Here is a 227,403-nt window from a genome sequence, read left to right on the forward strand (position 1 = left end):
GAACGAAAATGGCGGTATCGAGCTGGCCGGCCTGGACGTTCAGCATGCGGGTGTTGTCGTCCGGTACGGAGATCCATTCGACGCCGTCGAGTTTCACGCGGTCGGCTTGCCAGAAATTCGGGTTCTTCTTCAGGATGATGCGATCGCCGCGGCGCCATTCCTCGACGGAGAAGGCGCCGGAGGCGATTGGCTTTTCCGCATAGGCATCCGGCCCCATCGATTCCATCCCGGCCTTCGAGATGACCGATGCGTTCGGCAACGCCAGCGTTGAAAGGAAAGGCGCCGATGCATGTTTGAGCTTGATCGTCAGCGTGTGCGGATCAGTCGCGACGGCGGTATCGATCACCTTGTATGAGTCGCTCCAGAGCGATGCCTTGTCGTCGCGGATGCGCAGCAGGCTGAAGGCTGCATCGTCAGCCGTCAGCGGCGAGCCATCGGAAAACTTCGCATCGCGAATCTTGAAGACATAGGTGAGACCGTCATCCGAGGTCGTCCAGCTTTCCGCGAGACCCGGCTCCAGCTTCGTGCCCGTCTTGTCGACGCGCACCAGCACGTCGTAGACGTTGGAGAACACCCAGTTGTCGATATTCTGCGCTGTTTTGATCGGATCGAACGTCGTCGAATCCTCACGGCGGCCGATGGTCAGCACGCCGGCGGCTTCGGCATAGCTTGCGCTCAGCGTCAACCCGGCGAGAATGGCGGCAAGCCCGATTGTCTTCCACTTATTGGTCATGAATTCGTTCCCTTCGTTGTTATCGCATGCGTTTGGCTGATTGGGTCTGCCCGGCGGGTGCCGTATTGCGTTCGCCGTACAAAGGCTTGTCCGGATCGATATCGGGAATCGCTGCGATGAGCGCTGCGGTATAGGCATGTTTCGGGCGAGAGAAGATCTCCTGCGAGCGGCCTTCCTCGACGATCTCGCCGCGATACATCACGACCGTCCGCTCACAGAGATCGCGCACGATCGCGAGGTCGTGCGCGATGAAGATCAAGGTCAGGCTCATCCGGCGCGTCAATTCGCGGAAGAGATCGATGATCTGCGCTTGGATAGTGACATCAAGGGCAGCCACGCATTCGTCGGCGATGATGAGCTTCGGGTCGACAGCAAGCGCCCTTGCAATGCCGGCGCGCTGGCATTGGCCGCCACTCATGCTGCGCGGCTTGCGATCGGCGAATTCCCGTTCCAGGCCGACGAGATCGAGCAATTCGCCGATGCGCGCGGGGATGTCGGCCTTTGCGACCTTGCCGTGGACTTTCAGCACTTCGGCAAGCGTCTGGCCGATCGTCAGGCGCAGGTTGAGCGCGTTGAACGGGTCCTGGAAGACCATCGCGGTTTCGCGCCGGAGCCTTGCGAGGCCGAGCCTTTTCTGCTGGGTCAGATCGATGCCGTCGAAAGTGACATGGCCGGAGGAAATCGGGGTGAGGCCGAGAACGGCGCGCGCAAGCGTGCTCTTGCCGCTGCCGGATTCTCCCACAATGCCGATGGTTTCGCCCGGCATGATCTGCAGGCTGACGCCGGAAACGGCGCTGACCGTCTTTGCGCCGCTGCCCCTATAGAAGCCGCCGCCGACCCTGAAGTCTACACGCAGGTCATCGATTTCAAGCAGCGGCTTGGCTGACGTTTTCGGCCGGGTTGGTTCCGGCTGCGTCATTGCCGCTTCGTCGGGCAGGGAAGGGTGGCTGTTGATCAGATCGATCGTATAGGGGTTTTCAGGCCGGCTGAGGATCGTCCTTTTGGGACCCTGTTCGAGCAGCCGGCCGTTGCGCATGACGGCGATCCTGTCGCAGGTCTGGGCGACGATGCCGAGATCATGGGTGATGAGGATGATCGAAAGCCCGCGCTTGTCGCGAATGTCGATCAGAAGCCGCAGGATCTGCGCCTGAATGGTGACGTCGAGCGCCGTCGTCGGCTCATCGGCAATCAGGATCTTTGGATTGCAGGAGAGTGCGACGCCGATCATGGCGCGCTGCCGCATCCCGCCGGAAAACTCGTGCGGATAGCTGTCATACTGTCTTTTGGGATCGGGAAAGCCGACCTGCTCAAGGATTTCGGTCGCGGCTGTGCGCGCCTTGCGCGTTGTGAGCCCTTGATGGTAGCGGATGCCTTCGGCGATCTGGTCGCCGATGCGCATGACGGGATCGAGATGGCTCGTCGGATTTTGGAAGATCATCCCGATCTCGCCGCCACGCACCTCAAGCATCTCGGCATCGCTGATTTCCGTCAGTTCCCGCCCTTCGAGGCGAATGGAGCCGCTTTCGATTTTCAGAAGCGACGAGGGCAGCAGACGCACCAGCGAACGGCACAGGAGGCTCTTGCCGGAGCCGCTTTCGCCGACGAGGCCGAGAATCTCGCCCTTGCCGAGATCAAGCGAAATGCCGTCGATCAGCGTGCGGGTGCCGCCATCAAGGCTGGCCTTCACCACCAGATCGCGGACGGAGAGGACGGGCGCGCTCATTCATGCACCCCGAGCAGTTCGCCGAGTGCATCGCCCAGCATGCTGAAGCCGAAGGCGAGGCAGACGATGGAAAGGCCGGGAAACAGCGTGATCCACCAGGCCGTGGTGATGAAGCTCTGGCCTTCCGCCACCATGACGCCCCATTCGGCAAGCGGTGGCTGAACGCCGAGGCCGAGATAGCTGACGGCCGCGCCGCTCAGGAGCACGAGCACGGCGTCCGACATGGAAAAGACGATGGAGCCGGCAATGGCGTTCGGCAGCAGATGGCGGAACATGATCCGAGGACGGCTGAAGCCGAGACTGACGGCGGCAACGGCATAGTCGCTGCTCTTCAGCACCAGCATCTGCGCACGGATGAGGCGAGCATAGGAGACCCAGCCGACAAGGGCCATGGCGATATAGAAGCTGCTCAATCCCGGTCCGAGAATGGCGATGATCGACAGCATCAGCACCAGGAAGGGGAAGGCGAGAATGATATCGACGATGCGCATGAAGAGCGCATCGACTATGCCACCGAAGAAGCCGGCGATGGTGCCGATCGTAGTGCCGATCAGAATGGGGAAGAGTACGCCGATGACGGCGATCTGCAGGTCGATGCGCGTACCCCAGATGACGCGGGAAAGAATGTCTCGTCCGAAATTGTCCGTGCCGAACGGATGCAGGAACGACGGCGCTTGCAGGCGCATGTCGGCATTCTGGAAGATCGGATCATAGGGCGCGACGAGTGGTGCCGAAATCGCCAGAAGAAGGAAAAACAGAAGGATGCCGCCACCGAGCGTCAGCGTCAGGTGCTTCCCCAAAAACCTGTTCCAGCCGAGGGAAGCCGTTGCTGTTGTGTCGATGCTCATAGCTTCACCCGAGGATCGACGGCGACCGTGACGATATCGGCGAGGAAATTGACCAGCACCGTGGCGCAGGCAAACACCATCGCAACACCCTGAACGACCATGTAGTCGCGCGAGAAGATGGCGCGCACCAGCAGTTGCCCCATGCCGGGCAGGGCAAAGACGCTTTCGACGACGACCGTGCCGCCGATCAGCCAGCCGATGTTGACGGCGAGCAGGTTGATAGTCGGCACCAGCGAGTTCGGCACGACATGCCGCCAGAAGACGATGCCCTCCGGCATGCCGCGAGCGCGGGCCGCAGTCGCCACATCCGATTTAAGAGATTCGATCATCGCCGCCCGCAAGCTGCGCGTCAGCACGGTCGAAAGCGACAGCGCGACCGTCAGGGCCGGCAGGATGAGATGGGCGATCTTCTCGCCGATCGTCGAGCCGTAGCCCGAGACCGGCAGCATCCCGAGTTGAACGCTGAACAGGATGATCAGCATCAGCCCCAGCCAGAAGGGCGGGAAACCGATGCCGAAGGTCGAGACCACGCGCACGATGTGATCCGGTGCGCGCCCGACATTGCGTGCGGCAATCGCCGACATAGGCACGGCAATCAGGATCGACAGGATGACGCTCGAGACGACCAGCGAGACGGTCGGTTCGATCCGCGTCGAAATCAGCGGCAGCACGTCGATCTTGTAGAGGATCGATTTGCCCATCTCGCCATTGCCGAGATTTCTGATGAAATAGAAATATTGCAGCCACATCGGCTGATCGAGGCCGTATTGCGCGCGAATGCTGGCAAGCGCTGTCGGGGTGGCGCGTGTGCCGAGGATATTGCGCGCGGGATCGCCGGGAATGAGGCGGACCAGAACGAATGTGATGACGCTGATGCCGAAGAGGACAGGCAGGAACTGCAGCGGTCGCGTCAGTACGAATCTATAGCGATGCATGGCGGCGATCGCCCCCTTGTCGTCGGTGGGATTGGATCACCTTAGCTTGCATCAGCTTGCCCTATGCCGCGACAGGAAGTCGAGGAGCGCCGGATAGTAATCCCACGGGTTCTCATAGAAAGGCATGTGGCTGGCATTGGCGAAGACCTTGAGTTCGGCATCCTTCAAGGCACGCTTCATCCTGAGCGCACAGGCCGGCGTCAATTCGTCATGTTCGCCCGCCGTGATCAGCACCGGCATGGCAAGCTGCGGAAGGTCCGGAATGCGGTTCCAGTCCTTGAGATTGCCGATATAGAGAAATTCATTCGGCCCCTGCATCGTCTCGTAGGGACCCATGTTCCAATCGTCGAGCGAGCGGCGGACGGGTGCCGGCCATTCCGGCAGACGGCAGACATGGCGATAATTGAGGATGGTGACGGCGGCGAGATATTCGGGGTGATTATAGGTGCCCTGCGCCTCGTGCTTCTGCATCATGGCGACCGTTTCCGGACCGAGTGCCGCGCGCAGCCGCTCCAGCTCGGAAATCAGGTGCGGCATATCGGCGACGGTATCTTCGAGGATCAGCGTCTTGAGGTTCTCGGGATAGGTCAGGGCATAGTCAATCGCCAGCCAGCCGCCCCAGGAGTGACCGAGCATGTGGACCTTGCCGAGGCCGAGCGCCTTGCGGACGGTTTCAGTCTCCTCGACATAGCGGCCGATGGTCCATAGACCCTTGTCTGTGGGACGGTCGGAGGCGCCGGTGCCGAGCTGATCGAAAGCGACGACCCTGTACCCCTTGTCGATCAGGCAGGAATGCGCCTCGCGCAGATAGTCGCAGGGCAAGCCTGGGCCGCCATTCAGGCAGAAGACCGTCTCCGGCCCGCTGCCAAAGCTGTAGGCGACCACCTTGTAGCCATCGACCTCGACGACATGACGCGCCTCCGGCTCAATTTCACGCCACATTGATAACTCCGGCGAAAGACTCTGCTTGCTCAATATTTGAGCATGGCTAAATTTTTACCTTAAACCGCGCTCGGCACCAGCTATAAGAAGTGATAGGTTGGGAGGTCGCAGGCTCAGACGGGAACCGCTGCATGTTCGATCAAATCGGAACCATCAGGCGCCAGTTCACGGCGCATCAGACGCTGGACGGGCGTATCGATCATATCTTCGAGAGCATGAAGGCGATCGGTTTCGAGGCTTTGATCTACGATTATTCGCCGGTGCCCTACGACCTAGACGGCAAGATCATGATCCCTTCGCTTCTGAAGCTCAGGAACATCTCCGACGACATGTATGAATATTGGTTCGATCGCGGTTATTTCCGCATCGATCCCGTACAGCAAGTGGCGCTACGGACTTCGGCGCCGTTCTTCTGGAATTACGATCCCGATGCCGATACGCTGATCAAGCGCTTCATGAGCGAGGACACGGTTCCCGTCGCGCGATACCTGAGCGAGCGCGACATGTCGACGGGTGTCACTGTGCCGGTGCACATGCCGCGCGGCGATTATGCGACGGTCACCGGAATTCGATTTGGTGCCAACAAGGAGTTCGAACGCGACGCCCTGCGCTATATCGCCGATTTCAACCTGCTTGCGCATGTCTTCCACGAGACGGCCTATTCGCTCTTCGATACCGCAGCGCTGAGTGTCGGCAAAATCCGGCTGACGGAGCGTGAGAGGGAATGCCTGCGCTATTCCGCCGAGGGCTATTCCGCCAAGGAGATCTCGCGCATCATCGATCGCGCGGTGCCGACCGTCGTCATGCACTTGAATGCCGCGGCAAAGAAGCTAGGCGCCAAGAACCGCACGCAGGCAGTCGTCCGGGCCACGCATTATCGCCTGCTGGACGCACAGCCATCCTATAACTTGTGATAGCTGCCGTACCCGTTTCGGCCGCGTTATGGTCTGGTCCATCGAAGCCTGGAGATGGAGAGATACGTGGCCGCAATCCCGACGCAGGAAGCCTTTCTGCCCTTCCGTGAATACCGGACATGGTACCGCATCACCGGCTCGCTCGATTCCGGCAGGCTGCCGCTCGTCGTCGCCCATGGCGGGCCGGGCTGCACTCATGACTACGTCGACAGCTTCAAGGGCATTGCCGAAATCGATGGCCGCGCCGTCATCCACTATGATCAACTCGGCAATGGCAAGTCCACGCGCCTGCCGGAGAAAGGCCCCGACTTCTGGACGCCGGCGCTTTTCCTCGATGAGCTGGATGCGTTATTAAGGCATCTCGGCATTCAGGAGCGCTACGCCTTTCTCGGGCAATCCTGGGGCGGCATGCTGGGTGCCGAACATGCGGTGCGTCGACCAAAGGGTCTCAAGGCGCTCGTGATCGCCAATTCGCCGGCCAACATGCATACCTGGGTGGCGGAAGCGAACCGCCTTCGCGAGGAGCTGCCGCAGGAGGTGCAGGACACGCTGCTGAAGCACGAACGGGCTGGCACGATCACCGATCCGGAATATATCGCCGCTTCCCGCGTCTTTTACGATCGCCATGTCTGCCGTGTCGTGCCTTGGCCGGAGGAGGTTGCTCGCACCTTCGCCACCATGGACGAGGACAATACCGTCTACCGCAATATGAACGGCCCGACCGAGTTTCACGTCATCGGCACCATGAAGGATTGGACGATCGAAGACAGGCTTGCCCTTATCGAAGCACCGACCTTGCTGATTTCGGGCAAGTATGACGAGGCGACGCCGCTGGTGGTCAAGCCCTATGTCGATGGCGTGAGGGGTTGCGAGTGGGTGCTCTTTGAAAATTCGAGCCATATGCCGCATGTCGAAGAGAAGGATCTTTGCCTGAAGACGGTTTCAAGTTTCCTGGAGCGGCATGACTGATCGTTGGGCCTTAACAGTGTAGCTAATCCCGATGCCAGGCTCGCTTCTTCCGCGTGGACCAATCGGATTCCATAGCGGAATAGCGCGCTGTCCTAGATCGGTTTGTGGAGCATAGGGCGGCCGTTGTCGAAGCTCTTGCGCCCCTTTTTCCAGCCGGCAATCACTCGGGCAATCTCGCGCACGGCCGCACCGGGGCCGGCACTGTCGAGGAGCACGATCGTCGCTTCGTCGCCGGCCTGCAGACGCGTGCTGCCGTCGCGTTGGCCCGCTGCCATTCCGCTCACCATGTCGAAAGCCAGGCTCATATCTTCGTCACGCGAAAGCTGGGCGACATTGGCGTAAAGATTGGCCATGCGAATGAGCGAAGCGTCGCCATAGGGCGTGAAGGGATTGAGAATATTGTTGGTCGCGATGGAGGTGACGACCCCTCTTTTTGCGAGCAGATGGGCCGGCGCTACGCCACGTGGAATCAGCCGGTCTTGACCTCGGCCCATGAGGAACAAATCGGTCGCCGGAAGCACCGATAAAGCGATCCCTGCTTTTACCAGGTCGTTGGCAATGGCAAGAATCTGCGCCTGTGGCATGGCCGACAGATTGGTGACGTGGCCGATCGATACGCGGCCCTGCCAGCCATGACGGAGCGTCGCGTCAATCACGTCAGGCAGATCGGTTCGATCCGGATCGAGACTGAAATCGAGATGAAAGTCGACCGCGACATTGTGCTTTACGGCAAGGGCAAAAATCATGTCCACGTGCCGGCCGGGGGAGGGATCTGTATAGGGGCAGCCGCCGACCAGATCTGCACCATCGGCAAGTGCTGCGTCGAGCATATCGTATGTTTGGGGTTCGTTCGTAAGCCCGTCCTGGGCAAAGGCACAGATTTCGATGTCGATCGCGAAGGCATAATCCCGACGGAGACGCTTGATCGCTTCAAAGGAGCGGAAGCCCGCGCGCGGATCGATTTCGACGAAGGTGCGCATCCGCGTCGTGCCATGGGATATCGCTTTCTCCACGACGCGCGCAGCGCGCGAATAAACATCGGCTTCTTCGAAGCCTGCCTTCGCTTTGGCGACTTCCCGCACGGCCTCAGTCAGTGTCCCCTCGCACATTGCGCAACGATCGAGAATGCAGGCCTTGTCGAGATGAATGTGGGTATCGACAAATCCGCCAAAGGCGAAGCTTCCCCCGCCGTCTACGTTCGATACTGCGTCACATCGAATGCGGGGTTCGATGGCTGCAATCCGGTCATCCCGCACGCCGATGTCGACGAAATCGCCATCTTCTACAACACGGACATTTCGAATGATGAGATCGAACGGTTGGCCGTTGGCGCTCACAGCAGGATCGCGCCTCCGTCGCTCCGCGGATCATGCGCGCCGTCAATCGCCCCGTCTTCGCCGATGCGGATGATACCGGCTTGGCCCCCAAGTGGACTGAAGGCGTCGATGGTGGAGATCTCATGCCCCATGGCTGCGAGGGCAGAAACCGTTTCGGCGCCAATATTTTCCTCGATCTTTAAGCTATCCCGACTGTCGGAAAATGTGCGGCCGAGCAAGAAGCGCGGGCGTGCGAGTGCTGCAGCGGGATCAAGGCCGTGGTCGATCAGCAGGCTGAGCAGCAGCGACAGGGTCTGGGGTTGACCGTCCGCGCCCTGTGTGCCGTAGACCAGATGCGGACGCCCGTCCTTCAGCGCAAGGCCCGGGTTGAGCGTATAGAAAGGACGCTTTCCCGGTTGGATGCAATTGGGATTTACCGGATCGGTGCTGAAGGCCGCCCCTCTGTTTTGCCAGAGGAGGCCAGTGTCGCCGACCACTACGCCGCTGCCCCAGTCGAAATAGAGGCTTTGCAGCAGAGAGGCGCATCTTCCATTGGCATCCACGGCGGCAAGCAGCGCTGTATCGCCGTGTCGATAATCTTGTGGCCAAGGCAGGGCTCGTGCCGGATCGATCGCCGCAGCCTTGGCGGCAAGGCGCATTGGATCGAGGAGGTATTTCGAGGCGTCCTCGGCGAAACGAGGATCGGCGATCGCATGCCGATCGAGGAACGCCTGTTTCACGGCTTCGACCAGCGCATGATAATAGGCTGGACCGTCAGGTCGGAAATTCGCCATCGGCAGATGGTCGAGCACACCCATGATGGCGAGGGTGGTTATTCCTTGCGTCGGAGGGGGTGGAGCAAGAAGTATCGTGTCGCGATACGCCTGCTGGAGAGGAGCCGCGACATCAGTCCGCGTGGCAGCAAGATCTGCGGCCGAAAGAGGAGAGCCGGCCTCGGCAAGCCCGTTTACAATTCGACGGGCGAGAGCCCCCTCATAGAATTCGCGGGTGCCGTGACGCGCTATGGCTTTGAGCGTCTGCGCCAAGGCAGGCTGGTGCTGGATGCCGCCGGACTGGAAGAGCCCGGTAAAGCCCGGCCAGCCCTCCAGTTCATCGCGCCGGAATTCGTACCAGAAGGCTTGCGACCTGCTGACTTCGAAGCCGGCGTCCGCCAGTGCGATGGCGTCATCGAGAAGGGCCGGCAATCGCTCCGTGCCGCCCCATTCGTCGGCGGAATAGGCAAGCACTTTCTCCCAACTATCCACGAGGCAGGCCGTCGTCAGGGTAGAGGCTGCGCCCCGCAAAAGTATGTCTCCACGCGGAATGGCCGCAGCCGCCTGCCCGATGCCGAGGAAAGTCTGTGCATTGCCTATTTCGTCCGCCACCAGCCAGACAGCGTCACCGCCCAGCCCGCAGAAATGGGGGTAGGTTACCGATAGAGCCGCTCCGGCCGCGACCAATGCCTCAATCGCATTGCCGCCGCGTCTGAGCACTTTTGCGCCTGCTTCGCTGGCCTGCCAATGCGGTGTCGCAATCATGGCACGGGACGATGGCGAATTGGTTTGAGCGGTCTGTCTGGTGGAGGGAGTCATGAAATCAGCGGTCGCACGGATGGCGATGATGTCTTGTTCGGCATTGGTAAATCCTGGCGGCATGGTCTGGAAAGTCAGACATGCAATACCGATGCCATAAGGCGCCGCAGCTGCAAGATCATGATTCAAGCCATTGTATCTATTCAGAATAAATCAGTTCCTTGTTGCCAAGGCTGCAAAGATGCCAAAGGCCGATCTTGCGTTCATGCCTCAGCGAGCGCCCAGGAATTCGCATGTTCGTGTATGGGTGATGGAAAAAGTGGCGGTTTAGTCCCCGATGCGGTCTGGAAAACGCCGCTGCCATTGAATGGCGCGCTGGGCTGTCTGCGGGCGCTATCCGTAACCTCGATCGCAGCGCATTACACCATTGTCTACGCTAAAGTGATGCTCGGGATGCCTCCGTCACCCTCTCCTGCAATGAAGACAGCGATGAATGACTTTTTCAGCCATGAGAGGGATGACAAAGCCGTTCGCTCTCCTATTCTCACGGAGCAGATCATTTCTTTGATATCGGCAGCCGCCGATTTCGATCTTGACCTTGGGAGGACATCATGACGCGCACGGTGATTATCGGTGCAACGGGCCATATCGGCACCTATCTCGTGCCGCGGCTCGTGGAAGCAGGGCATGAGGTCGTGGCGATCAGCCGCGGCCAGGCCAAACCCTATTCGCCGAACAAAGCGTGGAATGATGTGGAGATGCAGGCGATGGATCGTGCTGCGATGGAGAAAGAAGGCCGCTTCGGTCCAGCCATTCGCGCCCTGAAGCCGGATATCGTCATCGACATGATCTGCTTCACGCTCGATAGCGCAAGGCATCTGACCGAGGCGCTCACCGATCATGTCGGCCATTTCCTGCATACGGGTACGATCTGGACGCATGGATTTTCGACCGTGGTTCCGACGCCGGAAGAAGCGCCGAAGCGGCCGTTCGGCGACTATGGCATTCAGAAGGCAGCGATCGAAGCGCATCTGCTTGAGGAGGCGCGGCGCAGGGGATTTCCAGCAACCCTGATCCATCCCGGCCATATTGTCGGTCCGGGCTGGGAGCCTCTCAATCCTGCCGGGCATTTCAATCTATCCGCCTTCGCGACCTTGGCGCGTGGTGAAACCCTCCTCTTGCCGAATTTCGGCCTGGAGACAGTACATCACGTTCATGCCGATGACGTCGCGCAGATGTTCATGGGCGCCATCGCCAATTGGCGGGCCTCGACAGGAGAGGCTTTTCATGCGGTTTCAGCCGGCGCGCTGACGCTCAGAGGCTATGCCGAAGCGATGTCGCGCTGGTTCGGACATGAGCCGAAGCTGGAATTCCTGCCCTATGGGGCATGGGCGGAAGGCCAGCCGGCGGAAGATGCGCAGGCGACCTGGGAGCACATTGCCAGAAGCCCGAATTGCTCGATTGCGAAGGCCGAGAGGCTGCTTGGATACCGGCCGCGCTATACGTCGCTGCAGGCCGTTCAGGAGGCGGTTGCCTGGCTGATGGAGAATGGTCGGATCGGTTGAAAGGCCAGTCTTTAAGCCTGGTCAGTGGTTCTGAGCCAGGCATCCATGCCTTTTGCTGCCGCATGACCAGTCGCAAAGCAGGCCGTCAGAAGATAGCCGCCGGTCGGCGCTTCCCAATCGATCATTTCTCCGGCCGCGAACAGGCCGGGAAGTTTCTTCAGCATGTATCTCTCGTCGAGCTCATCCCAGCGAATGCCGCCGGCAGACGAGATGGCTTCGGCAATGGGCCTTGGCCGCAGCAACGGAATCGGCAGGGCTTTGATCAGGCGGGCAAGATTTTCCGGATGCGAGAGAACGGCGGGTTCGGCAAGCTCGCGCAAAAGGCCTGCCTTGACGCCCTCGATGCCGGCACCCTTGCGCAGGCGATTGGAGAAGCTGGCCTTTGGGTCCTGCCGCGTCAGATCGCGCGCCAAGCGCACCTCATCGCGTCCCGGTGCCAGATCGACAATGAGCGAAGCCTCGCCCATTTTTGCCAACCGGTCGCGCAGCGAAGCGGCATGCGCGTAAACCAGGCTGCCCTCGATTCCCGTTTTCGAGATGACGAATTCGCCGGGAAAAGTCCCGGCTTCCGATGTTGCCGTAACGGCTTTGAGGGGTTCGCCGGCAAAGCGCTCGCTGAAGGTCGCACTCCAGGTGACGTCGAAACCGCAATTGGCTGGCTGGAAGGCGGCGATATCGATCCCCTTGTTGCGAAGCCAGCTGACCCATGCCGCATCCGATCCGAGCCGGGCATAGCTTGCCCCGCCGAGTGCCAGCAAAACGACGTCATGACGCACGAGCTCGCGCCCATTCGGTGTTTCGAAGACTAGACTGTCGTCCTCGAAGCCGCACCAGCGATGCCGCGTCATGATGCTGACATTACCCGCCTGCAGCCTGGCCAGCCAGGCACGCAGCAGCGGCGAGGCCTTCATGACTTTCGGGAAGACGCGGCCGGACGAGCCGATGAAGGTTTCCGTTCCCAGGCCTTTCGCCCAGGCTCTGATGTCATCCGGTTGGAAATCGTCAAGCGCTGCGCGCAATCGGGACGAGGCGGCGCCGAAGCGGTTGGCAAAGACACCGTAATCTTCCGAATGCGTGATGTTGAGACCGGATTTTCCGGCCAGCAGAAACTTGCGCGCGACCGTCGGCATGGTGTCGTAGATCACGACGCGATGGCCAAGCCGCGATAAGGTCTCTGCCGCCATCAACCCGGCAGGGCCGCCGCCAATGATTGCGATTTGCTTTTTTGTCATACTCACCCGGTGCCGCCTGCCTACTGTTCTCTAGGGCCGGATGGGGGCCGAACGCAAGATCACCGCCGTCCCGGTCCAATCTCACTGTCGTTGAGCGGGGTTACGGCAGCGCCGGAAATCCAACGTTTCCTCTCGTATCCTTTGCCATATCCACGTTTAAATCGATATAACCATATGGTTACTATTGCTTCTGATTCACCGGGGGCTGTCAACTTATGCGATGATCGGTTACTTATCGGCGTGAGGGTGGGCCGCATAAGCCTTACGAAATGCCGCCGGGAGCCATGATGTCAGAAGCCAAGACCGTGAAGCGCAGCGCAAGGAATGCAGGCCTTGCGAATGCAGAGAAAACCCCCTCGCGCGCAGCTTCGGAACGGCCCCGTCTCAGGGATGCGGAACGCACCAGCAAGGCGATTTTGGCGGCCGCGACCAAGGAATTTGCCGAGCGCGGCTATGGCGGTGCTCGCGTCGATGCCATCGCCGAACGGGCGAAAATCAATAAGCGGATGCTCTATCACTATTTCGGCGGCAAGGATGCGCTCTACGTCGCCGTTCTGGAAGGCAGCTATATCGCCATCCGTTCGGCGGAAGCACGGCTCGATCTCTCGCATCGCTCCCCTGCAGACGGCTTGCGGGAGCTCGTCGTCTTCACCTGGCAATATTTTCTGGATCACCCGGAATTCCTAGGAATCCTCAGCACGGAAAACATGCATAAGGCCCGCTTCCTGAAGCGTTCGGCGCGCATTTTCGAGCTGCACTCGCCGCTGGTGTCGGAGATCTCCGGCTTGCTGGACCGCGGCGCGGCCGCGGGCGTATTCCGCAGCGGCTGCGATCCGGTGAAGATCTATATGAGCATCGCGGCCCTCGGCTCGTTCTTCCTCACGAACCGCTGGACGCTCTCGACGATCTTCCGTCGCAATCTCTCGGACAAGAGCGAAATCGACGCCTGGGGGGAGCATATCGTCGACGTGATTTTCGCCTATCTGCGTCCCTGAAATCTCCCGCGCAACAGACTCAGCAACGATAGACGATTGCCGCTGTGACCATTGACGATGGCCGTTGACAGCATGGCTTTGCCATGTCAGTTATGTAACTATATAGTTATTTACGGGAGGAAGAAACTCATGGCAACGAAGCCGATCGGCATCATCATGCACGGCATTACCGGCCGCATGGGCTATAACCAGCATCTCGTGCGTTCCATCCTGGCGATCCGCGAACAGGGCGGCGTTCTTCTGTCGAACGGCGATAGGCTGATGCCGGAGCCGCTGCTTGTCGGACGCAATGCCGAAAAGATCGAGGCCATTGCGCGCAAGCATGGTCTTTCCAAGACGACGACCGATCTCGAGGCCGCTCTTGCCGATCCCAGCAATACGATCTTCTTCGATGCCGGCTCGACGCAGATGCGCGTCGAGCTTCTCGAAAAGGCGATTGCCGCCGGCAAGCATGTCTATTGCGAAAAGCCGATCTCGGAGACGCTGGAGGAGGCGCTGTCGGTTGCCGCCTCCGCTGAACGTCGCGGCGTCAAGAACGGTGTCGTCCAGGACAAGCTCTTCTTGCCTGGCTTGCGCAAGATCGCCATGCTGCGCGATAGCGGCTTCTTCGGCAAGATCCTCTCCGTGCGCGGCGAATTCGGCTATTGGGTTTTCGAAGGCGATTGGGGCGTGAAAGCACAGCGCCCCTCCTGGAACTACCGCAAAAAAGATGGCGGCGGCATGATCCTCGATATGCTGCCGCATTGGCGTTATGTGCTCGACAATCTCTTTGGTGAAGTCAAGTCGGTCAGCTGCCTCGGCGCCACGCATATTCCAAGCCGCGTCGATGAGAACGGTAACACCTATGTCGCCGATGCCGACGATGCCGCCTATGCTACCTTCGAACTCGAGGGCGGCGTTATCGCCCATATCAACTCCTCCTGGGCGGTGCGTGTACGCCGCGACGATCTCGTCACCTTCCAGGTCGACGGCACCCATGGATCCGCCGTCTGCGGCCTGATGCGCTGCTGGACACAGCATCGCGTCAACACGCCGAAACCGGTCTGGAACCCCGATCAGCCGCAGCCAATCAATTTCTTCGATACCTGGGAAGAGGTGCCTGACACGCAAGCCTTCGACAATGGTTTCAAGGCGCAATGGGAGCAGTTCCTGTGCCATGTGGCCGAGGACGCGCCCTGGAAGTTCACGCTGCGCGAGGGCGCCAAGGGTGTGCAGCTGGCAGAGCTGGCACAGAAGAGTTGGGCGGAACGCCGCTGGGTCGACGTTCCCTCGCTGTCGGCCCGCTAGGAGGCTGATCTCATGGAGAGAAGTCTTCACTTGCCAAGTGCCGATGGCACGATCGCCGCCTTCACGCCCGTCAATGAGCCGTTGATCGCGCCTGTAAAACCGGCTGGCGGCCATCACTTCAATCGCGTGGCCTATGCGGCGGCGCATGTTGTGGTCGATGCGCTTGCGGACAACGATCCCTGGCTTGACCGCAACATCGACTGGGAGCGCACGATCGCCTTCCGCGAATATCTCTGGGGTCTCGGCCTCGGCGTCGCGGAAGCGATGGATACCGCACAGCGCGGCATGGGACTCGACTGGACCGGCGCAAAGGAGCTGATCGCGCATGCGCAGTCGGCCGCCCGCGGCCGGCCGGATGCCGTGATCGCCTATGGCGCCGGGACTGATCATCTGCAGCCCGGTCCCGATGTCACGATCGATGATGTCATCCGCGCCTATGAGGAACAGGTCGCTTATGTCGAAGGACAGGGCGGCCGCGTCATTCTCATGGCGAGCCGGGCTCTGGCGGCAGTCGCCAAGAGCCCGGACGACTATGTCAGGGTCTACGACCGCATCCTCGGTCAGGTCAAAGAGCCCGTCATCATTCATTGGCTCGGCTCGATGTTCGATCCGGCCCTGGCGGGCTATTGGGGCTCGGCCGACGACATGCTGGCCATGAAGACGGCAACAGCGATCATCAATCAGAACGCAGCCAAGGTCGATGGCGTGAAGATTTCGCTGCTTTCGGCAGAGAAGGAAATCATTATGCGCCGCCGGCTCGATTCGTCGGTCAAGATGTATACCGGCGACGATTTCAACTACGCAGAACTGATCGCCGGTGACGAGCAGGGCTATTCGCATGCCCTGCTCGGCATCTTCGATGCCATCGCGCCGGCAGCGAGCGCAGCTCTCGCAAAGCTCGCTCAGAACGACCTCGACGCCTTCCACGCGATCCTGGTGCCGACCGTCCCGCTATCGCGCCATATCTTCAAGGCACCGACGCGCTTCTATAAGACCGGCGTCGTTTTCCTTGCCTATCTCAACGGCTTTCAGGACCATTTCCAGATGCTCGGCGGTCAGCAGAGCGCCCGCTCGATCCAGCATCTTTCGGAGCTTTTCCGTCTGGCCGACACGGCGCGCGTACTGCGTGATCCGGATCTCGCAGTCTATCGCATGAAGGCAATCCTTGCCACCATCGGCATCGACTAGCGAATAAGAATGGGGGAGGATCACGATGGCCGTAGAGGGCTTGTCCATCAACTTGGCGACGGTGCGCCAGCAATATGACATGCGCCAGGCGGTCGAAGCCTGCCTGAAGCAGGATATCGTCGCGATCGCGCCCTGGCGCGATCAGGTGCATAAGATCGGGCTTTCGGAGGCTGCTCGCATTGTCGCCGACAACAAGCTCAAAGTGACTGGCCTTTGCCGCGGCGGCATGTTTCCCGCGGCAAGCGCCGAGGGTAGGGCGGCTGCAATCGAAGACAACAAGCGGGCGATCGACGAAGCGGCGGCGCTGAATGCCGATTGCCTCGTCCTTGTTGTCGGTGGCCTGCCGGAAGGATCGAGGGATATCACGTATGCCCGCGAGATGGTAGCGGACGGTATCGCGGCGATCCTGCCACATGCGCGCAGCGCCGGTATTCCGATCGCGATTGAGCCGTTGCATCCTATGTATGCGGCCGACCGCGCCTGCGTGAACACGCTGGAGCAGGCGCTCGACATCTGCGATCTTCTCGGCGAAGGCATTGGCGTCGCGATCGATGTCTACCATGTCTGGTGGGACCCGAAGCTTTATCAGCAGATCGCGCGCGCTGGCGCCGGTGGCCGCATCCTGGCGCATCACATCTGCGACTGGCTCGTGCCGACCACGGACCTGCTGCTCGATCGCGGCATGATGGGCGACGGTGTCATCGACTTGAAAGGCATCCGCGCCGAGATCGAAAAGGCCGGCTTCTTCGGCCTGCAGGAGGTCGAGATCTTCTCTCAGAATAATTGGTGGAAGCGCCCGGGTGAGGAGGTCCTCTCCACCTGCATCGAGCGTTTCCGCAGTGTTTGCTGAGTGGCAGTACCCAGGATCGATAACAAAAAACCGGACCAGCAAGTGGCCCGGCTCTTTTTCGAAGCGATGAGGTGACGGCTTACTCGGCCGAAACGATCTTGCCGCCTTCCCATTTGTAGAGCGAGAAGCTCTGCGAGGTCAGGTCGCCGGTTTCGCCGTAGGTGACCTTGCCGATGGCGGTGTCGATCGGTTCGCCTTTCTTCAGAGCGGTACCGACTGCTTCGGCATCGTCTGCCTTGCCGGCCTTCTCGATGCCGGCCTTCAACACCTGCACGGCAGCATAGGCGTTCAGCGTGAAGGCTTCGGCCGGGATGTTGCGCGCCTTGAGGGCGGCGACGGCGCTTTGCGAATCCGGGTTCTTCAGCGCGTCGGACGCGTTGGTGAAGAGCGTGCCGGCAGCCGAATCGTTGGCGATCGCCCAATATTCGGTATTGGAAAGGCCGTCGCCGCCGATGATCTGCGCCTTGACGGAGATGTCGTGCAACTGGCGGGCTAGCAGACCTGCTTCCGGATGGTAGCCGCCGAAGTAGATCACGTCGACGCCGGCCTGCTTCAGCTTTGTCGTCAGAGCGCTGTAGTCTTTCTCGCCAGGGGTCAGCGAGTCATTGACGACCTCAGTGATGCCACCCTTGTTGATCGCAGCCTTGAAGGCGTCCGCCAGGCCCTTGCCGTAAGCGCCCTTATCGTTGAGGATGGCGATCTTCTTGTCCTTGAAGTTCTTCACGACATATTCGCCGGCGACGACGGCCTGCTGGTCATCTCGGCCGCAGGTGCGGAAGATGTTCGTGAGACCGCGATTGGTCAGGTCCGGAGCGGTTGCGGTCGGCGTGACCATCAGGATGCCGTTTTCGGCCAGCGCGTCCGAAACCGGAATGGCAACACCCGAAGTGACCGGGCCGACGACGAAGCGGATGCTATCGCCGACAAAGCCGTTGGCGACGGATACGCCCTGCTTCGGGTCGCCGGCATCGTCGCCGAGCTTCAGGATGAGCTTCTGGCCGAGAACGCCGCCGCTCTTGTTGATTTCGTCGATGGCGGTCTGTGCGCCATTCTTGACCTGCTCGCCATAGGCAGCGACGGGGCCGGTCAGCGGCGCGATGAGGCCGATGGTGATGTCCGCATGTGCGAGAGGTGCGAAGGCCAGCGAAGCGACGAAGGTCGCGGCCGTCAATGTCTTCAGACTCATGTTAGCTCTCCTTGGATGGGCGCGGCAGCGCCCTTTGAACCCGCTCGCAATCGCCTGTCTCGACGCGCAAACTGCCGTGAGGCGTTCTTTTTAAAGAGACAAAGCTGATATCGAAGCCGATGATCGCCTTCGGACATTTTTTGATCTCGAAAGCGCTCATGAGGGTATTTTGTGTAGGAATATTGCGACGATTCCGCAAGAAAATAACCGTCGCGAAGACAATTTTAGCGTTTTTTCGAAAAATTTTGACGAGGGATGGTTGTTGCCTGCTTGCCGCAGAGCCTAGGTAATAGGGCGGTAAAGCGAGGTGGATCTGAAAGTGGAAATCTGCATGCGGCGGATCCACATAAGCCGCGGCGTCTGTCATGGTGCGGCCCGGGCCAAGGAGATCAGTATCGCGTGAACGACAATGACGATTCGAAGGTCTATTTTGACCTCTGGCGGCTGATTCCCGACGGTACCCCGATCGTGACGCATTCCAGCCGGCTTTTTCCCGTGCGTCGTGATGGCGAGCCGGCGATGCTGAAGATCGCCGACGCACCGGAGGAGAAATCGGGGGCCGAGCTTATGGTCTGGTGGAATGGCATTGGTGCTGCGCGCGTTCTCGAACATCAGGACGATGCTATCCTGCTCGAACGGGCGACTGGCAGCCGCTCACTTGCCGAGATGGCAAGGAATGGCGAAGACGACGAGGCAAGCCGGATCATCTGCAAGGCCGTCGCCGGGCTCCACGCCTCTCGCGGCGGCGCCTTGCCGCAATTGATTCCGCTTGTCCACCGCTTTCGTTCGCTCGAAACTATGGCTCATTGTGAAGGCGGTATCTTCGTCCAGTCCGCGGTCGTGGCCCGCGCGCTGTTGTCGGAGCCCCGCGATGTAGTCGCGCTGCATGGCGACATTCATCACGGCAATATCCTCGACTTCGCAGAGCGCGGCTGGCTCGCGATCGATCCGAAGGGTCTCGTGGGCGAGCGCGGCTTTGATTACGCCAATCTCTTCTGCAATCCCGATAATGCAGTCGCCACATCTCCCGGCCGTCTTGCCCAGCAAGTGACGGTCGTTGCCGAGGCGGCGGGAATGGAGCGCGGACGCCTGTTGCGATGGATCATTGCCTGGGCCGGCCTTTCGGCAAGTTGGCTGACCGAAGATGGCGAGGATGAACACGTCGAACCAACGCTGCGCGTTGCCGAAATCGCGGCGGCAGAACTCGCCAGAACCGGAGGCTAGGAGATCAGGGTCCCGCGCCAGGACTGCCGATAGCGCGCCAACCCCGGCAGTTCGGTGCGAGTGGGGGAGCTGGCCGCGGCACCAGCGGGTCTTATCCCCGTCAGCAAGGCGGCGCCCTGGCTGGTGCCTGTCGAGCCCGCTAGTGCGATGACATCGGTGCTCGTCAAGGCAGAGAGGGCAATGAGGTAGGCGCGATTGAGCGCAAAGGGACCTTCGACGAAGATCGATCCTTTAGCGCCGATCAGATCGAGGCAGGCTTCCGTCATCAGCGCGAGATAGAGGCTGACGGCGGCAAGGCGTTCGGCGGAATTGGTCGCACTGCCGATCCAACGCATTTTCCTGCCCGGAAACGGACCAGAGCCCTCGACTACATTGGGCAGTAGCATGAGGCCTTTCTCGATCACCCGTTCCAACGCGGCTTCGATTGCTTCATGGGATGCAATACCGATTTCCGCTGCCAGAATCTCGAACTCGCGGCCGCCCATGAAGCGGGAAGACGGCACGGCGCGGCCATAGGCATCGACATTGGCAAGGGTATCGCGGGCGGGATCGAGATGATCGAGATCGCCGCCGACGCCAAAACTGATAACCCATGTCCCCGTCGAGACGACGGCAAAAGGCGCTTCATTCTCGACAAGATGCGGCAGCAGCGAGGCGTTGGAATCATGAATGCCGCAATAGACAGGGACAGGCGACGAGAGACTGATATCGGCGGCAAGTGCTGGTAGCACCGGGCCTAGGGCGTCGAATGCCGAACGGACCGGCGCCATCAAGGCACGAATGCCAAGCGTGTCAACCAGGGACGAATAGCTTTGGGTCGTCGGGTTCCAGAGATCGGTATGGCAGCCAAGAGACGTCATCTCGTTGGCCGCGACGCCGGTCAGGCGAAACGCCCAATATTGCGGATAGGTCAGGATCGTTGCGACGCGAGCAAAATCAGCCGGGAAGGCGCTTTGCTGATAGTGGATCTGCGCGCCGACATTGAGGCCACCGGATAGCCGCGGCGAAAAGGTTTCGGCAAAAGCCGGACGCACTTGCCCATAGGCTTCCTGAACGGTTTGCGGATAGATGTGTTCGTAATCGAGAACCGGCAAGGCAAGATCGCCGCCGGCGTCCAACAGGACCACCGAAGCACCGTGCGTCGTGATTGATATGGCATCGAAGCCGGGCGTGGCTGCAAAGCCCTTCAGCGCCTCAATGATGAAGCGCCATAGGCTTTCGATATCGTAATGCGGGTAAGGACCTGACTTCAGGACGCTGTTTGCGATCCTGACGGCGGCGATCTCGGCACCGGTCCCGGCGTCCAGCACAACGACCTTGGCGTTGGTCTTGCCGATGTCGATCACGGCGATGTGGCGGTAGGCTGTCTCGCTGTTCATGGCAGATGAAAGACCGTGACAAGATCACTTTGGATGGGCGAGTTATCGGGATTGGTCGCCATGATGTCCGCCATATGCGCCCACCATTTCTTCATGACGGGATGTTCGGGCAGGCTGGCCATGGCGTGATCTTTCGGCCGGGTCAGCACGCCGAAAAGCGTGTTCGTCTCGCGGTCGAGATGGATGGAGTAATCGCTGACACCTGCCTGATGCAGCAGATCCACCAGCTCAGGCCAGATTTCATCATGCCTCTTGCGGTATTCCGCTTCCATGCCTGGATTGAGCGTCATCTTGAAGGCGTGGCGTTCGTGAGCAGCGGTCATTTGGAGCTCATGGTCTTGATGCGCTTTGCCACGATCGGCAGCGCGATGGTGATGATGAGGAGGAGGCCGATGAAAATCGACATGACAATGCCGGGAACATTCAGCAGGCCAAGGCCGAAGGTGACCAAGCCCATGACGAAAGCAGCGATGACGACGCCGCCGATCGTCCCCGAGCCGCCGAGGATCGACACACCGCCGAGCACGACCATGGTGACGACTTCGAGCTCCCAGCCAAGCGCGATCGAAGGGCGCGTGGAGCCGAGGCGCGAGGTGAGGCAGACGGCGGCGATACCGCTCATGATGCCGGTCAGGAGAAACAGGATGAATTTGACCCGCTCGACTGGAATGCCCGAGAAGCGCGCAGCAAAATCATTGTTGCCGATCGTATAGACCTGCCGGCCGAAATTCGTCGCATGCAGCAGGATTGCAAAGGCGATCGCCAGCACGATGAAGAGCACGAATTCGAACGAGAAGACCCAGACGACATAGCCCTGGCCGAAATAGGCGAAACTATCCGGATAGTTGCCATAGGCCTGGTCGCCGAGAACGATATAGGAAATGCCGCGAAACAGGCTCATCGTGCCGATGGTGACGACGATTGACGGCAGCTTCAGCACGGAAACGAGGAATCCGTTGAAGATGCCGCAGACGAGGCCGACGCCGATACCGATCGCAACGAGGCCGGCCGTGTCGACGCCCATTTGCGCGGCAGCGCCCATCGCCGTCGACGCCAGCGCGATGATGGCTGCGACCGAGAGGTCGATTTCGCCAGCAATCACCAGCAGCGCCATGGCAAAGGCGATCATCGCCTTTTCGGTAAAGTTGAAGGTCGCGTCCGAGAGATTGAATGGATCGAGGAAATAGGGCGAGGCCAGCGAGTTGAAGATGAAGATCGCGACCGCGACGCCGAAGAGCAGCGTTTCCCAGCTTGCCATAACGCGCTTGAAGGGCGTGCCGAGGCGATCGGGAATGGCGCGCTTTTCCGCGGTTGCCGCTTGCGAACCGTTGCTCATGCGTGTGCTCCCTGGCTGGCGGTGTCCCTTGCGGCTTGATCGCGCAGGATGATGCGGCCGCGGTTGCGTTCGCGACGGGCGTTGAAGACGACGGCAAGGATGATGACGGTGCCTGAAATCGCCATCTGCGTGAACGGCGAGATGCCGATGACCGGAAGTGCGTTCTTGATGACGCCGAGGAAGAGGGCGCCTAAGACCGCGCCGGCGACTGAACCGACACCGCCGGCAATCGAAATGCCGCCGATGACGCAGGCCGCCACGCTATCAAGTTCGAAACCATTGGCGATATCGACATAGGCGACCGCATAGCGCGAAACCCAGAGATAGCCGCTCAGCCCTGCAAGCGCGCCGGAGAGGACGAAGGCGAGGAAGCGCGTCCAGCCGACATCGATACCGGCATAGACGGCGGCAACCGGATTGCCGCCGCTGGCATAGGCCGAGCGGCCGAACTGCGTGTAGCGCAGCACCAGATACATCATCAGAACGATGGCGATACCGATCCAGGCAAGCACCGGCAGGCCGAGAAGCGGCGTGCGCGGCACGTTCAGGAAAATCGGCGTGAATTGATGCGCATTGACCCAGGCGCCGCCTGATAGGACGAATGCCATGCCGCGATAGATCGTCAGGGTGCCAAGCGTGACGACGATCGGCGGGATTTCCAGCGCCCAGACGAGATAGCCATTGATGGCGCCGAGAGCCGCGCCCATCAGGATTGCCGTAATGACGAGTGCGATCAGCGGAATATCGGGATAGGATGCGTTCAGCATTGCAACCGCCATGCCGGTCAACGCCAGATTGGCGGCGACGGACAGATCGATCGACTTCGTCAGGATGACCGTCATCTGAGCAAGCGCCAGAATGATGAGGATCGATGTGTCGTTGAAGATATTGGCGAGATTGGCGGGCTCAGCAAAGCCGGCCGCACGCGTTGCGAAGCCGGCGATCATCACGACGATGATAATGGCGAGCAGAGTTTCGCGCTTTTTGAGGATGCGTGGCATCCCGTCCTCCCTATGCATTTCCAGTGGCGGCGCGCACCAAGGTTTCCGGCGTCAGCCCCTCGCGCTTGAAAAGGCCAGCGGACAGGCCTTCCTTCATGACCAGCACGCGATCCGACATGCCGAGGATCTCGGGCAGTTCGGAGGAGATCATGATGATGCTGAGACCCTCGGCGGCCAGCTCGCTGATGAAGCCGTGGACGGCGGCCTTGGAGCCGATATCGATACCCTTGGTGGGTTCGTCGAGAATGATGATCTTCGGTTGCGTCGCGAGCCACTTGCCGATAACCACCTTCTGCTGGTTACCGCCGGAGAGTGTTCCCACAGGCACGGAAAGTGCGGCAGCGCGCAGATCGAGCCGCTCGGCATATTTGCGGGCGAGAGCGAATTCGTTGGCTGCCTTCAGGAAGCCCTTGCGCGACGTGCGCCCGAGTGAAGGTAGCGACATATTCTGATAGATTGGCATCGGCAGTGCCAGGCCGTGGCGACCGCGCTCTTCGGGCACATACACGATCCCCGCGCGAATGGCATCCTGCGGCGATCGCACTTGGATTTCCTGTCCGTCGAGCGTCAGGCGTCCGGACAGCGGTTTGGTAATGCCGAAGAGCGATTGGCAAAGCTCGGAGCGTCCGGCGCCGATCAAGCCATAGACGCCGAGGATCTCGCCGCGCCGAAGCTTGAAGGAAATATCGCGGAATTCGGTGCGGTGACAGTATTTGTCGACTTCGAGAACGGTGTCGCCGATGGTGACAGTCACTTTCGGGAAGGCGTCCTTGACATCGCGCCCGACCATCATGCGGACGATCTCGTCCTGGGGCGTCGACTTCAGTTCGCCGTGGCCGACGGCCCGACCGTCACGGAAGACGACGAAATTGTCGGCGATTTCATAGAGTTCGTCGAACTTGTGGCTGATGAAGAGGATCGCCTTGCCTTTCGCCTTCAACCCTTCGACGATGCGGAAGAGATCGTCGATCTCCTTGCGGGAAAGGGCGGCGGTGGGCTCGTCCATGATGACGATGCGGGCCTCGATCGACAAGGCGCGCGCGATTGCCACAAGATGGCGCTGCGCGATGGAGAGATCCTTCAAGCGGGTTGTTGGATCGATCGCGCTTTCCAGCGATTGCAGAAGCTCTTTCGATCGGCTGTTCATCCTCTTCCAGTCGATGGTGCGCCAGGATGTGCGCGGCGCATGACCAAGGAAGATGTTTTCGGCAACAGTCAACTCGTCGAAGAGTACGGTTTCCTGATGAATGGCGGTGACGCCGGCATCGATGGCCGCCTGCGCATTCGCAAAGGCCGTCGGCTTGCCATCGACGAGGATCTCGCCCTCATTCGGGCGGTAGATTCCCGTAAGAATCTTGACGAGTGTCGATTTGCCCGCGCCGTTCTCGCCGATCAGCGCGGTCACCTTGCCGGGATAGAGGGAAATGCTGACGCCATCCAGCGCCTTGACGCCGGGAAAGATCTGGGAAATGCCGCGCATTTCCAGAATGGCCTGATTGTTCGCGGCTGGTGCGTCCGCGATGGAGCGTTGAAGGACTGTGGTCATCAGCAATGTACCGGATCAGTGAAACCAGGTCCGGCGGCTGATGCCGCCGGAGAGCTGCGAGTTCGATTTTCGATCAGAAAACCTTGGAGAACTGATCGATGTTCGAAGCGTTGTAGACGAACGGATCAGCCATGGCGGCTTCGCCGTTTTCGCCAACCTTGATTTTGCCCATGCGGCCGGCATTGATCTCGCTGCCCGGCTTGCCGTCGGTCTCGCCCTTGACCAGGCGATAGGCGATCTGCGTTGCGGAATAGCCGAGATCGATCGGATTCCAGATCGCGAATTCCTTCGTCGCGCCGGACTTGATGGCGCCGGCCATTTCGGACGGCAGGCCGAGGCCGGTCACATAGACCTGACCGATCTTCCCGGCATCCTTGACCGCTTGCGAGGCGGCAAGCACGCCGACCGTCGTCGGAGCGACGATGACCTTGACTTCCGGATGCGAGGTCAGGAGGCCTTGGGCTTCACGATAGCTCTTGTCGGAGAGGTCGTCACCATAGACTGTTGTCACCAGGTTGAGGCCCGGGAAATCCTTCAGCTGCTTCTTCATCTCGCCGATCCAGATGTTCTGGTTGGTCGAGGTGGTCGTTGCCGACAGGATGGCGAAGTTGCCCTTGCCGCCGTCAAGATGATCCTTGGCGAGCGTCAGGCACATCTTGCCGATCAGTTCGTTGGACGAGGGGTTCAGCTGCAGGATGCGGCCAGCCTTGGCGACGCCGGAATCCCAGGAGATCACCTTGATACCGCGCTGTGCCGCCTTCTTCAGGGCCGGAACAACTGCGTCGGGATCGTTTGCGGAAATCGCGATGGCATCGACCCCTTGGGCGATCAGCGAGTTGATGACTTCGATCTGGCCTTCTGCCGTGGTCGAGGTCGGGCCGGTGTAGATCACCTGCACGCCGCCGAGATCCTTGGCTGCTTCCTGTGCGCCCTTGTTGGCGGCTTCAAAGAAGCCGTTGCCCAGCGACTTCACCACGAGGCCGATCTTGATGTCCTTTGCACTGGCCGCGCCGGCGAAAAGCGTGGCGGCGAGCGCGACGCCGATCGCCAGTTTCTTTGCAATATTCATGTCACTTCCTCCCAAAGTTAATAGGCATGCTCACCCCATTTCGGCCGCGCATTTCACGCGACCGATGGGGAATCTTCCTCCTCAGCCTCAGCCGAAACATTTGCAATAATGAGCGAAATGCCCGCATCCTCGATCATGCGCACGGTTTCGGCGGTAACACCGTCGTCGGTGATGATGGTCGAGACCTGATCGAGCGGGCAAAGGATCAGGCTGGAGCGCTGGCGGAATTTGCTTGAATCCACCATGACGACGAGTTCGTCGGCCTGGCGCATGAGCTTCTGCTCGCTCTGGATGACCAGCGCGTCGGCTTCCATGACGCCCAGCGGGCCTACGCCCTGCGCACCGATGAACATGCGCTGAGCATAGAAATTGCGGATCGTATCGTTGTCGAAGGGCGAGAGGATCAGGCTTTGTTCGCGATAGATCGCGCCGCCCGGCACCGTCACGTTATTCTTCGAATGCTTGACCAGGTGTTCGGCGATCGCGAAGGAATTGGTCATCACCTGCAGCCGGAAGGCGGAGATATAGTGAACCAGCTGGAATGTGGTCGTGCCGCCATTGATGATAATGGCGTCGCCGGGATTGCAGAGTTCGGCGGCCTTGCGCGCAATTGCGCGCTTCCTATCGATGTTGACGGCTTCGGATACACGGAACGGCCGCGCGGCCAGGTTGCCGAGTTGCGGAGGATGGATCGATTCCGCTCCGCCGCGCACACGCCTGATCTTTCCCTGTACGTGCAGGGCAGCGATATCACGGCGTATCGTCGCTTCCGAAGCCTCGGTCAGCTCGGAAATATCCTGAATCGTCACGACAGACTTTTCCTGTACGGCGCTCAGAATAATGCGATGGCGTTCGCGTTCGTGCATTGGCTCCTCCTTGTCGGCGGTTATTTCGCAAATATGACAAAGTGTCAATCATAAACGATCATAAACTTTCATATTGCATCGCAGCATTATCGAATTTGATCGTTTTCGATTGACAAGGCGACTATACGTGAGCGATACCCTGCTCACAAAGGGCGGTTCCATCATGATCCGATCTGCCCGAAAGACTTGATTTCAAGGGAGGATGACATGGCGGCTGGCGTTCAGCTTCTGGAAAACCGTTGGGATGATGCACATGCTGATGGGCTCGATGAGCCTGGCAAGCTGCTTTATCGGTCGAATCTGCTCGGTGCCGATAAGCGTATCACCAACTATGGCGGCGGCAACACGTCGGCCAAGGTCATGGAAACCGATCCGCTCTCCGGCGAGAAGGTTAAGGTGCTCTGGGTCAAAGGCTCCGGCGGCGATGTCGGCACCATCAAGCTTGACGGTTTCGCCACGCTTTATCAGGACAAGCTGGACAGCCTGAAGAACATCTATCAGGGCGTTGCAGACGAGGATCGCATGGTCGGCTTCCTGCCGCATTGCACTTTCAACCTCAACGCCCGTGCCGCTTCGATCGATACGCCGCTGCATGGCTTCGTGCCGTTCACCCATGTCGACCACATGCATCCGGATGCCATCATTGCCATCGCCGCTTCGAAGAACTCGCGCGAGCTGACGCGCGAAATCTTCGGCGACGAGATCGGCTGGCTGCCCTGGCGCCGTCCGGGCTTCCAGCTCGGCCTCGATCTCGAAGCCTTCGTCAAGGCGCATCCGAATGCCAAGGGCGTTGTTCTCGAAAGCCATGGTCTCTTCACCTGGGCCAATGACGCCAAGGAATGCTACGAGCTGACGCTCGCGATCATCAACAAGGCGATCGAATGGTTCGCAGCCAAGACCGAAGGCAAGACGATTTTCGGCGGTGCCATCACCCAGAGCCTGCCGCAGGCGGAGCGTCGTGCGATCGCCGCCCGGCTGATGCCGGAAATCCGCGGCCGCATCGGCAAGGCCGAGCGCAAGCTCGGCGATTTCGACGATCAGGATGCCGTGCTCGAATTCGTCAATTCGAAGAACCTTCGCCCGCTTGGCGCGCTCGGCACCAGCTGCCCGGATCACTTCCTGCGCACCAAGATCCGGCCACTGATCGTCGATTTCGATCCGGCCAAGCCTGATGTCGATGCCGTCATCGCTGGCTTCGACAAGGCATTGGAAGATTACCGCGCCGACTACGCACGCTATTACAATGATTGCAAGCATGACAATTCGCCGGCCATGCGCGATCCGAACCCGGTGATCTTTCTCGTGCCCGGCGTCGGAATGCTGTCCTTTGCCCGGGACAAGGCGACCGCCCGTATCGCTGGCGAGTTCTATGTCAACGCCATCAACGTCATGCGTGGCGCTTCCACGGTTTCCGAATATCAGGGCCTGCCTGAGCAGGAAGCCTTCGATATCGAATATTGGCTGCTGGAGGAGGCGAAGCTTCAGCGTATGCCGAAGCCGAAGAGCCTCGCCGGCCGCGTTGCCTTCGTGACCGGCGGCGCCGGTGGCATCGGTCGCGCCACGGCGGCGCGCCTGGTGGGCGAGGGCGCCTGCGTCGTTTTGGCTGACATCGACCAGGCGGCACTTGAGAGCACACAGGCCGATTTCGCCAAGAAATATGGAGCGGATGCAGTGCGCAGCGTCAAGCTCGATGTCACCAAGGAAGATGCGGTCATTGCCGCCTTTGCTGAGGCTTGCGTCGAGTTCGGCGGTATCGACATTCTGGTCTCGAATGCCGGTATAGCATCGTCGGCACCGATCGAAAGCACCGAGCTTTCAATGTGGAACCGCAATATCGATATCCTCGCGACCGGTTATTTCCTCGTCTCGCGCGAAGCCTTCCGGCTGTTCCGCCGCCAGAACCTTGGTGGCAATGTCGTCTTCGTCGCCTCCAAGAACGGCCTTGCATCCTCGCCGAATGCCGCCGCTTACTGCACCGCAAAAGCTGCCGAGATTCATTTGGCCCGCTGCCTGGCACTGGAAGGGGCGGAAGCCGGCATTCGTGTGAACACGGTCAATCCCGACGCCGTGCTGCGCGGCTCGAAGATCTGGAACGGCGAGTGGCGCGAGCAGCGCGCTGCTTCCTCGAAGATTGAGGTGGACGAGCTGGAGGAACATTACCGCAAGCGCTCGATGCTGAAGCTCAATGTCTTCCCGGAGGACATTGCCGAGGCGATCTACTTCCTGGCTTCGGATCTTTCCGCCAAGTCGACGGGTAATATCATCAACGTCGACGCCGGCAACGCGCAGAGCTTTACGCGGTAGTTGCGGGGGGGAAGCGGCGGCCTCGGGGCCATCCTCATGGTCCGAGGCTCTACCGCACTCGTTTCGCTCTTGCGGCGGCGCACCTCACCATGAGGGTGGAGCAGCGCTTGCGCCGACTGACTGGGAGATCAGCCCTCACCCTGAGGTGGCCTGTAGGGCCCTCGAAGGGCGAGGGCGGGTGATGGCTTGCAGGGTCATCGCGCTGTAGTGTTTCGAATAACGCATTGGGAGGAAAGAATGGCCGAATACAGGATCGCGCCCGATCTGGTCGCCGCAGAAAACGACAAGCGCGCCGCCGCATTGAAATCCGATTATGAGGCGCTGGGCACCACGCTCGCCCGCCGCGGCGTCGATATCGAAGCCGTCACAAAAAAAGTTTCGGAATTCTTCGTCGCGGTCCCGTCCTGGGGTGTCGGAACCGGCGGCACGCGCTTCGCCCGTTTCCCCGGCACCGGCGAGCCACGCGGCATCTTCGACAAGCTCGACGATTGCGCCGTCATTCAGCAGCTGACGCGGGCAACACCAAGGGTTTCGCTGCATATTCCCTGGGACAAGGCCGATGCGAAGGAATTGAAGGCGAAAGGCGATGCACTCGGCCTCGGCTTCGACGCCATGAACTCCAACACTTTCTCCGATGCGCCCGGTCAGGCGCATTCCTACAAATTCGGTTCGCTGAGCCATGTCGATGCGGCGACCCGCGCCCAGGCTGTCGAGCACAACATCGAATGCATCGAAATCGGCAAGGCGATCGGCTCGAAGGCGCTGACGGTATGGATCGGCGACGGCTCGAACTTCCCCGGCCAGACCAATTTCACCAAGGCTTTCGAGCGCTATCTCGCCGCCATGACCGATATCTACAAGGCACTCCCTGACGATTGGCGGCTGTTTTCCGAACACAAGATGTACGAGCCGGCCTTCTATTCGACGGTCGTGCAGGACTGGGGCACCAACTACCTGATCGCGCAGACGCTCGGCCCCAAGGCGTATTGCCTCGTCGATCTCGGCCATCACGCGCCGAATACCAATATCGAGATGATCGTCGCGCGCCTCATCCAGTTCGGCAAGCTCGGTGGCTTCCACTTCAACGATTCCAAGTATGGTGACGACGATCTCGATGCAGGTGCCATCGAGCCCTACCGCCTGTTCCTCGTCTTCAACGAGCTGGTCGATGCGGAACGGCGCGGAGTGAACGACTTCAATCCGGCGCATATGATCGACCAGTCGCATAACGTGACCGATCCGATCGAGAGCTTGATTTCCAGCGCCAACGAGATCCGCCGCGCCTACGCGCAGGCGCTGATCGTCGATCGCGATGCACTTAGCGAGTATCAGGACGCGAATGACGCGCTGATGGCATCGGAAACGCTGAAACGCGCCTATCGCGCCGATGTCGAACCGATCCTGGCCGAAGCTCGCCGCCGCGCCGGTGGTGCCATCGATCCGGTCGCCACCTACAGGGCGAGCGGTTATCGCCGCAAGGTTACCGGAGAGCGTCCGGCTTCCGTTGCCGGCGGCGGCGGGATCATCTGAGATTATCGGGTGCCGGCACAAAATGGCGCCGGCACCCGATGCCTATCGCGCCTGCCCCAATTGCTGGAGTTCGGCCTCTCGCCAGGCGGACCAGCGACGCCGCAATTCGCCTGGCCGCAGGCCATAGTTTTCGTCGAGTGCGTCGACCGCGAGAATTCGCTCCGTGCGGAAATGCCGGAAGCCTTCACGTAGCTCGCACCACGCCACCAGAATGCGGCTTGTATCGGAATAGCCGAGGATGACAGGCCAGACGATCCTTGTGCTTTCCGCGCCCGCATCGGGCCGATAACGCAGACGAAGTTTTCGTCCTTGGCGGATTGCCGCCCGCAGCATTGGCAGGTCGATGTTTTCCTCTTGGGTTCCCTGAAGAAGCGGTTTGGCGCCGACGCTCGGCTCGAGGATGAAGGGGCGCAGGTGCTCGGGCACGATGGCGGTGATCTTGGCAACCACATCGCGTGCGGCATTGGCAATGGCCTTGTCGGCACGGCTTGCAACCCATTGCGCTCCGAGGACGACAGCCTCGATCTCCTCCGGTGTCAGCATCAACGGCGGCATTTCGTAGCCGGGCGAGAGGAGATATCCGAAGCCGGCCTCACCCTCGATCGGAACGCGCTGGCTCATCAGATCGGCGACGTCGCGATAGACCGTGCGTTTGGAGACTTCGAGCTCCTCCGCCAGAATGGCAGCGGTCACCGGCCGGCTCGACCGGCGCAATATCTGTATGATCTGAAACAAACGGTCGGCGCGACGCATTCCTGCTGACTCCTGCTGCCAGTATGGTGGCAACAGCCTTATGCAACAAGAGCCTTCAAGCCGCCAACGATATGTTCGGCGGGCCTTTTGAAGGAGTATGCGATGAAACTGGCATCCACGCGTCTGATCGCTTCAGACATCAGGAAAATGGTCGGCTTTTATGAAATGGTCACGGGTCAGGCAGCGGAGTGGCTGGCCCCGGTCTTTGCCGAGATCGTCACCCCCGCGGCGACGCTTGCGATCGGAAGCGCCGAGACCGTCGCCCTGTTCAAGGAGGGCAGTGCCGAGCCCTGCGCCAATCGCTCTGTCATCATCGAATTCCAGGTTGGTGATGTTGATGCCGAATTTGCAAAGCTAAAGGACAAGGTGGAGGTCGTGCACGAACCGAAGCTGATGCCCTGGGGCAACCGGGCAGGGCAGATCCGCGATCCCGAGGGAACGCTCATCAGCCTTTACACGCCTGTTACGGACTTTGCGAAGCAGCGTTTTGCTGATCGTTGAGCGATAAGGAGCCGGCGAAATCCTGCGGTTGGGCGATGTTGTCTGCCTGTCGGCATCTCTCGTCTTCAGTCACGCCTTGGCGTCTTGCGAGCGTGACCAACCGACTTAAATAGCTGCATATTTGTCATGGTCGTCTGGCAGATTTGAAATCATCTTTCGGCACGGCAACCGACGATGGTCGCAGCCGTGCTTCGTCGATTTGCTTCAGTCGCATGTGCACTTTCGAGTGGCCCGACAGTGGGAATTGGGTATTGTCGCTTGCAACGGCTCGCCTTGATTTGGCGGTCGAGGCTGGCAAAAAGACAGAGCCCTGCTGTTGATAGGTGAGGAAAGACGATGACGACTGACATGAACGGTTTTACCGGACGCCTGAAACGCCGCGAGAATGGCGGCATGATCTCCGGCTGGGTCGGCATACCCGATCCGATGCTCGTCAATCATCTGGCGCAGGAAGACTTCGACACCATCGTGCTCGATATGCAGCATGGCATGTGGAACATGGAGTCTGCCGCCAATGGGATTGCCTATGTGCGCCTGGCCGGCAAGCCGGCGATTGCCCGCATTCCCGTCGGCGATTTTGCCTCTGCCTCACGCCTTCTCGATGCCGGCGCCTCCGCGATTATCGCGCCGATGATCAATTCTGCCGATGATGCGCGCGCGTTGGTGCAAGCGACGAAATATCCGCCGCTCGGTGAGCGGAGCTGGGGGCCATCGCTGGCGCTCAATCATTTCGGCCTGCCAGCTGAAGATTATCTGCAGAGCGCCAACAGCCTGACTGCCACCATCGCCATGGTGGAAACCCGCATGGCACTAGATGCAATCGACGAGATTCTCGCAGTCGACGGCATCGATGGTATCTTTGTTGGCCCGTCCGATCTTTCGATCGCGCTTTCGAACGGCGCCCGACTTGCCCCGGATAGCGCTGCGATCGATCAGGCGCTTGCAACCGTGCTGGCACGCTGTCGCGCCCACGGCAAGGTCATTTGCGCCTTCGGCGGCGATGGCGCCCGCGCCGGGGAATATCTGAAGCTTGGCCTCGATCTGGTTATCGCCGGCACGGAAACGGCGCAGCTGCGCGCCGGCGCCCGCACGGCCATTCAGGCTGCGCGAAAAGGCGCTGATTCATAATCGGCTGAGATAAAAGCTGCCCGAGGTATCCCACGGGCAGCGGTGGTTGCGCTAGAGCCGGATGATTTAGGTCTGTTCAACCTAAAATCTGGATCCGCTCTAATTCACCAGCTTTACATAGCAGGGCCGGTAGGTCTCGGTACCGCAGCCGCCACCGACCGCTTGTGCCGGCGTGATTGTGTTTTGGATGGCGATTGCCGCGAGCGCGACGGCGATGATTGTCAAAACAGTTTTGGTATATTTGTCCATGAGTTTCCCCTAATGATAGAATGACTAACGATATGCATCTTAAAATTGCCTTTCTGAATGCCGGCTGAATACAGATGCTCAAGGTTGTGCCCCGATGTCGGGTGATACTATCGGATAACAGCCCAAACACGACCTTCCCCCCTTGTCGACTTTGATCGCAGCCTGCGCTTGCATCGTCACCCGCCTGTGGGCATTCTCGCTCCGACATGGCGGAGCGGAATGATTTGTCGAAGGTGCAGGGATTGGCGGCGGGGCGCGGCTTGCGTCGCGAAGTAGGTCAGCGCGTGACCTTGCGGACCGTTGCTACGGCTCTCGGTCTTTCGGTCACGACGGTCAGCCGTGCCCTTAAGGAGGGCGCAGAGGTCAATCGCGAGACCATCGAACTGGTCAAGCGCGTTGCGGGCGAGCTTGGCTATCGTCCCAATCTCGGTGGCATCAATCTGCGCACCGGCAAAACCCACGCCATCGGCATCGTGCTGCCTTTCGGGCGTGAGGGCGAGATGAACATTGTCGTTGCCTCGCTGATCGAAGGCGCTTCGCGCTATATGAAGTCGCGAGGGTACCGAACGACAATCGTCCCGCAGCTCCAGGCAGATGATCCACTCGCGACGGTGCGCGATATCGTCGAGGAGGGATCGGTCGACGGCGTCATCATCACGCATACGACACCACAGGACGATCGCGTCAAATACCTGCTTGAAGTCGGCATGCCTTTTGTCACCTTCGGGCGGACGGAGCTCTTGAGCGTTCATCCGAGCATCGATCTCGATCATGAAGTGATCGGCGCAGAGGCTGCACGCCTTCTGCTCGATGCCGGCCACCATATGCCGCTGCTGATCGCGCCCAACCAGCAATTCACCTACAGCCTGCAATTCGTAAGAGGGTGGCGCAGGACTTTTGCCGAGCATCATCTCGATGTGCCTGATGATGGCATCCATTTCACCACGGCGACACCCGACAATGGTCGCGAGATGGCAAAGCACATAGCAGCGCAGAATCCCGCAGCGACCGCCGCTTTCGTTGCCAGCGAAGAGGCAGCTCTCGGTTTCCTCGCCGGCTTGCGCGATGCCGGGCGGCAGGCCGGCAGGGATTTCGCGCTGATTACCTATGGCGGCACCGCACTGCCAGATTTCTTCAACCCGCCTTTGAGTACCTTTCACTATTCGAACCATGCCATAGGCGAGCGATTGGCGGCCTTCCTGCATCGGGCAATCGCCGGCGAAAATCCGGCCGATCTGCGCGAAGTCGTCCAAGCCGCCTTCGTCGATCATCAAAGCCAGTCACGTCACGCTTGAAAAATATTGCTGCTTGCAGGATGAGCAGGCGGCGAGAAGGTATTCGTAACGTTACGAATTTGCAGATTGCGCAATATTGAAACGTTAGTCGGCCAGAAAATCGTCGATTGACAGTCTTTCTCTTTTCCATAATCGTAACGTTACGAATTACCGATTTCGAGTGAAGAAGCTCATTGGCAAGGCACATTGTTCAGGCGTGGAGGCCTCGCCGCGCGCGGCTTCACGCATTGTAAGGGGAGGATGACGTGAGCGACGGATCGCTTTTTTTCGGATCGCCTATTTGGACCTTCAATTGGAACCCGCCGTATCAAGCGCCGTTGCGGCGGCTCGCTGCGACAGGCTGCAAGGGATTTGAGCTCACCGCCTGGTCGGTGGACATGTTGAGCTACTACACGCGCGAAACCATCCGCGAGTTGAAGCAGATTGCAGACGGAGAGGGGCTGGTGCTCACCAACTTCTTCTTCAATCTACCCTTCAGCCGCGCAGCAAATGCTGCCGTCTCGACAGTTGACCTCGATGGCTACAGGCGCGGCATGGAAGTCGCCGCCGCGATCGGCACGCCGATCGTTACCAGCATGACACCCTATCCGTTTCAGTCCGAGGTCAGGCCGATCCTGCAGCGGCCGATCTCGCAGGAGTGGGGCGCGGCAGTCGAACCGCAATGGGATTGGACGGGTGAATATGAAGCCGTCGTGGAGGGTTTTATCCGGGCTTGCGAGATTGCCGCCGCCGCGGGTCTCAAGGTCGCGATCGAGCCGCATCCTTATCGCTGGGTCAGCTCCGGTCAGGGCATGCTGCGGCTGATCGAGCGCACCGGTGCCGCCAATCTCGGCCTGAACTTCGACCCGAGCCATCTCTTTCCGGCCGGCGACATGCCGCATTACGTCGTGCTGGCGCTCGGCGATCGGATCTTCAACACGCATTTTTCCGATAATGAAGGGCACACCAACGCCCATTGGCGCCCGGGGCGCGGCAAGATCGATTGGAAGGCGATTTTCGCGGCAGTCAAGACCATCGGCTACTCCGGCCCGATCACGTTGGAGCTGGAAGACGCGCCGGGTGCATCGCATTGGACCCATTTCCGCGAAGCGACGACGGAATTCGATGACGAGATGCGCCGTGGCATGAGCTATCTGCGCGCCGCTGCCGCCGAACTCGATATCACCATTTCCTAGAGGCAAGCCAATGAGCAACGAACCCATGAAAGTCGGCATTGTCGGCGCCGGCAATATCAGCGCCACCTATGTTGCGACCCTGCATATGTTTGATTTCATTCGCGTGAAGTCTGTTTACGATCTTTATCAGGAGCCTGCCCGCAAGCTCGCCGAGCAGTTTGGCATCGAGGCCGTTGCGCTCGATACGATGCTTTCCGATCCGGAAATCGGTCTCATCATCAACCTGACGACGCCGGTCTCGCATTATGCCATCAGCAAGAAGGCGCTGCTTGCCGGCAAGCATGTCTATTCGGAGAAGCCGCTTGGCGTCTCCATGGGCGAGGCGGAGGAGTTGATGGCCATCGCGCGGGCAGGAGACCTGCGGCTCGGTTGCGCTCCCGACACCTTCCTTGGCGGCGGTCACCAGTTGACACGGCGCTTGCTCGATGAAGGGCGCATCGGCAAGACGATTTCGGCCACCGCCATGCTGCTGTTGCCGGGTCATGAGCATTGGCATCCCAACCCAGCCTTCTTCTACGGCCGCGGCGGCGGGCCGATGCTCGATGTCGGTCCGTACTACGTGACGAACCTCATCGCCTTGCTCGGCCCCGTGCGCGAGATCTTTGGCACTGCGAAGATCACCCGCATCGAACGCACGGTGAAGACTGATCCGCGTCGCGGCGAGACGATTAAGGTACTGGTGCCGACCCATCTGACGGGCGTTATGGAGTTCCATAGCGGTGCGACCGTCACCATTGCCACCAGCTTTGATGTTATCAAGCACAAGCACAATCAGATCGAGCTTTACGGCTCGGAAGGTACTATGGTGACGCCGGATCCGAACAATTTCAGCGGCAAGGTCGAGATATTTCGCGACGGCGATGAGGCGTGGAGGGAGATCCCCGTCGATCACCCCTATACGGAAGGTGTGCCAGGTCATCTCGGTCTGCGCGGATTGGGCGCGGCGGAGATGGTGGATTCCCTTCGCTCGGGACGCCAGCATCGGGTATCGTCGGAACTGGCTTTCCACGCCCTTGAGGTGATGACGGCATTCGAGCGTTCGGCGCAATCGCGTTCTGTGGTTGCAATCCACAGTAGTTGCGGTCGGCCCGATCCAATACCGCGCGCAATAAATGAGGGACGTTTCTCATTGAGTGCGCTATAGAGTTGAGAAAATGCGGTCCTTTTGGACTGCGGGCTTGACGAAGGGGCAATGCCTGAGGAAGCATTGCTCACGTGCTGCGGGGAACGGAGGCCCTGCCGCACAGTTTTGGAGGATCAGGAGATTCGGCATCCGGTGTCTGGAGACGGCGGCGGCTGAGGAAAGGCGTTTGAAGAACGCCCTCAAAGGAGGAGGAACGCATGCGCAAATTGATGATGGCATTGGTCGGCGCCACGGCGCTGGTCGCGGCGAGCGTGACCGGCGCTCTGGCCGAAGGCAAGAAGGCCGAAGTTCTGCATTGGTGGACTTCGGGCGGTGAAGCCGCAGCCGTGAAGGAGCTGGCCAAGGCCTTCAACGCTGCAGGCGGCGAATGGGTGGATACCGCAATTGCCGGCTCCGGCTCGACTGCTCGTCCGATCGGCATCAACCGCATCATCGGCGGCAATCCGCCGACGGCCATGCAGTTCAACACCGGCACGCAGATGAACGAACTGGCCCAGCAGGGCCTGCTGCGGCCGCTCGACGATCTCGCCAAGGAGCAGGATTGGAAATCGGTTCTGACACCATCTTTCTATCAGGCCATCCAGTTCCAGGATCATATCTATGGCGCTCCCATCAACGACCACGGCCAGAACTGGGTCTTCTATTCCAAGGCCGTCTTCACCAAGGCCGGCGTGACGGAAGAGCCGAAGACCTGGGATGAAATGTTTGCCGCGCTCGACAAGATCAAGGCTGCCGGCCTGATCCCGGTTGCCGTCGGCGGTCAGCCCTGGCAGCTGCAGTCGATGTTCAACGCCATCCTGCTCGGCGAGGGCGGGAAGGATCTCTATGCCAAGGTCTGGAAGGATCTCGACACGGATGCCGTCAAGTCCGACAAGTTCAAGCATGTGGCGGAAGTCTTCGCCAAGCTGCGCAACTATCAGGACCCTGGCAGCCCGAACCGCGACTGGAACGTCGCGACCGGCATGCTGATCGACGGAAAGGCCGGCATCCAGTTCATGGGCGACTGGGCCAAGGGTGAATTCATCCATGCCGGCCTCGTCGCCGACAAGGATTTCGGCTGCATCCTCGGACCTGGCGAATCCAACTTCATGATGGGCGGCGACATCTTCGTCTTCCCCGTTCTCAAGGATAAGACGGCGACCGACGCCCAGACCCTGCTCGCTACCGTCATCATGTCGAAGGAAGGCCAGCTTGCCTTCAACTCCAAGAAGGGTTCGGTGCCCGTGCGTCTCGACGTCGATACGTCGAAGCTCGACGCTTGCGCCCAGAAGGGTTTGAACGCACTCAAGGATCCGAGCCGCCAGATCCTGGCACCCGACGTGCTGACCCCTCAAGATATCGTCCAGACCGAAGGCGATCTCATTGCTCAATACTGGACGACGCCCAGCATGACGGCGGACCAGTTCGCCACGCAGTTTGCGCAGGTCATCGAACAGGCCAAGTAAGCTTCGATCGACATCCATGCGGCGGCAGGTGAGCCTGCCGCCGGTTTCCATGAATGCTGAGGAGGAGCGCGTCCATGAGCAGCCCCAATACGAGCGCCACTGCTGCAAAAGCGGCTGTCGCACCTGCGAGCGTCAGCCGCAGGAGGATACATTTTTCGCCCTACGTGGCCCTGTTTCCAGCCTTCGCCATCGTGCTTCTGGCCTATGTCGTCACCGTCGTCTGGAACATCTGGATATCGTTCACGGACAGCAAGGTGCTGCCGGTCAACACTTTCGTCGGCACGAAGCAGTATGAGCGGTTGTTTTCGACGGCGCGCTGGCTGCTGTCGCTGCAGAACGTCGTCGTCTTCGGCATTCTCTTCATTGCCGGCTGTCTGATCCTCGGCTTTCTTCTCGCCGTCGCGCTCGATCAGAAGGTCCGTTTCGAAAATACCTTCCGAACGATCTTCCTCTATCCCTTTGCCATGTCCTTCATCGTTACCGGGCTGGTCTGGCAGTGGATCATGAATCCGACGCTCGGCCTGCAAAAGGTTGCCGACAGTGTCGGCTTCACCTGGTTCCGCTTCGACTGGATCGTCCAGAGCGATCTCGCGCTCTATGTCATCGTGCTTGCCGGTGTCTGGCAATCTTCCGGCCTCGTCATGGCGATCATGCTCGCGGGCCTGCGCGGCGTCGACCGGGAATTGTGGAAGGCGACCCGCATCGACGGCATACCGAGCTGGCGCGTTTACCTGCATATCGTCATCCCGATCCTGAGACCGACCATCATCACCGCCAGCGTTCTTCTGGCGATTGCGGTTGTGAGGGTTTACGAACTGGTTCTGGCGACGACCGGCGGCGGTCCGGGTATCGCGACCGAAGTGCCCGGGAAATTCATCATGGATTACCTCTTCGGGCGCGGCAATATCGGCCTTGCAACCGGAGCATCGACCGTGATGTTCATCACGGTGGTCATCCTGGTGACGCCCTGGCTCTATTATGAATATTTCCGTGAAAAGCCGAGGGGGAACTGATGACGACGCCATCTTCCGTCACTGGTGCCATGCAGGGTCCGACCGGCCGCAAGCCGCAGCATCTGACCCCAGGACGCATCGGCCTTTATCTCTTTCTCGTCATCGCGGCCCTGTTCTTCCTGCTGCCGCTCTATGTGATGCTTGTCACCTCGTTCAAATCCATGCCGGAGATCCGTCAGGGCAATATCTTCGCCTTTCCGCAAATGTGGACTGCGGATGCCTGGATACAGGCGTGGAGCACGGCCTGCACCGGACTTGAATGCGGCGGCATCAGCGTCGGCTTCTGGAATTCGGTGAAGATCTTGATCCCGAGCATGATTTTGTCGATCCTGATCTCGTCGCTGACCGGCTATGCGCTGTCCTTCTGGCGGGTCAAAGGGGCAAACGTGCTCTTTGCCATCCTGCTGCTCGGTGCCTTCATACCGTACCAGGTGTTCATCTATCCGCTGGTTCTGATCTATCGCGACGTCGGCATCTATTCGACGCTGCCCTGCATCATCATCACCCACACGGTCTTCGGTCTGCCGGTGCTGACGCTGCTTTTCCGCAACTATTATTCGAGTCTGCCGATGGAGCTCTTCAAGGCAGCTCGCATCGACGGCGCCGGGCTGTGGCAGATCTTCTTCCGGCTGATGATCCCGATGTCGATCCCGATCCTGGTGGTCGCGGCGATCCTGCAGGTGACCGGCATCTGGAACGACTTCCTCTTCGGCGTCGTCTTCGCCGGCCGAGAAAACTTCCCCATGACCGTGCAGCTCAACAACATCGTCAACTCCACCCAGGGTGAGAAGCTCTACAACGTCAACATGGCGGCGACCATCCTCACCGCCCTGGTTCCGTTGATCGTCTATTTCGGCTCGGGCCGCTGGTTCGTGCGCGGTATCACCGCCGGCGCAGTCAAGGGATAGTTCATGGCCAATGTTTCCATTCGCGAACTTGCAATCGATTTCGGCAGCGTCAGCGTGCTGAAATCGCTCAATCTCGAGATACAATCCGGCGAGTTCATCGTACTCCTCGGTCCCTCCGGCTGCGGCAAGTCGACCTTGCTCAACGCCATTGCCGGGCTGACCGATATCACGGACGGCCAGATCTGGATCGGCGACAGGAACGTCACCTGGGAGGAACCGAAGGACCGCGGCATCGGCATGGTGTTCCAGTCCTATGCGCTTTATCCGACGATGACGGTCGAAGGAAATCTCTCCTTCGGGCTGCGCATTGCCGGCATGGCGAAGGAGGAGATTGCCCAGCGTGTCGACCGCGCCGTGCAGATCCTGCAGATCGACCCCTTGCGCAAACGGCGACCGGGGGAGCTTTCCGGCGGCCAGCGCCAGCGTGTCGCCATCGGCCGTGCGCTGGTGCGTGACGTCGACGTCTTCCTGTTCGACGAGCCGCTCTCCAACCTTGACGCCAAGCTCAGAACCGAGCTGCGTGTCGAACTGAAGCGCCTGCATAGCGGCCTCGGTTCCACCATGATCTACGTGACGCATGACCAGATTGAGGCGCTGACGCTCGCCGATCGCATCGCCGTCATGAGCGGCGGCGTCATCCAGCAATTCGCCACGCCGAAGGAGATCTATCGCCGTCCGGTCAATCGCTTCGTGGCAGGCTTCGTCGGCTCGCCATCGATGAACTTCCTGTCGGGGCAGGTGGCGAGCAATGGCGGCGTGCCGGCGTTCATGTTGCCGGATGGCCGCGCGATCGACCTCAACGGCTACGAGTTTTCCGGCACGCCGGGCGAGGGCCGCAAGGCGACACTTGGCGTTCGACCCGAGCAAATGCAGTTCCAGCCCGCTAGCGGACGGGCTGCCAGCCTGCCGGCGACCTTCACCATCGTCGAGCCCATGGGCTCGGACAATCTGATCTGGGGTCAGGTTGGCAGCGAGACGCTGTCGGTGCGTATCGATGCCGATGAGGATGTCGCACTCGACACCGAGCAGCCGGTTTATTTTCAGCCGGCGCTCGCGTCGCTGTTCGGGGAAGACGGGCAGCGTCTATAAGATGCGGTGCCGCGCGTTGGACGAAGCGTGCGGCACAATCTTCATGCCCTGACTTCGAAGATCATGTTGAACGGCGTTTCAGTCGCCTTGCGGAAATGCGAATAGCCCGCATCCATGGCAACCTTGCGCAGTTTCAGCTCGCCAGCCTGTGCGCCCAGACCCAGCCCGACCTCCTGCGACAGCGAGGCTGGCGTACAGATCATCGTTGAAGCCCCGTAGTAGACGCGGCCAACGGGGTTGAGATTGTCCTTCAGGCAGTCATGGGCGAAGGGCTCGACGATCATCCAGGTGCCGTCATCGGCGAGAGTTTCCTTAATATGTTTGCCGGCACCGACGGGATCGCCCATGTCGTGCAGACAATCGAACATCGCCACAAGGTCGTAGTCGGCAGCCGGGAAGTCCTTGGCGGTCGCCTGTTCGAACGTGATCCGGCCCGCAACGCCCGCTTCCTGCGCCGCAGCTTTCGCTCGTTCGATGGACGGAAGATGGTAGTCGAAGCCGAAGAAAGTCGAGTTCGGATAGGCTTCTGCCATCAGGATGGTCGAGGCGCCGTGGCCGCAGCCGACATCGGCGACGATCGCGCCGGCCTCGAGCTTTTCCTGCATGCCGTCGAGCGCCGGTATCCATTCCGAAACGAGATGGCTGTTGTAGCCTGTCCGGAAGAAGCGTTCCGTGCCGCGAAACAGGCAGGTGCTGTGCTCATGCCAACCAAGGCCGCTGCCGGTCTTGAAGGCGTTGACGACCTTCGGCTCGTCGATCCACATGGATTGAACGACATCGAAAGCGCCGGCGAAAAAGGCAGGGCTGTCTTCCTCCGCAAATACCATTGCCTGTTCCGGCGTCAGGTAGAAGCGCTCGGTCTTATCGTCATAACTGACATAGTCGGCGGCTGCCTGAGCTGACAGCCATTCGCGCACATAGCGTTCTTTCACACCGACTTTGTCGGCCAAATCGGCCGAAGTCCTTGGCGTTCCGTCAGCCATGGCCTTGAACAGGCCCAGATGGTCTCCGAGCGTTACCAACACACCTGAGACCGCCGCGCCGAGATCGCCGACCAAGCGCCCGACAAGGGCATCGAGTTTCTGCATATCAGGTTCGCGCATGACATCCTCCCATCAGAATTGATGCAGCGTTCCGTCACGATGTATTCGGATAGGGAAAGATACTCCCAGGCTGGAGGGCAGGCAATTACGCCATCCGGCTGAACACGTCAGGCCCTCGCCCTGAAAAGTAGCGCAACCTATTGATGTGATGTGTTATTTGGGAGGTCCAAAAGAGAGCTCACGCCTCAGCTGGCGCGCGAGAGCTCCTTTTCCAGAACTGAGAGCAGGCGCGGATCGTCGGCGGTTACGTCGGGCGCAAAGCGCGCGGCAACCTTGCCGTCGCGGCCAATCAGGAATTTCTCGAAGTTCCAGACGATGCCGCCATTGTCGCCGGTGTGCAGGCCGCGATCGGCGAGGCGGGCACGCATCGGACCGTCGCCGATCGTCTCGACGCCGGATGCGATCAGGCTGTCGTACAACGGATGACGCTCGTCGCCAGTCACGGCGACCTTGGAAAACATAGGGAACTGCACGTCATAGGTCAGGGTGCAGAACTCCAGAATCTCCTTATCGCTACCCGGCTCCTGGCCCTTGAAATCGTTGGCCGGAAAGCCGGCGATCACCAAACCTTCGTCCCGCTTTGCCTCATAGAGCTTTTCCAGCCCTTCGTACTGCACCGTCAGGCCGCATTTGGACGCGACATTGACGACCATGATGACCTTGCCGCGATAGTCGGCAAGCGTCGTATCGCTGCCGTCGATCCTCTTTACCGGAATATCGAGCACGCTATCGGTCATATCATTCACTCCAGATGAGATGGAAAACAGGATGCCGATATTTGCCCGGAATTCGGTGGCGTCAAGGTCAGAATGCGCCTCAGGCAGCCTCTTCCATTCGAACCAGATGGCCCTGCGAGACTTCGCGGTAGTGTCGCGCGGGTGGCTGATAGCCGACAGGGCGCACCGGGCTCTTCAATTCGTCGACGGCGAGGTTGCGCCGGATGCCGCGCCGTGATGGATCCGGCACCGGGACGGCCGCCATCAGCTTCCTCGTGTAGGGATGCTGTGGATTCTCGAAAACCGACGCGCGCGGGCCGATCTCGACGATCTCGCCGAGATACATGACCGCGACGCGATGGCTGACGCGCTCGACCACGGCCATGTCGTGCGAGATGAAGAGATAGGAGAGTTTGAGGCTCTGCTGCAGATCCATCAGCAGATTGCAAACCTGCGCCTTGATCGACACGTCGAGCGCCGAGACGCTTTCGTCGGCGACGATCACCTTCGGGTCGAGGGCGAGCGCGCGTGCAATACAGATGCGCTGCCGCTGGCCGCCCGAGAATTCGTGCGGATAACGGCTCATCATGTCGGCCTTCAGCCCGACCCGCTCCAGAAGATCGGCAGCCTTTTCCCGGGCTTCGGAGCGCGTGCCCAAGCGATGCTCGATGAAGGGTTCGGCAACCGCAGCGCCGATCGTCATGCGTGGATTAAGGCTCGCGAATGGGTCTTGGAAGATCATCTGGATGCTGCGGCGCATCCGGCGCAGATCGAGCGTATTGAGCTTCATCACGTCATAGCCGTCGAGGCGAACCTCGCCGGATTTGGGATTGATGAGGCGCATGATGGAGCGCCCCGTCGTCGACTTACCGCAGCCGGATTCGCCGACCAGCGACAGCGTTTCCCCTTGTGCAAGATCGAAGGAGACGTTCTCGACCGCATGGATTGCGCCCGTCGGGCGGGCCAGCAGTCCGCCGCGAAGATCGAAGCGTGTGACGAGGTTCTTCACCTCGAGCACTGGTGTCTTGCCGTGATCGACGGTATCGGCGAGCGCCTTCGGTTCGCTGCGCTCGCCGGTGCTCGCGTCGACGACCGGGAAGCGCAGCGGCTGCGGCTGATCTTTCATGGAGCCGAGGCACGGCACGGCTGACAGCAGGGCGCGGGTGTAAGGATGCTGGCCGCGATGAAAGATATCGTCGGTCTTGCCGGTTTCCACCGCTTCGCCGCGATACATGACGATGGTGCGGTCGGAGATTTCGGCGACGACGCCCATGTCGTGGGTGATGAAGAGGACGGACATGCCTTCCTCTTCCTGCAGCACCTTGATGAGATCGAGGATCTGGCCCTGGATTGTCACGTCGAGCGCGGTCGTCGGCTCATCGGCGATCAGGAGTTTCGGGCGACTGGCAAGCGCCATGGCGATCATCACGCGCTGGCGCATGCCGCCGGAAAACTGGTGCGGATATTCGTCGAAGCGCGAGGACGCGTTGGGGATGCGCACTTTCTCCAGGAGGCGGATCGTCTCGGCTTTTGCCTCCGCCTTGGAAATATTGCCATGGCAGGTCAGCGCCTCGGAAATCTGCCGGCCGATGGTGAAGATCGGATTGAGAGAAGTCATCGGCTCCTGGAAGATCATCGCGACGTCCTTGCCGCGCACCTTGCGCATTTCGGCCTCCGGCAATGCCAGGAGATCGCGGCCGTTGAGCCTGACTTCGCCCTCGATGCGGCTGCTGGCCCCGGCGAGCAGCCGCATGATCGAAAGCGACGTCACGCTCTTGCCGGAACCGCTTTCGCCGACGATGGCGACCGTCTCTCCCGGCATGACATCGAAGGAAATGTCCTTCACGACCTTGCGCCACTCGCCATCGACGAGAAACGACGTGGTGAGATTGGAGATGGAAAGAACAGGCTGGGTGTCTGGATTTGTCATCGGCGCTGCAACGATCGGCATGAAGTTCCCTTTATGATTTTACCATTGGTCAGGCTTCAACTGCGTTTACTCACGATGGAGCTGCTATCGTGGCACGGGAGGCTGAAGGGCGACCTTCGGCAATCCTCTTGGCCTCAAGCGCGGCAATCTTTTCGTCGATCTCGCGGCGGTCGGTCATCCCGCTGGGGTTCTGCCGCGTCGGCATGGTTTCTGCGACATGCAAATAGCGTTCCTGCGCAACTGCGTAGAGCCGCTCGAGTTCGGTCAGCGGATCGGCGCTGTCGTCGACTCGGATGTTCAGCCAAGCGTAATCCTGGTCGCGGTGGATGACGAGTGCGGCCGATTGCTTGCCACGCTTATCCCCGCCTGCATCTTCGCCCGCCCGCATGGCTTCGAGCAGCCGCTCCGCAAGTGGTTTGCCTGCGGCCTTCTTGAAGGTCGCAAGCGTTTCCGCAATCACCTGCGGTCCAGCCAGCATGTTGCCGGCCACCGATACATTGTCTTCGACCAGATGCCCCGCCCAATCGATACACTTGGCGCCGGTAAAGGCGGCATTGTTGCCCTTGTTGTCGATCAGGTGAAACTGCCGCTGCTCGCGGCCTTCGTCGCGGGCGCTCAGCGTTTCCAGAATTTCATGGGGCGCATGACCGGATGCCAGCATCGCAAGTCCGTCGATGCCGTAAAGCGGGCTGGCAAAGGCCTGCGTCGCAACCGCGCCGATGCCGCCGCGAATATGCGGCACGATGCTGCCGACGGCAAAGAAGCGCGTGGCGACGGCGATGGCGAGATGTCCGGTTTCGGGTTCTCGGGCAACGATCGACCAGGTCATCGGCTCTATCTCCCAACGGCATAGGCTTGCATCAAACGAGGTGTTGCCGCTGCGCGCAAGAGGCCATCGGCGTCGCGCCGTGCGGCGGTCAGCCGACCCACGGTCCACTCCGGTGCGACGGTCAGCTGGTGGCCTCTCTTGCGGAGCGTATCGAGCACGTCAGCGCCGAAATTCGCCTCCGCCGTCAGGCCACCCGGTTCGCGGGTGCGCGGATAGAAGGAGCTCGGAAAATGCGTGCTGTGGAACAGCGGCTTGTCGATCGCTTCCTGCAGGTTCAGCCCATGATGGACATAGCGCAGGAAGAAGGACAGCTGCCACTGCTCCTGCTGATCGCCGCCGGGCGTGCCGAAGGCCAGCGTCGGGCGTCCTTCATGCAGTGCCATTGTCGGGGTCAGCGTCGTACGCGGCCGCTTGCCCGGTGCCAGCGAGGAGGGCAGACCCGGCTGCAGCCAGAACATCTGGGCGCGAGAATTGAGGCAGAAGCCGAGGCCTGGAATGATCGGCGAGGATTGCAGCCAGCCGCCGGATGGCGTGACCGAGACCATGTTGCCTTCGCGGTCGATGACATCGATATGCACGGTGTCGCCGCGCTTCTCGGTAAGATGCGACATGGTGGGCTCATAGACCGCGCCGCTCTTGGCTTCCGGTGCGTCGAGCATCGCCATGGTAAGATCGTACTGGCTTTCAAAGCCGGGCAGCTTGCCGGGGCGCAGGGCAAGCGACGCCTCTGACGAAACCAGCCGGCGGCGCTCGCCGGCATAGGCGTCCGACAGCAGGGTTTCGAGCGGTACGCGCGTGAAATTGGGGTCGCCGTAATAGACCTCGCGATCGGCAAAGGCGAGTTTCATGGCCTCGGTCACGGTGTGGACGAAATCGGCGCCGGCGGGATCCATGCCGGCCAGATCGAAACCCTTGAGCAGCGACAGTGTCTGGAGGAAGACGGGGCCTTGACCCCAGGGGCCGATCTTGGCGACCGTCCAGCCGTGATAATCATAGGTCAGCGGCGCCTCGACCGTCGCCTGCCAGTTGGCCATGTCGTCGGCGGTCAGCACGCCCTTGTGGCGCCCGCCGCTTGCATCCATGACCTCCGTCTTGCTGACATAGCTGTCGATGGCTTCTGCGACGAAGCCGCGGTAATAGGCACCGCGAGCGGCTTCGATCTGCGCTTCGCGATCGCTCTTGCTTTCCGCCTCAGCGACAACACGCTTCCAGGTTTCGGCAAGAACCGGGTTCCTGAAATTGGACCAGGGTTCGGGGGCGGCACCGCCAGGAAGCCAGGTCTCGTAGGAGGTCGGCCATTCCTTGCGGTAGAAATCGGCAAGACCTGCGATGGTCGTGGAAACGCGCGGCAGGACTGGATGGCCTTTCTCCGCATAATGTATCGCCGGTTCCAGCACGTCGCGGACGGTCAGCTGCCCATAATCGCGCAGCATCAGCATCCAGCCGTCGAAGGCGCCGGGGATGACAGTGGCGAGCAGGCCGTCGCCGGGGATCAGTTTCAGCCCCTCGCGCCTATAATGCTCGATCGTTGCGCCGGCCGGTGCCAGGCCCTGGGCACAGATGACCTCGACCTTATCCTTCTTCTTCGAATAGAGGATGGCTGGCATGTCGCCGCCCGGCCCGCAGAGATGCGGCTCGACGATCTGCAGCACGAAGCCTGTCGCAACGGCCGCGTCGAAGGCGTTGCCGCCCTTTTCGAGAATGCTCATGCCGACGGCGGATGCGATCCAGTGCGTCGACGTGACGACGCCGAAGGTGCCGAGGATTTCAGGGCGGGTGGTGAATGCGGTCATTGGGGGCATCCTTTTGAGTTTATTCATGCCTCGCGCGGATCGAGCGCATCGCGCAGGCCGTCGCCGAGGAGATTGAAGCCGATCACGACGAGAAAAATGGCGGCCCCCGGCCACATGGCCATCCAGGGCGCCTGTTCGAGATAGTTCTTGGCGACATTGAGCATCGAGCCCCAGCTAGGGGCGGGCGGCTGCTGGCCGAGCCCGAGGAAGGAGAGGCTCGCCTCGGCGATGATGGCGGTCGCGATGGTGAGTGTTGCCTGCACGAGGATCGGAGCAAAGACGTTGGGCAGGATATAGCGGGAGATGATGCTGAAATGGGTGAGGCCGATCGAGCGGGCGCCCTCGACATAATCCTCCGTCTTGACCGCCAGCACCTGGCCGCGCGTCAGCCGCACGAAGACCGGCGTTGCGGACAATCCGATCGCGATCATCGCGTTGGTGAGGCTCGGGCCGAGGAAGGCGGCAAGCGCAATAGCGGTGATAAGGAATGGCATCGCCAGGAAGGCCTCGGTGATGCGCGAGATGATCTGGTCGATCCAGCCGCCATAGTAGCCGGAGATGAGACCGAAGGGCACGCCGATCGCGACCGCGATGGCAACCGAGAAGACGCCGGCCATCAGCGATGCCCGTGCGCCCCAGATCATGCGGGAGAGAATGTCGCGGCCGAGATCGTCGCTGCCGAGCCAGTGTGCGGCGGATGGCGCCTTGCGGATCGCAGACCAGCTGGTTGCGACCGGGTCCGGAATCGGCAGGAGCGGTGCAAGCGCAGCAAGTGCGGTAAAGAAAAGGATGATGGCAAGTCCGACCAAGGCCCCCTTGTTGGCCCTCAGCTTCCGCCAGGCCCGATTGGGAGCGCGCTTGGCGGGAGGGGCTGCAGCGGCCGTCTGAACGATGGTGCTCATAGGGCTGCCCTCATGCGCGGATTGAGGAGGACATAGAGAATATCGGCAATGAGGTTCATGGCGATGAAGCCGATGGCCGTGCAGAGCACCACGCCCTGGACGACGGCGTAATCCCGGTTGAAGACCGCATCGACGATCAGCTTGCCGAAGCCGGGGATGGTGAATATCTGCTCGGTCAGAACGGCACCGGCCAGGAGCTCTCCGAACAGCAGGGCGCTGACGGTGACAACGGGCAGGATGGCGTTGCGGAAGCTGTGCTGCAGCACGACGGCCATCTCCGGCAGGCCCTTGGCGCGGGCAGTGCGGATATAGTCGGCGCTGAGCACGCTCAGCATCGACGAGCGCGTGTGGCGCATCAAGGTGGCAGCAAGCGCATTGCCGAGCACGAAGGATGGCATCAGCATCGTCTGGATGGAGCGCCATGGATCTTCGAAGAAGGGTTGGTATCCCGAGGCCGGCAGCCAATGCAGCTTCACCGAGACCAGCAGGATCAGCATGATGCCGAGCCAGAAATTCGGCACGGACAGGCCGCACAAGGCGATGATGTTGGCGAGAAAATCGATGAAGCTATTCTTCTTCACCGCCGCCAATATGCCCATGGGAATGCCGATGGCGAAGGCGAAGATCATCGACATCACGGCGAGCTGAATGGTGACCGGCAGCTTTTCGGTAACGAGCGTCAGCACCGGTTGGTTGGTGCGCAGCGAAACGCCGAGATCGCCCTTGGCGACGCCCTGCAGCCAGTAGCCATATTGGTAGATCACAGGGTCGTTCAGGCGATATTTCTCGCGCAACAGCTCCAGCACCTGAGGATCGCGCTCCTCGCCTGCCATGGCTAGCACCGGATCGCCGGGCAGAAGCTTCTGCAGCGAGAAGACGAAGATCGAAATGATCAGAAGCGTCGGTATGGCGACGAGCAGCCTCTTTCCGATATAGCTATACATGGGCAGATCCTTGCCGCGATGTCGAATGTGAAAGCGCCATCCGGAAAGAAGCCCGCATGGCGCTCATAGCTCAGCCGCTTTTCTTCACGCCTACGAGGCGGATCATGCCGTCCGGGGAGGGCACAAAGCCGGACACCTTCTTATTGTAGGCCCAGATCCAGGCCTGATGCCCGAGAAAGATGATCGGCAGGTCCTGGCTGAGGATCGCCTCGGCCGCATCGTATTTCTGCTTGCGTACGGCGTTGTCCTGAGACTGGCGCGCCTCAAGCAGCAGCTTGTCGACCTCCGGATTGCTGTATTTGGAATCGTTGAGGCCGGCGCCTGTCGTCACGAACTGCTGGATATTGCCGTCCGGATCGGAGCGGCCGGACCAGTCGGATCGGCTGAGCTGGTAGTTGCCGCTCGACTGCGCGTCGAGCAGGGTCGCGAATTCCGTCGTCTTCAGTGTCACGTCGAAGCCGGCTTCGGCAACCATCGACTGGATGATCTGCATCATCTGCATCGATACGGGATTGTTGGCGACGGCGAGCTCGACTGGGATACGGTCGAAACCGGCTTCCTTGACCAGCGCCTTAGCCTTGTCGACGTCGCGGGCGGGTACCGGAATATCCTTGTCGAACCAGGGGCTGTTCGGTGCAAAAGGCTGGTTGCCGGCAAGCCCGGTGCCATCGAAGACGATCTGCATGGCGGCTTCGCGGTCGATTGCCAGCGAGAAGGCCTGGCGCAGGCGCTTGTTCTTGCCCATTGGATTGTCGGCGCGAGCGCCATTGCCGACATTGGCGTAGACGCCAAGCCAGCCGGTGCCGACAGCGTCGGCATAGACGAGATTGGGATCGCTCTTGACAGTGCCGGCATCGGAGGCGGCCACGCGCTCGATCATGTCGAGGTCGCCGGAGCGCAGGTTTGCAAGACGCACCGTTGTGTCGGGGATCGGCAGATAGGTTACCTTATCGATGAAGATATTGTCCTTGTTCCAGTAATCCTGGAATTTTTCGAGCACGATCCGGTCCTGCTGCACGCGCTCGACGAATTTGAAGGGGCCGGAGCAGACGGGATGGTCGCCGAATTTGGCACCGGCAGCCTTTGCAGCCGTTGGCGAAACCATCATGCCCGAGCGGTCGGAAAGCTGGGCAAGCAGCGTGACGTCGGGCGCCTTCAGGGTGAAGGTAGCTTCGTATTCACCGGATGCTTCGACCTTGGCGACAGAGGAAAGCTCGCTCTTGCGGCGTGATTCCGGCATGGTCTGATAGCGCTGGATGTTGTCGACAACAGCTTGCGCATTGAACGGCGTGCCGTCCTGGAATTTCACGCCCTGGCGCAGCTCCATGACGAGCTGCTTGCCATCGGCGGACCATTTCCAGGATGTGGCGAGCTGCGGCACGAACTTCAGGTCGGGTGTTACGTCAACGAGCTTGTCGCAGAGCGCGGTATAGACGATGCGGCCGACGAAGGTGCGGGATTGAGCTGGGTCCAGCGCATCGGCATCGTCCTGCAGGCCGATCTTGAGTTCGACGGCGAAAGATGGCAGCGCGATCAGGGCGCCGGCGGCAAGCGATGCCATGAATTTGGCGATCTTCATTTCGTTCTCCTGTTTATCGTTTTCGTTCTTTGCAGTTTCGACCGGTTTCCTCTCCGGTCGTGGTGGGCAGGCCGGCTTTGGGGTCAGCCCACCTCCTCGGTCAGTGGCTCCTCAGCTTGCTGCGCATCCAGCGACGTGATGCGGATCAGGCTTTCCTGCAGCATCAGCAAATGTTCGCGCATGGCCTCGGCCGCCTTCATCGGATTGCGCGCGGCAATCGCGTCGATGATCGTCCTATGCTGGGCGTAGGAGACCGGGCGGGTCTTGTTGATGCTGCGGGCCAATTCGCGAATGGTTTGCCAGGCTTCGTCCTGGCGGACATGGTTGATGACGTCGAAGATGGTCAAAAAGAACTGGTTGCCGGCGCTTTGCGCGATCAGCCGATGCAACGCGCCATCCCAGAGTTCGCGGCTGTCGGCGTCGTCGCTGGCGGTGATCTTCTTTGCCAGTTCGTACATGCGGTCGATGTCGTCGGGCTTGGCGCGCATGGCGGCGAGCTGGGCGAGTTGCGGCTCGATACGCAGGCGGACTTCCATGACCTCCATGAGATCCGTGCCTGCCACAAGCGTGCTGACATGCTGGCTCCAATCGTCCGGTCGCTGTCCGACATAGGTTCCCGAGCCTTGGCGCCGCCAGACGCGGCCTTCGGCTTCCAGCACCTCGAGCGCTCGCCTGATCGCTCGCCGGCTGACGCCGAGGTTCTCCGATAGAGCCCGCTCCGTCGGCAGCTTTCCATCCGCCGGGAGATCGGCCGAATTCAAGAGCCCACGGAGCCTTTCCAGGGCATGAACCGAATTTTCCGGAAGGCTGTTGATTGCCATATTGAAAGGTGAACCAATTTGGAATTGGTCCAATAGAAGTTGAACTCGATCGTCTCGTCAAGCGCTTTTTTGTGCAATTTCGGCAATGCACAATGTTTGTGCGCAATGCAGAAAGGCGACCCGCAAAACGAGTCGCCTTCTTGAGATGACGGATCAACGATGTCCGCCCTCGCGGTTCTGGGACTTGAGCTTCAGCGACCGACGGCGCGTGCCGAAATGGCTATCTCAGGCGTGAAGTCGAAATCCTTGTCGAAGGGATAGGTCGGCTTGGCCTTGCGCAGGCGCGGCAGGCGTTCGACGAACTGGTCGACGACACCGGGGGAGAGAGCCATCAGGTTCGGGTTGGCGATCGGCGCCAGTTCCGGCGAGAGGTAGCCGGATTTGACGACGATGATCTTCGCTTTGTGCGGATCAAGGCCGAGGCGGGTGAAATCGGCGATATTATGGTAGGGGCGGCGCTTGGCCGACAGGACGAGGTCGATGCCGCCGATGGAGACGACGGCCTGCATGTCGCTGGCTTCCGTAGTGTCCAGCAGGTGCTTGACCGTAAAGTCGCCCTTGACCGGCTTGCTGCCTTTGGTGTCGAGCGATGCGCCTACGGAGAGATCGAGAGTGGCGCCGATGCCGGCGGCGTAGCACACTTCTGTGGCAGTCTTGTCGGCGATGCCGGCGAAGATGACGCCTTCTGCACCGTTGGCAATCAGTTCCGCCAGTACGTCGGCGCGGTCGCCGACACCGCCGCCCGTCGGATTATCGCCGGATTCCGCCAGAACCACGGGCGCGGTCGTGCTGGCGATTGCCTTCGCGACGCATTCCTCGATCGAGCCGGTCTCCGAGCCGAAAACGAAATCCTCACGCACGTCCCAATAGGCCTGGGCCAGTCGTTTCGCCTCGCGTTCGAGTATGCTGCGATCCGTGCCGGTCATGATGGCAGCAGCCGTTGCGCGCGGCTCGTCGGCCCAGACATAGCCGACCATGAGCGAGGCATCCCAGACGCCCTCGATGGCGTCGATGCCGGGCAACATGTCGTAGAGGCTCTTGGCCGGCTCATCGACCGTACTGGTACGTTCGCCCGGCAGCACTACGGGGATCGGCGCCCAGAGCAGGATCGGCTTCACGCCGGTCTTCAGGCTTTCGGTCAGCATCTTGACGGCGCGGCGCATGGTTTCCTCGACATCGATATGCGGCGCTGTGCGATAGGTGGAGTACATGTCGAGCGCATCGATGATGCGCTGGGTGACATTGCCGTGCAGGTCGTAGCTTGCCGAGACCATGCAATCCTCACCGACGACGGCGCGAGCTGCACTGATCCAGTCACCCTCGGCGTCTTCCATGCCTTCGACATACATGGCGCCGTGCATGGCGAGATAGAGTCCATCCAGCGGCAGCAGGGCCTTCAGCCCTTCCAGAAACTCCGCCTTGAAGGCTTCGTATGTATGACGGGCGACCGGGCCGCCGGCGATCGCTCTGGCATGGATGGTTGGCAGGAATTCGCCGTCATAATCCCTAAGGAAGGCGAAGTAGGGCGAGGCAGTCAGCTCCGCGCCGCGCAGAACGCGAAAATCCTTCTCTTCGTTCAGGACGGGATTGTAGGTGCTGCATTCGATGTGAATGCCTCCAACGGCAATACGCATGGGAACCTCAATAGGGGTTGGGACCAATCAGGAAATTATGGGCGGCAATGCTGGCAGCGCCCCGCGCCCAGACATCGCCATCGACACGCTGCGTGCGGATCGGCGTCTGGCCGGCATAGCGCGGCAATACGTTCGCCTCGACCGCCTGCCGCATGACGGTGCCGAAGAGGCGATCAAACCGGCCTTCGACATGGGTAATCAGGATCAGGCCGGGATCGTTGAACTGGATGAGATGCGCAATCGCAAGCCCAAGTGCGCTGCCGGCGCGGTGCAAGATGCGGATTGCGGTGGCATTGCCGAGTGATGCCTCCGTCTCCAAGTCGTCGAGGGATTGGCAGGCGAGACCTTCCGCCTTTGCCATTTCCTTGATCGCCTTCAGCGAGGCCACGGTATCGAGACAGCCGCGCTTGCCACAGCGGCAGGGCGAACCATTGAGCTCGATCGTGCAATGAGCGATTTCGCCGGCGCCGCCATGATTGCCGCGGTAGAGTTTGCCGCCGACGAAATGGGCGCACCCGATGCCGTCGTCGAAGGAAACGACGCTGAAATTCTGCACGTCACGGGCGCCGCCGAACAGCTTTTCGCTGACGGCGACCGCCTTGGCGTCGTTTTCGATAAAGGTGGCGATACCGGTCTTCTGCCTGACGATACCGGCAAGCGGTACATCCTGCCAGCCGAGTAACGTGGATTTGACGCAGCTCGCTTGCTTTTCATCGACGAAACCGGAGAGCGCAACACCAAGGCCTGAAAGCTTTCGTCCGGCATCTTTACATTCGGAAAGCAATTTCGGCAGCGTGTCGGCGATCATCGCGGCGATGACATCAGGATCGCGCGACAGTGGCATCGTCTGACGCGCGACGATATTGCCGTTGAAATCGCAGAGAACCAGCGGCGCCGGGTCTTCGAGAAGCGAGATGCCGCCGAAGAAGGCGCCTTCCGGATGCAGGTCCAGCAGGATCGAGGGGCGGCCCTGTCCGTAGATCGTTTCCGTTTCCCGCAAGATGCCGAGGGAAATCAGATCGCGCGCAATCCCGCTCATCGCAGCCTTGCTCAGCCCCATGGAGGCTGCCAGAACTGTGCGGCTGGAAGGGCCTGATTGGCTGATGACCCGTAAGAGCTGCTGCTGGGAGGACGTTAGCAATTCGACGTTCCGCCTGGATTTTTGCTTGTTTTGCCGAGAATAAGTTCAGAAAATAAACAAAGCAACCATATTTGGTTTCATTGCAGCCCTAATCACGCCGCGCTGCAATGTAGCGGAAGAACGCACCGATTGCTCGACCTGCTTTGTGAAAGGCGGCAGTCCAGGCGCCGTCATGGGGCGATTTCGCAAAACATGTTCGCGTTTAAATGGTTGACATCGACCCGTATCAATATGCAAAGCTTATCATAACGATTCAGCCGGCGCTCGCCCGCAATCGTCTCGTCCCTAGACTTTGATCCCACAAGCTTCGCGCTCGACCATGGCCGTTATGGCGGCATGTGCATGTTTCGATCCCGGGTGCAGCAGTCAGAAAGGAATGCCATGTCCAGCACGGTCGATCGTTCGAGACGCCCGTTGGTCATCGTCTCGATCATGCTTGCGACCTTCATGGTCGCCATCGAAGCGACCATCGTTGCGACCGCCATGCCGCGCATCGTTGGCCAGCTCGGCGGCTTCACCTATTACAGCTGGGTCTTTTCCGCCTTTCTGCTGGCGCAATCCACCACCACCGTCATCTATGGCAAGCTTTCCGATATTTTCGGCCGCAAGCCGATGCTGATCGGTGGCATCATCATCTTTCTCATAGGCTCAACGCTCGCCGGTTTCGCCTGGTCGATGGCGTCCCTTATCGTCTTCAGGCTGCTGCAGGGCCTCGGCGCGGGTGCCATTCAGCCTGTGACCATGACCGTCGTCGGCGATCTCTATAAGCTGGAGGAGCGCGCCAAGGTGCAGGGCGCGCTCGCCAGCGTCTGGGCCATCTCCGCCGTCATCGGCCCGCTTGCCGGCGGCATCATCGTCGACAATCTCTCCTGGGCCTGGATTTTCTGGATCAACCTGCCGCTTGGCGTGCTCGCCATCGTCGGGTTCATCCTCTTCCTGCACGAGTCGGTTACGCCGCGCGAGGCGAAGATCGATTATCTCGGCACGATCCTGTTTTCGATATCGATCGTGTCGCTTCTCGTCATCCTGACGGAAACCGATGCGGGCTTCGCCGTTCTCTGTCCCCTGGCGATCGTCTTTATCGTTACCGGCATCCTGTTCCTGTGGCAGGAGCGGCGAGCGCCGGAGCCGATCATTTCGATCGCTCTCTGGAGCCAGCGGCTGATTGCCACCAGCAATGCCGCAACGCTGCTTGCCGGCATGGCGCTGATCGGCCTGACGACCGTTCTGCCGATCTATGTTCAGGGTGTCCTTGGTCGTTCGCCGCTAGAGGCAGGCTTTACGCTGACGATGCTGATTGTCGGCTGGCCGCTGGCCGTGATGCTGGCGAGCCGGTTCTTCCGCACTTTCGGCATCCGCAACACCTTGCGCGCCGGCAGTCTCATGTTTCCCTTCGGCTCGCTTTTCCTGCTGTTCCTAACGCCGGAGAGCAACCCGGTGATCGCCGGTATCGGCTCGTTCCTGATGGGCTTCGGCATGGGTCTCATCAGCCTGACGAGCGTCGTGCTGGTGCAGGAAAGCGTGGAGTGGTCGATGCGCGGCAGCGCCACCGCCTCGATCATCTTCTCGCGCAGCCTCGGCAACACGCTTGGCGCAACCGCGCTCGGCGCGATCATGAATGTCGGCATCGCCCATTATGGCAGCGGCGAGCTCGCAACCAGGCTGCACGATATCCTCAATCAGCCCAGCGGCCTTTCCGATCTTGTCACCGATCCCGCGATCAGAAGCGTCTTCGATGCGGCCCTGCACTGGAGCTTCTGGGGGGTCGTCATCGTCGCTCTGACGACCTGCGTGACCATCTGGCTGATCCCGGTCACCCGAGACGCCGGCCGTGGGTCGTCAGTACCCAAGGCGGATGCACAGGAAGCCATGACTCATTAGCGCGAGGTCCGGGCGGTCGGGCAGGGCTTGATCTGTCAGAAGCCGTAGTCGCGCGCGAGCCAGGCTTCCAGTAGGTTTCGCGATGCCTTGATTGCGGCGTCCGTATCCTGTGCGACGATGGCGTCGAGGATCGCCTTGTGGAGGGGCAGGGCGCGCTTTTGCCCTTCGGCGATGTCCTCATGGCCGGAAAGCGTGCGATTGGCGTAGATCCCGACGGCGATCAGATCGATCAGCTGCGAATAGATCATGTTGTGTGTGGCGGCGAAGATCGCCGTATGAAAGCGCAGATCGGCATCGGCATTGCTGTTGACGTCGCCAATGGTGGACGCCATCTCCTCGTAGGCGGAGCTGATCGCGGCAATATCGCTCTCGGTGCGGCGCAGTGCTGCGCGCGCCGTCGCCTCCGGCTCGAGTGCCAATCGCAGGTCCTTGATCGATCGCATGATTTCGACTGAGGGGCCGGTCTCATAGTACCAGACCATGACATCCGTATCGAGATGATGCCAGTTGGAGCGTTCCTTGACGCGCGTGCCGACGCGGGTCTTGATCTCGACCAGTCCCTTGCCGGCCAGGCACTTCATCGCTTCGCGGATGACCGTGCGGCTGATGCCGAATTGTTCGACCAAATCGGGCTCGTTTGGCAGTGTTGCGCCGACTGGATAGTCTCCGCCGACGATACGGCGGCCGAGCTCGTGGACGAAATAGCCGAAGACGCCACGCCGGGGGATCGTGCCGTATTTTCGCACAAAGGCATCGAAGGGCGACTGTGTTACGATCAGTTTCGACTCCGGGGTAGCCCTGGAGGTTATTGCGTCCTGGCCATGTTTCATTATGCGGGACTCTCGTTCCTTATTGATGCGCCGTTCGCGAGAACAATCATCAGCCTACGTCGATTTGCGAGGCTTCTTGCTGGTATCTCGGCCAGTTTGGGGCTGTTCCATATTGATGTTGTATCGATCCCATTGTTCTTCCCGCGGCATTTTCCGGTGAAAACCCTAGCATGTCTTGCGTATGCATGCCTACTGGCACCGGGTTGATCGATCTGTTCACCAATTTGAACATGCTAATGCGTTTCGCCCCGGGCCTCTATTGGGATCGGCAGCGGTGATCAAATTGCGCACCATCCGCTAAGCGAAACGTGATCGCTTAATCGATTGATGGGACGATTTCGACTATCGTAAACGTTACCGAACCGGTTAAATGCAGGCGGGATGCGAGGCGGATTCGGAGTTGCTGATCCATGAATGACATGTCCACGCCTGGGCAAAGGGAGGATGCGCAGGAAGCGGGCTCGCGCTCGCTGTTGATTGCATTGCTCGTGGCCGGTGCCTTCTTCATGGAAAATCTCGACGGTACGGTCATCGCGACCGCATTGCCGCAGATGGCCGTTTCCTTCGGTGCTCGCCCGGTCGACCTCAATATCGGTATGAGTGCCTATCTTCTGACCCTCGGCGTCTTCATTCCGATCAGCGGCTGGATCAGCGATCGCTTCGGTGCGCGTCTGGTCTTCACAACCGCCGTCGTTATTTTCACGCTCGCCTCCGTTCTCTGCGGCTTTGCCAATGGGGTCGGCTCCTTCGTTGCCATGCGCATTCTGCAAGGCATCGGCGGGGCGATGATGGTGCCGGTGGGCCGGCTTGTCGTCTTGAACAATACGCCGAAGGACAAGCTGATCTCGGCCATTGCCACGATCACCTGGCCGGCGCTGGTGGCGCCGATCCTCGGGCCGCCGCTCGGCGGTTTCATCACCGACCATGCTAGCTGGCGCTGGATCTTCTTCCTTAACCTGCCGCTCGGCATTCTGGCCTTCATCTTCGCGCTCATGCTCATTCCGGAAACGAAAAGCACAGTGCGCCCGCCTTTCGACTGGGTCGGCTTTGTCGTCAGCGGCATCGGACTTGCCGGCCTCATGTATGGGCTGGAATTGATCGGGCGCCCTGATCCCGCCTGGCTGGAAGCCTGGACCTATGTGATCGTCGGCTTTGTCCTGCTGGCCATCGCCGTTTTTCATTTTCTCCGCACGGAGCATCCGCTCATCGATCTCTCGGGGCTGAAGCTGCCGACGTTCGCCATCACCATCTCAGGCGGATCGCTGTTCCGCACCGCCATTGGCGCGGTGCCCTTCCTGCTGCCGCTGATGTTCCAGGTTGGCTTCGGGCTCAGCGCCTTTCATGCCGGCATGCTGACGCTCGCCGTTTTTGCCGGTAATCTGGCGATGAAGCCGGCAACGACGCCCATTCTGCGCCGCTTCGGCTTCAAGCCGGTGCTGATCGTCAACGGCCTGTTGAATGCCGTCTTCATTGCCGCCTGTGCGCTGTTTTCGCCAGATACGCCGCTCTGGTTCATCGTGCCGGTACTGTTCATTGGCGGTATGTGCCGGTCGATGCATTTTACCGCACTCAACACGATCGCTTTTGCCGATATCCCACCGGGGCAGATGACGGGTGCCAACACGCTGTTCAGCACCGTCTTTCAGCTGACGATGGGCATGGGCATCGCCGTTGGCGCAATCGGCATTCGCATCGGTCAGGCGATCAGCGCACCGCTCGGAGTGGAGAGCATCGTCGCCATCGAGTTCCGCCTCGCCTTCGTGCTGCTCGGCATCATCGCGCTTCTGGCTGTGCTGGATTGTTTGCCGCTTGACCGCAAGGCAGGCGAAAACGTCTCGCGCAAGCCAAGGAAGGGCGTGTCGAAAGCGGCGTAGTGATGTCTTTTTCCGAAGCGGTTAGTACGAGAGTTGGATGAGATTATAATGCAGCAATATCGCTGGAATCGCCATCAGGATGATCAGAACTATTGCGACGCTTGCCGCGCGCATCATCCGCCTCCGGCGGGCGCGCTGACCGGTCCAATCATATACTGTCATAATGAGCCCCTCCTTCTCATTAGTGATTAGAAAGACAAGAAATGGAACGCCAGTCAATATCGGCAATAGCGAGCTAAATAATAAGCGTTATCTAATATTTGGAGGGCGAAACATACTTCGATGGCTGAAGAGAGCCGTCGAACTTCATCTGCAAGAGCCTAAAGATCGTTTTATGATGCCGGCTCACACGATATAACGGAAAAGGATTTCGTCCCTGTGTCAGCGGGACGCCGGCTGCTTTGGAAAAGAGGAAAAGGCAATGAGCAAGATGCGTGCCCTGGTTTTGGAGCGTCAGCATGAACTGGCGATCCGCGATATCGATCTGCCGCAGGAGGTCGGGCCGGGCCAGGTGAAGATCAAGATCCATACGGTCGGTGTCTGCGGGTCGGATGTGCACTATTACACGCACGGCAAGATCGGCCCCTTCATCGTCAACGAACCGATGGTGCTCGGGCACGAAGCGGCAGGAACGGTAGTGGAAGTCGGCGCAGGTGTGACGCATCTGAAGGTCGGTGACCGCGTCTGCATGGAGCCCGGCATTCCCGATGCCAATTCCAAAGCGAGCCGTCTCGGCATGTACAATGTCGATCCTGCGGTCATCTTCTGGGCGACGCCACCGATTCATGGCGTGCTGACGCCATTCGTCGTGCATCCGGCCAACTACACCTTCAAGCTGCCTGATAATGTCAGCTTTGCGGAAGGGGCGATGGTCGAGCCCTTTGCCGTCGGTATGCAGGCGGCGACCAAGGCACGCATCACACCCGGCGACACCGCTGTCGTGCTTGGTGCCGGCCCGATCGGCATCATGGTTGCGGTTGCAGCGCTTGCCGGTGGCTGCGCCCGGGCGATTGTTGCCGATCTCGCCCAGCCGAAACTCGATATCGCCGCGCAGTATCAAGGCGTCATTCCGGTCAATATTCGCGAGAAGAACCTCGTCGAGGAAGTCGATCGCCTGACCGATGGCTGGGGTGCGGATGTCGTCTTCGAATGCTCGGGCTCGCCGAAGGCCTGGGAAACGGTCATGGCGCTGCCGCGTCCCGGCGGCGTCATCGTGGCCGTCGGCCTGCCGGTCAATCCGGTCGGCTTCGATGTTTCCACGGCGTCGACCAAGGAGATCCGCATCGAAACGGTCTTCCGCTATGCGCATCAGTACGAGCGCTCCATCGCGCTGATTGCTTCCGGCCGCGTCGATCTCAAGCCCTTGATCTCCGAGACATTCGACTTCGAGGACTCGATCAAGGCTTTCGATCGCGCCGTCGAAGCCCGTCCGACTGACGTCAAATTGCAGATCGTCCTCGACCAATAGTCGCTCGCTGTCTCATCGCCTTGCCTCAAGTCTTCTTCTGGCTTCACGCACCGGCAAGGCGATGTTTTCCCTTAGGTTTCATATCTCCCGTAGACGGCCTGGCAAAAGCGATGCTAGGTAGCCTTTCACAGAGGGAAACAGGCTTTGACGCCGTGAAACGGGAAGGATCGCCGTGCCGCACGACGTTGCATTGATCGCATTGATTGCCGCCGGCTTCGTATTCGCGGCCATTTTCGGCTATCTGGCCGACAGGCTGCATTTGCCGCCGCTGGTCGGCTATCTGGTGGCCGGCGTCATCATAGGCTCGTCCACGCCGGGTTTTGTCGCCGATGTTTCGCTGGCATCGCAATTGGCCGAGATCGGCGTCATCCTGCTGATGTTCGGCGTCGGTCTGCATTTCTCGGCCGCCGACTTGTTGGCCGTGCGCGGCGTCGCCATTCCCGGCGCCATCGGTCAGATTGCAATCGCGACGTTGCTCGGGGTGGGGTTGACCTCACTGTGGGGCTGGAGCGTCGGCGCCGGCGTGGTCTTCGGCCTCAGCCTTGCCGTTGCCAGTACGGTCGTGCTCCTGAAAGCGCTGGAAGAGCGCAATCTCGTGAGTTCGACGAATGGCCGCGTCGCCGTCGGCTGGCTGATCGTCGAAGATCTGGCCATGGTGCTTGCGCTCGTGCTCTTGCCGGCCTTTGCCGGTGTTCTGGGCGGTCATGCGGACGCCGGCGGCCATGCCGCTTCCGGTTCGATCTGGCTGACGATCGGCATGACACTGCTCAAGGTCGCAGCCTTTGCAGCTGTCGCGATTTTCATCGGCCCGCGTGTGGTGCCATGGCTCCTGACTTCGGTTGCGCGCACGGGTTCGCGCGAGCTGTTCACGCTGTCGGTTCTGGCGATCGCGCTCGGCATCGCCTTCGGCGCGGCAGAAATCTTCGGTGTGTCCTTTGCGCTCGGCGCCTTCTTTGCCGGCCTTGTGATGAGTGAATCGCATCTCAGCCACAGGGCGGCGGCCGACTCCCTGCCATTGCAGAATGCCTTTTCGGTTCTCTTCTTCGTGTCCGTCGGCATGCTCTTCGATCCGACCGTTCTGATCCGCGAACCACTGATGATTATCGGCGTGCTTGCCCTGATCATGCTCGGCAAGGCATTGATCGCCTTCTGTGTCGTTCTGCTGCTGCGCTATCCCGCCAGCATCGGTTTTGCTGTTGCGGCCGGACTTGCGCAGATCGGCGAATTCTCCTTCATTCTCGCGGGGCTCGGCGTCTCGCTTGGATTGCTGACGCGGGAAGGGCAGGATCTCATTCTCGCCGGTGCGATCCTATCGATCACGCTCAATCCGCTGGCTTTCTACGCCACGGAAAAGCTGGAAAACTGGGCCTTTGCGCGCTGGCCGTTCCTGGCGAACAAATATGGCATGGCCAAGCAGGAGGCTCTTCGCCGCCAGCTGGCCGTCATCAACAAGCAGCGCGAGGAGCGGGACCGCCAGCATCATCTCGAGATCGAGCAACTCATCGAAACCTTCCCGATGTTTGCCGAACTTGATGATAACGAGCATGAGGAACTGCTGCTGCTCTTCCGCCCGAGATCGGCGTCGCCCGGCGACCGGGTGATCAGAACCGGCGATCGCGGTGACAGCATGTTCTTCATCGCCTCCGGTGCTGTCGAAGTGCAGCTGGAGAATGACGAGATCCGGCTCGGCGCCGGCGCCTTCTTCGGTGAAATGGCGCTGCTGACGGGGGCACGCCGCACGGCCGATGTCGTTGCCGTCGATTTCTGTCAGCTCTTCGTGCTGGATCGCCGAGACTTCAATCTGTTCATGTCGCGCCATCCGCAGCTGCGTGCCGCCGTCAGCCGCATGGCGCGGGAGCGGCAGGAGAGCAATGTGTCACGCCAGCGGCGCGATCTTTCCCAGGATGCCAGCTGATATCAGGCTGATATTTTATCGGCGTTTCAGCCAGCTTTTCGAAACGCGGCAGGCCATCGTGTAGGCAGGGTCGAAGACATTGCCGACATCATAGCGCACGACCTGACCGAGCAGGTGGCTGGCTGCGGTCTTGTCGAGACCGTAATCGGAGCCGAGCCAGCGCAGCATCTCGCTGGTGGCATGCTGCAGGGCTTGATCGAGCGGCCGGGCATTGCCGATGGTGAAAATATCCTCCGCCGTCTCGCCGCGCGGCCAGATGATCGTCTTTTTCTTTTCGACGCTGAGGCGCACCGTCACCTCGAAAGTGGTCTCGATCCCAGTGCCGACGATCTCGCCGTCTCCTTGCACTGCATGGCAATCGCCCAGGAAAAAGAGAGCGCCAGGCGCAGAGACCGGAAACCAGATGGTCGTGCCAGGCCCCAGCAGGCGATAATCCATGTTGCCGCCGAATTCGCCGCTGGTGGCGGTCGATATGGCCTGACCGAGAGACGGCGCAACTCCGAAGCAGCCGATCATCGGAGCCAGCGGCAGGGTAAGGGTTTCGAGACCCGTCACCGGTTCGGCCAATCGCGCCGTGAGATTCTGGCGGTCGATCTGCCAGATAACCCTCTCGCGTGCCGGTAGTGCCCGGACATCCTGCGGATCGACGACGTTGGCGGCGACCACGCTGCCGGTGAAACCCGTATCGCGCGTCGGCACCATTGCGACGATCTCAACCTTGAGAGAATCTTCCGGCTCAGCACCCTCGACGAAGATCGGCCCGTTCATCGGATTGGGGCCGGATATCTGGCGGACATCATGCTTGTCGTAGCCGGCGGCATCGAGCGTTTCGGTAACAACCGTATCGCCATCGGCAACATGCAAGGCCGGAGGCAGCGAGCCGATGACATTGTGATAATGGGTAGGAGCGAAACGGTGTATTGCCATTTTGCTTAAGCCTCACGTGGAATCCGGTCGCGTCAGCCTATGACGACTCCGAACGTCTGGGAAAGAGCGCAACGACCATATTTACGCATAAAGGCCACTTTGTTTGGTATGCGGTTAAATGCCTGCCACCGCAGACAGGCCTCAAGCAAAATGATCGCGAAATGCCTGCGGCGTCGTGCCGAACTTCCGCATGAAATTGCGTCGCATGGTTTCTTCCGAACTGAAGCCGCAGCGCATGCGTGCCTGATGCACGCTGAGGCCTTCCTCCAGAAGGCGGCGGGCTGCCTCGATGCGGATTTCCTCCACGGCGCGTGCAGGCGTCCGCCCGGTCGCCTTCAAATAATGGCGCGAGAAGCTGCGTGCGCTCATATTGGCCTGCTCGGCAAGCGTCGGCAGGGAAAGATCGGCGCGCAGATTGTCCATGATCCAGCCATGCAGACGGTCGAAGCGTTCGCCGCCCTCCTGAAGTCTCAGCGCTGCGCTGAACTGCGCCTGGCCGCCGGGACGCTTGAGGAAGACGACGAGTTCGCGAGCCACGGAAAGCGCCAGCGGGCGGCCGAGATCGGCTTCAACCAAAGCAAGCGAGAGATCGATGCCGGCAGTCACGCCGGCGGAACTCCAGATCTGCCCGTCCTGAACGAAGATCGGATCGGGCTCAAGCTTCACTTGCGGAAAGCGCTTGGCGAATTCTTCGCAACGATTCCAATGGGTCGCTGCCCGCCGCCCGTTCAGAAGACCGGCTTCCGCAAGCAGAAAGGCGCCGCTGCAGACCGAGGCTATCCGTCGGGCATTCGCAGCTCGCCGGCGCACCCATTCGATCAGGTCGAGGTTCTCGCAGGCTTTATTGACGCCCCAGCCGCCGGCAATGATCAAGGTGTCGAGCGGTGTATCGATATTGCCGAGTGGGGCGGTCATGAGCACGAGACCCGAGCTCGTTTGCGTCTGCGGGTCTTCCGCGACCACGATGGCCTCGTATGCTTTCGGCAGATCGAGCTCATGCGCCGCCTCGTTGGCGCTGGTGAAAACCTGCAGCGGACCGGTAATGTCGAGCAGCTGGGCATTGTCGAACGCAAGAATTTCGATGCGGCGCATGATGGCAAGAAATGACGGTGATTTGGCAAATATGCCAGATCGTTGTCGCATAGGTTTGGAAAAGTCAATCCTCGGAGACATGTCATGACCATTCGCTTCGGCCTGCTTGCCTTTCCCGGCGTCCAGCAACTCGATCTGACCGCACCTTATGAGGTATTCGCCTCGATGGATGATGCGGAGGTGCATCTGGTGTGGAAGGACACGTCACCGATCGTGTCGGCAACGAAGCTGGTGCTGCAGCCGACGACGACGTTTGCCGACTGCCCGCCGCTCGATGTGATCTGCGTGCCCGGCGGTGCCGGCGTCAATGCATTGCTCGAGGATACGGCCGTCCTCAGCTTCGTCCGGGAACAGGCGAGCCGAGCGCGCTTCGTAACATCGGTGTGCACCGGTTCTCTCGTGCTTGGGGCGGCCGGCCTGCTCAAGGGCAAGAAGGCCACGACCCATTGGAATGCGCTTGATTTCCTCGAGAGTTTCGGAGCCGTTGTCACGCCGGGGCGCGTGGTGCGGGATGGCAATCTCTTCACCGCGGGCGGCGTGACTGCCGGCATCGATTTCGGATTGACGATTGCTGCCGCCTTGCGCGGTCGAGAGGAAGCCGAAGCGATCCAACTGTCACTGGAATACGCGCCAGAGCCGCCATTTCATTCCGGATTGCCCGAGAAGGCCAGCGCTGAGGTGTTGGCCAGAACCAGGCAACGCCTTGCCGGCTCGAGAATGGCGCGGCAGGCGATCATCGCTCGCCTTACAGCGGCCAGACATGAGCCTGAATGAACATCGACTTGTCCACCGGCGCTGTCACCTCAATGAAACGGAGCACCAATAGGGAAGCGATCATCGGTTGATCGTGTCGAGGCAATGATGGGCAGCGGATGAATGGAAATTCCAGTCTCACGTCGCCTATCATACTTGACACAAATAGCTTTTCTGCGACCGTGGCATCACAATAGCGTCCACGGCCTTACGGGGAAAAGGCTTATTTGATGAACGAGTTCCGATCGTTGCGCCGCATGTTCCGTTTCGTCATGGCAGTGACCGTTCTGATATGTGCAGGCCTGGGGTCGATATCGCAAGCTGCAGCCGCCGAGACACCCGAGATCGCTCCGCAGACAAAGGCTTCGAGCGAGCAGATCGAGAAGCTGATCGGCACTTTGCGTGACAGCGGCGCGGTGTCCGGAGCCGACCTGTTGCAACGCCGCTCCGGTTTCGAAAAGCTCATGGCATCGACGCCAGGCCCGGCGCGTGTCCAGATACGGCGTGTCGACGCCAACGGTGTGGATGGCGATCTGATCTGGCCGGCACGGTTGCATCATCCGATCGGGCGGCGTGCCATCCTTTATCTGCATGGCGGCGGCTTTTATAGCGGCTCGCTTCGCACGCACGCCAACATAGCCGGTTCGCTCGCCAAGGCGGCCTCGGCCGACGTGCTGTTGATCGACTATCGCCTCGCGCCCGAAAATCGCTTTCCCGCGCAAAGAGACGATGCCATTGCGGCCTATCGCTGGCTTCTGACATCAGGATACAAGGCCGGCAACATCGTTATCGTCGGCGAGTCGGTTGGCGCAACTCTGGCCATCGAGGTCGTTTTGAACCAGCTTAGGCTGAGTGGTCCGCTTCCCGCTGCCGTGGTCGCGATGAGCCCGATTACCGATTTCGCCGCAACGGGCGCTTCCCTGGCCGCCAACGCCGCCAGCGATCCTTTCATGAACAAGGCCGAGCTGACCCTCATCCACGATGCGTTCGCGCGTGATCGTCCTCTCGCCGATCCCGACATATCGCCGCTCTATGGCAATGTCTCGGGGTTTCCCCCGCTGTTGATCCAGGTCGGCGCTCGCGAGGTGCTACTTGATGACGCCTCGCGGTTCGCAGACAAAGTACGCCAGGCGGGCGGTAATGTGAGCCTGGAAGTCTGGCCGGGGATGATCCATCAATGGCAGATTTTCCCGTTCTGGCTCGACGATGCGAGGAAATCGAACGAACGCGTTGCGCAATTCGCGATTGCGCATTTTGTCGATAAGCCGATGCAATAGCTCGCACACCTGGTCGAGCTCAATCTGATTGCGAAAATGTCTGCTCTTCTGCGGGGCCTCATCAAGAGCGCTCGGCCGATTGGCTTATGGTGCCTAATTATTTATTGCAATAAATAATCGTGGATCAAATTTTTATATGGACAGGCTAAGCGAAAGCCATTATGCATATCCATGTCGCGATAATAAATCGCACGATAAATTTAAGTGGAGATTGAAATGAGCCAGTCGATCCCTCAAGCTACTCGTCGGGGCGTTATGACAGCCGGGCTTGGCCTTGCGGCCGCTGCAGCTGTCAGCCCCTTCGCTCAACCTGCACAAGCCTCTACAAAGCAATCAACTTCAAAAGGTAAGGACACCATGAGCAGCAGCACGATCACCACCAAGGACGGAACGCAGATCTTCTACAAGGACTGGGGGACGGGCCAGCCGATCGTCTTCCATCACGGATGGCCCTTGAGCTCCGACGATTGGGACGCCCAGATGCTATTCTTCCTTCACCAGGGCTACCGCGTCATCGCCCACGACCGCCGCGGCCATGGCCGCTCCAGCCAGACGGCGACCGGAAATGAAATGGATACCTACGCTGCCGATGTGGCGGCTCTTGCCGAGCATCTCGATCTCAAGGGCGCCATCCATGTCGGCCATTCGACAGGCGGCGGCGAAGTTGCGCGCTATGTCGCCCAGTATGGCGGCCATGGCCGCGTCTCGAAGGCCGTGCTGATCGGCGCCGTACCGCCGATCATGGTCAAGTCCGACAAGAACCCCGGCGGCCTGCCGCTGGAAGTTTTTGATGGCTTCCGCACCGCACTTGCAGCCAACCGCGCTCAGTTCTTCCGCGATATTCCGGCAGGGCCGTTCTACGGTTTCAATCGTCCGGGCGCAGCTGTTTCGCAGGGCGTTATCGATAATTGGTGGCGCCAGGGCATGATGGGCGGCACCAAGGCCCATTACGATTGCATCAAGGCCTTTTCGGAAACAGACTTCACCGAAGACTTGAAGAAGATCGAAGTCCCGACCCTCGTCATGCATGGCGACGACGACCAGATTGTGCCGATCGCGGATTCGGCGCTTCTTTCCTCGAAGCTGCTAAAGAATGGCACGCTCAAGGTCTATAAGGGCTTCCCGCACGGCATGGCCACCACGCATGCGGACGTGATCAATGCTGATCTGCTCGCCTTCTTCAAGGCCTAAGCAATAAAGAGGTCATGCGCCCGCCAAAAAGGCGGGCGCTTCACAGCCTGCCGGGTGCTGGTTACAGCCCTTGCCTCTTCAGCTGTCGAGCTTCAACGAGAGCTGAACGGCGCGCGGCAAAGGCGGTAGCGGCCGGCTGATTTCAACGCGGCGCGTCCATGTGGCGCGCCGTTCCTGTTCGCGCTCCCGAAGGGCCTTCGAGACAGCGACAAAGGTCATTGCACGTTCGATGACTTGTTCTGCCTTGGTCATGGAAAACTCCATTTGTTCACTTTATGTTCTCATATGGAGTTCGAAAAGTCAAGCAAGACCGCGTTCGCGGCCCGAGCCGCCGACAGGCATGGCGGTTTTCCAATGAAAACGCCAACCGGCGAGCCTAACTCCCTTGTAATTTAAGGGTGATTTTCGGCCGAATTCATCAATCAGAAAATGTAGCCTTGCCTTTGCCCTATTTCATACCTATGTTCTTATGGTCGATCTTGCTTGATGATCTTTGTTTGCCCGGAAGCGTGGCGCGAATTTTCTTTCAATTTCGGTTTGTAATACTGCCGAAAACGGTTTTCGGCGGAACGAAATCCTATGTCTAATTGAAAGGAATCCGCTATGAGTTCAGGAACCGTAAAGTGGTTCAATAGCGCCAAGGGCTTCGGCTTCATTCAGCCTGAAGATGGCGCAACCGATGTGTTCGTTCACATTTCCGCCGTTGAGCGCGCGGGTATGAATGCTCTCGCAGAGGGTCAGAAGGTCAGCTACGAACTGGTGCGCGATCGCAAGACCGGCAAGAGCTCCGCTGATAATCTGAGAGCAATCTAATTGTCACTCATCTTGCTGACCACGGATGTACTGGCAGTAATGATTTGATTGACGGAGAAGGTCGGGTTTATGGCCCGGCCTTTTATATTTCTGCGACCCATCTGCAAGGGGATGCGATGAGCAGAATGAAATATTCAGTTGGAGACATTGTGGCCCTGAAGGCCGATCTCAACCGGCTGAAAGCGGCTCCGAGACTATGTCGGATCATAAGCACACTGCCCTCCGACTCCGACGAGATCCATTATCAGGTGCGCTTTTTGGACGAGAGTTTCGAGCGACGTATCTCGTCGACCGAAATCGAGAAGTTGAGCACGGATCCAACTGCCGATGATCAAGGATCAACTCCTCGCAAACAGGAGCCATGGCTCAAACCTCTCGCGATAGGTGGAAAAGGCAAGCATTCCGTTAAGACATAAGGCGTCACAGAGCACACTATGGAAAGGGTATGTTTTGCAGGTTTTTGTAAGAGATAACGATATTGATCAAGCCTTGCGCGTACTCAAGAAGAAGATGATCCGAGATGGTGTATTCCGCGAGATAAAGATGCGCTCGGCCTACTTAAAGCCATCCGAGCGTCGCGCTTTAGAAAAGGCGCAAGCCATTCGGCGGCAGCGCAAGTTGCTGCGAAAAAAGCTGCAAAGAGATGGCTTGCTGCCCAAAAGTAATCGCAGCAGGGGCGCAAGTCGTTAACGTCTGGGCATTCAATCCCCATTCGGTATTCTGCAGGAAGGAGCGATCATGTCAGCTACCAAGGAACAGTTCTTTAGGAAGACCGCGTCTCTCGGCAATGATAAAGCCACGATTACCGACAATGCGGCAAAAACCATTGTCGCGGCAGAGAATTCCGCACGGGAAAAGAAAACGGAGGCTTTGCGAGCCCTTCGCCTGCAACGAGAAGCAATGGTGGAACCGAAGGCAGAAAAGTCGGTCAAAGCACGGAAAAAGCCTATACGGCGTGGTAAAGCATAAGCTTGCTGTTATTTATCCGCCGCGATGAATAATACGCAGAGAATTCGGCTGCGGAAGCCGATAGTGATGGTCTAAAACCCCAATCGCTCTCGTCGCTCGACGTCTTTGACGTTGAGAATGGTGCAATAAGCTTTCGCCTCTTTCTCAGTCAGAATACTCAAAATCCAATGTGTGGGCTGAGCGGCTCTTCCTGTGAAAATATCGTATACAGTCCAAGTGCGGTCACGCTCCTGGCGAACCGCATATCTGAGCGTAACCTTCGACATGCGCCATCCGTGAAGGATGGTGGCGGAACGATTTCCGTGTCACATCGATCGGTTTCAATCTATCAGTTATCCGATGTCCCGAGAAGCTGAATTAAAGGCTGCGCTTCCGTTGCTAGAAAACTCATTTTATCGGTGCAACGGAAATGGCGTTTCTTCGGAAATAAATTTTCTAAGTGCTTGAATTTTACGAAATAATGAACTAAATATCCGAAATGGCATTGTTGGTGAGCGCCAGCTAAATTTGGAGGCTCGCAATGTCTTAGTCGCGTTCCTCTTCTGACCACGGATGTACTGGCATTGGTGCGAAGGCGATGTCGGGAAGGTCGGCGCGATTTCGCTCCGGCCTTTTTTGCTGCCGGCTGCTCAGGGAGGCAACATGAGTGCATATAGGATCAACCGGCAAAACAAGCCTTTGTCCAAAGCCGAGAAGGCTGCGATTGCTACGAATGAATCTGCGTGGACCATCATTCACAACGAAGAAGCCGCGCGTGAAAGCAAGACTGAGCGGCTTCGCAAGGAAAGGCTGGCCAGGGAAGGGTCTGAGCCATTGATTGAGAAGCCCGCGGGTAAACGGCCTCGCAGAAGCAGAGGCTGATTGATCGCCGAAATCCAATCCGACACGCGTCTGTCATGCGGACAGATCTGATCTCGACGAATGTCGAGCCGACGGCCGGTCTTGGTTGACAACGAGCAACGGGCTTTCGTTTTCAGCATCATTGACGATGCAGATTGATCTCGCTCGTCACGATCGCTTTGCCGGAGCTTAGATCCTTATCGATGGTCCGTAGCGTCAGCTGGCTATTGCCTTGCCTGCGGATGGTCATATTGGCATCGCGATCGCCGTTGACGAGGCGTGCCCAGCGCACCGCCAGATTGATGACATCGCCCTGCCTGCTGCCCGACAGCTGCGACGTCGCACCGGAAGGACCGGTATAGGTGCCGGAATATCGGTTTCCGCGCGCAGTGAGCTGGGCCGAGATCGCGCGATTGATGGTGAGAAGGCCGCGGCAATTTCCCCTCATCGAAATCGAGGAGCCGGGTGCGCTGATGGTAAACCTGCAGGAGACATTGATCGGCGGGTCGCCGATCTTTCGAAGCACCTTGCCGGTTCCCGTCCAGCTGCCGTTCAGCGGCTTCAGAAATCCGATTTTATCGGCGGCGGCAGGTGTCGCCAGGCAAACAGCGGCAAGGACGGTGAGAAGGCGCGCTTGATGACGCATGATATCAATCCCTTCGTCAGACTAGCTAGGAACGCCGCAGGCTATGCTCGGTTCCCAGGCCGTCAGAGCCAGTTGATGCGCTTCAGAATATAGAGGGTGACGATGGAGGTGACGGCGACCAGCACGACGATGATGACGAAGGCCCAGGTGTCGTTGACGCCTGGAATGCCGCCAACATTCATGCCGAACAGGCCGGCGACGACGCTCGGCGGCAGCAGCAACGCGGCAAGCGCTGCAAGCCGGTTGGAGTTGCGGGCGATGCGCTCGCTGATGACGGTCGAAAGGTCGTCATGCAGGATGCCCGTCCGGTCGCGGATCGCATCCAGATATTCGATGCAGCGCATCAGCTTGTCGATGACCTCACGCATGCGAAGCTTGTCGCGTTCGGCAAGCCAGGGAGCGTCGTCATGTTCGATGCGATTGAGGGCATCGCGTTGCGGCGAAAGATAGCGTCTTAGCTGCACGGCGCGTCTGCGAAGCAGCTTCAGGCGCTCGCGGACTTCGGCGGCCTCGCCATGGAAGATCAGCTCATCCAGCTCGTCAACTTCCTCATCCATCTGATCAAGAACGGGCTCCAGGTCCCTTACGAGCTTGTCGCTCACGAGGGCAAGCAGTTCGCCGGTGCGCTTCGGCCCCTTGCCCTTTTCGAGCGCCTGGCGAATGTCCCGAAGAGCGGTGATGTAATGGCCGCTGTCGCGAAGCGTTACGACGCGGTTCTCGTCCACCCAGGCATGCAGGGGAACGAGATCCAGATCCTCGACCGCCACATCCGCCTCGTCGGGCGGTGCAGCGCAGACGCCGCGAAGAATGATCAGCAAGCCATCATCGACCGGCTCGACGCGCGGACGCGATTCATCCTCGAGCAACGCGTCGGCGACGAGCGGATCGAAACCGCCATTTCGTGTTATCCAAGCGGCCGCCGCATCATGGTCACGCTCGAGATGAACCCAGAGAATTCCGTCTGCCGGCTTCCAACTCTGCAGGCCGGCGGCACCGATCTCGCGACAGCTGCCGTTGCCGTCGAGAAGGACGGCGAAGCGTATGCCCGGCTCGGCGCCGTAGCTGAGTTGAACCTTCCGGCCCTCGATCTCCATCCGCTCCCATCCTCCCCGGAGTGTAAAAGGAAAGCGAAATCATGCAGCTATTTTCAATAGTTCTAGCACCGAGAACGTTAAGGTGAAACTGCAGTTTAACGCGAATGATCGGCTATGATGCCAGACCGGTCATTCTGCCGCCGCGGCAAGACAGCTATCGATGATCGTACGGATCTCGGCTCGGCAGGAGCCGCAATTGGTTCCAGCATTAAGCTTCTTGCCGACGGCTTCGACACTGTGACAGCCGTCGCGAATGGCCGCGATGATTTGATTGACGCCGACGCTGAAGCAGGAACAGACCGTCGCACCGGCATCAATCGTATCGGCTCCCGGCCTGCCTGCGATCAGCGCAAACCGCTTGTTGAGATTGCCGTGCGATGCCGAAAGCTGGGCGATCGCCCAGTTTCGGGCGACCGCGACGGGTTGGCGGGCGACAAAGAGAGCCGCAAGCAGCCGCTCGCCATCGAAGAAGGCAAGGCGCAGGTCTCCGGAGGCCTGATCGGCATAGCCGAGCGGCTCGAGGTCAACTGGTATATCGAATGTCATGCGGCACCAGCTGACCCAGTCGTCCGGTACCAGATCGAACGCAAGTTCTGTCCGCCATCCACCATCGGTCTTGGCAAGCGCCCAATAGGCACTCTCGAGGTCGCGCGGCTTTGCTGTGGAGACCGTGAAGCAATAATGCGAGGCCTGGAAGCGGCGTGCGCAGACTGCGACATTCTTCGACGCGGGCTGACCGGAAATCGGATCTGTAAGGGGAGCGACCACAGCATCGATGCGGGCTTTGGCGGCGAAGCTGTCGTTCCAGTGCATCGGTACGAAAAGGCTGCCGCGCGCCTGCCGTTCCGTCACCAAGGCGCGGACGATCACCTTGCCATGTGGGCTCTCGATCTCGACCAGGCCCGCTTCGGCGACACCGATCTCGATCGCGTCGCGCGGATGGATCTCGACGAAGGGCTCGGCGATGTGGCCCGATAGGCGGGCGCTTTTGCCGGTGCGTGTCATCGTATGCCAGTGATCGCGAACGCGTCCGGTATTGAGCGTCAGGGGGAAGCGACGGTCGGTTCGATCGGTAGCCGGCGGTTCTATGGCGACGAAGCGCGCCTTGCGATCGGAATGATAAAATCCGCCATCTGCGAAGAAGCGTGTGATCCGTGGTGCCGCCCCGGCTGGCTGTGGCCATTGGAACGGCGTGAGCGCGTCGTATTCTTCTGTGGCGATCGCTTGATAAGCGCCGATGTCGAAGTCCCGGCTTCCCTCGTTTTCGAAGCCGGAAAGGCCTGCGTGCTCGGCGAATATCTCGGCATTCGTGCGAAAGGAGAAGGCTTGCGAAAATCCCATGCGGCGGCCGACTTCGGCCATTTGCCACCAGTCGGGCCTGGCTTCGCCGGGGGCTGCGAGAAACTGGCGCTGCCTCGAAATCCGCCGTTCGGAATTGGTGACGGTGCCGTCCTTTTCCCCCCAACCCAGCGAGGGCAGCAGCACATGCGCGTGCCGCGTCGTATCCGTCTCGCGCAGGATGTCGGAGACAACGACGAAGGGACAGGCTCTGATGGCCGCCTCGACGGCATCGGCGTCCGGCATGGAGACGACGGGGTTGGTCGCCATGATCCACAATGCCTTGATGCGGCCGTCGGCGACGGCGCGAAACATGTCGACCGCCTTCAATCCCGGCTTTCCGGCAATCCGCGGTGACTGCCAGAAGCGCTGCACGCGGTCGCGATCCAAAGCGCTCTCGATCGCCATGTGAGCGGCAAGCATGTTGGCGAGGCCGCCGACCTCGCGGCCGCCCATGGCATTCGGCTGGCCGGTCAGTGAGAAGGGGCCTATACCGGGCCGGCCGATGCGGCCGGTCGCGAGATGGCAATTGATGATGGCGTTGACCTTATCGGTGCCGGATGAGGATTGGTTGACACCCTGGCTGTAGCAGGTAACGACCTTCTCGGTCTGCGCAAACAGCCGGTAGAATTCGCGAAGCTGCATGGCGGGCAGGCCGGTCAGCTCAAGCACGCGGTTGAACGACAGGGCGCCGGCGGCTGCAAAGGCCTCGGCAAAGCCGCCGGTATGCTCGGCAATATAATTCTGATCGATGGTGTTGCTTGTGATCAGATGCTCGAACAGGCCCAGGAAAAGGGCAACGTCGCCATCCGGCCGGATCGCCAGATGCAGATCGGCGATATCGCAGGTCATGGTCCGGCGCGGATCGATGACGACGATCTTCATCGTCGGCCGTGCCGCCTTTGCCGCCGCCAGCCGCTGGTAGATGACCGGATGGCACCAGGCGAGATTGGAGCCGGTGAGGATGACGAGGTCGGCAAGCTCGATATCCTCGTAGGTGCCGGGCACCGTATCCGAACCGAAGGCGCGGCGATGACCGGCGACCGAGGATGACATGCAGAGCCGCGAATTCGTGTCGATATTGCCCGAGCCGATGAAGCCTTTCATCAGCTTGTTGGCGACGTAATAATCCTCCGTCAGCAGCTGGCCGGAGACGTAGAAGGCAACGGAATCCGGTCCATGCTCGGCAATCGTCTCACTGAGGCGTCTCGCGACCAGATCAAGCGCCTCGTGCCAGCTTGCCCTCTGGCCGGCAATTTCCGGATGGAGCAGGCGTCCGTCGAGATCGATCGTTTCGGCTAGGGCGGAGCCCTTCGAGCACAGGCGTCCGAAGTTGGCAGGGTGGTCGGGGTCGCCTTTGACGGAAACTTTGCCGGCGTCATCGACCCTGGCGATGACGCCGCATCCGACGCCGCAATAGGGGCAGGTGGTTTTGGTTTCAATGGACATGGGTGGGGTCCATGAATGTTAGAGCGTGGGAGAACACCCCCCTCTGTCCATGCGGGACATCTCCCCCACAAGGGGGGAGATCACCTGGCGCCGCTTTCGCCGATCTTTCCATTTTGGCTCGATAAAGGTGACTTCTCGCTCCGGCCAATCTCCCCCCTTGTGGGGGAGATGTCAGCGAAGCTGACAGAGGGGGGTGATTTTTCCCGCGCACCGTCATCCTCACTCCGCCGCCATCATCAGGCTTTCGAGCGCGATGAAGAGCGCCCCGTCCTCGTTTCGGACCGGAATAGTCCGCACTTCGCCCTGATCGGCGCCAAGCGCCTTGCCGGTTTCGAGCGAGATCACCCAGTTGTGCAGCGGACAGGTCACAGCTTTACCGTGAACGATGCCCTGGGAGAGCGGCCCGCCTTTGTGCGGGCAATGATCCTCGATGGCGAAGACCTCGTTTTCTGCCGTGCGGAACACGGCGATCTTGCCCTGCGGGGTTTTTACGCAGCGTGCGCCGCGAGGCGGGATGTCGGAGATGTCGCCAATTTCGATCCAGTTCATATTCATCTCCTCACTCGGCGGCCTGCGGGAAGCCCACCGTCGCCATCGGCTTGAACTCATGTTTGTCCTTGCCGGAGACGCGCTCCGACCAGGGATCGACCTGGGCGAATTTCTGGCTGAAAACAAAGCGCTCGTAATAAGCCCTGCGCTTTTCGGCATCACCCATGATCTGGCGGCGGATCTCGTCGAGGCCGATGCGCTTGGCCCATTTATAGATACGCTCGAGATAGCGGGCCTGCTCGCGATACATCTGCGTCAACGCCACGATATGTTCGAGCGCCTCGTCCTCCGTCTTGACGAGGCCGAGCACTTCCGTGCCCTTGATGTCGAGACCGGCGGCACCGGCGAAATGGATTTCGAAGCCGCTGTCGACGCAGATGACGCCGACATCCTTGCAGGTCGCCTCGGCGCAATTGCGCGGACAGCCGGAGACGGCCATCTTCACCTTCGCCGGCGTCCATGAGCCCCACATGAATTTCTCGATGCGGATGCCAAGACCGGTGGAATCCTGCGTGCCGAAGCGGCACCAGTCGGAGCCGACGCAGGTCTTCACCGTGCGCAGGCCCTTGGCATAGGCTTGCCCCGAGATGAAGCCAGCCTTGCCGAGATCGGCCCAGACGGCGGGCAGATCCTCCTTCTGTACGCCGAGAAGATCGATGCGCTGACCGCCGGTCACCTTTACCATCGGGATTTCGAACTTGTCGACGACGTCGGCAATCGCGCGCAGCTCGTTCGAGCTGGTGACGCCGCCCCACATGCGTGGCACCACGGAATAGGTGCCGTCCTTCTGGATGTTGGCATGCACGCGTTCATTGATAAAGCGCGACTGGTAGTCATCGGCATATTCGTCCGGCCAATCGCAGACGAGGTAATAGTTCAGAGCCGGGCGGCACTTGGCGCAGCCGCAGGAAGTCTTCCATTCAAGCTCCTGCATAACGGCAGGAATGGTCTTCAATCCCTTGGCTTTTATCAGCCTTCTGACATCGTCATGGCCGAGCTCGGTACAGGTGCACATTGGCTGCACGGCAGCGGGGTTGTAGCTGTCGCCGAGCGTGATCGACATTAATTGTTCGACAAGGCCCGTGCAGGATCCGCAGGAGGCCGAAGCCTTCGTGTGGGCGCGCACGTCGTCGAGCGATGTCAGGCCCTTGGCCGTGATCGTCGAGGTGATCTTGCCCTTGCAGACGCCGTTGCAGCCGCAGATCTCCGCATCATCCGGCAAGGCTGCAACGGCCGCCATAGGGTCCAGCGGTGACCCTCCCTGATAGGCCTGGCCGAAGATCAGGGTATCGCGCATCTCAGAGATATCGACCGCCTTCTTCTTCAGGTCGTTGAACCAGGCGCCGTCGGCCGTCTCGCCATAAAGCACGGTGCCGATGATCCTGTTGTCCTTCAGCACGAGGCGCTTGTAGACGCCGGCCGCCGCGTCGCGCAGGACGATCTCTTCGCGATCGTCGCCATCGGCGAAGTCGCCGAGCGAAAACAGATCGATGCCTGTGACCTTCAGCTTCGTCGGCGTGTCCGAATGTACGAAGGCGGCGCTCGCGTCGCCAGCGAGGTGCGAGGCGGCCACACGCGCCATCTCGTAGAGGGGGGCGACGAGGCCATAGACCATGCCGCCGACTTCGGCGCATTCGCCGAGCGCCATGATCGAGCCATCCGAGGTCTGCATGCCGTCATCGACGACGATGCCGCGGTTGACGGCGATGCCCGCTTCCTTGGCAAGGCCGACATTGGGACGGATCCCGACGGCCATGACGACGAGCGTGGCCGGGATCACCCGTCCATCGTCGAGTTCGATCCCCTCGACCTTGCCATCACCGATGATCGCCTTGGTATTGGCCTTGGTGATGACCTTGATGCCGCGCTCCTCGACCGCCTTTTGCAGGAGATAGCCGGCGGCCGGATCGAGCTGGCGTTCCATCAGAGTCGGCTGCACATGAAGAACGGTGACATCCATACCACGCAGGCTAAGCCCAGCGGCCGCTTCCAGACCGAGCAGGCCGCCGCCGATGACAACGGCCTTTTCGCGTGACTGAGCCGCAAGCAGCATGGCCTGCACGTCGTCCAGATCGCGATAGGTGATGACTCCGCGAAGATTGTTGCCGGGAACGGGGATGATGAAGGGAACGGAGCCTGTCGCGATGACAAGCTTGTCGTAGCTCTCCGTCACGCCGTGATCGGAGGTGACCGTCTTTGCCGCCCGGTCAATGGCGACGATCTTGTGTCCCTTGTAGAGCGTGATGCCGTGCTTGATGTACCAGCCGTCGCCATGGATGATGATCTGCTCGAAGTCCTTTTCGCCTGACAGCACCGGCGACAGCATGATGCGATCGTAATTGACGCGCGGTTCAGCGTTGAAGATCGTGACCTGATAGAGGCCGGGCGCCTTTTCCAGCAGATATTCCAGCATGCGCCCTGGCGCCATGCCATTGCCGATGATGACGAGTTTCTGGGTCATGGTATCACTCCGCGGCTTCGACGAAGCGGTGGCGTTCGTAGAGGAACTTCAGCACGGCCTCGCGGCATTTGAGGTAGGTTCTGTCGGACGCAAGCTCGATGCGGCTGCGCGGCCGCGGGATCGGCACTTCAAGGACATCGCCGATATGAGCGGCCGGGCCATTGGTCATCATGACGATGCGGTCGGAGAGCAGCACGGCTTCATCGACATCATGGGTGATCATCACCATCGTGCTACCGAGGCGGGCGTGGATTTCCATGACGGCATCCTGAAGATGGGCGCGGGTGAGCGCATCCAGCGCGCCGAAGGGCTCGTCAAGCAGCAGGATCTTTGGCTCCATGGCGAGTGCGCGGGCAATGCCGACACGCTGCTTCATGCCGCCTGATATTTCCGAGGGACGCTTGTCCTTGGCATGGGCCATCTGCACGAGATCGAGGTTGCGCATGACCCAGTCATGACGCTCCGCCTTGCTCTTCGTGCCGCGGAATACCTTCGAGACAGCGAGATTGACGTTCTCGTAAACGCTGAGCCAGGGCAGCAGGCTATGGTTCTGAAAGACTACGGCGCGATCCGGACCTGGCGCGTTGACTTCCCGGTTCTCAAGCAGCACCGCACCGGCGGAAACAGGCGTGAGGCCCGCAATGAGGTTCAACAGGGTCGACTTGCCGCAGCCGGAATGGCCGATGATCGACACGAATTCGCCCTTGTCGATGATGAGTTCGATGCCCTTCAGGACTTCGGCACGTTGGCCGCCGCGATCGAAATATTTGTTGATATGATCGAGCTTCAGATAGGCGCTCATTGGGTTCTCCTCAATTGCTCGTCATGCCGCGGGTCACGACGGCACCGAGGCCTGCGACCAGGCGGTCGAGGACGAAGCCGGTGATGCCGATGTAGGCGAGTGCGACGATGATGTCGGGCAGACGCGAGGAGTTCCATGCGTCCCAGATGAAGAAGCCGATGCCGACACCGCCGGTCAGCATCTCGGCGGCAACGATTGCAAGCCAGGAAAGCCCGGCGCCGATGCGAAGGCCCGTGAAGATGTAGGGAGCGGCCGCCGGCACCATGATGCGGAAGAAGAATTCGATCTGGTTCAGCCGCAGCACCTTGGCGACGTTGCGATAATCCTGTGGAATGTTGCGAACGCCGACTGCCGTGTTGATGATAACAGGCCAGATCGAGGTGATGAAGATCACGAAAATCGCCGACGGGTTGGAATTCTGGAAGGCCGCGAGCGACAGCGGCAGCCAAGCAAGCGGCGGGACGGTACGCAGCACCTGAAAGATCGGGTCGAGACCGCGCATCGCCCAGACCGATTGTCCGATCACCGCACCGATCAGCACGCCGGCAACGGCGGCAAGGCCGAAGCCATAGGCGACGCGCTGCAGCGAGACGAGCACGCGCCACGCAAGCCCGATATCCTGCGGCCCGTTATAGAAAAAGGGGTAGACGATGAGGTCGTAACTGTCCTGCCAGACCTGCGAAGGCGGCGGCAAGCTGGCGCCCGGCTGCTCACAGAGCAGCTGCCAGATAGCGAGCAGAAGCACCAGGACTACCAGGGGCGGCAGGGCGTTACGCAAGACCGAGACAGCGATACGACCTGGATTGATGCGCCGAGCCGGGCGGGCTGCCAATGTCACGACATCGCTCTTTGCGGGAGCAGGCGCTTGCGCAACGGCAGCTTGCTGTTTGCGGGCGGTTACGGACATTGAACGAATCCTTTTTGGAAGAGAGTGCCGAGCATCATGACGCCACCTTGATCGAGAGGCTTTCGAGGTAGGCAGTGGGATTTTCGGGATCGAAAACCTTGCCGTCGAAGAAGGTTTCCTTGCCGCGCGAAGTCGATGCGGGAATGTCCGACGCGGCAACGCCGAGATCCTTGGCGGCATCGCGCCAGATGTCTTGGCGATTCACCTGGCCGACGAGCGTCTTGATATCGGTATCGGGAGCGAACTTGCCCCAGCGAATGTTTTCGGCGATGAACCAAGCGTCGTGGCTCTGATAGGGATAGGAAACGCCTCCCTTCCAGAACTTCATGTAAAGATCGGTGCCCTTGGCGATCCGGCCGTTGCCGTAGTTGATGTCGCCCTTGAGGCGGCCGAGCACGTCCTTGGGCGGCACGTTGAACCATTGCCGCTTGCCGAGAATGGCCGCCATCTCCTCCTTGTTGTCCATGCTGTCGCACCATTGCTGGGCTTCCATGACCGCCATCAGCAGGGCCTTGGCCGCATTCGGATTCTTTTCGATCCAGTCTGCGCGCATGCCGAGCGCCTTTTCCGGGTGGCCCTTCCAGATTTCGCCGGTCGTACAGGCGGTAAAGCCGATCCCCTGATTGACGAGCTGCTCGTTCCAAGGCTCGCCGACGCAGAAGACGTCCATGTTGCCGACCTTCATGTTCGCCACCATCTGCGGAGGCGGTACGACGATGGTCGAGACGTCCTTGTCGGGATGGATGCCGCCCGCCGCCAGCCAATAGCGGATCCAAAGATCATGCGTGCCGCCGGGGAAGGTCATGGCCGCCTTGATCTCCTTGCCCGCGGCTCTTTTCGCGTCGAAGGCGGCTTTCAGCTTGGATGCGTCAAGCTGCACACCGGTTTCCGCATATTCCTTTGCAACCGAAATGCCCTGGCTGTCGTAATTGAGACGGGCGAGGATCGCCATCGGCACGGCTTGGTTGTTCTGCGTCACCTTGCCCGTGTGCATGAGGTAGGGGAGCGGCGAGAGGATGTGGGCGCCGTCGATGCCGTTTGCCGCCCCGCCGAGCACGAGATTGTCGCGGGTTGCACCCCAGGAGGCCTGCTTGGCCACATCGACGTTGGAAAGGCCATGCTTTTCGAACAGGCCCTTTTCCTTGGCAATAACCAGCGGTGCGGCATCCGTCAGCGCGATATAACCAAGCTTCACATCCGACACTTCAGGTCCGGTGGTTGCTGCAAAGGCACCGGAGGGGAAAGCGGTCCTGACGGCGCCGATCAGGGCTGCCGTGGCGGATGTCTTCAAAAGGTTTCGGCGCGTAATACCACCGGAAAGGATCTTCTTCACTTGCAGTTTCCCCTTGTTTTGCTCGTGACGCGTGGATTTTGGACATAAAAAAACGCCGCTCGGTTGATGCAGCCCGGGACAGGAAAGGAATCCTCGGGGCAAGAACCTTGCGACGTCGATGTCTTTGCGAGCGCGTTTTCCGCGCATTGCGTGCTTCGATCGCCGTTGATCGAAGCGAAATTGAATAAGCAAGCCGCGTGCCAGTTTTTCACGGCGCGATCATGGCATTGTAATTGCTCGATTATTCAGGGGGGTGGTCCGACGGCTCGCTTTGCGGGCAGTTGCGATTTCTGCAAATATTTTGAGCGGATGCCGCTCGCCGGCTTTTGATCCTGCGTTTATTCTGTGCAGCGCAGCATGCCTTGAGGCTAGATGTCGTCGCTCAAAGACTGCGTCGCGCTTGTCGTTTTCACGGCAAATCCGGCGACATAGGCGGCGATTTCCGCTGGATCGAAAATATGGCCGTCCATGAAGCGGTCGCCATCCCTGCCGCCCTCGATACGGATATCGGCATCGTCGGGCGACGCCTCGCTGCCGAGTGCCAGCCGATAGAGATCGGAACGGTAGGCCGAGGCTGCCATCTTCATGTTCTGCTCGGAAAATGCGCTTTGCCCCCAGCGTATCATCTGGCTGAAGATCCAAAGCGCTTGGCTCGGGCGCGGATAGTTGGCAAAGCCGCCATGGAAACTGAAATACCTGTCGATGATGCGGCGATGGCCCCTGGCATCAAGGTTGAATTCGCCCGCCAGCACATGGCGGATGATGTGCACAGGTGCCGCAATATAGCGCTGATCGGCAAGCGCTTCGGCAAGGGAATCGTGATTTTCCGGCCGGTCACACCAGCGCGCTGCTGCGTCCAGCGCCACGATAAGGCGCGACACGGTTTCCGGATGGCTTTCGGCCCATTCCGGGCGCATGCCGATCACCTTTTCGGGTGCGGAGGGCCAGATATCCTGCTTGGCTGCGACGATGCGGCCGACGCCTCGTTCGGATGCGACCATGTTCCAGGGTGCGCCGACGCAGAAGCCATCGATGGCGCCGGCGGCGAGCGCATCGGATGTGAGGGGCGGCGGCACGACGACGAGCTTCACGTCCCGGTCCGGATCGATGCCGCCGGCGGCCAGCCAATAGCGGAATTCGTAATTATGCGACGAGAAGGGATAGGTCATGCCAAGCGTCGGCGGCTGCTCCCCGCGCGCCTTCATATTGTCGACCACTTTCGCAAGCGCCTGCGAATTTTCCAGTGCGCTTGCCTGATCGGACAGGCCTGTTTCTTCGCACATGCGGTCGAACAGGCGCGTCGATAGCGTGATGGCATTGCCGCCGCAGCCGAGAGAGAATGGCGTAATCGTGGGCGAGGGGTTCGAGCCGAGCCCTAGCATCGCCGCGACCGGCATCGGCGAGAGCATATGGGCGATGTCGAACTGACGAAAGGCAAGACGGTCGCGGACATTGGCCCAGGAGACGTCCTTGACGAGATCGAGGGCGATCCCCTCCTTGCGGGCGAAACCAAATTCCGCCGCCGCAATCAGGACAGAAGCATCGACGAGCGGAATGAAGCCGGCGCGCAGTATGCGCGGGCCTTCGCCGGCAATCTGGGCAGGCGCCGAAGGATTGCTGTCGCCTGCCTGCTGGGCTTTGGCGGAACGAGTTGCTTGCACTCTCATATTCACTCCGATGCCTCCCCTCTCAAGGCGGCGGACAAGGTGGGGCTCGGTACGCTCACATCAGCAACCCCGCTGCCGTCACAACGCTTTGCGCGATCTCGGACATCTTCTTCTTCTCGTTCATGGCCGTCTGTCGCAGCAGCGCGAAGGCTTCCTCCTCCGAAAGGCCGCGCATCTTCATCAAGATTCCCTTGGCCCGCTCGACGATCTTGCGTTCTTCAAGCGCAGACTTGGCGTCCGCCAGTTCCCGCTGTAGCCGGCTGAAGGCATTGAAGCGGCTGACGGCCATATCTAGGATTGGCTTGACCCGCTCCTTCTTGAGGCCGTCGACGATATAGGCTGATACGCCGGCCTCGACAGCCGCTTCGATCGAGGCGGTGTCGGAACGATCGACGAACATGGCGATTGGCCGCCCTACCGTCCGCGTCAGCTGAAACAGATGCTCCATCATGTCGCGGTTTGGATTTTCGAGATCGATGATGATGACGTCGGGACGTAGCGTCTCGATCGTGCGTGCGACGCCCTGCACTTCATGGATGACCGTCACCCGCGCATGACCAGCCTCCCGCAGCCCCTCTTCGATGATCGAGGCGCGGATCGTGTTTTCATCGATCACAAGAATGGTCAGATCGAGACGGCTCATTGCATCTTTATGACGCAATGCAGCAAGGCGAACAAGTGTTGCTCGCTGAAATATTGGGCGATTTTAAAAATCGCCTAAATATTAGGCTATTTCGACCTGTTCTGGCTATTTCCTCATCAACGCTGCCAATAGGCGGCGATGCTGAAAGTGCCGGGATCCCTGGCCATCTCGCTCTTGACGAAAGCGCGGACGACACGCGCCTGCTTCTGTTCGCAGGCGACCCAGACAAAGGTTTCCGGATCGGCCGCAGGCACGATGTCGCGCAGGATGCGTTCAAGCGTATCCGTCGTCCCGGCAGCGGCATCATTGCGATGCAGCCAGGTGACATCCATCGATGCGCTTGATGTCAGCGGCTGCTCTTCTTGTTTGTCGGCGACCTCAAGAAGGATCCGCAACTCGGCATCGGCAGGGACGGAGGCTGCAATGCGGGCGATAGCCGGCAGCGCGGTTTCGTCGCCAGCAAGAATGAGTTTGCGCGCTGCTGGCACGCCGCCGCCACCGGGGCCGATCAGGCCGGCAGGATCGCCGGGGCGAGCAGTCAACGCCCAGGTCGCTCCCGGCACATCGTCGCCTTCATGTACGACGAAATCGATATTCATCTCGCCGCGGTCAAGATCGATGCTACGGATCGTATAGGCGCGGATGGTCAGCGCATCATCGCCCTTCGGCCAATGGATGCGGCCGTCCGGCTCCGTATGCGGCCAGACCGGCTCGCGGCCTTTCGGCGGAATGAGCAGGCGCGCATGCAGGCCGCCCTCGACGAAATGCCTGGCATCATCAGTCGCAACGACGACGCGGCGCATGTGCGGAGTGATATCGTAGGCATCGACGACCCTGATTTCGCGGAAGTTCGGTATGGCTGATGGTTGCGGGCCGTCGGCCCAATCGAGGGCGAGAGTGTTGCTGGTGGAGAGTTCGAACAGGTTTTCGGCGACCATGCTGCGGATCGTGAAGAGCATGGCTGCCGTCGGGCAACGTAGCTTGATGTCGAGACGATCATTGCTGACGGCGATGTCGGCGCTGCCGATGACGGTATCGAGGCGGGCTCCGGCCTCACTTCTCGTGATGGTGACATGTTCGGCAAAACGCGCGCAGAACTGATCCAGCAATTGACCGGCATCCTTGTGGGTCGCCACGCCGGAAGCGGTGAAATCCCTTGAATGCATCATTTTTTCGTCTCCTTGCGGGTCAGGAACCAGATGAGATAGGGCCCGCCAATCAGCGCCGCGAACAGACCGACGGGAACCTCATAGGGAAAGATCACAATGCGCGACAGCCAGTCGGCCAGCACGAGCAGCATGGCGCCAAGCAGCAAGCTCGCGCCCAACTGTTTGAGGGTGCTACGAAAGCCTATGAGACGCCCAAGATGCGGTGCGATCAGCCCAGTCAGGCTGAGCGGGCCGACGAGGAAAGAGGGGATCGCAGTCAAGATGGCCGCAAGAACCGCCAGAGTGAGGCGGCTTGCCGCAACCGAGAGGCCGACGGAGCGCGAAACGTCGCCGCCGAGCGGCAGCACATCGAACCATCGCCTCAGCATCGGCAGGATCGGAACAAGAAGCACAAGCGAAATGGCGCCGGTCCAGGCTTCGAAGGAGCCGGCCCGATTGGTGGAGCCCGACAGCCAGGTCAACAGGAGATAGGCGCGCAGATCGCCGCGTGAGAGAACGACAGTGACGATTGCCATGCAGAGGGCGCCAATGGCGACGCCCGAAAGCAGCAGTCGCTCGGGGTCGAAGCCGCCGCGCGCGCTGAATGCCATCATGGCGAGGAATGCAATCAGCGCGCCGATCGTCATTGCGGTGATCGTGACGACGGGCGAGGGGAATGCAAAGAGAAAGAGTGCAATCGTCAGGCCCGCCCCGCCGCCGGCGCTCACTCCCAGGACCTCGGGGCTTGCGAGCGGATTGGCGGTGAGGCGCTGCATGATGAAGCCGGCTGCGGCGAGCATCGCGCCGGCAGTTGCCGCAACGACGGTGCGCGGCAGGCGGAAAGGCAGAAGTTCCCGAAACTGGCTGCCGAGCGCCGCATGCCAGCCATCGAAGCTGCGCCCGACCGACAGAACAATGAGGATCAGAAGAACGAAGCCGAGTGCGAGCAAGGCAAGCGCTCGTCCCGGTGCTGCAATCGTCAGCCGCGCCCGAGGACCGTCAACGGCGCGTAGCGCATTGCCGGAATGCAGGCGCCGCAGAAGCAGCAATAGGAGGGGGCCGCCAAGGAGCGCGGTCGCTGCTCCCGTCGGGGCAAGGTCGGTGAACCCCGGCGAGAGGAGCTGCACCAGGCAATCCGTCAGGAACAGCAGGCCGGCGCCGGCGACAGGGGCGGCGATCAGCAGCTGCCGGGTGCGCCGCGCGCCGCAGAATCTGGCGATGTGAGGTGCGGCAAGCCCAAGAAAGCCGATGATGCCGACCTGTGCCGTCACCGAAGCCGCCAGCCAGACGGCAAGCGCCAGAATGGCGAGGCGCATGCTGTGCAATGCAAGGCCGAGGTTCTTGGCGCTGCTGTCGTCCAGGCTCATCACCGTCAGAGGACGGACCAGTACCAATGCGACTGTAAAGCCGACGACCAGGCGCGGCGCAAGCGTGACGACGCCGTCCCAGTTTTGCTGGTTCAGCGCGCCCGCGCCCCAGATGAAGACGGACATGGCATATTCGCCGCGCGCGAGAATGATGGTGACGCTAAGTGCGGTTGCAACCAGCGTCACCATCATGCCGCATAGCGCCACCGTCACCGGGTCGAGACCATGCCTCCAGCTCAATGCCAGAACGATCAGGACCGCAGCAAGCCCGCCGACAAAGGCAGAGATCTCCCGTGGCAGGCCGATCAGCAAGGGAAAGAGCCCGACAGCGATCGTCATCGCCAGCTGCGACCCGGCGGCGATCCCGAGTGTCGAGGCGTCGGCGATCGGATTGCGCAGCACCCTTTGCAACAGAGCACCGGAAAGGCCGAGTGCTGCACCGGCGATGACTGCGATCATCGAGCGCGGCAGCAGGCTATCGGTGAGCAGGATATGGTTGAGGGTCGCCGCCTCGTGCACATCGGCAGCAAGCTGCGGCCGCAGGAAGAGGAGCGCCGCGAAGGCAAAGACACAGATGGCGCCGAGCAGAGCACTGTTGCGTGCCAGAGATTTGCCTTGGGCAATCACAGGCCGATCAACCATTCCATGCACGGTCGAGCCCTCCTGCAAGGAGATCGGCGAAGCGTTCTGCCGCCGGCAGCGCGCCATAGGGATTGATCGAGCCGAGCATGAGGACACGACCTTGCCGTACCGGCGGAAGCACATTCCAGAATGCGCTTCGCTGGAGTTCCGCCAGAGCTTCGGCCGGATGCGGCGGGATGAGGACGATCCAGGCGTCCGGCATGGTGGCAAGTCGCTCGATGCCGACGGGTGCGGTCGCCGAATAACTCGTCAAATCCGGCCAGGCATTGGTCAGGCCGGTGCGGGTCAGAACTTCCCCGAACATGCTATCGGAGCCGAAGACGCGAAAGTGTCTGGCGTCGCCCAGATTGATCGGCAGGATCGGCCGATGATCGCCCTTGCTGAAACCGGCGCGATAGGCTTCGAGTTTTTCGCGCGTCGCATCGACGAGGGCGCGGCCTGTCGTAAGCCCGAGCCGCTCGCCGATCGCAAGCGTTGCCTGCTCCGAAAGCTGGTAGGGGCTGGCTCCGGGTTGATAAATGGCGTGGCTCTCGACCGGTGCGATCAGCCGCATGCGATCGTTGGCCCAGGCATAGAAATTGGAATTGAAGATCAGATTTGGCCGGGCTGCATAAAGGACTTCGAAGTTCGGCGTGCCGCGCAGCCCGAGATCGGCAACGCCCGCGGGAATGGTCGGGGTCACGGCAACGTCGCGGAATTGCAGCAGTTCAGTGCCGGCAACCACATTGGCGCCGATCGCCAGCAGGGTTTCCAGAATGGCCCAATCGAGCGTCGCCACACGCGGGCTCGCCGCCGCGCGCGCCGGCGTCAGGCCGGCGATCACGCCTGCGCCTGCCATCGCAAGGAACTGTCTTCGCGACAGTTTATGAGCGTTTCCTGCTGTCATCGGAAATAGCTGACCAGGCTGCAGCACGGTGACTGGGCAAGCATCCTCGCGACGCGGTAAATTCGCTGCTGCCGTTGCGTCGTCATGCGCAAGCGTTGCCTTCGGTTTGAAACGAGTTCGAGGATTGCCTTGCGGCAATCCCCGGTTCCTTGCCATGATCGAGAATGAAAGTATACTTTAATTATCAACTTACCACTTCTTGCTGAGCTTGAAGGTGATGGTTCTCGCTTCGCCGTAGCCGCAGACATTCTCGCCGGCGCAACCCGAGACATATTCCTTGTCGAACAGGTTCGAGACGTTGAGCGCCGCACCCCAGCCCTTCTTCTCGTAGCGGATCCCCGCATCGAAGAGCGTTGCCGAGGGTACGCGCAGCGTATTGGCCTGGTCTGCCCAGGACTTGCCCTGGTAGCGCACGCCGGCGCCAATGCTGAGCCCGTCAAGCGCATCGCTTGTGAAGGCGTAGTCGAGCCACAGGGATGCGGTGGAATTCGGCACCAGATAGGGCGAGTTGCCGATGACGGAGGAGTCGAGGTCCTTGGTGATCGTCAGATCCGTGTAGGAATAGGAGCCGAGCAGCTTCCAGTTTTCGCCCAGATTGACCTTGCCTTCCAATTCGACACCGCGCGAGCGGACCTCGCCGACCTGGCGCTGCAGGAAGGTGACCGGATCGGTCAGCGCCATGTTCTTGCGGTTGATCTGGAAGATGGACGCCGTGAACAGGCCGTCGATGAAGTCGGGCTCATACTTGATGCCGGCCTCGTACTGCTCGCCCTTTTCCGGCGTCAGGCCGCCGCCGCTGATGCTGGTGCCGATCAGAGGATTGAAGAAGGTGCCGGCGCTGATATAGGGCGTGATGCCGTTGGAAAACTCGTAGGCGAGGCCCGCGCGGCCGCTTGGCGCTGATGCGTTCGACTTGTAGCTCGTGCCGACCTTGGAGTCGGAATTGGTGTCGACGAAGTCGTAACGGCCGTTGAGGGTCACCAGCCAGCCATCGCCGAAGCGCATCTGGTCCTGTGTGTAGATGCCGAACTGCTGCTGCGTCATGACCTGATTGAGGTAGACGAAGTTGGTCCCCTGCGGCGTGCCATAAATCGGGTTGGTGGCGCTGATCGGATTGGAGCCGCAGCACGCCTGGATCTGGTCGAGGCGGTAGATCGAATAGTCTGTGCCGATCAGGAAATCATGGCTGATCGGGCCGGTGTCGAACTTGTTTTCCGCGCGCGTGTCGACGGAGAACGTATCGACCTTGGAGCGCTCGAAGAAGCCGATGCGGTTCAGCATGTAGTTGGGATCGTCATAACCGGGGCTGAGCGGATTGCCGTCGACATAGCCGTTCAGATAGGGGCCTTCCTCGCGCTTATAAAGGTGACCGTAGCGCGCGTTCTGCGACACGGTCCAGCCGCCGTCGAAATCATGCGAGAATTCGTAGCCGAGCATCTGCTGGGCATATTTGAGATTGTCGATGCTGCGCTCGCCATAGAAGGCATCGCGCTTGATCTTGCCGAAGGGCGCATCGACCACCGTGCCGACGTAAGGAAAGAAGCCGTTGCCGCTATGGATTTCATCCAGGCCGCTCAGTATGCCGAAGACGGTCAGCTTGGTGGACTCATCGGGTGAGATGGTGACCTGCGGCATGATGAAGCCGCGCAGGTCGTGGGTACCATCGCTATAGGTGTCGCCGCCGGCGATCTTGCCCGTCAGGCGATAGCGGTAGACGCCGTCGGCCGACAGCTTGTCGGAGAAGTCGAAGCCGACGAAGGCATTGCCGAGATTGTTGATGCCGATCTCGGTCGAATATTGGGGCGTGTCGGTCGGCTCCTTGCGGACCATGTTGACGAGGCCGCCCGGATTGGCGCCGCCGTAAAGGACGGAGGAGGGCCCCTTCAGCACTTCGACGCGCTCGAGCATATAGGGATCGATCTGGAAGCCACCGAAGCCGTAACTATAGAGCGTCAGGCCATTCATGAAGACGCCGCTCTGCGTCGCGTCGAAACCGCGAATGTAGAACCAGTCGGTGTCGCCGTCATTGCCGAAGGGCTGCGTGGTGACGCCGGGCGTATAGCGCAGAACCTCATCCACCTTGTTGGTGATGCCGCGATCCCGCATTTCCTGCTGGCCGATGACGGAAACCGATTGCGGTACTTCGGTGATCGGCGTGTCGGATTTCGAGCCCGCGGTGGTCTTCCTGGCGACATAGCCCTTGACCGGCGCCGTGCCGCTGTCTTCGCTCTTCTGCTGCGAACCCTGGATGACCAAAGGCTGCAGCTCCGTCGGCGTTTCCTGCGCCATGACCTTGGAGCCCGCCAGCAGCGCGATAATGGCTACGCCCGTCGCCATGAGCCGCGCTTGCGATACGTCCTGCTTCAATCCCTGCATTTCCGTCAATTGTCCCGAATTCTTGCGCCCGTTCGGCCATGTCAGCCGATCCCTCGATAAGATGAGTAGTTAACTCATATTTACCGATGCGGCTTGTCTGTCACGGGGGAAATTGAATGTTTTTGGGCAATTCTCCGCAAAGCGTACAATTGCTCGCGGACTGTGGTTTTCAGGCAAGCCTGCTTCGCTTCCAACTGGCGGGCGCGGTGCCGACATTCTTGCGGAAGACGCGGGTGAAATGCGCCTGGTCGGCAAAGCCGGTTTCGACGGCGACGGTCGTCAGCGGCATCTCGCTGCTCAGAAGAAGTTGCTTGGCCCGTTCGAGCCTGGCCTGCGTTTGCCATTGATGCGGCGGCAGGCCCGTCGACGCCTTGAAGGCGTGACTGAAATGCGATTGCGAGAGGCCGGTCAGCGCCGCCAACTCCTCGAGCCGGATGGCCCGGGTGCAATGCTCTTCGATATAGTCGACCGCGCGCCGCAGCTGCCAGGTGGCCAGGCCGCTGCGCTTGCGGGGCTGGGTTCCGCGCAACCGCAACACGTCGATCAAAAGCGAAAGCGTCAGGCCATCGCCGTAGAGATCGTGCAGCGGTTCGGGGTTTTCGCATTCGGCGGCGATAAGTTCGGCGAGCGCCATCACCCGCGGGGCGTTGAAATGCAGCTGTGGCCGCTCGAGCTGTGCCGGATCGATATTTTCCATCAGGCGCTGGCTGACAACCCCCGCATCGAAATGAATATCGAGGTGGCGCACGAACTCGACGCCTGCCATGTCGACCCAGAGCTCCATGCCGGCGGGGATATAGGAGATGCGGCCGCTATTATAATCCTGCAGCTGGGCCTGCGCGCGAGGCGAGGGGCGGACATTGGTCTTGCCTGCACCACGCTGTTCTAGAAGGATGAACAGGCGCGGATCGCGCGCCACATAATATCCGCCGGCCTGTGCGGCGCAATTGACGTTCCAGATATCGGCAACCATGCCGTTCCAGTGGCGGCGATGCATACCGCCGATGACGGAAAAGCCTCCGATCTTGTTCTGCATTCTTGGCTGAAACGTCATTTGCTGCTTCCGGCGTTGCTTCTGCGCAATAATCCTTCAAATTAAACTCAAGTTATTATAACAACACTGCCAGGATAGCAATCCGCATGGGCGCGAGGGCGGTTGCCATGCAAAAAGATCTCTACCCGCGTCTCCAAATACAAACGGGATGCCCTTTCGAGCATCCCGCCTTTGAGATCGATACTACTGACTTAAGGTCTGTATCCTAGAACAGACCTGCCAATCTCACCGTTTTTGCATCGGGCTGAAACGAAGCCTGGATCACGTTGGACGGCTGATGGTTGGGAGATGGCTGGGGTGCGACGGCATGTGCCGGCCGAGGAGCCGGGCTCTGAGCCGGGCCGCAGCTTCCGGAGCTCGTTTTCTCGACCCGAGGCTTGCCGCTGCCGGAGCTGAAATACTCCACGGTTTGCGTGCAGGTGCCCTTGCCCGATGTCATCGAGATGACCGTATATCCTTTCACGCCTGCGGGGAGCTTCGACAGATCGATCTTCATGAGATTATCCGAGCCATCCGGCCACGGCGCGAAAAGACGCGGATCATTCATCAGGGCTGCAGCCTCGCGATCCATGGCAGCCGAGATGCGCTCTATGTCGGCGAAGGGCGAGACGTCGTCGATTGGAGCAAAGCCCGCCATCGACGCCGGATCGTCCCGGAAGGTAATCGTCGGTGGCTGAGCACCGCTGTAGCGGATCAATTCCAGCGAGCCGTCCGGCAGGCGAACTGTCATTTGGTGCGTATTGGCGGATTGCTCAATCTTCTGCTGAGCGACGGCCTGGCTCGCCAATCCTGTGGCTGTGATAAGGCCGGCGCTGATGAGAAATGCATTGCGGAGGGTTAGCACGATGATCTCCTTTGCGTTGAGAGCATGTCGGATCGGCTCCCGCTTGAATGGCTTGGAGCGCCGATCGATGCGAACCCTTTCGATCTTGGTCTCGCCTCTGCCAAATTTATGGCAGTCACTGCGGCACCATGCCGCAGTGGGGCCGCACTGCTGTCAATCCTGCGTGATAAACTCGTGACAGAAGCGTCGCGTGAACGCTTCCGCACGCGAAGCGGGCCCATTCGCTCGTTTTGAGCTCTATGGGACAACGCCCGCTTGAAATTTCGCTTGTCTTCCGCCACCTGTGCGGCGCGACTTTTTTTATTCCCAGGAGACTAGACGCTTATGACGACCACCACCGCAGAAAATACCGCCGAGAGCCACGTTTTTGAGGCCGACGTTGCCCGCCTTCTGCACATGATGGTTCACTCGGTTTATTCGGACAAGGATGTCTTCCTGCGCGAGCTGATCTCGAACGCGGCCGATGCCTGCGAGAAGCTGCGCTACGAAGCGATTGCCCATCCCGGCTTGCTTGCCAACGATCCCGACAGCCGCATCCTGCTGACGCTTGATGCCGATGGCAGCAAGCTCATCGTGGAAGATAACGGCATCGGCATGAGCCGCGACGAGATGATCGAAGCGCTCGGCACAATTGCCCGCTCGGGCACGCGCGCCTTCATGGAGCGAATCGAGGCCAACAAGCAGGGCGAGGGTGCGCAGCTCATCGGCCAGTTCGGCGTCGGCTTCTATTCCTGTTTCATGGTTGCCGACCGCGTCGACGTCATCTCGCGCCGCGCCGGTGCGGAGGATGCCTGGCTCTGGTCTTCCGATGGCAAGGGCGGCTACAGCGTTGCGCCTGTTGACGTCAGCGAGGCACCGGCGCGCGGCACTCGCATTACGCTGCATCTGATGGAAGATGCCAAGAGCTACGCCTCGCGCTGGAGCGTCGAGCGCATCGTCAAGGAACAGTCCGGTCATGTGCCGGTGCCGATCAAGATCGCCGAAAAGCCCGGCGAGGAAGCGACGCAGCTGACCGACGGCACCGCGCTCTGGACGAAATCGAAGAACGACATCACGTCTGAAGAGTACACCGATTTCTATCGCGGCGTTTCCGGCCAGTATGACGAGCCGGCGCTGACGGTGCATTTCCGCGCCGAGGGTCGCCATGAATATTCGGCGCTTGCCTTCGTGCCGGGCTCGCAGCCCTTCGATCTTTTCGATCCGGACCGCAAGGGCCGCATGAAGCTCTATGTGAAGCGCGTCTTCATCACCGATGAAGCCGAATTGCTGCCGCGTTATCTCCGCTTCGTGCGCGGCCTCGTCGATACGTCGGACCTGCCGCTCAACGTCTCGCGCGAGATGATCCAGGAAAGCCCGATCCTGACGGCGATCCGCAAGGGCGTGACCAATCGTATCATCACGGCGATCGAGAAGCAGGCGGAGAGCGATCACGACGCCTTCCTGAAGATCTGGGAGAATTTCGGCAGCCTCATCAAGGAAGGCCTCTACGAGGACTTCGAGCGCCGCTCGCAGCTTCTGGCGCTCTCGCGCTTCCGCACGACTACCTCGGGAGATGGCTATCGTTCGCTTGCCGACTACATCAAGGATGCCAAGGAGGGCCAGCAGTCGATCTACTATCTCGTCGGCGGCAGCCTGGAGCAGCTGAAGGCGTCGCCGCAGCTTGAAGGCTTCCGTGCCCGCGGCATCGAAGTCCTGTTGCTGACCGATTCCGTCGACAGCTTCTGGGTGACCAATGCTCCGGAATTTGAGGGCAAGAGCTTCAAGTCGATCACGCAAGGCTCTGCTGATCTCGCCCAGTTCAAGAAGCAGGACGAAGACAAGCCGGAAAGCGAAAGCGCGCCCGCCGAAGTCCAGGCCTTTCTCGATTATGCCAAGCAGAAGCTGGCCGATGAGGTCTCCGATGTCCGTGCATCCGATCGTCTGATCGAAAGCGCCGTTTGCCTCGTGGCCTCCGAGCAGGGTTATGACCGCCAGCTGGAGAAGATCCTGCAGGGCGCCGGCCGCCTGCAGTCCGGCGCCAAGCCGATCCTTGAGATCAATATGGATCACCCGGTCGTCAAGGCGATTGCCGCCAAGGCGGATGCGCCGTCCCTGCGTGACGATGCGGCCTTCCTGCTGCTCGATCAGGCTCGTGTTCTGGACGGCGACAAGCCTGCCGATCCGCGTGCTTTTGCCGAGCGGCTGGCGCGTTTGATGGAAAAGGCACTGCAGTAATCAATCGGGTCGGCACGGTTCGAAGCAGCCGTGCCGATCTGCTCCGCAGAGGCCTGCGATGGTGTCCGATTTTCTATGGCTCACAAAACTTGTCTATAAAAATCATCTTTTTGTTGCGGTGTAAGAATTCTTCTTCTATAGGTGACGCAGACTGGCTTGATATCGTCCAGCCACGTAAGCGTTAACGTCACTCAACGCGTATGATCGAACGGCTCTGCGGCTTCGGTCTGCGCGACTGTGTCCTGCGGATCGAGATCAAAGTGCCTCGAAAGGACACCCATGGATACCCCCCATAGTTCCAACCCGGCCATCTCCACTCCGAAGATCGAGCGCGTGCGCCATGAACTGAAGCGGCGCACTCTGACTGTAACGGCCATCGACAGGATCACGCCCGGCATGCTGCGCATTCGGCTGGCCGGCGAAGATCTCGCCGATTTTGTAAGCCTTGCGCCCGACGACCACATCAAGGTGATGGTGCCGGGCGCCGGCGAGGAGATGGAGCGGCGTGACTATACGCCTCGCCAATACGACACCGACGCGCGGACACTCGTCCTCGATTTTGCCGTCCATGAGGCAGGCCCTGCCACGCAATGGGCGCTCGACGCTCGCGTCGGCGACAGGCTGGAGATCGGCGGTCCCCGCGGCTCGGCCGTCGTGTCCGCAGATATCGAGAACTGGCTGCTCATCGGCGACGAGACGGCGCTGCCGGCCATCGGCCGCCGGATTGAGGAGGCACGTGCGGGGGCACATATAACGGCGATCGCCGCGGTTGCCGATGCTCATGAACATCAGGCATTTCAAACCGATGCGCAGCTGGATATGCGCTGGGCATATCGGCCTCTTTCGGAAGCGGCGGATCCGTCCTCGCTTCTGAAGATATTGCAGTCGATCGATGTGGTGCCCGGCACGTTCGTCTGGATCGCCGCCGAAGCCTCCGTCACGCGCGCCTTGCGCTCCTACCTCGTCGAAGACCGCGGCTATCCGCTGAGCTGGATCAAGGCGTCCGGCTATTGGGTCAAGGGCAAGGCGGACACGACGGAGAAATTCGACTGAATGCGGGAGGCAGGTGGCAAGATGCCGCTTGCTCATCCTAATATGATAGGTCAGGCATCTTGCCGGAACAAGCTGCTGCCCCATTTCATGGCGCAATTGTCCCGCAAGTGGACAAGGCGTTCCGCGATAAGGTTGGGTTCACCGAAACTGCATTCTGGATAGATTTCGACTTCCTAAATTGCAAGGGATCGTCGAAGGTTATGCTTGAAGCGGGAATGGTGGCAAAGCCATAGGCGATCGCTTTGCAGGTCCATGCGCCGAGCGGGAGGCGGTGCTTTGGGCGTCATGTAAATCCCTGCCGTACGCGACGGCCAATGTTGAGGATCGACGCAAGGTGCTTGCCGTCCCGAAAGACCCGCCGCAGACATTCGTCGCATTGATGTTGTCGGCGCTTCGCAAGGCCTTCATCGGCATCGCTCTGGCGAGCGCTGCCATCAATGTGCTGGCGCTGACCGGCTCCTTCTTCATGCTGCAGGTCTATGATCGGGTCATTCCGAGCCATAGCCTGCCGACGCTGTCCGGTCTCGTCATCATCGTCGTGACCCTCTATCTGTTTCAGGGCGTAATCGAATTCCTGCGCTCCATGCTGCTTGTGCACATCGGCATGTCGCTCGATGAGCGTCTAAACAGGAAGGTCTTCGGCGCGCTTCTGTTCCTGCCGAGCAAAAAACAGACGTCGGACGATGGGCTGCAATCGGTGCGTGATCTCGAGCAGATCCGCTCCTTCCTTTCCGGTACCGGTTCGACGGCGCTTTTCGATTTGCCATGGGTGCCGTTCTATCTGATCCTTTGCTTTCTGTTCCACTTCTGGATCGGCTTTACGGCTCTTTGCGGCGCCTTGCTGCTCGTCGGCATTACCGTGGCTGCCGAAATGCTGTCGCGTCGACCGGCGCTGGAGGCGGCCAGGTCTTCGGCAGCACGCCTCGGCTTTGCTCAGGCTGCGCGGCGGAACTGGGAGGCTGCTATTGCTATGGGGTTTTCCGGCCGCCTCACCGATAAATGGGCTGTCATGAATGAGGATTATCTCAGTCACCAGGCGATAGCGAGCACCCGTGTCGGCGCGCTGACCATCGCCGCCAAGATTGCACGCATGATGCTGCAATCCGGCGTCCTTGCCGTCGGCGCGATCCTCGTCATTCGCCAGGAAGCGACGGGAGGTATCATCATTGCAAGCTCGATCCTGGTGACGCGGGCGCTGGCGCCCGTCGAGCTTGCGATCGGCCAATGGAAGGGTTTTGTGGCTGCACGCCAGGGTTGGACGCGGCTTGCCGCACTCCTCGACGCCGCGCCGCCCGAGAAGCAGGCTTTCGCCTTGCCCGCACCGTCGCGGGAGCTCAGCGTCGAGAATATCACCGTGACGTCGCCCGGCAGCCGCGATCTTATCCTGCGCAATGTCTCGTTCAAGATATCGGCGGGAACCATACTCGGCGTCATCGGCCCGAGCGCATCGGGCAAGTCTTCGCTGGCACGTGCAATTGCCGGCTTGTGGCCGGTTGCAATCGGCTCCGTGCGGCTCGACCGTGCCGCTCTTTCGCAATGGGATACCGATGAACTTGGGCAGCATATCGGCTATCTGCCGCAGGATGTAGACCTCTTCGACGGCACAATCGCCGAGAATATTTCGCGTTTTGCTGAGGACATGCGAACCGAATCGATCATTGCGGCGGCGAAAGCGGCGGGTGTCTACGACATGATCGTCAAACTCCCGGATGGCTTCGATACCAAGATCGGCGAAGGCGGATCGCGCCTTTCAGCCGGGCAAAGGCAGCGTATCGCCCTGGCGAGGGCGCTTTACGGCGATCCCTTTCTGGTGCTTCTCGACGAGCCGAATTCCAATCTGGATGCGGAAGGCGAAGCGGCACTGACGGCGGCCCTCGCAGGCGTCAAGGAGAGGGGCGGCATTGCGATCGTCATTGCCCACCGGCCAAGCGCTCTTGCCGCCGCCGATAGGGTCATGATCGTTGCCGGCGGCCAGGTCCAGGCATTCGGGCCAAAGAAGGACATCCTCGGTCCGTCGCCCAAGCAGCTCGGAACGACGCATCTGGCCATCGCCGGCGGGGAGACGCACGGATGATCGGCAAGGCCTCGTCATCGAACGAACGAATGATCCGCCGCCTGTCGCTGTTGGTGATAGCCGCCATTCTGCTGTTGTTCGGCGTCATGGGCGGCCTTGCCGCCGCAACGAAGATTTCCGGCGCGGTCGTCACCTCCGGCACGCTTGTCGTCGACAGCTATGTAAAGCCAGTAAAGCATTTGAAGGGTGGGATCGCCCGTGCGATCCTGGTGAAGAACGGCGATCATGTCGCCGCCGGCCAGGTGCTCGTCCGGCTGGACGACACCCAGACCAGAGCCAACCTCTCGATCATCCGCAAACGGCTTAACGAACTTTCTGCCCGCACGGCGCGTCTGGCAGCAGAGCGCGACGGCCGGCAGGATATCGACTTTCCGGCCGATCTGCTCTCGTTTGCCGAAGATGCTGATGTGGCAGCTATCCTGGCAGGCGAGCGTCGGCTCTTTCGCGATCGTCAGATATCGCGCGACGGGCAGAAATCGCAGCTTCACGAGCGCATTCAGCAGCTCAGGCAGGAGATTGACGGTCTCGTCGCCCAGGAAGAGGGCAAGCGGCGGGAAATCGCGCTCATCGCCAAGGAGCTCGGAAGCCTCGAAGGCCTGCTCGATCAGGGCATCATTTCGGCGACGAAGGTCTACTCATTGCAGCGGGAAAGCGCTTCGCTGAACGGCGATCTCGGAAACCTCGTCTCGTCCGTCGCCCAGACCAAAGGCAAGATTGCGGAAACCGAGCTGCAGATCCTGCAGATCGATGCCGACCGCAGTTCGGAAGTATCCGAGCAATTGCGCCAGGCGGAAAGCGATAGCGGCCAGTTCGCCGAGCGCCTTATCGCCGCCGAGGACGATCTGAAGCGGATCGACATCAAGGCGCCGCAGGCGGGGATCGTCGACCAGCTAAGCATCCATGCCGAAGGGGCCGTCATTTCGCCGGCAGAGGCGATCCTGCAGATCGTTCCGGACAAGGACGCGCTGGTCGCAGAACTGAAACTCGCGCCCCAGGATATTGATCAGATTACGGTAGGGCAGGCGGTATCCCTGCGTTTTCCTGCTTTCAATCAGCGGATCACGCCGGAATTGAACGGGCAGGTCGATACCATTTCCGCCGATCTGGCGACGGATCAGCGTTCAGGCCAAAGCTATTATGTCGTGCGAGCAAAGGTGGCGAAGCCGGAATGGGATCGGCTGGGGCAGCTTACGCCGCTGCCCGGCATGCCTGTGGAGGCCTTTCTGCAAACGGGCCAACGAAGCGTCCTTGCCTATCTGACAAAGCCGATGACCGACCAGATCAGGCGGGCGTTCAAAGAGGATTAGGCATATAGGTGCATCGGCTCAGAGTTGTGATGTGCGGGAGCGCCATTGCTCACAGCGATCAATTGCGCAGCGGTCGATGCAGACGCTTCATCGCTTGACTTTTGAGGAGGGTAGCATGGATCAATACAAGGGCGGTTGCCTATGCGGCGAGGTCCGATTTGTGGCATCGGGTCGGCCGTACCGGGTCGGCCTTTGCCATTGTCTCGACTGCCGCAAGCATCATGGCGCGCTTTTCCATGCCTCTGCGATATTCCCCGAGCAGGCGGTCAAGATCGACGGTGAGGCCCGGGATTATGCAGGGCGCTTCTTCTGTCCCCGCTGCGGCTCGTCCGTTTTTTCGCGCACCGTGGATGAAATCGAGATAAGTCTGGGCTCCCTGGATGCTCCCGACCAGCTAAAGCCCACTTACGAGCTATGGACCATCCGTCGCGAATCGTGGCTGCCGCCTTTTCCGCTCGAGAAGCGATACGCACGCGATCGCGAGGGTACCGGCCGCTTCGAGGAATAGCTCCCGATGGCGGTTGGTTTCGGCCGGATCAATCCGTCCGAAACACCTGTTTTGACGCACCGATTGTTCGATGCAGTCAGATGTGCCAGTCCGTCGTGTGGGCGGATTGCGTCGAGGCGGCAAGCTGGGCGTTGTGATCGTCCAGGGAATAGGCCTTGATATAGTCGATCTTCATCTCCGACCCATTCGGGAGACCATCCGTCGGCGTCCCCGCCACGCCGCCGACCGCGAGATCGACCAGCATGTACATCGGCCCGTGCATATCGGCCGGCGTATCGGCATGGGCAACGGCAACGTCGTCGAAATACCAGACGATCTGATCCTTGTCCCAGAGCACGCCGTAATTGTGGAAGCCATCGGTGCTTGGCACTTCCACTGGAATAGAGGTCTTCGTGTGCTCGCCGGTGGCATTCGAATGAACCGTCACATTGACCGTGGTCGGGTTTTGTCCGCGCATTTCCACCACGTCGAGTTCCGGTGGCCAGGAACCATCCTCCGGCAGCAGCCAGAAAGCGGGCCAGACGCCCTGATTATGCGGCATCTCTGCCCGCATTTCGAAATAGCCGTAGGTCTGCGAGAAGGTCGAGTGAGTGGTCAGAATGCCTGAAGTATAATCATGGTTCTCGACGATCGATTTCAGCACGTCCGGCGTCTGTTTCGCCGTAATCGTCAGAATGCCGTCGGAGACGGAAAAGGGGTTGGCGGATGCGGTCGGTGCATAAGAAGGATTGATGTACCACTGCAGTTCGTCATTCAGGCTGCTGCCCTTGTCCGGCGCCCAGGAATATTTAGCATCCCAGGTGCCCTGCGTCCCCTCGTGCAGCGAGAGCGTATTGAAATCGTCCGAAAAAGTCTGAGTGAGCGACGATCTGTCGAGCCCGAGCTGAAACTGGTCTTCATGCAGGTCGGAGATGGTCTTGTTGGCGAAGACCAGGCTTTCGCCATTACCGAGATCGAGCCGGACATTGGCACCTTCCTGCGTGGAATGGCTGACGACCTGATCGAACGACGTCAGGCCATACTGATTGAGCCTGACCTTGTCGTCATCGCTGAAATCGGTGATGAGATCGCTGCCGTTGCCCTTGCTGATGATGAAAGTATCGGCGCCGCCACCGCCCGTCAGCACGTCGTTGCCGGCACCGCCATCGATGGTCTGGCTGCCGCTGCCGCCGGTGATGATATTATCGGCGTCATTGCCATAGGCATGGCGGTTGTTGCCCGTGACCGTGAGATTTTCGAAATTTTCGGGCAGCGTATAATCCATCCAAGTATTGATGGTATCGATGCCGGCATTGGGCGCCTCATAGGCATGATTGATGCTGGAATAGAGATAGTAGATATCGTCGCCGGTGCCGCCCATCATCGTCACATTGACGGAGGCGTCACCCCACATGGAGTCGTTGCCGGCAGTGCCGTAAAGCACCGGGCCAGAGCCGGTGGCGGAAAAGAAACCTGTCGACGTATCGCTATAGTAAAGTGGCTGTCCAAGGGCATTCAAAACTGAATTGGGCATGAGAATCCTCTTCCTTCGTGCCGGACGACCTCCTCCATCGAGCTAATATTTCTCCCCGCTCATATGCATCAAATAGCGTGCATTGTTTTTCTGCCCACCCCCGACGGCAAGTTTTTTCGCCAAGCTGTCCAAAAGTGCGAGCTGGAGCATTCGCGCTCATGGCTATGAGGCCGGGACGCAGTGGTTCACCGCGTCCCCGAAGCCAGAATTTAGAGCGCGGCCTTTACCTTGGCAGCGACATCCGGGCTTACCCATGTCGTCCAGATGTCTTCATGGGTCTTCAGGAAATATCGGGCGGTATCTTCATTGGTGCCCTGGTTGTCCGTCTGCCAGGCAAGAATGCTGTTGACGAGATCGTTCGACCATTTCCGCTTCTTCAGATAGTCCATCGCAATCCCGGCTTGATCGGCGAACCTCTTGGTGACGACGGTGTAGACTTCCGAGACGGGATAGGAATTGACCTTTGGATTGGCGCAATCCATGACCGAGGTGCATGCGTCCCATTCGGCCTTGTCGTGGGGTACGCCGAAGGAAAGGCGCACCATCGGATACTTGCCGAGGATAGCGGTCGGCGACCAATAATAGCCAAGCCAGCCCGTCTTCTTTTCGAAGGCATTGGCGATCGTGCCGTCAAGAGCGGCGGCAGAGCCGGTCTCGACGATTTCAAAGCCCTTCTTCTCGCCGTCGAGCGCCCGGAAGAGATTGCCGAGCGACGCCTGGCATTGCCAGCCGGGCGGGCAATTGTAGATGACGCCCTTTTTCGGATCGTCCGGCGCGGGGAAAAGGTCCGGGTGTTCCAGCGCCTGCTGGACGGTCTTGATATCGGGATGGGCGTCGGCGAGGAATTTCGGAATCCACCAGCCATCCTGGCCGCCATCGGAGAGAATGCCGGCAGCGATGACCAACCGTCCCTCGGAAACCGCCCGATCCAGCGGCGTGCGCACCGCATTGATCCAAAGTTCCGGCGCAACGTCCGGTTGGCCTTTCTCGTTCATCGAAGTAAATGTTGGCAGCGTGTCGCCCGTGAGGAGTTCGACCGAGCAGCCATAGCCTTCCTGGAGGATGATCTTGTCGACATTTGCCGCAACGCCGGCCGACGCCCAGTTCATTTCGGCGATGGAGACCGAACCGCAATCGGCATGCGCGGTGCCGGCAAAGGTATAAAGTGCTGCAGCGAAGACGGCGGCAGCAATAGGCTTCTTCATGTAAGACCTCCAGGTCCTGATGTTGCTGTTGTCGAAGGATGTCGCGGGTGAAGCCGTTGATCTTTTCCTTCGCTCTTGCGATGCCCCGGCAGCGCAACGGCCACGCAGAGGCAAATCCGGACAGTCAAAGCCGTCCGGGCGCGTCCGGATTACTGCCACATCGATCCCGATGCCATGTGTTGGCCGGATGAAGTTTGAAGCTTTCCCACAGGAAATGAACGGATGCTACCGGCGTCATCGGCGTCTTATGCCCGACACGGAAGCTGGAGATCCGTTTGATCGCTGCCGAACGGACCTGCGCGCGAGCTGCGGAGGGAACGGGCAGTTCCGTTGGCGACCACGATCATATCGAAGGCTTCAGCTTTCTTTTGACCCTCCGCAGCGATGCTCTCGTGGGTAGAGCGTTTTCCGACTTTGCAGCTATTGCCTTCAGGACGATCGAGGATAGATCGCAGCATGTTGAAGCAATCAGGAGTTTCATATGCGGAAGATCATTCTGATCGGTATCGTGGCATGCGGATTTGCCGCGCCAAGCTATGCACAGGTATCAAACGACCAACTGGAATTGGCTTATAATTCGGCACGCAATCAACTTGGCGTGCTGAAATATTGCCAGAATGCAGGCCACATCGATGGGGCTGCTGTCGAGACTCAAACGAAAATGCTCGCTCTCATACCGGCGCCCTCGGATATGGCGAAGGGCGAGGCGGCCGAACAAGAGGGTGAAAAAGGCAAGATCTCCGCCATGGGCGTGAATCAGGATCTTGCAGCCATTACAAAAGCGCAGAACGTGACCGAAAAGCAGTTTTGCGAAACCATCGCAAATGCGGTGAAGCAGGCTGGCGCGCAACTTCCAAAATGAAATGCAAAACTGCGACGGTGCGAGCCGTCGCAGCTTGCCATGTGCAGTATCCGCTTGGCATCCGCATCGCTTCGAACTGCCTCATAGTTTGCTTGAGATCATTCCAACGCCAATGAACGCGCCACCGGTCAGGTTGCCGCTGACGGCCTCAGCGATCTTGAAACGGATTTCCGCCTGTCTTCGCATAAACGCATCACAATGCCTTTAGTCTAGTATTTTTATAGACAATTATCGTGCCGTTTAGCCTGCGCGGTGCCGAGCGGCCTTTTGGCCGCATGATCGATGTCGTGGCGGCCAAAATAGGGACGGGATATGAGAAAAACGCATTCAAGCGCGAAAACCATCGGGCGAAGCAAGATCCGCATTGCCCTGGCATTTTCTTTTCTGACGATGATGGGCACTGTCGCAAATGCCGCATCCGATACGGCAAAGCCGGTCGATGGGGGCATTCTCAACGTCGGATTGGCAACGGATGCCTCCATTATCGACCCGTCGATCACGGGCAACTCGGTTACGGCATTGATTACCCGCAATATCGTCGACTCGCTTGTCGGGCAGGCCGAAGACAACAAGTTCACGCCGTGGCTGGCAGAAAGCTGGGACATCAATGGCGACAATACCGTCTATACTTTCCGTCTGCGTCAGGGCGTGACATTCAGCGACGGCACTCCGCTCGATGCAGCCGCGGTCAAATACAATTTCGATCGCATTCTCGATCCGAAGACGACATCGAGCTACGCCAAGTCGCTGCTCGGACCGATCGACAAGATCGAGGCGCCGGATAGCCGTACGGTCGTGATCCGCTATCGCCAGTCCTTCGCGCCTTTGCTGCAGGGGTTGAGCCTTCCCTATCTCGGCATTCAATCATCGACCTATCTTCAGAAGGCCCAGAGCACGACGAATACGGTCATCGGATCGGGTCCTTACGTGCTCGACAATTTTACGAAGGGCAGCGGCAGCAAGCTGAGCCGCCGTGCGGATTACAATTGGGGTCCTGGCTATGCCGCGCATAAAGGGCCGGCCCATTTCGATCAGATCGTCTTCAAATATCTGCCGGAGGCTTCCGTGCGTCTCGGTGCGCTGGCAAGCGGTCAGTTGCAGGCGATCGACGCGGTGCCGCCGGCAAATTATCGCTCCGTTCAGGGTAACGGCAAGCTGCAGGTGGTGACGCGGGAAAACCCGGGCGTCAACAGCGCCTATTTCCTGAACACCTCGAAGGGACCATTTCAGGACTTGAAGGTGCGGCAGGCTTTCCAGAGCGCCGTCAATGGACCGGCAGCGGTCAAGGCTGCCTTCTTCGGAGCCTTGAAGCCGGCCGACAATATCCTCGGCCCCTCGACGCTCTATTATGACCACGATATTTCTAGCTCATGGGGCTTCGATCTGGCAAAGGCCAACCGGCTGCTTGACGAGGCGGGCTGGTCACAGAAGGACGCCGATGGTGTCCGCAAAAAAGATGGCGGCCGGCTGACCCTGCATTATGTCTACGACAGCACCTCGCTCGCCGCGACGGAAGTCACCTTGGCGCAGGCCGTTCAATATCAGGTGCGGCAGGCGGGTTTCGACTTGCAGCTCGATCCAGTCGATTCCGGTGACTGGACCGCTCGCGCCAATGCCAATGATTACGATCTCGTGTCCTTCTACTATGTGCGTGCGGAGCCCGATATCCTGCGCACGGTATTCCATTCGGCCTATATTCCTCCAGCCGGTCAGAATGCGTCTCGCGTCAAAAGCCTCGATGAAAAGCTGACGAAAGCGGTCGGGGCTTCCGATGCCGAGCGTAAGAAACTCTATGCCGAGATACAGAAGGAAGTGATCGAGCAGGCTTATGCCGTACCGCTTTTCGTAGCCGCCTATCAGCTCGGCGCCTCGAAGAGCCTGCATGGCATTTCCTGGGCCACCAATGCGAAGCCGAATTTCTACGATGCCTGGCTGGACCGCTAAGCTCTTCCAAACCGCTGTGCGGCGGACCGGGGTGATCGTTGCCGTGCTTTGGGGCGCGGCAACGATTGCCTTTATCGCCGTAAAGCTCACTCCCGGCGATCCCGTCGCGATCCTGGCTGGCGGGGAGAACGTCGTCGATGAGGCAGAGCGGGCCGCACTGGTGCATCAATATGGCCTCGACCAGCCGCTTGCGCTGCAATATGCGCATTATATCGCCAAGGCCTTAAGTGGCGATTTCGGACAAAGCTACCAGTACAGGCAACCTGTTTCAGAGGTGATCTATGAGGCCGCGGGGCCGACATTGCAGCTCGCCGGCAGCGCGATCGTGCTTGCTCTCCTTCTGGCGATCAGCGTGGCCTTGGCAACCGCAGGCCGTCGCAAAAGCCTGACGCTGCTGTCCTCGGGAATAGAATTGATCCTTCTGAGCACGCCCGTCTATTGGATCGGCATTGTCCTATTGTCGGTCTTCAGCTTCAATCTCGAATGGTTTCCGGTCACAGGCAATGATGGACCATCGGCGCTTGTGCTGCCCGCCATTGCCTTGAGCCTGCCGCTCGCCGCACTCTTGAGCCAGGTATTGCGCGACGGCCTGGAGGAGGCGCTGTCCCAGCCGTTTTCTCTGACCGTGCGGACACGCGGCGTCGGCGAGACGGTCCTGCGTGTCAGACATGGTTTGCGGCACGCCGCACTGGCGGCCTCGACCCTCACCGGCACGTTGCTTGCCAGCACCCTAGGCGGCTCGATCCTGACCGAGACGGTATTCGGCCGTTCGGGCATCGGGCAGATCACGCTTCAGGCGATCAAGACCCGCGACATGCCGTTGATCCTCGGTCTGGTGATGCTGTCTGCCCTTGTCTTCGTCATCGTCAATCTGCTGGTCGATGCTTTCTACCTTGTGATCGATCCACGTCTAAGGAGGACAGGCCTTTGAGCGATGTCGTGCTAGCTGAAAGCGGGCAGCGCCGCATCACGCGCAGACGCCCCGTCTGGCTGTCTTTCGGACTGCTTGTTCCCTTCGCCTTTTTTGTGCTTCTTTGTGTAGCGGTCTGGGCGCCACAATGGCTCTCTGCTCTCGATCCCGAGGCAGTCGATCCGAATGCGATCCTCTTGCCGCCTGATGGGCAACACTGGTTTGGAACCGACGAACTGGGCCGGGATCTGTTTTCGCGCGTGGTTTACGGCACCTCGCAATCCCTGACCATCGGCATCGGTGCGACCCTGATTGCCAGTCTCGGCGGGATCGTGTTGGGGACGACGGCTGCACTGGCTCCAAGGCCGATCGCCCGGCTTTTGTTACGCATCATCGATATTCTGCTTGCCTTTCCGGAAATGCTGCTTGCATTGCTGGTGATTGCCGTTCTCGGCCGCGGGCCAGCCAACACGCTCTTGGCGGTCGGGCTTGCCAGCATCGCCGGCTACGCGCGGCTGATCCGTTCGCAGGTACTTCACATTAAGCTGTCGGACTATGTCGAACATGCCGTGGCACTTGGCGAGCATCCGTGGACGATCATCAGCCGGCATATCGTCCCCAACGCCATCCGGCCGCTTCTCATCCTCGCGACGATTGGTGTGGGCAGTTCGGTACTGTCCGCTTCGGCCTTGAGCTTCCTTGGTCTGGGCGTCGTGCCTCCGGCCGCCGAATGGGGTGCACTCCTCGCCAATGGCCGCAATTTTCTCGATATCGCGCCCTGGACCAGCCTGTTGCCGGCGACGGTGGTTGCGCTTTCCGTCATTTCGATCACGCTCCTGGGCCGCCGGCTGCAAACCCTCCTCGCAACGGGAGATCTGCGATGAATATTCAGTCCGGCCTTCGAAACTTTCAGACCACCGCTTCCGAGCCGCCCCAGCTGCTTGCGGTCAAAGGGTTGAATGTGGCCTTTCAGACCCCGCAGGGCCGCGTGGATGCGGTTCGCGACCTGTCGCTACAAATCGCGCCTGGCGAGATCCTCGCATTGGTCGGCGAATCCGGCTCCGGAAAGTCTGTAACGGCCCGGGCGATTGTCGGCCTCGCCGGATCGCGCTCCGTGGTAAAAGCCGACAGGATGGATCTGAGCGCGCATGATGGCCGGCCGCTCGACCTCCTTGATCTGTCGGAAAAAGCCTGGCGCCATGTGCGCGGCCGCGAAATCGGTTTCATTCTTCAGGATGCGCTCGTATCGCTCGATCCCCTGAGGACGGTCGGTCGCGAAATCGCCGAGCCCATCCTCACGCATCGACTGGCACCACCTTCACTCGTATCGCAACATGTCGTGGAATTGCTGGAACGTGTTGGTGTTCCCGAGCCGGATTTGCGGATGGGGCAATATGCGCATCAATTGTCCGGCGGATTGCGGCAAAGGGCATTGATTGCCTCCGCGCTTGCCGGCCAGCCGCGCTTGCTCGTCGCCGACGAACCGACGACAGCGCTGGATGTCAGCGTCCAGAAAAGAGTGCTCGCCATCTTCAAGGAACTGGCCGCTGCCGGCCATGGCATCCTCCTGATCACGCATGATCTCTCCGTTGCCGCCCAGCTTGCCGATCGGGTCGCGGTGATGCAAAAGGGCCGGCTGGTGGAAACGGGCCTGGCGCGCAGCATTCTGTCAGATCCACAGCATGACTATACCCGGCGGCTCCTGGCAGCCGTACCTACAGCGGTCAATCGCGGCCGCCGCCTCAGCGCAGCGAATACGCCCTTGCCGCTCCGGAAGCCCGTTTGCTCAGCCGAGAGTCTGCTGGAGATACGCAACGTATCGATGAGTTTCAGGCACGCGGATGGCAGTCTTCTGCGCGCCGTCAGGGACGTATCGCTTCATATCGGCAGCGGCGAAACGCTGGGTGTCGTCGGTGAATCCGGTTCGGGCAAGACCACGCTCGGCAAGATTGCGCTGGCGCTGCAGCGGCCGGATGCGGGGGAGGTGCTGTACGAAGGGCGACCGTGGAGCGCGCTTTCCGAACGCATTCGCCGCCCCCTCAGAGCCGGAATACAGACCATCAGCCAGGACCCGCTGAGCTCCTTCAACCCACGCTTCACCGTCGAGCGCATCATCGAGCAGCCTCTGCTGCTTCATGGCGGCCTCGGCAGATCGGAGCGCCGCGAGAAGATCATCGGTCTAATGGATCTGGTCGGGTTGCCGCCGGATTTGCTCGCCCGGAGGCCGACCGCGCTTTCAGGTGGCCAGCGCCAGCGCGTATCGATCGCCCAGGCTCTTGCGGCCGCGCCGAAGCTTCTGATTTGTGACGAGCCGGTTTCGGCACTCGACGTCACGACACAAGCCCAGGTTCTGGATCTATTGGTCGATCTGCAGGCAAGGCTCGGCCTGTCGATGATGTTCATTTCGCATGATCTGGGGGTGATCCAGCATATCAGCCATCGGATCGTCGTCATGAAGCAAGGAGCGATCGTCGAGGCTGGATCTGTCGAAGAGGTCTTCCAGCGGCCTCGTCATGCCTATACGCGCGAACTTATTGCATCCGTGCCGAGGTTTTCGCGCTAAAAGGCCTGATCGTAACATGGTTGGCTTCATTCTTTACGTCTCCTTGCCGCCGGCAAAATAGCCGGTTCCGGCCTAATTACTGTCGGCGCGTTACCCTTGAGAAGCATCACGCTGTCAACCTGCTCGGTATCAGCTTCACAATATCTGCCAGAACGGACCTGAGCCGAGGCTGCTGACGTTGCCGCCGGGATGGTTGGCGACCAGCGTTTCGCCGGAAAAGCCGCTGCTGCTGATCCTGCTGTCACCAGGGCGGCGAGAGAGATTGTCAATGCAGTCTTTCTGGGAGCTGTCATTCAAATGACCGCCGGCCAGCCTCGCTCCATTCGTGAGCGGCTTTTGCAATATCATTCAAACCTATTTTGTCTGTGATTTCTATTTTCAATATAAGTGAAATTGAAGTAACAATTAATAATACAAATTGAAAGAGATATTTCTGAATCATAAATCCTATGTATAGTCTACAAAAATACCTTACTAAGGCTGACGAAGGTTATGGTGATTGAACGTGATGAAAGTGTAATTCTTATCGCTACATAAATTCTATGATGCAATGGCATAAAATTAACGCTATTGTTATCGAGATAACCTCGGGTTTTGAGGGCCGAGGGGTAAGGTGGGGCGCATAATGTTGCGGGGAGCAGAGATGAATGGGATGGCGCTGTTCGCGCTCATAAGGCGTGCCGATAGGCGCTTGCCCATATTGGCAAGTCGACCAAGCGGAGGATTGTGATGGCTGGCCGGACTACTATCGCCGCCGGTTCAGGCACATTGCAGGAGCGTTACGGCGACTGGACGCTTACCATCGTCAATCAGGGAACCGCCGATCAAGCGCGGCCACATTATGCGATTTCCTATACGCTGTATGATCTGCAGACAAACGCGCCAGTGCTTTCGATCGAACTTACTCCCGACGGCGGAAGCCTGAGGGGTATATTGGCGTTGCCGCTGGGGCTGCATCTGCGGAGCGGGCGGTTGCCGCGGGGTGACGAAGCTGCTTTGGGTCTGGCTCAGCCGCTCGGTGCGGCTTCTTCGCGCGGCTGTCCGGTCGAGCTGAAGCTCGATGCAGCCATGATTGCCAACCTGCGGCGACGGCGTAGCATCCGCGTGATGCTGGCGGCGACCGATACGGGTCGTGATGTGAGCTACGTTATTTCGCTCAATGGATTTGCCGAGGCTCTCAGCCGGGCGCTCTCCATTGTCGATCCCTACGCCGCAAGAGCCCACATCAGGTCGGGCTTGACCCTTCAGTAGCAGGTCGGATTTCGGCAGGGTTGCCGGTGCGATTGGCGGTGCCGCCAACCGCACGCATTTCCTTCGCTCCGGCAGTATGCTCGAATTCCGATGTCAAGTTTCCCGGCTAATGCTTGCAAGCAATGTCCGGCGCGCCTCGCTCAGATGTGCCGTGCAGGTCTGGCTAATTTTCCTTTGGTCCCTTGAGAGAATCGCATCGATATAAGCCAGATGCTGATAGACAGCCGCTTCGTTGCGAATGCGCTCGTCTTTCTTGTTCCATTGATAATGGTAGAAGAAAATCAGTGAGATGACGTGGTAGAATTCGGTGACGAAGCGATTGCTGGAAGCACTGTTGATCAAGCGATGCAATTGCTCGTCAAGGAGCGAGAACCGGTGATAATCGGTCTCGATCGTCTCCAGCAGCTTGAGATGCTCGGTGCGCAGTCTGCGCAGCGCGTTCCAGCTCGGGTCGCTGTCATCGAGTTCCGCAAAGCGCATGACGGACCGCATTTCGAAAATTTCGCGGATATCGGAAAGCTCGTTGGCGAATTCCAGGGTCATGCCGCGGAAGACCCATTTGCCGCCGGCTTCGCGCTCCATCAGGCCAAAATGCCGGAAGCTCTGCAGAAACTCGCGGATCGTCGTCGTCGACACGCCGAATTGCCGCGCGAGCTGAAGCGCATTGATCGCCTGGCCCGGACCGCTATCGGATTGGAGTATCCAGGTCAGGAAGGCGCGCTCGACGATCAATGTCGGCGGGATGGTCTCCGCTTCGGCATAGAGCTCGGATGGTTCTGCCTGCCGCAGCACTATCCTATCCTTGGATAGAAGGCCGTTCTCCATGGCGGCCGCCAGGCACTTGCGGACCGTCGTTCTGCTGGTGCCGAGGGTTCGGCCGATCTCGCGTTCCGAGCCAAGAGGGTGGCCGTGACCGACCGATTGTACGTGGCGCAGGAACTCGTTGAACTGCCGTTTGAAGAGGTTTTCAGAACGCATGCCGATTTGGTTTCGTTGGTTTTTTAAACAAAAAATACCACTTTAAATCGATCGCCTCAACCGTGTAGATTCCGCCTCAAGCTAAGGAGGATAGCTCGGGAATGAGACCAGCATATCTCGTTGCTCACTGGCGCTGCCGGGAAGATGGCGTCGTATGAGCTACACTTTTGATTTCGAGGGCCTGCTTCCCTATTGGTTTGCGGAAGGCGTCTGGCTGACGATTCGGCTTTCGGTGGCGGCAACTATCGTGGGGTTTGTGCTGGGCGCGTTCTGTGCGATCGCACGGACCAGCGGCTCGGCGACGCTGAAGACGGTCGTCGGCGCCTATGGCGTCGACCTGCCGGCCGACATCGCTACCCTGAACTGATCTGTTTCCAGCGAACCGGGTGCAAGCGCTCGGTTCACGCCCCCAAACCGGAAAGGTATCGTCACGTGAAAGCCCTATTGATCGAAAGTGAAGGTGTCAGCCGTTTCACCGATGTCGCCCGCCCGCAGCTCGGAGAAGGCGATGTCCGTATCGCCGTCCGCCATGTCGGCATCTGCGGGAGTGATCTCAACACGTTTCGAGGCCTCAACCCGCTGGTGGAGCTGCCGCGCATCCCAGGGCACGAAATCGGTGGCGAGATCATCGAGACAGGGGCGGGCGTTTCGTCGGCCTATCAACCGGGACAGCGCGTCATCGTTCTTCCCTATACCAGTTGCGGTACTTGCTCTTCCTGTCGCAAGGGTCGCGTGAATGCTTGTCGCTACAACCGCACGCTTGGCGTGCAGCAGGATGGCGGGCTTGCCGAAGAGATCGTTCTTCCCGCGGAGAAGGTGATCCTGAACGACACGCTCGATCCTCGCTTTCTTGCTTTGGTCGAGCCGCTGTCGGTAGGCTTCCATGCGGTGGCGCGCGGCCGCGTTTCGTCGAGTGATCGCATCGTCGTGCTGGGCTGCGGCATGATTGGCATGGGCGTGGTCATCGGAGCCGTTGCGCGCGGAGCCGAGGTGATTGCCGTCGATCTCAGCCCGGAAAAGACCGCGCTGGCACAACGCTTCGGAGCGCGCCACACAATCGATGCCGGCACGGAAGATGTCGCTGCGCGCATTGTTGAACTGACTGATGACCAGGGCGTCGATGTGGCCTTCGAGGCGGTCGGTCTTCCGGAAACCTTTCGTCAGGCGATCGATCTTGCCGGCTTTTGCGGGCGCGTCGTCTATGTCGGCTACGCCAAGGCTCCCGTTACCTATCAGACACAAATGTTCAATCTCAAGGAGTTGGATATCATGGGCTCGCGCAACGCGGCCAGGTCCGATTTCGATGCGGTGATCGCTTATCTGGAGACGATCGGCGACCGCGCCGCCTCGCTCATTTCCAAGATCATACCCTTCGCCGAGGCCGAAGGTGCATTGCCCTTTTGGGACAAGAACCGTGACGTTTTGAAGGTCATTGTCGAAAGATGAATACGCAAGCATCCATGAAATCTCCAACAGCGCTTCCCGACTGGCATGGTGCGTTCCGACTGGACGGATAGCGCGCGCTGGTGATTGGCGGAGGCAGTGGACTGGGCCTCGCGATCGCGCGTTGCCTCGCCGCCTCCGGCGCTGAGGTGGTGCTGGCTGGCCGCAGGCCGGATCTCCTTGAGGATGCTGCGGCGTCGATTGGCCCCTGGCGAAAGCCGCACAGCTCGACCTTCGTGATCTTGCGTCGATCAAAACCTTCGCCGCCGGAGTCGAGGAGACGCACGGCCCGGTCGATATCGTCGTCAACAATGCCGGGAATACGGTGAAGAAGCCGTTCGAGGAATCCGATATTGCCGACTTTGACGAAGTCATGGACGTCACCGGTGGCAAGACGAGCCTTGGCCACGCGACTGAAAAGACGGACCCTGCCCCATTATCGGTGTACCGGAGAAGCCGGCTTTTTCGACAATCTGGGAGAGAAATGAACCGCTTCTTTGCGGCAACGCCTACTGCAATGCTTCGTCAGGACGACGCATCCCGTTCCAGCCATCATTTGGTGTCTGCGGCATTTTTAAAAGATCAAGCCTGTCGCCCAATTCTTCAGCCGGGTGGCATTTTTGCGCCCCTGTCCAGCTGGCTCCAGCGTAGAAAGAGATTTTCCAATTCCCATGCCTTCAGAGATCGCTGTTTCTTTTAATCTACTATTTTTATGGACAATATTTGCATTATCGAAAATGCATGCGATCTTCGGAAGGGATGAGAATGAGTGCGCCCAAACTCGTCGGCATTGCCGGCAGCTTCAACAGGCCGTCCAAGACCTACGCGCTGGTCCAGACCGTCGCGGATTTGGCAATCGAGCGATATGGCTTCTCAAGCAAGGTCTATGATCTGCACGATGTTGGTGCGTCCCTTGGCGCCGCTCAGTGGCGAAAGGAGCTCGACGACCAGGCGAAAGGTGTGATCGACGATATCGTCTCATCGGATGCGCTGATTATCGGTTCGCCGACGTTCAAGGGATCCTATCCCGGGCTGTTCAAGCATCTGATCGATCTTATCGATCCGCACGAGCTGCGCGCCAAGCCGATCATCATCACCGCGACCGGCGGCGGAGACAGGCACGCGCTGATGGTGGAACATCAGCTGCGGCCGCTCTTCGGCTTCTTCATGGCACACACCCTGCCAACCGCTGTCTATGCGTCTGATCGTGATTTTACCGACTACAAGGTCTCTTCGGAACCGCTGGCCAACCGGATCAATGAAGTGGTCGGTGAGCTCTCGGCTTTCTTCCCGCATTCGGTAAGGGTGCTGGCTGCGGCCGAATGATGGGCTGATGGACAAATTGCCTTCGACCGCCTCGGATCTATCAACCAAATGGAGGGTTACATGAAATGGAATGTCATTAGCCGCCTGAAGACGATTTTCGCTGGGCGCGCGTTGCGGGATGCGGATGGACGCATCCAGTCGGTCGATCGGCCCGAGTCCGTCGAGCGAGAGCTCTCCGCGCGCGACTACGAGATCTACTATTGGTGTACATCCCCTGCGCCTTGGCATTGAAGGGAGATGTGCTTTTGATGTCCTGTCGCAAGCTTTGTGTTCGATCTTTCTCGTGAGGCTTACATGACCAGAGTACTGATTGTGCCTGGCCTTTTCGGCTCGGGCGAGGGGCATTGGCAGCGCTATTGGCTGCAGGATCATCGCGACGTTCGGCTTGTCGAGCAGGATGACTGGGACTTTCCCAATCTCGGCAGTTGGATGGAGAAATTAGAAGCCGCGCTGGAAGAGGCCGGTGAAGCCTATATCGTCGCCCACAGCCTGGGCTGCGTGTTGACGGCGAGGCTGGCTGGCCGCGAGGCTGCGCGAAGGGTCAAAGGTGCACTGCTCGTAGCGCCCTGCGATATTCCCGTGACGGAAGCCCTGCATGCCGGACATCTGTCCTTCGGTACCATGCCGACCGACGCGCTGCCTTTTCCCAGCATGACGGTCGGGAGCCTGAACGACATCTATATGAGCCTCGACCGGCTCGGCATGTTCGGACGGCTCTGGAATTCGGATGTTCGCAATATCGGCCTTGCAGGACATATCAACATAGCAAGCGGTTACGGGCGCTGGGCGGGTGGTTACCGCTTTCTGGACATGTTGAAGGCGCGCAGCAGGCATCGCAGGCCGCAGGGATTTTCAGCGGCAATCGCGGCGTCCATTTGAAAGAAGGGCTTTTCATATCCGACATTCGACGCCATTGTGCGACGGATTTTTTTCTCGCCTTTTGGCCGCCATCCCAAGCGCGCGCCGGGGCATGTTCTTTGGAGGTAAGGCAATGAGTTTGCGCATCAACGATATCGCGCCGGATTTTACGGCCGAGACGACGCAGGGCGAGATTAAGTTCCATGACTGGATCGGTAATGGCTGGGCCGTGCTCTTCTCGCATCCGAAGAACTTCACGCCGGTCTGCACGACGGAACTCGGCGCAATGGCTGGCCTGGAAGGCGAATTCCGCAAGCGCGGCGTCAAGATCATTGGCATCTCGGTCGATCCGGTCGAAAGCCACGGCCGCTGGAAGAACGATATCAAGATGGCGACCGGTTTCGATGTCGACTATCCGCTGATCGGCGACAAGGACCTGAAGGTCGCCAAGCTCTATGACATGCTTCCGGCAGGCGCCGGCGAAAGCTCGGAAGGCCGCACGCCTGCCGACAACGCCACGGTTCGCTCCGTCTTCGTCATCGGCCCCGACAAGAAGATCAAGCTGATCCTCACCTATCCGATGACGACGGGCCGCAACTTCGGCGAAATCCTGCGTGCGATCGACTCGATCCAGCTGACATCCAAGCATCAGGTGGCGACCCCCGCAAACTGGCAGCAGGGCGAGGACGTCATCATCACCGCCGCCGTCTCCAACGAAGACGCCATTACCCGCTTCGGCTCGTTCGATACGGTATTGCCCTATTTGCGCAAGACCCGCCAGCCATCAGCCTGATCGGCGTGGTGACTGAGAGTTTTAGCTGATACGATGCGGCCCTGACGGCCGCGTCGCTTTTTACAGGTGAACATTCTCGCGCAAGAAATCCAGCAGGGCGCGCACGCGCGCTGGCAGAGGGCCGCCCTGGCCGATATAGACGGCGTGGAATTCCTCGATATCGCCGGAATTGAATTCTTCCAGCAGGGGCTTTAGCCGCCCGGCTGCGATATCCGATTTGACGGTAAAGGCGGCAAGCCGCGCCAGGCCGGCACCGGCAAGCGCCAGATGCCGCATGGCTTCGCCGTCGCCCACCTGCAGGCTGCGCGTTGCCGGTACCGTCGCAATTTCGCCGTCAATGAGCAGCGGCCACCCTTCGATCGCCCTGGAATAGGCAAAGCCGATGCGGCAATGTTTTGCCAATTCCGCGGCGGAGTGAGGCGTTCCATGCTTACGCAGATAGTCCGGCGAGGCGACGATGATATTTCGCGTCGCTCCGAGCTTGCGGGCCGTGAGGCTGGAGCTCTTCAGCGGCCCGGCGCGGATTGCGACGTCGGCGCGCTCCTCCATCAGGTCGATGACCCGGTCCGTATGGAAGATCTCCAGCGAGACATTAGGATGCAGCGCCATGAAGCCCGGAATGAGCGGAGCCAGCACATGATTGCCGAAGGAGCCGCTGGTGTTGATGCGGATATGGCCGGCCACCTGCTCTCCCGCCGATGCATGGCGTTCGGCTTCGGCAATATCGGCAAGAATGGCGACGCTGCGCTCGAAGAAGGCGCAACCTTCTGGGGTGAGCTGTAGACGCCGCGTCGAGCGGTGAATGAGCCGCGCACCAAGGCGCTTTTCAAGTCTCGTGACAAGCTTGCTGACGGCGGACGGTGTCATCCGGCAGGCCGCGGCAGCGGCAGTGAAGCCACCGAGCTCCACGGCGCGCACGAAGACTTCCATTTCACCAGAACGATTGGTCTCTTGGCGGCTCATGATGAATTTAAATCATAAATCAGTTTCTTTCCGGCAATCTATATCACCTTCATCCGAACGTCTATCTACCTGAAGAACCAATAGGAGACAGACGATGGAATACAGAAATCTAGGTGCTTCCGGCCTGCGCGTTCCGGTTCTCAGTTTCGGAGCCGGCACGTTTGCCGGCAGCGGCCCCCTCTTCAGCGCCTGGGGTTCGACGGATGCGGCGGAAGCGCGGCGTCTGGTCGACATCTGCCTGGAGACCGGCGTCAATCTCTTCGATACGGCCGATGTCTATTCGGCAGGCGCATCGGAGGAGGTGCTTGGCGAGGCGATCCGGGGTAAGCGAGATGCCGTGCTGATCTCGACGAAGACAGCTTTGCCGATGGGCGATGGACCGGCCGATTGGGGCAGCTCGCGTTCGCGCCTGATCAGATCGGTCGACGCCGCCCTGCGCCGGCTCGGGACAGATTACATCGACCTTTTGCAATTGCACGCCTTCGATGCCTCGACGCCGATCGAGGAAACGCTTTCCACCCTTGATGGCCTCGTGAAGGCGGGAAAGGTCCGCTACATCGGCGCTTCCAACTTCGCTGGCTGGGAGCTGATGAAATCGCTCGCGATCTCCGACAAGTACGGCTATGCCCGCCATGTCGCCCATCAGGTCTATTATTCGCTCGCCGGTCGCGATTACGAATGGGAGCTGATGCCGCTGGGTCATGATCAGAACGTCGGCGCCCTGGTCTGGAGTCCGTTGGCGTGGGGCAGGCTGACAGGCAAGATCCGTCGCGGACAGCCATTGCCGGAAAAGAGCCGCTTGCATGAGACCGCGTCATTCGGCCCGCCTGTTGATGACGAGAAGCTGTTCGATATCGTCGATGTGCTGGATGAGATCGCCGGCGAGACCGGAAAGAGCGTTCCACAGATCGCCCTCAACTGGCTCTTGAGCCGGCCAACGGTCGCAAGCGTGATCATCGGCGCGCGCAACGAAGAGCAGCTGCGGCAGAATCTCGGTGCGGTCGGCTGGACGCTTTCGAAAGAGCAGATCGAGAGGCTAGACAAGGTGAGCGAGATGACAGCGCCCTATCCCTATTTTCCCTATCGGCGACAGGAAGGCTTCGCCAGACTCAACCCGCCGCTGGTTTGACGCGGCAAGCGATCCGATGGCGGCGGCGAAGCAGGCAAATGCTTCGCCGCCGGATGTCATTTAACGGCCACCCTCGATCTTGCGATGGCGCTGGTTTCGGCCGCTTTCGCCATAAGGATAGGCGGCTGGTTGCGGCGCGCTGACCTCGTTCAGCCGGTCCATCTCCGCCTCCGACAGCGTCAGCTTGGCGGCGCCGAGATTGTCGGCAAGCTGTTCACGCGTGCGGGCGCCGAGAATGACTGACGTTACCGCCGGGCGTGCTGCCGTCCAGGCAAGAGCTACCTGTGCCATGGTCACATCTCGTGCCTTGGCGATTTCCTCGACAGCGGCAATGATTGCCCAGGTCCGTTCCTGCGCATTGCGCGGCGCAAAGGATTCGCTGCCGCGGTTGGGGTTCTCGCCAAGCCGCGTGGCGCCGGTCGGCATTTCGTCGCGCTTGTATTTGCCGGTCAGCCATCCGCCGCCGAGCGGCGACCAGGGAAGCAGGCCCATGCCGGCATCCAAGCAGGCATCGACGATCTCAAGTTCGATATCGCGAACGAGCAGGTTATATTGCGGCTGCAGCGTCACCGGTCGCGTATAGCCGCGCGCCTTGGCAATCTCGACCGCCTTGGCGATATGCCAGCCGACGTAGTTGGAGAGGCCGTAATAGCCGATCTTGCCGGCGCGCACGGCATCGTCGAGAAACCGCAACGTCTCCTCGATCGGTGTTAGGGCATCCCAGGCATGCATCTGATAGAGATCGATATGCTCGATGCCGAGACGACGCAGCGAGTCGTCCAGCGCCTGGCCGAGATGACGGCGCGACAGACCGAGATCGTTCGGACCGTTGCCCATCGGAAAGCGGCCCTTGGTGGCGATCACGGCCTGGCGCGCCTCTGTTGGACGAGCCTTCAGCCAGCGTCCGATGATCTCTTCCGACTTGCCGGCGCTATAGACATCGGCGGTGTCGATGAAATTGCCGCCCCATGCGAAATAATCGTCGAGAAGTTTATGTGATGCGGCCTCGTCTGCTTCCGCGCCGAAAGTCATGGTGCCAAGGCAATAGGCCGTGACAACGGCCCCGCTTGGGCCGAGCTTGCGATAATCCATTCCTGCCTCCTCTGAACGGAGCGCTGGCACCCGATCGGCAAAGCTGTCGGGAAAGCCGCAGGCTCCGTGATTCATAGCAATGTGGTGCTTGAGACGGCCTCCACCGTCGATGGGGTTCGACGCTCGGCGTTTCAATGCCGTGGCCGCAGAGACACCATAGTCAATCATCCCATGATTACCAAGCGCATTCGTTGCCTGAGTGGCCTCGCTTGCGTAAAATTCTCCGTGATGATTCTTCTCTCGCCGAATGCTTCCCTTCATGGATGAAACGCCGACAAGCCGCATGCTTTCCTGGGCACGCAACTCCACCATCTATCGTCTCGAGCGCCGGATGATGACGGAAAAGCAGCTGTTCGACGCGATCACCAAGAAAGCCAAGCAGAAGTTCGAGGATATCAGCGACGCACAGATCAAGGCGCTTGCTAATTTCGCCGTTAAATTCGCTTACGAACTGAAAGTCCTCGACGACGTCGCTTTTGCCGAGATCAGCACACGCTCGGCCGTTCGTTCCGGCAAATCGAAGAAAGCCATCGCCTTCAAGCTCGCTTCCAAGGGCATCAGTGGTGAAACGGTTGTCGCGGCCGTGGAGGAGGTCGACGATCTCCATTCCGCCGTCATCTTCGCCCGAAAGCGTGGTTTCGGCCCGTTCCGGCGCGGCGATCTCGATGAGAAGCGCAAGGCAAAGGAACTATCCGCCTTCGCCCGCAACGGTTTCAGCTTCGCGATCGGCAAACGGGTCTTCGATATGGAGCGAGAGGATGCCGAGGAACTGTTGCTGTCGGCCTCGGCATTCTGAAGATGGATGCTCATTGAAATAGCTGAGGTCACCCGCTAGCTTTGCCGCGCTTGAGTGGGGCATGCAGGGGACGTTCGTGAAGGCAGACATTCGACTACTGGTAGCGGTGACGTGCGTTGCCTCTTTGCCGATGGCCGCCCATGCCGAGTGGCAGGCGGTGGAGACGACCAAGACATATGCGATTACCGGAACATCGGGGCGCGAGCTCTACGATTCCATCGGCGAGCGCGGTCCATTGCTCGGACCGAAGGTGAGGGCGATTGCCCATACCGATTTCAAGCTGATCTGGACGCGGAAATATGAGCTGCAGCCGGACGGCGCCTGCAAGATCACGGTCAACATCCCGAAGCTGATCATCACCTACACCTTGCCGAAGCCTTCCGCGCAACTGCCGCCATCGACCCGCAAAAGCTGGCAGAAGTTCATCGCCGGCGTCGAGGCGCACGAGCGCGTGCATGGTGGTTACATCAAGGACATGGTCAAGGAGATCGAGGCGATGAGCGTCGGCTTTTCCGTGCCCGACGATCCGAAATGCAGCAAGATCCGCGTGGAACTGACAAAGCGGCTCGGTGAGATTTCCAGCAGGGAACGGCAGCGCAACAGCGATTTCGATAGGGTCGAATTCAGCGATGGCGGCAATCTCCAGCAGCTCGTTCTGAAGCTGGTCAAGGAAGAGTAATTAAGAGAACCGCAGCCGGACGTATCCGCCGGCTGCGTGACCTATGCGGCCTTATCGACCCTTCTGCCTCCGCCATTCCGCGAACTTCTGTTTCGGAGCGTCGCTGGTTGCCGGGTAGAGTCCGATGATGGTCGCCCCGTTCATCACTTCTTCCGTGACGAAATCCTCATAGGCCGTCATTTCGACGGTTTCATCGGCGATTTCGTCAGCAAGGTGCGCCGGAATGACGATGACGCCCTCATTGTCGCCGACGAGAACGTCGCCGGGGAAAACCGCGACGTCGCCGCAGCCGATCGGGCCATTGATTTCGATCGCCTGATGCAGCGTCAGGTTCGTCGGCGCGGACGGGCGGTGATGATAGGAGGGGATATCGAGGGCAGCGATTTCCGGGCTGTCGCGAAAGCCGCCATCGGTGACGACGCCGGCCACGCCACGCACCTGCAGCCGCGAGACCAGGATGGAACCGGCCGAAGCGGCACGCGCATCCTTTCGGCTATCCATGACCAGCACAAAACCGGACGGGCATTGCTCGACTGCAGCCCGTTGCGGATGCTCGGGGTTGCGGAAGACTTCCAGCGTGTTCAGGTCCTCTCGCGCCGGAATATAGCGCAGCGTGAAGGCCTGACCGACCATGTTCGCCTTCTTCGGCGAAAGCGGCCGCACATCCTGGATGAACTGGTTGCGCAGGCCGCGCCGGAAAAGTGCAGTGGCGATCGTCGGTGTTGCGACGCCCATCAGCTTGTCGCGCGTCTCTTTGCTCAGCACGTAATTGCTCATGCGATATATCCCTCGTGATCAATAGATGTCTGGTTCGCCCGGCGTCGGGCCGAAGCCGGTTTCCAGGAAGTCGAAATCGCAGCCGGTATCGGCCTGCGCCACATGGCGCGAGAACATCCAGCCATAGCCGCGGCTGAATTTTTCCGCCGGCTTGACCCAGGCGTCGCGCCGGCGCTGCAGCTCGTCCTCATCAACAAGCATGTCGACGCGCCGTGCTTCGAGGTCGAGGCGAATGATATCGCCGTTGCGCAGCAGCGCCAGCGGGCCGCCGACATGGGATTCCGGCGAGACGTGCAGAATGCAGGCGCCGTAGCTCGTGCCGCTCATGCGGGCATCGGAGAGGCGGAGCATATCCCTGTGCCCTTTCTTCAGAAGCGCCTTCGGGATCGGCAGCATGCCCCATTCGGGCATACCGGGGCCGCCTTGCGGGCCGGCACCGCGCAGCACCATGACGTGATCGGGCGTAATGTCGAGATTTTCATCGTCGACCGCCGCCTTCATCTCCGGATAGCTGTCGAAGACGAGCGCTGGCCCTTGATGCTTGTGAAAGCGCGGATCGCAGGCGGCCGGCTTGATGACGGCCCCCGTCGGCGCGAGGTTGCCCTTCAGCACCGCAAGCGACCCCTCATGATAGACCGGATTGTCGAGCGAGCGGATCACGTCGTCATTGTAGCATTTCGCCCCCTCCAACGTTTCGCCGAGGGTGACACCGGAGACTGTTAGCGCCGAAAGGTCGAGCTTCGGGGAGAGCTTCGCCATCAGCGCGCGCAGACCGCCGGCATAATAGAAATCCTCCATGAGATAGATCTTGCCGGTGGGCCTGATATTGGCAAGCACCGGAGTCGTGCGCCCGGCTTTGTCGAGATCGTCGAGCGAGAGATTGACGCCGGCGCGGCGTGCCATCGCGATCAGATGCACAACTGCATTGGTGGAACAGCCTGTCGCCATCGCGACAGCAACGGCATTGTTGACGGCGGCCTGCGTGACGATTCTCGAAGGGACCAGATCTTCCCAAACCATCTCGACGATACGTCGACCGACAGCTGATGACATGCGGATATGATTGGCGTCTGGCGCGGGGATCGAGCTGGCGCCGGGCAGGGTCAGGCCCAGCGCCTCGGCGATTGCCGTCATCGTGCTCGCCGTGCCCATGGTCATGCAGTGACCGTAGGAGCGGGCAATACCGGCCTCGACATCGACCCATTCTTTCTCCGAGATGGTGCCGGCGCGGCGCTCGTCCCAGAATTTCCAGGCGTCGGATCCGGACCCTAGATATTCGCCGCGATAATTGCCGCGCAGCATCGGGCCGGCCGGGAGGTAGATCATCGGCAGCCCCATGGAGAGCGCGCCCATGACGAGGCCGGGCGTGGTCTTGTCGCAGCCGCCCATCAAGACGGCACCATCGACCGGATGCGACCGCAACAGCTCCTCCGCCTCCATCGCCAGCATGTTGCGATAGAGCATGGTCGTCGGCTTCACATAGCTTTCCGAAAGCGACAGGGCGGGCAGTTCCAGCGGAAAGCCGCCGGCCTGCAGGATGCCGCGCTTCACATCCTCGACGCGATGCTTGAAATGCGCATGACACGGATTGGCGTCGGACCAGGTGTTCAGGATGGCGATGACGGGCTTATCGGTCCATTCTTCGGGCGCATAGCCCATTTGCATGGTGCGCGAGCGATGCCCCGAGCTTCTGAGATCATCAGGCGCAAACCATCTGGCGCTGCGTAAATCCTGGGGCTTCTTCCTGCTGTTCATTGTATTGACGCCTTGTATTCGGATGTTGGTCGAAGGGATAAATCCGTGCGCCGCATCATTCCTTCATGCCCCATTTTAGCAGGGTGCGCCGCTCGATGGTCTGGAAGACCAGGTTTTCGACAATAAGCCCGATGACGATCACAGTCAGCAGGCCGGCAAAGACCGAGGGGATATCGAGAAGATTGCGGTTTTCGAAGATGAACCAGCCGAGGCCGCCCTGGCCGGAGGAGACGCCGAAGACGAGCTCGGCGGCGATCAGCGTGCGCCAGGAAAAGGCCCAGCCGATTTTCAGGCCGGTCAGGATCGACGGAAAGGCGGCGGGGATCAGGATGCGGAAGACATAGGATAGCCCCGTCAGCCCGTAATTGGCACCGACCATGCGCAGAGTGCGCGAGACCCCGAGAAAGCCGGCATGCGTGTTGAGCGCGACAGCCCATAGGACGGAGTGGATAAGCACGAAGACGAGGCTCGCTGGACCGAGGCCGAACCAGATGAGCGCGAGCGGCAAGAGCGAGATGGCCGGCAGCGGATTGAACATCGCCGTCATGGTTTCCAGGAAATCGGTGCCGATGCGGGTGTTGATCGCAACAACCGTCAGGACGGCAGCGAGCACCGTTCCCGAGACGTAGCCTGTTACCAGTATCTTCAGCGTGGTCCAGATGCGGGCCGGCAGCACACCGTCGGCAAACCGGTCGTAAAGCGCCGTCAGCGTGTCGCTCAACGTCGGAAACAGCAGCGGATTGTCGAGATGCCGGGCATAGGCCTCCCATATGACGGCGAGGACAACGATCAGCAATGACTTGCGGAAAAGGCCCGACTGCCAGAGGAGCTCGATCGTGCCGAGCTTTTGTTCGACGGCTGCGATATGGCCGGCCGTTTCCGGTGACTGCGGCGCAAGGATAATCTGCGGTGCGCTCATGGATTACTCCCTGTGCCCCTGTTCGGCAAACAGCATGTGATGAATTTCCTGCTCCAGCTTGGCGGCGGCTGTGGGGTCGTCGCGGACGGCCTCCACATCGCGCACCTCGGCCTTGACCCGACCGGGATGCGGCGACAGCAGCAGGATACGATTGGAGATCTTGATCGCCTCGGCGATCGAATGGGTGACGAAGATGACGGTAAAGCGTGTATCTTCCCAGAGCTGCAGGAGCTCGTCCTGCATCTGCCGGCGGGTGAGGGCATCGAGCGCTGCGAAAGGCTCGTCCATCAGCAGGATATCGGGCTGCATCGCCATGCCGCGGGCAATCGCGACACGCTGTTTCATGCCGCCGGACAGCATGTGCGGATAGGTGTCGACCGCGCGTGTGAGCTTGACTTTCTCGATATAATCGCGGGCGATCGCCTCAGCTTCGCGACGCGGCAGGCGGCGGGCTGTCGTCAGTGGGAACATGACGTTTTCCAGTACCGTCTTCCAGGGGAGCAACTGGTCGAATTCCTGAAAGACCATCATGCGGTCGGCGCCCGGTTTCTTGACCGGTTGCCCCTTGATTTCGATCCGCCCCACCGTCGGTATCATATAGCCGCCGATCGCCTTCAGCAGCGTCGATTTTCCGCAGCCCGAGGGGCCGAGAAGGACGAAGCGATCGGACTGGCCAACGGAGAAGCTGACATTTTCCGTCGCGGTGATCAGCAGGTTCGGCGTCTTGTAGCGAAGCGTCACCCTGTCGACATTCAGAAGCGGTGTCGCGGTCATTGTTTCCGTCATCGGCATGTCAGCACGCGTTTTTGCCTGAAGCATGGGCCTTCTCCGTGGGGTCGCTTGAAGGCGGCATTCGCGCCGCCCGTAGGCATCAGTTGCCATTGAGATCGGCGGCTTCCGGCAGGTAATAGTCGGTCCAGGCCTTGGGCATGGTCTTCAGCGTACCGATCTTGTGGAGGTGCGCCGCGAACTTCATGGTTCCCTGCGGATCCATGCGGAACTCCATCATGTGCGGCTCCTTCAGGATCGCCAACAGGTCTTCGACGCTGGTCTTGTCGCCGCTGACGGTCTTGTAGGCTTCCACCGCCGATTTCGGATCCTTCTTGATGAAGTCGATCGCTTCAGCCGTCGCCTCGCGTACCGCCTTGATGATCGTCGGGTTGGCGCTTGCAAACTGCGTCGTGGTGAAGAAGGTGCCCTGGGTCAGCTCGCCGCCGATGATGTCGCGGGAATCGATGACCTTGTGAACGCCCGGCTGCTTCAGCTCCAGATATTGGAAGGGCGGGGCGGAGAAGTGGTTCTTGACCTCATGGGTCTGGTTGGCGAGCGCTGCCATCGCGTCGGGGTGACCGAGCTGCACCGTATTGGCGTCGAACTTGTGTACCTGGTCGTCGCCATACATTTGCGCGGCGGCCATCTGCAGCAGAATTGCCTGCGTGGAGACGCCGACCGTCGGCACCGCGATCTTGTCGCCGGCCTGAATGTCCTTCAACGACTGGATGCGCGGGTCGCGCGAAACCATGATGACCGGCTGGGCCGAATTGGTAACGATGCCCTTGACCTTGCCTCTGGTGCGGTCCCAAAGCAGCAGCAGATTGCCGGTGCCGGTGTTGACGATGTCGACATTGCCGGACAGCAGCGCGTCGGTCTGCGCGCCGCCACCGCTGAAGGTCCGCCATTCCACCTTGACGCCCTGTAGGCCGTCTGCGGCCGCGTGCTTCTCGATCAGCTTCTGCGTTTCCATGACGTGACTGGCGAGATAGAGAATGCCGGGCTGGCGCGTGATCGAAATATCCGTCTTTTCGGCTGCTCCGGCTGAAAAGCTGCCCGCAATCACCATGCCGACCGCAGTCAGACAGCGAAGAAATCCTCTCATTTGCTCCTCCCGATTGATCCAACCTTTGAGAAAGGAGGTTGGCGTCGGTTCACTAAAGCACTAATGTATCAGTGCATCAAGCCCTGAATTGTGTTTAATGAGCAGACGCTCTTGCCCAGAAAGGCCGCCAGTGAAGCTCAATCCGAAAGAATTTGCCCTCGATCGCTCCCGCCAGGTCGCGCCTCAGATTCTCGAGATCCTGCGATCGCGCATTCTTTCGATGAGCTTGCCGCCAACGACGGTCTTGTCGCGCATCTCGCTGCAGAGCGAATTCAATGTCAGCCAGACTCCTGTGCGCGATGCCCTGATCCGGCTTGAGGAGGAGGGGCTTGTGGAGGTCTATCCACAATATGCGACTGTCGTTGCGAGGATCGATATCCGCAACGCAACCGAGGCACATTTCCTGCGATTGTCGATCGAACTGGAGGCCGTCCGCAGGCTGGCTGCGGATTCGCCTGCGGAAACCGCAGCAATCCTCGAAGGCATCCTGGCTCGCCAGAAGCATGTGGCGTCACAGGAAACCTATGATCTATTCGACATGCTCGACAAGGATTTCCATCGCGTTCTCTACGAGCGGGCCGGCATTCTCGGCCTCTGGTCCACGGTCCGGCGCCAAAGCGTGCATCTCGACCGGCTGCGCATGCTCAACCTGCCCATGCCGGGCAAGCTCGAGCAGATCATTGTCGATCATCAAGCCGTGGTCGATGCTATCAGCTCGGCCGATGCGGAGGCCGCCGTTGCCGCTTTGCGCCGGCATTTGTCGGGCACCTTGTCGATCGTCGATCTTATTTGCGAGCAATATCCGGATTATGTGAGCCGTTAGCCTATCGGCTTTTCGGACCGATGTGAGATGTGGAGCGCGCCGACCCGCGGATTGGCTTATGCCTCGCTTCATGCGACAAGATCTGAGGCAAACAAATCATGGAGTTCGCTTGACCATCGGGCTTGCGCATGCCGAGTTGATCGCGGTTCTGACGGCCGTTACGGGCGGCGATCCAAGGGTGATGACGGTGCGGTCGGGTGATGCCTTGCCGTCCGGTCCGTTCGAGCTTGGGCATCGCACGCTGCAAAGCGGATTGCGCGAATGGGTTCAGGAGCAGACGGCCCACCCGGTCGGCTATCTGGAACAGCTTTACACCTTTGCCGATCGCGATCGAAACAACGAAATTCTCGGCGGCCGCACGATTTCGATCAGCTATCTTGGGCTGGTGCGCGAGCAGGCGGCCCCCGGCGGCGGCATGCCTGGCTGGCACGGCTGGTACGAATATTTCCCTTGGGAGGATCATCGGGGCGGGCGACCGCCGATGCTGGATGATGTCGCCGCCCGTCTGACGGCCTGGATCGGTGACGATGCCATGCGGCGCGACCAGCGCCGCCGGCGGGCCGATTTTACTTTCGGATTGAATGGTGCTGCTTGGAACGAAGATCTCGTCCTGCAGCGTTATGAATTGCTCTACGAGGCGCATCTTGTCGCCGAGGCGGGCTGCGATCTCAAGCTCAATTTCGGTCGGTCCATGTTTGCAGATCATCGCCGTATCCTTGCGACGGGCATGGCGCGGCTCAGGGCTAAGATCAAATATCGGCCTGTGGTGTTCGAACTCATGCCCGAGAATTTCACGCTTCTGCAATTGCAGAAAACCGTGGAGGCGCTGGCAGGCCTGACCCTGCATAAACAGAACTTCCGTCGACTGATCGAGCAGCAGGAACTGGTCGAAGAGACCGGGGGGACAGAAAGCGAGACCGGCGGCCGTCCGGCCAAGCTCTTCCGCTTCCGTCGCGCCGTGCTCGAAGAACGCGAATTCGCTGGAACGAAATTACCACTCTCCCGCAATTGACATATGCTCACGTTGAGAATATCTATTTGCTCATGATATACTCAAAATGAGTATAATAAGGAGCCGGCCATGAATCTTCCCGTATCCGCATCTTCCCTTTACGATCGCGTCAGCCGCGTCATTCCCAAAGCTGAATGGCTGACTTTTCAGGATGACGTCGAGGCGATCCTCGAATTGAAGCGGCGGCACAATGCCGTCATTCTCGCTCACAACTATCAGACGCCGGAAATCTTCCATGGCGTCGCCGATATCGTCGGCGATAGCCTCGCGCTTGCGCGGAAGGCGGTGGAGGTCAATGCCGATATCATCGTCCTGGCCGGTGTGCATTTCATGGCCGAGACGGCCAAGCTGCTGAACCCGGAAAAGACGGTTCTGATCCCGGATATGGAGGCGGGCTGCTCGCTGGCGGAATCGATCACGCCGGAAGATATCGCGCTGCTGCGTCAGGCTCATCCGGGCGTTCCGGTGGTCACCTATGTCAACACGTCGGCAGCCGTAAAAGCGGCGTCCGATATCTGCTGCACTTCGGGCAATGCCCGGCAGGTGGTGGAATCGCTCGGCGTGCCGAAGGTGCTGATGCTGCCGGACGAATATCTGGCGCGCAACGTCGCACGCGAAACCAATGTCGAGCTCATCGCCTGGCATGGGCATTGCGAGGTTCACGAGCTCTTCACCGCGGACGATATACGTCAGCTTCGCGAGAATTATCCCGGCGTGACCGTACTGGCCCATCCGGAATGCCCGCCTGATGTCGTCGAAGCCGCCGATTTCGCCGGTTCTACCGCCGTCATGTCCGACTATGTCGGCAAGAAGCACCCGTCCCGTGTGGTGCTGCTCACCGAATGTTCGATGAGCGACAATGTCGCCGTGCATCATCCGGATGTCGAATTCATCCGGCCCTGCAATCTTTGCCCGCACATGAAGCGCATCACGCTTGGCAATATTCGCAAGGCCCTGGAAGAGGGGCGGCATGAGGTGACGGTCGACCCGGCAATTGCTGCAGACGCCCGTCGGGCGGTTGAAAGGATGCTGGCGATATGAGCGAGATTCGTGAAGACTTGAGCGGCCGCATCGTTATCGTCGGCAGCGGCCTCGCCGGATTGATGACGGCGCTGACGCTGGCTCCCGAGCCAACCGTGATTATTACCCGCGCCTTGATCGGCGCGGAGACCTCAAGTGCCTGGGCGCAAGGTGGCATCGCCGCCAGCATAGGCGAGGGCGACAGCGCGGCCCTGCATCTTGCCGATACGCTCGCCGCTGGCGACGGGCTCTGCGACGCGGAAGTGGCGGCAAGGATCGTTGCCGAAGCCCCTGCGGCCATCGCGGCGCTGGAGCGCTTCGGCGTCGAGTTCGACCGCAACGACGCCGGCGAGTTGTCCCTCGGTCTCGAAGCTGCACATTCGCTTCGGCGTATCGTGCATTCCAAGGGCGATGGCTCGGGTGCCGCCATCGTTCGCGCACTTGCCGAGGCGGTCGCCCGCACGCCGTCGATCACAGTGCTCGAGGGCTATCAGGCGCAGCGGCTGCTGCTGGATGGGGATCGCGTCGCCGGCCTTTTGTGCCTGACCAGCAAGGGCCACGTCGTCTTGCCGTCCTCCCGTATCGTCCTTGCCACGGGCGGCATCGGTGGCCTCTTCGATGCCACGACCAATCCGGTCGGCAATTTCGGGCAGGGGATTGCGCTTGCGGCACGGGCCGGGGCACGGCTTGCCGATATGGAGTTCGTGCAATTCCATCCAACGGCGCTCGATAGTCGCAGGCGTCCGCTGGCGCTTGTCAGCGAAGCGGTTCGCGGCGAAGGCGCGCTCCTCGTCAATGAGAGTGGCGAGCGCTTCATGGCCGGTGTCGAAGGTGCCGAGCTTGCGCCGCGCGATGTGGTCGCACGCGCGATCAGCGCGGAAATCGCCCGCGGCGGCCGGGTCTTCCTCGATGCGCGAGGCGCGCTCGGCAATGGTTTCGCCGCGCGCTTTCCAGTCATCGAGGCCCTTTGCCACGAGGCAGGTGTCGATCCGGCGAGCGATCTCATCCCGGTGCGTCCGGCCGTTCACTACCACATGGGCGGCGTTGCGACCGACGAGAACGGCCGCAGTTCGGTTCCCGGCCTATGGGTGGTGGGCGAGACGGCTTCCACCGGCCTGCACGGCGCCAACCGCCTTGCCAGCAACTCCCTGTTGGAGGCTGCGGTCATGGGTATGCGGGCGGCGCACGATATCGCCGGCACGGATGCAAGCCCCGCAAGATTGCAGAAGCAGTGTCCCGAGACATTCGCGCCAGACCTGACGCTCGTCCGGCCGATTGTGTCGCGGCATCTCGGCGTGTTGCGCAATGCCGGTGCCATCCATGGCGCGATCGCGGCCCTTCTGCCGCTTTGTGAGAACGAAAGCACGGCAACCGACCCTGCGCTGGTGGCCTTGCTGATCGCCGTCTTCGCAAGTCTCCGGATGGAATCACGCGGCGCCCATGCGCGCACGGATTTTCCGCTGAAACTGCAATACGCGCAGCGCCGCATGATGAACCTTTCCGACGCCTTGGATATTGCCAGGTCCGTCACCCCCTATTCGCTCGCAAGGAGTGCCTGACATGACGCTTGCTCCCCTCCCGCGCCTGATCGTTGAGCCACTGGTGCGCAATGCATTGGTCGAAGATCTTGGCCTCGCTGGCGACGTCACATCTACGGCCGTCATCCCGGCGGAACATCGGTCCCGCGTTGCTATGGTCACCCGCCAGCCGGGCGTTATCGCAGGTCTCGATGCCGCTGAACTTGCCTTCCAGCTGGTCGATCCCACCGTTGCCATGACCCGTCACGTGCCCGACGGTACGAAGGTGGAGGCAGGCGAGGTCATCGCGATGGTCGAAGGGCCATCCCGCGGCCTGCTGACGGCGGAACGCACCGCGCTCAACTTCCTCGGTCATCTCTCCGGTATCGCCTCCGTGACGGCCGGCATCGCCGAGGCGATCGCCGGCACGAAGGCCTCGATCGTCTGCACGCGCAAGACGACACCTGGTCTTCGGGCGCTGGAAAAATACGCCGTGCGCGCCGGCGGCGGCATGAACCATCGCTTCGCGCTCTATGACGCGGTATTGATCAAGGACAATCACGTCGCTATTGCCGGAGGCATCACTGAAGCCATTCGCCGCGCCAAGGCGGGCGTGGGTCATATGGTCAAGATCGAGGTCGAGGTGGATACGCTGGAGCAGCTTCGCGAAGCGATGCAGGAGGGCGCCGACGCCGTGTTGCTCGACAACATGACGCCGGATCAACTGCGCGAGGCAGTCGATATCGTCGGCGGCCGGGCGATCACCGAAGCCTCGGGCCGCATCATGCCGGCGACGGCTTCCGCAATCGCGGCCTCCGGCGTCGATCTCATCTCCGTCGGCTGGCTGACTCACAGTGCGCCGACGCTCGATATCGGGCTGGACTGGAAGACAGAAACCTGAGGTAGGGTAAGTTCCGCATTTTGGAGGGCCGGTAGCGCGAGGTTACCGGCCCTCCAGCTTCCAGTTGGCCATTTACTTCATCAATGCGGATCGCACGTCGGTCAACGCAAAATCATCTCCGACATAGAGCAGAGGGGCTGAATGTCGTTTGGCAAGAGCATAGGCGAAGCAATCACCGAAATTCAGGCCGCCTCGCGTGCCGAAATCCTTGCCGTATTCCACACGGGCCTTCATCGCGGCTCGCGCGAGATTTTCGTCTATCGAGGCAATCTCGATGCGGAATTCGGTTAAAAATTCATCCAGATCGGCAATCGCTTCATGCCGGTCTCCCTCTTTGATCCTGCCCGCCATGACTGTTCCGGCCTCGACGTAATTGACAGCTGATATGAGACGCTGAGCGTCCGTCTGAAGGGCCATCATGCAGTCCGGAGCTTCCGTCTCCTCGAACATGATCGCAATGATGGCAGACGCATCAACGATCATCATCGGGGGAAATCGAGATCTTCAGCTGTGTCGCCGACCGCTTCATCCCATTCCTGTTTCGTGACGGGCCGGCGGTCGTAGCGGCTGGCGCGCCCTCGAACGAAATCTCTCATGCGGGCAATATAGTCGCCCAGCGCCTCCTGCTCGGCACGCAGCCGTTCAAGCCGCTCGCGCATGGCCTGGGTAATGGCGTCGGTCATGGTTTCGCCGGTCAGGCGGGATAATTCCCGCGCCAGCCGATCCGCTTCCTCAGTCTTGATGCTCAACGCCATGGTCGCAATCTTTCTAGATGAGTGATCTAGATAGCACGCATATATCGCTTCTTCAATGCAAAAGGGTCCCGATCAAGTTGAGCCCGGTCAACACGCAAGCCAAATTGACTTCTTGATTCTGATGCGACCAAGTCACTGCTCAGTTTTCACACAACGACCGGCACTTGCGCGCCGTCCATGCTGATCACGACGCCGGTGACATAGCTTGCTTTGGCCGAACTCAGGAAAGCAACGACATTGGCAATGTCGGCGGGCTCTGCCATGCGGCCGATCGGAATACGCTTCAGCGCATCGGCTAGCGCCTCCTTCTCGGTCGAGCCGGAAGCCTTCGCGGCTGCTTTGAGACCCTCGGCGACTCGATCCGTTTCGGTGAGGCCGGGGTTGAGGCCGACGACGCGCACACCTTTGCCGGCATAGGCGTTAGCAAGCCCGACGCTTGCGAGCATCAGGGCGGCATTGGCCGATCCTCCGGCCAAATGGACGGGCGAGGCGACCTTGCCGCCGTTGCCGATGATATTGATGACGGTACCTGAGCCGCGTGTGCCCATGCGCTTGATGACGGGATCGATCACATTGATGTAGGAAAAGTATTTCGCATCCATCGCAGCGCGCCAGATGGCGGGCGTCAGCTCGTCGGCGGGCGTGCGCGCTGCGGCACCGGCGCTGTTGACGAGGATGTCGATCGGGCCGATTTCCGTTTCGACCTTGTTCACCACGGCAAGCGCCTGTTCATCGGAGATCAGGTCGGCGGCATAGCCGCGCGCACCAGGAAGACGGGAAAGCGCGGCGTCGATATTCGACTGTGAGCGCGAGCAGATCGCAACCCGTGCACCTTCCTGCAGGAAGAGTTCAGCACAGGCGAAGCCGATGCCCTTGGAGCCGCCCGTGATCAGAACGACTTTATCCTTGAGGCCGAGGTCCATGGAATGTCTCCGGTATGATTTGCTTGGATCGCCAAGCTACGTCCCGAAATCACCACCGTACAGGGTCGCGGTCGTCACAGCTTGGTTACCGGAGCGCGATCTTATGAAAGACGCTTGGCCTTCAGCACCGAAACGGCTGTCTCGCTGTTATGGACATAGTCGTTGGCATCAGGCTGACGCTGCACCAGGAGAATGAACAGCAGGTCGGTCAGCATCAGCTGTGCATCGCGGGCGGTGATCGCCGACGAGCGCACGCGATCCTCGTCGCCGACGGTATGAAGGCAGATATCAGCGACGCGGGCAAGCGGATTATCCTGCAGCCCGGTGACAGCAATGACGGTTGCCTGGCGCTGGCTTGCCAGCTCCGCAATCCGCAGTGTCTCGATGCTGGCGCCGGAATAGGACAGCGCAAAGAGCAGGTCGTCAGGCCCAAGCGTCGATGCATTGGCCATCTGCACATGGCTGTCGCTGTCATGCAGCACGTTACGGCCGAGCTTCATCAGCTTATAGGAAAAGTCGCGCGCGACCAGCGACGAGGCGCCGACCCCGGCCAGATGGATGCGCCGGGCATCATGAAGCGCCTCGAGCGCCTTTTCGATATCGGCTTCGTTGTTGACGGAAATGGTCTGCTGCATGGCCTGCATCTTGCTGCCGAGCAGCTTCTGCAGGATCGTGAGATAGCCGTCACCCACTTCGATCGTGCCGTGGATCATGCCGGCCGGCGCCTGCCATTCCTGCGCCTTGGCTTCACTGACAGCAAGTTTCAATTCCTGATAGCCGGCATAGCCGAGCTTCTGGCTGAATTTCACGACGCTCGACTGGCTGCGGCCCGTTTCAACAGCAAGTGCTGCGGAAGAAAGGCGCAGCATCTGGTCGGGATTGTCGATGATGAACTGTCCGATCTGACGATCGGCGGGGGCCATGGTTTCGAGCTGCGCGCTGATTTTCTTTAAGATCGACATTTGTCCCTTCGAGCCCTCAAGGCCGCTTCATCCACCCACACGAGCGCACCAAAAATAGCATCCGGTTCAAGCTCGGCAATCTCGCTTCGTGCGATCGGACGTTATCACAGCAGGTTGGAATAAAAAATTCCAAATCTGGTTGACAGCATGGAATGACCGATTAGTCTTTGGGGGAACGCGTGAAGGACTCGTGGCGTCCTTACCTTTTCCTCGACGGATTTTCATCATGGACAGACTTCGCATCTCCGGCGGCAAAAGGTTGCAGGGCGCGGTGACCATCGCGGGTGCCAAGAACGCCGCCTTGCCGCAGATCGCCGCAGCGCTTTTGAGCCCGCATCCGCTGGAGCTCACGAACCTGCCCGCCGTCAGCGACGTCGAGAATATGCTCGGCGTTATTGCGCTGCACGGCGCCAAAATCACTCGCGGGCCGCACGGCACAACGATCGATGCGAGCGAAATCGTCTCGAAAGAGACGTCCTACGATACGGTCAGGCGCATGCGGGCGACCGTTCTTGTGCTGGCGCCGCTGCTAGCCCGCTTCGGCCATGCGCGTGTTTCCCTTCCGGGCGGCTGCGCCATCGGAGCCCGGCCCGTCGATATGCATATCAAGGCGCTGGCGACTTTGGGCGCCGATATCGCGATCGAAAGCGGCCTGATCGTCGCCTCGGCGCCGAATGGGCTGAAGGGGGCGCGGATCGTGCTGAGTTCGCCATCCGTCGGCGCAACGGAGACGGCCATGATGGCCGCCTGCGCGGCCAAGGGCGAAGCCGAGATCCTGAATGCTGCCCGTGAGCCGGAGGTGGCTGATCTCGCAGCCTGTCTTTGCGCCATGGGCGCGCGGATCGAAGGGGCGGGGACCCATCGCATCCTCATCGATGGTGACACCGGCTGGCGCCCCGCCAGGCATCACAGCATCCCTGATCGTATAGAAGCCGGCACCTATGCCGTTGCGGCGGCGATTACCGGTGGTCAACTCGAGCTTATCCATGCACGGCTGGAAAATCTGGCTTCGGTCGTCCAGGCTTTGGAAGCCATGGGAGTGAGCGTCTGGCCGAGCGATCGCGGCCTTGTGGTCTCCAGGGACGGCCCGCTGAGGGGGGCCGATATCACGACGGAGCCCTATCCTGGCTTCCCGACGGATCTGCAGGCGCAGTTCATGGCTCTGGCCTGCTGCGCCGAAGGCGCGTCGTTGATCCGCGAAACGGTATTCGAAAACCGCTTCATGCATGTACCGGAGCTGACGCGGCTCGGTGCCAACATCACCCTGCAGGGCACGACGGCACTGGTGCGCGGCGGTGCGCCGCTCAAGGGTGCGCAGGTGATGGCAACGGACCTCAGGGCGTCAGTGTCGCTGGTTCTCGCCGCCCTCGTGTCCAAGGGCGAAACCATCGTCAACCGCGTCTATCATCTCGACCGTGGCTATGAGCAGCTTGATCGCAAATTGCGTCTCTGCGGTGCCGATATCGAACGGCTGACATCATGACCGCCCCATCGGAAAACGCTCCCTATTTCCTCGGCATCGATGGCGGTGGCACCGGCTGCCGGGCTCGCATCGAGGATGTCGAGGGCACGGTTTTAGGGCAGGGATTGTCCGGGCCGGCAACGACCCGGTTAGGGATTTACGAAGCGTGGGCATCGATTTCGCGCGCCTTCGATGCCGCTATTGAGGAGGCGGGGCTGAGTGCCTCCGATCTTGGGCGCATCCATGTCGGCGTCGGGTTGGCCGGGATCGGCCGCAAAGGCGCCCTTGCCGCGCTGAAGGCGATAGAACACCCCTTCGCCAGTATTGACTTCATCAGCGACGGGGAGGGCGCCTGTCTTGGCGCCCATTCCGGTCGCGATGGTGCCATCGTCATTGCTGGTACGGGCTCCATCGGTCTCGGCCTCGTCGAAGGACGGCAATTGCGGGTCGGCGGCTATGGTTTTCCGATTTCGGATGAGGGTAGTGGCGCTTATCTCGGACTGAAAACGGTTCAGCTTGCACTGCGCGCCCATGATGGCCGCGAACAGAAGACGGCGCTGCTGGCCGAGATCATGCAGCGCTTCCAGAGCGATCCGATGGAGGCGGTCGCCTGGATGGACCGGGCATCGGCGACGGATTATGCCGCTCTTGCGCCGATGGTCCTTAGGCATGCCGATCAGGGCGATGCTGCCGCACGGCGAATCGTGCAAAGCGCGGCCGGCCATATCGATACGCTGGTTCGCACCCTGTTCGAAAAAGGTGCGCCGCGCGTCTGCCTGCTCGGTGGTCTCGCAAGCCCGCTCGAACCCTGGCTCTCGCCTGATGTGCGCCGCCGCTTGAAACCCATCGATGGTGACGCCGTATCCGGTGCGATCATTCTGGCAAGACGAGCTGTTTGCGGTCGTACTGAATGATTGCGGGCATACAATAAACGTCTTTCTCTTCCCCCTTGATTCCGTCGACGGCAGATCCTATTTTGACTATATATGGTCATTTTCGATTGAGGGCCGTGATGTCAACAATTAGCGTAGCAGAAGCAAAGGCAGGCTTTGCCAATCTGGTCGATGAAGCTGCCAACGGTGATTTTGTCACCATTACGCGCCACGGGAAGCCCGCTGCCGTACTTGTGTCGGTCGAAGCGGCAGAGGCCGCAAAGAAGGCTTTGGAGAAGCCAAAGCCGAATTTTGGGGATTTCCTGCTCACCTTTCCCGGTGGTGTCGATCTGGATCGAAACTCGTCAAACACGAGGGACATTGATCTGTGACAGGGTACCTGCTCGATACGAATATTATCAGCAGGTTTGCGCCGGATAAGGTGCCGCCCTCCGATGCCATCCGGATCTGGTTCCACAGTCAGGGCGAAGCCGATGCGCTCTTTCTGTCGGCCATGTCTGTCTCGGAGATCGAAAAGGGAATACGCTCTCTTCATCGCCGTGGCGTGACTGAGCGAGCCAAGCGTCTCTCTGATTGGCTCGATTTCATCACGGACAGTTTCAGTGATCGTATCCTACCCATGGATACGGTGGTTGCGCGGGTCGCCGGCGCTCTGGAAGACGATGCCCTGAGCAAGGGTCACAATCCCGGCCTCGGCGACATTATCATTGCGGCGACGGCGCGGGCTTATGACCTGACCGTCATCACGGAGAACTTGCGGCACTTCCAGCCGCTCAACGTATCGGCGGATCTTCCGATGGTTTTCAGATCGGAATGATCGCTATCTCCACAATGAATAGCAACCAGCGCGACGATGGCGACCTCCTCTACGATTAAGCTGACCGAGCCGCAGCGCTAGCTAACGCAGTCGGCAAATTACACATGCCGCTGTGTGCTGCCTCGCATAATCGCAGTGGTGAATTTGCGTGGCAGAAGTGGAATATTTTATTCCTTTGTAGATTGACGAAAGGAATAATCAGACATAGTGTTAACCAAGGTAAACAGGGAGTGGGCAGGAAGCGAAGCCGAAAAAGGCCGTCCGAGCCCAGGCTGAATTTGATCGGCCGTCTGACTGAAAGCCGACCCTTGCTGCGGTGTGTTCGATATTAGAATGATCGAACTTGCCCCTGCGAGCTATTGATATCGAAGCGTTATTTCGCGAGCAGGCCCATGACAGAACAGACGTTGATATCCGAACTGGAACAATTGGTTTCCGAAGGGCGCAATCCGAATACGATGCATATCGATCTATTGCCGACTTTCGATATCTTGCGTGAAATCAATTATGAGGATCAGACGGTGCCTCTCGCCGTCGAGAAGGTCATTCCGGCGATTGCCGCCGCCGTCAATCAGATCGTCGCCGCCTTCCAGAAGGGCGGACGGCTGATCTATATGGGGGCCGGCACCAGCGGCCGTCTCGGCGTTCTGGATGCCTCCGAATGCCCGCCCACCTTCAGCGTGCCGCCGGATATGGTCATCGGATTGATTGCGGGCGGCCCGGATGCGCTGCGCCGTTCGATCGAAGGCGCGGAGGACGATCCGGTACAGGGGCGTCAGGCGCTGGAAGAGATCAATCTCACCAAGGATGATGTGGTCGTCGGCATCGCCGTCAGCGGCCGTACACCCTATGTGATCGGCGGCCTGAATTATGCCAAGAGCATCGGCGCTTTCACGGTCGCGCTCTCCTGCAATCCCAATTCCATCATCGCCGGCATCGCTGATCTGGCGATCTCGCCTGTTGTCGGCCCGGAAATCCTGACCGGCTCGACCCGTCTGAAATCCGGCACGGCACAGAAACTCATTCTCAACATGCTGACGACGGCGAGCATGATCCGCATCGGCAAGAGCTATCAGAACCTGATGGTCGACGTCAGCGCCAGCAACAAGAAGCTGGTGGCGCGCGCTTCGCGCATCGTCATGCAGGCGACCGGCTGTACGCAGCAGGAAGCGCGCCGTGTGCTCGACCTGACCGGCAATGACGTCAAGCTAGCCATTCTCATGGAAATTACCGGGATGGGCATTGAAGAAGCCCGCGTGGCATTGCAAAACGCTGATGGATTCCTGCGCAAGGCCATCAACGCCAGGACTGCTTGAGACAACCGTCGCAGCTAACCGCGACGGCAATCAATGGCCAAAATCGGCCGGGGACATTTAAAAAATTTGGAGGACTGAAAGTGGAAGGGAATTTTGGAAAGAAGCTGATTTCAGGCGTGGCGCTGGTCGTGGGGATCGGTCTGGCGACGGTTGCGATGCCTGTGGAGGCAGCGACGTTGCGCATGGCATGGTCGCAGGACGCAACCGGTCTCGATCCGCATAAGCAGACCGCCTTCTCCTCCATCCGCCTGCTGGAGCTGATCTATGAGCCGCTGGTTCGCCTGGACGGCAATCTGCAGATCGTGCCGGGTGTCGCTGAAAGCTGGCAGTTCTCGCCCGACGGCAAGCAGTTGACCTTCAAGCTCAACGCGAAGGCCAAATTCCAGAACGGTGCAGCCCTCACGTCGGCCGACGTCAAGGCTTCCTTTCAGCGCATTCTCGATCAGGCGACCGGTGCCGTCGCCCGCGCTAATTTCCTGTCGATCGCAAGTATCGATACGCCCGATGCCACAACCGTCGTCTTCAACCTGTCGCAGCCCGACGTCCCGCTTCTGACGGCCATGACGAGCCTCAACGCTGCCATCGTGCCGGCAAGCGAGATTTCCGCTGGCACCATCGGTACTAAGGCGATCGGTTCCGGGCCCTTCAAGCTCGACAGCTGGGTTCCAAACGCCAAGGAAGTCTTGAGCGCCAATAAGGATTGGGCAGGCGGCGCCACCGGCGTCGATGGCATCAACATTAGCGTGCTGCCGGATGAAACCGCGATCCTTGCCTCGCTCCGCACCGGCCAGATCGATTTCGCGCTTCTGAACGATCCGCTCGTCGCAACGCTTGTGCCGAAGGAGCCGAAGCTGCAGCTCACCCGCACGCCGGTGCTCTCCTACAACGTTCTGCAGCTCAATCCCTCGCGCAAGCCGATGGATCAGCTGGCCGTGCGCCAGGCGATCTCGTGTGCCATCGACCGCAAGGATGTGATGGACACCGCAGCTCTCGGCGAAGGCAAGGTGACCGGGCCACTGACGATGCCGCTCTATGCGACCGATCCCAGCAAGCTCTTCTGCTATACGCGCGATGTTGCCAAGGCGAAGAAGCTGATGGCCGATGCCGGCTTTGCCAACGGCTTTTCGGCGACTGTGATCGCCGCAACCGGCGAGCCGCCGACGGCCACGGCCGAGGCGCAGGTCATTCAGTCGCAGCTCGCCGAAATCGGCATCAAGCTCGATATCAAGGTGATGGAACTCAACGTCTATGTCGACACCTGGCTGAAGGGCAATTTCGACATGGCCGTGGCACTTAATGGCGGCAGTGCCGACCCTTATTCAATGTATAACCGTTACTGGACCAAGACCGGCAACCTGCAGAAGGTCGCCAACTATATCGATGATACGCTGGACAGCCTGATGCAGAAGGGCCGCGCCGAAACCGATCCGACCAAGCGCAAGGAGATCTTCGCCGAGTTCGAAAAGCATCTTGCCGAAGTCTCGCCCTGGATCTGGCTCTACACGGCCTATGGCTACACGGCCGAGCAAAAGAACGTCGAAGGCTTCGTGCCGACGCCGACCGGCTCGCTGTTCGGTCTGAGCAAGGTTTCGATTAAGTAACGACGATCGGGAGCTAGAGCATTTCCTTTTCAAATGACATCATGGAAGTGCTCTATCTCTTTGTTTTTACGCAATTTCGGCCGTAAGCTCACGTCTTGGTTCAGCTGAAATTGTTCTAGAGGAATTATAATGTCGTATCTGACGCGCCGGCTGATGACATTCCCGCTGATCATGCTGGGCGTGTCCATCTTCGTCTTCGTCGCCATCCGGCTGGTGCCGGGCGATGCGATCACGGCGATGCTCGGAACCAATGCGGGCCTGCTGACGCCGGAACAGCGGCAGGCCCTTGCTGCCTATTTTGGCATCGACCAGTCCTGGCCGATCCAGTACTGGCATTGGCTGCTCGGTGTATTCCAAGGCAATCTCGGCATATCCGTCACCTACGGAAAACCGGTGCTCGACATCATCCTGGAGCGCTTTCCGCTGACGCTCGAGCTTGCTTTGCTTTCCATGGTGATCGCGCTTGCCATCGGCCTGCCGGCGGGCGTCTTTGCCGCCACCCGCAATGAAAAACTGTCCGATCTTGCCGTGCGCATCGTCGCCATGGTCGGGCAGTCCACGCCGAACTTCGTTCTCGGGCTGCTGCTGATCTATGCCTTGTCGGCGGGATTTGGCGTGTTGCCGACTATGGGCGCCTTCACACCCCTTTGGGAGAATCCGCTCGAAAATCTCGGCCAGATGATCCTGCCCGCGCTGACGCTCGGTTTTGCTTTCGCCGCGTCGGTGACGCGCGTGGTGCGCTCGGCGATGCTCGATGTCCTGAGCGATGATTATGTCCGCACCGCCCGCAGCCGTGGCGTGCCGGCGCGCGGCGTCATCTGGCGGCATGCTCTGCCGAATGCATTGATCCCGGTGGTGACCCTGAGCGGCGTCGAATTTGGCTATCTGCTTGGTGGTGCTGTCCTGGTCGAGCAGATCTATGCCCTGCCCGGGCTGGGGCGCATGGTGCTCGATGCCATCCTGCAGCGTGACTATGCGCTGGTGCAGGGAAGCGTGCTGTTCATTGCCTTCAACTTCATGATCGTCAATCTGCTTGTCGATCTCGCCTATGTCGCGCTCGATCCGCGTGTTCGGCTAGGAGAAGGCTGATGCGGATCATCGGAGCCATCTTCGGACATATGAGCGGGCGGATCGGCGGCGTCATCGTCCTCATCTATATCTTGCTTGCCATCCTCGGCACGCTCGGGGTCACGCCGCACGATCCACTGACGCAGAATAGGATCGACAGGCTGCATCCGCCGAGCCTCACCTATTGGATGGGCACGGATCTCTTCGGCCGCGATGTCGCAAGTCGGTTAATGCACGGTATCGGCGAATCCTTCACCGTCGCCTTCTTTTCCGTCGCCGTTGCTACCCTGATCGGCACCGTGCTTGGCTTAACCGCCGCCTGGTCTGGCAAGCGCTGGGATGGCGTCATCATGCGTACCATGGATGTGCTTCTCGCTTTCCCTGCGATCCTGCTCGCGTTGCTCATCATCGCCATCGTTGGCCCCGGTACCTGGACAAGCGTTGCCGCAATCGCGATCGTCTATACGCCGATCTTCACCCGCGTCGTGCGCGGCCCGGCTCTTTCCTTGAAAGGACGCGATTTCGTCGATGCCGCCCGCACCTTCGGCAGCAGCCGTTCCTATATCCTGACGCGGCATCTTCTGCTCAATCTCGTCGCACCCTTGACCGTGCAGGTGACGCTGGCGCTTGCCTGGTCGCTGCTGACGGAAGCGGGCCTCAGCTTCCTCGGCCTGGGAACGCAGCCGCCGTCCTCTTCGCTTGGCCTGATGCTGAGCGACAGTCGCAATCTTATGGAAACGGCGCCTTGGCTGCTGATCTTCCCTGGCGTGACCATCATGATCTCCATCCTCGGCTTCAATCTGCTCGGCGATGCCCTGCGCGATATCCTTGATCCGAAGATGCGGAGGGCGACGGTATGACACCGCTTCTTTCTGTCTCTGATCTCAGCGTCGGCTTCGGACGCAACCCCCAGACCAATCCCATCGTTCGCGGTGTCAGCTTCGATCTTGATGCCGGCGAGACGCTGGCAATCGTCGGCGAAAGCGGCTCGGGCAAGTCGGTCACCGCACTTTCGATCAATCGTCTCGTCGATTTCGGCGGTGGCCGCATCACCGGCGGCTCGATCCGCCTGAAACGTGCCGATAACAGCATCCTCGATCTGACCAAGGCGAGCGAAGCGGAACTGACGAAGATCCGTGGTGCCGAAATCGGCATGATCTTCCAGGAGCCGATGACCTCCCTCAACCCCGTCCTGACCATAGGTACGCAGATCGAGGAATCCTTCCGGCTGCATCGCGGCCTGACGGGGAGTCAGGCGAAAGCGGCGGCCAGGGACGCCTTGGATCGCGTGCGCATTCCGGATGCCGCGCGGCGCTTGACCTATTGCCCGAACCAGCTTTCCGGCGGCATGCTCCAGCGCGTGATGATTGCAACCGCGCTTGCTTGCAATCCACGTCTTCTGATTGCTGACGAGCCGACGACGGCGCTCGATGTCACCGTACAGGCGCAGATCATGGCGCTCCTTGCCGAATTGAAACGCGAAACCGGCATGTCGATGATCTTCATCACGCATGATATCGGCCTCGTCGCCGGCATTGCCGACAAGGTGATGGTGATGCAGGCAGGCCAGGCGGTTGAGCAGGGCGAGCTTAATCAGATCCTCGATCATCCAACCCATCCCTATACCCGCCATCTGCTGCATTCGGTTCCCCACTTTTCGTCCGGACAGGCGGCGCGCAGTGATTTCCATCGCAACGCGGCTGCTTCCAAGCCCGCACTGGAGGTGGAGGGGTTGACCGTCCGTTTTCCGGTCAAGGGCGGCCTCCTTCGGCGGTCGAGCGGCGCCGTTCATGCCGTCGAAGGCGTTGGTTTTGACCTGATGCCGGGCGAGACGCTGGCAATCGTCGGCGAGAGCGGATCGGGTAAATCCACCACGGCCCGCGCGATCCTCGGATTGGTGAAATCGACCCGCGGCACCTTTACGACAAATAGCGGCAAGGCGGCGGATCGCACGAGCGCGGTGCAAATGGTTTTCCAGAACCCATACGCTTCGCTCAATCCGAGACTGCGCATCGATAGCATTCTTGCCGAACCGGTGATCGCCGCGGGCTCGCGGGTTTCTGCCGGAACCCGCGAGCGTATGGTCATGCTGCTCAAGCGCGTGGGCTTGCCGGAAAATGCCCTGGAGCGCTATCCGCACGAATTTTCCGGGGGCCAGCGGCAAAGACTATGTATTGCGCGCGCTTTGATGCTGAATCCGTCAGTGCTTGTGCTGGATGAAGCTGTGTCCGCGCTCGACGTATCCGTTCAAGCTCAGGTTCTCGAATTGCTGATCGAACTTCAGCGCGAATACGGGCTCGCCTATCTGTTCATCTCGCACGACATGGCTGTCGTGGAGCGCATCGCCCATCGCATCGCAGTGATCTATGCCGGGCAGATTGTCGAGATCGGTGATGCCGCCTCGGTCTTGTCGGAACCCAAGCATTCCTATACCAGGCGGTTGATCGCGGCGGTTCCGACGGTTGCGCGGCGCAGGGAAAACTTCACGCTCGACACTCGTCAGGTTCCGTCCCTGGTGCGCCCCTTGGGCTTCGAGCCGGCCATTCCCGAGTGGCGCCGCTTTGCGCCGGATCACATCGCGCTGGCAGAAGCCTGAGCGGGTCGAGGAGAGGCGAGATGGCAGCAGGGGGGAGCATGCAGTTTCAGGAGCGTTTCGATCGGGCCTTCGCGCCGATCGAGCAATCGGTTGTGGCGGCGCGCATCCCCGGCGGTGTGCTTGGCATGGTCGATCTCGACGGTATCAGGCAGGTCCGCGCCGTCGGTTCGGCACAGAAGGTGCCCGATGTCAGGCCGATGCTTCCAGATACCTGGTTCGACCTTGCGTCGCTCACCAAGGTCATTTTCACTACGCCGCGCATCCTCGCTCTGGCAGAGGCCGGCACGATCGACCTCGATGCTCCCTTGATCGAACTCCTGCCCGATCTGCGCCAATATAGTGCCGACGCCTGGGAGCGAAAGGTGACGTTCCGCCAATGCCTCGGCCATCAGACGCCGTTCCCGGCGGTCGAGCCGATCTACACCTATGGCCGCGACCCAGAGCTTCTGCGCGCCTTCATCCTGCAGCGCGAATGGCGCGCCGGGCCGCCCGTCTATTCCGACATTAACTTCATTCTGCTTGGCCTCGCGCTGGAGCGGCTGGATGGGAAGACAATCCGCGCCATGGATCCGGGGCCGGGATTTGCCTTCTCCGCGCCGCCGGAATTGGCTGCTGCAACGGAAGACTGCACCTGGCGTCACCGTGTTCTGTCGGGCGAGGTCCATGATGATAATTGTTCGGCATTGCAGGGTGCCGGTCATGCCGGCTTATTCGGAACGGCGGACGCGATCCTCGACTTCGCAAAGGGGCTGCTGGATGGCAGCGGCGCACCGGCCCGCTCGATCACCCTGATGCGAACACCGCTTTCGGCAACGCGGACCCATGGCTGGGAACGGCCCCATGACGGTTGGCATGGCGGTGCTCTCTGCTCGCCCGGCACGATCGGCCATACGGGGTTTACCGGCGTAGCCCTCTGGGTCGACTTCGACAAAGGCCGAGCCTGGACCCTGCTTACCAACCGCATTCACCCGACGCGCCATTTCGACAGCGGCATTCTGGCGCTCCGTCAGGCCGTCAGCGATCTCGTCAACGCAGCATAGGAGCCTGACCATGGAACCAATCTGGGCAGTCGGTCTGATGACCGGAACCGTCCTCGACGGCAATATCGATGTCGCCATGCTGAAGACGGACGGCGAGCGCGTCGAGGAATTCGGCCCCTATGTTTTGGCCCCCTATCCCAGCTGGATTCGAGAACTGCTGGAAGAGACGCTACGGCAGGCGCGCGCATGGAATTTCGAAGGACCTGAACCGGCGATCTTCAAGGCGGCCGAGGAAGCCTTGACGCGAGCACAGTCGGAAGCCGTGAAGGAATTCGTGGAAAGCAACGGTATGACGATGGCAGACATCGGCGTCGTCGGCTTCCATGGCCAGACCGTCTTGCATCGCGCGCCGCAGAAGGACCGGCTGGGGCAGACGCGCCAGCTTGGCGATGGCGAGCTGATGCGGTCCATTCTCGGCACCAAGATCGCCTATGATTTCCGCTCGGCCGACATGCGCGCCGGCGGCCAGGGCGCGCCGCTTGCTGCTGCCTACCATACCGCGCTGCTGCGCGGGGCGGGTGCAGCAGGAGAGGCGGCCATTCTCAATCTCGGCGGCGTTGCCAATGTCACATGGTGGGATGGAGAGGGCAATTTCGTTGCTTTCGATACCGGCCCGGCCAATGCGCCGCTCAACGATTTCATCAAGTCGCACGGGCTTGGCGAGATGGACCGCGACGGCGCGCTTGGAGCTGCCGGCAAGGTCGATGAGGCACGGCTCGAGCGGCTGCTGCAGCACCCCTATATGACTGCGCCCTATCCGAAATCGCTGGATCGTTTCGATTTCGGTGCCGCCATGGCGGATGGCCTCAGCCCGGAAGATGGCGCCGCCACGCTTTCGGCCTTCACGGCAAGCGCCGTCGGCAAGGCGCTGGACCTGCTGCCGCGCAGGCCCACCAAGGTCGTCGTCAGCGGCGGCGGCCGACACAATCCGACGATCATGTCGATGCTGAAGAGCCGGGCCGGCGTCGAGCCGATCTTTGCCGAGGATCTCGGCTGGCGCGGCGATGCTGTCGAGGCCGAGTGCTTTGCGTTTCTCGCCGTGCGCGTTCTGCGTGGCCTGCCGATCAGCTTTCCTGGCACGACGGGCGTGCCGGCGCCGATGCGCGGCGGACGCCTTGCGGAGTAACAGCCTGCGCGTTGGCTGTCGCGCGAGAGGTTTTCGCTTCCGTCCATCGATGATATGAAGAGGCCGCGAATTTGCGATCGGTTGGTGTCGGACGGATATCGCTTAAATGGCAGGCAGGCATTACCGAGCAGGCTTCTTCGGCATCATCGTCGCTTTTGCGATCGCATTTTCCATTGACGGTTTTGCTTTCAGACCCGCGAGAGCTCAACCGGAATGGACTGTCGCACCACCTGTCTGCATTTCGGGGCCGCTGACGACGGAGACGGGCCAAACGCTGTGCCTGCGCAAGGACAGCTACAATCGTGATCTGTGCACGGCCATAGAGTATTTCGCTCATGCCAACCATCTGCCGCCGGATTATCTTGCACGGCTCGTCTGGCGCGAAAGCCTGTTTCGCTCCGATGCGATCAGCCCCAAGGGCGCGCGGGGCATCGCGCAGTTCATGCCGGGAACGGCGAGGCTGCGTGGCGTGCGCGATAGCTACGATGCGCTCGAAGCGCTCGGCAAGGCGGCAACCTATCTCGATGAATTGCGCGACCGCTTCGGCAATCTGGGTCTTGCGGCGGCGGCTTATAATGCCGGTGAGGCTGGCCTTGCCAATTTCCTGAATTCGGGCGGGCTTCCCTATGAGACGCGCAACTATGTGAGCGCGATCACCGCCCACAGTGTCGAAGAATGGCGCGATGATCCGCCAGATATAGCAGCCCCCGTGCTGGATAAGAGTAAGCCGTTTGTCGATTCCTGCGTCGCCCTTGCCCAAAGCCGGCGCCTGAAGCCCATTCCCTTGGAGCAGGAGCGGCCGTGGGCGCCTTGGGGCGCCCAATTGGCCGAGCATTTTCAGTTGGATGCCGCTCGCCGTCTGTTTACCGCAAATATCCGGAAGCTGCCGTCACCGCTGAATTTGGAGAAGCCGTTGATCGTGCGGCAGCGCAATGCCGACTTCGGTCGCCGGGTCCGTTATGCGGCGCGCATTCCGCGGCAAACGCGGGAGGAAGCGGATGCCGTTTGCACGCAGGTCCGGCAGCAGGGCGGCAGTTGCCTGGTTTTTAAGAACTGAGTTTGGGGCGCGTCAATACCTGCGTCATTTGCGGCCGGCGCGTATCGATTGTTTTGTCAAGTGCCTATTGGTAGCGCTTTACTCTCTCCTGCCGCCCGCTTATTCGTTAGAGATCGGCATTTGGGAGGAAGCCGTTTGGGTAGCCAAAGGAGCGTATGATGACGCAGAAGCGTGAAGTCCCCGGTATCCGTCCCTATAATAGCCCAGCTGGCGGTTGGGGAGCCCTGAAGGCAACCGCCAAGGCGGTTCGCGACCAGATGGATGTCACCGAGGCGCCGGGCCTTCTCCTGCGCACCAACAAGCCCACGGGCTTCGATTGCCCTGGCTGTGCCTGGCCCGACAAGGAACACACCTCCACCTTCCAGTTCTGTGAAAACGGCGCCAAGGCCGTCACCTGGGAAGCGACGAACAAGCGCGTGACGCCGGAATTCTTCGCCGAACATACGGTCAGCGAGCTTTTGACCTGGAGCGATTATGAGCTCGAAAATGCCGGCCGGTTGACCCATCCGATGGTCTACGACCACGCATCCGATACCTACCGGCCGATTGCCTGGGAAGGCGCCTTTGCCCGCATCGGCGACGTCATGCGCAGCCAGCCCGATCCGGATATGGTCGAATTCTACACATCCGGCCGTGCTTCCAACGAAGCGGCCTTCCTCTTCCAAATCTTTGCCCGTGAATACGGCACCAACAATTTCCCCGATTGCTCGAACATGTGCCACGAAGCGACCAGCGTCGGCCTGCCGCAATCGATCGGCATCGGCAAGGGCACCGTCTCGCTCGATGACTTCGACGAATGCGATCTTATCATTTCCATGGGGCACAATCCCGGCACCAATCATCCGCGCATGATGGGCACGCTGCATGAGTGCTCGCGCCGCGGCGTGCCGATCATCGTGTTTAACCCCTTGAAGGAGCGGGCGCTGGAGCGTTTTGCCGATCCGCAGGACCCGATCGAGATGGGAACCTTCAGCTCCACCCGGATCGCCTCATCCTATTACCAGGTGAAGATCGGCGGCGACGCGGCCGCGCTCAAGGGCATCATGAAAGCGGTCCTCGCGCTGGCCGAAACCTCTCCTGACGTTCTCGATCACGCCTTCATTGCCGAACACACCACCGGCTTCGATGCCCTTGTTGCCGATATCAACCGGACTGAGTGGGCCGATATCGAGCGGGTCTCCGGTCTCGCCCGCGCCGACCTGGAACGGGTAGCGGAGATCTATGCCAAGTCGAAGGCCACGATCGTCGCCTACGGCATGGGCATCACCCAGCATGCCAAGGGAACGGCGAATGTGCAGCAGATCGCCAATCTCCTGCTGCTACGCGGCAATTTCGGCAGGCCCGGTGCGGGCATCTGCCCGCTGCGCGGCCATTCCAACGTCCAAGGCAATCGCACCGTCGGAATTACCGAGAAGCCGACGCCGGCTTTGATCGAGGGCATCGAACGAGCCTTTGGCTTCACCGCGCCGGCTCATCATGGTCACGATGCCGTCGCCGCCATGCAGGCGATGGCGGAAGGGCGCTCCAAGGTGCTCATCTGCCTCGGCGGTAATTTCTCGATCGCGCTTCCCGATCCGGAACTCTGCGCGCAGGCGATGCGCAAGCTCGATCTCGCCGTTCATATGAATACCAAGCTCAATCGCTCCAATCTGCTTATTGGCAAGGAATCCTTCCTGTTCCCCGTACTTGGCCGCACCGAGCAGGACGTTCAGGCAACCGGCGCGCAATCGGTGACGATCGAAGATTCAATGTCGATGGTGCATGCCTCGCGCGGCCGGCTGAAACCTGCTTCCGATCAGCTGCGTTCGGAACCTGCGATCGTCGCGGGAATAGCGCAGGCGACCCTACCGAACAGCAAGGTCGCCTGGATGGAGCTCATCACCGATTACGATCTGATCCGCGACAAGATCGAAGTGGTCTATCCGGATTTTGCCGACTATAACGAGCGCATCCGGGTGCCGGGTGGCTTTCGCCTGCCGATCGGACCGACCGAGCGCGTCTGGAAGACGCCGTCCGGCAAGGCAGAATTCAAGCTCTTTGATGGTCTGAACGAAGATATCTCGCTTTCGGATGGAACTATCCTCAAGCTCGCTACAATCCGCAGCCACGACCAGTACAATACGACGATCTATGGGCTCGATGACCGCTATCGTGGCGTCTTCGGCCGCCGCGACATCCTGTTCATGAACGACAAGGATCTGAAAGCAAAGGGCCTGGAGCACGGCGATCTGGTCGAGATCGAAACAGCGCTCCCATCGGGTGCCAAGCGATTGCTGAAGCTGACGGCGATTTCCTACGATATTTCCGAGGGCTCCGTCGCTGCCTATTACCCGGAGGCAAATTGCCTGATCCCGATCGACTATCAGGACAAGGAAAGCGGCACGCCGTCGTATAAATCCGTTCCGGTGCGGGTCAGCAAGGCGGCATAGTTTCGTTTTGCCTTCTAGCCGTCTTTTGCCATCTTGATGGCTGACTATCCTGTGGCTATGTTAGTTGGAACAGGAGACAGATATGGCTGAACCACAACTATCCGTTCGCAGTGCTCGAGCACGTGAACTCGCGCATCGCCTTGCGCGGCGTGAAAACCGGACGATCGCCGATGTCGTCGAACGAGCATTGGAAGCCTATGAAATTCGCGAGGCTGGTCGCGAACCCGCATCGTCTTTCTATGCTCGAATGGCGATGAGGGATGATGATGATATCGACCTCGAATCCGTCATTCGCGATGGGCGTCAACCCAATCACGGTATTGATCTGTGATATTTCTGGACACGAATGTCATCTCCGAAACTTTCCGGAAACTGCCTGACGAGGCTGTGATATCGTGGCTTGGTCGGTATGATGCGGAGATAGCACTTTCCACTGTGGCTATTGCTGAAATCGTCTTTGGTATTCAAAAGAGTGCTCCCGACCAGAGGGCTGCCCGGCTTGAGCAGAGATTATCTGAATGGCGCCATCGTTTCGCGGATCGGATCTTCGGTCTTACTGAAGAAGCCGCATTAGACTACGGCGAGCTAATGGGTGCAGCGAAGAGGCAAGGACGACCAATGTCGACGGCGGATGGCATGATTGCAGCCATCGCCCGCGTAAATGGCGGACGTTTGGCCACTCGCAATCTGTCCGACTTCCGTGAGACTGGGCTGGATCTGATATCTCCTTGGGAATTCTAGTCCGCTTGCAATGGTGACGACCTTTCCGGCATATGTGCGGTTGCTCGAGAAGACAGCTACCGCAGCCGTCCTCCCTGCTTGTCGAAATAGCGCCGACGTTCGGGCGGGCAATGCAGATGGAGCATATCGCCGCGCTCGATCTCAGGCCCGTCGCGATATTCGGCTATGATCGCCTGGCCGTCCTCTGTCTGGCAGTAGAGATAGCGGGTGCCGCCCAGATATTCGGTGACGTCGACGGTGACCCGCAGGGCATCGTTCGCATCGGGAGAGACGACGAAATGTTCGGGGCGCATGCCAAGCAGGATCTTTTCGCCCGTCGATGGCTTGGTCTGTGAAAGGTCGACCTTGATGCTGTCGTTTCCGACATTTGCCGTCCCGTCATCCGACCATGTCGCTTCGATCATGTTCATCCTTGGCGAGCCGATGAAGCCGGCCACGAAACTGTTGGCCGGATCTTCATAGATCTCGCGCGGACTGCCGGCCTGCTCGATCCGGCCGTCCCTCAGCACGACGATCTTGTCGGCGAGCGTCATGGCCTCGGTCTGGTCATGGGTGACATAGATCATCGTATTGCCGAGTTCCCGGTGAAGCCGGGCAATTTCAATGCGCATGGAGACGCGAAGTTCCGCGTCGAGGTTGGAGAGCGGCTCGTCGAAGAGAAAGACATCCGGCTCGCGAACGATGGCGCGGCCGATGGCGACACGCTGGCGCTGGCCGCCGGAAAGCTGTCCCGGGCGGCGGTCGAGGAGATGATCGATCTTGAGGATCGCGGCGGCGGAGCGCACGCGTCTTTCGATTTCGGATGCATCGGTCCGGGCCATTTTCAGCCCGAAACCGAGATTGTCGCGAACGCTCATATGCGGATAGAGCGCATAGGACTGGAAGACCATGGCGATGCCGCGCTCGGACGGATCGAGATCGGTGACGTCCCGGCCCTTGATGGCGATCTCACCGTCGGTCACCTCCTCCAGCCCGGCAATCATGCGCAGCAGCGTGGATTTGCCACAGCCGGAGGGGCCGACAAAGACGACGAAAGCGCCTTCCGGTATGTCGAGATCGATGCCATGAATGACCTCCAGCCCGCCGAAACTCTTGCGGACGCCGGTCAGGCGCATACCGTTCTTCGTCATGTCAGGCTCCGCGCTGCAGCTGATCGGCGCGGATCCAGACCAGCATCTCGCCCGGATCGCGATTGTCCCAGAGATGATAGGGCACGAAACGCGCGGTGGAGGCAGCGCTTTTCGGTCGTGTCGTCCGATAGAGATCGGAGCCCCAGTTGGCCTCATCGCGCATGACGGAAATATCGAGCGCCACCGCGCCCTCCAATGCCGCAATTTCCGTCGTCTTGGCGGAAACCGGATCGCTGGAAAGCGAGATGCCGTTGAGGTCGTGGCCATTGTCGGTGGTTTCGACGCAATAGACGAGCGGGCCGCGCATCAGGGCAGCACGTCCGGCGTCCTGGCGGACTTTCGGATTGGCAAACAGCGTGCGCGGGATCAGCGGAAGGGTGAGGTCGACGCTGTCGCCCGCCTGCCACTCCTGCTCGATGCGGGCATAGCCATCGACGGTAACCGTTGCCAGATCGACCGGCGCGCCATTGACTGCGAGCGTCGCGCCTTCGGCCCATTCGGGAATGCGCAGCGATAGTGCGAATTGGGCTGCACGATCGGGATTGACCTCGACGCGAATGGCGCCGTCCCAAGGATAGCGCGTCGTCTGGGAAAGCTGCACGGTCAGGCCACCGGCGAGAGGGACGCGGGCCTTGCTCTCGCCGTAGAGATGGACGGCGATCTCGTTGTCGGCCGCCGCATACATATAGGAGCCGACGGAGGCGAGTAGGCGTGCGATATTGGGCGGGCAGCAAGGGCAATGGTGCCAGGTCCAGCGGTGATGCGTGCCGGCGCTCTCCAGCGGATTTTCGTAGAAAAAGGTCTTGCCGTCCTGCGATAGCCCGGCCATCGCACCGTTATAGAGCGCCACTTCCATGATGTCGGCATAACGGCGGTTCGGGCCGCGGCCGAGCATGCGGTTGGCCCAGAAGACTAGGCCGACGGAGGCGCAGGTCTCGGCATAGGCGCTCTCGTTCGGCAGGTCGTAATAATCGGTGAAGCCTTCGTTCGAGGCAGCCGGCCCGATGCCGCCCGTCACATACATCTGCTTGGTCGTCAGGTCGTCCCAAAGCGTCTCGAGTGCTGCAGTCAGCGTATCGTCGTTATATTCCGTGGCGATATCGGCCATGCCGGAATAGAGATACATGGCGCGCACGGCATGGCCCACGACCTTGGTCTGTTGGCGCACCGGCAGGTGCGACTGGCTGTATTCGTAGGTCTTCTGCACAAAATTCTTTGGGTCGCGGCCATCGCGAAGCGCTTCCTCGGTGAAGAAATGCGGTTCTTGGCCACGCTCGTCGATGAAGTATTTCGCGAGATCGAGATACTTCTTCGCACCGGTGACGCGGCCGAGCTTGACGAGGGCGAGCTCCACCTCTTCATGGCCGCAATAGCCGCGCAGCTGGCCTTCGCCATGCCCGAAAACGGTAATCATGTAATCGGCAAAGCGGCTCATGATATCGAGCAGCTTGCGCTTGCCCGTCGCCTGGTAATAGGCGACGGCCGCTTCGATCAGATGGCCGGCGCAATAGAGTTCGTGATGATCGCGCAAATTGGTCCAGCGGCGGCCCGGCTGGACGCGCTGGAACCAGGCGTTCAGATAGCCGTCCTCCTGCTGCAGCTTTTCGTACATGTCGATGATGGCGTCCGCGCGCGCTTCCAGTTCGGCATTGGGGCGACGATAGAGCGAATAGGCGATGGTTTCGATCGACTTGCCGAGATCACTGTCCCAGAACATCTGCGTCGAGCCCGACCAGGTCTGCAAGGGAATGACGATGCCGGGGCTTGGCTGGTCCACGTCGATGGCTTTGATCATGCCGGCCTCGACGCAGCGGTCGAGTAGCGTTGCTGCGGTGGAATTGCATATGGCATCCTGGCGAGCACCGAAGAGCCCTCCAAGTTCGACATTCGGAACGGGCAGGGGGCGAAACTGGCGGCTTTGCTTGTCAGACATGGCTTTGATCCGTTGTTCGAAGGGTTATTTCACCGCGCCGGCCATCAGCCCGCGCATGTAATAGCGTTGCAGAAGCAGAAAGACGATGACGCAGGGGATGGTCATGACGGCGATGCCGGCCTGGACCGCACCCCAGTTGACGGCACCGAGGCGACCGGTCCTGACGGCGATCATCAGCACCGGCAGGGTGAATTTCTCGTTGCTCGACAGGAGCACCAGGGCGGCCAGGAACTCGTTCCAGGCGTTAAGGAAGGCGAAGATCGCAACGGTTGCGACACCCGGCAGCACCAGCGGAAAGAGAACGCGGAAAAGAAGCTTCAGATCGCGCGCGCCATCGATGCGGGCCGCCTCCTCGATTTCCTTCGGTACTGCGTCGAAGGCATTGCGCATCATGAAGACCGAAAAGGGAAGCTGCAGCGTCACATAGACGAGCGTCAGCCCGATTAGGGAATTGTTAAGCCCGAGCCTTGCCAGGATGATAAAAAGCGGCGTCAGGATCGACTGGAAGGGGATCATCAGCGTCGCGATGATCAGGATGAAGAGCGCGCCCTTAAAGGGGAAATGATAGCGCGAGAAGCCGTAGCCGGCGAGCAGGCTGACGATGACGGTCAGAAGCACGGTTGCGACCGAGACGAAGAGCGAGTTCAGCGTATGCTGGATGACCCCGGCGCCGAAGCCATCGAGCGAGCGATAGGCGTCGAAGCTGAAGCCGGTCGTCGGCCATGGCGGCAAGGGTGGAAGGCTGGCTTCGGTTCCATGCCGGAATGACGATAGCAATGCGATCGCGAACGGCGCGAAGAAGAAGATGACGATGACGACGCCGATGCCGTGATAGCCGATGCCATCCAAGAGCTTACGCCTTGCGCGGCGTTCCTTTGCCGTGGTCATGGCTTGTCCTCCCCGACGCGCAGCAGCCAGAGCTGGACGATGCTGATCAGCACCAGGATGACGAGAAGCGCGATCGAGAGCGCTGCGCCATAGCCGAGGTTGAAGGACACGAAGGACTGGTTGAAGATGTAGTAGACGACCGAAATCATGCGGTTCTGCGGGCCGCCTGATGTCATGATATAGAACTGGTCGAAGGCGAGCACCGAGCCCGTGATGGAGATGATCAGCGCGAGCGCGATCGTGCGGCGCATCAGCGGCAGGGTCAGATACCGGAAGCGCTGCCAGCGCCTCGCGCCATCGATGCGGGCCGCCTCGGTCAGTTCGGAGGGGATCGCCTGCAGGCCGGTCAGCAGGATGATCATGGTGAAGCCGGCGATCTTCCAGACCACCATGACGATGATGGTTGCGAACGCCATGTCGAAATCGGCAAGCAGGTTCGGCCGCTTGTCGACAAGACCGAGTGCCAGGGCGACCGGTGCGAAGAAGCCGGCGTCGACATTGGCAAGCCAGACCCAGAGCAGCGAAGCCGTTGCAAGCCCCACGACGACCGGAAGGAAGATGATCGTTCGGTAGAAGCCCACGAACGGCCGGTGCTTTTCAACGAAGAAGGCGAGCGGAAAGGCAACGGCGAAGATCGCAATAGTGACGACGACGGTGTAATAGGCGGTGAAGCGCAGCGCTGCCATGAAGCGCATGTCGGAGATCATGCGGACATAGTTTCCAAAGCCAATCCATCGGGGATTGCCGAGCAACGGCCAGTTGTGGAAGCTCATCCAGACGGTAAAGACCACGGGCAGCACGAAGAAGACGATAACGAGCGCCATGGCCGGCGCGATGTAGAGAAACCCGTGCCAGCCGGCACGCTTTCGCCGTTTTCGCGGACGCGCGGTTGCGATAGCTCCAGGGCCAGCCATGGAATGCTCCCGATATTGCGATGGAGGGACCGGGGAGTGTCGAAGCTCCCCGGCGTTCATGGGTCGATTATTGTTGGGCGTTGTCGATGATCGACTGCATCTCCGATTGGGCATTAGAGAATGCGCCATCGACATCGCTTCCGAAGATAGCTGCGTTGGTGAAGCCCGCCCAGGGACCGTTGGCGCTGTTGATCAGGTCGTTGAACTGCAGCGTATAGGGTGTCTTGGCGACGGCAATCGCCTTTAGGCCGACCTGCATGCGCGGATCCAGGCCCTGCAGCACCTGGTCGGCGATATCACCTCGCGTCGGCAGGCTACCGTATTTCGCCATGATCTTCTGTCCCTCAAGCGAATAGGTGTATTCGAGAAACTTTTTCACGGCATCGAGCTTCTTCGTGCCCTTGGAGATGACGAAATTATCGCCGCCGGCAAAAGAGGACGGTTTGCCGTCGACGCCGGGGATCAGGGTCACGCCGAAGTGGATATCGGGATATTGCGTGATCAGCGTGCCGATCGAGAAGGCGCCGATGCTCTGCTGGCCGATCTTGCCGTTGCTGATGCTGAGGAAGTTCGCGCCAGTGTCACTTGCGGCACCCGCCGGCACCAGATCCTTCTTGACCATATTACGGTATATATCGACCGCCTTGCGCATTTGCGGCGTGTCGAGCGTCGCCTTCTTGCCGTCTTCCGAGAGAATGTCGGCACCAGCGCCCCAGACAAGCGGCGTAAAGGTGAAGATCATGCAGCCGCCGCAGCCGCCGCCGGAGAAATAGAACCCGTAGGTATCGCTGCCGAGCGCACGGATCTTTTCGGCATTGCTCGTGATCTCGTCCCAGCTGGTCGGCGCCTTTTCAGGGTCGAGGCCCGCCTTTTTGTAAAGATCCTTGTTCCAGGCAAAGACCGACGTCTCGACGGAGAGCGGCAGGCCATAGATGTGGCCGTCATAGGTGCCGAGCTTCACATGCGAGGGCGACAGCGAATTGAAATAGGGTAGGCTCTTGGCCCAGTCCGTCAGGTCCTCGAGCTGGCCGGCGGCAGCAAAGGCCGGTGTATAGATGAGGTCCATCGACAGGGCGTCGGGCGCCTGGCCGCCGGCAATGGCCGTCGCGTATTTCTGCACGAGTTCGGCAAAAGGCACTTCGGTCAGCGTGACCTTGTCCTCGTGGCCGGCATTATAGGCCTCGACGACCTTCTTGAAGGAATCGCCGATGCCGCTTCGCACCCACATGGAGATATTTTCGGCGGATGCGGCGGACGCAAGCATTAGGGATATAAGGCCGGTTGCGGCCAGAAATCGCTTCATCATGTTCTCCTCCCATGGGGCTACTCCCATCAGCCCCTTTTCCTTTAATCAACGACCGGGGCTTCCCCCGCATGATTGCCGCACGATAAGCTCGCAGGGCAAAGTTCTGATGCCAGGTTCGACGCTGCGTCCTTCCGCAAGCGCGAGAACCGTCAGCCCGGCCTCACGGCCAAGGGCTTTAAGATTCATATCGACCGTTGTCAGCGGCGGCCGGGTCTGGGCGGCGACGATCTCCCAATTGTCGAAACCGACCACCGAGACATCCTCCGGCACCCGTACGCCGCGCTCACGAAGCGCATCGACGACTGCACGGGCAATCTGGTCGTTGCCGCAGAAGATCGCATCCGGCTTTGCTCCGGCCACGCTCCAGAGCTTTGCGACGGCCTCGTGTCCCCAGGCCTCGGACCACATGCCGAACATGACCGGCAGTTCGTCTCCGGCGAGGTCGCGATAGGCCTTGGCGCGCTCACGCACTGAAACGAAGCTTTCAGGACCGGTCACATGGGCAATCCGGCGTCGGCCAAGCCCCTGCAACCATTCGACAGCAAGGGCAGCCCCCTGATAGTCATCCGCGCAGAAGGTGACGCTTCCCGGCGCCCCTTCAGTGAAGGCATAAATCACGGGAATCGGCAGATTGGACAGATCCACCGGCAGGCGGCGGTCGATCCGCTTTCCCGAGGCGATAATGCCATCCACATGCTTGTCCAGCATCGCGTCCACATGAACCTTCCCAAGCGCCGGATCGTCCTCGATCGTGCAAAGAAAAACCGAGACGCCGTGATCGACGAGTGCCTCCGTGATGCCGGCCATGACCGGCAGCGTGAAACGTCCGTAGGTATCATTTGTCAGAAGACCGATCGTGAACGTGCGATTGCTGAGCAAACCCTTGGCCAAGGCATTAGGACGGAAGCCTATGTCGGCGGCCGCGCGCTTGACCCTCTCGCGCGTCTCGTCGCCCATGCGGCCGGTATTGTTCAAGGCCTTGGATGCCGTTGAAATGCTCACGCCTGCAGCCGCCGCAACGTCATGGATCGTTGCACGTCCGCTTTTCGCACGCTGATTTTCCAGATGTCTTCTCCCAATCATTTTTCGTGAGAAAAGCTTTTCTCACGGCAAGAGTCAATATGAGAAAAGCTTTTCTCAAAAATTTCTGCGCGGAAGAGAAGGAGGCCCGGAAGCTGGATGAGGACCGTAGCGAATTTACAGATCACTGCAGAATGTGCACCATGAAAACGGAGCGGCGGCCGGGACCCTGCCGGTCCAGCCGCCGCGTAAGTTCTAGATCGCTGTCAGCTTTAGCCGATTGTCATCAGGCTGGCATTGCCACCGGCCGCCGCGGTGTTGATCGACGTCGTTACTTCTTCGAGCAGCCAGTTGAGGCAATAGGCATCGACGCTCTTGGCAATGTCCTCGCTCGACGCAGCCTGTGTGAGAACCAGCGGGCCGGGGATAGACGCGATCGTCTTGATCGCCTGCTGGACGCGCTCGGCATTACCTTCGATGAGAGCGCCCGCAAACGGCCCATCCGCTGTCCAGTCCTTTGTCCAGGAGATGCGGTTTGCGATCTGCACCGGCAAGCCATGAAGCTCGCCCTGCAGGCCCGATGCAGCATCGATGACGATTGAATTGCCTGTCGCAAGGCCTGCGGCGATTTGGACATGCAAGCCAAGTGCTGTCTGCGGAGCGAGCAGGATTCTCCCTCGTGGATGCAGGGCATAGAGGTTCAGCTCACCGACCGGGCCTTGCAGTTCGGTATTGAAGCCGAGCGATGATTGGGCGGCGACGGCACGGGCCTGTTTGGCCGCATCCGCAGCGCCCTTGCTTTCGAGCCAGGCGATGAACTGCTGCGCAGCCGGGTCGGCCTGCACGGAGGCATTGCGCAGCGGTTCGGTCGGGGAGGCGACAAGGCGGCGCAGGTACATTGGGCCGCCCGCCTTCGGACCCGTGCCGGAAAGGCCGCGCCCGCCAAAGGGCTGGACGCCGACGACGGCGCCGATGGTATTGCGGTTGACGTAGAGATTGCCGGCGCGGACGCGCTCGGTGACATGGGCGATCGTATCGTCAAGCCGGGTGTGCAGGCCGAAGGTCAGGCCGTAGCCGGAGGCATTGATATCGGCGATCAGCTTGTCCAGGTTCTTGCGTTGATAGCGTATAATATGAAGAACGGGACCAAAGACTTCCCGCTTCAGATCGCTCAGCTTCTTCAGCTCGATGATGGTGGGAGCAACGAAGGTGCCCTTGGCGGCGCTTTCGGGAAGGTCGAGCTGTTCGACATTGCAGCCAAGCTTGCGCATGCGTTCGATATGCTCGTCGATGCGGCGCCTGGCGTTGTCATCGATGACGGGGCCGATATCGACGGCGAGCCGATCGGTCCTGCCGACCGAGAGTTCGCGAAGAGCGCCGCGCAGCATGGCCAGCGTGCGATCGGCGACTTCATCCTGTAGGCAGAGGATGCGCAGGGCCGAGCAGCGCTGGCCGGCGCTGTCGAAGGCCGAGGCAATGACATCGCCGACGACCTGTTCGGCAAGCGCCGAGGAGTCGACGATCATGCCGTTCTGCCCGCCGGTTTCGGCAATTAAGGGAATCGGTTTACCGAATTTGGAAAGCCGTTCGGCCAGCTGAGCCTGGATCAGGCGGGCAACTTCCGTGGAACCGGTGAACATGACGCCGGCGGTTTCCGAAGCGTCGACGAGGGCGGCACCCATTTGCCCCCCGCCCGGGACAAATTGCAGAACATCGCGCGGAATGCCCGCTTCGTGCAGGATGCGGACGCCTTGGGCTGCGATCAGCGGTGTATTGCCGGCTGGCTTCGCGACGACGGGATTGCCCGCGACCAAAGCGGCCGCAACCTGGCCGGTAAAGATCGCCAGCGGGAAATTCCATGGGCTGATGCAGACGACGGGGCCAAGGGGCACGCTCTCCGGCTTCAGTACTTGACGTGCCTGCGCAGCATAATAGCGAAGGAAGTCGATCGCTTCACGGATTTCACCGACCGCGTTCGCAGCCGATTTTCCGGCTTCGCGGATGGTCAGCCCGACGAGAACAGGCATCTCGCTCTGCATGAGATCGGCAGCACGTTCAAGAATGGTGGCCCGCTCAGCAGGGTTCACCGCGGCCCAACCTTCGGCTGCCGCGGCGGCAAACCGCATGACGTCGGCTGCATCCTGCGGCTCGAGCTCGGTGACATGGCCGACGACATCGCCATGATCGGCGGGATTGAGGACGGCGCGAGCCACGCCGCGTTCGGAGGCGTCTGCGAGAAGCGGCTTGGCGATCCAGTCCCTGGCTGCCGAGGCTTGCAGCTGCGCGGAGAGATCGGTTAGCGCCGCTTCATTCGAGAGATCGACGCCGGCGGAATTCCGTCGCGCGCCGCCGAACAGATCGGCCGGGAGAACGATCTTGTCGTGCTGTGCGCCGACCACGGTCATGCCGCGCACGATCTCGCCGGGATCGGCAATCAGCTCGGAAACGGGCACGGCTGGGTCGGCGATCTTATTGACGAAAGAGGAGTTGGCGCCGTTTTCCAGCAGGCGGCGGACAAGATAGGCGAGCAGCGTTTCATGGGTGCCGACCGGCGCATAGATCCGGCAGGGGCGATTGAGATTTTCGGCGCCGACCACCTCTTCGTAGAGCGGCTCGCCCATGCCGTGCAGGCACTGAAACTCGTATTTGCCGATAGCAAAGTCGTTCCCGGCCATATGGTAGATGGTGGCCAGGCTCTGCGCATTATGGGTGGCAAATTGCGGGAACACGACGTCGGTCGCGCCCAGGAGCTTCTTGGCGCAGGCGATGTAGGAGACGTCTGTATAGATCTTGCGTGTATAGACCGGAAAACCTTCCAGGCCGTCGAGCTGCGCGCGCTTGATCTCCGCGTCCCAATAGGCGCCCTTGACGAGGCGAACCATCAGGCGATGTCCGGAGCGGCGGGCAAGATCGATGATGAAATCGAGGACGAAGGGGCAGCGCTTGCCGTATGCCTGCACGACGAAGCCAATACCATCCCAGCCGGCGAGGGCCGGATCGAGGCACAGTTCTTCCAGAAGGTCGAGCGAGAGTTCGAGACGGTCTGCCTCTTCGGCATCGATGTTCAGGCCGATATTGTAGCCCTTGGCAAGCAGCGCCAACGCTTTCACCTTCGGCAGAAGTTCGCCCATCACCCTGTCGGCCTGCGAACGCGAATAGCGCGGGTGGAGCGCGGAGAGCTTGATGGAGATGCCGGGGCCTTCATAGATGCCGCGGCCAGCCGAGGCCTTGCCGATCGCATGGATGGCGTTTTCGTAGTCGCGATAGTAGCGCTCGGCATCGGCATGCGTCGTCGCGGCTTCGCCGAGCATGTCATATGAATAGCGGAAGCCCTTTGCTTCGAGCGCACGTGCACGCTTCAATGCTTCGTCGATCGTCTCGCCAGTGACGAATTGTTCGCCCATCATGCGCATGGCCATATCGACGCCGCGGCGGATGACAGGCTCGCCAGCGCGGGCGATCAGCTTTGTCAGCGCCGCGGAAAGCCCGCCTTCGTTGACGGTGGAGGTCAGTTTGCCGGTGACGACGAGGCCCCAGGTCGCGGCATTGACGAACATCGAGCGGCCGCCGCCGATATGCGACTTCCAGTCGCCGCCGGCGATCTTGTCGCGGATCAGCGCATCGCGCGTCGCCGTGTCGGGAATGCGCAACAGCGCCTCGGCAAGGCACATCAGCGCGACGCCTTCCTGGCTGGAGAGGGAATATTCCTGCACCAGCCCCTCGACGCCGTCTCCCTTGTGTTTGGCGCGTAGCGCTTCGATCAGTTTCCTGGCCGTCTTCTTTGCCGCTTCGCGCGTCGTGTCCGGCAGGGTCGCCGCTTCGACAAGGAACGGCAGGCATTCGGTCTCGGAGCGTCTGTAGGCGGCAGTGATCGCCTGGCGAAGCGGGCTCTGCTCGCGAATGGGCGGCGCGAAATGCGAAAATGGGGCAGCGTCTGGAGCTGGTTCTTCAGTTGCGAGCTTGGCAGAGACAGTCATGATAACCTCAAGGTGCAAGGGGCCTAATGGTTTGAGCTGAGGTCAGCGATATTGCCACGCCCAGCTGTCCCATTGCTTCGACGAGAACATACTTCATTGCAGAAAAGCGTTCCGCCTTGAAACTGCGGCTTTCCAGTCATATTGAACTTCAATAGCGCTTATTTCAAATAGGAATGCCTGCGAAAATGACCAAATCCAGTGAAATTGACCAGTTCGACCAAAAGATCCTCGACGCCCTAGTCGAGGATGGCCGCATGTCGATCACGGAGCTTTCAGAGCGGGTCGGTCTTTCCAAGACTCCCTGTCAGGCACGGCTCAAGAAGCTGATCGATTCCGGCTATATCGACGGCTTCAAGGCCATCCTCAATCCGATCAAGCTTGGCCTCGATCACGTTGCTTTTGCCGAAGTGAAACTCACGGATACCCGTGAGGAGGCCTTGCTGAGCTTCAACAATGCCATCAAGAAAATCAAGGAAATCGAAGAGTGCCACATGATCGCTGGCCGCTTCGATTATCTCCTGAAGGTCCGGACGTCCGACATTCGCCGCTACCGCATTGTTCTCGGCGAAAAAATTTCCAGCCTGCCTTTCGTGGCAAGCACGTCGACCAATGTGGTGATGCAATCTGTCAAGGAAAACTGGTCGTAATTCCGCTTCCTGCTCCATCAGCCGGGCGAGGGGTCGCCGCTCTATTCATCTTGCCGGCTAAACAATGACCTAGATTTCGCCATTCGAATCGGATCATTGCAAGGCGCTAAAATAAGTAGGATGGAGTAGGCATGGAGACCAGTGCAGGCGACCGAGACCTTGTCGAGGTCATGAAGCGGTACTTTGCGGTGAAGGCCGAAGTCGAGGAAATAAAGCTCCGCCTGGAGGCGGCAAGGCGGGAAAGCGGCGAAGAGATCGACGCATTCTACAATCCGCGTACCAACGCGAACCACGCCGCCGACATCATTCGTTCTCACGCTCTCAAGCAGGAATTGGTACGTCTGATGGATTGGGCCGAAGCCTGGGGGCGGCAGAGCCTGGCGCCGGATGTGGCCTGACGGTGGCATAAGGACCGCCAGGCTTCGATCGTGAAATCGGATTGTTTTAGCTATCCGATTTCAGTTTGCCCGCCGTGGCCCAGGATTCCTTCGAAATCTCGGTAACGATGATTTCCACCGATTCCGGCGGGCAAGCGAGGGTTTCCACAGCGGCTTTGGTCGCCTCGCGAACGAAAGCGCGCTTCTGGTCTTGTGTGCGGCCGGGATGCATTTCCAAGCGCAGGATGGGCATGGTAACTCCTTGATAGATCATTGAATAGGTTCTGCCTGATGTCAGGCACCGCGGACTATCTTGCAAAACCAACTGGCGATAAATACGCTCTTATTTGCTTTATTCCGAACCTATAGGTATGCAATCATGGACAAGTTGGCCGGCATGGCGATGTTCGTCAGAGTGGTCGAGCATGGCAGCTTTGCTGCCGCTGCCGACATAAGCCGGGTGTCGCCAGCCATGGTCGCCAAGCATATCAGGACGATCGAACAGCGGCTTGGCGCACGCCTGCTTCACCGCACGACGCGCCGTCATCAGCTGACCGAGGTCGGCAGGCTCTATTACGAGCGCTGCAAGACGGTGCTGGCGGAGGTGGAGCTAGCCGAGCAATCGGCCTCCGAACTGCAATCGGCGCCGCGCGGGCGCCTGCGGCTCGTCGCACCCGTCAGTTTCGGGACGCAAAGCCTCGTGCCGGCACTCGTCGACTATCTGCATGAGAATCTGGAGGTCAGCGTCGATCTGGCGCTCGACAATAATCCGCATGATCTGATCGGCGAAGGCTACGAACTCGGCATCCATATCGGCGATCTGACGGACACCAATCTTGTGGCGCGTCCGTTAAAACCCTATCGGCGCGTTCTCGCAGCATCGCCGGATTATCTGGATCGCTGTGGCAGGCCGCAAAGCCCTGAGGACCTTGCCAATCATATGTGTCTCGGCCATTCCTACTGGCGTCTGCAGGGGCGCTGGCATCTCGTCGGCCCGGATGGGGAAACGCGCGAGATCGCCATCAAGGGCAGGTTCACCACCAATCAGGGCGGTGCTCTGCGCGTTGCCGCTCTGCATGGAGCCGGCATTGTGCTGCAGCCGGAACTACTTCTGGCGGCCGATCTTGATGCAGGCCGGCTTGAGCCGGTTCTGCCCCTCTGGTCGTACCAGCCGACACCCATGCACCTTGTCTATGCACCGGACCGGCGCCCGACGGCCATGCTGCGCAGCGTTATCGATTTTCTCGTCGCTCGCTTCGGTTGACATTTTCACCTCTTTCATCCGCCACGGATCCATGATCAAATCTGATCATCGGGTTGGCAAGTGAGGGACGCGTGGCCAAGATTACGTTGAAGGATGTGGCGGAAGCCGCGGGTGTGGGAGCAGCCACCGTCGAGCGTGCACTCAACGGCCGCGGCAATGTGTTGCCGGAGACGGCGGAAAAGGTATTCATCGCCGCAAAGCGGCTCGGCTACCGTATGCCGCTCGCCGGCACTAGGCATGGTCTGGTGCGCATCGAAGTCGTGCTGCTCCGGCCTGAGACCTATTTCTATTCAAGGCTCAATCGCGCATTCGAGCGCATCGCCGCGTTGCTCGACAAGGATATTCAGATCCAGCGGACTTTCGCCAGGGAAGACGATCCTGTCGATTTTTCGCGTCATATCGCCAATCCGCAGGCGCGGCGCTCCGCCTTGATCGTCGTCGCGCCCGATCATCCCGATGTGGTCGGCAGCATCCGCAAGGCTGCCAGCGGCGGCATTCCTGTCGTGCAGATCATGACGCGGCCAGCTCTGGAGCTGCCTTACGTCGGCATCGACAACGAAGCGGCCGGTCGCACCGCTGCTTTCTACATGGCGCGCATGCAGGCTGGCATCTCAGGCACTTTCGTCGCGCTCTGCCACAGTGGTGCTTACGAGAACCACAAGGCACGTATTCGCGGTTTTTCCAGCTATCTGCTTGATCATGCGAACCCATCGCATCGCTTCGTCGAAGTCATGTTCGATGAGGATGATGAAATGAAGACAGTCGAGCTGCTGACGAGTGCCTTCGCCCGATATCCCGACATTGCCGGCCTTTATAGCGCCGGCGGCGACAATGCCGCGATTGCGACGGTTCTGCGCCGATATCGTCAGCAGTCGGTCTTCTGGGTCGGGCATGAATTGTCCGACGCGACGCGCACCTATCTCAAGGAGGGGCTGATGACGATCGTTCTCGATCAGGCTCCGGAGGTTCAGGCTCGGCGTGCCATCGATCTGACACTGAAGCGGCTGGGCCTGATTGATACCGACGTGGATCTCGAACCGGTGCGGTTTCTAACTATTACTCCTGAAAGCCTCTGAAGACATTGGTGCGTCGGCTCAGATATCTCGCGCCAACCGGCGCTTGTTGGCTTTAAACCGCATAGGCGCCTAGGGGAGCGGAGTCTTGATTTTTCAAGCCTGTAGAATTAAGTATATCCCAATTGCATATCCCAAAATCAGGAGCCGAACATGACGAGTTCGACTGTATTCACCAGCAATCGAAGCCAGGCTGTGCGTCTGCCCAAGGCCGTAGCATTCCCTGAGGACGTACATCAGGTCGATATCCTGAAGATCGGTCGCAGCCGCGTGATCGTGCCGCAAGGTAAACGATGGGATGATCTCTTCCTTCATGGCCCCCGTGTCAGTGACGACTTTCTGGACGAGCGTGAACAGCCAGCGGTGGAAGAACGCGAGTCCTTCTGATGCTGACCTATATGCTCGATACGAATATTTGCATTTATGTGATGAAGACCTATCCGCCTGCCGTGAGGGAAAAATTCAACGCGCTGGCGGAGCAGCTTTGCATATCGAGCATAACCCTTGGCGAGTTGTATTATGGTGTGGAGAAGTCGACTCGGCGCGTGGAAAACTTGACTGCCGTCGAGCATTTCGTGGCTCGGCTGGAGGTTCTGTCGTTCGGCGACAAGGCGGCTGCACATTACGGACAAGTGCGAGCCGAGTTGGAGCGCGCAGGGACCCCATGTGGCCCGCATGACATGCAGATCGGCGCACATGCCCGCAGCGAGGGGCTGATTGTGGTGACGAACAACATGAAGGAATTCATCCGCATACCCGGCATTCGGGTGGAAAACTGGGTCTAGCGGTCGTGATCGTTGGCGTCGGGCGCGAGTCGTCCAACTTGGCGCCTAAGCGATTGCGGCGCTGGCAGCAATCAGCCAGTCGCGAAACGTTTCCGCATCGTCGGAAAGATGGTCGGCTTCGATCAGCCAATAGGACTTATCGGTATCCAACGCCGTATCGAACAGGGCAACCAGCGTTCCATTGCCCAATTCTTCTGCAATCAAGGCCGTTGGGCAGAGGCCCACACCTTGCCCGCCGATGACGGATCCGATCATCAAGCCGAAATCGGCAAAGATCGGTCCGGGTTTAGGAGGCTGGTGGATGCCTTCAAGGGTGAACCAGCGTGTCCAGGCGGCCGTCGTTTCATCGTGCAGGAGGTCGACATTAAGGAGATCGGCTGGCGTCCTGATCGGTCCGTGACGGCGCTCATATTCCCTCGAACAGGTTGGCCGCGTTTCGGCGGGCAATAGGGAAACCGCGTTGACCGCTGGCCTTGGTCCATGGCGGATCAACAGATCGGCGTTTGCCGCCTCCGGCGTCCTCGCATCGAGCGCGTAGACGATATTGACCTGAATTTCAGGGTATTCCTTCTTGAATGCCTGCAATCGCGGTATCAGCCAGCGCGTGGCGACAGAAGCAATACAGGCCACGCTGACCGGCCGATTGTTGCCGGCAAGCCGCAGCTGCCGGGCGGCGATGTCGATATGTCCGAGACCGTTTGCCACCGCTGCCCCGAAACTGCGGCCGGCCATGGTTGCCATTACGCCGCGGGCATGGCGCGTAAACAGCTTGATGCCGAGCCATTCCTCCAGGGCGCGCACATGTTGGCTGACACCCGCGGCCGTGAGATTGAGTTCAGCCGCCGCCTTGGCAAAACTCTCATGGCGAACGGCTGCCTCGAAGGCGCGAAGGGAGGCAAGCGGAACATGTTGCATCGGATAAGGCTAAGTAAAACTTGGTCAAAGCGCAAGGAGAATCGATGTTGCGCGGGCGCCTTGTATTCGTAGAGTGATGCCAAAACGAATGTCTTCCTGTCAGATCGGTGAGGAATGTGAAGTCGCCATGAACAGTATTTTCGATACGCCCGCTCCCGCCGATGCAGCCGAGCGGCGCGACAAGCCTCCTGTCATCGTCTATCCGAACGGCACGCTGCCGCCTGCCGATATGGATGTGCTGCGATCGGCGCGGCAAACCATGACCAAGATGGCCGAAATCGTCGTCCCCCCGCGCGAGGGCGGCAGTTTTCGCGTGCCGAAGGGACATTTCTTTCGGATCGTCAGCGTGGAGGGAGCGCAGGTCGGCGATCTCAATCTGTGGAATGCCGCCGATCTTTCCGAGCGTTTCTTCAGCGGCAAGACGCGAGCGTTGCATGCCACCCATGTCGGTCTCGGCGATCGCCTGTGGAGCACGTTGCCCTATCTGCGCCCCATGGCGACGATCACGCATGATACGCTTGGCTGGTATGGCTGGGACGCGGACGGGGCAGGCGTTCATGACGTCATCGGCACGCGCTGCGATCCCTATACGAACCGGCTGCTGAAGGGCGACGACTATCACCATTGCTGCCATTCGAACCTGTCACGCGCGCTCGCCAAGGAAATGAACATCTCTGTCCAGGAGGCGGAGTTTCACGTTCACGACGTGCTGAATGTCTTCATGTGTACGGGCTTTACGCGTGACACCCATCAGTATTTCATGAAGGCGAGCCCCGTGCGGCCGGGCGACTTCATCGAGTTCTTCGCGGAAATCGATCTGCTTGGCGCTCTCTCAGCATGCCCTGGCGGTGACTGCGGCAGCGAACATTCGAGCGATACGGTGCCCTGCTATCCATTGCTGGTCGAAATCTGGCGACCCGAACCTGAAAGCCTTGCTGGGCGAATATACCCGGAGCGTAACCCCTATCCGAGGACGCACGGCCTATAATTCGCCAGCCTCAAATAGTTTTTGCCGGCGGTTTTGGCCGCCGGCAAACCCAAATCATCCATGAAACGATGCATCCATTCAGGGCAGATGCATCGCTTATCGCTTAGTTACAAACGCGAATGCGCTCGTAGTGCCAGCCATAGTCATACTCGTTCTGGACGCGGCGATCCTCGTACCAGCACCTGGGCGGCGGCGGGGCGACTTCGTAAACCGGGCCTCTATTGGCAAGGGCGCCGCCGACGAGCAAGCCACCCAGGAGACCTGCGGCAACACCGCCGGCGATCGCGCCACCATTGCCATGGTGGTGGTGGCGACGCCAATCATCATGGCCGCGCCAGTCGCCGCGATGGCCGTCGTAATACTGTGCCTGTGCGCTGCTGACGGGCGCCAATGCGCCGCCTACGACCGTAGCGGCCAGCAAAACCGTAAGAACCGTCTTCTTTATCATGACCACCTCCAAAGCAGTCTTTGTGCTCAGCGAATGCGCGAGTCATCTAATTAACGTCTTCAGCATGAATATGTTCAGCTGAATATTCAATGAATGGCCCGTTCATCGGGCAAAGCGGCTGAAAATAACCCCTCCCACGGGCTCTGAGGCGCGAACTTGTCAATTTGGAGGCAGCCGCCGCGTCGCGTTCAGCCATTCGAGCGTCCGCGATTCGGGGTCTGGATTGCGAGTAATATCTGTCACGACTGCCGCGACATCGGCGCCGTGCTTGAATACACCCGCAAGACGCTCGACCGTCAGGCCCCCGATTGCGACAAGCGGCCGATCGCCGATGCGAGCCTTCCACTCGCCGATCCGCTCAAGGCCCTGGGGCGCCCAGGGCATGGCCTTGAGCACAGTCGGATAGATCGGCCCAAGCGCTATATAGTCGGGTTCGGCAGCAAGTGCCGTCTCCAATTCCGCCTCATCATGCGTCGAAAGCCCCAGCTTCAATCCGGCATTCCGTATGGCGGAGAGATCGGCGTAAGCGAGATCCTCCTGGCCGAGATGGATGAAATCGCAGCGCTCCTCGGTCGCGAGCTGCCAATAATCATTGATGATCAGCTGGCATCCATGCGCGGCACAGATTGCCTTCGATTGGCGAATTTCCGCGCGAACGTCGGAGGTTGGGCGATCCTTGATGCGCAACTGCACCAGTCTGATGCCGAGCGGCACCAGCCTCTGTATCCAGGCGGCGCTATCGACAATGAGGTAGAACGGATCAAGCTTCATGAGAACACCGCCTTGCCGATGACGGGTGTCGATGGCACGGCCATGTCGCGCGGCTCCAGCATCCCGGCGCCAAATGCCTGCCTGCCGGCATCGATTGCCTTGGCGAAGGCTTCCGCCATCCCTGCCGGGTCACCGGCGCCGGCAACGGCCGTGTTCAGGAGCACGGCATCGAAGCCAAGTTCCATGACGGTCGCCGCATGCGACGGCCTGCCAATGCCGGCGTCCACGATCAGCGATACCTCGGGAAAATGTGCCCGCATCGAGCGCAGGGCGGAGAGGTTGAGCGGTCCCGCCGCCGTTCCGATTGGCGCGCACCAGGGCATCAGCACCTTGCATCCGGCTTCCAGCAGCCGCTCGGCGACGACAAGATCGTCCGTCGTATAGGGAAAGACCTCGAATCCCTCGGCGGCGAGGATTTTTGCCGCTTCCACCAGCGCGAAGACGTCGGGCTGCAGCGTATCGTGGTTGCCGATCACCTCGAGCTTGATCCAGTTGGTCCGAAACACTTCGCGCGCCATTTTCGCGGTCAGGACCGCCTCGGATACGCCGTGGCAGCCGGCGGTATTGGGAAGGATGCGAACGCCGAGTTCGCGAATCATCTCGAAGAATGCACCGCCATTGCGCCCGCCTGCCGTTTCCCTGCGCAGCGACACGGTGACGATCTCGGTTTGCGAACGTTTGACGGCTTCCGCCAGCATGGCCGGGGAGGGGTAGCGTGCCGTGCCGAGAAGAAGGCGTGATGCGATTTGGGTTCCATAGAGTTCAAGCACGGGTCAACCTCCTTGCATGGGCGTGAGGATTTCGATCCTGTCGTCGTCGGTCAGGGTATGGTCATCGCGCTCGTCGCTATGGATGAGCTCGCCGTTGACGGCGGTTGCCAGCCATTCCCCCTCATATTCGAGCGCAGTGAGAAGCTGCGAGAGCGTGGTTGCTTCGACAATCTGCGCTTCGCCGTTGATGATCAGGCGCATTGGCGACTCCTTTCGTTGTGTCCGGAAAAGACGAGATCGGCGGCTTTCTCGGCCATCGCCGGTGCCAGCAAGAAGCCGTGACGATAGAGGCCGTTGACGAATACCGTCCCTTCCTCGCGCGTGACGCGGGGAAGATTGTCAGGAAAGGCAGGTCGGATGCCGGCGTCTGTTTCGATCACGGCGGCTTCGGCAAAGGCCGGGTGCAGCGCATAGGCTGCATTCAGGAGCTCCATCAGCGAACGGGCGCTGATCGGCCCTTTGAAATCGGTCTCGATCATCGTCGCGCCGACCATGAACGGGCCGTTGCCGCGCGGCACGATATAGATGGGAAAACGCGGATGCAGCAGGCGGACGGGGCGCGAAAGCGAGACCTCGTCGCTTTGCAGATAGAGCATTTCGCCGCGCACGCCGCGCAAATCGCGGATGCGACCGATGCTGGCAGCCCCCGTGCAGTCGACGATGTCGGAGAAGCTACCGTCATCCAGGTGTCCGTCGACAAAGGTGACGCCTTTTGCAGATAGATCGTCCTTCAATGATCGCAGGATCTCGCGGGGATCGAGATGCGCCTCCTGCGGAAAGAACAGGCCCAGGCGGAACCGGCCGGCAAGCGAAGGCTCAAGGGCGGCGATTTCGTCTTCGCCCACCCAGCGATGGCCTGTCGTGCGGCTGGCGAATCGCTTCAGCTCGTTTTGATCGCGGTTCGGCGCGACGACGAGCGTTCCGTTGCGGACGACCTTGCCCGGCAGAATCGCGTCCCATCGATCGGCGGAATCACCCCCGCGCTCGAGCACAGCCTCATCGGCACTTTCCCGCTCGCACCATGGCGCCAGCATGCCGCCGGCAAGCCAGGAGGCGGCGCGATGAAAATTCCGGCTTGGATCCGAGATCGTGACCTCTGCTCCGCGCCGGATCAGCTCGTGAGCGACCGTGAGGCCGGCAACGCCGGCCCCTTTGATGAGGATGCGCATGTCACTCGGCCGGCTGGGTAGGGGCTTCGACCGGCATATAGAGATCGCCGCCCTCCCGATATTTCGCCGCCATCGCTTCCAGCCCTTCCTTCTGTGCCTCCGCGCGAATGTCGTGCGAAATCCGCATCGAGCAGAATTTCGGGCCGCACATCGAGCAGAAATGCGCGACCTTGTGAGCCTCCTTCGGCAAGGTTTCGTCGTGGAAGCTGCGGGCGGTATCCGGATCGAGCGACAGGTTGAACTGGTCCTCCCAGCGGAACTCGAATCTCGCACGCGACAATGCGTCGTCGCGGACCTGAGCGGCCGGATGCCCCTTGGCGAGGTCGGCCGCGTGGGCGGCGATCTTGTAGGTGATGACGCCGGTCTTGACGTCGTTGCGGTCGGGTAGGCCGAGATGCTCCTTCGGCGTGACGTAGCACAGCATCGCCGTGCCGAACCAGCCGATCATCGCAGCGCCGATCCCGGAGGTGATGTGATCGTAGCCCGGTGCGATATCCGTCGTCAGCGGCCCAAGCGTGTAGAAGGGCGCCTCACCGCAGACGGCGAGCTGCTTGTCCATGTTCTCCTTGATCTTGTGCATCGGCACATGGCCGGGGCCTTCGATCATCACCTGGCAATCTTTTGCCCAGGCGATCTTCGTCAGTTCGCCGAGCGTTTCGAGCTCGGCAAACTGCGCGGCATCGTTGGCATCGGCGATCGACCCGGGCCGCAGACCGTCGCCGAGCGAGAAGGAGACGTCATAGGCGCGGCAGATGTCGCAGATTTCCTCGAAATGCTCGTAGAGGAAGCTCTCCTTGTGGTGATGGAGACACCACTTGGCCATGATCGAGCCGCCGCGCGAGACAATGCCGGTGACGCGGTTGACGGTGAGCGGGATGTAGTGAAGCCGCACGCCGGCATGGATGGTGAAATAGTCGACGCCCTGTTCGGCCTGCTCGATCAGCGTGTCGCGATAGATCTCCCAGGTCAGTTCCTCCGCGATGCCGCCGACCTTTTCCAGAGCCTGATAGAGCGGCACCGTGCCGATCGGCAGCGGCGAATTGCGGATGATCCATTCGCGGATATTGTGGATGTTGCGGCCGGTCGAAAGATCCATGACGGTATCGGCACCCCAGCGCGCTGCCCAGACCATCTTTTCGACCTCCTCCGCCATGGAGGAGGTGACTGCGGAATTGCCGATATTGGCGTTGATCTTCACCAGGAAATTCCGGCCGATGATCATCGGCTCGCTTTCGGGATGATTGATGTTGGCCGGAATGATCGCTCGGCCGCTCGCAACTTCCTGGCGAACGAATTCAGGCGTGACGTGATCGGGAATATGCGCGCCGAAGCTCTCGCCATCGCGGATCAAGGCTTCTGCCTTCGCCTTGCGGCCGAGGTTCTCGCGGATGGCGATGAATTCCATTTCCGGGGTGATGATGCCGGCGCGCGCATAGGCGAGTTGGGTGACGGCCTTGCCATCCTTGGCGCGCAGCGGCTGGCGCTTGGCCGGAAATTCCGGTGTCAGCCGTTCGCCGGTGGCGAAACCGTTGTCTTCGGGACGCACATGGCGGCCTTCATAAGCCTCGACATCGCCACGGGCGAGAACCCAATCGCGGCGCAGCTGCGGCAGGCCCTCTTCGATGCGGATATCTGCGCCTTCGACAGTATAGGGGCCGGACGAATCGTAGACGATAACTGGCGGCTCGCCCGATGTCGGATGGACGCTGATTTCGCGCATCGGCACGCGGATATCGGCATGGATATCCCCGGTGATATGGATTTTCCGAGAGGCCGGCAGCGGGCCGGTGGTGACGGTCGGAGTGAGGTTTTTTGCGGCAATGTTCATGGTGCGAGGCTCCAAGTTGCAGTTGGAGACCCAGTCAATCAGCCGGAATGATGAAAAGACGCCGACATGGAATCCAGGCGGGAATCCGAAGCCTCGAGCGCTTGCACCGTCCCTACGCCAGTATGAACTGGATCAGGTTCAACGGGTCACTGCGCCCACAACCGGCATAGCCGTATTGTTCAGCAGTATCTCAGCCCCTTGCCGGGACCCCCCTGGTGAATGTCAAAAGGCTATGCCTTACTCTTGTCCTCTGTCAACCCCGCAGCGGCGGTCGCATTTTCCGGGAGATTGACCATTGCCGCGCCCGTCGAATTGCAACTTTATCGTGCAGATCATCGTGCGGACTTGCCGCGCCTTAGTAACGTGGTGTGGTATTGCCGACAAAGCGATGGGGGCCAGTATGGGACAGCTTGCTCGCGGTATCGAGCCAGATCTTGCCGCCGAGGGCGCGCCAGCGGTGACAGAAGGCGAAGTCCTCGCTGAGATAGATCCCCGTTCCCTCCTCGACCATGCATTCGAACAGGGCGTATTGGGTGCTGGGCGAGCGTTTGGTGCTGGGATAGGCATGGATTGCGTTGTAGCGCAGCTTCGGATAGGCCGCGATCATTCTTTCTATGACGTTGCGCTTGATCAGAAGCATGCCGGTGCCTGCATAGACGGCGCTGACGAAATCGCCATCACGCTCTGCAACCTGGCCGACAAGTGGCGTGCCGACATAGTGAAGTGCGGCTGCCGCAAGTGTTTCGCCGTCTGCTGAATTGATGCGGGCCGCCGTCTGCCAATCATAATCCTTGATCGGATACATGGCGGCGACCACATCCTTATCGGCTTCCAGAAGCCTCATGACCTGATCGGGCTCGAAGCTGATGTCGGCGTCGATGAAGAGCATATGGGTCGCCGTCGTATCGTTCAGGAAGGACGAGACAAGCGTGTTTCGGCTGCGGGTAATCAGGGCGTCATTGCCGAGCAGAGCCAGCGTCAGCTGTATGCCCGCCTGCGCTCCCGTCTGCATCAGTGAGAAAATGGACTGCATGTAGTCCTTGGTAACGAGGCCGCCGAAGCAGGGGGTCGCTATGAAGATCAGCCGGTTCTCATTCATTCGCGATTTTCCCTCTCCGATGGCGCGAGTCGCCGGAATCTAGGAAAATTCAATATTTCTGTGTGTAGCGAATTATTGAATTTTATTGCTGATCTTTGCTCAAGCCGACCGGTCATTATGCCGTGGAATTCGCGATGGCCATATCATGACCAGATTGGGCTGCCACGGTCGTCATCGACCGCCGACATCGCGGTGGCCCTAGATGCGGTGACAGCCCTGACTGGTAGGCGTTCTCGTGAACAGGGACATCTTTGCGATCCCTACCTGTCCCGCCATGGCCTGCGGTCGCGAGTTGCATTTAAGCAACAGAGGCCAAGACTAACGCCCCAGCGCCCTTCATATAATTGACAAACATACGGGCTGTTTGTAAATCCAATACAGGACATAAGTTGTCTTACGGTCGAGCAATCGGCCGGATCGGTAGAGGCATTTCAAAACCTTTTACCGCGGGGGTAATCATGAAGGTTCGAGGGGACTCAAGCCAACATCAGGTGCGTATTTGCCGGGCTGCCCGGTCGTGTTTAGACCAAGCCGATCCCCAGGGCAGTGTTCCAGTTTTGCGCTCGCGGTAAAATAGAAATGCATAATACAACCAGGAGTTTAAAATGAACATCAAGAGCCTTCTTCTCGGCTCCGCTGCTGCTCTGGCAGCAGTATCCGGTGCCCACGCAGCAGACGCGATCGTCGCCGCTGAGCCGGAGCCGCTGGAATACGTTCGCATCTGCGACGCATACGGTGCTGGCTACTTCTTCATTCCGGGCACGGAAACCTGCCTCAAGATCGGCGGCCGCGTCCGTACCGAAGGCGAATGGTACGATGCCTACAACCCGAACAGCAAGAACGGTACGCTCTGGCATACCCGCGCCGAGCTGAGCGTCGATACCGCGACCGACACCGAATATGGCCCGCTGAAGACCAACACGGTCATCCGTTGGGACTGGAACGACGGCAACTCGACCTCCACCAAGCTGCTGTTCGCCAACATCAGCCTCGGCGGTTTCCTGGTCGGTAAGGCCGATTCGCAGTATAACTACTACATCGGCTATGCCGGCGACGTCATCAACGACGACGTGATCTATGACGGCCCGTACGAACTCAACCAGTTGACCTACACCTACGATGCCGGCAATGGCTTCACGGCTGTCGTCTCGGTTGAAGACTCGAACTCCAGCGGCTCCGGCGCCTCCTACGGCTCAAGCTGGTGGTCTGACGACAAGGGCAACCACTACGCTCCTGACGTCGTTGCCGGTGCCGGCTTCAAGTCTGGCGCATGGGGCTTCAAGGTCGTCGGCGGTTATGACTCCATCGTCGAAGAAGGCGCCATCAAGGCTCGCGTCGACGCTGACTTCGGTACCTTCTCGGCCTTCTTGATGGGCGGCTGGAACACGGACGGCGACAAGCTGAACAAGTACGCCGGCACCAACCTCGATCGTTCGGCTTGCCCTGTTAACGATGAATCGAAGTGCGGCTGGGGTGACTGGGCTGTTTGGGGCGGCGTTGGCGTTCCGATCAACGAAAAGCTGAAGTGGAACCTCCAGCTCGCCTACACCGACTCGAAGATTTTTGCCGCTACCACGAACGTCAAGTGGAACCCGGTCAAGAACCTGCTCATCGAGCCGGAAGTCTCCTACACCAACTTCGATTCTGTGAACCAGGATCAGTGGGCTGGTATCCTGCGCTTCGAGCGTAGCTTCTAATATTGAATTACCCGGCTTAGCGCCGGGTATGAGAAGCCTGACGTTCCAATCCGTCAGGCTTCTTCCATCGATCGGTTGACCTCCGATCAAAGCAAAGGATCTGGCTTTCCCTCCGGATCCTTTTTTATTTCCAGCTTTTGGCAATCGATTCAGCGCCCAGCAGAAGCTTAAGGCCGTTATCGTTGGTTCTCTTCACTTCAGAAGGGAAAACCGCTGTCTGCTTTTTCCGATATCGTCACATCGCGGTAATTGCCAGTTCCTGCGTCTGTGCCAGCGGGAACCAGGTCTTTAGCACCATCCTTATGAACATCTGTCCACACGGGACCAGTTCGAAACTGCCCCGGTCGAGCGTCCATTCGGTGATCAGGCCGCCGATGACCGCTGTCAGAGCGGAAGCAGCCGTATCCGGCGTCCACGGAGCCGGAAGCTTCGTCTTTTCATCCATCAGGGTGAAAATGCGTTCGAAATTTTCATGCATGTCGTGCCGGAACGAGCTCGCCCGGCTTGTCGTCCCGTCGCAAAATGCCATGTCGAGATGCATCATCACCTTCAACATGCTGCGCTTGCGCGGATCACCGTGAACGTCGTCGAATATCGCAGCTATCGTATCGGCAATCAGGTCGAGTGGATTGGGCGGCAGCTCCTTGGACATTCGCTCCGCCAATTCCTGAAACGGCTGCTGGGCCTCGTCGCGAATCGCGAACATCAACCCCTGCTTGTTCTTGAAATGCCAGTGTACTGCCCCCCGCGTGACACCGGCGGCTGCGGCTATCTCTTCCAGGCTGACATTCTCGTAGCCTTTGTCGAGGAACAAAGCCTTTGCAGACTGCAAAATCTCGCTCCTCGTTTCCGCCGCCTCCTCCTTAGTTCGCCTCATTCACCTCTCCACAGAAACCGATGTTCAAGCTGTGCCCCTCTTCTTGATATTCTTTATCCATCAATGCCGCTCAGTGCTGGAGCCCATATACCAGCAATGCTCAACAGAGTGGCGGAATTTATATATTCCCTAAAAATCGAGGAAGGAAATCGCAACAGGATGTTTTCGTCAAGCGTCTATAAGCCACGCGCAAGTTTCCTTGTGCAATTTCCCCGCGTTGGGAAGTGAAAATCGAAATGTGCAGATGCCGATATAGCCATGATGGCGACATACATATTGCTGGGGTGATCCCGGGTACGCCTGCTCTGGAAAAGATGCATCGGTCAAGTTGGGGCGCAAGATGCGTTTGATCGGCGGCGTTCGCAAGTCCATCCGCACATATCGATTGTGTTCAAGTCGCGTACGCATAAGCCATCTGAGTTCCTCTCAACGCTCGTATCTGGAGGCCCCCAATGACGAGCATCTACTCGATCTCATCGAGCAATTATTATCAATACCAGACCTCGCGCTCGACAGCGTCGACGGCTGACGATTCTATCGCATCCCTGCTGTCCGACAGCTCCTCCGGTAATTCGTCGGGCAGTTCTTCCGGCACGAATTCCTCTTCGTCTTCGGACGATCAGTCTCAGATCGCTTCGGCAGAACAGCTCGTCGCGCAGCTGATGAACATGATTCTCAATCTGCAGGCCGGCATCGGCAGCGATAATTCGACATCGGACTCCGACAGCAACTCCACCAGTTCGACGTCAAGTACTCAGCAGACTTCCGCAACCGGTAGCCAGGATGGCAGCCAAAGCGACATGATCAGCGCTATGGACACCAATGGCGACGGCAATATCAGCGAAGCGGAATTCGTGGCCGCACGCCCGTCGGAGGTCAGCGAAACCCAGGCGCAACAATTGTTCCAGAGCTTCGACACCGACAATACAGGTTCTCTCACCGAGGCGCAGCTCGCAAAAGCCATGCAGGCAGGCCATCACGGCCGTCCCGCACCGGGCGACGGGCAGATGAGCGAGGACGATCTCTCCACTGCATTTTCCTCCATGGACACGGACGGCGACGGTAGCGTCAGCGAATCCGAATTCGTGGCCGCCCGTCCTTCCGATGTAAGCGAGGACCAGGCAACATCGCTGTTCAAGAGCCTCGACACGTCCGGCGCCGGATCCTTGACGCAGAGCCAGTTCGAGCAGGCCATGAAGGCGCAGCAACCGCAGATGCCGGATTTCGGAAGCTTCTACGCGAACAATGAACAGGATCTGACGACGAGCGACTTATTGACGCTCTGATCGAGCCTGAACTTTCGCATTTCATCATGCGAAGTGCCGGCAAGCCCCGGGCAGGGAAGGTTGAAACTCCCGCCTCCGGGCGAGCCGGCTCTTTGTTTTTGCCTGATATTTTACCCGATAGATGCCTTTTGGGCTCGAAAAGAAAATTCGAAAACCTTCGACATGAAAGCGACGGAATTCGGCAAGTGCGGCGTTCAATCCTTGTGAGCCTGTGTTTGATGTCGAAGGATGATACGCTGACCGAGATGCTGCGATCTAAGTGGCGCCGCTTGCCGAAGTTGACGGCGAGGCAGGATTTGCCGGCCGAGAGTCCCGAGGCCCCGGTGTCATGGCGGTATCGCAGGAAACTGGAGCGGTAGCGATTGTCGATGAAATGGGATCGCGCGCCCAAGAGTGGCGACCCTGATGAGGACCTGCTCGGTCGCATCGCTGCGGGCGATGTTCCGGCGATGCGCATGATGATAACACGGCAGTTGCCGCGCATCGTTGCCGTGGCAACCCGCATGCTCGGTGATGCGACCGAGGCAGAGGATGTAGCGCAGGAAACATTCCTGCGCGTCTGGCGCAATGCGGGCGGCTGGCGCCAGGGCAATGCCCGCTTCAGCACCTGGGTGCACCGCGTAGCGACCAACCTTTGTTATGATCGCCTGCGGCGTCGCAAAGACGTTCTTGCCGAGCATCCACCCGATGTCGAGTATGAAGGGCCGGCGCCGGATGCGGGCTTGATGAGCGAGGACGATCCGTCCAGGCGCGTGGAACGGGCCATGCAGATGATCGCGCCCAGGCAGCGCGAAGCGATCATTCTGGTTTACTATCAGGCGCTGTCGAATGCCGAGGCAGCTGAGATCATGGACGTCAGCGTCGACGCACTGGAAAGCCTGCTTGCGCGTGGAAGGCGCTCCTTGCAGGCGCTTTTGTTGAAGGATGAGGGCGATGGTTGAGAATATCGCGGGTCCGATGAATGCCGATCGCTTTGAAGCGCTGACCGCGGCCTATGGCGGCGATATCGGCCGATGGCCGCAGGCTGAGCGGGCGGCCGCTCGGGATTTTGCCAAGAGCTCCACCGCCGCCGAAACGCTTGCGCGCGCGGCCGATCTGGATGCGTTGCTCGATACCTACGTCGTCAAGCCTCGCCATGCCGGCCTTGAAGAGCGAATTCTCGCAAAGCTCGTTCGCCGCCTGACGATAAGAAACTGGTTCCGCTTCGGCTCGGCCGGCATCGGCCTCGTGGGGGTCGGCATAGCCGGCGCGCTTGCCGGCAGCATCGCCATCGCCGTCTTGGCCCCGAGCTTGACGTCCGATACCTCAGTCGTCTCCGACGGAACCGCGACCATGTTCGGCGATATAGGGCCGGACGCGGGTGCAGCACAGCAGGACAGCCAATGACGGAACGCAGCTTTCGAATAGTGGTCATTTTTCTTTTGGTGCTGAATACGTTCCTGGTCGGAGCGTTGGCCGGTGGCGGGCTGACATGGATCCGCAAGACGCAGGCGCGGGCCGGAATGATGCCGCTCGCCGGCGAGCAATTGCCTTCGGCGAAGAAGAAGGCTCTGCGCGCTGCGCTCAACGAAGCCCGCAAGGACGAACGTCAGATCATTCTCGAGGCACAACAGGCCAAGGTCGACGCCGCCTCCATTCTTGGGCAGCCGACGTTGGATAAAGAGGCGCTCTCGGCCGCGCTGGCGAGGGCGCGCGATGCCGATATCGCCTTGAGGGCGAAGCTGGAGCAGCGTGCCGTCGATTTTGCGGCAGGGCTTTCCTACGACGAGCGTCGGGCGCTGGCGGAAAGCCTGGTCCGCCGCAGCATGCCTAAAGCCGCTGCCACAAAATGATCACACTTGCCGAGCGACGGATCGAAACCAGGCCTGCGTTAAAGGAGCATGTTTGATGCAGGAGTTGGCAAGGCCATGGCCCAGCAGTCCAATGATGTTTATGCCGCGCTCGCTCTTTCCCGTTTTGGGTTAGGGGCGGACCACAACGGCACCGCTTCGATCGCATCGGATCCGCGCGGCGCGTTGCTGGAAGAAATCACCGAGCGCTTCGTCCCGGTTCCGGTCGGGCCGCAGCTGCAATCGACGGCCGATCTTCTAGTTTCTCTCTACGCATTCCAGGAACAGCGCAAGGAGGCCAGACAGCAGGCCGCAGCCGCTGTCGCCGCCGTGCCGCAGGACAAGCAGATGCAAGGCCCGCAGCCGCCGCAGAAGCCGCAGCTACAACCTTCCGGCGCCACGGCAGAGCAGCCGAATAATCAGGTCCAGCCGAGTAACCAGGCCATGGCGGCTGTCATCGGCAAGGCAGTCGAGAAGTTGGAAAAGCCCGCAATGCCCTACCTTCCGCAGCAGGTCCTGCTGGCCGAAGTGGATGCCCGCTTCAACGGCACGATCCGGCAGCCATTGATCGGCTTTGGCGAGCGGCTTGCCATGTTCTGGGCAAACCATTTCGCTGTCGCCGTGTCGAAGAGCGAGGAGGTGCATATGATTGCCGGCGCCTTCGAGCGCGAGGCGATCCGGCCGCATGTCTTCGGGCGCTTCGCCGACATGCTGGTCGCTGTCGAGACCCATCCGGCTATGCTCGGTTATCTCGACAACCAGCAATCGATCGGGCCGAATTCCAAGGCCAATGCCAACAAGAAACGTGGTCTCAATGAAAACCTTGCCCGGGAAACGCTGGAGCTCCACACGCTTGGTGTCAACGGCGGCTACACGCAGGCCGACGTGACGACGCTCGCCAAGATCATCACAGGCTGGACGGTGGCGCGCGCCGAGGGCAAGCTCGGGACACCCGGCACCTTCGTCTTCAATGCCGGTGCCCACGAGCCCGGCGATCAGACGCTGCTCGGTCTCACCTATGCCGATAATGGCGTGGGGCAGGGGCGGGAAGCGCTGCGCGATCTCGCCCGCCATCCGGCAACAGCGCAGCATATCGCCACCAAGCTTGTCCGGCATTTCGTCGCCGATACGCCGCCACCAGGACTTGTGCAAACCGTTGCGGCGACCTTCAGCAAGACGGATGGCGATCTTTCCGCCGTCTATCGGGCGCTCGTCGGCTCCGAGGATGCATGGAACCCGACCCTGTCGAAAGTTCGCTCGCCAATCGAATTCATGACCGCGCTCTTGCGGGCAAGCGGCGAGACGCCGAAGCCGAATGTCATCCTCGGCGCCTTGACCGCGATGGGGCAGCCCTTCTGGGCGCCGGCCGGCCCCAACGGTTTTGCCGATACCGTCGATGTCTGGGCCTCCAGCGAGAGCCTCAGCATGCGCATGGATGTCGCCAATATGATCGCCAATGCGGTGCCGCCTCAGGTCGATCCTCGCAGTTTCGTGTCCGACAGCCTGGGGCCGCTTCTTTCGAATGAAACGTTGCAGGCGGTATCGCGCGCGGAAACCCGCAAGCAGGGCCTGATGATCGCTTATCTTTCCCCCGAATTTCAAAGGCGCTGACCATGACCTGCGAACTTATGACCCCCACCCGTCGTGCCGTACTTGGCGCCTCCGGCGCCTTGTTTGCCTGGGCCTTCATCCCGCGCTTCGCTCACGCCGCCGGCGGACGGGACCCGCGCTTCATCACCATCATCCTGCGCGGTGCGCTTGACGGTCTGACGGCTGTCCCACCCGTTGGCGATCCCGATTATCAGGCCCTGCGGCAGTCGATCGCCATGACGACGAGCGGCCCTGAGGCGGCTCTTCCGCTCGACAGCTTCTTTGCGCTGCATCCGTCGATGCCGAATTTCAATCGGCTCTATCGCGCGGGACAGGCGGCCGTCGTGCATGCCAGTGCGACGCCCTATCGCGACCGGTCGCATTTCGATGGTCAGGACGTGCTGGAGTCCGGTTACGAAATGCCCGGCCGCGTCGAATCCGGATGGCTGAACCGGATGCTCGAAGGACTGCCGAAGGGTGACAAGGTTTCACCGGGAGCTTCGGAGATTCGAGGTCTCTCGGTCGGCGCCAATGCGCCACTCGTCATTCGCGGCAAGGCGCCGGTACTCGGCTGGTCGCCATCGACCCTCCAACCGGTGAGCGACGACCTGCCGCCGCGGCTGATGGATCTCTACAATCACACCGACCCGCTCTTTGCGAAAATCCTTGCTGAAGGCATTTCGACCGGCAAGATCGCCGCTGGCCTCGATGTCAAGGCGAAGGGAGGTCCCGGCGATCCTACCGGCATGGAACAGATGGCGAGAGGGGCCGCGCGCCTGCTGGCTCAAGACGATGGCCCGCGCGTTGCGGCACTGGCTTTCGAAGGATGGGATACTCATGCCGGAGAGATCGATCGGCTGAACAAGCTGCTCGTCGGGCTCGATAATTCGTTTGCCGCCTTCCAGCAGGAGCTTGGTCCGGCCTGGAAGGATACCGCGATTCTTGTTGCGACCGAATTCGGCCGCACGGCGCAGGTCAATGGTACCCAGGGCACCGACCACGGCACCGGAACGGCGGCCTTTCTCGCCGGCGGCGCGATCAAGGGCGGCCGCGTGATCGCCGACTGGCCCGGTCTTAAACAGGCGCAGTTGCGCGACGGCCGTGACCTTGCCGCCACAACGGATCTGCGCGCTGTGGTCAAGGGGATCGCGGTCGATCTGCTTGGGGCGTCACCGACCCTGTTGACGCGCGATGTCTTTCCGGGCTCCGATCATGTCCTGCCAATGAAGGGGCTGATCGTGTGACCGGCGCGCCGGCGGCCGGCGTTAAGGGCCGCCAATAGAAATTACGTGAGGGCCGCATTGGGAGGAACGGCGCCGCTGCACCTTTCGCGCGCTGCGGAGAGGATGGCAACCACGCAGGCCAAGGCAAGCGTGATCGCGCCAAGCACCGGCAAGCTGCGATAGCCATAGCCGCTCTCGAGCAGTGCCGCACCGACACTGGCTGCAATCGCAATGCCGATGTTGAACCCCGAAGGAATGAGTGAGGAGGCAAGGCCCGGCGCATCGGCGGTCCACATCAGGATGCGAGCCTGGATAGGGGTGCCGATTGCAAAATTAAGCGCGCCCCAAACGAAGATCGCCACGCTCATCGGTAAAGGATAGGGGCTGACCAGGTAAAGAATGACGAGTATCGCGGACTGGATGGCGAGCATCGCGATAAGCGAGGGCATCAGCTTCCAGTCCGACAGCCTGCCGCCGATCACAACACCCAATGTCGCTCCAACGCCATTGAGCAGGAGAACCCAGGGAATGAGCATGACATCGAGGCCCGTTACTTCGCTCAGGAGCGGCGTTATGTAGGTGAACGGCACCATCTGGCCGATCATCAATGCGAGCATCATGATAAGGGACGTCCAGACCTGCTGACGGCCGAGAACGCGCACTTCGCCGCTCAAATGGCCGGATTGCTGAGATTCTGCTTTCGTTTGCGGAATCAAGACCCATATCGCGACCAATGCGAGGACACCGACCAAGGTCATCGCCCAAAACGTCATCCGCCATCCCCAAAGCCCACCGATTGCCGCGCCCAGAGGAACGCCGACAATATTGGAGACCGTCAGGCCTGCGAGGATCACGGAGACTGCACGCCCTCGAAACGCTTGCGGCACGAGGCCGACCGCAACCACCATGGCGATGCCGAAATAGGCGCCGTGGGCGACGGCAGTCGCAACACGGAAGAAGAGCATGGCGGCGAAGTCAGGTGCAAGCGCGCAGGCGATCTGACCCAGGCAAAAGGCGATCGTCAGAGCAATCAGAATGGTTCGGCGCGAAATCTGTCGTGTCGCCATGGTCAGGAGCGGCCCGCCGAGGGCAATCCCCAGCGCATAGCCGGAAACCAGATAGCCGGCAAAGGGGATCGAGACATCAAGACCCTGTGCCACGTCCGGAAGGATGCCGGCAATGACAAACTCGGTCGTGCCGAAAGCAAACGCAGCCAGAAACAATGCGAAGAGGGGTAAGGGCACGTCCAGCTCCGATATAAAGGAATAAGGATTTCTTTATATCGACATGGGGGATACATCAAGCACGAGTTATCGTCGGTGACATTCTTCACATAATGCCAGTTCTTTCGACGGGCTTTCAGCCGGAGAGACATGCACCAATTCGGGGTGCGATCGCTTGACAAGCGAAGAATGTTTGTGAAGTTTGACTGTTATGAGTGAGGTGGCTGATTGGTTATCTTATACAAGTCCGATCAGTCGGAAAAACGCTGCCGAGGCAGTGTTTGAGGATATTCGTTCGGCAATAACATCGGGACGGTTGGCGGTCGGGACACGGCTGCCCGCCGAGTCGCAGCTTGCGACGCGTTATGGTGTCAGCCGTCCGATCATCCGCGAAGCGCTCCGCTCGCTTCAGACGCTCGGCCTCACCCAGACGCGCACCGGCAGCGGGACCTACGTTCTGACCTCCACTCCCGGTCCGGAACTCCGCTATGGCGGTTATTCCGCCCGCGACCTGATCGAGGCGCGTCCGTTTATCGAAGTCCCGGCGGCAGGTTGGGCGGCGCTACGGCGCACGGAACAGCAGCTGGCGCGCCTGCTTGAACTTTGTGATGAGATGGACGGGGAAGAAGACCCATTGAAGTGGGTAACTCTGGACTCGGAATTCCATTCCATGATTGCCGAATCCTCCGGAAATGCCGTCTTTTCCAAGATCGTTTCCGACGCCCGCGACGCACTGATGCGCCAATCGGAGTTGGTCAACATGATGGCGCAGCGCCGCGTGGCGTCGAATGTCGAGCACCGCCGCATCGTCGAGGCGATTGCGGCGGCCTCGGAGCAGGAGGCCATCGCGGCGATGGAGGCCCATCTCGGTCAGGTCAAGCGCGTGGTGACCACGATCATCGGCGAGGGGCAACAGCCTCATTGAGAGCAATCGGCAGGTTGGCGAGCCGTTCCGGCCGTAGCGCCTCGAAAAGCTCTTCCGCGGTCAGATATCCATGATCCAGCACGATTTCCGGCACTGTGCGTCCTGTTGCCAGCGCCTCGCGAGCAACTTTGGTCGCCGCCTGGTAGCCGATCAAAGGATTGAGCGCTGTCGCAAGGCCAATCGATTCCTGCAGGCGTTGTGCCATCAGAGCCGGATTGGCCGTGATACCGTCAACGCAGCGTTCGGCTAGGATATGGCAGGCGGCGGTCAGATGCATGATGCTTTCCGATAGCGAGCGCACAATGATCGGCTCGAAGGCATTGAGCTGCAGTTGGCCCGCTTCCGCCGCCATGGTCACGGTAATGTCGTTGCCGATGACGGAGAACGCCACCTGGTTGACCATTTCCGGGATCACCGGATTGACCTTGCCGGGCATGATGCTCGAACCTGCCTGCATGGCAGGCAGCGTGATCTCGCCGATGCCGGCGCGAGGCCCGGAAGAGAGCAAGCGCAGGTCGTTGCAAGTCTTGGATAGCTTGACTGCGACGCGCTTCAGTACACCGGAGAGATGGACGAAGGCGCCAGGGTCCTGCGTTGCTTCGATGAGGTCGCTTGCGGTGACCAGCGGACGGCCCGTCAGCCGGGCGAGGTGGGAACAGGCAAGGGCGGCATAGCCGACAGGTGCATTGAGGCCGGTGCCGATGGCGGTGGCGCCGAGATTGACCTCATGCAAAAGGGCCGCCGATTCGATCAGGCGGGATCGATCTTCCCCGAGCATGACGGCAAAGGTCCTGAATTCCTGGCCGAGCGTCATCGGCACGGCATCCTGTAGCTGCGTGCGGCCGATCTTCAGAATGCCGTCGAATTCCTTGGCCTTGCGTTCGAAGGCCTCCTGCAGCGTCTCCATTGCCGCCGCCAGATTGTCGATCGCTTCGATCAGCGCGACATTGACGGCTGTCGGATAGGCGTCGTTGGTGGATTGGCTGAGATTGACGTGGTCGTTCGGATGAAGGTGAGCATAGTCGCCCTTGGCATGGCCGAGCAGTTCGAGCGCGCGGTTGGCGATGACCTCATTGGCGTTCATGTTGGTAGAAGTGCCGGCGCCGCCTTGAATCACATCCACGACGAACTGGTCGTGAAGCTCGCCGGCGCGGATTTCGCGGCAGGCGCGCACGATGGCGTCGAGCCTTTCCTTGCTGAGCAAGCCAAGTTCGTGATTGGCAAGAGCCGCTGCTTCCTTGACGAAGGCCAGGCCCCGAATGAGATGTGCATAGCGGCCGATCGGTGTTCCCGTGACCTGGAAATTCTCAACCGCTCTTGCCGTATGTACCCCCCAATAAACCTCAGCTGGAATATCCTTTTCGCCCAGCAGGTCATACTCGCTTCGCGTCTTGACCACATTATCCTCCTATGGTCGAAATCAAGCTATATCTGTCAAGCTGTATGACAGATTTTGAAATCTGTTATCCGTTCGCTCCTGCCACGTCAATAAGTGCTGCCCGGCTTGACCTGCGGGCTTTTCTATGTCTAAGAGAAAATCTGTCATACAGCATTACAGCATGACCGGCGATCGCTAGGCTTGATCGGCGGCCAGATTAAGGCAGCGGCATCCGGTCGGGTGCAAAATCACCCGGATCCGCCGCCCATGGACAAACGGCTCGAGGGAGGAGCAATGTCAGTCGAACCTATTCAGAATATTCCGGCGGATCGCCGGCCGCCGGTCAATGAGGATCTTGGCTACCACAAGGCGTTGAAGCCGCGGCAGATCCAGATGATCGCCATCGGCGGCGCTATCGGCACCGGTCTCTTCCTCGGCGCGGGCGGACGCCTTGCCGCAGCCGGGCCAGCGCTCATCTTCGTCTACGCGCTCTGCGGCTTCTTTGCCTTTCTGGTGCTGCGCGCGCTCGGCGAACTCATTATGCACCGCCCGAGCTCCGGCTCTTTCGTTTCCTATGCCCGCGAATTCTACGGCGAGAAGATGGCCTTTGCCGTCGGCTGGATGTACTGGCTGAACTGGGCCATGACCTCGGTTGCCGATGTGACGGCCGTCGCCCTCTACATGAATTTCTTCAAGCATTACGTGCCCTGGCTTGCGGGCATCGATCAATGGGTCTTCGCGCTGATTGCGCTGATGGTCGTGCTGGCCATGAACCTTCTGTCGGTGAAGGTCTTCGGCGAGCTCGAATTCTGGTTCAGTCTGGTGAAGGTTCTGGCGCTGGTCAGCTTTCTCGTCATCGGCATCTATTTCGTCGTTTCCGGTACGCCGATTGCCGGTCACTCGGCGGGGTTCAGCATCATCAGCGACAGTGGCGGCTTCTTCCCCAACGGCATTTTGCCGGCCTTCGTCATCATACAGGGCGTCGTCTTCGCCTATGCATCGATCGAGCTGATCGGCACGACCGCCGGTGAAACTGAAGATCCACGCAAGGTCATGCCAGGCGCGATCCGCACGGTGGTCGCCCGTCTGTTGGTCTTCTATGTCGGCTCGGTCCTGCTTCTGTCGCTGCTTCTGCCTTACACGGCCTACAAGGCCGGCGAGAGCCCCTTCGTCACCTTCTTCGGGACGATCGGCATTCAAGGTGCTGATATCATCATGAACCTCGTCGTGCTGACGGCAGTGCTGTCCTCACTCAACGCCGGCCTTTACTCCACCGGCCGCATCCTGCATTCGATGGCGGTTTCGGGCTCGGCACCGGCCGCGCTCGCCAAGATGAACAAGGCAGGCGTCCCCTATGGCGGCATTGCGGTGACGGCTGTCGTGACTGTCATCGGCGTGGCGCTGAACGCCGTCGTTCCGTCGGCCGCTTTCGAGATTGCGCTCAATCTCTCAGCGCTCGGCATCATCTCGGCCTGGGGCGTGATTGTATTGTGCCAGCTGAAGCTCTGGAAGTTGTCGCAACGGGGCGAGATGGCCCGGCCGGATTTCCGCATGTTCGGTGCGCCCTATACCGGCATCCTGACGCTCGTCTTCCTGTTTGCGGTGCTGGTGCTGATGGCGCTCGATTATCCGGTCGGCACGTGGACGATCGCCTCACTGATCCTGATCGCGCCGGCTCTTGTGATCGGCTGGTATCTGTTGCGGGATCGGATCTATCGGCTGGCAGCCGAGCGGGGCCAGTCGTGACGGCTGGGCAAGTCAATCCGCTGGTGGCAGTCATTGCCACCGGCGGCACCATTGCGAGCGAGCGCACCGATAGCGGCGCCAGCATACCGTCGCTGACGGGAGAGAGCCTGTTGGCACTGCTCCCGGATATGCCTGTCGATCTCAGGCCCGTCGAGCTGATGGCAAAGGATTCGGCGAGCCTGACGCTCGCCGACATGCAGGGGATCAGCGACAAGGTCGGCGAATTGCTTGCCGATGATGCCATCAACGGCATCGTCATCCTGCATGGCACGGACGCTATGGAAGAGACGGCGTTGCTCGTCCATCTGCAGCACTGCCTGAGCAAGCCCGTCGTATTTACCGGCGCGCAATTTACCGCAGATCACCCCATGGCCGACGGGCCGGCCAACCTTGCTGCTGCCGTTGCCGCAGCCGTCGATCCTGCAAACGCGAGGCGTGGCGTGCTCGTCTGTTTCGGCGGCCGCCTGCTGCCGGCTTGGGGCCTCTATAAGCATTCTTCGGATAGTGCCGATGCGTTCCGTCAATCGCGGCCGCTCGAAAATCCGCCAAGTCCGCGGCTTGCGGCGGCGCTCGATAATGTGCGGATTGATGTCGTCGCAATCTATCCTGGCTGTGACTCGGTGCATGTGGATGCAAGCCTGAGGGCAGACGCCCATGGCATCGTTCTGGCGGCTCTCGGTTCCGGCAATGCCAATCCGCGTCTGGTCGAGGCTGTCAGGCGCTGTGCCGATGTCAGCGTACCCGTCGTGGTTTCCAGCCGCGTACCGGAAGGCTTGCTCGTTTCAAGCTATGGCGGTGGCGGTGGCGGCCATGATCTTGCGGCGGCCGGTGCAATCCACTCCTCCACACTGCGACCGGGGCAGGCGAGAGTTTTGCTGGCAGCCCTGGTTGCCTCTGGAGCCACTGCGGACGTCGTCAAGCAGGCATTCTCTGATTTCGCAGACGTGAAGTCCTGAGCAAGGGCTTTCGCGGAAAAGTAATCTTGTGTCGTTGGATTCAGCGGGCTTGAAATCAGATCCGTTACGCTGCATATACATATGGATATGCAAGGAGGGAGGTTAGCATGCGCCATCTCCGAGATAACGAACCTAGTCCGCCACGAGAAGCCAAGCTGTTTCGTAACAACAAGAGTCAGGCCGTACGCATCCCGGCTGACTTCGAGCTTCCTGGCGATCGAGTGATGATTCACCGGGAAGGAGATCGGCTTATTATCGAGCCGGTGCGCCGCAAGAGCTTGCTTGACGTTTTGGCAAGTTTGGAGCCTCTCGGACCAGAGGATCAGTTTCCCGATATAGATGATACTCTGTTGCCAGCGAAGGAAATCGAGCTTTGAATAAGCTCTACATGCTGGATACCAATATCGTATCCGAACTTGCGCGAAACCCGCAGGGTACCGTTGCCAAGCGCATCGCAGATGTCGGGCCGAATGCAATTTGTGTCAGCATCGTTACAGCCGCAGAGTTGCGCTATGGCTGCGCTAAAAAGGGATCGCCGAAATTGCTGGCACAGATCGAGGCCATCCTGGGAAGCATACCGGTGCTCGCGCTCGATGTCCCTGCCGATGCCGAATACGGAGCCATTAGGGCCGAGCTGGAAGTTGCTGGCAAATCCATCGGCCCAAACGACCTGCTGATTGCTGCCCATGCTCGTGCGCTGGAGGCGGTCCTGGTAACAGCTAATATCGGCGAGTTTAAGCGCGTCCGCGATCTCCGTGTCGAAAACTGGCTGGATTGAGCGTCGGGCCGGCCGTTAATGACGGCGCGGCCCGAACATCGTTGCATCTATCTTCGTCAAGCCTGATGCGCAGCCTTGGCGACGACGACGGGGATCAAGAGGTCGCCCCAATTGCCGTTACCGCCATGGTGGCGGGCCGAGCGGACGAGCTCGACGGAAACGCCGGCTTCGACCGCATTCATGACCGCCTGGTTGAGGCGATGCAGCTCATTGGCCAGCATGCGGATGACCGCCTGCTGATCGGCATTCATGGTGAGAGATTGCTCCTCAGCTCTCTCGCGAACGCGTGCTATCGATGCCATGTCATTCTCCTCCTAAGATCCTGATATCACTCTGCTGCCGGTTTGAATTGGGCATGCTCGGTCGATCCGTGCATGGCGGTGGTGGACGACTGGCCGCCGGTGATTGCCAGCGAAACCGCATCGAAATAGCCGGTGCCGACTTCGCGTTGATGCTTGGTGGCGGTATAGCCATTGGCCTCGGCTGCAAATTCCGCCTGCTGCAGCTCCGAATAGGCGGCCATCTGGCGAGCCTTGTAGCCGCGGGCGAGCTCGAACATGCCGAAATTCAGCTGGTGGAAGCCGGCAAGCGTGATGAACTGGAACTTGTAGCCCATGGCGCCTAGTTCGCGCTGGAACTTGGCGATCGTCGCGTCATCCAGGTTCTTCTTCCAGTTGAAGGACGGCGAGCAATTGTAAGCGAGCAGCTTGCCGGGATGGATCCGATGCACGCCCTCGGCAAATTTACGCGCCTGCTCCAGATCCGGCTTCGACGTCTCGCACCAGATGAGATCGCAATGCGGCGCATAGGCGACAGCACGGGCGATGCAGGGTTCGATGCCGTTCCTGACCTGATAGAAGCCTTCGACCGTGCGGCCGGCGTCGTAGTCGACGAAAGGTTGGTCGCGCTCATCGATGTCCGAGGTCAGAAGCTTCGCGGCCTCGGCGTCGGTACGCGCAACCACGAGGGTCGGCACGCCCATGACGTCGGCCGCAAGCCGTGCCGCGTTGAGATTGCGGATATGGGCCGCCGTCGGGATGAGGACCTTGCCGCCGAGATGGCCGCATTTCTTCTCAGATGCCAGCTGATCCTCGAAGTGGACGCCCGCAGCCCCCGCCTCGATATAGGCCTTCATGATCTCGAAGGCATTGAGGGGACCGCCGAAGCCCGCTTCGGCATCGGCGACGATCGGAGCAAACCACGTGTCGACGGAAAGCCCTTTGCCTTCCGCGGTCTCGATCTGGTCGGCTCTTTGCAGCGTGCGGTTGATGCGCTTGGCCAGCTCCGGGCCTGCATTGGCCGGATAGAGCGATTGGTCGGGGTACATGGCAGATGCCGTATTGGCGTCGGCGGCAACCTGCCATCCCGAGAGATAGATCGCCTTCAGGCCGGCGCGGACCATCTGCATGGCCTGATTGCCCGAGAGCGCACCGAGCGCATTGACGAAATCCTCCTCGTGGATGAGCTGCCAGAGGCGGTTAGCACCCATCTCGGCCAGTGAATGACGGATGCTGACCGATCCGCGCAGCCGCTCGACATCCGCGGCCTTGTAGGGGCGCTCGATGCCATCGAAACGCCCGGTTGGTGCGCTGGGAACCAGTTTGTAAAAATCTGTCATGCTATTCTCCCGGTACTTCCTCTTGATCCTTCGATCGATCTCCGTTGCACGACTATTTTTACAATATCAATGCTGCAAGGGCGAGAAAAACTGGAAAATGCCGTTAGATAAAAGGGTTATGATGTGTTACTGTTGACATTAGTCTTCGGTAAAATTGTAAATCTTGTAAAAATCTTGCTGATGAGAGCTTTGTAAAAGGTATGACACATGGTTGAGCGCAAGATCTTTGCAGGTCCGAAGGTTCGGCGCATTCGCATGGGCCTCGGTCTGACACAGACGACGATGGCGCAGGCGCTCGATATCTCGCCATCCTATCTCAACCTCATCGAGCGCAACCAACGGCCGCTGACCGTGCAGCTGCTGTTGAAGCTGTCGGCGGTCTATAAGGTCGACCTCGACGAGCTGCAGGGCGGAGAGGCCGGCAGTGCAGGGCAATTGCGTGAAGTTTTTGCCGATCCGCTGCTGTCAGGCGAGATCCCTGGGGATCAGGAGCTGATCGAGCTCGCCGAGGCCGCGCCGAATGCGGCAAACGGCATGATCCGGCTTTATCGCGCCTATCGCGAGCAGGCGGCAAGGTTGTCCGATCTCGCCGAGCTTCTGGGCCGCGAGGGCCGGGTTGCCGAGGTCGCCGGACCGCGACTGCCGCTCGACGAGGTTCACGATCGCCTGCAGTCGCGTCCGAATTTCTTTGCCCGCATCGAAGATGCTGCGGAAACCTTCCATGAACGCCTGTCGCCCGGCGACGACCTGGCGGGCGCATTGAAGGCATGGCTAAAGGCCGAGCATGGCGTCGCGGTGCGCCTGTTGCCAGTGCATGCCATGCCTGGTTTGCGTCGTCGCTACGACCGGCATTCGATGCGGCTTTTCCTGTCGGAGCGTCTTTCGCCCTTCGATCAGATCCGGGAGATTGCGACTGAAGTCTCTCTTTTGGCCCTGCGTCAAGAGATCGCCGCCGAACTCGATGCTCTCGCGCTTTCGACGCCTGAGGCCAATCGCATCGCCCGTTTCGAGCTGGCGCGCTACGCTTCCCATGCGCTTCTGATGCCGTATGGCGCCTATCTCTCGGCAGCGCAGCGACTGCATTATGATATCGATGGTCTGAGTGCCCGTTTCGGCGTTTCTTACGAGCAGGCCGCCACGCGGCTGACCAGCCTGCAGCGCCCCGGCGCATCCGGCATTCCGTTTTTCCTGACGGAGATCGATAATGCCGGCCATCGTCTGCGCAAGGCTGGCGCCCAAGGCTTTCCACAGGCGCGTTTCGGTGGCGCCTGTCCGAAGCTCAATATCCATGCCGCTTTCACCCAGCCCGGCCAGATATTGGTGGACGCTGCCCAAATGCCTGACGGGGGCGGCTTTCTGACAATCTCGCGAACGATCGAGGGGCCGCGGGCCGATTTCGGCGAAAGGGTGCGCCGCACCGCACTTCTGATCGGCTGCGATATCTCCCATCGCGACGAGGTGGTCTATGGGAAGGCGCTGGGTAGCAATCAGGTCATGATCGGTCCTGCCTGCCGCCTATGCGAACGGCAGGGCTGTCTGGCGAGAGCCGAACCGCCGGTCACGCGCCCACTTGGCCTCGATGAAATGGCGGCTGGTCTGAGTGTGTTCGATTTTCAGTGATTGCATTGATTGTCACCATCGGGAGAGGGCGAGAACGCCGCCTTGAGGCGTGGGTGCGGCCTCGTTGAGATGAGAATTGAGAAATCTTACAGGAAGATGCGAGCGATCGCCAAGCGCCGCTTTTCGCGCCTGAAAGCCTGATGCCCCGCTCGCGTCCCAGCTTTCAACGCGAATGGGATCGGCAGATCACCTCGGCCCGCGTCGGTGACCCGGAGCGCCCCCCAAACGACTCGCACTTGATGGCAGCGGCGATAGAGGAAAAGCGGATTGCGTCTGCCGGCGCCATTCCTTCCGCGATTGCCAGAGCGAACGCGCCGTGAAAAATGTCGCCGGCGGCAAGCGTGTCGACGGCCTTGATGGAAATAGTCGGGCAATGCGTGACGGTATTGTTTTGCTCGTCGAACCAGTGACTGCCCGCTGCACCCGCCGTTACGCAGATGAAGGCATGGTCGAACCGTTGTTTCAGACGCCGCGCCATCTCGGGCACATCGCTTGTTCCCGCGATACGCTGTGCGGCTGGCTCCGAAAAGATGATGTGGGTCGCTTCCGGCGCCAGCTCCTCGATGACGCCGTCAGGAGCCACGTCGCCGTCTAGAATGGCTGGCCTGCCCATGGCTCTTGCGGTCTTGAGAACTTGCAGCGCCAACGCCGGCCAGCGGACGTCGACGAGTACGGCATCGAAGGCGGCGATCTCGTCGGCCGAGAATGCCTTGACGGTGTGGTGCAGTTCCGGATCGTAGAAGGGAACGATCAGTCTTTCGCCGTCATCGTCCACCAGGATGGTCGAGACGGCAGAGCGTGCGCCCTCTATGCGCGACATGCCTCCGACGTCGATGCCGGCGGCGTCCAGATCGCGGATAATGCGCTCGCCGGTATCGTCGCGGCCAACGGCACCCCACAGGCTTGCCTTGCCGCCGAGCCGGATAATGGCATAGGCTGCGCTGGAGGCCATGCCTTCCGCGATCTGCAGCATGTCGTAAGGCAGAACCTTTCCCTGACCCTGCGGAAGGGTGCGGACGCGAAAAAGCGTATCGAGAACGGCAGCGCCGACACAAAGGACGTGCCTGGCCCTACCGGCCGGTGGATCGAAGATGGACAGAGCGCTCAAAGCCGCTTTCCGCTCGCCTTGTCGAAAAGATGGATGCTGGCCGGGTCGATGCCGATTTCGATCTTGTCGCCGAAGCGGATGTTGAGCCGCTCGCGGAACAGACAGGAGATGTCTTCCCCGCCGCAGTCGAGCTTGGCATAGATCTCAGATCCGGTGCCTTCGACAATGCCGACCCGAGCCGGTAAGCCGCCGAGGGCAGCTCGGATATGCTCGGGCCGGACACCGTAGACGAGTGGGTGCCCACCATGCTGCGCGATCGGAAAGCCTTCCGGCAAGGGCAGGATCAGACCTCTGTCGCTGCGGAAGACGCCCTCCTCAATCCTGCCGTCGATGAAGTTCATTGAGGGTGAGCCGATGAAGCCGGCGACGAAGAGGTTGGCCGGACGATCGTAGAGATCGAGCGGCGCGCCAACCTGTTCGATGAGGCCGCCATGCAGCACGACGATTTTGTCCGCCATGGTCATCGCCTCGACCTGGTCATGCGTCACGTAGATCGTCGTCGTGCCAATGCGCTGATGCATGGATTTGATCTCGCCGCGCATCTGGACGCGCAGCTTTGCATCGAGATTGGAGAGCGGTTCGTCGAACAGGAAAACTTGAGGATCGCGGACCAGTGCGCGGCCCATGGCGACGCGCTGGCGCTGGCCGCCGGAAAGCTGACGAGGCAGGCGGTCCAGCAGATTTTCCAGGCCAAGGACGGCGGCCGCCTTCTGCACTTTAGCGGCGATTTCCGAAGCCTCTGCCTTTTTCAGCTTTAGCGCAAAGCCCATGTTTTCGGCGACCGTCATATGCGGATAGAGCGCGTAGTTCTGGAAGACCATCGCAATGTCGCGGTCGCGCGCCGGCAAATGGCTGACTTCGCGCCGACCGATATGGATCTCGCCGTCGCTCACCTCTTCAAGCCCGGCAATCATGCGCAGCAGTGTGGACTTGCCGCAGCCCGAAGGGCCGACGAGGACGACGAATTCGCCGTCGGCGATATCGACGCTGATATCGTGAATGACCTTTACCTGGCCGTAGCGCTTCTGGATGCTCTGTATATTGACGGGTGCCATGAATGTGATCCTATCCAAAAGATAAAGGCTGCGTCACTTGACGGCGCCGGCTGTTAGACCGGCGATGATCTGTCGTTGTGCGAACATCGTCAGCACGAGCACCGGCAGCGTCACGATCAGGGCGGCAGCAGCAAGCGGTCCCCAGCTCACCTGCTCGAAGGAGAGCATGTTATAGACGGCCACCGGCAGCGTGCGGGTCTCGCGGCTCGCAAGCACAATGCCGAAGACGAAATTGTTCCACGAGAAGATCACCGACAAAATGAAGGCGACGACGATGCCGGGCCGGGCGATGGGCAGAGCGACGAGCCGGAAGACCTGCCACGGTGTCGCGCCGTCGATGCTTGCCGCCTCCTCCAGTTCCATCGGGGTCGTTTCGAAATAGCCGATCATGATCCAGACGACGATCGGCACGGTGACGACGAGATGGATGATGATCTGCGGCCAGAGCGTTCCGAGCAGATTGAGCCATTGGAACAGCAGGAACAACGGGATGAGGAAGGATAGGCCGGGCGTCATGCGGGCGATCATGATGACGATGGCGGATTTCTCAGCCTTCAGCCGTGCAATGCCATAACCGGCCGGCACGCCGATGATGAGTGCGAGTAGGGTCGCTGCCCCCGTCACGAGAATGGAGTTCCAGAAATAGAGAAAGAAGTTGTTTTCCTGGAAGACATTGACGTAGTTCGTCCAGGCGAAACGATCGGGAATAAGGATCGGCGGATAGGCGCCGTTGTCGATCTCGTATTTCAGCGACAGCGAGATCATCCAGAGGAAGAACAGAATAACGGGCGAGACGATGACCAGGGCCACGAAGAATAGGCCGATACGGTTGAGTGTCGAACGCTTCATCTCAATGTCCCTCCGCGTCGGTCCATTTCGTCCGCTGCCGCATCATCAGGAGCATGAAGGAAAGCGCGACGATGAGGATGAAGAACACCACAGCCATGGCCGAGCCATAGCCGATGTCGTAATAGGAAAAGGCGGTGTTGTAGAGATAGATGTTGATCGTTTCAGATGCCGTTCCCGGGCCACCCTGCGTCATCGCATAGATAATGTCGAAGCTCTTGATCGCGTCGATACCGCGGATGATGACGGCGATCATCAGGAAAGGCGAGATCATCGGCAGGGTCAGATAGCGGAACTTCTGCCAGGCATTCGCACCGTCGATTTCGGCGCTTTCATAGGGTTCGCGCGGCACGGAGGCGAGACCGCCGAGCACGATCAGCATGACCAGCGGCGTCCATTGCCACACCTCGACGAGGACAAGCGAGGGGATGACGCTCGCTTGATTGTAGATCCACTCCTGCGGTCCGATACCCACAAGCGAGAGCAGGTAATTGAGCACGCCGAGCTGCGGGTGAAACATCATGGTCCAAACGAGCGCCACCGCGACGGGAGTTGCCATCATCGGCATGACGAAGATGCCGCGCAGGAATCCGCGCAGCGGAAAGTTTGCATCGAAGATCAGCGCCGCCAGCGTTCCGAAGATCAAGGGGCCGACGACGGAGAGCACGGTATAGAGAACCGTGTGCCAAAGGGATTCCCAAAATCGTACATCGGTCGCCAGCCGGACATAGTTGTCCCAGCCGACGAAACTCTGCGATTGACCGAGCGTCCACTTGTTCACGCTCATCCAGAGGGTGAAGACCCAGGGGAAGACGATGACAGCGGCAATGACGATCAATGCAGGAATGACAAAGGGCCAGTAGTTGGTAGCAAGCCGTTGCGGCTTGCTCCTTCCTTTGGTTGCCTTCGCGGCGGTATCTTCGATGCTCACGGAAGCCATCATCCCTCGCTTCGTGCCAGAACAGGCTCGAACTGGGCGGTTGCCGTCTTCAGTTCGGCTGCCGGATCTGCGCCGCCGATCATGTTTGTCAGCGCGACACCATAGATGTCGCGGAACTCGGTGACCGGGATGATGACGGGTAGCGCCAGCTGGGAGACCTTGGCGGAGCCAGCGACGGCATCGAGCCAGGCACCCGGCATTTTCACACCTTCGCGAACCTTCTGATCCTCCAGAATGGATTGACGGAAGGGAACGCCTGCACCGGCCTGCAGAAGACGCGCGCCCATGTCGTGCGAGATCGCCCATTGGCAGAAGAGATAGGCGGCTTCCTTCTTCTGACTGGCAGCAGTCACGCCGATGCCGTCGCCGGTCGTCGCAGCTGCCTGTGCGTTCGGCCCTTTCGGCATGACGCCGTAGCCGACCTGGCCGACGACGCGGGATTTTTCCGGATTTTCGATGGGCGGCGCAAAGCCGACGCCATCGACCCACATGCCGATCTTGCCTTGCAGGAAGGCTGATTGCGCTTCCGCCCAGTTGAAGCCGGAAACACCCGGAGGTGCCGATTTCGTCATCAGGCGTTGATAAAGCTTGGCGGCGTCGACGGCGCCCTGCGATTCCGTCTGCAGCTTGCCGTCGGCCGAAAGCGGCGTCGTACCGTAGCCGAGCATGAAGGTCGTCCAGACCGGGGCGTTGGCATTCTTCAGGCCGCGGGCGACGAAGCCGTAAGTGTTGGTCGATTTGTCCGTCAGCGCCTCGGCGGCTTTCGCCATATCTTCGAAGGTTTCGGGATAGGCCAGGCCCTTCTTCTCAAACAGGGCCTTGTTCCAGTAGACGATCCAGTAGTCCACCGAGAAGGGCAGGGAGCGCATGACGCCTGCGGAATCCTTGGCGAACTTCAGCCCGGCCTCGGCGAAATCGCTTTCCGTCAGCGAGGGATCGGTGAGCGACGGGTCCTTCATGAAGCCGCTGATATCGGCGAGCCAGCCGCCCTTTTCGAACTGGCGCTTCTGGACGTGGTAACTCAGGTGCACGACGTCGAAGCTCGGCTTGCCGGAGCTGAGCTCGATGGTGGTTTTCTGGCGCTGCTGCTGCTCGGGTGTCGCCTCGGCATTGACCTTGATGCCGGTCAGGGCTTCGAACTCGCTTAAGTATTTGAGGATCGTTTCGCTGCGCGGGCTCTTGACCAGATTGACTTCGAGCGTCGTGCCGGCAAAGCGCTTCCAGTCGACGGCTGCCGAAGCGGTGCGGACACCGAGAAGGCTTGCCGCGCCGAATGCAGCCGTGCCGGCCATGAAGCCGCGACGTGTCGGATTGAAAAGTGACGATGACATTGCGTTCCTCCTCCTTTTGGCCGAAAATCTCCTCATTCGCGGCCTGTTATCCAAAGCTATTTACATCTTTAATGCGCGATCCCGGGCTCCGCCGATGTGGGCGACCAGCGCGGTAACCGCCTCTTCGGCGGATCGTCGCTGGATGGCCTCAAGCACTTTCAAATGCTCGTCCATGACCGGCCCGACATGGCCGTTGATGCGGAACCTGTCCTGACTGATCAGTCGCATCTTGATCGAATTGACCCGATAGGCGTTCGAGATGATCGTATTGCCGAGCGCATCGATGAAGGCATCATGCATGCCCCAGTCCACCGATTGCGCGTGAAGCTCCAGCTCCGGGGAATTGTCGCCGGAGCGGATGGCATCGGCGATATCGCGATGATCCTTCAGAAGCTTGGCGATCGTCTCGTCCGATGCTGAATGGGTAAACAGCGCAACGGCTTCCTTCTCCAGAAAAAGACGAAGCTGGAACGCTTCGCGGATCAGGTCCAGATCGATATGGGCGATCTGCAATCCACGCTGCGGAACCGTCTTGATCAGACCTTCCGCTTCCAGACGCGGGATCAATTCGCGGATCGCGCCGAGCGTCAGTCCCGTCAGCTCGACCAGCCGCCGCTGCGAGATGAATTGCCCGGGACGAACGTCGCGCGCCAAGAGATGGCGTGTGAAGCTCTCATAGGCTTTCTCTCTCAACGTTGTCTGTTCGCCTGGTCCGTCCATCGGCAGCTCCGGGCTGTTCGGTTAGGCTGCTTTGGCGCGAAACAGTGCGCCGAAAGCAGCAAAGAGCGTGTCGGAATCTTGGCTGTTCAATGCCACGAGCGGCGGGCGCACGGCAAGCCAGCTATCGTCCTCCGTCAACCGGGCGAGAATAGCCTTGATCGAAGGAATGACCGGATAGTTCAGCAGCTGTTCGACGAAACGCTCGACATTGGCGTCAGCGATACCTTTTTCCGCCATGGCCTGCACTTCGCGAGGAAGAAGATTTGCCATGCCGGAGATTGCTCCCTGTCCGCCGAGCCGAACGCCGCGGGCAAGATGCCGCTCGTCGCCAATCAGAATGATGAGATCGCCATGCGTCTTCAGCAGTTCCTCGGTATAGGGCCAATCGCCCGAGGAGTCCTTGACGCCGACAACGACATCCGGAAATGCGGTGCGCAGGCGGCCAACGAGGGAAATGGATAGCGGCACCATCGTTACCGACGGAATATTATAGACGATCACGTCGCGGGCATGCGTGCCGAGCATAGTGAAAACGGCCGCGAACCATTTGAAGAGGCCATCGTCGCTGACGTTCTTGAAGTAGGAGGGTGGGGCAAGGAGAATGTTGCGGACACCCTGCGCCAGCGCTTGTCCAGCCTGCGCTGCCGCATCTTCTGCGGCATCGACGAGCACGCCCATGACGATCTGCTTCGGCGCAATGCCGGCGGCGAGCATGGCGGCCAGAACCTGCTGGCGCTCCTGCATGCCGATCGAAGCGCCTTCGCCCGTGGTGCCGAACAGGGTGACGCTCTTGCAGCCATTGGCAAGGCAATGCTTTGCCTGCTCGATCACACCCGGGATTGCAATCTCGCCATCAGCGTCGAAAGGCGTTGCTAGCGCGGCCGACAGGCCAAAATTCTCACTCATCCGATCCTCCCGATCTTGTGAGATCAGTGCGTAGCATGCTGACATGTTAGTTGTAAAGCGAAGTTTACATCAGTCGCCTATATGTGATTACACGGACGTCGAATTGGCGGCGGTAGCAGTTGATGGTTGGGAATTTTATGGAGCCTCGGCCCCGGCCTCTGTTAGCCCCTTGCAGGCACGTAGTCGAGCCCGCCATCGATTTGTGAAGGCCGGCCATCGAGGAAGAGTTCGCCGATGCGCGGCGCGGAGCGGGCAATGACCTTGCCGCGCTTGATGACCGCGAGACGATTGGGCTTCAGCCGTAGCGCTTCCAGCGTGTCGACGGCCTGCAGCACGACAAAATCGGCATTACAGCCCTTTTCCAGGCCGTAGCCTTCCAGGCCGAGCGTCTTGGCGGAGTTGATGGTGAGCGCATCGAAAATCTTCTTCTTGTCTTCGATGCCGGCCATTTGTGCGACGTGGATAGCCATGTGGCCAACTTCGAGCATGTCACCCGAGCCCATCGAATACCAGGGGTCCATCACGCAATCATGGCCGAAGGAGACGTTGAGCCCGGCATCCATAAGTTCGCGCACGCGCGTCATGCCGCGCCGCTTGGGATAGGTGTCGTGCCGGCCTTGCAGCATGATGTTGATGAGCGGGTTAGGGATCACATTGATCTTCGCCTCTGCCATCAGCGGGATGAGCTTGGAGACGTAGTAATTGTCCATCGAATGCATCGAGGTCAGGTGCGAGCCGGCAACGCGGCCCTGCAGCCCGAAGCGGACCGTTTCTGCCGCCAGCGTTTCGATGTGACGCGACATCGGGTCGTCGGTTTCGTCGCAATGCATGTCGACGGGAAGACCGCGATCGGCGGCGATCCTGCACAGTGCTTCGACCGACGCCCGTCCTTCGTCCATTGTACGTTCGAAATGCGGAATGCCGCCGACGATATCGACGCCCATGTCGAGCGCGCGTGCGAGCGAAGCCACGCCATCCTTGGCGCGATAGTATCCATCCTGCGGGAAGGCGACGAGCTGCAGATCGATATAGGGCTTGACCCTGTCCTTCACCTCCAGAAGCGCCTCGGCCGTCACCAGCTTGGGATCGGACGTGTCGACATGGCTGCGGATGAACAGCAGTCCTTGCGTGACGGCGAGATCGCAGTATCGTAGCGCGCGCTCGACAAGCTCCTCCTTCGTCACGATGGGGCGCAATTCTCCCCAGAGGGCGATGCCTTCCAGAAGCGTGCCGGATATATTCATGCGCGGCAGGCCGAGCGAAAGCGTGGCATCCATATGGAAATGCGGGTCGACGAAGGGCGGGCTCACCAGCCGATCGGTCGCATCTATTTCTTCCTTGCTCTCGGTGGTAATCGAGGCTTCGATTGCTGCGATCCTGCCATCCTTGACGGCGATGTCGATGCCTGTGCGGCCATCTGGCAGATTGGCATTGCGAATGATCAGATCGAACATGAACGGCTCCTCGGATTATCTTTCGCCACGGCGATAGGGTTGCATCAGCGCCTGCGGCACGCGGGCGCGTCTGCTCATGACGGCAAGGGCAACGATGGACAGGATATAGGGTGTCATCAGGAAGAGCTGATAGGGGACACCCTGGACTGCGGTCTGCAGGCGCAATTGGAACGCGTCGAAGAAGGCGAAGAGCAGCGCACCGAACAGCGCCCGGCCCGGCCTCCAGGACGAAAAGACGACGAGCGCGATGCAGATCCAGCCGCGTCCCTGCACCATCGTCGGAAAGAAGCTGTTGAAGGCGGAAAGCGTCAGGAAAGCGCCGCCCATGCCCATCAATGCGCTGCCGGCGATGATGGCGCCATAGCGGATCCTCATGGGGTTGAGGCCCTGTGCCTCGGCTGCATGCGGATTTTCGCCCGTCATGCGGATCGCAAGCCCGACCGGCGTGCGGAAGATCAGATAGGCCATGACCAGCGCCACCAGGATCGCGAGATAGGTCGGGACGGTCTGCGTGAAGAGAGCGGGGCCGATGAAGGGCAGGGTGGAAAGCCCGGGAATGGCGATCGGCTGAAACGGCGTGATGGTCGGCGGCGTCCCGGCGACGGGAACGATCAACCGGAAGACGTAGTAACTGAAGCTGGATGCAAAAAGCGTCACGCCGAGGCCGGAAACATGCTGCGACAGGCCCAGCGTCACCGTCAGGGCCGAATGCAAAAGCCCGAAAATGCCGCCCGCAATCGCCGCGATGAGAAGGCCGGTCCACAGATCGGCACCGTGATAGACGGAGAGCCAACCGATCATCGCGCCAAAGGTCATGATGCCCTCGATGCCGAGATTAAGAACGCCGGCCCGCTCGCAAAGAAGCGCGCCGAGCGTGCCGAAGATCAAGGGTGTCGCAATCCGCAACACGGCAGCCCAAAGCCCGGCCGAAGCAATGATGTCGATCAACGTGCTCATCGGCGGATCCTGTACTGCGTGAAGAACAAAGCGATCAGCATGGTCAACAGCGACAGGGCGACCGTGACGTCGGCGATGTAAGTTGGGATGCCGAGACTCCGGCTCATGCCGTCAGCGCCGACAAACATCGTGGCCGTAAAGATCGCCGCAAGAACGACACCAAGCGGGTTGAGGTTTGCAAGCATGGCGACGACGATGCCGGCATAGCCGAAGCCCGGGGACAGATCGGTTGTGACATAGCCTTTGACACCCATGACTTCGATGGCGCCTGCAAGGCCGGCAAGCCCGCCCGAAAGACAGGCAACTTTGACGAGGGTCGAGCCGAGACGAACGCCTGCAAAAACGGCGCCCGAGGGATTGAGGCCCGCTGCCCGCGACTGCATGCCGAAAACGGTGCGCGACTGAACGAAATAGACGATTGCCGCAATGACGATCGCAATTGCAAAACCGATATGAAGACGCGATCGCGCAATCAGCTTCGGCAGCATGGCATGATCGCCAAGCGCCTGGGATTGCGGCCAGCCGAATGCCGTCGGGTCCTTCAGCACGCCGTCGATCAGCATGGAGACGAAAAGGACGGCGATGAAATTCAGGATAAGGCTGGTGACGACTTCATCGACGGAAAAGCGCAGCCGCAGCCATAGTGGCACGAGGATCAGGACCATGCCGGCAATGGCGCCGATCACCATCAAGAGCGGAATAAGGATCGGGCCAGGCAGGTCGGCGAGCATTTTCGATCCGAAGGCTGCAACGGCTATGGCGCCGAAATAGAATTGTCCCTCGGCGCCGATGTTCCACAGACGGGCGCGAAAGGCGACTGCGGCGGCCAATCCCGTCAGGATCAATGGCGTCGCGCGGGTGAGCGTCTCCGTTGCCGAAAGCCGCGAACCGAAGGCTCCAAGCAGAATCCGCCGATAGGCTTCGAGGACGGGTGCGCCGGCAATCGCGATCAGGATGCCTGCGAGCGCAAGGGCCGCGACGACCGAAAGCACGGGAGCGAGGATCATCATAGACAGTGGACGGTGTTCGCGCCGTTCAAATCGCATGATTGGCCCCACTCTTTTCTTTCCATTCTCCCGCCATCATCAGTCCCAGTAGGCGCGCATCGGCCTTATCGGCATCGATAGGCGCCGAAAGGCGTCCGCCGACGATTGCCTGGATGCGATCGGCCAATGCAATGACCTCGTCCAGATCCTCCGAGATCAAGAGAACGGCAGTGCCCTGTCGGCGCGCTTCCAGAATGCGTCCGTGAACGGCGGCCACTGCACCTTCATCCAGCCCGCGCGCTGGCTGGGCGGCGATCAGGATTCGTGGTCGCTCATGGAGATTGCGACCGAGGATCAGCTTCTGCATATTGCCGCCAGATAACAATCGGGTGCGTGTCGCAGCATTGCCGCCGCGCACGTCGAATGCCTCGATGATCTCCTGCGCAAAGGCCATGCCGGCACCCTTGTCGACCAGACCATGTTTCGAATAGGAAGGCAGGCGCTCGAGCACGGCATTCTCCCAGATCGCCATTTCGCCGATGGCACCATCACGGTTTCGGTCTTCCGGAATGCGCCCGATGCCAGCCTCGATAATCGCGGCAACGTCGAGATCGCCGACTGGCTTGCCGAACAGAAGAAGCTCGCCGGATGTGCGGTTCGACATGCCGGACAGAATTTGCCCCAAGGTCGCCTGACCGTTGCCCGATACGCCGATGATCCCCAGAACCTCGCCGGCCCGGACATGGAAGCTGATCTTTTTCAACCGTTCGACGCCACCGGTCTTGACGATGATATCGCGAGCTTCGAGCACGATGTCGCCCGGCGTCGACGCTTCGCGGGTCGGGCGTGTGACGCGATGTCCGACCATCAGCTCCGCAAGCTCGGCCTTGCTGGTCTGAGATGCCTGTCTTTCGGCGGCGACCTTGCCGCCGCGCAGGACGACGATACGATCGGCCGTGGCCATGACTTCATCGAGCTTGTGCGAAATGAAGATCAAGGACAGGCCTTGTGCGGCCATCTGTTTCAGCGTCGAAAAGAGCTTTTCTGCCTCGATCTGGGTGAGAACGGCGGTCGGCTCGTCGAGGATCAGGATGCGCGCATCGTTGTAGAGCGCTTTCAGGATTTCCACCCGCTGCTGCTCACCGACCGAGAGATCGCCGAGGCGGGCATCCGGATCGACTTTCAAGCCGAAGCGTTCGGCAATCGCCAGAAGCTTGTTGCGGGCCGCTGCCGTTTGGGACTTGAGCGACCAAAGTCCCTCCGTGCCCGTCATGATGTTTTCCAGCACAGTCAGGTTCGGCGCGAGCGAGAAATGCTGATGCACCATGCCGACGCCGGCCCGGATCGCCGCGCGCGGCTTGCCCTGCGGCAATTCCACATTATCGATCAGGATGCGACCGGCATCGGGCACATAGTGCCCGAAGAGGATGCTCATCAGCGTCGTCTTGCCGGCACCGTTCTCGCCGAGCAGGGCAACGATCTCACCCTTTGCTAGAGACAGCGAAATATTGTCATTGGCAATCGTGCTGCCGAAGCGTTTGCTGACACCTTCGATGGAAAGGACAGAGATGGTCATGCCGGAAAGCCTGCAATCGGGTAGCGCTGCAGCCAACGTTGCTCAGCCTCGAGCGCGGATGCAAGCTGCAGCAACAGCTTATCCTCACCCATGGGGGCCATCAGTTGGACCGGCAGCGGCAATCCTTCCGCATCCTCGCCGAAGGGAAGTGTGATGGCCGGAAAACCGGAAATGTTGGCGAGCGCGGCAAGAGGGGCAAAGGACGTCATGCGCTCGAGGTGCAATTGAGTGTCCGAATGATCCGTCGGAAAGGATCCGATGGGTGGCGGTGCCGAAGCGAGCATCGGCATGACGATGACGTCGACCCTGTCGAAGATCTCCCACAGAATGCGGCTAGCCTTCACGGCGCCATTGACGGAGCTCCAAAGGGTGGTTGCCCGCATGGCGCGCCCGCGCATGATGAAGGCTTGCGTCATCGTCTCGGCGAGACGCGTGTCCAGTTCGAGATCATCAATCAGGTGGGCGATATTGACGGAAATGATATCACCAAAAGCGCGGCTGCTGGCCTGAACGGCGCTTTCCATCTCGTCCCAACGGATGGATATCTGCTCGTTTCCCCGGCTTTCGAGGAAACTGGCCGCTGCTTCCACCGCTTGGGCCCGATCCTGGTCGATTGCGTAACGCTGGCCAGTGTCTGCAAGGAGACCAATGCGAAGCTTACCCGTTTTGGGCGGGAGTTGAGCGATATCCGCGTATGGCCCTCTTGTCTTTCCCCGGACAACATCGAAGATTTGTGCGGTGTCGCGAACTGAGCGGGTGACCGCAAGTTCGCTGGCGATCCCGCCGAGATGATTGCCGAAGGAGGGGCCGGCGGGCACGGCGCCGCGTGTCGGCTTCAGTCCGACAAGGCCGCAGCAGGCAGCCGGCACGCGGATCGAGCCGCCCGCGTCCGTCGCATGCGCGATCGCAACGATACCGGCTGCGACTGCGGCCGCGGCACCACCCGACGAGCCGCCGGCAGTTCTGACAGGATTCAACGGGTTTCGGCAGATCGGACCGATTGCCGGTTCGGATGCGAGTGAGAAGCCGAATTCCGGACTGGTGGTCAAGCCGAAGGCGCAGAGACCGGCATCGCGAAAGCGCTCTGCCAAATCGCTGTCCGCGCCTTGACCCGTGCGGCCGAAGAGGCGCGAGCCTGCCGTCACCGGCAGCCCCTGGAAGGGGCCGCCGAGATTTTTGGCGACCGTCGGTACGCCGGCAAAGGCGCGCTGCGCAAAGCGCTCGGGATACGCCGATGCTTCCTGATCCAGGGCGTGTGCTGCCGCGAGCCCGGCTTCAGGATTGACATAGGTAATGGCGCCAAGCTCATCTTTCATGGCGCAGGCGGCAAGCGCCGCCTGCATGGCATCCACACAGGTAAGCTTGCCGGACTTGATCGCGCCGGCCAGCTCCGTGGCGTCAGTAAATGAAGGTCTGGTCATGATCGAGCCGAAGGATTACTTCGGCTGATCCGCTACCTTCGGCACTTCGAAGCTGCCGGCCTTGATGTCGGCGCGGACCTTCTCCATTGCAGCTTCGGCCTCTGCTGGTGCTGTGCCCTTCACATAGACGATATCGCTGCCGCCTTCCTTCATGAGACCGTAGGCCGTGTAGTTGCGGCCAACCGGCTTGCCGGCAGCGACGTCGGCGATCGCCGCATTGAGAATGGGGCGGAAGTACCACATGGCATTGGCGAAAACGGTGTCGGGATAGCGCGGCGTGTAATCGATCAGCGATCCCACTGATTTGATATGCCGCTCCTTGGCGGCATCAGCCGTGCCGATGCGCTCACCGAAGAGCACGTCGGCACCGGCGTCGATCTGCGCGAGACCGGCTTCACGCGCCTTCGGCGGGTCGAAGAAGGTGCCGATGAAGGAGACGAGGTGCTTGCAATCGGGGTTGACCGCTTTGACGCCCGCGGCAAAGGCATTGATCAGCATGTTGACTTCGGGAATCGGGATGGCGCCGACGGAGCCGACGACGTTCGACTTGGTCATCTTGCCCGCCAGCATACCGGCGAGATAGGCGCCGTCATAGTTCCAGGTGCCGAAGACGCCGAAATTGCTCCCGGCAGCCTCGCCGCTGGACCCGAGAACGAAAGCCGTATCCGGATAGTCGGCAGCAACCTGGCGCGCTTCCTTCTCTACAGCATAGGCCTCGCCGATGATCAGCTTGTTGCCCTGTTCGGCATATTCGCGCATGGCACGCGGATAGTCCGTGCCCGAAACGCCTTCGGAAAAGACATATTCGATAACGCCTTCCTTGGCGGCATCCTGAAGCGCCTTGTGAAGACAGGAATTCCAGGCGTTTTCGACCGGCGAGGCATGAATGCCTGCGACCTTGAGCGGCGCTGCGGCGCGGGCGGCTGGCGCAAGAGCGCTGACGCCGAGCGCGATGCCGGATGCGATGACAGCGCGGCGTGACAGTATGATTTCATTGGTCATTTTTCAGTTCCCCTGGTTTTTGATCGTTTGGTAAAAATCATAGGAGGGGGCTAAAAAAGTGTCAAGCAATTGGCGTGCTTAAATAATATGCGAGAGCGCTCGAAATCTACTCGTCGCTTACAGCATTAGATAGCCCGAGCGGGTATTCAATTGTTTTTCGGGCGACCACCGTTTGTGGTCTGGCGAGCAAGCATGATGTCAAGCTGCAATACGGTCGATCATATGTGCAATGGCTGCGCGATAGCGATCCGCATCACCCCCCGCATCGATGGCGAGGGCGGCGCGATCGAAGGCCGCTGAGAGAATGTCGGCGAGGGCCTCAACGGCGATATCCGACCCCTGCCCACGACTGAGCGCTGCTTCCAGACCATGTTTCAGTGTAAGGGTAGTGGTTTCCTCATCCAGTTGCTTCATATCGACAAAACCAAGCACAGTCGGTCCTTCAATCAGCAGAAGTCGCGTGCGGCCGACAACCCGCATTGCATCGAGATAGGCATTGCTGCCGGCGATCAGGGCGGCGCGGGGCGCAAGATGATCAGGGGTTGCCTTCTCTATGGCGCGGGTCACCGCCAGAGCTTCCTCTGTGACAACTGCGCGAAACAGCGCACGCTTGTCCTCGAAATGATGATAGAGCGCGCCGCGCGTGATGCCGGCGGCGGCCACGATCTCCGGCGTCGAGGTCTCGGCATAGCCCTTTTCCACGAATAGGGCGCGGGCAGCCGCGATGAGTGCAGCCTTGGTCTTTTCGGTTCTCTCACGGTTTGAGCGTGGATCTTGCATGCATGCAGCCTGTATGTCATTCGAAATAATACAGACAGATTGTATGTCTTTTGAGGGAGGAAGTGAAGCATGAAGGTAACGAGCTATTATCCGGTGATCATGACTGAGCGCGTCGAGGAAACCGCTGCCTTTTACGTGAAGCATTTCGGCTTCCAGGAGAGTTTCACCAGTGATTGGTACGTCCATCTGCAGTCGGCTGAGGACAGCGCTGTCAATCTCGCTATTCTGAATGGGCAGCATGAGACAATTCCGCGGCAGGGGCGCGGTAAGGTCGCAGGCTTATTGCTCAACTTTGAAGTGGATGATGTCGATGCCGTTCATGGGCGCTTGCGGGCGGCCGGCTTGCCGATTCTGCTTGCCATCCGCGACGAGGATTTCGGTCAGCGTCATTTCATCACGTCCGATCCGAACGGCGTCTTGATCGACATCATCAAGCCGATACCGCCAAGTGCGGAGTTCGCATCTCTCTAGGCCGAGCATGCACTTCCGCACGATCGTTAAGGTGCTGGGCGCAATCGATAAAATCGAGCGATACAACTCTATCTTTGATTAACTAGGTCGCTTCACCCAATATTTCGGTTTTCATGCGACAAAGCGGGCCAGAGGTAAGGTGACCCATGCAAGAGCTCCCGGTTTCGTCAAAAATCATCAAATCAGTCTATTTCCGCCCGGATGATGGACGGCTTTACATCCGCTTCAAGAACGGTGAAGAACGTCAATTCACCGGCGTTCCGCAGAAGGCGGCGATCGCCATGGTGAAAGCGCCGTCGCCCGGCCAGCACTATATCGAGCATATCCGCACGCAGTTCGAACGCGTCGCTTGAGGCGAAGGCCGCACGGCTGACGCCCGCTTGGCAGAAGGGATTTGCGGTGCTGCCATTTGAATTCTGTGGGCAGGATGTGCTTTATCAATCAGCGCATTGATAAACGCTTAGTTGCGCTATCTATATCAATCACAAACATCTTTCAGGGAGGAAGAGGCGTGGTTGATGAAAAGCAGCTTATATCCAAGATCACCTGGAGGCTTATGCCCTTTCTGGGCATTCTCTATCTGATCGCCTATATCGATCGCCAGAATGTCAGCTACGCGAAGCTTCAGATGGTCGATGCGCTCGGCATGAGCGAATATGCCTATGGTCTCGGCGCCTCGCTGTTCTTCATCGGCTATTTCATCTTCGAGGTGCCGAGCAACCTGCTTCTGGACAGGTTCGGAGCCAGCAGGTGGTTTGCGCGCATTCTGATCTCCTGGGGCGCGGTCACGGTCGCGCTTGCCTATACGCAGAATGCGACCATGTTCTATATTCTTCGCTTCCTGCTAGGCGCTTGCGAGGCCGGATTTTTTCCAGGCGTACTTTATCTGCTAACCCTTTGGTATCCTTCGGCCTATCGCGGCACGATGGTCGGGCTTTTCATGATCTTCAGCGCCTTCGCCAATGCGATCGGCGCGCCACTTGGTGGCGTGCTGCTGGACCTGAACGGCCTTTATGGTATTGCCGGCTGGCAATGGGTCTTCCTGGTGACCGGTATCCCAGCCATTATTGCCGGCTTCATAACCCTGTTTTACCTGCCGGATCTGCCATCCAAAGCGACGTTCCTCGACGATACGGAAAAGAACTGGCTGAAGGACCGGCTCGAGGTGGAAAATTCCGGGATGGAGCAGAACGCCGCCGACGGCTTCAAGGCGCTCGTCAATCCGCGCGTGCTGCTGATGGCGCTTTGCTATATCGGTTTCCCGCTCGCCGCCTATGGACTTAGCTACTGGCTGCCGACGATCGTCAAGAATTTCGGCGTCAGCAACACGACGAACGGTTTCCTGAACATTATCCCGTGGATTCTCGTCGCCATCGCTCTGTATGCCGTCCCGCGTACAGCGGACAAGGCGGAGTCCAAGACGCCCTATATCGTCATTCCCGCGCTGGTCGGCGCCGTAAGCCTGGTATTATCTGCCGTTATTCCCGACCATACGCTGCAGTTTGTTTTCCTCTCCATTGCGGCGGCCGGCATCTTCGCGGGTCAGCCGGTGTTCTGGAGCTTGCCGTCGCGCTTCCTACAGGGAGCGGGTGCGGCAGCGGGCCTTGCTGCCATCAATTCAGTTGGCAATCTCGGCGGCTTCATCGCTCAGAACGTCGTGCCCTGGATCAAGGATTCCACGGGAAGCACGATCGCGCCGATGTTCTTCTTGGCCGCCTGCCTTCTGATTGCGGTGCTGTTGGTCCTTGTGATCGGACGCATGATACCGCGCACACCCCGGCCGGAAGATCTTGGCAATCCTAACGCAGCCCGCGTGAAATGATTGCGCTCATGCTCGCAAAAGCATCCGCCAAATGAGAGGGGCGGCCTGATGGCCGCCCCAATTTTTTTAGGTGCTGATATCAAGCTCACGCAAAGGCGTAGGAACCATCCGGACGCTTGGGCACGCGCCGCTGCCAATGGATATAACCTTCCTCTTCCATGGCCTTTTCGTCCATCTCGACGCCCCAGCCGGGCCGATCGGGTCTAAGCTCGAGATAACCGTCCTTCGGCAGATAGGGGTCGACGACATAGCGGGTTTCGCCTTGTCGCTGTTCGACTTCGTTGCCGCCATAGACGTAGGCCTGACCCTTCGGCAGCCGGTATTCGAGTATCCGAAAGTTCTGTGCGGCGGCCGAGAAATGCACGTTGACGGCGGTTGCGAGCGGTCCCATCGGGTTGTGTGGGGCAACACCGACGAAATGCGCTTCGGCGATCGTCGCGATGCGCCGCATCTCGCTGATGCCGCCGACGACGCAGATGTCGGGCTGGATCAGGTCGGCGCCCTTGACCTGCAGCAGGCGCAGAAACTCGTTGCGATTATAGAGGGATTCGCCGGTCGCGAGCACGCAATTGAGGCCTTGTTTCAGCTCACCCCACATCTCGATGTTTTCGGGCCGGAGCGGCTCTTCATAGAAAAGCGGATCATAAGGAGCCAGCGCATTGCCGAGCTGGCGGGCGGCGACCGGCTCGAAGATTTTCGCATGGGCGTCGAAGGCGATCTCATAGTCGTCGCGCACGGTCTCGCGCAGCGAACGGAAATAGTCGGCCGATGCCTTGACGACATTGCCCCAGCGATGGGCGTGCATGTCGATGCGCCATGGGCTGAGCTTGAAGGCGGTAAAGCCCCATTCGGCGTTCAGACGGTCGAGCTCATCGCGCGCAGCCGGCGCATCCGGAGCGGTATAGACGCCGGCATAGACCTTGATGCGATCGCGCACCGCGCCGCCGAGCAGCTTGTAGACCGGAACGTTGAGGGCCTTGGCCGAGAGATCCCAGAGGCAGTGATCGAGCGCGGAAATCGCCGAAAGGCCAAGCGCGCCCGGCGGGAAGCGGCTCTGCTGGATCAGCAGGTTGACGAGATAGTCGATCCGGCTTGGATCCTGGCCGGCGAGGAAACCGTAGAGATAGTCGAGAATCGGCGGCAGTGCCAAATCGGGGCCGTGATTGTAGCACTCGCCCCAGCCCGTCAGTCCATCGTCCGTATCCAGCGCCACGATGACGCGCGGACGATCCTTGTCGCGGGTCACGAATACCCGCATGCGGTCGATCTTCATCTTATCTTCCTTCTATCGATTGACATGAATGCGGCATGGGAGCTGCCGCAGGTGGGGAAATCATTGCGCGCATCGCGGGGAAGCCTGGCTCGTGGAAAATGGGCGTTGCAGCGTTGTCGAGGGAAGGCATCAAGCCGCGCTCCCGTTCTCCACGGTTTCGGGCTCGACATAGCGGAACCGCCGCGAGTGATCCCTGTCGCGAGGGTCAGGGCGAGGGATCGCCGAAATCAGCGCCTGCGTATAGGCATGTTCGGGTGCATTGCAGACCTTGTCGGCATCGCCGACCTCGACGAGGCGCCCTTTGTACATGACGCCGACGCGGTCGCACATGTAGCGGATGACGCCGATATCATGACTGATGAAGATATAAGCGAGGCCAAGTTCGTCCTGCAGGCGCATGAGGAGATCGAGCACCTGCGAGCGGACGGAAACATCGAGGGCCGAGGTCGCCTCGTCAGCGACGATCACGCGGGGATTGAGGGTAATGGCGCGGGCAATGCCGATGCGCTGGCGCTGGCCGCCTGAGAAGGCATGCGGATAGCGCTCGCGCGCCCTCGGATCGAGGCCGACCTGCTCCATCAGATGGCAGACGCGCTCGTCGAGCGCCCGGCCCCTGGCAATGCCGTTGACAAGCAATGGCTCGCCGATGATCTGTGAAACCGTCATGCGCGGATTGAGCGAGCCGAATGGGTCCTGGAACACCATGCGCAGCTCGCGGCGCGCTGCCGCAAGGGCCGCCCCCTTGGCGCTTGCGAGATCGGTGACGTCGCCATCAGTGTGGCGATAGAGAATTTCGCCTGCACTCGGGTCGATAAGGCGCATGATCGAGCGGCCCATCGTCGTCTTGCCCGATCCGCTCTCGCCGACGATCCCAAGAGTTTCGCGCGGCAGAAGCGAGATCGAGACGTCGTTGAGAGCACGAACCTCGCCGAAGGCCATCGACACGTTGCGCAGTTCAAGGATCGGGGCAGCGGTCTTGTCGAGCGGCGGTCGCGCCAGCCGGATTTCGGCCTTCCTCTCGAGCTTCAGCACCGAGCCGATCAGCATGCGGGTATAATCGTCCTTCGGCGCATGGAAGATCTGCTCGACTGGACCGTATTCCCTGACGACGCCATTGTGCATGACGAGCACGTCATCGGCGATCTGAGCGACCACGCCCATGTCGTGGGTGATGAACAGTACCGCCATGCCATTGGCCTTCTGCAGCCGGGCAATGAGGTCGAGGATTTCGGCCTGCGTCGTGACATCAAGTGCCGTCGTCGGCTCGTCGGCGATCAGAAGCTGCGGCTTGCAGGCAAGCGCCATGGCGATCATGGCACGCTGACGCATGCCGCCCGAATATTGAAAAGCGTAGCGGTCGATCGCCTTTTCGGGCGAGGGGATTTCCACCTGTTTCAAAAGCGAGATCGCTTCGGCTCGCGCCTCGGCCTTGCTCATCCTCGTATGAAGGCGCAGCGCCTCCATGATCTGGTCGCCGACCGTGTGGACCGGCGAGAGCGATGCCATCGGCTCCTGAAAGATCATGGCAATGTCGCGCCCGCGGATCGATCTGATCTGCCGCCCGCGCGGATTGAACCTGACGAGATCGACCGAACTGCCGCCAGCACCGTTGAGAATGATCGAGCCGCCGGTGATGCGGCCGGGGGCATCGACGATCTGCAGGATCGAGCGTGCGGTAACAGATTTGCCCGATCCGCTCTCGCCGACGACGCAGAGCGTCTTTCCGGGCTCGATGGCAAAGGAGAGATTGTCGACCGCGCGGAAAATACCTTTTCTCAAGGGGAAGTCGACGGTGAGATTCTTGACCTGCAGCAAAGGGCGGGAGGTGTTCATGGAAACGATATCGGTCATGCCCGCCTCATTTGTTGTAGGGATCGGCCGCATCGCGCAGGCCATCGCCGAGAAGGTTCAGAGCCATGACGGCAATGACGACGGCGACACCTGGCAGGAAGAGCCATGGTGCGGTTGCGATCGAGCGGATGTTCTGCGCCTCGCGCAACAGCACGCCCCAGGAAATGGTCGGCGGCTGCAGGCCGAGCCCCAGAAAGGAGAGGGACGTCTCGGCTAGGATCATCGCCGGCACGGCAAGGGTGATGGAAGCGATGATGTGGCTGGCGAAGCTCGGCAGCATATGGCGGAAGATGATGCGCCCTTCGCTGGCGCCGTCGAGTCTGGCTGCGGCGACAAACTCTTCCGTTCGCAGCGACAGAAAGCGGCCGCGCACGACGCGGGCAAGCTGCGCCCAGCCGGTCAAGGACAGGATGATCGTGATCATCATATATTGCAGTGCCGCCGGCCAGCCCTGCGGCAGGGCCGCCGCCATGGCAAGCCAGATCGGAATGGTCGGCAGGGAGAGCACGAAATCGATCAGGCGCTGGATGAAGAAGTCGAGCTTTCCGCCGTAATAGCCTGAAATTCCCCCCAGAACGATGCCGAGCAGGAGCGAGAAGAACACACCGACGAGGCCGATCGATAGCGAAATCTGCGCACCTTGGACGGTGCGGCTGAAGACGTCACGGCCGAGCCGATCTGCGCCGAACAGCAAAAGCGGTGTCGTCTTGTCCGAGGAGACCAGCAGGTGAATGTCGCTCGTGAAGAGGCCGAGTACGGAATATTCGTAGCCGCGACCGAACAGGCTGATTGAGACGCGCTTGGTCGTGTCTTCCTTGAAGATCGGCGCAAGCGTTTCCGGATCGCGTGTGAGCTTTAGCGGATAGTAGTGCAGCCCGAAGGAAAAGCCGTTGTCCGTATCGAAGAAGTGGACCTTCTGCGGCGGGTGAAAGGTTGCGCGTGCATTCTGCTGATTGGGGTCATTGATGGCAAAGAAGCCGGGCGCGACCGCGACGATATACATCAATATGGTGACGACGAGGGCGACCATGGCAAGCTTGTGGCGGCGGAAAGCCCACCAGATCAGCTGCCATTGCGAGGCGACGGCGTTTCGGTCGGGGCGCAGGTTCGGGACGGCGATATCGGCCATGGGCTGCTCCTATTCCAACCGGATGCGGGGATCGACAAGGGCAAGCAGAATGTCACTGATGAGTGACCCGATCAGCGTCAGCGCGCAGATCAGCAGCACGAAGGCACCGGCCAGATACATGTCCTGCGCCATCAGCGCCTGCAGCAGCAATGGCGCCGCCGTTGGCAGGTTGAGAACGATCGCGACGACGACTGAGCCCGAAATGAGATTGGGCAGCAGCCATGCGATGGTGGAGATGAACGGATTGAGCGCTATGCGCAGCGGATATTTGACCAACAGCCGGAATTCGGAGAGGCCTTTCGCGCGCGCCGTCGTCACATAGGGTTTCGGCAGCTCATCGAGCATATTGGCGCGCATGACGCGGATGAGGCTTGCGGTAGAAGAAACGGCAAGAATGACGACCGGCAGCCACAAATGCGCGAGCAGATCCACCATCTTGGCGATGCTCCAGGGTGCCGTCTCGAATTCGGTGGAGAACAGACCGCCGACATCCTGACCGAACTCGACTGCTGCGACATACATCAGCACCAGCGCCAGTAGGAAGGAGGGGATGGCAAGCCCGAGAAAGGTGAAGGCGGTAAAGAAATAATCGCCGATCGAATATTTCTTGACGGCGGAATAGACGCCGATCGGCAGCGCGATCGCCCAGGTCGCGATCAGCGCTGCAAGCGCCAGAATGAGCGTCAGCGCCATGCGCTCCCAAATCAGGCCCGAGACCGGTTGCTGCCATTCGAACGAAATACCGAAATCGCCGCGCGAAAGAATGCCCCACATCCATTTCAGATATTGGATGAGCATCGGCTGATCGAGGCCGAAGCGTTCGCGCAATTGCGCAGCTGTGTTCTGATCGACCACTTCATTCGAAGAGGCGAGCGTGGCGATGTAGGTCGTCACATAGTCGCCGGGAGGCAGCTGGATCAGCACGAAGGCCAGGAAGCTGATGGCGAAAAGGGATGGGATCATCCACAAGAGGCGTTTACCGATGAAGACCAGCATGGCTGTTTCTCGCAGTGAGTGCTGCCACGGGCAGCTCCGCATCAAGGAAAGCGCCGCCCGTGCAAGGCGGCGCTTGATCGGCGCAATCAACTGGTGAAGAAGAATTGCTGCGGCATGGCCGGTCCCGGATTGGGCCAGGACCAGCTGTCCGGCTGCTTTTCCGGAACATTGTGCAGGTTATTGCGGATGATGCCGAAACCGCCGACGGCAAGACAAAGTCCAACGGTTTCAAATTCTTCGGCGGCGATGTCGAAGATCTGCTTCATGACGGCGCCGCGCTTGTCGAGATCGGCCGTCGAGCGCGCCTCGTCAAAAAGTTTCATGCGCTTTTTCTGGCTCTCCGGCGGCTCCTCGCCCTGTTTGCCATTCGAGGTGTACCAGACCGACCATGGAATGGCGTAGCGCGAACCCTGCGGGTGGAAAGCGAAGAAATCGCGCGGATCGAGCATCGGATCGAGGCCGCCAGGCCCGGGCCAGACCTGAGCATCATGGGCATTGTCGTCGCCACGGGTGTAGTAAAGCGCGCGCTCGATCGTATTGACCTTCATGTCGACGCCGATCTGTGCCCAATGCGCCTTCACCAGTTCGAGGGCATCGACCAGATCGGGATAGAGGGTCGGTATGACGTCGACGGCGAAGAAGACTTTCTGGCCGTCCGGCCTCAGGCGGAAGCCGTTTGCATCCTTCTTGCCGTAGCCGGCCTGATCGAGCATGGATCCGGCCTTGTCCGGATCGTAGTTGGTGAATTGGCGGGCATATTTTTCATTGTACCAGGGATGCTCCGGTCGCGGCCCGGCCTGGTATCCCTCGCTCTGGCCGAAATAGACGATGTCGATGATTTCCTGTCGATTGATCCCGAGCGAGAGCGCCTGCCGGACCGACTTGTCGGCAAACATCTTGCGCATGGCCGGATCTTTATGGGTGATGTTGAAATAGATCTGGCATTGCTGCGAGGTGGAAGGGACAAGGGTTAAAAGGCGATAATCGCCTTTCTTCATGTTCTGCGAGAGCGTCGGCTTGTTGGCGAGCACGCTGATATGGCGCTCCTGAATATCGATCTTGCCGGAAATGACGTTCAGCATCAGCGATTCCACATCCTGCGAGATGCCGAAATTGATCTCGTCGACATACGGAAGCTGGTTGCCTGAGGTATCGACCTGCCAGAAGTATGGGTTGCGGGTCATGACGACACGGGTTGCTCCGCCGGTATAGGGTTCCTTGACGACCCAGGGATCGAGCGTCGGCTTGTCCGGATTGCCCCAGCGTGAGGGTATTTCGATGTCGCCGCAGCGTGCGCGGAAGAGTTCGGGCCAACTGCTGACGCCGGCCTTCTTCGCATCCTCCGCGACGTTCGGATTGTATTTGGGCAAGAACTGGCTGCAATAGTGCTTCGGAAACAGCGTTGGATGCTGGCCGAGCGGGGTTGCGAGATTTTCCAGATAAAGCGCGTTCGGAGCGGCAAAGGTGAATTTCACCGTATAGTCGTCAATCTTCGTGACATCGACTGCCTTGCCGGCAACGGAGAGCTGAGCCGGCGTCGCGCTATAGAGATCGGTATTCTTGACGCAATCCTCGATGGCGAAAACGACGTCATCTGCCGTGAACGGCTGCCCGTCGGACCAGCGTGCACCCTGGATGAGATAGAAGGTGAACTGCGAGGCGTCGGCATTGACGTCCCAGCGCTCGGCAAGGTTCGGCAGGACCTGTGTGAACTCAAGGTTCCAGCGCACCAGGCTTTGATTGCCCACCATGCGTAGAATGCCGTTGTGGTCGGACGAGCCGCGCAGGCCGCGCCGTAATGTGCCGCCATAGGTTCCGACTTTTTCGTAAGGGGTGACCACCATCGGCTTTTTCGGCAGCCGGTCGGCCAGCGACGGCAGCTTGCCATCCTTGACGAGCGCAGCCAGGGCGGGCGCCTCGCCACCTGCATCGGCGGCGTTGACACGACCGGCCAGAGACAGGGCTGCCATTCCCGCCATGCCGCCGAGGACGGCACGCCTGCTCACGCCGCGGGACAATATTTCATCGCGCATCGAATCCCTCCCGTTTTGATTTCGGCCGGGTTTTGCCTCGGCCGATGCGACAGGCTCCCGCCCCGTCGCCATGCACCCCTCTGGCGCAGCGTCGAGACCATATTACGTTCTCAAATAATTACAAGAGTTGACAGATTTTTACAGATTTAGTAGCCCTGTCGCGCAGGAAATGCGCTATGGCTGTCGCCGGCCAGCATTCACGAAGGACGATGATGAAACTCTCTGTCGCCAACGATTCCGGTGCGGGCGCGACGCGCTTCGGCGACATCATCTATGAGAGGATCGTCGCCATGATCGCGGACGGAACCTTTCCGGTGAATGAGCGGCTGCCGGCGGAAGCGAAGCTTGCGGAAATGTTCGGCGCGTCACGACCCGTCGTGCGCGACGCCCTGGAGCGGCTGCGTGCCGATAGTCTGATCGTGTCGCGCAAGGGGTCGGGTTCCTATGTGAGGCAAAGGCCGGATTCCTCGGTCCTGAAAATGGTGCCCGTAGGGTCGCTTGCCGATGTCCAGCGCTTTTTCGAATTTCGCGCCGGGCTCGAGGCCGAGGCCGCCGAGCTTGCGGCGCGCAACTGGCAGCCTGACGACAAGGAGCGGATCACCGCAGCGCTTCAAAAGATCGAACAATGTCTTCGCGAGGGCCGGCTCGGCGCGGAGGAGGATCAGGAGCTGCACGACGCCATTGCGATCGCGACTGGCAATCAGTTCCATATTACCGTCCGTGAATTGTTCCGGCCGCATTTCGCTATCGGTCATTCCGTGACCCGCAGCCTCAGCCTCAAGCGGACGCCCGAGCAGATCCGCAGTGTTCAGGATGAGCATGCCGTCATCGTGCAGGCGATTTTCGCGCGGCAGGAGACTGAGGCTCACGATGCCATGAAGCGACATATCTTGAATGCACGCGCCCGCATGTTTCAGGGCGTATAGGGAATTGAATGGGGCGAAGGCGAGGTGATGACTTCTTTGCGCCTCCTCGTTTGCGTCCCGATGGATGATAAAGGGTAAGGGTAGGAAGATGAGCATTGAAACCATGCGGCAGGTGCTGACCGGCGTCTCCGGAGTTCCGGTCACGGCCTATGATGGGAGTGGCGAAGTGGAACCGCGCGTGACGGCTCAGGTCTATCAGCGGGTAGCGGCTGCCGGGATTCATAACATCGTCGCAGCGGGCAATACGGGCGAATTCTATGCGCTGACGCCGGGAGAGATTCGCCACGTCCACGAAGCTGCGATCAAGGGTGTCGACGGCAAGGCGCCGGTGACGGCAGCGATCGGCCGTTCATTGCGCGAGGCGATCCAGATGGCGAAGGATGCTGCCTCGATCGGCGCCTCCGCCGTCATGTCGCATCAACCGGTGGATCCGTTCGCCGCACCCGGCTCGCAGATCGACTATTTTCGCGATCTGGCGGAGGCTTCGCCGCTCCCGCTCGTTGCCTATGTCCGTGCCGAAGGCTTCAGCGTCGATGACATGGTTCGACTGGCCGGTCACGGCAACATTGCCGGCATCAAGTTCGCGACGACGGATCTGATGCTGCTTTCACGGGCGATCGCAGCTTCCGATCCGAACGGCGCGCTATTCGTCTGCGGTCTCGCTGAGAGCTGGGCCCCGACATTCGCCGCCGCCGGCGCAAGGGGCTTCACGTCGGGCCTTGTCAATGTTGCTCCGAAACTGTCGCTTGCCGTGCACGCGGCTTTGGAGAAGGGCGATTTTGCCGCTGCCCGCGCCATCGTCGACAAGCTCGAGCCCTTCGAACGCATGCGCACCAAGTTCCGCAACGGAACAAACGTCACCGTCGTCAAGGAGGCCGTCACCTTTTCCGGCCTGAAGGTCGGCCCTGTCCGCGTTCCCGGCGTGCCGCAGCTCGATGTGAAGGATCGCGAGGAGCTGTTTGCCTTGTTGCGCAATTGGCAGGAAGCAGGCGATCTTGCCACCGCCTGATCCCGGTATCCGGCGGCGACCTCTTCATGAACCGAACTTAACGTTCAAAAAGACGTGCTACCAGATAGCCGAACGCATTCGAAGCAGCCTGCTTCGTACATGCAGGGCATGGGATATCGTCGTAATATATGTCAGCAGCTTGGCGAATGGCGCTGTGTGATACTGGCCGACCCGTCAGCTTTTGCTGGGGTCGGCCGTTCGTTGGAGCGGACCGAACCTTCGAGTCCGGTCTCTACTTTGCCTCCTTCGATCCCGCCAGATTTTCGACGGCAGTCAGGATCTTGTAGACTGACGAAACGCGTGCAGGGATCGGAAAATTTCTGTTTGCCAGCAGAACGATGCCGATCTGCCGGGCCGGTATGAAGGCTGCGTAGGCGCCGAAGCCGTTCGTCGAGCCTGTCTTGTTCAGTAGGACATCCTTGCGCGGCGGCTGCGGCGGATCGAGGCGGGTGATCTTATGCGGCTCACGTGCCATGTCGGTCGAATTACCGGCAAGCAGCCGGGCAAGCGTCGTTGGATAGGCATAGATCTCCCAACCGAGCGCCTGCGTCATGTTATCGACCTTATAATAGCCGACATGCGTCGCATCGATTGCCTGCCGAAGTGTGGCGTCGAGCTTTGCTTGGCCCATATTGGTCTCGAGAAAGGCAAGCATGTCGGAGCCCGTAGTCTTGATGCCATAGGCCTGCGTGTCGAAAACGCCGCCATTGACGCGGATCGGCTTGCCCTGCTTCGAATAGCCATAGGCATAGTTGCCCATCTCGGCCGGTGGAACACGGATATAGGTGTGGTTGAGGTTGAGACCGGAAAGAATTTTGTCCTGCATCAGCGTGTCAAATGGCTCGCCCATCGCCTGCGCTGCCAGGTAACCGAACAGGCCGATGCTGGGATTGGAGTATTGTCTGTAGGTGCCAGGCGCGAAGGAAGGATGCCAGTTGCGATAATAAGCAACCATCTTGTCCTGATCCGTTACCCCATTGGGAAACTGCAGAGGCAGACCGCCGGCCGAATATGTGGCGAGATCGAGGAGGCTGATCTTGTCGAAACTGGTACCCGCAAGTTCCGGCATATATTTTGTCGCCTTGTCGGAGAAGGAGAGCTTTCCGCTGATCTGTGCGTAGGAGCCAAGGGCTGCCGTAAAGGTCTTGCTGATGGAGCCGAGCTCGAAGATCGTGTCATTCGTTACTTTCTGGCCGCTCTCCTTCGAGGCGACGCCGTAATTGAAGATGTAGCGCTTGCCCTTGACGGCAATCGCGATCGCCATGCCCGGCACGTCGTTATCCTTCATGAGCGGACGAATGATCTCGTTGACAGCTCGCTCCAGCTGCTCCCGGTCATCGACTTCGGCGGCGTGGGCACCGATCCCATAGAAAAGGCAGCCTGCGACGATACCGAGCTTCTGCAAAGAATTGGTACGTATATTCAAGATGATATCCTCATTGTGATGATCGACCGTGCAGGATCGCATGGTCGAGAAGGAGGTGATGACCGGTGGCGGCTGTTATCGGGTGCGTATGATCTCAGATCGTCGCAGCGATCCGGCCGATCTCGGCAATGATGGCGTTGCGCTCGTCGGCTGCGATTTCCGGTATCTCGCAATAGGCTGTCACGATGATGGGCGCACGGTTTGCTGGCCACAGCACCGCGATATCATTGGCATTGCCGGCTTTATCGCCGTTTGTCCCGGTCTTGTCCCCAACCAGCCAGCCCTTCGGAAGGCCGGCGCGCAAGCGCGCATCACCCGTCTTGTTGGTGATCAGCCAGGCGGCCAGTTGCGATCGCGAGGCGGGCGTCAGTGCATCGGTGAACAGAAGCCGCCGCAGATTTTCCAGCATGGCCGAAGCCGTCGTCGTATCGCGTTGATCGTCCGGAGTGTCGTGGTAGTTCAATGTAGGTTCTGTGCGGTCAAGGCGCGTGAGATCGTCGCCTAGGCTACGGCAGAAAGCCGTCATCGCCTTTGGGCCGCCAAAGCTCGCGAGCAGCAGGTTGGCCGCGGTATTGTCGCTGAGCGTCACGGCGGCCGCACAAAGTTCGCCAACGGTCATGCCATTGTCTCCGGCGTTGGGTTCGGTTGCCGGAGAATAGTCGATGAGATCGCTCGTCCTGTAATGAACGCGCCGGTCGAGCTTCTCTTCGCCCTTGTCGACGCGGGCAAGCACCAGAGCTGCGGCCAATGCCTTGAAGGTGCTGCACATCAGGATGCGCTCGCCGGCGCGGTGCTCGATGCGCCTGCCGCTTGCCGTGTCGAGAATACTCACGCAGATACGGCCCGGATGCTTGCTTTCGAGTGTGGCAAGCTGCGCCTCGCCGGTATTATCGTCTGCAGTGCGTCCAACCGCGCTAAGCCCCGCCAGAACAGGCAGTGCAAGCAAGCTGCCGGCAAGGCTTTGCCGGCGCGACAATAAAATCGTCATCACGTTTCCACTTCGATTGATGTTGAGCAAAGAGGTGCGTCTCGGGTCTCGTGGACGTCATTGGGACCCTGCAAATCACCTTGCGAGGCAGACTATGGCTCTGCTTTCTGCCCTAGACAAACGATCAATTCTGAGCTTAGACATGAGAAAAACTTGGCCTTAGGACACAAATGGACATCTCCCAGCTGCCATTGAACGCGCTGCGCGTTTTCGAGGCCTCGGCGCGGCATTGCAGCTTTACGCGGGCTGGCCTCGAACTCCGGGTCACGCAGACGGCGATCAGCCATCAGGTCAAGGCGCTGGAAGACGTGCTGGGTGTAACCCTTTTCAAGCGCCTGCCGCGCGGTCTGGCGCTGACCGATGAAGGGCACGCGCTGCTGCCGGTGCTGACCGATGCCTTTCGCCGCATGAGCGCCACGCTCAGCCAGCTGGAGGAGGGAAATTTCGCCGAGATCCTGACGATCGGCGTCGTCGGGACTTTCGCGATCGGCTGGCTCCTGCCGCGTCTCGGCAGTTTCAAAGCACAGCATCCGCATGTCGATCTGCGCCTGAAGACCAACAACAATCGCGCCGACATGGTGCTCGACGGATTGGATTTCTTCCTGCGCTTCGGCGACGGCGCCTGGCATGGAACGGAAGCGATCCATCTTATGGATGCGCCGCTCTCCCCGGTTTGCACGCCCGATATCGGCGCGCGATTGCGCACGCCTGCCGATCTCGCCGATGTCGAGCTGTTACGATCCTATCGGGTCGACGAATGGTCGCTCTGGTTCAGGGTGGCGGGTCTGCCGCCGCCGCATCTTCGCGGCTGGATGTTCGATTCGTCGCTGACGCTCGTGGAGGCGGCTGCGCGAGGCGTTGGCGTCGCGCTCGTGCCCGTCGCGATGTTTTCCCATGACATCGAGGCCGGCAGGATCATGCAGCCGTTCCAGATCACGGCGATGACCGGCAGCTACTGGCTGACGCGCTTGAAATCGCGAGCGGAAACGGCTTCCATGAAGGTGTTTCGCCAATGGCTGTTGGCGGAAATCGAGGAGATGCCGGGCTAAATGCGCGGCAAAACGGCCCCGAACTATTGTTCGAAGCCATCTCATTGAATGTGCTAACGATGTCGTCGGCCGCTTCAGCTTGCGATTTTCAGCCTGACAGCGCCTGTCCGCGTTCCCGAACGCACCGTCTTGAAGCGTCCAACCAGACCGGCGAGTTCGTTGCTGATATCGGCGAGGTGCCGCGTCGAGGCATTCGTCTCTTCCATGAGCGCGACATTCTGCTGGGTCATCTGGTCCATGTTGCGGACCGCGGAGTTGATCTCGCTGATGCCGGCGGCCTGTTCCTGCGCCGAGCGGGCGATCGCGCCGACGTTCCGGTCGATGGACGCGACCTGATTGCCGATCAAGGCCAGTGCCTCGCCGGTCCGGTTGACCAGTTCGACGCCGCGGCGCACGTCATTTGACGACCTATCGATCAGATCCTTGATTTCTTTTGCGGCGGTCGCCGAACGCTGAGCCAGTTCGCGGACTTCCTGCGCGACGACGGCGAAGCCCTTGCCCTGTTCTCCGGCTCTGGCGGCCTCGACGCCGGCGTTCAACGCCAGAAGGTTCGTCTGGAAGGCGATATCATCGATGACGGAGATGATATCGGTCATCTTGCGCGACGAGGTCTCGATATCGCCCATGGCGGACACGGCCTGCTGCACGACCTCGCGCGAACGTTCCGCCTCCGAGGCGGATTCCTTGACGATTGCCTGAACCTCACGCGTCCGCTCGGCGGTCTGTTCCGAAATCGTGGTGATCTGATCGATCGCGGCGGCACTTTCTTCAAGCGCTGAGGCTTGCTGTTCCGTGCGCCTTGCCATGTTGTCAGCGGCGGACGAGATCGAACCGGCTTCGTCGCGAACGCGGGTCACCGAATCTTCGATGCGCTGCATCGCAGTACCGAGGGATGCAAGCGACTCGTTGTAGTTGCTCTTCAGGACCTCGAACTCGGTCGAAAGGGCTTCTGTGATATCAGCCGTCAGGTCGCCGTTCGCAAGGCCGTTCAGCGCTATGCCGAGCGCATCAAGCGCGCGTTCCTGCTCGCGCTGTGCAGCAGCCCGCTCGGATTCCGCGCTGTCGCGCTCATCGGCGAGCACCTGCAGATAAACCGAAATGCCGTAATCCATGTCGACGAGGGCAGCCTTGACGATCGCCGACAGCCGCCGTGACAAGGCTTGTTCATGCTTGCGCTGCATGAAGCCATTGAGCTGCTGCGCAACGATCGATCGCACCATCCCTTCGAGGATCAAGGCATAGCCGCCAATATACCAGCGCGGCTCGAGGCCGAGGCGGGCATGGGTCCTGCCGACCGCCGAGACCGCTTCGACATAATCGGGTCCGTATGCGCCTGACGCGATCGTCTTCCAATGGTCCTGCTGCTTGGATTTGGCGTGATGCACATGCTGCTGCGACGAAAAGAATTTCGACATCGCCGGATGTTTGGTGATCTTCTCGTAAAAGGTGTCGAGAGAGTCTTTGACGGCCGATTCGATAGTCGGCTGCAGCTCCGAAAGAGCCTGCCTGGCATCCTGTCCCAGTCCAACAAAGTCGAGCCGGTCTCCCAACTCGTCCATTTTCGATGCGCGCACCATAATCTGCTCCAAGAAAGAAATTACAAGCAGTTAGGGCACAGTCATGGTTAAAAATTCATTAGATTTTCACCTCATTTTCGATGCGCGGCTGACTGCATTGCATGTGGTGGTTGCGGCCATGCCCGTCGCAACATCATTGCTCGGTCCGATGTCATCTGCTAAACGCTGCGGTCATCACGTATCTCGCCACGGGGCCATAGGCATGGGGAACTCCAAGTCAGCAGATAGATAAGCCGCAACAGCTTTTTGTTGTTGCGGCGTGCTGTCGAACTCATTCCCTTTGATGCCAGTGGCAGGCGCCGCCCGATCTCTCTTTCGAGCGGAATTTTCTCATGTCTGACATACGCCCGTCATGGGCCTACTCGCTGCCGGCGGCACTGCTGCTGATGGCGCCTTTTGATATCCTCGCTTCACTGGCCATGGATATCTACCTTCCCGTCGTGCCGTCGATGCCCGGCATTCTCAACACGACGCCTGCGGTGATCCAGCTGACACTGAGCCTCTATATGATCGTGCTCGGTCTCGGCCAGGTCGTGTTCGGCCCTCTTTCGGATCGCATCGGCCGCCGCCCGGTCCTGCTTTCCGGTGCGTTTCTGTTTGCCGTTGCCTCTCTCGGAGCTGCCCTTTCATGGGGTGCGCCTGTCTTCGTGCTATGCCGCCTGCTGCAGGCCATAGGCGCGTCGGCAGCCTTGGTCGCGACCTTCGCGACCGTGCGGGATGTCTACGGCAATCGTCCGGAGCAGGCCATTATCTATGCCACATTCGGCTCGATCCTGTCCTTCGTGCCGGCGCTCGGTCCGATAGCCGGAGCGCTGATTGCCGACCAGTTCGGGTGGCGTGCCATCTTCATGGTGCTCGCGATGCTGACGCTTCCTGCAAGTCTCCATGCTGTTGTGAAATGGCACGAAACGCGCCCCGAGGGCGCCGCCGGCCCACGCCGTTCCATATGGCCGATCTTTAAAAGCCGATCGTTCTGGACCTATACACTGGCCTTCAGCGCGGGCATGGGCACATTCTTCGTGTTCTTCTCGACCGCTCCGCGCGTGCTGATCGGCCGGGCCGGTTATTCCGAACTCGGTTTCAGCATCGCATTCGCGACGGTCGCCATCGTGATGATTATCACGGCGCGCTTTGCCCGATTGTTTGTGGAAAGATGGGGCGTTGCGGGCTGTGCTGCACGGGGTATGGGACTGCTTCTGATCGGTGCGGCAGCTCTTGGTCTCGGTCAGCTCTATGGGATGCCGTCCTTCGCAAGCTTCGTGCTTCCGATGTGGATCATGGCTGTCGGCATCGTCTTTGCGGGATCTGTGACGGCGAACGGGGCGCTGGCGGAGTTCGGCGATATCGCCGGATCGGCCGTGGCATTCTATTTCTGCATTCAGAGTCTGATCGTAAGTCTCATCGGGACTCTGGCCGTCACAGCGCTGGATGGCGATAGTGCATGGCCTCTGATCGCCTTTGCCACGCTGATGGCGTTGCTGGTGCTGGCAGCGCTTCATCTGTTGCGGCGTCACAATGCCCTGGCTTGATCTGCCGAGCCCTGCGCCCCTCATGATGTAAAATCTGAAACGACCGCCCGCGAAAGTTGGCTTTCGCGGGCGGTCAATTTCGTTTCTTCCATTTTCTGCCTCACGCAACCTCGCCTGTCGGCAGACGTACCTTCGCCATTCGCAGCCGTCCTAGCGCCATCCTAATGCCGGTGCGACATGCGTCAGGATGGACTCGATGACATGGGCGTTATAGTCGACCCCGAGCTGGTTCGGCACGGTCAAGAGCAGCGTGTCTGCCGCGGCGATGGCTTCGTCCTTTGCCAACTGTTCGATCAGCACATCCGGCTCTGCGGCATAGCTGCGGCCGAAGATGGCGCGCGTCTTTTCATCGATGAAGCCGATCTTGTCTGCATCCTGGCCGCTCTGGCCGAAATAGGCTCGGTCGAGATCGTTGACCAGCGCGAAGATGCTGCGGCTGACCGAAACCCGCGGCTCGCGCTTGTGCCCGGCTTCTTTCCAGGCCTCGCGATAGAGCCTGATCTGATCGGCCTGCTGGACGTGGAAGGGCAGGCCGCTTTCATCGTCTTTGAGCGTCGAGCTCTGCAGGTTCATGCCAAGCTTTGCGGCCCATACGGCCGTGGCATTAGAGCCGGCACCCCACCAGATCCGCTCGCGCAAACCCTCGGAGTAGGGTTCGAGGCGCAGCAGGCCAGGCGGGTTGGGGAACATTGGCCGAGGATTGGGCTGTGCGAAGCCCTCGCCGCGCAGCAGATCGAGCAGCACTTCCGTATGCCTGCGGCCCATGTCGGCGTCGCTCTCGCCTTCCATCGGCGCATAACCGAAGTGGCGCCATCCATCGATCACCTGTTCGGGCGAGCCGCGGCTGATGCCGAGCTGCAGCCGGCCGCCGGCGATAAGATCGGCAGCGCCCGCATCCTCGGCCATGTAGAACGGGTTTTCATAGCGCATGTCGATGACGGCGGTGCCTGTTTCGATGCGGCTGGTCTTGGCGCCGACAGCCGCCAGCAGCGGGAAGGGCGATGCGAGCTGGCGAGCGAAATGATGCACGCGAAAATAAGCGCCGTCCGCTCCCAGCTGTTCCGCCGCGACGGCGAGATCAATCGACTGTAGCAGCGTGTCGGCTGCCGAGCGCGTCTGCGATTGCGGCGACGGCGTCCAGTGGCCGAATGAAAGGAAACCGATCTTCTTCATGGTACAATCCTATTATATCCGATTAGCACGGGCTGCTTTTGCATCACGCATGTCCATGCAGAAACCGGCGCGTCAAAGGTGCCGCTTGCTTGCGTCTTCATGGCATGGCTTGCAAAAGCCGAAGCTTCAGGCGGCTATATGTGCATGGATGCAGCGGATGGAACAGCGCAAACTGTGAACTGATCGTCAATGCCGACGAGGTTGCGTTCTTCCCACATATGGTTTCTTGCGCGCTTCCTAACATGAACAAATTTTAACGAAGACATTAACAATCGGATAACGCACCGCACCGAAACTGCCGCGCGTGTGAGTGCATCTCTCGCTTTCAATGTCCTTGAAACAAGAAATGGCAGGAAACCATGTTTGCAAGAAATTTCGCCCCCGCTCTGGTCTTCGTCGCATTCGGCGCCGGTATCGCGCATGCGGAAGTGCCCGTCCGTATCGATCAATTCGATCATTGGGGCGCATATTCTTATAAGTCCGGCGACAGCGTCAGTTGCTATGTTTTATCCAGGCCGGTTGCGCAGCAGCCCGCCAGTGTCGACCACGGCGACAATTTCTTCATCGTCTCGCGCCTGTCTCCCGGTGACAAACTGGTTCCGGAAGCCGCAATGGGCTACGACCTGAAAGACGGGGCGCAGATGACGGCGACGGTTGGCGATAAGACATTCCCGATGTTTACGAAAGACCGGCACGGCTGGGTAAGGAACGAGGCGCAGGAGCCGACCATGGTCAACGCCATGAAAGGCGGCGCGCAGCTGCAGCTGCAGGCAACCTCGAAACGAGGCACTGAGACGAGCTATTCCTACTCTCTTTCCGGCATTACGGCCGCATTGAAGCGAATAGAGACTTGCCGGTGAGGCCGGCGGCGTCCGAGGATCTACCGGCGATTTCGTTGCAGCGGGTTGTGTAGCGGACAAGCGGATTGGCGTCTTCTCATTCCGCGGAGAAGGCGCCAGTCAGGGCTTTCGAACTGATATCTCTTGTGAAATCAAAAATCCTGATATAAATGAGATCTATTGATGGGGAATTCAGGATTCAATGAAGCGCGGCTTTCTGACAATTTATGCGGGTGAGAACGCTGCAGTCTTCAGGGCGCTATCGGCGCCGGCGCGCGTCGACATGCTGAAGCTGCTTTGCGCCCGAGGCTCACTGAACGTCAACGAGATCGCCCGGGAACTGGATCTGCCGCAATCGACTGTTGCGACGGGTATCATGATCCTGGAGGAGGCCGGTCTTGTCGAAACCAAGGCTGCGAAAGCGCGAAAAGGCTACCAAAAGATCTGCATCGCGCTTTACGACGAAATCCTGTTGAGCTTCGAGGACCAGGCCTTCAAGCATGATGAGGACGTGATCGAAGTCGCCATGCCAATCGGTCTCTACACGAGCTGCGAGACGCATGCGCCTTGTGGCCTGTGCTCGACCGAGGGCGTCATCGGCCTACTCGATGTTCCCGATTATTTCCTCGACCCGCAACGCATGCAGGCCGGTCTTCTCTGGTTCGGCCGCGGCCATGTTGAATATAAATTCCCCAACAATGCCAAGATCTTGAACCGAAACGTCAATGCCATCGAATTCTCGATGGAGCTCTCATCCGAAGTGCCCGGCACCAATCCGGATTGGCCGTCCGACATCACTGTCTGGATCAACGGCGTCGCTGTCGGCACGTGGACCTCTCCGGGCGATTATGGTGACAAGCGCGGGGCCTTCACGCCAAGCTGGTGGAAACTGGAAGGTTCTCAATACGGCAAGCTCAAGACCTGGCGAATCTCCAAGAAGGGCACGTTCATCGACGGGGTCGCCTCTTCCGATGTGACGATCGATGACCTTGCCATCAGTCAGCATTCCTCGATCCGTCTGCGGATCGGTATCGCCGACGATGCGCGCAACACCGGTGGCATCAATATCTTCGGTCGCGGTTTCGGCAATTATGGCCGTGATATCCTCATGCGCATCGATTTGGCGCAATAGTATCGTAATTTATGATACATAGCATATTGTCGGAGTTAAATTCCGATAAGTCATATTTTTCATAAATCACTGATTTCACGGAGAGTTTTGTCATTCCGTGCGCGCCGCTCCTGTGGTTTCTGCGATATTTTCCTCCGTGAGTGCGTTGACGGCCTTCCAAAAGTGTATCAAGATCAAGGTATAAGAACGAAATATCTGATATATATGGGAGGAAGGCCGTGAAGGCGTATGTGATCGTCCATCGTGATTTCCGAATTGCCGACATCGATGATCGGCTCTACAGCTCTTTTCTGGAGCATCTGGGTCGGGCGATCTATGGCGGCATCTACGAGCCGGGCCACCCGACTGCCGATGAGAACGGTTTCCGTAAGGATGTGATTGAGCTGGTGCGCGAGCTCAACTCGCCCTACTGCCGTTATCCGGGGGGTAATTTCGTCTCAGCCTATAATTGGGAAGATGGCGTTGGGCCCCGTTCTGAGCGGCCGGTGCGCCTCGATCTTGCCTGGCGGACGCGCGAGAGCAACCAGATCGGCGTCAATGAATTCGTGGATTGGTGCAAGAAGGCCAATACCAAGCCGATGCTTGCCGTCAATCTCGGCTCGCGC

General features: G+C 60.1%; 211 protein-coding genes, 1 pseudogene and 1 riboswitch (2 of these 213 only partly in view). Of the genes and pseudogenes, 103 read left to right on the forward strand and 109 right to left on the reverse strand.

The features are described 5' to 3' along the window. The 5 genes in view from GDN47_RS10510 to GDN47_RS10530 are tightly spaced (at most 51 nt apart) and all read right to left on the reverse strand, a layout consistent with a single transcriptional unit that may run on beyond the window. On the reverse strand, positions 1 to 733 hold the 5' end (the start) of the coding sequence (locus GDN47_RS10510; RefSeq protein WP_152093259.1) for an ABC transporter substrate-binding protein. Its footprint begins 782 nt before the window's first position; the window shows 733 of its 1,515 coding nt (coding positions 1-733); its start codon is at positions 731 to 733; the stop codon falls past the left edge of the window. A 19-nt stretch (positions 734 to 752) separates the two neighbouring features. Next, on the reverse strand, positions 753 to 2,456 hold the full coding sequence (locus tag GDN47_RS10515) for a dipeptide ABC transporter ATP-binding protein (RefSeq protein WP_152093260.1): 1,704 nt from the start codon (positions 2,454 to 2,456) through the stop codon (positions 753 to 755). Continuing rightward, positions 2,453 to 3,304: an ABC transporter permease gene (locus GDN47_RS10520; RefSeq protein ID WP_152093261.1), complete on the reverse strand. Its 852-nt coding sequence runs from the start codon at positions 3,302 to 3,304 to the stop codon at positions 2,453 to 2,455. Before GDN47_RS10520 ends, GDN47_RS10515 begins: the two co-directional genes overlap by 4 nt. Next, positions 3,301 to 4,239 carry an ABC transporter permease gene (locus tag GDN47_RS10525; RefSeq protein WP_113329741.1) on the reverse strand — a complete coding sequence of 313 codons (939 nt, stop codon included), beginning with the start codon at positions 4,237 to 4,239 and terminating at the stop codon, positions 3,301 to 3,303. Before GDN47_RS10525 ends, GDN47_RS10520 begins: the two co-directional genes overlap by 4 nt. A gap of 51 nt (positions 4,240 to 4,290) precedes the next feature. Continuing rightward, a complete protein-coding gene (locus GDN47_RS10530) occupies positions 4,291 to 5,181 on the reverse strand; it encodes a proline iminopeptidase-family hydrolase (RefSeq protein WP_152093262.1) in 891 nt (296 codons plus the stop codon). Positions 5,182 to 5,312: 131 nt separating this feature from the next. On the opposite strand from GDN47_RS10530, the gene GDN47_RS10535 reads away from it, so the two are divergent. Together GDN47_RS10535 and GDN47_RS10540 are read left to right on the forward strand one after the other, a co-directional pair. Continuing rightward, on the forward strand, positions 5,313 to 6,095 hold the full coding sequence (locus tag GDN47_RS10535) for a LuxR family transcriptional regulator (RefSeq protein ID WP_152093263.1): 783 nt from the start codon (positions 5,313 to 5,315) through the stop codon (positions 6,093 to 6,095). Between the two features lie 54 nt (positions 6,096 to 6,149). Beyond that, positions 6,150 to 7,064, forward strand: coding sequence for a proline iminopeptidase-family hydrolase (locus GDN47_RS10540; protein ID WP_162748752.1), 915 nt, complete (start codon positions 6,150 to 6,152; stop codon positions 7,062 to 7,064). A gap of 92 nt (positions 7,065 to 7,156) precedes the next feature. Here GDN47_RS10540 and GDN47_RS10545 read toward each other — a convergent pair whose 3' ends face one another. After that, positions 7,157 to 8,401, reverse strand: a complete 1,245-nt coding sequence (locus GDN47_RS10545) for an amidohydrolase family protein (RefSeq protein WP_113389391.1) — start codon at positions 8,399 to 8,401, stop codon at positions 7,157 to 7,159. Then, positions 8,398 to 9,972, reverse strand: coding sequence for a gamma-glutamyltransferase family protein (locus GDN47_RS10550; protein WP_152093441.1), 1,575 nt, complete (start codon positions 9,970 to 9,972; stop codon positions 8,398 to 8,400). Before GDN47_RS10550 ends, GDN47_RS10545 begins: the two co-directional genes overlap by 4 nt. Positions 9,973 to 10,215: 243 nt before the next feature. Here GDN47_RS10550 and GDN47_RS10555 point away from each other — a divergent pair, with 243 nt between their 5' ends. Further along, a complete protein-coding gene (locus GDN47_RS10555; protein WP_152093264.1) occupies positions 10,216 to 10,527 on the forward strand; it encodes a hypothetical protein in 312 nt (103 codons plus the stop codon). Continuing rightward, positions 10,524 to 11,477: an NAD-dependent epimerase/dehydratase family protein gene (locus GDN47_RS10560; RefSeq protein ID WP_152093265.1), complete on the forward strand. Its 954-nt coding sequence runs from the start codon at positions 10,524 to 10,526 to the stop codon at positions 11,475 to 11,477. The genes GDN47_RS10555 and GDN47_RS10560 overlap by 4 nt, the downstream gene beginning before the upstream one ends. Before the next feature lie 11 nt (positions 11,478 to 11,488). Here the strand turns inward: GDN47_RS10560 and GDN47_RS10565 are convergent, their stop codons facing one another. Continuing rightward, on the reverse strand, positions 11,489 to 12,709 hold the full coding sequence (locus GDN47_RS10565) for a TIGR03862 family flavoprotein (RefSeq protein WP_152093266.1): 1,221 nt from the start codon (positions 12,707 to 12,709) through the stop codon (positions 11,489 to 11,491). 287 nt (positions 12,710 to 12,996) lie between these two features. Between GDN47_RS10565 and GDN47_RS10570 the strand changes: the two genes are divergently transcribed. From GDN47_RS10570 to GDN47_RS10585, 4 genes are all read left to right on the forward strand, one after another. Further along, the gene (locus GDN47_RS10570) at positions 12,997 to 13,704 is read left to right on the forward strand and encodes a TetR/AcrR family transcriptional regulator (protein ID WP_113329828.1); all 708 of its coding nucleotides are present in this window, start codon (positions 12,997 to 12,999) and stop codon (positions 13,702 to 13,704) included. A gap of 129 nt (positions 13,705 to 13,833) precedes the next feature. Continuing rightward, positions 13,834 to 14,991, forward strand: coding sequence for a Gfo/Idh/MocA family protein (locus tag GDN47_RS10575; RefSeq protein ID WP_069614664.1), 1,158 nt, complete (start codon positions 13,834 to 13,836; stop codon positions 14,989 to 14,991). A 12-nt stretch (positions 14,992 to 15,003) separates the two neighbouring features. Next, a complete protein-coding gene (locus GDN47_RS10580) occupies positions 15,004 to 16,179 on the forward strand; it encodes a dihydrodipicolinate synthase family protein (protein ID WP_152093267.1) in 1,176 nt (391 codons plus the stop codon). A 25-nt stretch (positions 16,180 to 16,204) separates the two neighbouring features. Then, positions 16,205 to 17,029 carry a sugar phosphate isomerase/epimerase family protein gene (locus GDN47_RS10585; protein ID WP_152093268.1) on the forward strand — a complete coding sequence of 275 codons (825 nt, stop codon included), beginning with the start codon at positions 16,205 to 16,207 and terminating at the stop codon, positions 17,027 to 17,029. 79 nt (positions 17,030 to 17,108) lie between these two features. Here the strand turns inward: GDN47_RS10585 and GDN47_RS10590 are convergent, their stop codons facing one another. Both GDN47_RS10590 and GDN47_RS10595 read right to left on the reverse strand, forming a co-directional pair. Next, positions 17,109 to 18,215, reverse strand: a complete 1,107-nt coding sequence (locus tag GDN47_RS10590) for a branched-chain amino acid ABC transporter substrate-binding protein (RefSeq protein WP_113329751.1) — start codon at positions 18,213 to 18,215, stop codon at positions 17,109 to 17,111. Between the two features lies 1 nt (position 18,216). Next, on the reverse strand, positions 18,217 to 18,582 hold the full coding sequence (locus GDN47_RS10595) for a hypothetical protein (RefSeq protein ID WP_152093269.1): 366 nt from the start codon (positions 18,580 to 18,582) through the stop codon (positions 18,217 to 18,219). Between the two features lie 32 nt (positions 18,583 to 18,614). Here GDN47_RS10595 and GDN47_RS10600 point away from each other — a divergent pair, with 32 nt between their 5' ends. Further along, a complete protein-coding gene (locus GDN47_RS10600; RefSeq protein ID WP_152093270.1) occupies positions 18,615 to 19,439 on the forward strand; it encodes an aminoglycoside phosphotransferase family protein in 825 nt (274 codons plus the stop codon). On the opposite strand, the gene GDN47_RS10605 is transcribed toward GDN47_RS10600, so the two are convergent. From GDN47_RS10605 to GDN47_RS10635, 7 genes are all read right to left on the reverse strand, one after another. Further along, the gene (locus tag GDN47_RS10605; RefSeq protein ID WP_152093271.1) at positions 19,436 to 20,818 is read right to left on the reverse strand and encodes an FGGY-family carbohydrate kinase; all 1,383 of its coding nucleotides are present in this window, start codon (positions 20,816 to 20,818) and stop codon (positions 19,436 to 19,438) included. The genes GDN47_RS10600 and GDN47_RS10605 overlap by 4 nt on opposite strands. Next, complete coding sequence (rhaM, locus tag GDN47_RS10610) at positions 20,815 to 21,141, reverse strand: L-rhamnose mutarotase (RefSeq protein WP_152093272.1); 327 nt, start codon at positions 21,139 to 21,141, stop codon at positions 20,815 to 20,817. The genes GDN47_RS10605 and rhaM overlap by 4 nt, the downstream gene beginning before the upstream one ends. Beyond that, on the reverse strand, positions 21,138 to 22,154 hold the full coding sequence (locus GDN47_RS10615) for an ABC transporter permease (protein ID WP_152093273.1): 1,017 nt from the start codon (positions 22,152 to 22,154) through the stop codon (positions 21,138 to 21,140). Before GDN47_RS10615 ends, rhaM begins: the two co-directional genes overlap by 4 nt. Beyond that, positions 22,151 to 23,155: an ABC transporter permease gene (locus tag GDN47_RS10620; RefSeq protein WP_152093274.1), complete on the reverse strand. Its 1,005-nt coding sequence runs from the start codon at positions 23,153 to 23,155 to the stop codon at positions 22,151 to 22,153. Before GDN47_RS10620 ends, GDN47_RS10615 begins: the two co-directional genes overlap by 4 nt. Before the next feature lie 10 nt (positions 23,156 to 23,165). Then, positions 23,166 to 24,701: a sugar ABC transporter ATP-binding protein gene (locus GDN47_RS10625; RefSeq protein ID WP_152093275.1), complete on the reverse strand. Its 1,536-nt coding sequence runs from the start codon at positions 24,699 to 24,701 to the stop codon at positions 23,166 to 23,168. A 73-nt stretch (positions 24,702 to 24,774) separates the two neighbouring features. Further along, complete coding sequence (gene rhaS / locus GDN47_RS10630; RefSeq protein WP_075853916.1) at positions 24,775 to 25,770, reverse strand: rhamnose ABC transporter substrate-binding protein; 996 nt, start codon at positions 25,768 to 25,770, stop codon at positions 24,775 to 24,777. 53 nt (positions 25,771 to 25,823) lie between these two features. Next, on the reverse strand, positions 25,824 to 26,636 hold the full coding sequence (locus tag GDN47_RS10635; RefSeq protein WP_152093276.1) for a DeoR/GlpR family DNA-binding transcription regulator: 813 nt from the start codon (positions 26,634 to 26,636) through the stop codon (positions 25,824 to 25,826). A gap of 207 nt (positions 26,637 to 26,843) precedes the next feature. Here GDN47_RS10635 and GDN47_RS10640 point away from each other — a divergent pair, with 207 nt between their 5' ends. Both GDN47_RS10640 and rhaI read left to right on the forward strand, forming a co-directional pair. Continuing rightward, a complete protein-coding gene (locus tag GDN47_RS10640) occupies positions 26,844 to 28,940 on the forward strand; it encodes a bifunctional rhamnulose-1-phosphate aldolase/short-chain dehydrogenase (protein ID WP_152093277.1) in 2,097 nt (698 codons plus the stop codon). Between the two features lie 237 nt (positions 28,941 to 29,177). Then, positions 29,178 to 30,470: an L-rhamnose catabolism isomerase gene (gene rhaI, locus GDN47_RS10645; protein ID WP_152093278.1), complete on the forward strand. Its 1,293-nt coding sequence runs from the start codon at positions 29,178 to 29,180 to the stop codon at positions 30,468 to 30,470. Between the two features lie 42 nt (positions 30,471 to 30,512). On the opposite strand, the gene GDN47_RS10650 is transcribed toward rhaI, so the two are convergent. Beyond that, the gene (locus tag GDN47_RS10650) at positions 30,513 to 31,223 is read right to left on the reverse strand and encodes a helix-turn-helix transcriptional regulator (protein ID WP_152093279.1); all 711 of its coding nucleotides are present in this window, start codon (positions 31,221 to 31,223) and stop codon (positions 30,513 to 30,515) included. A 102-nt stretch (positions 31,224 to 31,325) separates the two neighbouring features. Here GDN47_RS10650 and GDN47_RS10655 point away from each other — a divergent pair, with 102 nt between their 5' ends. Both GDN47_RS10655 and GDN47_RS10660 read left to right on the forward strand, forming a co-directional pair. Further along, complete coding sequence (locus tag GDN47_RS10655; protein ID WP_145318498.1) at positions 31,326 to 31,724, forward strand: VOC family protein; 399 nt, start codon at positions 31,326 to 31,328, stop codon at positions 31,722 to 31,724. A 336-nt stretch (positions 31,725 to 32,060) separates the two neighbouring features. Beyond that, positions 32,061 to 32,852 carry an HpcH/HpaI aldolase family protein gene (locus GDN47_RS10660; RefSeq protein WP_113329762.1) on the forward strand — a complete coding sequence of 264 codons (792 nt, stop codon included), beginning with the start codon at positions 32,061 to 32,063 and terminating at the stop codon, positions 32,850 to 32,852. Positions 32,853 to 32,951: 99 nt separating this feature from the next. On the opposite strand, the gene GDN47_RS31965 is transcribed toward GDN47_RS10660, so the two are convergent. After that, positions 32,952 to 33,101, reverse strand: coding sequence for a hypothetical protein (locus GDN47_RS31965; protein WP_015342612.1), 150 nt, complete (start codon positions 33,099 to 33,101; stop codon positions 32,952 to 32,954). A gap of 233 nt (positions 33,102 to 33,334) precedes the next feature. On the opposite strand from GDN47_RS31965, the gene GDN47_RS10665 reads away from it, so the two are divergent. From GDN47_RS10665 to GDN47_RS10695, 7 genes are all read left to right on the forward strand, one after another. Beyond that, positions 33,335 to 34,396, forward strand: a complete 1,062-nt coding sequence (locus tag GDN47_RS10665; RefSeq protein ID WP_233789874.1) for a LacI family transcriptional regulator — start codon at positions 33,335 to 33,337, stop codon at positions 34,394 to 34,396. Between the two features lie 245 nt (positions 34,397 to 34,641). Further along, on the forward strand, positions 34,642 to 35,571 hold the full coding sequence (locus tag GDN47_RS10670; protein WP_152093281.1) for a sugar phosphate isomerase/epimerase family protein: 930 nt from the start codon (positions 34,642 to 34,644) through the stop codon (positions 35,569 to 35,571). A 10-nt stretch (positions 35,572 to 35,581) separates the two neighbouring features. Further along, complete coding sequence (locus tag GDN47_RS10675) at positions 35,582 to 36,715, forward strand: Gfo/Idh/MocA family protein (RefSeq protein ID WP_145318486.1); 1,134 nt, start codon at positions 35,582 to 35,584, stop codon at positions 36,713 to 36,715. Between the two features lie 197 nt (positions 36,716 to 36,912). Further along, positions 36,913 to 38,160 (forward strand): ABC transporter substrate-binding protein, encoded by a 1,248-nt coding sequence (locus tag GDN47_RS10680; RefSeq protein ID WP_083258275.1) that lies wholly within the window; start codon positions 36,913 to 36,915, stop codon positions 38,158 to 38,160. A gap of 74 nt (positions 38,161 to 38,234) precedes the next feature. After that, complete coding sequence (locus tag GDN47_RS10685) at positions 38,235 to 39,173, forward strand: carbohydrate ABC transporter permease (protein WP_113329766.1); 939 nt, start codon at positions 38,235 to 38,237, stop codon at positions 39,171 to 39,173. Further along, on the forward strand, positions 39,173 to 40,081 hold the full coding sequence (locus GDN47_RS10690) for a carbohydrate ABC transporter permease (protein ID WP_069614645.1): 909 nt from the start codon (positions 39,173 to 39,175) through the stop codon (positions 40,079 to 40,081). The genes GDN47_RS10685 and GDN47_RS10690 overlap by 1 nt, the downstream gene beginning before the upstream one ends. Positions 40,082 to 40,084: 3 nt before the next feature. Continuing rightward, complete coding sequence (locus GDN47_RS10695) at positions 40,085 to 41,170, forward strand: ABC transporter ATP-binding protein (RefSeq protein WP_152093282.1); 1,086 nt, start codon at positions 40,085 to 40,087, stop codon at positions 41,168 to 41,170. A 41-nt stretch (positions 41,171 to 41,211) separates the two neighbouring features. Here the strand turns inward: GDN47_RS10695 and GDN47_RS10700 are convergent, their stop codons facing one another. The 11 genes from GDN47_RS10700 to GDN47_RS10750 form a co-directional block, all read right to left on the reverse strand. Beyond that, positions 41,212 to 42,273 carry a class I SAM-dependent methyltransferase gene (locus tag GDN47_RS10700; RefSeq protein ID WP_152093283.1) on the reverse strand — a complete coding sequence of 354 codons (1,062 nt, stop codon included), beginning with the start codon at positions 42,271 to 42,273 and terminating at the stop codon, positions 41,212 to 41,214. 185 nt (positions 42,274 to 42,458) lie between these two features. Further along, the gene (locus GDN47_RS10705) at positions 42,459 to 43,010 is read right to left on the reverse strand and encodes a glutathione peroxidase (protein ID WP_152093284.1); all 552 of its coding nucleotides are present in this window, start codon (positions 43,008 to 43,010) and stop codon (positions 42,459 to 42,461) included. A 79-nt stretch (positions 43,011 to 43,089) separates the two neighbouring features. Beyond that, positions 43,090 to 44,940, reverse strand: coding sequence for an ABC transporter ATP-binding protein (locus GDN47_RS10710; RefSeq protein ID WP_173002478.1), 1,851 nt, complete (start codon positions 44,938 to 44,940; stop codon positions 43,090 to 43,092). A 49-nt stretch (positions 44,941 to 44,989) separates the two neighbouring features. Next, positions 44,990 to 45,748: a DUF1028 domain-containing protein gene (locus GDN47_RS10715; protein ID WP_152093285.1), complete on the reverse strand. Its 759-nt coding sequence runs from the start codon at positions 45,746 to 45,748 to the stop codon at positions 44,990 to 44,992. Between the two features lie 5 nt (positions 45,749 to 45,753). Then, a complete protein-coding gene (locus GDN47_RS10720) occupies positions 45,754 to 47,541 on the reverse strand; it encodes a gamma-glutamyltransferase family protein (RefSeq protein WP_152093286.1) in 1,788 nt (595 codons plus the stop codon). A gap of 23 nt (positions 47,542 to 47,564) precedes the next feature. After that, positions 47,565 to 48,443, reverse strand: a complete 879-nt coding sequence (locus tag GDN47_RS10725; protein ID WP_113355826.1) for an ABC transporter permease — start codon at positions 48,441 to 48,443, stop codon at positions 47,565 to 47,567. After that, positions 48,440 to 49,387: an ABC transporter permease gene (locus tag GDN47_RS10730; RefSeq protein ID WP_113355827.1), complete on the reverse strand. Its 948-nt coding sequence runs from the start codon at positions 49,385 to 49,387 to the stop codon at positions 48,440 to 48,442. The genes GDN47_RS10725 and GDN47_RS10730 overlap by 4 nt, the downstream gene beginning before the upstream one ends. A gap of 70 nt (positions 49,388 to 49,457) precedes the next feature. Further along, complete coding sequence (locus GDN47_RS10735; RefSeq protein WP_152093287.1) at positions 49,458 to 50,966, reverse strand: ABC transporter substrate-binding protein; 1,509 nt, start codon at positions 50,964 to 50,966, stop codon at positions 49,458 to 49,460. An 83-nt stretch (positions 50,967 to 51,049) separates the two neighbouring features. Beyond that, entirely contained in the window at positions 51,050 to 51,787 is a 738-nt protein-coding gene (locus GDN47_RS10740; protein ID WP_113389399.1) for a FadR/GntR family transcriptional regulator, read from the reverse strand. A 191-nt stretch (positions 51,788 to 51,978) separates the two neighbouring features. Then, a complete protein-coding gene (locus GDN47_RS10745) occupies positions 51,979 to 53,421 on the reverse strand; it encodes a M81 family metallopeptidase (RefSeq protein ID WP_152093288.1) in 1,443 nt (480 codons plus the stop codon). Positions 53,422 to 53,428: 7 nt separating this feature from the next. Then, the gene (locus GDN47_RS10750; protein ID WP_113389401.1) at positions 53,429 to 54,562 is read right to left on the reverse strand and encodes an ROK family transcriptional regulator; all 1,134 of its coding nucleotides are present in this window, start codon (positions 54,560 to 54,562) and stop codon (positions 53,429 to 53,431) included. Positions 54,563 to 54,943: 381 nt separating this feature from the next. On the opposite strand from GDN47_RS10750, the gene GDN47_RS10755 reads away from it, so the two are divergent. Next, positions 54,944 to 56,443: an MDR family MFS transporter gene (locus GDN47_RS10755; RefSeq protein ID WP_152093289.1), complete on the forward strand. Its 1,500-nt coding sequence runs from the start codon at positions 54,944 to 54,946 to the stop codon at positions 56,441 to 56,443. Between the two features lie 35 nt (positions 56,444 to 56,478). Here the strand turns inward: GDN47_RS10755 and GDN47_RS10760 are convergent, their stop codons facing one another. Continuing rightward, positions 56,479 to 57,273 carry a FadR/GntR family transcriptional regulator gene (locus GDN47_RS10760; protein WP_113333149.1) on the reverse strand — a complete coding sequence of 265 codons (795 nt, stop codon included), beginning with the start codon at positions 57,271 to 57,273 and terminating at the stop codon, positions 56,479 to 56,481. 410 nt (positions 57,274 to 57,683) lie between these two features. Here GDN47_RS10760 and GDN47_RS10765 point away from each other — a divergent pair, with 410 nt between their 5' ends. The 3 genes from GDN47_RS10765 to GDN47_RS10775 all read left to right on the forward strand — a co-directional run bounded on the left by GDN47_RS10765 (position 57,684) and on the right by GDN47_RS10775 (position 62,530). Next, the gene (locus GDN47_RS10765; RefSeq protein WP_210252928.1) at positions 57,684 to 59,147 is read left to right on the forward strand and encodes a DHA2 family efflux MFS transporter permease subunit; all 1,464 of its coding nucleotides are present in this window, start codon (positions 57,684 to 57,686) and stop codon (positions 59,145 to 59,147) included. A 421-nt stretch (positions 59,148 to 59,568) separates the two neighbouring features. Beyond that, positions 59,569 to 60,615, forward strand: coding sequence for an NAD(P)-dependent alcohol dehydrogenase (locus GDN47_RS10770; RefSeq protein ID WP_152093290.1), 1,047 nt, complete (start codon positions 59,569 to 59,571; stop codon positions 60,613 to 60,615). Positions 60,616 to 60,787: 172 nt separating this feature from the next. Next, the gene (locus tag GDN47_RS10775; RefSeq protein ID WP_145318436.1) at positions 60,788 to 62,530 is read left to right on the forward strand and encodes a cation:proton antiporter domain-containing protein; all 1,743 of its coding nucleotides are present in this window, start codon (positions 60,788 to 60,790) and stop codon (positions 62,528 to 62,530) included. 15 nt (positions 62,531 to 62,545) lie between these two features. Here GDN47_RS10775 and GDN47_RS10780 read toward each other — a convergent pair whose 3' ends face one another. Then, positions 62,546 to 63,457 carry an acetamidase/formamidase family protein gene (locus tag GDN47_RS10780; protein ID WP_152093291.1) on the reverse strand — a complete coding sequence of 304 codons (912 nt, stop codon included), beginning with the start codon at positions 63,455 to 63,457 and terminating at the stop codon, positions 62,546 to 62,548. A 141-nt stretch (positions 63,458 to 63,598) separates the two neighbouring features. Beyond that, the gene (locus tag GDN47_RS10785; RefSeq protein ID WP_152093292.1) at positions 63,599 to 64,549 is read right to left on the reverse strand and encodes a GlxA family transcriptional regulator; all 951 of its coding nucleotides are present in this window, start codon (positions 64,547 to 64,549) and stop codon (positions 63,599 to 63,601) included. Between the two features lie 84 nt (positions 64,550 to 64,633). On the opposite strand from GDN47_RS10785, the gene GDN47_RS10790 reads away from it, so the two are divergent. The 3 genes from GDN47_RS10790 to GDN47_RS10800 all read left to right on the forward strand — a co-directional run bounded on the left by GDN47_RS10790 (position 64,634) and on the right by GDN47_RS10800 (position 67,770). Continuing rightward, complete coding sequence (locus GDN47_RS10790) at positions 64,634 to 65,323, forward strand: DJ-1/PfpI family protein (protein WP_152093293.1); 690 nt, start codon at positions 64,634 to 64,636, stop codon at positions 65,321 to 65,323. A 251-nt stretch (positions 65,324 to 65,574) separates the two neighbouring features. Further along, entirely contained in the window at positions 65,575 to 66,579 is a 1,005-nt protein-coding gene (locus GDN47_RS10795) for an alpha/beta hydrolase (RefSeq protein WP_152093444.1), read from the forward strand. A gap of 357 nt (positions 66,580 to 66,936) precedes the next feature. After that, the gene (locus GDN47_RS10800) at positions 66,937 to 67,770 is read left to right on the forward strand and encodes an alpha/beta fold hydrolase (RefSeq protein ID WP_113407562.1); all 834 of its coding nucleotides are present in this window, start codon (positions 66,937 to 66,939) and stop codon (positions 67,768 to 67,770) included. A gap of 78 nt (positions 67,771 to 67,848) precedes the next feature. Here GDN47_RS10800 and GDN47_RS31970 read toward each other — a convergent pair whose 3' ends face one another. Further along, positions 67,849 to 68,022: a hypothetical protein gene (locus GDN47_RS31970; protein WP_015342656.1), complete on the reverse strand. Its 174-nt coding sequence runs from the start codon at positions 68,020 to 68,022 to the stop codon at positions 67,849 to 67,851. Between the two features lie 351 nt (positions 68,023 to 68,373). Here GDN47_RS31970 and GDN47_RS10805 point away from each other — a divergent pair, with 351 nt between their 5' ends. From GDN47_RS10805 to GDN47_RS10820, 4 genes are all read left to right on the forward strand, one after another. Continuing rightward, positions 68,374 to 68,583, forward strand: coding sequence for a cold-shock protein (locus tag GDN47_RS10805; RefSeq protein WP_092706556.1), 210 nt, complete (start codon positions 68,374 to 68,376; stop codon positions 68,581 to 68,583). Positions 68,584 to 68,699: 116 nt separating this feature from the next. Beyond that, positions 68,700 to 68,999 (forward strand): cold-shock protein, encoded by a 300-nt coding sequence (locus GDN47_RS10810; RefSeq protein WP_152093294.1) that lies wholly within the window; start codon positions 68,700 to 68,702, stop codon positions 68,997 to 68,999. A 34-nt stretch (positions 69,000 to 69,033) separates the two neighbouring features. Continuing rightward, the gene (gene rpsU, locus GDN47_RS10815; RefSeq protein ID WP_113333158.1) at positions 69,034 to 69,273 is read left to right on the forward strand and encodes a 30S ribosomal protein S21; all 240 of its coding nucleotides are present in this window, start codon (positions 69,034 to 69,036) and stop codon (positions 69,271 to 69,273) included. Positions 69,274 to 69,321: 48 nt separating this feature from the next. Continuing rightward, positions 69,322 to 69,552 carry a hypothetical protein gene (locus tag GDN47_RS10820; RefSeq protein ID WP_113333159.1) on the forward strand — a complete coding sequence of 77 codons (231 nt, stop codon included), beginning with the start codon at positions 69,322 to 69,324 and terminating at the stop codon, positions 69,550 to 69,552. Between the two features lie 979 nt (positions 69,553 to 70,531). On the opposite strand, the gene GDN47_RS10830 is transcribed toward GDN47_RS10820, so the two are convergent. From GDN47_RS10830 to GDN47_RS10910, 16 genes are all read right to left on the reverse strand, one after another. Continuing rightward, positions 70,532 to 71,038, reverse strand: coding sequence for a hypothetical protein (locus GDN47_RS10830; protein WP_152093295.1), 507 nt, complete (start codon positions 71,036 to 71,038; stop codon positions 70,532 to 70,534). A 62-nt stretch (positions 71,039 to 71,100) separates the two neighbouring features. Next, on the reverse strand, positions 71,101 to 72,132 hold the full coding sequence (locus GDN47_RS10835; protein ID WP_152093296.1) for a CorA family divalent cation transporter: 1,032 nt from the start codon (positions 72,130 to 72,132) through the stop codon (positions 71,101 to 71,103). A gap of 129 nt (positions 72,133 to 72,261) precedes the next feature. Beyond that, positions 72,262 to 74,919, reverse strand: a complete 2,658-nt coding sequence (locus tag GDN47_RS10840) for a nitrate reductase (protein ID WP_152093297.1) — start codon at positions 74,917 to 74,919, stop codon at positions 72,262 to 72,264. A 219-nt stretch (positions 74,920 to 75,138) separates the two neighbouring features. Continuing rightward, positions 75,139 to 75,474, reverse strand: coding sequence for a nitrite reductase small subunit NirD (gene nirD, locus GDN47_RS10850; RefSeq protein ID WP_069614617.1), 336 nt, complete (start codon positions 75,472 to 75,474; stop codon positions 75,139 to 75,141). A 4-nt stretch (positions 75,475 to 75,478) separates the two neighbouring features. After that, positions 75,479 to 77,929 (reverse strand): nitrite reductase large subunit NirB, encoded by a 2,451-nt coding sequence (gene nirB / locus GDN47_RS10855; protein WP_152093298.1) that lies wholly within the window; start codon positions 77,927 to 77,929, stop codon positions 75,479 to 75,481. A gap of 4 nt (positions 77,930 to 77,933) precedes the next feature. Further along, complete coding sequence (locus tag GDN47_RS10860) at positions 77,934 to 78,731, reverse strand: ABC transporter ATP-binding protein (protein WP_152093299.1); 798 nt, start codon at positions 78,729 to 78,731, stop codon at positions 77,934 to 77,936. A 10-nt stretch (positions 78,732 to 78,741) separates the two neighbouring features. Continuing rightward, positions 78,742 to 79,638 (reverse strand): nitrate ABC transporter permease, encoded by an 897-nt coding sequence (ntrB, locus tag GDN47_RS10865; protein WP_145318411.1) that lies wholly within the window; start codon positions 79,636 to 79,638, stop codon positions 78,742 to 78,744. A gap of 34 nt (positions 79,639 to 79,672) precedes the next feature. Further along, a complete protein-coding gene (locus GDN47_RS10870; protein ID WP_152093300.1) occupies positions 79,673 to 80,971 on the reverse strand; it encodes a CmpA/NrtA family ABC transporter substrate-binding protein in 1,299 nt (432 codons plus the stop codon). Positions 80,972 to 81,339: 368 nt separating this feature from the next. Continuing rightward, the gene (locus GDN47_RS10875) at positions 81,340 to 82,638 is read right to left on the reverse strand and encodes a CmpA/NrtA family ABC transporter substrate-binding protein (protein ID WP_152093301.1); all 1,299 of its coding nucleotides are present in this window, start codon (positions 82,636 to 82,638) and stop codon (positions 81,340 to 81,342) included. Positions 82,639 to 82,693: 55 nt separating this feature from the next. After that, a complete protein-coding gene (locus GDN47_RS10880) occupies positions 82,694 to 83,281 on the reverse strand; it encodes an ANTAR domain-containing response regulator (protein WP_069614611.1) in 588 nt (195 codons plus the stop codon). Positions 83,282 to 83,397: 116 nt separating this feature from the next. Next, a complete protein-coding gene (locus GDN47_RS10885) occupies positions 83,398 to 84,450 on the reverse strand; it encodes a siderophore-interacting protein (RefSeq protein ID WP_152093302.1) in 1,053 nt (350 codons plus the stop codon). Further along, positions 84,447 to 86,438, reverse strand: coding sequence for a Fe(3+)-hydroxamate ABC transporter permease FhuB (gene fhuB / locus GDN47_RS10890; protein ID WP_152093446.1), 1,992 nt, complete (start codon positions 86,436 to 86,438; stop codon positions 84,447 to 84,449). Before fhuB ends, GDN47_RS10885 begins: the two co-directional genes overlap by 4 nt. After that, positions 86,431 to 87,276: an ABC transporter substrate-binding protein gene (locus GDN47_RS10895; RefSeq protein WP_233789851.1), complete on the reverse strand. Its 846-nt coding sequence runs from the start codon at positions 87,274 to 87,276 to the stop codon at positions 86,431 to 86,433. Before GDN47_RS10895 ends, fhuB begins: the two co-directional genes overlap by 8 nt. A 237-nt stretch (positions 87,277 to 87,513) precedes the next feature. After that, positions 87,514 to 89,700 (reverse strand): TonB-dependent siderophore receptor, encoded by a 2,187-nt coding sequence (locus GDN47_RS10900; RefSeq protein WP_152093304.1) that lies wholly within the window; start codon positions 89,698 to 89,700, stop codon positions 87,514 to 87,516. A gap of 169 nt (positions 89,701 to 89,869) precedes the next feature. Then, the gene (locus GDN47_RS10905) at positions 89,870 to 90,754 is read right to left on the reverse strand and encodes an AraC family transcriptional regulator (RefSeq protein WP_152093305.1); all 885 of its coding nucleotides are present in this window, start codon (positions 90,752 to 90,754) and stop codon (positions 89,870 to 89,872) included. A 205-nt stretch (positions 90,755 to 90,959) separates the two neighbouring features. Continuing rightward, positions 90,960 to 91,598, reverse strand: coding sequence for a hypothetical protein (locus GDN47_RS10910; RefSeq protein WP_113354366.1), 639 nt, complete (start codon positions 91,596 to 91,598; stop codon positions 90,960 to 90,962). 324 nt (positions 91,599 to 91,922) lie between these two features. On the opposite strand from GDN47_RS10910, the gene htpG reads away from it, so the two are divergent. From htpG to GDN47_RS10935, 5 genes are all read left to right on the forward strand, one after another. After that, the gene (gene htpG, locus GDN47_RS10915; protein ID WP_113354368.1) at positions 91,923 to 93,812 is read left to right on the forward strand and encodes a molecular chaperone HtpG; all 1,890 of its coding nucleotides are present in this window, start codon (positions 91,923 to 91,925) and stop codon (positions 93,810 to 93,812) included. Between the two features lie 279 nt (positions 93,813 to 94,091). Next, the gene (locus GDN47_RS10920; protein WP_152093306.1) at positions 94,092 to 94,865 is read left to right on the forward strand and encodes a siderophore-interacting protein; all 774 of its coding nucleotides are present in this window, start codon (positions 94,092 to 94,094) and stop codon (positions 94,863 to 94,865) included. A gap of 334 nt (positions 94,866 to 95,199) precedes the next feature. Continuing rightward, positions 95,200 to 96,939: a type I secretion system permease/ATPase gene (locus GDN47_RS10925; RefSeq protein ID WP_152093447.1), complete on the forward strand. Its 1,740-nt coding sequence runs from the start codon at positions 95,200 to 95,202 to the stop codon at positions 96,937 to 96,939. Then, positions 96,936 to 98,246 (forward strand): HlyD family type I secretion periplasmic adaptor subunit, encoded by a 1,311-nt coding sequence (locus GDN47_RS10930; RefSeq protein ID WP_152093307.1) that lies wholly within the window; start codon positions 96,936 to 96,938, stop codon positions 98,244 to 98,246. Before GDN47_RS10925 ends, GDN47_RS10930 begins: the two co-directional genes overlap by 4 nt. Before the next feature lie 115 nt (positions 98,247 to 98,361). Continuing rightward, positions 98,362 to 98,754 (forward strand): GFA family protein, encoded by a 393-nt coding sequence (locus tag GDN47_RS10935; RefSeq protein ID WP_113354372.1) that lies wholly within the window; start codon positions 98,362 to 98,364, stop codon positions 98,752 to 98,754. 76 nt (positions 98,755 to 98,830) lie between these two features. On the opposite strand, the gene eglC is transcribed toward GDN47_RS10935, so the two are convergent. Both eglC and GDN47_RS10945 read right to left on the reverse strand, forming a co-directional pair. After that, positions 98,831 to 100,267, reverse strand: a complete 1,437-nt coding sequence (gene eglC / locus GDN47_RS10940) for an endo-1,3-1,4-beta-glycanase EglC (RefSeq protein ID WP_113333182.1) — start codon at positions 100,265 to 100,267, stop codon at positions 98,831 to 98,833. 209 nt (positions 100,268 to 100,476) lie between these two features. Beyond that, on the reverse strand, positions 100,477 to 101,472 hold the full coding sequence (locus tag GDN47_RS10945; protein ID WP_152093308.1) for an ABC transporter substrate-binding protein: 996 nt from the start codon (positions 101,470 to 101,472) through the stop codon (positions 100,477 to 100,479). Positions 101,473 to 101,953: 481 nt separating this feature from the next. Between GDN47_RS10945 and GDN47_RS10950 the strand changes: the two genes are divergently transcribed. The 5 genes from GDN47_RS10950 to GDN47_RS10970 all read left to right on the forward strand — a co-directional run bounded on the left by GDN47_RS10950 (position 101,954) and on the right by GDN47_RS10970 (position 107,751). Further along, on the forward strand, positions 101,954 to 102,334 hold the full coding sequence (locus GDN47_RS10950; RefSeq protein ID WP_113333184.1) for a pore-forming ESAT-6 family protein: 381 nt from the start codon (positions 101,954 to 101,956) through the stop codon (positions 102,332 to 102,334). Between the two features lie 312 nt (positions 102,335 to 102,646). After that, positions 102,647 to 104,278, forward strand: a complete 1,632-nt coding sequence (locus tag GDN47_RS10955) for an ABC transporter substrate-binding protein (protein WP_152093309.1) — start codon at positions 102,647 to 102,649, stop codon at positions 104,276 to 104,278. After that, positions 104,259 to 105,209, forward strand: coding sequence for an ABC transporter permease (locus GDN47_RS10960; RefSeq protein ID WP_152093310.1), 951 nt, complete (start codon positions 104,259 to 104,261; stop codon positions 105,207 to 105,209). The genes GDN47_RS10955 and GDN47_RS10960 overlap by 20 nt, the downstream gene beginning before the upstream one ends. Beyond that, positions 105,206 to 106,072, forward strand: coding sequence for an ABC transporter permease (locus GDN47_RS10965; protein WP_113333187.1), 867 nt, complete (start codon positions 105,206 to 105,208; stop codon positions 106,070 to 106,072). The genes GDN47_RS10960 and GDN47_RS10965 overlap by 4 nt, the downstream gene beginning before the upstream one ends. After that, the gene (locus tag GDN47_RS10970) at positions 106,069 to 107,751 is read left to right on the forward strand and encodes a dipeptide ABC transporter ATP-binding protein (protein ID WP_152093311.1); all 1,683 of its coding nucleotides are present in this window, start codon (positions 106,069 to 106,071) and stop codon (positions 107,749 to 107,751) included. Before GDN47_RS10965 ends, GDN47_RS10970 begins: the two co-directional genes overlap by 4 nt. 135 nt (positions 107,752 to 107,886) lie before the next feature. Here GDN47_RS10970 and GDN47_RS31975 read toward each other — a convergent pair whose 3' ends face one another. Continuing rightward, the gene (locus GDN47_RS31975) at positions 107,887 to 108,048 is read right to left on the reverse strand and encodes a hypothetical protein (RefSeq protein ID WP_173002480.1); all 162 of its coding nucleotides are present in this window, start codon (positions 108,046 to 108,048) and stop codon (positions 107,887 to 107,889) included. A gap of 432 nt (positions 108,049 to 108,480) precedes the next feature. Here GDN47_RS31975 and GDN47_RS10975 point away from each other — a divergent pair, with 432 nt between their 5' ends. After that, positions 108,481 to 109,002, forward strand: coding sequence for an invasion associated locus B family protein (locus GDN47_RS10975; protein ID WP_152093312.1), 522 nt, complete (start codon positions 108,481 to 108,483; stop codon positions 109,000 to 109,002). A gap of 93 nt (positions 109,003 to 109,095) precedes the next feature. On the opposite strand, the gene GDN47_RS10980 is transcribed toward GDN47_RS10975, so the two are convergent. Further along, positions 109,096 to 109,980: a GntR family transcriptional regulator gene (locus tag GDN47_RS10980; RefSeq protein ID WP_152093313.1), complete on the reverse strand. Its 885-nt coding sequence runs from the start codon at positions 109,978 to 109,980 to the stop codon at positions 109,096 to 109,098. A 154-nt stretch (positions 109,981 to 110,134) separates the two neighbouring features. Here GDN47_RS10980 and GDN47_RS10985 point away from each other — a divergent pair, with 154 nt between their 5' ends. The 8 genes and pseudogenes from GDN47_RS10985 to GDN47_RS11015 all read left to right on the forward strand — a co-directional run bounded on the left by GDN47_RS10985 (position 110,135) and on the right by GDN47_RS11015 (position 114,400). Continuing rightward, positions 110,135 to 110,347, forward strand: coding sequence for an ABC transporter permease family protein (locus tag GDN47_RS10985; RefSeq protein WP_152093314.1), 213 nt, complete (start codon positions 110,135 to 110,137; stop codon positions 110,345 to 110,347). A 65-nt stretch (positions 110,348 to 110,412) separates the two neighbouring features. Beyond that, a complete protein-coding gene (locus GDN47_RS10990; RefSeq protein WP_152093315.1) occupies positions 110,413 to 111,426 on the forward strand; it encodes a zinc-binding alcohol dehydrogenase family protein in 1,014 nt (337 codons plus the stop codon). An 80-nt stretch (positions 111,427 to 111,506) separates the two neighbouring features. Next, a pseudogene (locus GDN47_RS32580) lies at positions 111,507 to 111,617 on the forward strand (3-oxoacyl-ACP reductase); the annotation flags it as partial. Positions 111,618 to 111,631: 14 nt separating this feature from the next. After that, positions 111,632 to 112,123, forward strand: a complete 492-nt coding sequence (locus GDN47_RS11000) for an SDR family NAD(P)-dependent oxidoreductase (RefSeq protein ID WP_152093316.1) — start codon at positions 111,632 to 111,634, stop codon at positions 112,121 to 112,123. Positions 112,124 to 112,188: 65 nt separating this feature from the next. Further along, a complete protein-coding gene (msuE, locus tag GDN47_RS11005) occupies positions 112,189 to 112,749 on the forward strand; it encodes an FMN reductase (protein ID WP_113333194.1) in 561 nt (186 codons plus the stop codon). A gap of 60 nt (positions 112,750 to 112,809) precedes the next feature. Further along, positions 112,810 to 112,980: a hypothetical protein gene (locus GDN47_RS31980; RefSeq protein WP_156090746.1), complete on the forward strand. Its 171-nt coding sequence runs from the start codon at positions 112,810 to 112,812 to the stop codon at positions 112,978 to 112,980. Between the two features lie 63 nt (positions 112,981 to 113,043). Beyond that, the gene (locus tag GDN47_RS11010) at positions 113,044 to 113,628 is read left to right on the forward strand and encodes an RBBP9/YdeN family alpha/beta hydrolase (protein ID WP_113354446.1); all 585 of its coding nucleotides are present in this window, start codon (positions 113,044 to 113,046) and stop codon (positions 113,626 to 113,628) included. 112 nt (positions 113,629 to 113,740) lie between these two features. Then, positions 113,741 to 114,400: a peroxiredoxin gene (locus GDN47_RS11015; protein WP_152093317.1), complete on the forward strand. Its 660-nt coding sequence runs from the start codon at positions 113,741 to 113,743 to the stop codon at positions 114,398 to 114,400. 60 nt (positions 114,401 to 114,460) lie between these two features. On the opposite strand, the gene GDN47_RS11020 is transcribed toward GDN47_RS11015, so the two are convergent. Then, entirely contained in the window at positions 114,461 to 115,363 is a 903-nt protein-coding gene (locus tag GDN47_RS11020; protein ID WP_152093318.1) for a LysR family transcriptional regulator, read from the reverse strand. Positions 115,364 to 115,457: 94 nt separating this feature from the next. Between GDN47_RS11020 and GDN47_RS11025 the strand changes: the two genes are divergently transcribed. Continuing rightward, on the forward strand, positions 115,458 to 116,492 hold the full coding sequence (locus tag GDN47_RS11025; RefSeq protein ID WP_113333198.1) for an aldo/keto reductase: 1,035 nt from the start codon (positions 115,458 to 115,460) through the stop codon (positions 116,490 to 116,492). A gap of 60 nt (positions 116,493 to 116,552) precedes the next feature. Here GDN47_RS11025 and GDN47_RS11030 read toward each other — a convergent pair whose 3' ends face one another. After that, positions 116,553 to 117,584, reverse strand: coding sequence for an aldo/keto reductase (locus GDN47_RS11030; protein WP_113333199.1), 1,032 nt, complete (start codon positions 117,582 to 117,584; stop codon positions 116,553 to 116,555). A 259-nt stretch (positions 117,585 to 117,843) separates the two neighbouring features. Between GDN47_RS11030 and recX the strand changes: the two genes are divergently transcribed. Next, the gene (recX, locus tag GDN47_RS11035; RefSeq protein WP_152093319.1) at positions 117,844 to 118,380 is read left to right on the forward strand and encodes a recombination regulator RecX; all 537 of its coding nucleotides are present in this window, start codon (positions 117,844 to 117,846) and stop codon (positions 118,378 to 118,380) included. Positions 118,381 to 118,441: 61 nt separating this feature from the next. Further along, entirely contained in the window at positions 118,442 to 119,059 is a 618-nt protein-coding gene (locus tag GDN47_RS11040) for a DUF922 domain-containing Zn-dependent protease (RefSeq protein ID WP_152093320.1), read from the forward strand. Positions 119,060 to 119,110: 51 nt separating this feature from the next. Here the strand turns inward: GDN47_RS11040 and GDN47_RS11045 are convergent, their stop codons facing one another. The 5 genes from GDN47_RS11045 to GDN47_RS11065 are packed head-to-tail and all read right to left on the reverse strand — an operon-like array spanning position 119,111 to position 124,386. Beyond that, positions 119,111 to 119,836, reverse strand: coding sequence for a ribonuclease activity regulator RraA (locus tag GDN47_RS11045; RefSeq protein ID WP_113354388.1), 726 nt, complete (start codon positions 119,834 to 119,836; stop codon positions 119,111 to 119,113). A gap of 18 nt (positions 119,837 to 119,854) precedes the next feature. Then, positions 119,855 to 121,591 (reverse strand): L-arabinonate dehydratase, encoded by a 1,737-nt coding sequence (araD, locus tag GDN47_RS11050; RefSeq protein WP_152093321.1) that lies wholly within the window; start codon positions 121,589 to 121,591, stop codon positions 119,855 to 119,857. Between the two features lie 55 nt (positions 121,592 to 121,646). Then, complete coding sequence (locus tag GDN47_RS11055; RefSeq protein ID WP_145318325.1) at positions 121,647 to 122,510, reverse strand: ABC transporter permease; 864 nt, start codon at positions 122,508 to 122,510, stop codon at positions 121,647 to 121,649. 3 nt (positions 122,511 to 122,513) lie between these two features. Beyond that, entirely contained in the window at positions 122,514 to 123,329 is an 816-nt protein-coding gene (locus GDN47_RS11060) for an ABC transporter ATP-binding protein (RefSeq protein ID WP_152093322.1), read from the reverse strand. Between the two features lie 52 nt (positions 123,330 to 123,381). Then, positions 123,382 to 124,386 (reverse strand): ABC transporter substrate-binding protein, encoded by a 1,005-nt coding sequence (locus tag GDN47_RS11065; protein WP_152093323.1) that lies wholly within the window; start codon positions 124,384 to 124,386, stop codon positions 123,382 to 123,384. Positions 124,387 to 124,516: 130 nt separating this feature from the next. On the opposite strand from GDN47_RS11065, the gene GDN47_RS11070 reads away from it, so the two are divergent. The 5 genes from GDN47_RS11070 to nadC all read left to right on the forward strand — a co-directional run bounded on the left by GDN47_RS11070 (position 124,517) and on the right by nadC (position 129,659). After that, positions 124,517 to 125,209 carry a GntR family transcriptional regulator gene (locus tag GDN47_RS11070; protein ID WP_069614580.1) on the forward strand — a complete coding sequence of 231 codons (693 nt, stop codon included), beginning with the start codon at positions 124,517 to 124,519 and terminating at the stop codon, positions 125,207 to 125,209. 109 nt (positions 125,210 to 125,318) lie between these two features. Beyond that, positions 125,319 to 126,221, forward strand: coding sequence for an NUDIX hydrolase (locus GDN47_RS11075; RefSeq protein WP_152093324.1), 903 nt, complete (start codon positions 125,319 to 125,321; stop codon positions 126,219 to 126,221). Positions 126,222 to 126,290: 69 nt separating this feature from the next. After that, the gene (gene nadA / locus GDN47_RS11080; protein WP_113333206.1) at positions 126,291 to 127,262 is read left to right on the forward strand and encodes a quinolinate synthase NadA; all 972 of its coding nucleotides are present in this window, start codon (positions 126,291 to 126,293) and stop codon (positions 127,260 to 127,262) included. Continuing rightward, the gene (locus tag GDN47_RS11085; RefSeq protein ID WP_152093325.1) at positions 127,259 to 128,800 is read left to right on the forward strand and encodes an L-aspartate oxidase; all 1,542 of its coding nucleotides are present in this window, start codon (positions 127,259 to 127,261) and stop codon (positions 128,798 to 128,800) included. Before nadA ends, GDN47_RS11085 begins: the two co-directional genes overlap by 4 nt. A 1-nt stretch (position 128,801) precedes the next feature. Then, positions 128,802 to 129,659 (forward strand): carboxylating nicotinate-nucleotide diphosphorylase, encoded by an 858-nt coding sequence (gene nadC, locus GDN47_RS11090; protein WP_152093326.1) that lies wholly within the window; start codon positions 128,802 to 128,804, stop codon positions 129,657 to 129,659. A 72-nt stretch (positions 129,660 to 129,731) separates the two neighbouring features. Here the strand turns inward: nadC and GDN47_RS11095 are convergent, their stop codons facing one another. The 4 genes from GDN47_RS11095 to GDN47_RS11110 form a co-directional block, all read right to left on the reverse strand. Then, a complete protein-coding gene (locus GDN47_RS11095) occupies positions 129,732 to 130,145 on the reverse strand; it encodes a type II toxin-antitoxin system VapC family toxin (protein WP_152093327.1) in 414 nt (137 codons plus the stop codon). Further along, a complete protein-coding gene (locus GDN47_RS11100; protein ID WP_152093328.1) occupies positions 130,142 to 130,414 on the reverse strand; it encodes a type II toxin-antitoxin system VapB family antitoxin in 273 nt (90 codons plus the stop codon). Before GDN47_RS11100 ends, GDN47_RS11095 begins: the two co-directional genes overlap by 4 nt. Positions 130,415 to 130,560: 146 nt before the next feature. Further along, the gene (locus tag GDN47_RS11105) at positions 130,561 to 131,337 is read right to left on the reverse strand and encodes an SDR family oxidoreductase (RefSeq protein ID WP_152093329.1); all 777 of its coding nucleotides are present in this window, start codon (positions 131,335 to 131,337) and stop codon (positions 130,561 to 130,563) included. Between the two features lie 101 nt (positions 131,338 to 131,438). Beyond that, a complete protein-coding gene (locus GDN47_RS11110; protein WP_112410867.1) occupies positions 131,439 to 132,299 on the reverse strand; it encodes a MurR/RpiR family transcriptional regulator in 861 nt (286 codons plus the stop codon). A 226-nt stretch (positions 132,300 to 132,525) separates the two neighbouring features. Here GDN47_RS11110 and murA point away from each other — a divergent pair, with 226 nt between their 5' ends. The 15 genes from murA (at position 132,526) to GDN47_RS11185 (ending at position 148,445) form a co-directional block, all read left to right on the forward strand. After that, complete coding sequence (murA, locus tag GDN47_RS11115) at positions 132,526 to 133,782, forward strand: UDP-N-acetylglucosamine 1-carboxyvinyltransferase (RefSeq protein WP_152093330.1); 1,257 nt, start codon at positions 132,526 to 132,528, stop codon at positions 133,780 to 133,782. After that, positions 133,779 to 134,675 carry a glucosamine kinase nucleotide-binding domain-containing protein gene (locus tag GDN47_RS11120; protein WP_113333212.1) on the forward strand — a complete coding sequence of 299 codons (897 nt, stop codon included), beginning with the start codon at positions 133,779 to 133,781 and terminating at the stop codon, positions 134,673 to 134,675. Before murA ends, GDN47_RS11120 begins: the two co-directional genes overlap by 4 nt. A gap of 98 nt (positions 134,676 to 134,773) precedes the next feature. After that, a complete protein-coding gene (locus GDN47_RS11125; RefSeq protein ID WP_113333213.1) occupies positions 134,774 to 135,025 on the forward strand; it encodes a type II toxin-antitoxin system Phd/YefM family antitoxin in 252 nt (83 codons plus the stop codon). Continuing rightward, the gene (locus tag GDN47_RS11130; RefSeq protein WP_113333214.1) at positions 135,022 to 135,471 is read left to right on the forward strand and encodes a type II toxin-antitoxin system VapC family toxin; all 450 of its coding nucleotides are present in this window, start codon (positions 135,022 to 135,024) and stop codon (positions 135,469 to 135,471) included. The genes GDN47_RS11125 and GDN47_RS11130 overlap by 4 nt, the downstream gene beginning before the upstream one ends. Before the next feature lie 392 nt (positions 135,472 to 135,863). After that, positions 135,864 to 136,787: an N-acetylmuramic acid 6-phosphate etherase gene (gene murQ, locus GDN47_RS11135; protein ID WP_113333215.1), complete on the forward strand. Its 924-nt coding sequence runs from the start codon at positions 135,864 to 135,866 to the stop codon at positions 136,785 to 136,787. A 155-nt stretch (positions 136,788 to 136,942) separates the two neighbouring features. Further along, complete coding sequence (locus GDN47_RS11140; protein WP_233789876.1) at positions 136,943 to 138,388, forward strand: ABC transporter substrate-binding protein; 1,446 nt, start codon at positions 136,943 to 136,945, stop codon at positions 138,386 to 138,388. Between the two features lie 129 nt (positions 138,389 to 138,517). Next, the gene (locus GDN47_RS11145) at positions 138,518 to 139,477 is read left to right on the forward strand and encodes an ABC transporter permease (protein WP_152093332.1); all 960 of its coding nucleotides are present in this window, start codon (positions 138,518 to 138,520) and stop codon (positions 139,475 to 139,477) included. Beyond that, the gene (locus GDN47_RS11150; RefSeq protein ID WP_152093333.1) at positions 139,477 to 140,316 is read left to right on the forward strand and encodes an ABC transporter permease; all 840 of its coding nucleotides are present in this window, start codon (positions 139,477 to 139,479) and stop codon (positions 140,314 to 140,316) included. Before GDN47_RS11145 ends, GDN47_RS11150 begins: the two co-directional genes overlap by 1 nt. Then, the gene (locus GDN47_RS11155) at positions 140,313 to 142,052 is read left to right on the forward strand and encodes an ABC transporter ATP-binding protein (RefSeq protein ID WP_152093334.1); all 1,740 of its coding nucleotides are present in this window, start codon (positions 140,313 to 140,315) and stop codon (positions 142,050 to 142,052) included. The genes GDN47_RS11150 and GDN47_RS11155 overlap by 4 nt, the downstream gene beginning before the upstream one ends. Positions 142,053 to 142,072: 20 nt before the next feature. After that, a complete protein-coding gene (locus tag GDN47_RS11160; protein ID WP_152093335.1) occupies positions 142,073 to 143,092 on the forward strand; it encodes a serine hydrolase domain-containing protein in 1,020 nt (339 codons plus the stop codon). Between the two features lie 10 nt (positions 143,093 to 143,102). Further along, the gene (locus tag GDN47_RS11165; protein WP_152093336.1) at positions 143,103 to 144,218 is read left to right on the forward strand and encodes an anhydro-N-acetylmuramic acid kinase; all 1,116 of its coding nucleotides are present in this window, start codon (positions 143,103 to 143,105) and stop codon (positions 144,216 to 144,218) included. 106 nt (positions 144,219 to 144,324) lie between these two features. Further along, positions 144,325 to 145,275 (forward strand): lytic transglycosylase domain-containing protein, encoded by a 951-nt coding sequence (locus GDN47_RS11170; RefSeq protein ID WP_113333222.1) that lies wholly within the window; start codon positions 144,325 to 144,327, stop codon positions 145,273 to 145,275. A gap of 158 nt (positions 145,276 to 145,433) precedes the next feature. After that, positions 145,434 to 147,704, forward strand: coding sequence for an FdhF/YdeP family oxidoreductase (locus GDN47_RS11175; RefSeq protein WP_152093337.1), 2,271 nt, complete (start codon positions 145,434 to 145,436; stop codon positions 147,702 to 147,704). 82 nt (positions 147,705 to 147,786) lie between these two features. Beyond that, positions 147,787 to 148,035, forward strand: coding sequence for a type II toxin-antitoxin system VapB family antitoxin (locus tag GDN47_RS11180; protein WP_152093338.1), 249 nt, complete (start codon positions 147,787 to 147,789; stop codon positions 148,033 to 148,035). Next, complete coding sequence (locus GDN47_RS11185; protein ID WP_152093339.1) at positions 148,032 to 148,445, forward strand: type II toxin-antitoxin system VapC family toxin; 414 nt, start codon at positions 148,032 to 148,034, stop codon at positions 148,443 to 148,445. Before GDN47_RS11180 ends, GDN47_RS11185 begins: the two co-directional genes overlap by 4 nt. A 56-nt stretch (positions 148,446 to 148,501) precedes the next feature. On the opposite strand, the gene GDN47_RS11190 is transcribed toward GDN47_RS11185, so the two are convergent. The 7 genes from GDN47_RS11190 to putA all read right to left on the reverse strand — a co-directional run bounded on the left by GDN47_RS11190 (position 148,502) and on the right by putA (position 159,613). Then, entirely contained in the window at positions 148,502 to 149,575 is a 1,074-nt protein-coding gene (locus GDN47_RS11190) for an ABC transporter ATP-binding protein (RefSeq protein ID WP_152093340.1), read from the reverse strand. Position 149,576: 1 nt separating this feature from the next. After that, positions 149,577 to 151,508, reverse strand: coding sequence for a glycoside hydrolase family 127 protein (locus tag GDN47_RS11195; protein WP_152093341.1), 1,932 nt, complete (start codon positions 151,506 to 151,508; stop codon positions 149,577 to 149,579). Between the two features lie 24 nt (positions 151,509 to 151,532). Further along, on the reverse strand, positions 151,533 to 152,396 hold the full coding sequence (locus GDN47_RS11200) for a carbohydrate ABC transporter permease (RefSeq protein WP_112342491.1): 864 nt from the start codon (positions 152,394 to 152,396) through the stop codon (positions 151,533 to 151,535). Further along, positions 152,393 to 153,310 (reverse strand): carbohydrate ABC transporter permease, encoded by a 918-nt coding sequence (locus GDN47_RS11205; protein WP_152093342.1) that lies wholly within the window; start codon positions 153,308 to 153,310, stop codon positions 152,393 to 152,395. The genes GDN47_RS11200 and GDN47_RS11205 overlap by 4 nt, the downstream gene beginning before the upstream one ends. Before the next feature lie 67 nt (positions 153,311 to 153,377). Next, entirely contained in the window at positions 153,378 to 154,616 is a 1,239-nt protein-coding gene (locus GDN47_RS11210) for an ABC transporter substrate-binding protein (protein ID WP_113354414.1), read from the reverse strand. 45 nt (positions 154,617 to 154,661) lie between these two features. Then, positions 154,662 to 155,699: a LacI family DNA-binding transcriptional regulator gene (locus GDN47_RS11215; protein ID WP_113333229.1), complete on the reverse strand. Its 1,038-nt coding sequence runs from the start codon at positions 155,697 to 155,699 to the stop codon at positions 154,662 to 154,664. A 209-nt stretch (positions 155,700 to 155,908) separates the two neighbouring features. Next, on the reverse strand, positions 155,909 to 159,613 hold the full coding sequence (gene putA, locus GDN47_RS11220; RefSeq protein ID WP_152093343.1) for a trifunctional transcriptional regulator/proline dehydrogenase/L-glutamate gamma-semialdehyde dehydrogenase: 3,705 nt from the start codon (positions 159,611 to 159,613) through the stop codon (positions 155,909 to 155,911). Between the two features lie 185 nt (positions 159,614 to 159,798). Between putA and GDN47_RS11225 the strand changes: the two genes are divergently transcribed. Further along, positions 159,799 to 160,260: an Lrp/AsnC family transcriptional regulator gene (locus GDN47_RS11225; RefSeq protein ID WP_015342703.1), complete on the forward strand. Its 462-nt coding sequence runs from the start codon at positions 159,799 to 159,801 to the stop codon at positions 160,258 to 160,260. A 131-nt stretch (positions 160,261 to 160,391) separates the two neighbouring features. Next, the gene (locus GDN47_RS11230) at positions 160,392 to 160,658 is read left to right on the forward strand and encodes a hypothetical protein (protein WP_113333231.1); all 267 of its coding nucleotides are present in this window, start codon (positions 160,392 to 160,394) and stop codon (positions 160,656 to 160,658) included. Between the two features lie 46 nt (positions 160,659 to 160,704). On the opposite strand, the gene GDN47_RS11235 is transcribed toward GDN47_RS11230, so the two are convergent. Further along, entirely contained in the window at positions 160,705 to 160,962 is a 258-nt protein-coding gene (locus GDN47_RS11235; protein ID WP_308936545.1) for a 4-oxalocrotonate tautomerase, read from the reverse strand. Positions 160,963 to 161,016: 54 nt separating this feature from the next. Between GDN47_RS11235 and GDN47_RS11240 the strand changes: the two genes are divergently transcribed. The 4 genes from GDN47_RS11240 to vapC all read left to right on the forward strand — a co-directional run bounded on the left by GDN47_RS11240 (position 161,017) and on the right by vapC (position 163,759). Continuing rightward, complete coding sequence (locus GDN47_RS11240; protein ID WP_113333232.1) at positions 161,017 to 161,901, forward strand: LysR substrate-binding domain-containing protein; 885 nt, start codon at positions 161,017 to 161,019, stop codon at positions 161,899 to 161,901. Positions 161,902 to 161,972: 71 nt separating this feature from the next. Then, the gene (locus tag GDN47_RS11245) at positions 161,973 to 162,977 is read left to right on the forward strand and encodes a LacI family DNA-binding transcriptional regulator (protein WP_152093344.1); all 1,005 of its coding nucleotides are present in this window, start codon (positions 161,973 to 161,975) and stop codon (positions 162,975 to 162,977) included. Positions 162,978 to 163,127: 150 nt separating this feature from the next. Next, on the forward strand, positions 163,128 to 163,361 hold the full coding sequence (gene vapB, locus GDN47_RS11250; protein ID WP_113354421.1) for a type II toxin-antitoxin system VapB family antitoxin: 234 nt from the start codon (positions 163,128 to 163,130) through the stop codon (positions 163,359 to 163,361). After that, entirely contained in the window at positions 163,361 to 163,759 is a 399-nt protein-coding gene (vapC, locus tag GDN47_RS11255; protein WP_152093345.1) for a type II toxin-antitoxin system tRNA(fMet)-specific endonuclease VapC, read from the forward strand. Before vapB ends, vapC begins: the two co-directional genes overlap by 1 nt. A gap of 45 nt (positions 163,760 to 163,804) precedes the next feature. Here the strand turns inward: vapC and GDN47_RS11260 are convergent, their stop codons facing one another. Further along, positions 163,805 to 164,674, reverse strand: a complete 870-nt coding sequence (locus GDN47_RS11260) for a LysR substrate-binding domain-containing protein (protein ID WP_152093346.1) — start codon at positions 164,672 to 164,674, stop codon at positions 163,805 to 163,807. Between the two features lie 127 nt (positions 164,675 to 164,801). On the opposite strand from GDN47_RS11260, the gene GDN47_RS11265 reads away from it, so the two are divergent. Continuing rightward, complete coding sequence (locus GDN47_RS11265; RefSeq protein WP_152093347.1) at positions 164,802 to 165,662, forward strand: urea carboxylase-associated family protein; 861 nt, start codon at positions 164,802 to 164,804, stop codon at positions 165,660 to 165,662. Positions 165,663 to 165,765: 103 nt separating this feature from the next. Here GDN47_RS11265 and GDN47_RS11270 read toward each other — a convergent pair whose 3' ends face one another. The 7 genes from GDN47_RS11270 to GDN47_RS11300 all read right to left on the reverse strand — a co-directional run bounded on the left by GDN47_RS11270 (position 165,766) and on the right by GDN47_RS11300 (position 171,747). After that, complete coding sequence (locus tag GDN47_RS11270; protein WP_112336866.1) at positions 165,766 to 166,110, reverse strand: hypothetical protein; 345 nt, start codon at positions 166,108 to 166,110, stop codon at positions 165,766 to 165,768. A gap of 159 nt (positions 166,111 to 166,269) precedes the next feature. Beyond that, positions 166,270 to 166,881: a thiamine phosphate synthase gene (locus GDN47_RS11275; RefSeq protein WP_152093348.1), complete on the reverse strand. Its 612-nt coding sequence runs from the start codon at positions 166,879 to 166,881 to the stop codon at positions 166,270 to 166,272. Further along, complete coding sequence (locus GDN47_RS11280) at positions 166,878 to 167,651, reverse strand: thiazole synthase (RefSeq protein ID WP_152093349.1); 774 nt, start codon at positions 167,649 to 167,651, stop codon at positions 166,878 to 166,880. The genes GDN47_RS11275 and GDN47_RS11280 overlap by 4 nt, the downstream gene beginning before the upstream one ends. Positions 167,652 to 167,654: 3 nt before the next feature. Then, positions 167,655 to 167,852 carry a sulfur carrier protein ThiS gene (gene thiS / locus GDN47_RS11285; protein WP_152093350.1) on the reverse strand — a complete coding sequence of 66 codons (198 nt, stop codon included), beginning with the start codon at positions 167,850 to 167,852 and terminating at the stop codon, positions 167,655 to 167,657. Then, positions 167,843 to 168,820: a glycine oxidase ThiO gene (thiO, locus tag GDN47_RS11290; protein ID WP_152093351.1), complete on the reverse strand. Its 978-nt coding sequence runs from the start codon at positions 168,818 to 168,820 to the stop codon at positions 167,843 to 167,845. Before thiO ends, thiS begins: the two co-directional genes overlap by 10 nt. A 1-nt stretch (position 168,821) precedes the next feature. Continuing rightward, on the reverse strand, positions 168,822 to 170,648 hold the full coding sequence (thiC, locus tag GDN47_RS11295) for a phosphomethylpyrimidine synthase ThiC (protein WP_152093352.1): 1,827 nt from the start codon (positions 170,646 to 170,648) through the stop codon (positions 168,822 to 168,824). A gap of 91 nt (positions 170,649 to 170,739) precedes the next feature. Then, a riboswitch (TPP riboswitch) is annotated at positions 170,740 to 170,872 on the reverse strand. Positions 170,873 to 171,003: 131 nt separating this feature from the next. Then, the gene (locus GDN47_RS11300) at positions 171,004 to 171,747 is read right to left on the reverse strand and encodes a hypothetical protein (RefSeq protein WP_152093353.1); all 744 of its coding nucleotides are present in this window, start codon (positions 171,745 to 171,747) and stop codon (positions 171,004 to 171,006) included. Positions 171,748 to 172,352: 605 nt separating this feature from the next. On the opposite strand from GDN47_RS11300, the gene GDN47_RS11305 reads away from it, so the two are divergent. Next, entirely contained in the window at positions 172,353 to 173,444 is a 1,092-nt protein-coding gene (locus GDN47_RS11305) for a porin (protein ID WP_113390404.1), read from the forward strand. A 235-nt stretch (positions 173,445 to 173,679) separates the two neighbouring features. On the opposite strand, the gene GDN47_RS11310 is transcribed toward GDN47_RS11305, so the two are convergent. Beyond that, entirely contained in the window at positions 173,680 to 174,321 is a 642-nt protein-coding gene (locus GDN47_RS11310) for a TetR family transcriptional regulator (RefSeq protein WP_113333244.1), read from the reverse strand. Between the two features lie 452 nt (positions 174,322 to 174,773). On the opposite strand from GDN47_RS11310, the gene GDN47_RS11315 reads away from it, so the two are divergent. The 6 genes from GDN47_RS11315 (at position 174,774) to GDN47_RS11340 (ending at position 180,270) form a co-directional block, all read left to right on the forward strand. Continuing rightward, entirely contained in the window at positions 174,774 to 175,607 is an 834-nt protein-coding gene (locus GDN47_RS11315) for an EF-hand domain-containing protein (protein WP_152093354.1), read from the forward strand. A gap of 368 nt (positions 175,608 to 175,975) precedes the next feature. Further along, positions 175,976 to 176,548, forward strand: a complete 573-nt coding sequence (locus tag GDN47_RS11320; protein ID WP_113353653.1) for an RNA polymerase sigma factor — start codon at positions 175,976 to 175,978, stop codon at positions 176,546 to 176,548. After that, positions 176,541 to 176,993: a hypothetical protein gene (locus GDN47_RS11325; protein ID WP_152093355.1), complete on the forward strand. Its 453-nt coding sequence runs from the start codon at positions 176,541 to 176,543 to the stop codon at positions 176,991 to 176,993. Before GDN47_RS11320 ends, GDN47_RS11325 begins: the two co-directional genes overlap by 8 nt. Continuing rightward, the gene (locus tag GDN47_RS11330) at positions 176,990 to 177,439 is read left to right on the forward strand and encodes a periplasmic heavy metal sensor (RefSeq protein ID WP_152093356.1); all 450 of its coding nucleotides are present in this window, start codon (positions 176,990 to 176,992) and stop codon (positions 177,437 to 177,439) included. Before GDN47_RS11325 ends, GDN47_RS11330 begins: the two co-directional genes overlap by 4 nt. Positions 177,440 to 177,514: 75 nt before the next feature. After that, positions 177,515 to 179,047 carry a DUF1800 domain-containing protein gene (locus GDN47_RS11335; RefSeq protein WP_152093357.1) on the forward strand — a complete coding sequence of 511 codons (1,533 nt, stop codon included), beginning with the start codon at positions 177,515 to 177,517 and terminating at the stop codon, positions 179,045 to 179,047. A gap of 2 nt (positions 179,048 to 179,049) precedes the next feature. Beyond that, positions 179,050 to 180,270, forward strand: coding sequence for a DUF1501 domain-containing protein (locus tag GDN47_RS11340; RefSeq protein WP_152093358.1), 1,221 nt, complete (start codon positions 179,050 to 179,052; stop codon positions 180,268 to 180,270). A gap of 41 nt (positions 180,271 to 180,311) precedes the next feature. On the opposite strand, the gene GDN47_RS11345 is transcribed toward GDN47_RS11340, so the two are convergent. Next, positions 180,312 to 181,493: an MFS transporter gene (locus GDN47_RS11345; protein WP_152093359.1), complete on the reverse strand. Its 1,182-nt coding sequence runs from the start codon at positions 181,491 to 181,493 to the stop codon at positions 180,312 to 180,314. 190 nt (positions 181,494 to 181,683) lie between these two features. Here GDN47_RS11345 and GDN47_RS11350 point away from each other — a divergent pair, with 190 nt between their 5' ends. Next, positions 181,684 to 182,397, forward strand: a complete 714-nt coding sequence (locus GDN47_RS11350) for a FadR/GntR family transcriptional regulator (RefSeq protein WP_152093360.1) — start codon at positions 181,684 to 181,686, stop codon at positions 182,395 to 182,397. Here the strand turns inward: GDN47_RS11350 and aspA are convergent. After that, the gene (gene aspA / locus GDN47_RS11355; protein WP_152093361.1) at positions 182,369 to 183,796 is read right to left on the reverse strand and encodes an aspartate ammonia-lyase; all 1,428 of its coding nucleotides are present in this window, start codon (positions 183,794 to 183,796) and stop codon (positions 182,369 to 182,371) included. The genes GDN47_RS11350 and aspA overlap by 29 nt on opposite strands. Positions 183,797 to 184,069: 273 nt before the next feature. Here aspA and GDN47_RS11360 point away from each other — a divergent pair, with 273 nt between their 5' ends. The 4 genes from GDN47_RS11360 to GDN47_RS11375 all read left to right on the forward strand — a co-directional run bounded on the left by GDN47_RS11360 (position 184,070) and on the right by GDN47_RS11375 (position 187,255). Beyond that, complete coding sequence (locus tag GDN47_RS11360) at positions 184,070 to 185,521, forward strand: amino acid permease (RefSeq protein ID WP_113333254.1); 1,452 nt, start codon at positions 184,070 to 184,072, stop codon at positions 185,519 to 185,521. Beyond that, a complete protein-coding gene (locus GDN47_RS11365) occupies positions 185,518 to 186,477 on the forward strand; it encodes an asparaginase domain-containing protein (RefSeq protein WP_152093362.1) in 960 nt (319 codons plus the stop codon). The genes GDN47_RS11360 and GDN47_RS11365 overlap by 4 nt, the downstream gene beginning before the upstream one ends. A gap of 107 nt (positions 186,478 to 186,584) precedes the next feature. Then, positions 186,585 to 186,854 (forward strand): antitoxin, encoded by a 270-nt coding sequence (locus GDN47_RS11370; RefSeq protein WP_113353660.1) that lies wholly within the window; start codon positions 186,585 to 186,587, stop codon positions 186,852 to 186,854. Beyond that, entirely contained in the window at positions 186,851 to 187,255 is a 405-nt protein-coding gene (locus tag GDN47_RS11375) for a type II toxin-antitoxin system VapC family toxin (protein ID WP_113353661.1), read from the forward strand. Before GDN47_RS11370 ends, GDN47_RS11375 begins: the two co-directional genes overlap by 4 nt. 56 nt (positions 187,256 to 187,311) lie before the next feature. Here the strand turns inward: GDN47_RS11375 and GDN47_RS11380 are convergent, their stop codons facing one another. Next, complete coding sequence (locus GDN47_RS11380) at positions 187,312 to 187,557, reverse strand: SMc00767 family acetate metabolism repressor (RefSeq protein ID WP_069614529.1); 246 nt, start codon at positions 187,555 to 187,557, stop codon at positions 187,312 to 187,314. Positions 187,558 to 187,583: 26 nt separating this feature from the next. After that, the gene (aceA, locus tag GDN47_RS11385) at positions 187,584 to 188,873 is read right to left on the reverse strand and encodes an isocitrate lyase (protein WP_113353662.1); all 1,290 of its coding nucleotides are present in this window, start codon (positions 188,871 to 188,873) and stop codon (positions 187,584 to 187,586) included. Between the two features lie 207 nt (positions 188,874 to 189,080). On the opposite strand from aceA, the gene GDN47_RS11390 reads away from it, so the two are divergent. Continuing rightward, on the forward strand, positions 189,081 to 190,493 hold the full coding sequence (locus tag GDN47_RS11390; protein ID WP_152093363.1) for a helix-turn-helix domain-containing protein: 1,413 nt from the start codon (positions 189,081 to 189,083) through the stop codon (positions 190,491 to 190,493). A gap of 163 nt (positions 190,494 to 190,656) precedes the next feature. Here GDN47_RS11390 and GDN47_RS11395 read toward each other — a convergent pair whose 3' ends face one another. From GDN47_RS11395 to GDN47_RS11460, 14 genes are all read right to left on the reverse strand, one after another. After that, entirely contained in the window at positions 190,657 to 191,601 is a 945-nt protein-coding gene (locus GDN47_RS11395; RefSeq protein ID WP_152093364.1) for a sugar kinase, read from the reverse strand. Further along, positions 191,598 to 192,656: an ABC transporter ATP-binding protein gene (locus GDN47_RS11400; RefSeq protein ID WP_152093365.1), complete on the reverse strand. Its 1,059-nt coding sequence runs from the start codon at positions 192,654 to 192,656 to the stop codon at positions 191,598 to 191,600. The genes GDN47_RS11395 and GDN47_RS11400 overlap by 4 nt, the downstream gene beginning before the upstream one ends. A gap of 33 nt (positions 192,657 to 192,689) precedes the next feature. Beyond that, positions 192,690 to 193,505, reverse strand: a complete 816-nt coding sequence (locus tag GDN47_RS11405) for a carbohydrate ABC transporter permease (protein ID WP_152093366.1) — start codon at positions 193,503 to 193,505, stop codon at positions 192,690 to 192,692. A gap of 1 nt (position 193,506) precedes the next feature. Continuing rightward, positions 193,507 to 194,442, reverse strand: coding sequence for a carbohydrate ABC transporter permease (locus GDN47_RS11410; RefSeq protein WP_152093448.1), 936 nt, complete (start codon positions 194,440 to 194,442; stop codon positions 193,507 to 193,509). Beyond that, positions 194,442 to 195,773, reverse strand: a complete 1,332-nt coding sequence (locus GDN47_RS11415) for an ABC transporter substrate-binding protein (RefSeq protein WP_152093367.1) — start codon at positions 195,771 to 195,773, stop codon at positions 194,442 to 194,444. Before GDN47_RS11415 ends, GDN47_RS11410 begins: the two co-directional genes overlap by 1 nt. Before the next feature lie 60 nt (positions 195,774 to 195,833). Next, positions 195,834 to 196,493 carry a GntR family transcriptional regulator gene (locus GDN47_RS11420; protein ID WP_152093368.1) on the reverse strand — a complete coding sequence of 220 codons (660 nt, stop codon included), beginning with the start codon at positions 196,491 to 196,493 and terminating at the stop codon, positions 195,834 to 195,836. A 21-nt stretch (positions 196,494 to 196,514) separates the two neighbouring features. After that, a complete protein-coding gene (locus GDN47_RS11425) occupies positions 196,515 to 197,399 on the reverse strand; it encodes a dihydrodipicolinate synthase family protein (protein ID WP_113333263.1) in 885 nt (294 codons plus the stop codon). 161 nt (positions 197,400 to 197,560) lie between these two features. Continuing rightward, a complete protein-coding gene (locus tag GDN47_RS11430; RefSeq protein WP_152093369.1) occupies positions 197,561 to 198,853 on the reverse strand; it encodes an amidohydrolase family protein in 1,293 nt (430 codons plus the stop codon). 15 nt (positions 198,854 to 198,868) lie between these two features. Continuing rightward, positions 198,869 to 199,810 (reverse strand): ABC transporter permease, encoded by a 942-nt coding sequence (locus tag GDN47_RS11435; protein WP_113333265.1) that lies wholly within the window; start codon positions 199,808 to 199,810, stop codon positions 198,869 to 198,871. Beyond that, a complete protein-coding gene (locus GDN47_RS11440) occupies positions 199,807 to 200,856 on the reverse strand; it encodes an ABC transporter permease (RefSeq protein ID WP_152093370.1) in 1,050 nt (349 codons plus the stop codon). Before GDN47_RS11440 ends, GDN47_RS11435 begins: the two co-directional genes overlap by 4 nt. Next, positions 200,846 to 202,372, reverse strand: a complete 1,527-nt coding sequence (locus tag GDN47_RS11445; RefSeq protein WP_152093371.1) for an ABC transporter ATP-binding protein — start codon at positions 202,370 to 202,372, stop codon at positions 200,846 to 200,848. The genes GDN47_RS11440 and GDN47_RS11445 overlap by 11 nt, the downstream gene beginning before the upstream one ends. Beyond that, positions 202,369 to 203,793, reverse strand: a complete 1,425-nt coding sequence (locus tag GDN47_RS11450) for an amidase (protein ID WP_152093372.1) — start codon at positions 203,791 to 203,793, stop codon at positions 202,369 to 202,371. The genes GDN47_RS11445 and GDN47_RS11450 overlap by 4 nt, the downstream gene beginning before the upstream one ends. Positions 203,794 to 203,808: 15 nt before the next feature. Further along, positions 203,809 to 204,795, reverse strand: a complete 987-nt coding sequence (locus GDN47_RS11455; protein WP_113333269.1) for a BMP family protein — start codon at positions 204,793 to 204,795, stop codon at positions 203,809 to 203,811. 198 nt (positions 204,796 to 204,993) lie between these two features. Beyond that, on the reverse strand, positions 204,994 to 205,575 hold the full coding sequence (locus GDN47_RS11460; protein WP_113333270.1) for a TetR/AcrR family transcriptional regulator: 582 nt from the start codon (positions 205,573 to 205,575) through the stop codon (positions 204,994 to 204,996). A gap of 69 nt (positions 205,576 to 205,644) precedes the next feature. On the opposite strand from GDN47_RS11460, the gene GDN47_RS11465 reads away from it, so the two are divergent. The 3 genes from GDN47_RS11465 to GDN47_RS11475 all read left to right on the forward strand — a co-directional run bounded on the left by GDN47_RS11465 (position 205,645) and on the right by GDN47_RS11475 (position 207,868). Next, a complete protein-coding gene (locus tag GDN47_RS11465) occupies positions 205,645 to 206,046 on the forward strand; it encodes a VOC family protein (RefSeq protein ID WP_152093373.1) in 402 nt (133 codons plus the stop codon). A gap of 146 nt (positions 206,047 to 206,192) precedes the next feature. Beyond that, complete coding sequence (locus tag GDN47_RS11470; RefSeq protein ID WP_092706279.1) at positions 206,193 to 206,399, forward strand: KTSC domain-containing protein; 207 nt, start codon at positions 206,193 to 206,195, stop codon at positions 206,397 to 206,399. 158 nt (positions 206,400 to 206,557) lie between these two features. Further along, a complete protein-coding gene (locus GDN47_RS11475; protein WP_113353676.1) occupies positions 206,558 to 207,868 on the forward strand; it encodes an MFS transporter in 1,311 nt (436 codons plus the stop codon). 85 nt (positions 207,869 to 207,953) lie between these two features. On the opposite strand, the gene GDN47_RS11480 is transcribed toward GDN47_RS11475, so the two are convergent. From GDN47_RS11480 to GDN47_RS11500, 5 genes are all read right to left on the reverse strand, one after another. Further along, a complete protein-coding gene (locus tag GDN47_RS11480) occupies positions 207,954 to 209,141 on the reverse strand; it encodes a galactarate dehydratase (protein ID WP_113333273.1) in 1,188 nt (395 codons plus the stop codon). Positions 209,142 to 209,270: 129 nt separating this feature from the next. Next, a complete protein-coding gene (locus tag GDN47_RS11485; RefSeq protein ID WP_152093374.1) occupies positions 209,271 to 210,992 on the reverse strand; it encodes an ABC transporter ATP-binding protein in 1,722 nt (573 codons plus the stop codon). A gap of 7 nt (positions 210,993 to 210,999) precedes the next feature. Further along, entirely contained in the window at positions 211,000 to 212,121 is a 1,122-nt protein-coding gene (locus GDN47_RS11490; RefSeq protein WP_152093375.1) for an ABC transporter permease, read from the reverse strand. Positions 212,122 to 212,130: 9 nt separating this feature from the next. Beyond that, entirely contained in the window at positions 212,131 to 213,117 is a 987-nt protein-coding gene (locus tag GDN47_RS11495; protein WP_152093376.1) for an ABC transporter permease, read from the reverse strand. Between the two features lie 86 nt (positions 213,118 to 213,203). Next, positions 213,204 to 215,150 carry an ABC transporter substrate-binding protein gene (locus GDN47_RS11500; RefSeq protein WP_152093377.1) on the reverse strand — a complete coding sequence of 649 codons (1,947 nt, stop codon included), beginning with the start codon at positions 215,148 to 215,150 and terminating at the stop codon, positions 213,204 to 213,206. 212 nt (positions 215,151 to 215,362) lie between these two features. On the opposite strand from GDN47_RS11500, the gene GDN47_RS11505 reads away from it, so the two are divergent. After that, positions 215,363 to 216,076 carry a FadR/GntR family transcriptional regulator gene (locus tag GDN47_RS11505; protein ID WP_152093449.1) on the forward strand — a complete coding sequence of 238 codons (714 nt, stop codon included), beginning with the start codon at positions 215,363 to 215,365 and terminating at the stop codon, positions 216,074 to 216,076. 88 nt (positions 216,077 to 216,164) lie between these two features. Further along, the gene (locus GDN47_RS11510) at positions 216,165 to 217,085 is read left to right on the forward strand and encodes a dihydrodipicolinate synthase family protein (RefSeq protein WP_152093378.1); all 921 of its coding nucleotides are present in this window, start codon (positions 216,165 to 216,167) and stop codon (positions 217,083 to 217,085) included. 232 nt (positions 217,086 to 217,317) lie between these two features. Here GDN47_RS11510 and ampC read toward each other — a convergent pair whose 3' ends face one another. Both ampC and bla read right to left on the reverse strand, forming a co-directional pair. After that, on the reverse strand, positions 217,318 to 218,505 hold the full coding sequence (gene ampC / locus GDN47_RS11515) for a class C beta-lactamase (RefSeq protein WP_371865496.1): 1,188 nt from the start codon (positions 218,503 to 218,505) through the stop codon (positions 217,318 to 217,320). A gap of 100 nt (positions 218,506 to 218,605) precedes the next feature. Continuing rightward, positions 218,606 to 219,499 carry a class A beta-lactamase gene (bla, locus tag GDN47_RS11520; RefSeq protein WP_152093380.1) on the reverse strand — a complete coding sequence of 298 codons (894 nt, stop codon included), beginning with the start codon at positions 219,497 to 219,499 and terminating at the stop codon, positions 218,606 to 218,608. A gap of 170 nt (positions 219,500 to 219,669) precedes the next feature. Here bla and GDN47_RS11525 point away from each other — a divergent pair, with 170 nt between their 5' ends. Then, positions 219,670 to 220,548 (forward strand): LysR family transcriptional regulator, encoded by an 879-nt coding sequence (locus tag GDN47_RS11525; RefSeq protein ID WP_152093381.1) that lies wholly within the window; start codon positions 219,670 to 219,672, stop codon positions 220,546 to 220,548. Between the two features lie 74 nt (positions 220,549 to 220,622). Here the strand turns inward: GDN47_RS11525 and GDN47_RS11530 are convergent, their stop codons facing one another. Then, a complete protein-coding gene (locus GDN47_RS11530; protein WP_152093382.1) occupies positions 220,623 to 222,125 on the reverse strand; it encodes a globin-coupled sensor protein in 1,503 nt (500 codons plus the stop codon). 332 nt (positions 222,126 to 222,457) lie between these two features. Here GDN47_RS11530 and cml point away from each other — a divergent pair, with 332 nt between their 5' ends. Beyond that, entirely contained in the window at positions 222,458 to 223,654 is a 1,197-nt protein-coding gene (gene cml / locus GDN47_RS11535) for a CmlA/FloR family chloramphenicol efflux MFS transporter (RefSeq protein WP_152093383.1), read from the forward strand. A gap of 150 nt (positions 223,655 to 223,804) precedes the next feature. Here cml and GDN47_RS11540 read toward each other — a convergent pair whose 3' ends face one another. Beyond that, on the reverse strand, positions 223,805 to 224,827 hold the full coding sequence (locus GDN47_RS11540) for an LLM class flavin-dependent oxidoreductase (RefSeq protein ID WP_113333283.1): 1,023 nt from the start codon (positions 224,825 to 224,827) through the stop codon (positions 223,805 to 223,807). A 359-nt stretch (positions 224,828 to 225,186) separates the two neighbouring features. Here GDN47_RS11540 and GDN47_RS11545 point away from each other — a divergent pair, with 359 nt between their 5' ends. The 3 genes from GDN47_RS11545 to arfA form a co-directional block, all read left to right on the forward strand. Beyond that, complete coding sequence (locus tag GDN47_RS11545; RefSeq protein ID WP_069614499.1) at positions 225,187 to 225,687, forward strand: invasion associated locus B family protein; 501 nt, start codon at positions 225,187 to 225,189, stop codon at positions 225,685 to 225,687. 181 nt (positions 225,688 to 225,868) lie between these two features. Further along, on the forward strand, positions 225,869 to 226,798 hold the full coding sequence (locus GDN47_RS11550) for an ArsR/SmtB family transcription factor (protein WP_113333284.1): 930 nt from the start codon (positions 225,869 to 225,871) through the stop codon (positions 226,796 to 226,798). A 218-nt stretch (positions 226,799 to 227,016) separates the two neighbouring features. Beyond that, positions 227,017 to 227,403, forward strand: partial view of an arabinosylfuranosidase ArfA gene (gene arfA / locus GDN47_RS11555; protein ID WP_113333285.1) — the start only. Its footprint extends 1,122 nt past the window's final position; the window shows 387 of its 1,509 coding nt (coding positions 1-387); it begins with the start codon at positions 227,017 to 227,019; its stop codon lies beyond the right edge, outside the window.

This window comes from Martinezella dioscoreae, assembly GCF_009176305.1.
Classification (GTDB): domain Bacteria; phylum Pseudomonadota; class Alphaproteobacteria; order Rhizobiales; family Rhizobiaceae; genus Rhizobium; species Rhizobium dioscoreae.

Excerpts from the sequence above, each read along its gene's own strand:
- GDN47_RS10515 (WP_152093260.1), bottom strand. The coding sequence starts at position 2,456 with ATGAGCGCGCCCGTCCTCTCCGTCCGCGATCTGGTGGTGAAGGCCAGC.
- GDN47_RS10520 (WP_152093261.1), bottom strand. The coding sequence starts at position 3,304 with ATGAGCATCGACACAACAGCAACGGCTTCCCTCGGCTGGAACAGGTTT.
- GDN47_RS10525 (WP_113329741.1), bottom strand. The coding sequence starts at position 4,239 with ATGCATCGCTATAGATTCGTACTGACGCGACCGCTGCAGTTCCTGCCT.
- GDN47_RS10530 (WP_152093262.1), bottom strand. The coding sequence starts at position 5,181 with ATGTGGCGTGAAATTGAGCCGGAGGCGCGTCATGTCGTCGAGGTCGAT.
- GDN47_RS10535 (WP_152093263.1), top strand. The coding sequence starts at position 5,313 with ATGTTCGATCAAATCGGAACCATCAGGCGCCAGTTCACGGCGCATCAG.
- GDN47_RS10540 (WP_162748752.1), top strand. The coding sequence starts at position 6,150 with ATGGAGAGATACGTGGCCGCAATCCCGACGCAGGAAGCCTTTCTGCCC.
- GDN47_RS10550 (WP_152093441.1), bottom strand. The coding sequence starts at position 9,972 with ATGACTCCCTCCACCAGACAGACCGCTCAAACCAATTCGCCATCGTCC.
- GDN47_RS10555 (WP_152093264.1), top strand. The coding sequence starts at position 10,216 with ATGGGTGATGGAAAAAGTGGCGGTTTAGTCCCCGATGCGGTCTGGAAA.
- GDN47_RS10560 (WP_152093265.1), top strand. The coding sequence starts at position 10,524 with ATGACGCGCACGGTGATTATCGGTGCAACGGGCCATATCGGCACCTAT.
- GDN47_RS10565 (WP_152093266.1), bottom strand. The coding sequence starts at position 12,709 with ATGACAAAAAAGCAAATCGCAATCATTGGCGGCGGCCCTGCCGGGTTG.
- GDN47_RS10570 (WP_113329828.1), top strand. The coding sequence starts at position 12,997 with ATGTCAGAAGCCAAGACCGTGAAGCGCAGCGCAAGGAATGCAGGCCTT.
- GDN47_RS10575 (WP_069614664.1), top strand. The coding sequence starts at position 13,834 with ATGGCAACGAAGCCGATCGGCATCATCATGCACGGCATTACCGGCCGC.
- GDN47_RS10580 (WP_152093267.1), top strand. The coding sequence starts at position 15,004 with ATGGAGAGAAGTCTTCACTTGCCAAGTGCCGATGGCACGATCGCCGCC.
- GDN47_RS10585 (WP_152093268.1), top strand. The coding sequence starts at position 16,205 with ATGGCCGTAGAGGGCTTGTCCATCAACTTGGCGACGGTGCGCCAGCAA.
- GDN47_RS10590 (WP_113329751.1), bottom strand. The coding sequence starts at position 18,215 with ATGAGTCTGAAGACATTGACGGCCGCGACCTTCGTCGCTTCGCTGGCC.
- GDN47_RS10595 (WP_152093269.1), bottom strand. The coding sequence starts at position 18,582 with ATGACAGACGCCGCGGCTTATGTGGATCCGCCGCATGCAGATTTCCAC.
- GDN47_RS10605 (WP_152093271.1), bottom strand. The coding sequence starts at position 20,818 with ATGAACAGCGAGACAGCCTACCGCCACATCGCCGTGATCGACATCGGC.
- rhaM (WP_152093272.1), bottom strand. The coding sequence starts at position 21,141 with ATGACCGCTGCTCACGAACGCCACGCCTTCAAGATGACGCTCAATCCA.
- GDN47_RS10615 (WP_152093273.1), bottom strand. The coding sequence starts at position 22,154 with ATGAGCAACGGTTCGCAAGCGGCAACCGCGGAAAAGCGCGCCATTCCC.
- GDN47_RS10620 (WP_152093274.1), bottom strand. The coding sequence starts at position 23,155 with ATGCCACGCATCCTCAAAAAGCGCGAAACTCTGCTCGCCATTATCATC.
- GDN47_RS10625 (WP_152093275.1), bottom strand. The coding sequence starts at position 24,701 with ATGACCACAGTCCTTCAACGCTCCATCGCGGACGCACCAGCCGCGAAC.
- rhaS (WP_075853916.1), bottom strand. The coding sequence starts at position 25,770 with ATGAATATTGCAAAGAAACTGGCGATCGGCGTCGCGCTCGCCGCCACG.
- GDN47_RS10635 (WP_152093276.1), bottom strand. The coding sequence starts at position 26,636 with ATGCACGAACGCGAACGCCATCGCATTATTCTGAGCGCCGTACAGGAA.
- GDN47_RS10640 (WP_152093277.1), top strand. The coding sequence starts at position 26,844 with ATGGCGGCTGGCGTTCAGCTTCTGGAAAACCGTTGGGATGATGCACAT.
- rhaI (WP_152093278.1), top strand. The coding sequence starts at position 29,178 with ATGGCCGAATACAGGATCGCGCCCGATCTGGTCGCCGCAGAAAACGAC.
- GDN47_RS10650 (WP_152093279.1), bottom strand. The coding sequence starts at position 31,223 with ATGCGTCGCGCCGACCGTTTGTTTCAGATCATACAGATATTGCGCCGG.
- GDN47_RS10655 (WP_145318498.1), top strand. The coding sequence starts at position 31,326 with ATGAAACTGGCATCCACGCGTCTGATCGCTTCAGACATCAGGAAAATG.
- GDN47_RS10660 (WP_113329762.1), top strand. The coding sequence starts at position 32,061 with ATGACGACTGACATGAACGGTTTTACCGGACGCCTGAAACGCCGCGAG.
- GDN47_RS31965 (WP_015342612.1), bottom strand. The coding sequence starts at position 33,101 with ATGGACAAATATACCAAAACTGTTTTGACAATCATCGCCGTCGCGCTC.
- GDN47_RS10675 (WP_145318486.1), top strand. The coding sequence starts at position 35,582 with ATGAGCAACGAACCCATGAAAGTCGGCATTGTCGGCGCCGGCAATATC.
- GDN47_RS10680 (WP_083258275.1), top strand. The coding sequence starts at position 36,913 with ATGCGCAAATTGATGATGGCATTGGTCGGCGCCACGGCGCTGGTCGCG.
- GDN47_RS10685 (WP_113329766.1), top strand. The coding sequence starts at position 38,235 with ATGAGCAGCCCCAATACGAGCGCCACTGCTGCAAAAGCGGCTGTCGCA.
- GDN47_RS10690 (WP_069614645.1), top strand. The coding sequence starts at position 39,173 with ATGACGACGCCATCTTCCGTCACTGGTGCCATGCAGGGTCCGACCGGC.
- GDN47_RS10695 (WP_152093282.1), top strand. The coding sequence starts at position 40,085 with ATGGCCAATGTTTCCATTCGCGAACTTGCAATCGATTTCGGCAGCGTC.
- GDN47_RS10700 (WP_152093283.1), bottom strand. The coding sequence starts at position 42,273 with ATGCGCGAACCTGATATGCAGAAACTCGATGCCCTTGTCGGGCGCTTG.
- GDN47_RS10705 (WP_152093284.1), bottom strand. The coding sequence starts at position 43,010 with ATGACCGATAGCGTGCTCGATATTCCGGTAAAGAGGATCGACGGCAGC.
- GDN47_RS10710 (WP_173002478.1), bottom strand. The coding sequence starts at position 44,940 with ATGCCGATCGTTGCAGCGCCGATGACAAATCCAGACACCCAGCCTGTT.
- GDN47_RS10715 (WP_152093285.1), bottom strand. The coding sequence starts at position 45,748 with ATGACCTGGTCGATCGTTGCCCGAGAACCCGAAACCGGACATCTCGCC.
- GDN47_RS10720 (WP_152093286.1), bottom strand. The coding sequence starts at position 47,541 with ATGACCGCATTCACCACCCGCCCTGAAATCCTCGGCACCTTCGGCGTC.
- GDN47_RS10725 (WP_113355826.1), bottom strand. The coding sequence starts at position 48,443 with ATGAGCACCATCGTTCAGACGGCCGCTGCAGCCCCTCCCGCCAAGCGC.
- GDN47_RS10730 (WP_113355827.1), bottom strand. The coding sequence starts at position 49,387 with ATGTATAGCTATATCGGAAAGAGGCTGCTCGTCGCCATACCGACGCTT.
- GDN47_RS10735 (WP_152093287.1), bottom strand. The coding sequence starts at position 50,966 with ATGAAGATCGCCAAATTCATGGCATCGCTTGCCGCCGGCGCCCTGATC.
- GDN47_RS10740 (WP_113389399.1), bottom strand. The coding sequence starts at position 51,787 with ATGGCAATCAACAGCCTTCCGGAAAATTCGGTTCATGCCCTGGAAAGG.
- GDN47_RS10745 (WP_152093288.1), bottom strand. The coding sequence starts at position 53,421 with ATGCGTATTGCCGTTGGAGGCATTCACATCGAATGCAGCACCTACAAT.
- GDN47_RS10755 (WP_152093289.1), top strand. The coding sequence starts at position 54,944 with ATGTCCAGCACGGTCGATCGTTCGAGACGCCCGTTGGTCATCGTCTCG.
- GDN47_RS10760 (WP_113333149.1), bottom strand. The coding sequence starts at position 57,273 with ATGAAACATGGCCAGGACGCAATAACCTCCAGGGCTACCCCGGAGTCG.
- GDN47_RS10765 (WP_210252928.1), top strand. The coding sequence starts at position 57,684 with ATGAATGACATGTCCACGCCTGGGCAAAGGGAGGATGCGCAGGAAGCG.
- GDN47_RS10770 (WP_152093290.1), top strand. The coding sequence starts at position 59,569 with ATGAGCAAGATGCGTGCCCTGGTTTTGGAGCGTCAGCATGAACTGGCG.
- GDN47_RS10780 (WP_152093291.1), bottom strand. The coding sequence starts at position 63,457 with ATGGCAATACACCGTTTCGCTCCTACCCATTATCACAATGTCATCGGC.
- GDN47_RS10785 (WP_152093292.1), bottom strand. The coding sequence starts at position 64,549 with ATGCGCCGCATCGAAATTCTTGCGTTCGACAATGCCCAGCTGCTCGAC.
- GDN47_RS10790 (WP_152093293.1), top strand. The coding sequence starts at position 64,634 with ATGACCATTCGCTTCGGCCTGCTTGCCTTTCCCGGCGTCCAGCAACTC.
- GDN47_RS10795 (WP_152093444.1), top strand. The coding sequence starts at position 65,575 with ATGGCAGTGACCGTTCTGATATGTGCAGGCCTGGGGTCGATATCGCAA.
- GDN47_RS10800 (WP_113407562.1), top strand. The coding sequence starts at position 66,937 with ATGAGCAGCAGCACGATCACCACCAAGGACGGAACGCAGATCTTCTAC.
- GDN47_RS31970 (WP_015342656.1), bottom strand. The coding sequence starts at position 68,022 with ATGACCAAGGCAGAACAAGTCATCGAACGTGCAATGACCTTTGTCGCT.
- GDN47_RS10805 (WP_092706556.1), top strand. The coding sequence starts at position 68,374 with ATGAGTTCAGGAACCGTAAAGTGGTTCAATAGCGCCAAGGGCTTCGGC.
- GDN47_RS10810 (WP_152093294.1), top strand. The coding sequence starts at position 68,700 with ATGAGCAGAATGAAATATTCAGTTGGAGACATTGTGGCCCTGAAGGCC.
- GDN47_RS10820 (WP_113333159.1), top strand. The coding sequence starts at position 69,322 with ATGTCAGCTACCAAGGAACAGTTCTTTAGGAAGACCGCGTCTCTCGGC.
- GDN47_RS10830 (WP_152093295.1), bottom strand. The coding sequence starts at position 71,038 with ATGCGTCATCAAGCGCGCCTTCTCACCGTCCTTGCCGCTGTTTGCCTG.
- GDN47_RS10835 (WP_152093296.1), bottom strand. The coding sequence starts at position 72,132 with ATGGAGATCGAGGGCCGGAAGGTTCAACTCAGCTACGGCGCCGAGCCG.
- GDN47_RS10840 (WP_152093297.1), bottom strand. The coding sequence starts at position 74,919 with ATGTCCATTGAAACCAAAACCACCTGCCCCTATTGCGGCGTCGGATGC.
- nirD (WP_069614617.1), bottom strand. The coding sequence starts at position 75,474 with ATGAATATGAACTGGATCGAAATTGGCGACATCTCCGACATCCCGCCT.
- nirB (WP_152093298.1), bottom strand. The coding sequence starts at position 77,929 with ATGACCCAGAAACTCGTCATCATCGGCAATGGCATGGCGCCAGGGCGC.
- GDN47_RS10860 (WP_152093299.1), bottom strand. The coding sequence starts at position 78,731 with ATGAGCGCCTATCTGAAGCTCGATCATATCAACAAATATTTCGATCGC.
- ntrB (WP_145318411.1), bottom strand. The coding sequence starts at position 79,638 with ATGTCCGTAACCGCCCGCAAACAGCAAGCTGCCGTTGCGCAAGCGCCT.
- GDN47_RS10875 (WP_152093301.1), bottom strand. The coding sequence starts at position 82,638 with ATGAGAGTGCAAGCAACTCGTTCCGCCAAAGCCCAGCAGGCAGGCGAC.
- GDN47_RS10880 (WP_069614611.1), bottom strand. The coding sequence starts at position 83,281 with ATGAGCCGTCTCGATCTGACCATTCTTGTGATCGATGAAAACACGATC.
- GDN47_RS10885 (WP_152093302.1), bottom strand. The coding sequence starts at position 84,450 with ATGATGCATTCAAGGGATTTCACCGCTTCCGGCGTGGCGACCCACAAG.
- fhuB (WP_152093446.1), bottom strand. The coding sequence starts at position 86,438 with ATGGTTGATCGGCCTGTGATTGCCCAAGGCAAATCTCTGGCACGCAAC.
- GDN47_RS10895 (WP_233789851.1), bottom strand. The coding sequence starts at position 87,276 with ATGGCAGGCGCAGGCGTGATCGCCGGCCTGACGCCGGCGCGCGCGGCG.
- GDN47_RS10900 (WP_152093304.1), bottom strand. The coding sequence starts at position 89,700 with ATGCAGGGATTGAAGCAGGACGTATCGCAAGCGCGGCTCATGGCGACG.
- GDN47_RS10905 (WP_152093305.1), bottom strand. The coding sequence starts at position 90,754 with ATGACGTTTCAGCCAAGAATGCAGAACAAGATCGGAGGCTTTTCCGTC.
- htpG (WP_113354368.1), top strand. The coding sequence starts at position 91,923 with ATGACGACCACCACCGCAGAAAATACCGCCGAGAGCCACGTTTTTGAG.
- GDN47_RS10920 (WP_152093306.1), top strand. The coding sequence starts at position 94,092 with ATGGATACCCCCCATAGTTCCAACCCGGCCATCTCCACTCCGAAGATC.
- GDN47_RS10930 (WP_152093307.1), top strand. The coding sequence starts at position 96,936 with ATGATCGGCAAGGCCTCGTCATCGAACGAACGAATGATCCGCCGCCTG.
- GDN47_RS10935 (WP_113354372.1), top strand. The coding sequence starts at position 98,362 with ATGGATCAATACAAGGGCGGTTGCCTATGCGGCGAGGTCCGATTTGTG.
- eglC (WP_113333182.1), bottom strand. The coding sequence starts at position 100,267 with ATGCCCAATTCAGTTTTGAATGCCCTTGGACAGCCACTTTACTATAGC.
- GDN47_RS10945 (WP_152093308.1), bottom strand. The coding sequence starts at position 101,472 with ATGAAGAAGCCTATTGCTGCCGCCGTCTTCGCTGCAGCACTTTATACC.
- GDN47_RS10950 (WP_113333184.1), top strand. The coding sequence starts at position 101,954 with ATGCGGAAGATCATTCTGATCGGTATCGTGGCATGCGGATTTGCCGCG.
- GDN47_RS10955 (WP_152093309.1), top strand. The coding sequence starts at position 102,647 with ATGAGAAAAACGCATTCAAGCGCGAAAACCATCGGGCGAAGCAAGATC.
- GDN47_RS10960 (WP_152093310.1), top strand. The coding sequence starts at position 104,259 with ATGCCTGGCTGGACCGCTAAGCTCTTCCAAACCGCTGTGCGGCGGACC.
- GDN47_RS10970 (WP_152093311.1), top strand. The coding sequence starts at position 106,069 with ATGAATATTCAGTCCGGCCTTCGAAACTTTCAGACCACCGCTTCCGAG.
- GDN47_RS10975 (WP_152093312.1), top strand. The coding sequence starts at position 108,481 with ATGGCTGGCCGGACTACTATCGCCGCCGGTTCAGGCACATTGCAGGAG.
- GDN47_RS10980 (WP_152093313.1), bottom strand. The coding sequence starts at position 109,980 with ATGCGTTCTGAAAACCTCTTCAAACGGCAGTTCAACGAGTTCCTGCGC.
- GDN47_RS10985 (WP_152093314.1), top strand. The coding sequence starts at position 110,135 with ATGAGCTACACTTTTGATTTCGAGGGCCTGCTTCCCTATTGGTTTGCG.
- msuE (WP_113333194.1), top strand. The coding sequence starts at position 112,189 with ATGAGTGCGCCCAAACTCGTCGGCATTGCCGGCAGCTTCAACAGGCCG.
- GDN47_RS31980 (WP_156090746.1), top strand. The coding sequence starts at position 112,810 with ATGAAATGGAATGTCATTAGCCGCCTGAAGACGATTTTCGCTGGGCGC.
- GDN47_RS11010 (WP_113354446.1), top strand. The coding sequence starts at position 113,044 with ATGACCAGAGTACTGATTGTGCCTGGCCTTTTCGGCTCGGGCGAGGGG.
- GDN47_RS11015 (WP_152093317.1), top strand. The coding sequence starts at position 113,741 with ATGAGTTTGCGCATCAACGATATCGCGCCGGATTTTACGGCCGAGACG.
- GDN47_RS11020 (WP_152093318.1), bottom strand. The coding sequence starts at position 115,363 with ATGAGCCGCCAAGAGACCAATCGTTCTGGTGAAATGGAAGTCTTCGTG.
- GDN47_RS11025 (WP_113333198.1), top strand. The coding sequence starts at position 115,458 with ATGGAATACAGAAATCTAGGTGCTTCCGGCCTGCGCGTTCCGGTTCTC.
- GDN47_RS11030 (WP_113333199.1), bottom strand. The coding sequence starts at position 117,584 with ATGGATTATCGCAAGCTCGGCCCAAGCGGGGCCGTTGTCACGGCCTAT.
- recX (WP_152093319.1), top strand. The coding sequence starts at position 117,844 with ATGGATGAAACGCCGACAAGCCGCATGCTTTCCTGGGCACGCAACTCC.
- GDN47_RS11040 (WP_152093320.1), top strand. The coding sequence starts at position 118,442 with ATGCAGGGGACGTTCGTGAAGGCAGACATTCGACTACTGGTAGCGGTG.
- GDN47_RS11045 (WP_113354388.1), bottom strand. The coding sequence starts at position 119,836 with ATGAGCAATTACGTGCTGAGCAAAGAGACGCGCGACAAGCTGATGGGC.
- araD (WP_152093321.1), bottom strand. The coding sequence starts at position 121,591 with ATGAACAGCAGGAAGAAGCCCCAGGATTTACGCAGCGCCAGATGGTTT.
- GDN47_RS11055 (WP_145318325.1), bottom strand. The coding sequence starts at position 122,510 with ATGAGCGCACCGCAGATTATCCTTGCGCCGCAGTCACCGGAAACGGCC.
- GDN47_RS11060 (WP_152093322.1), bottom strand. The coding sequence starts at position 123,329 with ATGCTTCAGGCAAAAACGCGTGCTGACATGCCGATGACGGAAACAATG.
- GDN47_RS11065 (WP_152093323.1), bottom strand. The coding sequence starts at position 124,386 with ATGAGAGGATTTCTTCGCTGTCTGACTGCGGTCGGCATGGTGATTGCG.
- nadA (WP_113333206.1), top strand. The coding sequence starts at position 126,291 with ATGAATCTTCCCGTATCCGCATCTTCCCTTTACGATCGCGTCAGCCGC.
- GDN47_RS11085 (WP_152093325.1), top strand. The coding sequence starts at position 127,259 with ATGAGCGAGATTCGTGAAGACTTGAGCGGCCGCATCGTTATCGTCGGC.
- nadC (WP_152093326.1), top strand. The coding sequence starts at position 128,802 with ATGACGCTTGCTCCCCTCCCGCGCCTGATCGTTGAGCCACTGGTGCGC.
- GDN47_RS11095 (WP_152093327.1), bottom strand. The coding sequence starts at position 130,145 with ATGATGATCGTTGATGCGTCTGCCATCATTGCGATCATGTTCGAGGAG.
- GDN47_RS11100 (WP_152093328.1), bottom strand. The coding sequence starts at position 130,414 with ATGGCGTTGAGCATCAAGACTGAGGAAGCGGATCGGCTGGCGCGGGAA.
- GDN47_RS11105 (WP_152093329.1), bottom strand. The coding sequence starts at position 131,337 with ATGGACCTCGGCCTCAAGGATAAAGTCGTTCTGATCACGGGCGGCTCC.
- GDN47_RS11110 (WP_112410867.1), bottom strand. The coding sequence starts at position 132,299 with ATGTCGATCTTAAAGAAAATCAGCGCGCAGCTCGAAACCATGGCCCCC.
- murA (WP_152093330.1), top strand. The coding sequence starts at position 132,526 with ATGGACAGACTTCGCATCTCCGGCGGCAAAAGGTTGCAGGGCGCGGTG.
- GDN47_RS11120 (WP_113333212.1), top strand. The coding sequence starts at position 133,779 with ATGACCGCCCCATCGGAAAACGCTCCCTATTTCCTCGGCATCGATGGC.
- GDN47_RS11125 (WP_113333213.1), top strand. The coding sequence starts at position 134,774 with ATGTCAACAATTAGCGTAGCAGAAGCAAAGGCAGGCTTTGCCAATCTG.
- murQ (WP_113333215.1), top strand. The coding sequence starts at position 135,864 with ATGACAGAACAGACGTTGATATCCGAACTGGAACAATTGGTTTCCGAA.
- GDN47_RS11140 (WP_233789876.1), top strand. The coding sequence starts at position 136,943 with ATGCCTGTGGAGGCAGCGACGTTGCGCATGGCATGGTCGCAGGACGCA.
- GDN47_RS11145 (WP_152093332.1), top strand. The coding sequence starts at position 138,518 with ATGTCGTATCTGACGCGCCGGCTGATGACATTCCCGCTGATCATGCTG.
- GDN47_RS11150 (WP_152093333.1), top strand. The coding sequence starts at position 139,477 with ATGCGGATCATCGGAGCCATCTTCGGACATATGAGCGGGCGGATCGGC.
- GDN47_RS11155 (WP_152093334.1), top strand. The coding sequence starts at position 140,313 with ATGACACCGCTTCTTTCTGTCTCTGATCTCAGCGTCGGCTTCGGACGC.
- GDN47_RS11160 (WP_152093335.1), top strand. The coding sequence starts at position 142,073 with ATGGCAGCAGGGGGGAGCATGCAGTTTCAGGAGCGTTTCGATCGGGCC.
- GDN47_RS11165 (WP_152093336.1), top strand. The coding sequence starts at position 143,103 with ATGGAACCAATCTGGGCAGTCGGTCTGATGACCGGAACCGTCCTCGAC.
- GDN47_RS11170 (WP_113333222.1), top strand. The coding sequence starts at position 144,325 with ATGGCAGGCAGGCATTACCGAGCAGGCTTCTTCGGCATCATCGTCGCT.
- GDN47_RS11175 (WP_152093337.1), top strand. The coding sequence starts at position 145,434 with ATGACGCAGAAGCGTGAAGTCCCCGGTATCCGTCCCTATAATAGCCCA.
- GDN47_RS11180 (WP_152093338.1), top strand. The coding sequence starts at position 147,787 with ATGGCTGAACCACAACTATCCGTTCGCAGTGCTCGAGCACGTGAACTC.
- GDN47_RS11190 (WP_152093340.1), bottom strand. The coding sequence starts at position 149,575 with ATGACGAAGAACGGTATGCGCCTGACCGGCGTCCGCAAGAGTTTCGGC.
- GDN47_RS11195 (WP_152093341.1), bottom strand. The coding sequence starts at position 151,508 with ATGTCTGACAAGCAAAGCCGCCAGTTTCGCCCCCTGCCCGTTCCGAAT.
- GDN47_RS11200 (WP_112342491.1), bottom strand. The coding sequence starts at position 152,396 with ATGACCACGGCAAAGGAACGCCGCGCAAGGCGTAAGCTCTTGGATGGC.
- GDN47_RS11205 (WP_152093342.1), bottom strand. The coding sequence starts at position 153,310 with ATGGCTGGCCCTGGAGCTATCGCAACCGCGCGTCCGCGAAAACGGCGA.
- GDN47_RS11210 (WP_113354414.1), bottom strand. The coding sequence starts at position 154,616 with ATGATGAAGCGATTTCTGGCCGCAACCGGCCTTATATCCCTAATGCTT.
- GDN47_RS11215 (WP_113333229.1), bottom strand. The coding sequence starts at position 155,699 with ATGATTGGGAGAAGACATCTGGAAAATCAGCGTGCGAAAAGCGGACGT.
- putA (WP_152093343.1), bottom strand. The coding sequence starts at position 159,613 with ATGACTGTCTCTGCCAAGCTCGCAACTGAAGAACCAGCTCCAGACGCT.
- GDN47_RS11225 (WP_015342703.1), top strand. The coding sequence starts at position 159,799 with ATGACCAAATCCAGTGAAATTGACCAGTTCGACCAAAAGATCCTCGAC.
- GDN47_RS11230 (WP_113333231.1), top strand. The coding sequence starts at position 160,392 with ATGGAGACCAGTGCAGGCGACCGAGACCTTGTCGAGGTCATGAAGCGG.
- GDN47_RS11240 (WP_113333232.1), top strand. The coding sequence starts at position 161,017 with ATGGACAAGTTGGCCGGCATGGCGATGTTCGTCAGAGTGGTCGAGCAT.
- vapB (WP_113354421.1), top strand. The coding sequence starts at position 163,128 with ATGACGAGTTCGACTGTATTCACCAGCAATCGAAGCCAGGCTGTGCGT.
- vapC (WP_152093345.1), top strand. The coding sequence starts at position 163,361 with ATGCTGACCTATATGCTCGATACGAATATTTGCATTTATGTGATGAAG.
- GDN47_RS11260 (WP_152093346.1), bottom strand. The coding sequence starts at position 164,674 with ATGCAACATGTTCCGCTTGCCTCCCTTCGCGCCTTCGAGGCAGCCGTT.
- GDN47_RS11265 (WP_152093347.1), top strand. The coding sequence starts at position 164,802 with ATGAACAGTATTTTCGATACGCCCGCTCCCGCCGATGCAGCCGAGCGG.
- GDN47_RS11270 (WP_112336866.1), bottom strand. The coding sequence starts at position 166,110 with ATGATAAAGAAGACGGTTCTTACGGTTTTGCTGGCCGCTACGGTCGTA.
- GDN47_RS11275 (WP_152093348.1), bottom strand. The coding sequence starts at position 166,881 with ATGAAGCTTGATCCGTTCTACCTCATTGTCGATAGCGCCGCCTGGATA.
- thiS (WP_152093350.1), bottom strand. The coding sequence starts at position 167,852 with ATGCGCCTGATCATCAACGGCGAAGCGCAGATTGTCGAAGCAACCACG.
- thiO (WP_152093351.1), bottom strand. The coding sequence starts at position 168,820 with ATGCGCATCCTCATCAAAGGGGCCGGCGTTGCCGGCCTCACGGTCGCT.
- thiC (WP_152093352.1), bottom strand. The coding sequence starts at position 170,648 with ATGAACATTGCCGCAAAAAACCTCACTCCGACCGTCACCACCGGCCCG.
- GDN47_RS11300 (WP_152093353.1), bottom strand. The coding sequence starts at position 171,747 with ATGAATGAGAACCGGCTGATCTTCATAGCGACCCCCTGCTTCGGCGGC.
- GDN47_RS11305 (WP_113390404.1), top strand. The coding sequence starts at position 172,353 with ATGAACATCAAGAGCCTTCTTCTCGGCTCCGCTGCTGCTCTGGCAGCA.
- GDN47_RS11310 (WP_113333244.1), bottom strand. The coding sequence starts at position 174,321 with ATGAGGCGAACTAAGGAGGAGGCGGCGGAAACGAGGAGCGAGATTTTG.
- GDN47_RS11315 (WP_152093354.1), top strand. The coding sequence starts at position 174,774 with ATGACGAGCATCTACTCGATCTCATCGAGCAATTATTATCAATACCAG.
- GDN47_RS11320 (WP_113353653.1), top strand. The coding sequence starts at position 175,976 with ATGAAATGGGATCGCGCGCCCAAGAGTGGCGACCCTGATGAGGACCTG.
- GDN47_RS11325 (WP_152093355.1), top strand. The coding sequence starts at position 176,541 with ATGGTTGAGAATATCGCGGGTCCGATGAATGCCGATCGCTTTGAAGCG.
- GDN47_RS11330 (WP_152093356.1), top strand. The coding sequence starts at position 176,990 with ATGACGGAACGCAGCTTTCGAATAGTGGTCATTTTTCTTTTGGTGCTG.
- GDN47_RS11335 (WP_152093357.1), top strand. The coding sequence starts at position 177,515 with ATGGCCCAGCAGTCCAATGATGTTTATGCCGCGCTCGCTCTTTCCCGT.
- GDN47_RS11340 (WP_152093358.1), top strand. The coding sequence starts at position 179,050 with ATGACCTGCGAACTTATGACCCCCACCCGTCGTGCCGTACTTGGCGCC.
- GDN47_RS11350 (WP_152093360.1), top strand. The coding sequence starts at position 181,684 with ATGAGTGAGGTGGCTGATTGGTTATCTTATACAAGTCCGATCAGTCGG.
- GDN47_RS11360 (WP_113333254.1), top strand. The coding sequence starts at position 184,070 with ATGTCAGTCGAACCTATTCAGAATATTCCGGCGGATCGCCGGCCGCCG.
- GDN47_RS11370 (WP_113353660.1), top strand. The coding sequence starts at position 186,585 with ATGCGCCATCTCCGAGATAACGAACCTAGTCCGCCACGAGAAGCCAAG.
- GDN47_RS11380 (WP_069614529.1), bottom strand. The coding sequence starts at position 187,557 with ATGGCATCGATAGCACGCGTTCGCGAGAGAGCTGAGGAGCAATCTCTC.
- aceA (WP_113353662.1), bottom strand. The coding sequence starts at position 188,873 with ATGACAGATTTTTACAAACTGGTTCCCAGCGCACCAACCGGGCGTTTC.
- GDN47_RS11390 (WP_152093363.1), top strand. The coding sequence starts at position 189,081 with ATGGTTGAGCGCAAGATCTTTGCAGGTCCGAAGGTTCGGCGCATTCGC.
- GDN47_RS11400 (WP_152093365.1), bottom strand. The coding sequence starts at position 192,656 with ATGGCACCCGTCAATATACAGAGCATCCAGAAGCGCTACGGCCAGGTA.
- GDN47_RS11405 (WP_152093366.1), bottom strand. The coding sequence starts at position 193,505 with ATGAAGCGTTCGACACTCAACCGTATCGGCCTATTCTTCGTGGCCCTG.
- GDN47_RS11410 (WP_152093448.1), bottom strand. The coding sequence starts at position 194,442 with ATGGCTTCCGTGAGCATCGAAGATACCGCCGCGAAGGCAACCAAAGGA.
- GDN47_RS11415 (WP_152093367.1), bottom strand. The coding sequence starts at position 195,773 with ATGTCATCGTCACTTTTCAATCCGACACGTCGCGGCTTCATGGCCGGC.
- GDN47_RS11420 (WP_152093368.1), bottom strand. The coding sequence starts at position 196,493 with ATGGACGGACCAGGCGAACAGACAACGTTGAGAGAGAAAGCCTATGAG.
- GDN47_RS11425 (WP_113333263.1), bottom strand. The coding sequence starts at position 197,399 with ATGAGTGAGAATTTTGGCCTGTCGGCCGCGCTAGCAACGCCTTTCGAC.
- GDN47_RS11430 (WP_152093369.1), bottom strand. The coding sequence starts at position 198,853 with ATGTTCGATCTGATCATTCGCAATGCCAATCTGCCAGATGGCCGCACA.
- GDN47_RS11435 (WP_113333265.1), bottom strand. The coding sequence starts at position 199,810 with ATGAGCACGTTGATCGACATCATTGCTTCGGCCGGGCTTTGGGCTGCC.
- GDN47_RS11440 (WP_152093370.1), bottom strand. The coding sequence starts at position 200,856 with ATGCGATTTGAACGGCGCGAACACCGTCCACTGTCTATGATGATCCTC.
- GDN47_RS11445 (WP_152093371.1), bottom strand. The coding sequence starts at position 202,372 with ATGACCATCTCTGTCCTTTCCATCGAAGGTGTCAGCAAACGCTTCGGC.
- GDN47_RS11450 (WP_152093372.1), bottom strand. The coding sequence starts at position 203,793 with ATGACCAGACCTTCATTTACTGACGCCACGGAGCTGGCCGGCGCGATC.
- GDN47_RS11455 (WP_113333269.1), bottom strand. The coding sequence starts at position 204,795 with ATGACCAATGAAATCATACTGTCACGCCGCGCTGTCATCGCATCCGGC.
- GDN47_RS11460 (WP_113333270.1), bottom strand. The coding sequence starts at position 205,575 with ATGCAAGATCCACGCTCAAACCGTGAGAGAACCGAAAAGACCAAGGCT.
- GDN47_RS11465 (WP_152093373.1), top strand. The coding sequence starts at position 205,645 with ATGAAGGTAACGAGCTATTATCCGGTGATCATGACTGAGCGCGTCGAG.
- GDN47_RS11470 (WP_092706279.1), top strand. The coding sequence starts at position 206,193 with ATGCAAGAGCTCCCGGTTTCGTCAAAAATCATCAAATCAGTCTATTTC.
- GDN47_RS11480 (WP_113333273.1), bottom strand. The coding sequence starts at position 209,141 with ATGAAGATCGACCGCATGCGGGTATTCGTGACCCGCGACAAGGATCGT.
- GDN47_RS11485 (WP_152093374.1), bottom strand. The coding sequence starts at position 210,992 with ATGACCGATATCGTTTCCATGAACACCTCCCGCCCTTTGCTGCAGGTC.
- GDN47_RS11490 (WP_152093375.1), bottom strand. The coding sequence starts at position 212,121 with ATGGCCGATATCGCCGTCCCGAACCTGCGCCCCGACCGAAACGCCGTC.
- GDN47_RS11495 (WP_152093376.1), bottom strand. The coding sequence starts at position 213,117 with ATGCTGGTCTTCATCGGTAAACGCCTCTTGTGGATGATCCCATCCCTT.
- GDN47_RS11500 (WP_152093377.1), bottom strand. The coding sequence starts at position 215,150 with ATGCGCGATGAAATATTGTCCCGCGGCGTGAGCAGGCGTGCCGTCCTC.
- GDN47_RS11505 (WP_152093449.1), top strand. The coding sequence starts at position 215,363 with ATGAAACTCTCTGTCGCCAACGATTCCGGTGCGGGCGCGACGCGCTTC.
- GDN47_RS11510 (WP_152093378.1), top strand. The coding sequence starts at position 216,165 with ATGAGCATTGAAACCATGCGGCAGGTGCTGACCGGCGTCTCCGGAGTT.
- bla (WP_152093380.1), bottom strand. The coding sequence starts at position 219,499 with ATGACGATTTTATTGTCGCGCCGGCAAAGCCTTGCCGGCAGCTTGCTT.
- GDN47_RS11525 (WP_152093381.1), top strand. The coding sequence starts at position 219,670 with ATGGACATCTCCCAGCTGCCATTGAACGCGCTGCGCGTTTTCGAGGCC.
- GDN47_RS11530 (WP_152093382.1), bottom strand. The coding sequence starts at position 222,125 with ATGGTGCGCGCATCGAAAATGGACGAGTTGGGAGACCGGCTCGACTTT.
- cml (WP_152093383.1), top strand. The coding sequence starts at position 222,458 with ATGTCTGACATACGCCCGTCATGGGCCTACTCGCTGCCGGCGGCACTG.
- GDN47_RS11540 (WP_113333283.1), bottom strand. The coding sequence starts at position 224,827 with ATGAAGAAGATCGGTTTCCTTTCATTCGGCCACTGGACGCCGTCGCCG.
- GDN47_RS11545 (WP_069614499.1), top strand. The coding sequence starts at position 225,187 with ATGTTTGCAAGAAATTTCGCCCCCGCTCTGGTCTTCGTCGCATTCGGC.
- GDN47_RS11550 (WP_113333284.1), top strand. The coding sequence starts at position 225,869 with ATGAAGCGCGGCTTTCTGACAATTTATGCGGGTGAGAACGCTGCAGTC.